Source organism: Tenacibaculum discolor (assembly GCF_003664185.1).
In the GTDB taxonomy this organism is placed as follows: Bacteria; Bacteroidota; Bacteroidia; order Flavobacteriales; family Flavobacteriaceae; genus Polaribacter; species Polaribacter discolor.
The window spans coordinates 57,672-288,357 of the sequence record NZ_RCCS01000004.1; the positions used below are offsets into that span (position 1 = coordinate 57,672).

At 31.8% G+C, this 230,686-nt stretch carries 237 protein-coding genes, 1 tRNA gene, 1 other RNA gene and 1 riboswitch (2 of these 240 only partly in view); of the genes, 79 read left to right on the plus strand and 160 right to left on the minus strand.

Going from position 1 to position 230,686, the window contains the following annotated elements:
• The 14 genes from C8N27_RS00655 to C8N27_RS00720 form a co-directional block, all read right to left on the minus strand.
• Window positions 1–541 carry the 5' portion of an alpha/beta fold hydrolase gene (locus tag C8N27_RS00655; protein WP_099215421.1) on the minus strand. Its footprint begins 434 nt before the window's first position, so 541 of the gene's 975 nt are visible here — the first part of the coding sequence; the start codon lies at window positions 539–541; the stop codon falls past the left edge of the window.
• Between the two features lie 178 nt (window positions 542–719).
• Window positions 720–1,337, minus strand: coding sequence for a CatB-related O-acetyltransferase (locus tag C8N27_RS00660; RefSeq protein WP_099215420.1), 618 nt, complete (start codon window positions 1,335–1,337; stop codon window positions 720–722).
• Window positions 1,338–1,348: 11 nt separating this feature from the next.
• On the minus strand, window positions 1,349–1,717 hold the full coding sequence (locus C8N27_RS00665; RefSeq protein WP_141554042.1) for a hypothetical protein: 369 nt from the start codon (window positions 1,715–1,717) through the stop codon (window positions 1,349–1,351).
• A gap of 18 nt (window positions 1,718–1,735) precedes the next feature.
• Window positions 1,736–2,596, minus strand: coding sequence for an SDR family oxidoreductase (locus C8N27_RS00670; RefSeq protein WP_099215418.1), 861 nt, complete (start codon window positions 2,594–2,596; stop codon window positions 1,736–1,738).
• 23 nt (window positions 2,597–2,619) lie between these two features.
• Window positions 2,620–3,699 (minus strand): serine hydrolase domain-containing protein, encoded by a 1,080-nt coding sequence (locus tag C8N27_RS00675; protein ID WP_121145770.1) that lies wholly within the window; start codon window positions 3,697–3,699, stop codon window positions 2,620–2,622.
• 105 nt (window positions 3,700–3,804) lie between these two features.
• Window positions 3,805–5,577, minus strand: a complete 1,773-nt coding sequence (locus C8N27_RS00680; protein ID WP_121145772.1) for a tetratricopeptide repeat protein — start codon at window positions 5,575–5,577, stop codon at window positions 3,805–3,807.
• Window positions 5,578–5,590: 13 nt separating this feature from the next.
• Window positions 5,591–7,654, minus strand: a complete 2,064-nt coding sequence (locus C8N27_RS00685) for a Piwi domain-containing protein (protein ID WP_099215415.1) — start codon at window positions 7,652–7,654, stop codon at window positions 5,591–5,593.
• A gap of 20 nt (window positions 7,655–7,674) precedes the next feature.
• Window positions 7,675–7,968, minus strand: a complete 294-nt coding sequence (locus C8N27_RS00690; protein WP_099215414.1) for a helix-turn-helix domain-containing protein — start codon at window positions 7,966–7,968, stop codon at window positions 7,675–7,677.
• Window positions 7,969–8,122: 154 nt separating this feature from the next.
• The gene (locus C8N27_RS00695; RefSeq protein ID WP_121145774.1) at window positions 8,123–9,862 is read right to left on the minus strand and encodes a DUF3987 domain-containing protein; all 1,740 of its coding nucleotides are present in this window, start codon (window positions 9,860–9,862) and stop codon (window positions 8,123–8,125) included.
• The gene (locus C8N27_RS00700) at window positions 9,859–10,767 is read right to left on the minus strand and encodes a BT4734/BF3469 family protein (protein WP_099215412.1); all 909 of its coding nucleotides are present in this window, start codon (window positions 10,765–10,767) and stop codon (window positions 9,859–9,861) included. Before C8N27_RS00700 ends, C8N27_RS00695 begins: the two co-directional genes overlap by 4 nt.
• Window positions 10,754–11,026: a helix-turn-helix domain-containing protein gene (locus C8N27_RS00705; protein WP_237270836.1), complete on the minus strand. Its 273-nt coding sequence runs from the start codon at window positions 11,024–11,026 to the stop codon at window positions 10,754–10,756. Before C8N27_RS00705 ends, C8N27_RS00700 begins: the two co-directional genes overlap by 14 nt.
• A 26-nt stretch (window positions 11,027–11,052) precedes the next feature.
• A complete protein-coding gene (locus tag C8N27_RS00710) occupies window positions 11,053–11,349 on the minus strand; it encodes a helix-turn-helix domain-containing protein (RefSeq protein ID WP_099215410.1) in 297 nt (98 codons plus the stop codon).
• A gap of 211 nt (window positions 11,350–11,560) precedes the next feature.
• Entirely contained in the window at window positions 11,561–12,565 is a 1,005-nt protein-coding gene (locus C8N27_RS00715) for a DUF6617 family protein (RefSeq protein WP_099215409.1), read from the minus strand.
• Window positions 12,558–13,670, minus strand: coding sequence for a site-specific integrase (locus tag C8N27_RS00720; RefSeq protein WP_121145777.1), 1,113 nt, complete (start codon window positions 13,668–13,670; stop codon window positions 12,558–12,560). The genes C8N27_RS00715 and C8N27_RS00720 overlap by 8 nt, the downstream gene beginning before the upstream one ends.
• Before the next feature lie 287 nt (window positions 13,671–13,957).
• Between C8N27_RS00720 and C8N27_RS00725 the strand changes: the two genes are divergently transcribed.
• The 15 genes from C8N27_RS00725 to C8N27_RS00795 all read left to right on the plus strand — a co-directional run bounded on the left by C8N27_RS00725 (window position 13,958) and on the right by C8N27_RS00795 (window position 24,569).
• Window positions 13,958–14,371, plus strand: a complete 414-nt coding sequence (locus C8N27_RS00725) for an ester cyclase (protein WP_099215344.1) — start codon at window positions 13,958–13,960, stop codon at window positions 14,369–14,371.
• A gap of 1 nt (window position 14,372) precedes the next feature.
• Window positions 14,373–14,711: a GIY-YIG nuclease family protein gene (locus C8N27_RS00730; protein ID WP_099215343.1), complete on the plus strand. Its 339-nt coding sequence runs from the start codon at window positions 14,373–14,375 to the stop codon at window positions 14,709–14,711.
• 155 nt (window positions 14,712–14,866) lie between these two features.
• Complete coding sequence (locus C8N27_RS00735) at window positions 14,867–16,180, plus strand: APC family permease (protein WP_121145779.1); 1,314 nt, start codon at window positions 14,867–14,869, stop codon at window positions 16,178–16,180.
• Between the two features lie 125 nt (window positions 16,181–16,305).
• Window positions 16,306–16,728 (plus strand): VOC family protein, encoded by a 423-nt coding sequence (locus C8N27_RS00740; protein WP_121145781.1) that lies wholly within the window; start codon window positions 16,306–16,308, stop codon window positions 16,726–16,728.
• 148 nt (window positions 16,729–16,876) lie between these two features.
• On the plus strand, window positions 16,877–17,182 hold the full coding sequence (locus tag C8N27_RS00745; protein WP_121145783.1) for an ArsR/SmtB family transcription factor: 306 nt from the start codon (window positions 16,877–16,879) through the stop codon (window positions 17,180–17,182).
• Window positions 17,183–17,232: 50 nt separating this feature from the next.
• The gene (locus C8N27_RS00750) at window positions 17,233–17,469 is read left to right on the plus strand and encodes a thioredoxin family protein (RefSeq protein WP_121145785.1); all 237 of its coding nucleotides are present in this window, start codon (window positions 17,233–17,235) and stop codon (window positions 17,467–17,469) included.
• Window positions 17,470–17,481: 12 nt separating this feature from the next.
• Complete coding sequence (locus tag C8N27_RS00755; protein ID WP_121145787.1) at window positions 17,482–17,889, plus strand: OsmC family protein; 408 nt, start codon at window positions 17,482–17,484, stop codon at window positions 17,887–17,889.
• A complete protein-coding gene (locus tag C8N27_RS00760) occupies window positions 17,882–18,859 on the plus strand; it encodes a permease (RefSeq protein WP_121145789.1) in 978 nt (325 codons plus the stop codon). Before C8N27_RS00755 ends, C8N27_RS00760 begins: the two co-directional genes overlap by 8 nt.
• Before the next feature lie 12 nt (window positions 18,860–18,871).
• A complete protein-coding gene (locus tag C8N27_RS00765) occupies window positions 18,872–19,309 on the plus strand; it encodes a nitrophenyl compound nitroreductase subunit ArsF family protein (RefSeq protein ID WP_121145791.1) in 438 nt (145 codons plus the stop codon).
• Window positions 19,310–20,020 (plus strand): aromatic aminobenezylarsenical efflux permease ArsG family transporter, encoded by a 711-nt coding sequence (locus C8N27_RS00770; protein WP_121145793.1) that lies wholly within the window; start codon window positions 19,310–19,312, stop codon window positions 20,018–20,020.
• A gap of 255 nt (window positions 20,021–20,275) precedes the next feature.
• A complete protein-coding gene (locus C8N27_RS00775; protein ID WP_121145795.1) occupies window positions 20,276–20,773 on the plus strand; it encodes a DUF4440 domain-containing protein in 498 nt (165 codons plus the stop codon).
• Between the two features lie 216 nt (window positions 20,774–20,989).
• Complete coding sequence (locus C8N27_RS00780) at window positions 20,990–21,475, plus strand: DinB family protein (RefSeq protein ID WP_244174698.1); 486 nt, start codon at window positions 20,990–20,992, stop codon at window positions 21,473–21,475.
• Window positions 21,476–21,614: 139 nt separating this feature from the next.
• Window positions 21,615–22,088: a 23S rRNA (pseudouridine(1915)-N(3))-methyltransferase RlmH gene (rlmH, locus tag C8N27_RS00785; protein WP_099215338.1), complete on the plus strand. Its 474-nt coding sequence runs from the start codon at window positions 21,615–21,617 to the stop codon at window positions 22,086–22,088.
• A gap of 165 nt (window positions 22,089–22,253) precedes the next feature.
• Entirely contained in the window at window positions 22,254–23,114 is an 861-nt protein-coding gene (locus C8N27_RS00790) for a coiled-coil domain-containing protein (protein WP_121145799.1), read from the plus strand.
• Window positions 23,115–23,285: 171 nt separating this feature from the next.
• The gene (locus C8N27_RS00795; protein WP_121145801.1) at window positions 23,286–24,569 is read left to right on the plus strand and encodes a glycosyl hydrolase family 18 protein; all 1,284 of its coding nucleotides are present in this window, start codon (window positions 23,286–23,288) and stop codon (window positions 24,567–24,569) included.
• Window positions 24,570–24,629: 60 nt separating this feature from the next.
• On the opposite strand, the gene lgt is transcribed toward C8N27_RS00795, so the two are convergent.
• From lgt to C8N27_RS00830, 6 genes are all read right to left on the minus strand, one after another.
• Entirely contained in the window at window positions 24,630–25,490 is an 861-nt protein-coding gene (gene lgt, locus C8N27_RS00800) for a prolipoprotein diacylglyceryl transferase (RefSeq protein WP_121145803.1), read from the minus strand.
• A gap of 112 nt (window positions 25,491–25,602) precedes the next feature.
• Complete coding sequence (gene yidD, locus C8N27_RS00805; RefSeq protein WP_073181389.1) at window positions 25,603–25,839, minus strand: membrane protein insertion efficiency factor YidD; 237 nt, start codon at window positions 25,837–25,839, stop codon at window positions 25,603–25,605.
• Entirely contained in the window at window positions 25,840–27,321 is a 1,482-nt protein-coding gene (gene cysS / locus C8N27_RS00810; protein WP_121145805.1) for a cysteine--tRNA ligase, read from the minus strand.
• A gap of 108 nt (window positions 27,322–27,429) precedes the next feature.
• Window positions 27,430–28,896: a hypothetical protein gene (locus C8N27_RS15820; protein ID WP_167444706.1), complete on the minus strand. Its 1,467-nt coding sequence runs from the start codon at window positions 28,894–28,896 to the stop codon at window positions 27,430–27,432.
• On the minus strand, window positions 28,877–29,443 hold the full coding sequence (locus C8N27_RS00825; RefSeq protein WP_121145811.1) for a hypothetical protein: 567 nt from the start codon (window positions 29,441–29,443) through the stop codon (window positions 28,877–28,879). The genes C8N27_RS15820 and C8N27_RS00825 overlap by 20 nt, the downstream gene beginning before the upstream one ends.
• Window positions 29,436–29,984, minus strand: a complete 549-nt coding sequence (locus C8N27_RS00830) for an RNA polymerase sigma factor (RefSeq protein ID WP_121145813.1) — start codon at window positions 29,982–29,984, stop codon at window positions 29,436–29,438. Before C8N27_RS00830 ends, C8N27_RS00825 begins: the two co-directional genes overlap by 8 nt.
• Before the next feature lie 100 nt (window positions 29,985–30,084).
• On the opposite strand from C8N27_RS00830, the gene meaB reads away from it, so the two are divergent.
• A complete protein-coding gene (gene meaB / locus C8N27_RS00835) occupies window positions 30,085–31,170 on the plus strand; it encodes a methylmalonyl Co-A mutase-associated GTPase MeaB (RefSeq protein WP_121145815.1) in 1,086 nt (361 codons plus the stop codon).
• Window positions 31,157–31,501: a tRNA-binding protein gene (locus tag C8N27_RS00840; protein WP_121145817.1), complete on the plus strand. Its 345-nt coding sequence runs from the start codon at window positions 31,157–31,159 to the stop codon at window positions 31,499–31,501. The genes meaB and C8N27_RS00840 overlap by 14 nt, the downstream gene beginning before the upstream one ends.
• Before the next feature lie 88 nt (window positions 31,502–31,589).
• Here C8N27_RS00840 and moeB read toward each other — a convergent pair whose 3' ends face one another.
• The 10 genes from moeB to C8N27_RS00890 all read right to left on the minus strand — a co-directional run bounded on the left by moeB (window position 31,590) and on the right by C8N27_RS00890 (window position 41,436).
• Window positions 31,590–32,645: a HesA/MoeB/ThiF family protein gene (gene moeB, locus C8N27_RS00845; RefSeq protein WP_121145819.1), complete on the minus strand. Its 1,056-nt coding sequence runs from the start codon at window positions 32,643–32,645 to the stop codon at window positions 31,590–31,592.
• A gap of 72 nt (window positions 32,646–32,717) precedes the next feature.
• On the minus strand, window positions 32,718–33,872 hold the full coding sequence (thiH, locus tag C8N27_RS00850) for a 2-iminoacetate synthase ThiH (RefSeq protein WP_121145821.1): 1,155 nt from the start codon (window positions 33,870–33,872) through the stop codon (window positions 32,718–32,720).
• A gap of 42 nt (window positions 33,873–33,914) precedes the next feature.
• The gene (locus C8N27_RS00855) at window positions 33,915–34,685 is read right to left on the minus strand and encodes a thiazole synthase (RefSeq protein WP_121146292.1); all 771 of its coding nucleotides are present in this window, start codon (window positions 34,683–34,685) and stop codon (window positions 33,915–33,917) included.
• Between the two features lie 4 nt (window positions 34,686–34,689).
• Window positions 34,690–35,340: a thiamine phosphate synthase gene (thiE, locus tag C8N27_RS00860; RefSeq protein WP_121145823.1), complete on the minus strand. Its 651-nt coding sequence runs from the start codon at window positions 35,338–35,340 to the stop codon at window positions 34,690–34,692.
• Window positions 35,337–36,092 (minus strand): hydroxymethylpyrimidine/phosphomethylpyrimidine kinase, encoded by a 756-nt coding sequence (locus tag C8N27_RS00865; protein ID WP_121145825.1) that lies wholly within the window; start codon window positions 36,090–36,092, stop codon window positions 35,337–35,339. Before C8N27_RS00865 ends, thiE begins: the two co-directional genes overlap by 4 nt.
• Window positions 36,093–36,692: a thiamine phosphate synthase gene (locus tag C8N27_RS00870; protein ID WP_121145826.1), complete on the minus strand. Its 600-nt coding sequence runs from the start codon at window positions 36,690–36,692 to the stop codon at window positions 36,093–36,095.
• 73 nt (window positions 36,693–36,765) lie between these two features.
• Window positions 36,766–38,625 carry a phosphomethylpyrimidine synthase ThiC gene (gene thiC / locus C8N27_RS00875; protein WP_028890760.1) on the minus strand — a complete coding sequence of 620 codons (1,860 nt, stop codon included), beginning with the start codon at window positions 38,623–38,625 and terminating at the stop codon, window positions 36,766–36,768.
• Between the two features lie 47 nt (window positions 38,626–38,672).
• On the minus strand, window positions 38,673–38,876 hold the full coding sequence (gene thiS, locus C8N27_RS00880) for a sulfur carrier protein ThiS (RefSeq protein ID WP_099215320.1): 204 nt from the start codon (window positions 38,874–38,876) through the stop codon (window positions 38,673–38,675).
• Window positions 38,877–38,943: 67 nt separating this feature from the next.
• Window positions 38,944–39,038: riboswitch (TPP riboswitch) on the minus strand.
• A gap of 94 nt (window positions 39,039–39,132) precedes the next feature.
• Entirely contained in the window at window positions 39,133–40,086 is a 954-nt protein-coding gene (locus tag C8N27_RS00885) for an arginase (RefSeq protein ID WP_237270819.1), read from the minus strand.
• Window positions 40,087–40,149: 63 nt separating this feature from the next.
• Window positions 40,150–41,436 carry a citrate synthase gene (locus C8N27_RS00890; protein WP_121145828.1) on the minus strand — a complete coding sequence of 429 codons (1,287 nt, stop codon included), beginning with the start codon at window positions 41,434–41,436 and terminating at the stop codon, window positions 40,150–40,152.
• Between the two features lie 433 nt (window positions 41,437–41,869).
• On the opposite strand from C8N27_RS00890, the gene C8N27_RS00895 reads away from it, so the two are divergent.
• A complete protein-coding gene (locus C8N27_RS00895) occupies window positions 41,870–42,724 on the plus strand; it encodes a neutral zinc metallopeptidase (protein WP_121145830.1) in 855 nt (284 codons plus the stop codon).
• A gap of 166 nt (window positions 42,725–42,890) precedes the next feature.
• On the opposite strand, the gene C8N27_RS00900 is transcribed toward C8N27_RS00895, so the two are convergent.
• The 35 genes from C8N27_RS00900 to rpsL form a co-directional block, all read right to left on the minus strand.
• On the minus strand, window positions 42,891–43,430 hold the full coding sequence (locus C8N27_RS00900) for a hypothetical protein (RefSeq protein WP_121145832.1): 540 nt from the start codon (window positions 43,428–43,430) through the stop codon (window positions 42,891–42,893).
• 131 nt (window positions 43,431–43,561) lie between these two features.
• Entirely contained in the window at window positions 43,562–44,851 is a 1,290-nt protein-coding gene (gene eno / locus C8N27_RS00905) for a phosphopyruvate hydratase (protein ID WP_099215315.1), read from the minus strand.
• Between the two features lie 110 nt (window positions 44,852–44,961).
• Window positions 44,962–46,071: a glutamine-hydrolyzing carbamoyl-phosphate synthase small subunit gene (gene carA / locus C8N27_RS00910; protein ID WP_121145835.1), complete on the minus strand. Its 1,110-nt coding sequence runs from the start codon at window positions 46,069–46,071 to the stop codon at window positions 44,962–44,964.
• A gap of 96 nt (window positions 46,072–46,167) precedes the next feature.
• Window positions 46,168–46,644, minus strand: coding sequence for a 50S ribosomal protein L17 (gene rplQ / locus C8N27_RS00915; protein WP_121145837.1), 477 nt, complete (start codon window positions 46,642–46,644; stop codon window positions 46,168–46,170).
• Between the two features lie 62 nt (window positions 46,645–46,706).
• Window positions 46,707–47,699: a DNA-directed RNA polymerase subunit alpha gene (locus tag C8N27_RS00920; protein WP_099215313.1), complete on the minus strand. Its 993-nt coding sequence runs from the start codon at window positions 47,697–47,699 to the stop codon at window positions 46,707–46,709.
• Between the two features lie 98 nt (window positions 47,700–47,797).
• Window positions 47,798–48,403, minus strand: coding sequence for a 30S ribosomal protein S4 (gene rpsD, locus C8N27_RS00925; RefSeq protein ID WP_099215312.1), 606 nt, complete (start codon window positions 48,401–48,403; stop codon window positions 47,798–47,800).
• A 133-nt stretch (window positions 48,404–48,536) separates the two neighbouring features.
• The gene (gene rpsK / locus C8N27_RS00930) at window positions 48,537–48,923 is read right to left on the minus strand and encodes a 30S ribosomal protein S11 (protein WP_068703467.1); all 387 of its coding nucleotides are present in this window, start codon (window positions 48,921–48,923) and stop codon (window positions 48,537–48,539) included.
• A gap of 33 nt (window positions 48,924–48,956) precedes the next feature.
• A complete protein-coding gene (gene rpsM, locus C8N27_RS00935) occupies window positions 48,957–49,322 on the minus strand; it encodes a 30S ribosomal protein S13 (RefSeq protein ID WP_047789819.1) in 366 nt (121 codons plus the stop codon).
• A 2-nt stretch (window positions 49,323–49,324) separates the two neighbouring features.
• On the minus strand, window positions 49,325–49,441 hold the full coding sequence (gene ykgO, locus C8N27_RS00940; protein ID WP_010181906.1) for a type B 50S ribosomal protein L36: 117 nt from the start codon (window positions 49,439–49,441) through the stop codon (window positions 49,325–49,327).
• Between the two features lie 12 nt (window positions 49,442–49,453).
• Entirely contained in the window at window positions 49,454–49,669 is a 216-nt protein-coding gene (infA, locus tag C8N27_RS00945; RefSeq protein WP_024740627.1) for a translation initiation factor IF-1, read from the minus strand.
• 1 nt (window position 49,670) lies between these two features.
• On the minus strand, window positions 49,671–50,990 hold the full coding sequence (gene secY, locus C8N27_RS00950; protein WP_099215311.1) for a preprotein translocase subunit SecY: 1,320 nt from the start codon (window positions 50,988–50,990) through the stop codon (window positions 49,671–49,673).
• Between the two features lie 12 nt (window positions 50,991–51,002).
• The gene (gene rplO, locus C8N27_RS00955) at window positions 51,003–51,452 is read right to left on the minus strand and encodes a 50S ribosomal protein L15 (RefSeq protein ID WP_047789821.1); all 450 of its coding nucleotides are present in this window, start codon (window positions 51,450–51,452) and stop codon (window positions 51,003–51,005) included.
• 12 nt (window positions 51,453–51,464) lie between these two features.
• On the minus strand, window positions 51,465–51,647 hold the full coding sequence (gene rpmD, locus C8N27_RS00960; RefSeq protein ID WP_047789822.1) for a 50S ribosomal protein L30: 183 nt from the start codon (window positions 51,645–51,647) through the stop codon (window positions 51,465–51,467).
• Between the two features lie 11 nt (window positions 51,648–51,658).
• Window positions 51,659–52,183, minus strand: coding sequence for a 30S ribosomal protein S5 (gene rpsE / locus C8N27_RS00965; protein WP_099215310.1), 525 nt, complete (start codon window positions 52,181–52,183; stop codon window positions 51,659–51,661).
• Window positions 52,184–52,191: 8 nt separating this feature from the next.
• Complete coding sequence (gene rplR, locus C8N27_RS00970; protein ID WP_047789824.1) at window positions 52,192–52,542, minus strand: 50S ribosomal protein L18; 351 nt, start codon at window positions 52,540–52,542, stop codon at window positions 52,192–52,194.
• An 18-nt stretch (window positions 52,543–52,560) separates the two neighbouring features.
• The gene (gene rplF / locus C8N27_RS00975; RefSeq protein WP_099215308.1) at window positions 52,561–53,106 is read right to left on the minus strand and encodes a 50S ribosomal protein L6; all 546 of its coding nucleotides are present in this window, start codon (window positions 53,104–53,106) and stop codon (window positions 52,561–52,563) included.
• Window positions 53,107–53,121: 15 nt separating this feature from the next.
• Window positions 53,122–53,520, minus strand: a complete 399-nt coding sequence (rpsH, locus tag C8N27_RS00980; protein WP_099215307.1) for a 30S ribosomal protein S8 — start codon at window positions 53,518–53,520, stop codon at window positions 53,122–53,124.
• Between the two features lie 366 nt (window positions 53,521–53,886).
• On the minus strand, window positions 53,887–54,156 hold the full coding sequence (gene rpsN, locus C8N27_RS00985) for a 30S ribosomal protein S14 (RefSeq protein WP_028890738.1): 270 nt from the start codon (window positions 54,154–54,156) through the stop codon (window positions 53,887–53,889).
• A gap of 4 nt (window positions 54,157–54,160) precedes the next feature.
• A complete protein-coding gene (gene rplE / locus C8N27_RS00990; RefSeq protein WP_028890737.1) occupies window positions 54,161–54,712 on the minus strand; it encodes a 50S ribosomal protein L5 in 552 nt (183 codons plus the stop codon).
• A gap of 2 nt (window positions 54,713–54,714) precedes the next feature.
• Window positions 54,715–55,023, minus strand: coding sequence for a 50S ribosomal protein L24 (rplX, locus tag C8N27_RS00995; protein WP_099215306.1), 309 nt, complete (start codon window positions 55,021–55,023; stop codon window positions 54,715–54,717).
• Between the two features lie 14 nt (window positions 55,024–55,037).
• Window positions 55,038–55,406 (minus strand): 50S ribosomal protein L14, encoded by a 369-nt coding sequence (gene rplN, locus C8N27_RS01000; protein ID WP_099215305.1) that lies wholly within the window; start codon window positions 55,404–55,406, stop codon window positions 55,038–55,040.
• A gap of 1 nt (window position 55,407) precedes the next feature.
• The gene (gene rpsQ / locus C8N27_RS01005; protein WP_099215304.1) at window positions 55,408–55,665 is read right to left on the minus strand and encodes a 30S ribosomal protein S17; all 258 of its coding nucleotides are present in this window, start codon (window positions 55,663–55,665) and stop codon (window positions 55,408–55,410) included.
• 18 nt (window positions 55,666–55,683) lie between these two features.
• Window positions 55,684–55,875: a 50S ribosomal protein L29 gene (gene rpmC / locus C8N27_RS01010; RefSeq protein ID WP_028890733.1), complete on the minus strand. Its 192-nt coding sequence runs from the start codon at window positions 55,873–55,875 to the stop codon at window positions 55,684–55,686.
• 12 nt (window positions 55,876–55,887) lie between these two features.
• Complete coding sequence (rplP, locus tag C8N27_RS01015) at window positions 55,888–56,319, minus strand: 50S ribosomal protein L16 (protein WP_047789830.1); 432 nt, start codon at window positions 56,317–56,319, stop codon at window positions 55,888–55,890.
• A gap of 19 nt (window positions 56,320–56,338) precedes the next feature.
• Complete coding sequence (rpsC, locus tag C8N27_RS01020) at window positions 56,339–57,055, minus strand: 30S ribosomal protein S3 (RefSeq protein ID WP_121145839.1); 717 nt, start codon at window positions 57,053–57,055, stop codon at window positions 56,339–56,341.
• Between the two features lie 11 nt (window positions 57,056–57,066).
• The gene (gene rplV / locus C8N27_RS01025; RefSeq protein WP_028890730.1) at window positions 57,067–57,471 is read right to left on the minus strand and encodes a 50S ribosomal protein L22; all 405 of its coding nucleotides are present in this window, start codon (window positions 57,469–57,471) and stop codon (window positions 57,067–57,069) included.
• Window positions 57,472–57,480: 9 nt separating this feature from the next.
• Window positions 57,481–57,759 (minus strand): 30S ribosomal protein S19, encoded by a 279-nt coding sequence (rpsS, locus tag C8N27_RS01030; RefSeq protein ID WP_028890729.1) that lies wholly within the window; start codon window positions 57,757–57,759, stop codon window positions 57,481–57,483.
• A 6-nt stretch (window positions 57,760–57,765) separates the two neighbouring features.
• A complete protein-coding gene (gene rplB / locus C8N27_RS01035; protein ID WP_099215302.1) occupies window positions 57,766–58,590 on the minus strand; it encodes a 50S ribosomal protein L2 in 825 nt (274 codons plus the stop codon).
• 11 nt (window positions 58,591–58,601) lie between these two features.
• The gene (gene rplW / locus C8N27_RS01040) at window positions 58,602–58,892 is read right to left on the minus strand and encodes a 50S ribosomal protein L23 (RefSeq protein ID WP_047789833.1); all 291 of its coding nucleotides are present in this window, start codon (window positions 58,890–58,892) and stop codon (window positions 58,602–58,604) included.
• Between the two features lie 8 nt (window positions 58,893–58,900).
• On the minus strand, window positions 58,901–59,530 hold the full coding sequence (gene rplD / locus C8N27_RS01045; protein WP_099215301.1) for a 50S ribosomal protein L4: 630 nt from the start codon (window positions 59,528–59,530) through the stop codon (window positions 58,901–58,903).
• Window positions 59,530–60,147, minus strand: coding sequence for a 50S ribosomal protein L3 (rplC, locus tag C8N27_RS01050; protein ID WP_047789835.1), 618 nt, complete (start codon window positions 60,145–60,147; stop codon window positions 59,530–59,532). Before rplC ends, rplD begins: the two co-directional genes overlap by 1 nt.
• Before the next feature lie 289 nt (window positions 60,148–60,436).
• Window positions 60,437–60,742, minus strand: coding sequence for a 30S ribosomal protein S10 (rpsJ, locus tag C8N27_RS01055; protein WP_024740605.1), 306 nt, complete (start codon window positions 60,740–60,742; stop codon window positions 60,437–60,439).
• Window positions 60,743–60,747: 5 nt separating this feature from the next.
• Complete coding sequence (gene fusA / locus C8N27_RS01060; protein ID WP_099215300.1) at window positions 60,748–62,865, minus strand: elongation factor G; 2,118 nt, start codon at window positions 62,863–62,865, stop codon at window positions 60,748–60,750.
• Window positions 62,866–62,871: 6 nt separating this feature from the next.
• Window positions 62,872–63,348, minus strand: coding sequence for a 30S ribosomal protein S7 (rpsG, locus tag C8N27_RS01065; RefSeq protein ID WP_028890723.1), 477 nt, complete (start codon window positions 63,346–63,348; stop codon window positions 62,872–62,874).
• A gap of 32 nt (window positions 63,349–63,380) precedes the next feature.
• Complete coding sequence (rpsL, locus tag C8N27_RS01070) at window positions 63,381–63,761, minus strand: 30S ribosomal protein S12 (protein WP_028890722.1); 381 nt, start codon at window positions 63,759–63,761, stop codon at window positions 63,381–63,383.
• A 376-nt stretch (window positions 63,762–64,137) separates the two neighbouring features.
• Here rpsL and C8N27_RS01075 point away from each other — a divergent pair, with 376 nt between their 5' ends.
• From C8N27_RS01075 to rlmB, 6 genes are all read left to right on the plus strand, one after another.
• Entirely contained in the window at window positions 64,138–67,386 is a 3,249-nt protein-coding gene (locus C8N27_RS01075) for a SusC/RagA family TonB-linked outer membrane protein (protein WP_121145841.1), read from the plus strand.
• A 6-nt stretch (window positions 67,387–67,392) separates the two neighbouring features.
• A complete protein-coding gene (locus C8N27_RS01080) occupies window positions 67,393–68,982 on the plus strand; it encodes a SusD/RagB family nutrient-binding outer membrane lipoprotein (RefSeq protein WP_121145843.1) in 1,590 nt (529 codons plus the stop codon).
• Between the two features lie 85 nt (window positions 68,983–69,067).
• Complete coding sequence (locus C8N27_RS01085) at window positions 69,068–69,751, plus strand: hypothetical protein (protein WP_147431686.1); 684 nt, start codon at window positions 69,068–69,070, stop codon at window positions 69,749–69,751.
• Window positions 69,752–70,082: 331 nt separating this feature from the next.
• Complete coding sequence (locus C8N27_RS01090) at window positions 70,083–73,199, plus strand: SusC/RagA family TonB-linked outer membrane protein (RefSeq protein WP_121145847.1); 3,117 nt, start codon at window positions 70,083–70,085, stop codon at window positions 73,197–73,199.
• 10 nt (window positions 73,200–73,209) lie between these two features.
• Complete coding sequence (locus C8N27_RS01095) at window positions 73,210–74,652, plus strand: SusD/RagB family nutrient-binding outer membrane lipoprotein (RefSeq protein WP_121145849.1); 1,443 nt, start codon at window positions 73,210–73,212, stop codon at window positions 74,650–74,652.
• Between the two features lie 85 nt (window positions 74,653–74,737).
• Window positions 74,738–75,475, plus strand: coding sequence for a 23S rRNA (guanosine(2251)-2'-O)-methyltransferase RlmB (gene rlmB / locus C8N27_RS01100; RefSeq protein ID WP_121145852.1), 738 nt, complete (start codon window positions 74,738–74,740; stop codon window positions 75,473–75,475).
• 32 nt (window positions 75,476–75,507) lie between these two features.
• Here the strand turns inward: rlmB and C8N27_RS01105 are convergent, their stop codons facing one another.
• Window positions 75,508–76,272 carry a rhomboid family intramembrane serine protease gene (locus C8N27_RS01105; protein WP_244174699.1) on the minus strand — a complete coding sequence of 255 codons (765 nt, stop codon included), beginning with the start codon at window positions 76,270–76,272 and terminating at the stop codon, window positions 75,508–75,510.
• A gap of 22 nt (window positions 76,273–76,294) precedes the next feature.
• Here C8N27_RS01105 and C8N27_RS01110 point away from each other — a divergent pair, with 22 nt between their 5' ends.
• Window positions 76,295–77,566 carry a replication-associated recombination protein A gene (locus C8N27_RS01110; protein WP_121145856.1) on the plus strand — a complete coding sequence of 424 codons (1,272 nt, stop codon included), beginning with the start codon at window positions 76,295–76,297 and terminating at the stop codon, window positions 77,564–77,566.
• Window positions 77,567–77,739: 173 nt separating this feature from the next.
• On the opposite strand, the gene C8N27_RS01115 is transcribed toward C8N27_RS01110, so the two are convergent.
• Genes C8N27_RS01115 through radC form a run of 4 tightly spaced genes read right to left on the minus strand, consistent with a single transcriptional unit; the run spans window position 77,740 to window position 81,223 of the window.
• Window positions 77,740–78,486, minus strand: coding sequence for a hypothetical protein (locus tag C8N27_RS01115; protein WP_121145858.1), 747 nt, complete (start codon window positions 78,484–78,486; stop codon window positions 77,740–77,742).
• A gap of 34 nt (window positions 78,487–78,520) precedes the next feature.
• Window positions 78,521–79,210, minus strand: a complete 690-nt coding sequence (locus C8N27_RS01120) for a YjjG family noncanonical pyrimidine nucleotidase (RefSeq protein ID WP_244174700.1) — start codon at window positions 79,208–79,210, stop codon at window positions 78,521–78,523.
• The gene (locus C8N27_RS01125) at window positions 79,203–80,510 is read right to left on the minus strand and encodes a polysaccharide deacetylase family protein (RefSeq protein ID WP_121145860.1); all 1,308 of its coding nucleotides are present in this window, start codon (window positions 80,508–80,510) and stop codon (window positions 79,203–79,205) included. The genes C8N27_RS01120 and C8N27_RS01125 overlap by 8 nt, the downstream gene beginning before the upstream one ends.
• A 26-nt stretch (window positions 80,511–80,536) precedes the next feature.
• Window positions 80,537–81,223, minus strand: coding sequence for a RadC family protein (gene radC / locus C8N27_RS01130; protein WP_121145862.1), 687 nt, complete (start codon window positions 81,221–81,223; stop codon window positions 80,537–80,539).
• Window positions 81,224–81,389: 166 nt separating this feature from the next.
• Here radC and trkA point away from each other — a divergent pair, with 166 nt between their 5' ends.
• From trkA to C8N27_RS01165, 7 genes are all read left to right on the plus strand, one after another.
• Window positions 81,390–82,736 (plus strand): Trk system potassium transporter TrkA, encoded by a 1,347-nt coding sequence (gene trkA, locus C8N27_RS01135; protein WP_099215288.1) that lies wholly within the window; start codon window positions 81,390–81,392, stop codon window positions 82,734–82,736.
• On the plus strand, window positions 82,736–84,235 hold the full coding sequence (locus C8N27_RS01140) for a TrkH family potassium uptake protein (protein ID WP_099215287.1): 1,500 nt from the start codon (window positions 82,736–82,738) through the stop codon (window positions 84,233–84,235). Before trkA ends, C8N27_RS01140 begins: the two co-directional genes overlap by 1 nt.
• A 252-nt stretch (window positions 84,236–84,487) precedes the next feature.
• Complete coding sequence (locus C8N27_RS01145) at window positions 84,488–85,078, plus strand: phage tail protein (RefSeq protein WP_099215286.1); 591 nt, start codon at window positions 84,488–84,490, stop codon at window positions 85,076–85,078.
• Window positions 85,079–85,183: 105 nt separating this feature from the next.
• Entirely contained in the window at window positions 85,184–89,023 is a 3,840-nt protein-coding gene (locus C8N27_RS01150) for a T9SS type A sorting domain-containing protein (protein ID WP_121145864.1), read from the plus strand.
• A 24-nt stretch (window positions 89,024–89,047) separates the two neighbouring features.
• A complete protein-coding gene (locus tag C8N27_RS01155; RefSeq protein WP_121145866.1) occupies window positions 89,048–89,227 on the plus strand; it encodes a hypothetical protein in 180 nt (59 codons plus the stop codon).
• A gap of 66 nt (window positions 89,228–89,293) precedes the next feature.
• The gene (locus tag C8N27_RS01160; RefSeq protein WP_121145868.1) at window positions 89,294–90,400 is read left to right on the plus strand and encodes a hypothetical protein; all 1,107 of its coding nucleotides are present in this window, start codon (window positions 89,294–89,296) and stop codon (window positions 90,398–90,400) included.
• Window positions 90,390–91,475, plus strand: a complete 1,086-nt coding sequence (locus C8N27_RS01165) for a nucleotidyltransferase domain-containing protein (RefSeq protein ID WP_121145870.1) — start codon at window positions 90,390–90,392, stop codon at window positions 91,473–91,475. The genes C8N27_RS01160 and C8N27_RS01165 overlap by 11 nt, the downstream gene beginning before the upstream one ends.
• Here the strand turns inward: C8N27_RS01165 and C8N27_RS01170 are convergent.
• Complete coding sequence (locus C8N27_RS01170; protein WP_121145872.1) at window positions 91,459–92,811, minus strand: UDP-N-acetylmuramate--L-alanine ligase; 1,353 nt, start codon at window positions 92,809–92,811, stop codon at window positions 91,459–91,461. The genes C8N27_RS01165 and C8N27_RS01170 overlap by 17 nt on opposite strands.
• A 160-nt stretch (window positions 92,812–92,971) precedes the next feature.
• Here C8N27_RS01170 and C8N27_RS01175 point away from each other — a divergent pair, with 160 nt between their 5' ends.
• The 7 genes from C8N27_RS01175 (at window position 92,972) to C8N27_RS01205 (ending at window position 109,784) form a co-directional block, all read left to right on the plus strand.
• Window positions 92,972–95,863: a gliding motility-associated C-terminal domain-containing protein gene (locus tag C8N27_RS01175; RefSeq protein WP_121145874.1), complete on the plus strand. Its 2,892-nt coding sequence runs from the start codon at window positions 92,972–92,974 to the stop codon at window positions 95,861–95,863.
• Window positions 95,864–95,870: 7 nt separating this feature from the next.
• On the plus strand, window positions 95,871–96,821 hold the full coding sequence (locus tag C8N27_RS01180) for a PorP/SprF family type IX secretion system membrane protein (protein WP_121145876.1): 951 nt from the start codon (window positions 95,871–95,873) through the stop codon (window positions 96,819–96,821).
• Window positions 96,822–96,829: 8 nt separating this feature from the next.
• Window positions 96,830–98,890, plus strand: coding sequence for an OmpA family protein (locus C8N27_RS01185; protein ID WP_121145878.1), 2,061 nt, complete (start codon window positions 96,830–96,832; stop codon window positions 98,888–98,890).
• Window positions 98,891–99,076: 186 nt separating this feature from the next.
• Window positions 99,077–105,190 (plus strand): alpha-2-macroglobulin family protein, encoded by a 6,114-nt coding sequence (locus tag C8N27_RS01190; RefSeq protein WP_121145880.1) that lies wholly within the window; start codon window positions 99,077–99,079, stop codon window positions 105,188–105,190.
• A 40-nt stretch (window positions 105,191–105,230) separates the two neighbouring features.
• Window positions 105,231–105,704: a hypothetical protein gene (locus tag C8N27_RS01195; RefSeq protein WP_121145882.1), complete on the plus strand. Its 474-nt coding sequence runs from the start codon at window positions 105,231–105,233 to the stop codon at window positions 105,702–105,704.
• 265 nt (window positions 105,705–105,969) lie between these two features.
• On the plus strand, window positions 105,970–108,717 hold the full coding sequence (locus tag C8N27_RS01200) for a TonB-dependent receptor (protein WP_121145884.1): 2,748 nt from the start codon (window positions 105,970–105,972) through the stop codon (window positions 108,715–108,717).
• A 2-nt stretch (window positions 108,718–108,719) separates the two neighbouring features.
• Window positions 108,720–109,784: a phytase gene (locus C8N27_RS01205; protein ID WP_121145886.1), complete on the plus strand. Its 1,065-nt coding sequence runs from the start codon at window positions 108,720–108,722 to the stop codon at window positions 109,782–109,784.
• 67 nt (window positions 109,785–109,851) lie between these two features.
• Here the strand turns inward: C8N27_RS01205 and C8N27_RS01210 are convergent, their stop codons facing one another.
• From C8N27_RS01210 to C8N27_RS01220, 3 genes are all read right to left on the minus strand, one after another.
• Window positions 109,852–110,367, minus strand: a complete 516-nt coding sequence (locus C8N27_RS01210) for a DUF4136 domain-containing protein (RefSeq protein WP_121145888.1) — start codon at window positions 110,365–110,367, stop codon at window positions 109,852–109,854.
• 102 nt (window positions 110,368–110,469) lie between these two features.
• Window positions 110,470–111,954, minus strand: a complete 1,485-nt coding sequence (locus C8N27_RS01215; protein ID WP_121145891.1) for a S8 family peptidase — start codon at window positions 111,952–111,954, stop codon at window positions 110,470–110,472.
• A 178-nt stretch (window positions 111,955–112,132) separates the two neighbouring features.
• Window positions 112,133–113,131: a M28 family peptidase gene (locus tag C8N27_RS01220; RefSeq protein ID WP_121145893.1), complete on the minus strand. Its 999-nt coding sequence runs from the start codon at window positions 113,129–113,131 to the stop codon at window positions 112,133–112,135.
• Window positions 113,132–113,198: 67 nt separating this feature from the next.
• Between C8N27_RS01220 and kdsA the strand changes: the two genes are divergently transcribed.
• The 3 genes from kdsA to C8N27_RS01235 are packed head-to-tail and all read left to right on the plus strand — an operon-like array spanning window position 113,199 to window position 116,016.
• Complete coding sequence (kdsA, locus tag C8N27_RS01225; protein WP_099215270.1) at window positions 113,199–114,017, plus strand: 3-deoxy-8-phosphooctulonate synthase; 819 nt, start codon at window positions 113,199–113,201, stop codon at window positions 114,015–114,017.
• Window positions 114,018–114,057: 40 nt separating this feature from the next.
• The gene (locus tag C8N27_RS01230; RefSeq protein ID WP_121145895.1) at window positions 114,058–115,008 is read left to right on the plus strand and encodes a transglutaminase domain-containing protein; all 951 of its coding nucleotides are present in this window, start codon (window positions 114,058–114,060) and stop codon (window positions 115,006–115,008) included.
• A gap of 45 nt (window positions 115,009–115,053) precedes the next feature.
• On the plus strand, window positions 115,054–116,016 hold the full coding sequence (locus tag C8N27_RS01235; protein ID WP_121145897.1) for a transglutaminase domain-containing protein: 963 nt from the start codon (window positions 115,054–115,056) through the stop codon (window positions 116,014–116,016).
• On the opposite strand, the gene C8N27_RS01240 is transcribed toward C8N27_RS01235, so the two are convergent.
• Window positions 116,009–116,383: a DUF1801 domain-containing protein gene (locus C8N27_RS01240; protein ID WP_121145899.1), complete on the minus strand. Its 375-nt coding sequence runs from the start codon at window positions 116,381–116,383 to the stop codon at window positions 116,009–116,011. The two genes, C8N27_RS01235 and C8N27_RS01240, sit on opposite strands and share 8 nt — an antisense overlap.
• A gap of 78 nt (window positions 116,384–116,461) precedes the next feature.
• On the opposite strand from C8N27_RS01240, the gene C8N27_RS01245 reads away from it, so the two are divergent.
• The 4 genes from C8N27_RS01245 (at window position 116,462) to C8N27_RS01260 (ending at window position 119,285) form a co-directional block, all read left to right on the plus strand.
• Complete coding sequence (locus C8N27_RS01245; protein ID WP_121145901.1) at window positions 116,462–117,070, plus strand: hypothetical protein; 609 nt, start codon at window positions 116,462–116,464, stop codon at window positions 117,068–117,070.
• Between the two features lie 32 nt (window positions 117,071–117,102).
• A complete protein-coding gene (locus C8N27_RS01250) occupies window positions 117,103–117,399 on the plus strand; it encodes a winged helix-turn-helix domain-containing protein (RefSeq protein WP_047789877.1) in 297 nt (98 codons plus the stop codon).
• A 57-nt stretch (window positions 117,400–117,456) separates the two neighbouring features.
• Complete coding sequence (creD, locus tag C8N27_RS01255; protein ID WP_121145903.1) at window positions 117,457–118,842, plus strand: cell envelope integrity protein CreD; 1,386 nt, start codon at window positions 117,457–117,459, stop codon at window positions 118,840–118,842.
• Between the two features lie 62 nt (window positions 118,843–118,904).
• Window positions 118,905–119,285 carry a ribosomal maturation YjgA family protein gene (locus tag C8N27_RS01260; RefSeq protein WP_121145905.1) on the plus strand — a complete coding sequence of 127 codons (381 nt, stop codon included), beginning with the start codon at window positions 118,905–118,907 and terminating at the stop codon, window positions 119,283–119,285.
• Here the strand turns inward: C8N27_RS01260 and C8N27_RS01265 are convergent.
• Together C8N27_RS01265 and C8N27_RS01270 are read right to left on the minus strand one after the other, a co-directional pair.
• Window positions 119,265–119,480: a DUF3820 family protein gene (locus C8N27_RS01265; RefSeq protein WP_099215263.1), complete on the minus strand. Its 216-nt coding sequence runs from the start codon at window positions 119,478–119,480 to the stop codon at window positions 119,265–119,267. The genes C8N27_RS01260 and C8N27_RS01265 overlap by 21 nt on opposite strands.
• A 41-nt stretch (window positions 119,481–119,521) precedes the next feature.
• Entirely contained in the window at window positions 119,522–120,730 is a 1,209-nt protein-coding gene (locus tag C8N27_RS01270) for an NAD(P)-dependent oxidoreductase (RefSeq protein ID WP_121145907.1), read from the minus strand.
• A gap of 229 nt (window positions 120,731–120,959) precedes the next feature.
• On the opposite strand from C8N27_RS01270, the gene ssrA reads away from it, so the two are divergent.
• From ssrA to C8N27_RS01290, 4 genes are all read left to right on the plus strand, one after another.
• Window positions 120,960–121,354: a transfer-messenger RNA gene (gene ssrA, locus C8N27_RS01275) on the plus strand.
• A 396-nt stretch (window positions 121,355–121,750) separates the two neighbouring features.
• On the plus strand, window positions 121,751–124,807 hold the full coding sequence (locus C8N27_RS01280) for an Eco57I restriction-modification methylase domain-containing protein (protein WP_121145909.1): 3,057 nt from the start codon (window positions 121,751–121,753) through the stop codon (window positions 124,805–124,807).
• A 3-nt stretch (window positions 124,808–124,810) separates the two neighbouring features.
• Window positions 124,811–125,428: a hypothetical protein gene (locus tag C8N27_RS01285; protein ID WP_121145911.1), complete on the plus strand. Its 618-nt coding sequence runs from the start codon at window positions 124,811–124,813 to the stop codon at window positions 125,426–125,428.
• A 30-nt stretch (window positions 125,429–125,458) separates the two neighbouring features.
• Window positions 125,459–126,181: a HEPN domain-containing protein gene (locus C8N27_RS01290; RefSeq protein WP_121145913.1), complete on the plus strand. Its 723-nt coding sequence runs from the start codon at window positions 125,459–125,461 to the stop codon at window positions 126,179–126,181.
• Window positions 126,182–126,461: 280 nt separating this feature from the next.
• Here C8N27_RS01290 and C8N27_RS01295 read toward each other — a convergent pair whose 3' ends face one another.
• The 13 genes from C8N27_RS01295 to prfA form a co-directional block, all read right to left on the minus strand.
• Window positions 126,462–127,331, minus strand: a complete 870-nt coding sequence (locus tag C8N27_RS01295; protein ID WP_121145915.1) for a hypothetical protein — start codon at window positions 127,329–127,331, stop codon at window positions 126,462–126,464.
• 241 nt (window positions 127,332–127,572) lie between these two features.
• Window positions 127,573–127,887 (minus strand): hypothetical protein, encoded by a 315-nt coding sequence (locus C8N27_RS01300; protein WP_121145917.1) that lies wholly within the window; start codon window positions 127,885–127,887, stop codon window positions 127,573–127,575.
• Between the two features lie 233 nt (window positions 127,888–128,120).
• Complete coding sequence (locus C8N27_RS01305; RefSeq protein ID WP_121145919.1) at window positions 128,121–129,008, minus strand: outer membrane beta-barrel protein; 888 nt, start codon at window positions 129,006–129,008, stop codon at window positions 128,121–128,123.
• Window positions 129,009–129,121: 113 nt separating this feature from the next.
• A complete protein-coding gene (locus C8N27_RS01310; protein ID WP_121145921.1) occupies window positions 129,122–129,673 on the minus strand; it encodes a hypothetical protein in 552 nt (183 codons plus the stop codon).
• Between the two features lie 12 nt (window positions 129,674–129,685).
• A complete protein-coding gene (locus tag C8N27_RS01315; RefSeq protein WP_121145923.1) occupies window positions 129,686–131,149 on the minus strand; it encodes a type IV secretory system conjugative DNA transfer family protein in 1,464 nt (487 codons plus the stop codon).
• The gene (gene mobV, locus C8N27_RS01320; protein ID WP_121145925.1) at window positions 131,133–131,786 is read right to left on the minus strand and encodes a MobV family relaxase; all 654 of its coding nucleotides are present in this window, start codon (window positions 131,784–131,786) and stop codon (window positions 131,133–131,135) included. Before mobV ends, C8N27_RS01315 begins: the two co-directional genes overlap by 17 nt.
• Before the next feature lie 115 nt (window positions 131,787–131,901).
• Window positions 131,902–132,768: a DUF8464 domain-containing protein gene (locus tag C8N27_RS01325; protein WP_167444707.1), complete on the minus strand. Its 867-nt coding sequence runs from the start codon at window positions 132,766–132,768 to the stop codon at window positions 131,902–131,904.
• A gap of 394 nt (window positions 132,769–133,162) precedes the next feature.
• The gene (locus C8N27_RS01330; protein ID WP_121145929.1) at window positions 133,163–134,251 is read right to left on the minus strand and encodes a replication initiation protein; all 1,089 of its coding nucleotides are present in this window, start codon (window positions 134,249–134,251) and stop codon (window positions 133,163–133,165) included.
• A 6-nt stretch (window positions 134,252–134,257) separates the two neighbouring features.
• Window positions 134,258–134,530: a helix-turn-helix domain-containing protein gene (locus C8N27_RS01335; protein ID WP_121145931.1), complete on the minus strand. Its 273-nt coding sequence runs from the start codon at window positions 134,528–134,530 to the stop codon at window positions 134,258–134,260.
• A 107-nt stretch (window positions 134,531–134,637) separates the two neighbouring features.
• Entirely contained in the window at window positions 134,638–135,369 is a 732-nt protein-coding gene (locus tag C8N27_RS01340) for a hypothetical protein (protein WP_121145933.1), read from the minus strand.
• An 8-nt stretch (window positions 135,370–135,377) separates the two neighbouring features.
• The gene (locus C8N27_RS01345) at window positions 135,378–136,430 is read right to left on the minus strand and encodes a tyrosine-type recombinase/integrase (protein ID WP_244174701.1); all 1,053 of its coding nucleotides are present in this window, start codon (window positions 136,428–136,430) and stop codon (window positions 135,378–135,380) included.
• A 608-nt stretch (window positions 136,431–137,038) separates the two neighbouring features.
• Window positions 137,039–137,227: a 30S ribosomal protein S21 gene (gene rpsU / locus C8N27_RS01350; RefSeq protein WP_099215259.1), complete on the minus strand. Its 189-nt coding sequence runs from the start codon at window positions 137,225–137,227 to the stop codon at window positions 137,039–137,041.
• A 300-nt stretch (window positions 137,228–137,527) separates the two neighbouring features.
• Window positions 137,528–138,604: a peptide chain release factor 1 gene (gene prfA / locus C8N27_RS01355; RefSeq protein ID WP_099215258.1), complete on the minus strand. Its 1,077-nt coding sequence runs from the start codon at window positions 138,602–138,604 to the stop codon at window positions 137,528–137,530.
• A 78-nt stretch (window positions 138,605–138,682) separates the two neighbouring features.
• On the opposite strand from prfA, the gene C8N27_RS01360 reads away from it, so the two are divergent.
• Window positions 138,683–139,114, plus strand: coding sequence for a DUF6265 family protein (locus C8N27_RS01360; RefSeq protein WP_099215257.1), 432 nt, complete (start codon window positions 138,683–138,685; stop codon window positions 139,112–139,114).
• Window positions 139,115–139,165: 51 nt separating this feature from the next.
• Here C8N27_RS01360 and C8N27_RS01365 read toward each other — a convergent pair whose 3' ends face one another.
• From C8N27_RS01365 to C8N27_RS01380, 4 genes are read right to left on the minus strand one after another with little or no spacing between them, the layout of a single operon-like run.
• The gene (locus tag C8N27_RS01365) at window positions 139,166–140,344 is read right to left on the minus strand and encodes an AIR synthase related protein (protein WP_121145937.1); all 1,179 of its coding nucleotides are present in this window, start codon (window positions 140,342–140,344) and stop codon (window positions 139,166–139,168) included.
• Window positions 140,345–140,391: 47 nt separating this feature from the next.
• The gene (locus C8N27_RS01370) at window positions 140,392–140,886 is read right to left on the minus strand and encodes a GNAT family N-acetyltransferase (protein ID WP_121145939.1); all 495 of its coding nucleotides are present in this window, start codon (window positions 140,884–140,886) and stop codon (window positions 140,392–140,394) included.
• A gap of 19 nt (window positions 140,887–140,905) precedes the next feature.
• Complete coding sequence (locus C8N27_RS01375; RefSeq protein ID WP_208639296.1) at window positions 140,906–141,367, minus strand: GNAT family N-acetyltransferase; 462 nt, start codon at window positions 141,365–141,367, stop codon at window positions 140,906–140,908.
• Window positions 141,367–143,550, minus strand: coding sequence for a glutamine synthetase III family protein (locus tag C8N27_RS01380; RefSeq protein WP_099215253.1), 2,184 nt, complete (start codon window positions 143,548–143,550; stop codon window positions 141,367–141,369). Before C8N27_RS01380 ends, C8N27_RS01375 begins: the two co-directional genes overlap by 1 nt.
• 184 nt (window positions 143,551–143,734) lie before the next feature.
• Here C8N27_RS01380 and C8N27_RS01385 point away from each other — a divergent pair, with 184 nt between their 5' ends.
• Window positions 143,735–144,745 (plus strand): glutamine synthetase beta-grasp domain-containing protein, encoded by a 1,011-nt coding sequence (locus C8N27_RS01385; RefSeq protein WP_099215252.1) that lies wholly within the window; start codon window positions 143,735–143,737, stop codon window positions 144,743–144,745.
• Window positions 144,746–144,818: 73 nt separating this feature from the next.
• Here the strand turns inward: C8N27_RS01385 and C8N27_RS01390 are convergent, their stop codons facing one another.
• The 3 genes from C8N27_RS01390 to C8N27_RS01400 all read right to left on the minus strand — a co-directional run bounded on the left by C8N27_RS01390 (window position 144,819) and on the right by C8N27_RS01400 (window position 149,396).
• Window positions 144,819–145,760 (minus strand): calcium/sodium antiporter, encoded by a 942-nt coding sequence (locus C8N27_RS01390; RefSeq protein ID WP_121145941.1) that lies wholly within the window; start codon window positions 145,758–145,760, stop codon window positions 144,819–144,821.
• A gap of 79 nt (window positions 145,761–145,839) precedes the next feature.
• On the minus strand, window positions 145,840–146,922 hold the full coding sequence (locus C8N27_RS01395; protein ID WP_121145943.1) for a PepSY-associated TM helix domain-containing protein: 1,083 nt from the start codon (window positions 146,920–146,922) through the stop codon (window positions 145,840–145,842).
• 89 nt (window positions 146,923–147,011) lie between these two features.
• On the minus strand, window positions 147,012–149,396 hold the full coding sequence (locus C8N27_RS01400; protein ID WP_121145945.1) for a TonB-dependent receptor: 2,385 nt from the start codon (window positions 149,394–149,396) through the stop codon (window positions 147,012–147,014).
• Between the two features lie 590 nt (window positions 149,397–149,986).
• Between C8N27_RS01400 and C8N27_RS01405 the strand changes: the two genes are divergently transcribed.
• The 6 genes from C8N27_RS01405 (at window position 149,987) to C8N27_RS01425 (ending at window position 151,914) form a co-directional block, all read left to right on the plus strand.
• Window positions 149,987–150,139 carry an SsrA-binding protein gene (locus C8N27_RS01405; RefSeq protein ID WP_099215251.1) on the plus strand — a complete coding sequence of 51 codons (153 nt, stop codon included), beginning with the start codon at window positions 149,987–149,989 and terminating at the stop codon, window positions 150,137–150,139.
• A 12-nt stretch (window positions 150,140–150,151) separates the two neighbouring features.
• Complete coding sequence (locus C8N27_RS01410) at window positions 150,152–150,385, plus strand: putative signal transducing protein (protein ID WP_099215250.1); 234 nt, start codon at window positions 150,152–150,154, stop codon at window positions 150,383–150,385.
• A gap of 75 nt (window positions 150,386–150,460) precedes the next feature.
• A tRNA-Arg gene (locus C8N27_RS01415) sits at window positions 150,461–150,534 on the plus strand.
• 427 nt (window positions 150,535–150,961) lie between these two features.
• Window positions 150,962–151,171, plus strand: a complete 210-nt coding sequence (locus C8N27_RS15780) for a hypothetical protein (RefSeq protein WP_147431687.1) — start codon at window positions 150,962–150,964, stop codon at window positions 151,169–151,171.
• Window positions 151,140–151,604: a hypothetical protein gene (locus C8N27_RS01420; RefSeq protein WP_147431688.1), complete on the plus strand. Its 465-nt coding sequence runs from the start codon at window positions 151,140–151,142 to the stop codon at window positions 151,602–151,604. Before C8N27_RS15780 ends, C8N27_RS01420 begins: the two co-directional genes overlap by 32 nt.
• A 10-nt stretch (window positions 151,605–151,614) precedes the next feature.
• On the plus strand, window positions 151,615–151,914 hold the full coding sequence (locus tag C8N27_RS01425) for a hypothetical protein (RefSeq protein WP_121145949.1): 300 nt from the start codon (window positions 151,615–151,617) through the stop codon (window positions 151,912–151,914).
• Window positions 151,915–151,922: 8 nt separating this feature from the next.
• Here C8N27_RS01425 and C8N27_RS01430 read toward each other — a convergent pair whose 3' ends face one another.
• The 7 genes from C8N27_RS01430 to tssD all read right to left on the minus strand — a co-directional run bounded on the left by C8N27_RS01430 (window position 151,923) and on the right by tssD (window position 157,269).
• Window positions 151,923–152,282 carry a helix-turn-helix domain-containing protein gene (locus tag C8N27_RS01430; RefSeq protein ID WP_121145951.1) on the minus strand — a complete coding sequence of 120 codons (360 nt, stop codon included), beginning with the start codon at window positions 152,280–152,282 and terminating at the stop codon, window positions 151,923–151,925.
• A gap of 494 nt (window positions 152,283–152,776) precedes the next feature.
• A complete protein-coding gene (locus C8N27_RS01435) occupies window positions 152,777–153,361 on the minus strand; it encodes a hypothetical protein (protein ID WP_121145953.1) in 585 nt (194 codons plus the stop codon).
• A gap of 56 nt (window positions 153,362–153,417) precedes the next feature.
• Window positions 153,418–154,017, minus strand: coding sequence for a hypothetical protein (locus tag C8N27_RS01440; protein WP_121145955.1), 600 nt, complete (start codon window positions 154,015–154,017; stop codon window positions 153,418–153,420).
• A gap of 2 nt (window positions 154,018–154,019) precedes the next feature.
• Entirely contained in the window at window positions 154,020–154,643 is a 624-nt protein-coding gene (locus C8N27_RS01445) for a hypothetical protein (RefSeq protein ID WP_121145957.1), read from the minus strand.
• A gap of 2 nt (window positions 154,644–154,645) precedes the next feature.
• Complete coding sequence (locus C8N27_RS01450) at window positions 154,646–155,275, minus strand: hypothetical protein (protein ID WP_121145959.1); 630 nt, start codon at window positions 155,273–155,275, stop codon at window positions 154,646–154,648.
• Between the two features lies 1 nt (window position 155,276).
• Window positions 155,277–156,497: a hypothetical protein gene (locus C8N27_RS01455; protein ID WP_121145961.1), complete on the minus strand. Its 1,221-nt coding sequence runs from the start codon at window positions 156,495–156,497 to the stop codon at window positions 155,277–155,279.
• Between the two features lies 1 nt (window position 156,498).
• Entirely contained in the window at window positions 156,499–157,269 is a 771-nt protein-coding gene (gene tssD, locus C8N27_RS01460) for a type VI secretion system tube protein TssD (protein WP_121145963.1), read from the minus strand.
• A 366-nt stretch (window positions 157,270–157,635) separates the two neighbouring features.
• Here tssD and C8N27_RS01465 point away from each other — a divergent pair, with 366 nt between their 5' ends.
• The 3 genes from C8N27_RS01465 to C8N27_RS01475 all read left to right on the plus strand — a co-directional run bounded on the left by C8N27_RS01465 (window position 157,636) and on the right by C8N27_RS01475 (window position 162,409).
• Window positions 157,636–157,959, plus strand: coding sequence for a helix-turn-helix domain-containing protein (locus C8N27_RS01465; protein ID WP_121145965.1), 324 nt, complete (start codon window positions 157,636–157,638; stop codon window positions 157,957–157,959).
• Window positions 157,959–161,654 carry an N-6 DNA methylase gene (locus C8N27_RS01470; protein WP_121145967.1) on the plus strand — a complete coding sequence of 1,232 codons (3,696 nt, stop codon included), beginning with the start codon at window positions 157,959–157,961 and terminating at the stop codon, window positions 161,652–161,654. The genes C8N27_RS01465 and C8N27_RS01470 overlap by 1 nt, the downstream gene beginning before the upstream one ends.
• Window positions 161,655–161,749: 95 nt before the next feature.
• A complete protein-coding gene (locus C8N27_RS01475) occupies window positions 161,750–162,409 on the plus strand; it encodes a hypothetical protein (RefSeq protein WP_121145969.1) in 660 nt (219 codons plus the stop codon).
• Between the two features lie 214 nt (window positions 162,410–162,623).
• On the opposite strand, the gene C8N27_RS01480 is transcribed toward C8N27_RS01475, so the two are convergent.
• The 23 genes from C8N27_RS01480 to C8N27_RS01580 form a co-directional block, all read right to left on the minus strand.
• Window positions 162,624–164,546 carry an ArdC family protein gene (locus C8N27_RS01480; RefSeq protein ID WP_121145971.1) on the minus strand — a complete coding sequence of 641 codons (1,923 nt, stop codon included), beginning with the start codon at window positions 164,544–164,546 and terminating at the stop codon, window positions 162,624–162,626.
• Window positions 164,547–164,587: 41 nt separating this feature from the next.
• Complete coding sequence (locus tag C8N27_RS01485) at window positions 164,588–165,025, minus strand: hypothetical protein (protein ID WP_121145973.1); 438 nt, start codon at window positions 165,023–165,025, stop codon at window positions 164,588–164,590.
• A gap of 78 nt (window positions 165,026–165,103) precedes the next feature.
• A complete protein-coding gene (locus C8N27_RS01490; RefSeq protein ID WP_121145975.1) occupies window positions 165,104–165,667 on the minus strand; it encodes a glycoside hydrolase family 108 protein in 564 nt (187 codons plus the stop codon).
• A 24-nt stretch (window positions 165,668–165,691) separates the two neighbouring features.
• Window positions 165,692–166,174 (minus strand): hypothetical protein, encoded by a 483-nt coding sequence (locus tag C8N27_RS01495; RefSeq protein WP_121145977.1) that lies wholly within the window; start codon window positions 166,172–166,174, stop codon window positions 165,692–165,694.
• Between the two features lie 8 nt (window positions 166,175–166,182).
• Window positions 166,183–166,677, minus strand: a complete 495-nt coding sequence (locus C8N27_RS01500) for a hypothetical protein (RefSeq protein ID WP_121145979.1) — start codon at window positions 166,675–166,677, stop codon at window positions 166,183–166,185.
• A complete protein-coding gene (locus tag C8N27_RS01505; protein ID WP_121145981.1) occupies window positions 166,661–167,008 on the minus strand; it encodes a hypothetical protein in 348 nt (115 codons plus the stop codon). Before C8N27_RS01505 ends, C8N27_RS01500 begins: the two co-directional genes overlap by 17 nt.
• Entirely contained in the window at window positions 167,008–167,487 is a 480-nt protein-coding gene (locus C8N27_RS01510; protein WP_121145983.1) for a carboxypeptidase-like regulatory domain-containing protein, read from the minus strand. The genes C8N27_RS01505 and C8N27_RS01510 overlap by 1 nt, the downstream gene beginning before the upstream one ends.
• Window positions 167,488–167,509: 22 nt before the next feature.
• Window positions 167,510–168,166, minus strand: coding sequence for a hypothetical protein (locus tag C8N27_RS01515; protein WP_121145985.1), 657 nt, complete (start codon window positions 168,164–168,166; stop codon window positions 167,510–167,512).
• A 96-nt stretch (window positions 168,167–168,262) separates the two neighbouring features.
• Entirely contained in the window at window positions 168,263–169,081 is an 819-nt protein-coding gene (locus tag C8N27_RS01520) for a hypothetical protein (RefSeq protein ID WP_121145987.1), read from the minus strand.
• Window positions 169,074–169,373, minus strand: coding sequence for a hypothetical protein (locus C8N27_RS01525; RefSeq protein WP_121145989.1), 300 nt, complete (start codon window positions 169,371–169,373; stop codon window positions 169,074–169,076). Before C8N27_RS01525 ends, C8N27_RS01520 begins: the two co-directional genes overlap by 8 nt.
• 2 nt (window positions 169,374–169,375) lie before the next feature.
• A complete protein-coding gene (locus tag C8N27_RS01530) occupies window positions 169,376–169,801 on the minus strand; it encodes a hypothetical protein (protein ID WP_147431689.1) in 426 nt (141 codons plus the stop codon).
• Between the two features lie 63 nt (window positions 169,802–169,864).
• Window positions 169,865–170,452 (minus strand): hypothetical protein, encoded by a 588-nt coding sequence (locus C8N27_RS01535; RefSeq protein ID WP_121145994.1) that lies wholly within the window; start codon window positions 170,450–170,452, stop codon window positions 169,865–169,867.
• A gap of 117 nt (window positions 170,453–170,569) precedes the next feature.
• Window positions 170,570–170,995 (minus strand): hypothetical protein, encoded by a 426-nt coding sequence (locus C8N27_RS01540; RefSeq protein WP_147431690.1) that lies wholly within the window; start codon window positions 170,993–170,995, stop codon window positions 170,570–170,572.
• Between the two features lie 3 nt (window positions 170,996–170,998).
• A complete protein-coding gene (locus C8N27_RS01545; RefSeq protein WP_147431691.1) occupies window positions 170,999–171,421 on the minus strand; it encodes a hypothetical protein in 423 nt (140 codons plus the stop codon).
• A gap of 8 nt (window positions 171,422–171,429) precedes the next feature.
• Window positions 171,430–172,140: a hypothetical protein gene (locus C8N27_RS01550; RefSeq protein ID WP_121146001.1), complete on the minus strand. Its 711-nt coding sequence runs from the start codon at window positions 172,138–172,140 to the stop codon at window positions 171,430–171,432.
• A gap of 6 nt (window positions 172,141–172,146) precedes the next feature.
• On the minus strand, window positions 172,147–173,706 hold the full coding sequence (locus tag C8N27_RS01555) for a hypothetical protein (RefSeq protein ID WP_121146003.1): 1,560 nt from the start codon (window positions 173,704–173,706) through the stop codon (window positions 172,147–172,149).
• A gap of 146 nt (window positions 173,707–173,852) precedes the next feature.
• Window positions 173,853–175,121, minus strand: coding sequence for a chloride channel protein (locus tag C8N27_RS01560; protein WP_121146005.1), 1,269 nt, complete (start codon window positions 175,119–175,121; stop codon window positions 173,853–173,855).
• Between the two features lie 308 nt (window positions 175,122–175,429).
• Entirely contained in the window at window positions 175,430–175,618 is a 189-nt protein-coding gene (locus C8N27_RS01565; protein WP_121146007.1) for a hypothetical protein, read from the minus strand.
• A 17-nt stretch (window positions 175,619–175,635) separates the two neighbouring features.
• A complete protein-coding gene (locus C8N27_RS01570; RefSeq protein ID WP_121146009.1) occupies window positions 175,636–176,253 on the minus strand; it encodes a hypothetical protein in 618 nt (205 codons plus the stop codon).
• Window positions 176,225–176,371, minus strand: a complete 147-nt coding sequence (locus C8N27_RS15825; RefSeq protein WP_164506734.1) for a hypothetical protein — start codon at window positions 176,369–176,371, stop codon at window positions 176,225–176,227. The genes C8N27_RS01570 and C8N27_RS15825 overlap by 29 nt, the downstream gene beginning before the upstream one ends.
• Window positions 176,372–176,510: 139 nt before the next feature.
• On the minus strand, window positions 176,511–176,819 hold the full coding sequence (locus C8N27_RS15785) for a hypothetical protein (protein ID WP_147431692.1): 309 nt from the start codon (window positions 176,817–176,819) through the stop codon (window positions 176,511–176,513).
• Between the two features lie 3 nt (window positions 176,820–176,822).
• Window positions 176,823–178,661, minus strand: a complete 1,839-nt coding sequence (locus C8N27_RS01575) for a hypothetical protein (RefSeq protein ID WP_121146011.1) — start codon at window positions 178,659–178,661, stop codon at window positions 176,823–176,825.
• A 191-nt stretch (window positions 178,662–178,852) separates the two neighbouring features.
• The gene (locus C8N27_RS01580) at window positions 178,853–179,080 is read right to left on the minus strand and encodes a helix-turn-helix domain-containing protein (protein ID WP_099214612.1); all 228 of its coding nucleotides are present in this window, start codon (window positions 179,078–179,080) and stop codon (window positions 178,853–178,855) included.
• A gap of 163 nt (window positions 179,081–179,243) precedes the next feature.
• Here C8N27_RS01580 and C8N27_RS01585 point away from each other — a divergent pair, with 163 nt between their 5' ends.
• Window positions 179,244–179,957 carry a hypothetical protein gene (locus C8N27_RS01585; protein WP_121146014.1) on the plus strand — a complete coding sequence of 238 codons (714 nt, stop codon included), beginning with the start codon at window positions 179,244–179,246 and terminating at the stop codon, window positions 179,955–179,957.
• Window positions 179,958–179,959: 2 nt separating this feature from the next.
• On the opposite strand, the gene C8N27_RS01590 is transcribed toward C8N27_RS01585, so the two are convergent.
• On the minus strand, window positions 179,960–181,270 hold the full coding sequence (locus tag C8N27_RS01590; protein WP_121146016.1) for a tyrosine-type recombinase/integrase: 1,311 nt from the start codon (window positions 181,268–181,270) through the stop codon (window positions 179,960–179,962).
• Between the two features lie 378 nt (window positions 181,271–181,648).
• Here C8N27_RS01590 and C8N27_RS01595 point away from each other — a divergent pair, with 378 nt between their 5' ends.
• Entirely contained in the window at window positions 181,649–182,101 is a 453-nt protein-coding gene (locus C8N27_RS01595) for a carboxymuconolactone decarboxylase family protein (RefSeq protein WP_099216041.1), read from the plus strand.
• An 83-nt stretch (window positions 182,102–182,184) separates the two neighbouring features.
• On the opposite strand, the gene C8N27_RS01600 is transcribed toward C8N27_RS01595, so the two are convergent.
• The 9 genes from C8N27_RS01600 to C8N27_RS01640 form a co-directional block, all read right to left on the minus strand.
• Window positions 182,185–182,763, minus strand: coding sequence for a YdeI/OmpD-associated family protein (locus C8N27_RS01600; protein WP_208639297.1), 579 nt, complete (start codon window positions 182,761–182,763; stop codon window positions 182,185–182,187).
• 198 nt (window positions 182,764–182,961) lie between these two features.
• Window positions 182,962–183,405 (minus strand): heavy-metal-associated domain-containing protein, encoded by a 444-nt coding sequence (locus tag C8N27_RS01605; protein WP_121146019.1) that lies wholly within the window; start codon window positions 183,403–183,405, stop codon window positions 182,962–182,964.
• Window positions 183,406–183,418: 13 nt separating this feature from the next.
• Entirely contained in the window at window positions 183,419–185,119 is a 1,701-nt protein-coding gene (locus C8N27_RS01610; protein WP_121146021.1) for an efflux RND transporter periplasmic adaptor subunit, read from the minus strand.
• A 4-nt stretch (window positions 185,120–185,123) separates the two neighbouring features.
• The gene (locus tag C8N27_RS01615; protein ID WP_121146023.1) at window positions 185,124–186,359 is read right to left on the minus strand and encodes a TolC family protein; all 1,236 of its coding nucleotides are present in this window, start codon (window positions 186,357–186,359) and stop codon (window positions 185,124–185,126) included.
• Window positions 186,349–190,110, minus strand: a complete 3,762-nt coding sequence (locus C8N27_RS01620; RefSeq protein ID WP_121146025.1) for an efflux RND transporter permease subunit — start codon at window positions 190,108–190,110, stop codon at window positions 186,349–186,351. The genes C8N27_RS01615 and C8N27_RS01620 overlap by 11 nt, the downstream gene beginning before the upstream one ends.
• A gap of 104 nt (window positions 190,111–190,214) precedes the next feature.
• A complete protein-coding gene (locus C8N27_RS01625; RefSeq protein WP_099216036.1) occupies window positions 190,215–190,634 on the minus strand; it encodes an HYC_CC_PP family protein in 420 nt (139 codons plus the stop codon).
• Between the two features lie 50 nt (window positions 190,635–190,684).
• Complete coding sequence (gene corA, locus C8N27_RS01630; RefSeq protein WP_099216035.1) at window positions 190,685–191,749, minus strand: magnesium/cobalt transporter CorA; 1,065 nt, start codon at window positions 191,747–191,749, stop codon at window positions 190,685–190,687.
• An 8-nt stretch (window positions 191,750–191,757) separates the two neighbouring features.
• Window positions 191,758–192,135 (minus strand): hypothetical protein, encoded by a 378-nt coding sequence (locus C8N27_RS01635; protein WP_099216034.1) that lies wholly within the window; start codon window positions 192,133–192,135, stop codon window positions 191,758–191,760.
• Window positions 192,136–192,137: 2 nt separating this feature from the next.
• Window positions 192,138–192,971 (minus strand): universal stress protein, encoded by an 834-nt coding sequence (locus C8N27_RS01640; protein ID WP_099216033.1) that lies wholly within the window; start codon window positions 192,969–192,971, stop codon window positions 192,138–192,140.
• 95 nt (window positions 192,972–193,066) lie between these two features.
• Here C8N27_RS01640 and C8N27_RS01645 point away from each other — a divergent pair, with 95 nt between their 5' ends.
• The 7 genes from C8N27_RS01645 to C8N27_RS01675 all read left to right on the plus strand — a co-directional run bounded on the left by C8N27_RS01645 (window position 193,067) and on the right by C8N27_RS01675 (window position 198,675).
• Window positions 193,067–193,594, plus strand: a complete 528-nt coding sequence (locus C8N27_RS01645; protein ID WP_121146027.1) for a mechanosensitive ion channel domain-containing protein — start codon at window positions 193,067–193,069, stop codon at window positions 193,592–193,594.
• 405 nt (window positions 193,595–193,999) lie between these two features.
• Window positions 194,000–195,391 carry an arginine decarboxylase gene (locus C8N27_RS01650; RefSeq protein ID WP_121146296.1) on the plus strand — a complete coding sequence of 464 codons (1,392 nt, stop codon included), beginning with the start codon at window positions 194,000–194,002 and terminating at the stop codon, window positions 195,389–195,391.
• 15 nt (window positions 195,392–195,406) lie between these two features.
• A complete protein-coding gene (gene speB / locus C8N27_RS01655) occupies window positions 195,407–196,345 on the plus strand; it encodes an agmatinase (RefSeq protein ID WP_121146028.1) in 939 nt (312 codons plus the stop codon).
• Between the two features lies 1 nt (window position 196,346).
• Entirely contained in the window at window positions 196,347–197,126 is a 780-nt protein-coding gene (locus C8N27_RS01660; RefSeq protein ID WP_121146029.1) for an RMD1 family protein, read from the plus strand.
• Between the two features lie 12 nt (window positions 197,127–197,138).
• A complete protein-coding gene (locus C8N27_RS01665; RefSeq protein WP_099216029.1) occupies window positions 197,139–198,107 on the plus strand; it encodes a deoxyhypusine synthase family protein in 969 nt (322 codons plus the stop codon).
• Between the two features lie 4 nt (window positions 198,108–198,111).
• The gene (locus tag C8N27_RS01670) at window positions 198,112–198,393 is read left to right on the plus strand and encodes a hypothetical protein (protein WP_099216028.1); all 282 of its coding nucleotides are present in this window, start codon (window positions 198,112–198,114) and stop codon (window positions 198,391–198,393) included.
• Window positions 198,394–198,414: 21 nt separating this feature from the next.
• The gene (locus C8N27_RS01675) at window positions 198,415–198,675 is read left to right on the plus strand and encodes a hypothetical protein (protein WP_099216027.1); all 261 of its coding nucleotides are present in this window, start codon (window positions 198,415–198,417) and stop codon (window positions 198,673–198,675) included.
• 39 nt (window positions 198,676–198,714) lie between these two features.
• Here C8N27_RS01675 and C8N27_RS01680 read toward each other — a convergent pair whose 3' ends face one another.
• The 9 genes from C8N27_RS01680 to C8N27_RS01720 all read right to left on the minus strand — a co-directional run bounded on the left by C8N27_RS01680 (window position 198,715) and on the right by C8N27_RS01720 (window position 204,184).
• Window positions 198,715–199,140 (minus strand): tellurite resistance TerB family protein, encoded by a 426-nt coding sequence (locus C8N27_RS01680; protein ID WP_121146030.1) that lies wholly within the window; start codon window positions 199,138–199,140, stop codon window positions 198,715–198,717.
• A 2-nt stretch (window positions 199,141–199,142) separates the two neighbouring features.
• Window positions 199,143–199,472 carry a hypothetical protein gene (locus C8N27_RS01685; protein WP_147431693.1) on the minus strand — a complete coding sequence of 110 codons (330 nt, stop codon included), beginning with the start codon at window positions 199,470–199,472 and terminating at the stop codon, window positions 199,143–199,145.
• Window positions 199,473–199,942: 470 nt separating this feature from the next.
• Window positions 199,943–200,215, minus strand: coding sequence for a hypothetical protein (locus tag C8N27_RS01690; protein WP_121146032.1), 273 nt, complete (start codon window positions 200,213–200,215; stop codon window positions 199,943–199,945).
• A gap of 2 nt (window positions 200,216–200,217) precedes the next feature.
• Window positions 200,218–200,493 (minus strand): ATP-dependent Clp protease adaptor ClpS, encoded by a 276-nt coding sequence (locus C8N27_RS01695; protein ID WP_121146033.1) that lies wholly within the window; start codon window positions 200,491–200,493, stop codon window positions 200,218–200,220.
• A 5-nt stretch (window positions 200,494–200,498) separates the two neighbouring features.
• Window positions 200,499–201,332 (minus strand): 50S ribosomal protein L11 methyltransferase, encoded by an 834-nt coding sequence (gene prmA, locus C8N27_RS01700; RefSeq protein ID WP_121146034.1) that lies wholly within the window; start codon window positions 201,330–201,332, stop codon window positions 200,499–200,501.
• Window positions 201,332–202,090, minus strand: a complete 759-nt coding sequence (tpiA, locus tag C8N27_RS01705) for a triose-phosphate isomerase (RefSeq protein WP_121146035.1) — start codon at window positions 202,088–202,090, stop codon at window positions 201,332–201,334. The genes prmA and tpiA overlap by 1 nt, the downstream gene beginning before the upstream one ends.
• Before the next feature lie 41 nt (window positions 202,091–202,131).
• Window positions 202,132–202,623, minus strand: coding sequence for a TlpA family protein disulfide reductase (locus tag C8N27_RS01710; RefSeq protein WP_167444708.1), 492 nt, complete (start codon window positions 202,621–202,623; stop codon window positions 202,132–202,134).
• Between the two features lies 1 nt (window position 202,624).
• Window positions 202,625–203,107, minus strand: coding sequence for a TlpA family protein disulfide reductase (locus C8N27_RS01715; protein WP_121146037.1), 483 nt, complete (start codon window positions 203,105–203,107; stop codon window positions 202,625–202,627).
• The gene (locus C8N27_RS01720) at window positions 203,108–204,184 is read right to left on the minus strand and encodes an ABC transporter permease (RefSeq protein ID WP_121146038.1); all 1,077 of its coding nucleotides are present in this window, start codon (window positions 204,182–204,184) and stop codon (window positions 203,108–203,110) included.
• Between the two features lie 63 nt (window positions 204,185–204,247).
• Here C8N27_RS01720 and pyrF point away from each other — a divergent pair, with 63 nt between their 5' ends.
• Complete coding sequence (gene pyrF, locus C8N27_RS01725) at window positions 204,248–205,060, plus strand: orotidine-5'-phosphate decarboxylase (protein ID WP_121146039.1); 813 nt, start codon at window positions 204,248–204,250, stop codon at window positions 205,058–205,060.
• A gap of 224 nt (window positions 205,061–205,284) precedes the next feature.
• Here pyrF and C8N27_RS01730 read toward each other — a convergent pair whose 3' ends face one another.
• Both C8N27_RS01730 and C8N27_RS01735 read right to left on the minus strand, forming a co-directional pair.
• Entirely contained in the window at window positions 205,285–206,481 is a 1,197-nt protein-coding gene (locus C8N27_RS01730) for a RagB/SusD family nutrient uptake outer membrane protein (protein WP_167444709.1), read from the minus strand.
• A 10-nt stretch (window positions 206,482–206,491) separates the two neighbouring features.
• Window positions 206,492–209,566: a SusC/RagA family TonB-linked outer membrane protein gene (locus C8N27_RS01735; protein ID WP_121146041.1), complete on the minus strand. Its 3,075-nt coding sequence runs from the start codon at window positions 209,564–209,566 to the stop codon at window positions 206,492–206,494.
• A gap of 397 nt (window positions 209,567–209,963) precedes the next feature.
• On the opposite strand from C8N27_RS01735, the gene C8N27_RS01740 reads away from it, so the two are divergent.
• Together C8N27_RS01740 and C8N27_RS01745 are read left to right on the plus strand one after the other, a co-directional pair.
• Entirely contained in the window at window positions 209,964–210,734 is a 771-nt protein-coding gene (locus C8N27_RS01740; RefSeq protein ID WP_167444710.1) for a LytR/AlgR family response regulator transcription factor, read from the plus strand.
• Between the two features lie 36 nt (window positions 210,735–210,770).
• Entirely contained in the window at window positions 210,771–211,529 is a 759-nt protein-coding gene (locus C8N27_RS01745) for an ABC transporter substrate-binding protein (protein ID WP_121146043.1), read from the plus strand.
• Here the strand turns inward: C8N27_RS01745 and C8N27_RS01750 are convergent.
• From C8N27_RS01750 to C8N27_RS01765, 5 genes are all read right to left on the minus strand, one after another.
• Window positions 211,512–211,709, minus strand: coding sequence for a hypothetical protein (locus C8N27_RS01750; protein WP_028890610.1), 198 nt, complete (start codon window positions 211,707–211,709; stop codon window positions 211,512–211,514). The genes C8N27_RS01745 and C8N27_RS01750 overlap by 18 nt on opposite strands.
• 152 nt (window positions 211,710–211,861) lie before the next feature.
• Window positions 211,862–212,569 (minus strand): DUF4197 domain-containing protein, encoded by a 708-nt coding sequence (locus C8N27_RS01755; RefSeq protein ID WP_099216008.1) that lies wholly within the window; start codon window positions 212,567–212,569, stop codon window positions 211,862–211,864.
• Between the two features lie 56 nt (window positions 212,570–212,625).
• Complete coding sequence (locus C8N27_RS15830; RefSeq protein ID WP_159432107.1) at window positions 212,626–212,790, minus strand: C1orf53 family protein; 165 nt, start codon at window positions 212,788–212,790, stop codon at window positions 212,626–212,628.
• Window positions 212,791–212,872: 82 nt separating this feature from the next.
• On the minus strand, window positions 212,873–213,400 hold the full coding sequence (locus tag C8N27_RS01760) for a DUF4136 domain-containing protein (RefSeq protein WP_121146044.1): 528 nt from the start codon (window positions 213,398–213,400) through the stop codon (window positions 212,873–212,875).
• 12 nt (window positions 213,401–213,412) lie between these two features.
• Window positions 213,413–215,407, minus strand: coding sequence for a urocanate hydratase (locus C8N27_RS01765; protein ID WP_121146045.1), 1,995 nt, complete (start codon window positions 215,405–215,407; stop codon window positions 213,413–213,415).
• Between the two features lie 297 nt (window positions 215,408–215,704).
• Here C8N27_RS01765 and C8N27_RS01770 point away from each other — a divergent pair, with 297 nt between their 5' ends.
• The 4 genes from C8N27_RS01770 to C8N27_RS01785 all read left to right on the plus strand — a co-directional run bounded on the left by C8N27_RS01770 (window position 215,705) and on the right by C8N27_RS01785 (window position 221,228).
• Window positions 215,705–216,028, plus strand: coding sequence for a hypothetical protein (locus C8N27_RS01770; RefSeq protein ID WP_028890606.1), 324 nt, complete (start codon window positions 215,705–215,707; stop codon window positions 216,026–216,028).
• A 70-nt stretch (window positions 216,029–216,098) separates the two neighbouring features.
• Window positions 216,099–219,539 carry a methylmalonyl-CoA mutase family protein gene (locus C8N27_RS01775; protein ID WP_121146046.1) on the plus strand — a complete coding sequence of 1,147 codons (3,441 nt, stop codon included), beginning with the start codon at window positions 216,099–216,101 and terminating at the stop codon, window positions 219,537–219,539.
• 87 nt (window positions 219,540–219,626) lie between these two features.
• On the plus strand, window positions 219,627–220,082 hold the full coding sequence (locus C8N27_RS01780) for an FKBP-type peptidyl-prolyl cis-trans isomerase (RefSeq protein ID WP_121146047.1): 456 nt from the start codon (window positions 219,627–219,629) through the stop codon (window positions 220,080–220,082).
• Window positions 220,083–220,310: 228 nt separating this feature from the next.
• Window positions 220,311–221,228, plus strand: a complete 918-nt coding sequence (locus C8N27_RS01785) for a M43 family zinc metalloprotease (RefSeq protein ID WP_121146048.1) — start codon at window positions 220,311–220,313, stop codon at window positions 221,226–221,228.
• A 48-nt stretch (window positions 221,229–221,276) separates the two neighbouring features.
• On the opposite strand, the gene C8N27_RS01790 is transcribed toward C8N27_RS01785, so the two are convergent.
• The 4 genes from C8N27_RS01790 to C8N27_RS01810 all read right to left on the minus strand — a co-directional run bounded on the left by C8N27_RS01790 (window position 221,277) and on the right by C8N27_RS01810 (window position 223,713).
• The gene (locus C8N27_RS01790; protein WP_121146049.1) at window positions 221,277–221,969 is read right to left on the minus strand and encodes a YqjF family protein; all 693 of its coding nucleotides are present in this window, start codon (window positions 221,967–221,969) and stop codon (window positions 221,277–221,279) included.
• 104 nt (window positions 221,970–222,073) lie between these two features.
• Window positions 222,074–222,445 (minus strand): hypothetical protein, encoded by a 372-nt coding sequence (locus tag C8N27_RS01795; RefSeq protein WP_121146050.1) that lies wholly within the window; start codon window positions 222,443–222,445, stop codon window positions 222,074–222,076.
• Window positions 222,446–222,449: 4 nt separating this feature from the next.
• A complete protein-coding gene (locus tag C8N27_RS01800; protein WP_121146051.1) occupies window positions 222,450–222,791 on the minus strand; it encodes a hypothetical protein in 342 nt (113 codons plus the stop codon).
• A 415-nt stretch (window positions 222,792–223,206) separates the two neighbouring features.
• Window positions 223,207–223,713 (minus strand): GbsR/MarR family transcriptional regulator, encoded by a 507-nt coding sequence (locus C8N27_RS01810; protein ID WP_121146053.1) that lies wholly within the window; start codon window positions 223,711–223,713, stop codon window positions 223,207–223,209.
• Window positions 223,714–223,835: 122 nt separating this feature from the next.
• Here C8N27_RS01810 and C8N27_RS01815 point away from each other — a divergent pair, with 122 nt between their 5' ends.
• On the plus strand, window positions 223,836–224,318 hold the full coding sequence (locus C8N27_RS01815; RefSeq protein WP_099215997.1) for an RNA polymerase sigma factor: 483 nt from the start codon (window positions 223,836–223,838) through the stop codon (window positions 224,316–224,318).
• Complete coding sequence (locus C8N27_RS01820) at window positions 224,302–224,922, plus strand: hypothetical protein (RefSeq protein WP_028890603.1); 621 nt, start codon at window positions 224,302–224,304, stop codon at window positions 224,920–224,922. Before C8N27_RS01815 ends, C8N27_RS01820 begins: the two co-directional genes overlap by 17 nt.
• 37 nt (window positions 224,923–224,959) lie before the next feature.
• On the opposite strand, the gene C8N27_RS01825 is transcribed toward C8N27_RS01820, so the two are convergent.
• The 3 genes from C8N27_RS01825 to C8N27_RS01835 all read right to left on the minus strand — a co-directional run.
• Window positions 224,960–225,679: a hypothetical protein gene (locus C8N27_RS01825; protein WP_121146054.1), complete on the minus strand. Its 720-nt coding sequence runs from the start codon at window positions 225,677–225,679 to the stop codon at window positions 224,960–224,962.
• A gap of 11 nt (window positions 225,680–225,690) precedes the next feature.
• Complete coding sequence (recQ, locus tag C8N27_RS01830) at window positions 225,691–227,796, minus strand: DNA helicase RecQ (RefSeq protein WP_394342536.1); 2,106 nt, start codon at window positions 227,794–227,796, stop codon at window positions 225,691–225,693.
• A 68-nt stretch (window positions 227,797–227,864) separates the two neighbouring features.
• Window positions 227,865–230,686, minus strand: partial view of a S41 family peptidase gene (locus C8N27_RS01835; RefSeq protein WP_121146055.1) — the 3' portion only. The gene runs 349 nt beyond the window's last position; the window shows 2,822 of its 3,171 coding nt (coding positions 350–3,171); the start codon falls outside the window, past its right edge; its stop codon occupies window positions 227,865–227,867.

The following is a 230,686-nucleotide window of genomic DNA, read 5'->3' on the forward strand; positions in this document are numbered from 1 at the left end:
TGAAGTGTCTAATTAGGGTTTTATTCTGAATTTTTTGACTTGACAAAAGACTTATAATAGGGCTTATGGCAACCAATGTCGAAATCTTGTTAGGTTGTGTTTCTGATAAATGAAAAGCTAATGAAGTACCCCAAGAATTTGCCACTAAAATAATTTGTTGACGATGAAACGTATTTAAAATATAAGCGAGCAACTCTTCAGCATCAGATTGCATTAATGCTAATGTTGGACTTTCTTTTAAGCCATTTTGCTTTAAGGTTTTCCCTGCACCTCTTTGATCCCAGTGAATCACTAAAAAATCCTGTTCTAATGATGCTGTTATTTTTTCACTATGAGCAGATGCTGCTGCTCCTGGACCACCGTGTAAATACAATACTATTGGTTTATCCTTTATACCTTTAAGACTAATGTATTGGTCTATACCTCCAATCTTTACAAAGTACGATGTGTCTATTTTTTGATGAACGTTTTCTGTATTTTGTGCATTCATTTTATAGATAAACACACTTATAATTATTAAGATATTTGTTTTAAAATTCATTTTTAATTGTTTTTAATTTATTGGGACAAAGGTGCTTTGAAAAATAGTTTCCATCGTTTTAGATTATAATGTAGTACCTATTGAGAGCTATATCTATTTTTCACAAACAGAACAAAACGGCATAAAAAAGGCTTAACATTTTAGAGTTAAGCCTTTTATTAATTCTTAGGGTATTATTTTAAAGCAACGCTTCAGGATAAGATGTAAGTTTTTCTATGTTTTTAGTAATTTTTTCAATATCCCAATCCCACCATTTTAACTGTAATAGTTTTGAAATGGCAGCTTCAGAAAAACGTTTTTTTATAGGTTTCGCAGGATTACCTCCAACAATGGTGTAAGGTGCTACGTCTTTTGTAACCACCGCTTTTGTTGCTATTATTGCTCCATCACCAATGTGAACACCAGGCATAATGGTAGCATCGTGACCAATCCATACATCATTACCAATTATGGTATCACCTTTGGTTGGGTAGGTTTTACCTTCCATAGCATCTTGCCACGCACCACCAAAAATGGCAAATGGATAAGCAGATGTGGCTTTTGTTAAGTGATTACCACCATTCATAATAAATGTTGCATCTGAAGCAATCATACAAAACTTACCTATGATTAGTTTGTCTCCTATAAAATCAAAATGATATTTTACGTTTTTCTCAAAGTTTGACACCTCTTCAAAATCATCATAATACGTATAGTCTCCCACTATAATATTCGGATTTTTAATAAGATTCTTTAAAAAACAAAGTTTTTTATAATTGGGTAACGGAAATAGTGTGTTTGGGTTGGGTGCTTTCATAGAGTCTTCATTTATTTTGATGATTTATAAAATACTATAGCTAAATATAAGGTTACGATAGCCTGATATTTTTCAATTATGGTTTCTGCTAAAAGATTACCAATGGTGTTTAATATAAAAAAAACTGCAAAAACTAATAGTATTCTTTTTATGGTTTTAGCTGTAAAAATTGGTTTTACCAGTCTGCTTTTCATAGAAAGAATTGTACCTATAAACAGCATTATAGTTAATGCTACACCTTCTAAAATATACATTTCGTTAACTGACTTTATTTTACCACCCCAAACTAAATTGTATGGAATGATTTGAAATAAAACCAACACGTGAAATATACAGTAGAAAACAATAATAATTAGGGCGATTCTTTGATATAATTTCATTTTGATATTTTACTATACTTAAATCGTTTTAACTTCTTGAATATAAAAATCCTTTAAATGCCGCTCTCCGTAAGTTGGTGCTATATTATCCTCTGCCATAAGCGTTAAGAAAAACTCAATTGGCCCATAGGTTTTTACACTGGTAAAGGTTCTCAAACTCCAAATAGTTAGTTTTCGCATCCAATCTGGTAAATGAATGATTTTTATGGGTTTGTTCAATGCATTTAAAGCTAATTCACTAATTTCATTAAGACTTAACACATCTGGACCTCCTATAGTTAACTCTTTACTGGTTTCCTCTAAATTGACTACAATAAATGTTGCCAAATCTTTACCGTGAATTGGGTTAAATTTTTGATGACCCAATCCAAACAAATACACACGACCAGATTTAGCCATTTGCAAAAAATCTTTCATATCAGAGAAAAAACCGTTAGGTCTTACTATGGTATAGTTTAGTCCTGAAGATTTTAAGGCATCTACAAACTTTTCCTTGGCTTCAAAAATTTTTAAATTCCGATAGTTATTTCCATTGATTGCCGAAACGTAAACAAAATGCCTTACACCTGCTTTTTTAGCTTCTTCGAGTAAATTCACATTTGCTTGATAATCGACATCCATATAGGTAAGTCCATCTTTTTGCCTTGTTATACCTACTGTAGATATTACGGTGTCTATACCTTTACAAATATCCCGTAAGGTTTCGGGTTTTGTTACTTCAGCTTGTTTAACCTCTAAAAAATTTTCGTTATCATTTTTTAGTTTATTTGGATTTCGTACAATGGCAAGAACTTGATTTTGATTTTCAATTAAGGCGTTTAATACATAAGACCCTAAGTAACCTGTAGCACCTGCTAATAATATGTTGGTATGCTTCATTACTATATAAGTTTACTATGATTTTAATTAAACTCATTTGTTAATAATTGCTCAATAATGGTATTGCGTTGCATACCTGTATCGTCTTGTTGATTGCTTAATAGTACAATTGTAGCATCAAATTCCGGAATAAAACCAATCATACTCCAATAGCCATTAATATCTCCACCGTGCCAAAACATTGTAGTATTTCCTTCTTGAGTGGTGAACCAGCCTAAACCAAAATCAGTATAGCCACTTGGTACGTTTTGGGTAAATATTTCGGTTTTTTCATCATTTGTAAACCAATTGTTTTTTACTGTATTAACCCAAGTTTCCATATCTTTTGGTGTACTACTAAAGTCTCCAGCACCAAAAGCAATTGTCATTGGATAGGTGCTATTTGTATTACCATTTAAATAGCCTTGAGCGTGTGTATTTTCATCAATTACATCAGTACCTTTAAATGTATTGGACATTGCAAGGGGATTACATATTTTTTGTTGCATATAGTCGTGGTAAGACATTTGAGATACTTCTTGAATTAATAAAGCAGCAATAAGAAAGTTTGAGTTGCTGTATTGTTTACTTGAACCTGGTGTAAAATCGAGACCATTTTCAGTAACTAATTCTTTAATTACTTCATATATATCTTCTTCATCCAAAGTTTCCCCTTGATTGTAAGCCTCCTCTATGATAAGTTGATAATTTGGAATACCCGATTGATGCGATAATAATTGCGCAATACTGATTTGACTACCGTTTGGAAATTCAGGGTCAAATTCATCTAAAGTTTGATTAAAACTATCGATTAAGCCATCACGTTTTAATTGGACAATGCCAGCTGCTGTTAATGTTTTGCTCACTGAACCGATGCGATAAGCGAGGTTGTAATCTTGTGCCAAAGCTGTGGTTTGATTTGCTATTCCAAATCCTTGTCTCACTAAATCGTTTCCGTTTTTAGTTACAATGGCATACCCCTGAAAATTAATTTCAGTTAGTAAATTTTCAACGGTTGTGTAATTGTTTGATGGTGTGTTGTTGTCATCATCTTTTGAACAAGATGTAAAAAGCATTAAAGTTGTTACTATAAATGCTACTAAAGTTTTGTGTAAAGTTGTCATAACTGTTCGTTTTTTGATTATTAATTAAATGATAATGCAAAGATTCATCAGATAACTAAAGCAATCGTTCTGAATTATAATTTGAAACGAACTGAATACGATTTGCTACGAATTGGCTTTTAACCAAGCCTTAGGGGTAATACCCTCTATTTTTTTGAAGTATGTGTTAAAGACACTTTTAGAATTAAAACCACTATCATAAGCCAATCCAAGAATAGTGAGGTGTGAATTTTTAGGGTTTAAGGCTATGGTTTTAAAATGATTTAAACGGTATGAATTGACAAAGTCATTGAAATTAACATCAAATGCTTGGTTAATTAAATAGGACATTTTATTTGTATTTAACCCTAAAACATCTGCTACAAATTTTAATGTTAATTGCGGATTTAAATACGGCTCGTCTTCCTTAAAATAAGAAAGTAATTCTTCTTTTAAACTAACTATTTGTTGTTTATCCAAAAGAATTAAGTGTGATTGTTCTTGCTCTATTTGAAGGGGTTTAACATCCTTTAAAACTAAATTTGACTGATGCAATTCAGAAAATCCATTAAAATTATGTAACTGATTCAAAAAAGGTTCTTGCCTAAAGTTTATAACTTGACCTCGTCTTAGGCTTATCATTTCTTTTAAGCGAGAAAAACCAAGCTCTTTATGGTTTGAATTACATAAAATAAATATATCATAAGGAACCAACATTGTTAATTCATTACCTCCTTTAGACCATTTTGAAATAACATCATTTGTTATTTCTTTATTCTTTTTATTAATGAGGTTAAACAATAGGTTTTTTTCTTCAATTAATGAGGTATTCTGAATAAACGAGTTAAACTGCTCACTGTCATTTAGCCATATTAAACAGAAACATTTTAAGTGATGAGCTAATTCTAACTGCGGGTTCAACGTTAACGCATAGTCTATTGTCTTTAGTGCTTTTTCAAATTGACGTTGATAGTAGTATATATGAGCTAAGGTATAATGATTGTTAGCCGAAAGCGGATCTACCTCTAATAATTTGGTCGCATATTGTAAAGCTTCATCAAAAAAACCAAGAGCAATATATAATTCCGCCATCGCTTCTAAACCATCTATGTGATTTGGGTTTATCTCTAATACTTTATTTATATGTAGGTAAGCATTTTTAAAATCCCATTCTTCCCAGAAAAACTTCCCAACAAAAGATAAAGGGTATTCAGGCAAAGTAGTATCAATTTCTTTGGCTATCAACAAATTAGTAATTGCCAAGTCCATCGCTTCTTGATAGGGCATATAGCCCCACATTGCCAATAAGCCATAACATTGCAAATTGGCATAGTATGCTTTTGCATAATTGGTATCGAGTGCAATGGCTTGGTTGTAAAATGTAATAGCTTCTTTTATGCTTTCTGGTGTCCATTTTAATTGTAATGAACGTCCTTTTAAAAACAATTGATAAGCATCAATATTGTTTGTGGGTTGTTTAATGAGATGCTCTTGTAATTCAAAATGCCCAAAATTGTTTCTGACCTCGTCTGCTATGGCTAAACTAATTTCGTCTTCTAATTCAAAAATGTCAATTAGTCCTCTATCGTATTTTTTAGACCAATAATGTATTCCGTCAACAACATCTATTAACTGCGCTGTTATTCTAACCTTATCTTGTGCTTTTTTTATACTCCCTTCAAGAATTGTATTTACACTTAATTGCTTGCCAATTTCCCTGATATCAATATCCTTTCCTTTAAAGGCAAAAGATGAGGTTCTTGCAATTACTTTTAAGCCTTTTACTTTTGTGAGTGCATTAATAATCTCTTCCGTAATTCCATCGCAAAAATATTCGTTATCAATATCACTGCTCATATTGACAAAAGGAAGGACTGCTATGGATTGTTTATTATTCATTAAAAATTCAAATTTATAAAAACCATAGTGTTTCTTGACCGAAAGGTGGTATTTCCTTGCTATTAAAACGAGGTGCTATTTCTGCCACCATTTCAGGGTATTTTATAGTTATAGGTACATTTTGTTGTCTTAATGATTTCCAATACAGTCTACTAAATTGATATACTTGTTCAATTAGTTTTCTAATCATTTTACTATCATTTAAAGCCTCTGGTGTTGGGCTTGAAATTTTAAGTTTTATAGGAAATGAATAACTTGAATTACTTGGATATTTTACAGTATTGTTATACCTCAAATTATTAAAGAGTAAATATTTATATACACCTTTGGGACCAATATTTATATATGTACCACTCATTGGAATTAACTCACCATTCCAATTTTGGTCAAAAGCTATTATATCTTCTGATTTTGTTTTATTGATATTTAGAACAAATAGAGGACAAGGCAATTTAAGTTTATCCATCATTTCCAATACAGGTTGTATTTCCTCATCCTTCATATCCTTATAAAAGTGAATAACTATTTTTTCAGGTGTTTTGTTTGTTGGAACATATTGCCATATTGCTTCACTAATTGCACCTGCTAATCCCTTTGTATCTGATTTACTGAAATAATGAAATTCATTAAACCTTCCATTATTTTTAAAACTGAATGCACTTGCTACATATCGTATATTTTCTTCGGTATTTTTAAATGCACCTACACCTATAACTAATTCATTTTTAGGTTTGACATTTAATTGCCAAGGTGTACCATCTAATTTTGCTAATAAGGCTAATGAAATGTTTGTTAAATCATATATGAACTTATGTTGATTTCTTCTAAATCTATCAAACTCTATTACTTGAGATATAATTCTTTTATATAAAAGCTGCTCTTTAACCTTGTAATACACTAACTTTTTTTCAAGATTGGGTTCGTGCTTGTTAAAAGGACTTAAATAAATAGCAACATAATTAATATTAGGGTCAGATTTAAAATCTTTTATACCCTTTGCAATTTGAGGTAATGGATTTTCTAAATCATCAAATACTATATTAACATTATTATCGAAATGTGCTAAAACACCTGCATAAATGTTTAAACCTTTATACCAACTTGTACCATCTTCCAATAATTTTTGCAATGTTTCAACTTCTTTAGTATAACTTGTATGATGTATAAAGAAGAAATGCACATTATCTAACTGACAAGGATTTAAAGGCTTTAGATTCTTAAAATCAATTTTGGGATTTCTACCGACACCATTTTGAAACACTAAATCATTGCTTTCATCAGTAACTTCACCAATTCGATTTATTTCTACAGGTAAGTAATCGTCATTATTAACAGGGATAACTTTCTTAAATTCTTCACTCAAAATGAAATGTTGAATAAACTTATCGATTTTGTGTTTATAACTTATATATTTATTGGAATCATCTTTAGGTTCTGGTTGAATATTAAAAGCTGTTCGTAAATCGTTATTCAAAATGGCAAAAGCCTTTGTGTTATCATCAATAAATTCCTTTTCCTTATGATATTTTAATAACCTCATTTTATATACAACTTTATTAAGATTTGTTGTTGAGGTATGTTTTATAATTTCAGAAATAGGTTTTTTAAACACTTTGGCCATACCATCATAAGAAATAACTAACTCACCATATTCACTAACCTCTTTAATTTGTACTTTGACAGTAAACTTATAATACTGTGCAAAACTTTTATTTTGATATGATCTATTACCTATCCAAATTTGATTATCATTCACAAAGTTTTGACCAACAAGTTTTTTTATGCTTTTAAAGATTTTTTTGATTCGCCAATTATAGTAATGCTTTATTAAGTCGGTTGGTTGTTCTTTTAGATTGAGTTTTAAAGGCAAATAACCTTCCTTTTCATAAATAAATGATGTGTAGATAAAATCAGGATTTTCTTCTTTTATACCAGGAAACAAATCTTCTATATTGGTTGGAAACTTTGTTTTATACAACTTTTGAGCATTACCAATTTTCTCTTTACTTAAATAAAAAGTTATTGGTTTGTCTGGTAAATCAAATGTTATGATATTAAAATAAAGTTCCTGACTCATAAGACTTGGGTTTATTAATTCTACTTCTTGCTCAATCTATTAATTTTTTGTTCTACAATTTTGAGGATTTCCGTAATATTTTTTTCTTCTTTTAACATAAAGACAATTTTATCTGCTAACCAATATTGAAGTAATTCGCTTTTGTTTTGCTTTAATGCTTTAGCTAATGCTTCAACTTGTTCTTTACGAGCTATACGAGTACCACGTTCAATTTTACTTAAAAGTGCAGTATCAATATTCATTTGAGAAGCAACTTCTCTTAACAATAATTGCTTTTCTTCTCGTATTTCTCTGATGTATTCTCCAAACGTCATTTTGGGGATATTTTGACTTGTCAATATTTGTCTAATGTAAGAAAAAGAAAATAAGAACTAACAAAAAGATATTAACAATTATGAACAGGAAATGAGGAAGTTAAGGATTTGAGGATATAAAGTATTTTTATAAATCCTCGTTTCCTTAAAATCCTTATTGTGCTTTTGTGGGATTTGTATAATTGTTATGTGCTTCCCTATGTATTAGACCAACATCCACAAATTTTGTAATATAGCCTTCTGCTGTTTTATGAGGTATCTTGTTTTTGTCGGCTATATTTAGGTAATCTTGTCTTGAAAACTGATAAGGTAAGGCTTCTAAAAAACGCTCTTTACGATTGGCTCTTTTTACTTCTTTTTGTTCGATAGGTAAATCGTTAAACACCTTACTACTGTGCTTTACTAATACGCTTATCATTTCCAATGTATTTTCAAAATCTATATCCTCACAATATCTTACTTGGTTTACATCACCATCTTCCATAATGCGAAATACAGAAAACAACATTATAATTCTGAATGCTATTAACCCCAAACGTCTAACAGTTGCTATATAGTCATCGGGTTGAAGATTGAGGTATTTGGTTTGAAGCTTCTCAAAAAACACATTAAACTTTTGTTGTTGCTCTGTTGTTAGCCTTACTTCAATATCAGGATTGTTTTTTAGGGTTTTGTATAACCCAAAAAATTCTTTTCCTAATTGGTCGTAATATTCATCTAAACCATTGGTTGTATCCGTTTGAAAAACGTTCTTCCAAGTAGGTTTGATATTCATATAATAAAACATAAATCGACTAAACAGCCCATTTTCAGCACTTGGAACCAATGCTTGAATTTGTTTTGGTGTACCAGATAACACCGTTGACAAACAAGGTCTTTCAATATCTATATACTCTCTATCGGTTCTACGATAGTAACTAATGGTTTCGTGATGAAATGCTTTACGAAAACCATCGGAATAATTACCGTAATCACTTTTAAAAGCTTGTGCTAATGTATCTCCTTCTGTTTCAAAAATTAATCCTCTACCTTCATTATCAGATATTAATTGATATACACCTGTCACACTATTGTTAGCCGGAATAAACAACATTCTTTCAGGTGGTTTACTCGGTTTTTCCATAGTTTCACTTTTGCCCTTATTCATATTATAAGTAGCCATTTCAACCTGATGCTGTTGTTTTAGTATTTTGGATTGTTCACGTTGTTGTTTGTGAACGGGATTTACCAAATTTTTAATTTGGTTTAATCTCCCTTTTCCTGCTGAAGCTGGTGCTGTAACAAATAAATACAAGTTGCTAAACACTTTACGTTGGTCGTACACACCAAACAATTTTGGGAAACAAGCACTAAATGCTGTTAATGCACCCAACAACAAAATATCACGTTCTTCATTACTGCTTGATGGTTCTACCACTTGTTGCAAAAATGTGGGGATGTTGTTGTAAACTGTTGTTGGTATTGTTGGCAACGGTTGTTTTTCTTCCTCTGGCTGTTGCAATACTTCAACAACTTGTTGCTGATGTTTTGGTTTAATACCAACTTGATGCAAATGGTGGTATAAGGTTGCTATACTTATACCGTGTCCTTTTGCTTGTAAGCATTTATTATACTGTTCGTCGCATTCTTTATAGTCGTAACCTGAATAATTTTTGCTAATTCTATGGTAGTAATCACGTCCAGCTTCACCGTATTCCTCTGAAATAGCAAAACCAATATCACGCCACTTTTCATAAGTATCAGTAATATCGATACCTGATTGTTCTAAAGCGTTGATATATGTTTCAATATCATTTACAACAATTGTTGTTGGATTGTTGTTGATTGGTTTTTTAGGTACTTCTTTTTGTTCTGGAACAGCTAACCAATCTTTCGGGTTGAATATCTTTGTCATATCATTTGATGTCTTTTATGTAGGTATGCCAATGGATCGTGGGATAAAAAACACGCTCTGGAAATGTCTTTACCCGATTGGTCAACCTCAATGTTATATGTATGTTTTATGTAATTGGCCACCGCAATAAAATATTCGTTGTGTGGCACTTTAGATACATCGATTCTAATTATCCATTTTAAGCCTTCCCCTGAAGGTGACGTAAACAACAATTCGGTATCAAAATATTCATCTTTTAATAATTGTTGTTTTAGTTCTTCAAGATTCTGCAAATGGTCAAAATCGATTGTTAATAGTGATGAATGCTCAATTAAGCTATCATCATTTCGTTTAGAAAACACACCTGAAAATGTTACATAATCAAAATGATTTGCTTTAAATTTCCGTGCTTCTTTAGGGTCTTTAATCGCTCTAAATTGCTCTGTGATACTTTTATACTTATCGCCTGTAATACGCTCAAATACTTGATGTAATCTTACTTTTTCAGTTGGAAAAACATTTCTAATTGGTGCTTTATAAAAACTGCTGTAAGCATACCAAGTATCATCAGGTGCATCTAACCAGGATAATTCATCTTCTTTTTTAACTTCAAAATTTAGATGCAGTTCCTCATTAATTTTAAGTAACAAATCTTCTTCATTAATGATTTTAAAATGATAGGATGCAAAATCGAATACATCACCTTTAAAATGGGTTAATTCTGTATCGTAATGCACCGCCTTATTGTCTACAACATTAATTTGTAATGTTGATTTACCACCGTTAAAAGGGTTACGGGTTAACCCGCAGTCCCTTCCTTTTAAGGAAAGGACTGTTGATTTAGGATAATACTGCCTTAATACATAAGCGTAAATATTTAACCCGTAATGCGTTTTCTTTAAGATGCTTTCTTTACTTATTTCCATCGCATTTAAAATTTGGGTTATAATAATTGCTTTGTAATAGTTCCTCTATATCAGATACTTTGTAATAAAATTTACCTTGTATCTTACTATATGGAATCGTGCCATTTGAACGGAATGTTTGCAATGTGCGTTGGCTAATATGTAGCGTTTGCATTACGTCCTGATTGTCAATCCACGTATCTTTTAAGCGTTCTGCTCTCGTAGCTCTTATTAATTCGATACGTGCTTTTATGTCCTTAATCTCTTGTGAGAGTGCCAAGAGTAAATCGATGATTTCAGTCATAACTAAATCCTTCCTTTTTTGATTAAGTAATTAGCTGCCTGTTGCTCGATTTCATCTTGGGAATCCATACGGTTACGAAGTAACCATTGGTCTAACTCCTGACGTTGGAAATAGATTTTTTTTCCATTCGGTTTATAGTGTGGAATGGCTCCCGTACTTGTAAGTTTATACAAGTGCGATTGTGATAGTTCTAAATACTTGCAAGTTTCATTGAAGTTCAATACTTGCTTTTGCAACGTTTGTTGCTCTATTAACAACTTTTCGATGCTTTCTAAACGTTCAATTATTTTAACGTCCATCTTATTATAAATTTTAATTTAAAAATGGACTTCTGCGCAAAAGTCATCCTTGATTGTCAAGGACATAACAAATATTGAAAAAGGTGTTTGGTATAACAGAAAAGAGAAAAAATGGTATTATTAAACCATTGTAAAACAATATCTTACACCGTTTTTGGTATTATCTATTTGGTATTAAGTAGAGAAAATACCACTTTTAAAAAGTGAAGTTTTATTTGATTTGGTCAAGCCAAAAATTGGCTTCAACTAATTTTTGATAGGCTCTTTTTTCAGCACCTAAAAAATTTCGATACTCTTTGTTAGCATCACTACCTGGTCCATAACGATGAGCAAAAAATTTATGAATATGTTTAGGCACTATTTTCTTGGGTGGTTTATTATCAAAAAATAACCTTTCAGTAAAGTATTTAGTTTCTGTGAGCTTTACCATAAAAGCTGCAAGTAACTTTTTGTTACCTCGCTTTTTGATGTAATTATACTTATCATCAATGATACCTTTTTCATTTAAAGTTTCTTCTAATTGGGAAAACTGTCTTTGCTTGGTTTTCTCTATTAGCACGTTATATGATAAGACTTCGCTATTTTCTTCTCTAAAATCACCTTGTATAGCGTTGAAAATTGAACTTTGCTTTATTGGTTTTCTAACAGTTTTTATTTCTGCACCGGAATAGGATTTTACAATTAACTCTTGAGGTGGTTCTTCATTAAAAAATACTTCGTGCAGTTCTTCTATTGTATAAATTTCAGCATCACTTAATTCTGAAAATCGTTCTTGAAGTTCCATAAAAAGCATCATCGCATTTGCTTTTAAAAATGAAATGATATAGGCTTCATCAGATTTATCATTTTGAATTGGCTTTAAAGACAAACTTTCATCAATTACATTATCTGAAATGTATTTTTTAATCTGGGTTAAATAATTTAAAAATTTACGGTGCGCATTATCATATAAAAAAGACAAATGATCAGCTGTTGAGTTTGCATCAAGTATATCATTAATTTGATTAAAATTTTTGATGTACTCGGTTTCAATTAACTTTAAATAGTATTTACGCTTGTTAGAATACGCCTTTTTAAAGTCGATTTCATATTTAGGCGTTGTATTGAGGTATTGCTTTTTAAAGCCTTTTAAAAGCTCTTTAAATTGGTTTTCGGTTCTTTTATCATCAGTAACCTTTTCCACATACAGTAAGTCGATAAATAAGTCTTTAGCCATTTGGGTTAAGGTTTATTCTGTAAGCTGCTTGTTTCTTTTTGTCATCAATTACTTTAGCGTAAATTTGAGTTGTTTTCAAATTCTTATGACCTAACATTTTTGATACTGTATAAATATCAGTACCCAAAGTCAGTTGTAATGTTGCAAAAGAATGACGCGCACAATGGAACGTGATATTCTTCTTAATTTCTGCCTCACCAACCCATTCTTTTAGTAGGTCATAATTTCTCTGAACGTTATTAATATTCTCGAAAACTTTTTGAGTAGGTTCGCCTTTTTCTCCTAACAATTCATATGCTTGTTCGGAAATTGGTAAGGTTTCAGCTCCTTTAGTTTTCTTTTGCTTAAATCTAATAAAATTTCCATAGGTTTCTGAATATTGGATTTCAGACCATTGAAGTTTTGTAATATCTGACCAACGCAAACCTGTAAGGCAGGAAAAAAGAAACGCATTTTTTAATTGTGGATGTCGGCTAACTGTGTTAAAAAGCTTTCTAACTTCTTCTAAAGTTAAAAATTCCATATGTGTATCTTCTTCTTTAAAGTTTTCAACTAAAATAGCAGGATTGTATTGTATTACTTTTTCTTTAACAGCTTGTCGTAATACCGCTAAAAGTTTTTTAAAATATGCTGATTTTGTGTTTTGGCTTAATGGTCTTTTACTTCTGGAAAGTGCTTTTTTGTCTAAATACTCTTTAAAACCTTCTACCCATTCTTCATCTATTCTTTCAAAAGAAATACCTGTTGGGTTATAATCTTTTAAATGTTTTAGTGTGCTATTCCATACACCTAAATTGCCTTTACTTTCTGAACGTCTTTCAATCCATTGTTCTAAATACACGAAAAAATTTCCTTGTTTCTTTTCTTTATTTTCAAAACCATAAATATTATTCTGTACCTCTAAATATCTTTTGGCTCTGATGCTTTCAGCAAGTTGTAAGATTTTCTTGTTTTCTAATTTCTGTGCTTTAGTTAAGGACCCTTTGTCGGGTTCTGGCGTTAAATATAATTTCAAGTACTCGTACTTACGATTTCCGTTTTCGTAATAATCAAGATATAAACTAATTCGTTTCCCTTTTCTACGTTGGCGTAAAGTAACTTTCATTTTCCTTATATTTACTGTGTTAGACTATGCGTTTTATGAGTGTTGTATGGGCAACAATACAGCAACAAATATAAGCAAATAAAGGTAGTTTGGCAACAAAAAAGAATTTGAAAATTTACATAAACTAATGATTAATAGATACATAACAAACAAAGGAAAAATAATTAATTTCCTCTGCGGAAATTCAATCTTATTAATTATCTTTCCGCTACAACGGAAAACTACTCCCGTCATTTTCCCGCAAAAAATCATACACAAATACGTTAGCACCAACTTAAAAAAAGACAATGAACAAAGAATCTTTCCTGCGGGAATTTATGACTGAAATTTGGAATAAAAAGAATTTTGATAAAATTGAGCAATACGTTCATCCAGAATATACAATTCACCTTGACACAACTGACCCTTGGGAGGGAAAAACCTTATCTCATTCTGAATTCATAGAACGGTTGAATTTTTCATTCAACTCATTTCCTGATATGAATTTTGAAATAACATCTGCAATTCCTGAAGAAAATCATGTTGCTATAACTTGGATTTTAACAGGAACAAACCTTGGTATGATTGGAGGATATCCACCAACTAAAAAATCTATAAATACAAAAGGCTTAACAATTTATCATTTTAAAGACAATTTGATTAATGGACATACTCAGGTTTTTGACAGAATAACAGTTATGAAACAATTAGGATTTATGTAATATGAAAACAAAAAAAGAACTTAAAGAAGAATACAAACAAATGAAAATTCCAATGGGAGTTTTTCAAATAAAAAACATTAAAAACAATAAATTTCTGATTGACCATAGTATTGATATGGAATCTAAATGGAACAGACATAAAATGGAACTCAAATTCGGAAACCATAGGAATAGAAGCTTCCAAAAAGAATGGAATGAATATGGAGAAGAAAATTTTGTTTTTGACGTTTTATCCGAACTAAAAAAAAGTGAAGAGGAAAATATTAACTACAATAAAGAATTGAAAACTCTTCAAAATCTGGTAATGGAAGAGTTGAATATTGAAAACATGTATAAATAAAAAGCAAGTGCTAACATCGCATATAATTTATTGCTAGTTCTAACTTGCTTACGAAAATCCTTGCGGATTTTCTATTCGGTTTATATTTGCTAAATTTAATGTTTAAACATGTACCTAACCATATACAATCATGCTGAACGTCACTAGAATAAAAGATGAATAAACTCACACGACAAAGGAATAAGGAGCTTGGATTGGGAGAGTTAATTGCAATTGCCTTGGGCGGAATGGTTGGTGGGGGCATTTTCTCAATTTTAGGTATAGCTACAGAAAATATAGGAAACGCAACACCTTATGCAATCCTGATTGGAGGTGTTCTGGCATTGTGTGCAGCTTATTCTTATGTAAAGCTAGCACTGCTTTATAAAGACGAAGGGGCAACGTATTCATTTTTCAAAAAATCTTTTCCAAATAGTGAGCTTGCTTCATCGGTAATCGGGTGGTTAATTGTTTTTGGATACATCAGCACCTTAGCTTTGTATGCCTTTACGTTTGCATCCTATTTCTGTAGTCAATTTGATACCCTAAATCATCCAATCTGGCAAAAAATAATCGCAGGACTTATTATTACCTTTTTTGCGATAATCAATTTAGTTAGCGTAAAAGGAATGGGCAAATTGGAAGATATATTAGTCTATTCAAAAATTGTCATTTTGTTATTTATATCTGGCTTACTAGCAGGAAAAGGAGATATTCAAAATCTAATTCCTGTATTTGAAAATCAAACCACACTCACTCAAATATTAATTGTATCAGCTATAACTTTTGTAGCCTATGAAGGATTTCAATTGGTTATTCATGCCTATAATGAAATGGATAATCCTCAAAAAAATATTCCAAGAGCTATTTATTCATCAATTGTTATTGCCACTTTGCTTTATGTAATTCTTTCAATCGCTGCATTATCTGCCATTCCAAAAGAAATAATTATTGCAGATAAAGAATACGCCCTTGCTGCTGGTACTAAAACCTATCTGGGGCAATTCGGACAGTTTATCGTAATCTTTGGGGCATTGTTAGCTACTTCAAGTGCCATAAGTGGAACGCTTTTTGGTGCCTCACGCCTAATGGCAGTAATAGCCAATGATGGCTACTTTCCAAAACAATTAGGCCAAAAGATTAAAACTCATATTCCAAACAAAGCTATAATAACAATGAGTGTTTTTGCTTATGTATTATTAGCTACTGGTGGTTTACAGGTTATATTAGAATTTGGAAGTATCACCTTTATTATTGTTTCAATGTTAATGGCTTATACCAATTACAGAAAACGTGTTGAAACAAATTCATCTCTAATAATAACTGCTACTTCATTCCTGGGATTATTACTCGCAGGTTTGCTAATAATATATTTTGAATTCACCGAAAACAAAGAGCAATTTATTTATATAATTATCATTTACATTCTACTTGGAATAGGAGCTTTTTTTTATTCAAAGAAGAAAACGAACGCCCAACAACGTGCATAATTTATTGCTAGTTCTAGTTACCCTGCAAAATCTTCTCGGATTTTCTATTCGGTTTGTATTTGCTAAATTAGTTGCAGAAACACGCAACGAAATCATACACAAATAAGTTGTGTGTAATTTAAGATATGGCAGATAAAGAGCATACCATAGAAATTGAGTTTTTAGACCACGTTGCAATTAGAGTTACCGATTTGGAAGCATCTGCAAGATGGTATGAAAAAGTATTAGGATTAAAGCGATATCAATTACCAGAATGGAGAGACTTCCCTATCTTTTTACTTTCTGGGAAGTCAGGTATTGCATTGTTTCCTGCAAATACAGCTAACACTAAACTTGATTCAAGTTCAAAAAATGTAAAAATTGACCATTTTGCATTTAATGTGACTAATGAAAACTTTGAAAAAGCTAAAAAAAGATATACCGAACTAAATTTGAAATTTACTATTCAAGATCATTATTATTTTGATTCAATATATACTAAAGACCTTGATGGGCATACGGTTGAACTGACTACTATTAAAGTAAGTGAAGAAGATTTTTATAAGTAAAAGCTATACATATATTATCTGCATACTAAGCTTACCGTACAAACAGTACATTTTTTCACAAACATAAAACACTAACACACTAAATAATAGAACATGATAAAAATCATATTTCAATCTAAAAACCAATCGTAAATTTGCGATAAACAATATGAAAAGAACTTTAGAACAAATAGAATATAAAGAGGACACCGAACTTTTAGCAAAATTTGCTAAAGCACTAGGACATCCCACTCGCATTGCAATTTTAAAGCATCTCGAAAATCAATCGTGTTGTTTTACTGGAGATTTGGTTGATGTATTGCCCATTTCTCAATCAACAGTTTCTCAACATTTAAAAGAATTAAAAAATGTAGGTTTAATTCAAGGTGAATTAAAACCCCCAAAAATAAAATATTGTATCAATCGAGAAAACTGGAAAATAGCTAAAACATTATTTCAACAATTTTTTGATTGATATTTTCTCAATAACCTTATCGCTTGTTGCGATAAACAAACAGAAATAACATGACTAGAGTAATTAAAATTTTAGGAACAGGATGTCCAAAATGCCAATCAATGGCTGGCGTGGTTAAAGATGTAGTTTCAGCAAACAACATAGATGCAACTATTGAAAAAGTGGAAGACATAATGGAAATTATAAAATTCAACGTAATGACTACACCTGCTTTGGTAATAGACGATGTGATAACAATAAAAGGTAGAGTGCCTTCTAAAGATGAAGTATTGGAGCTTTTAAACTAATTAGAACCTACTATGTACTATCAAATAAAAGCCTCTTCCATTTCTAATCAAGATGCTGTTTTACAAATAAAGCAATCGAGTATAGATTTTGGTACAACTTTAAAAACTGCCGAAACCTTGCCAAATCCTGCTGAAATATTCTTAGGTGCATTCGCTTCTTGTATATTGAAAAACCTAGAACGATTCTCGGGCATGATGAAATTCTCGTACTCTAAAGCAACTATTGAGGTTACTGCCACACGCCTTGAGAGTCCGCCAAGAATGGAAAACATCTCTTACAATCTAACAATTTACAGCAATGATAAAAAACTGAATTCAAATTTACTTAAAAAGAACATTGAAAAGTTTGGTACTATTTATAATACGGTAAAACTATCGTGTTCAATTTCAGGTACTATTAACACTGTTGAAAATGTTTGATTGGGTACAAAACATAGCAGATTGGTTGGTTTTTGATGTTTTGAATTTAGAAAAAGGGCAACATTTAGCAAAGGCCTTAAATTTCTTTATTTATGATACTACTAAAATTCTAATACTACTTTTTGTTGTCATCTTTTTTATGGGAATTGTGAATAGTTATTTTCCTATAGACAAGGTTAAAAACTATTTATCTCGTCATAAATTATATGGCTTGGAATACCTTATAGCAAGCCTTTTTGGTGTAGTAACACCTTTTTGTTCTTGTTCATCTGTTCCGCTATTTATTGGTTTTGTAAGAGGTGGTATTCCTTTAGGTGTAACTTTTTCTTTCTTAATCACTTCTCCATTGGTAAATGAAGTTGCGATTGGTCTTTTTGTTGGCTTGTTTGGTATTAAAACAACTTTAATTTATGTAATTAGTGGTGTTTTATTAGGTACCATTTCAGGGGTTATTCTTCAAAAATTAAAATTAGAAACTTATTTAACACCTTGGGTAAAAGAAGTTTTAAAAAACGCTCAGAGAGAACAAGAAATATTTAAAGAAGAAAAACAAACGTTACAACAACGCTTGCCAATTATTTGGTCTGAAGTTATACAAATTCTTAAAGGCATCATTTTATATGTAATTGTAGGAATTGCAATTGGCGGACTAATGCACGGCTATATTCCAGAAGGTTTTTTTGAGAAATATATGAACAAAGACAATCTTTTTGCTGTTCCTATAGCTACCATTCTTGCAGTACCAATGTATTCAAACGCATCAGGAATACTCCCAGTAGTTCAGGTATTGGTTGCTAAAGGTATTCCATTAGGAACTGCAATTGCATTTATGATGGGAGTAGTTGGGCTTTCATTACCCGAAGCTATGCTTTTAAAAAAAGTGATGACCTTTAAGTTAATTGCCATCTTTTTTAGTGTCGTTACACTTTGTATTATCATTTCAGGCTACTTATTTAACATTATTATATAAATCAAAAACAAAATGAAAGCATTTAAATTTTTAACAGCTTTGGCTATTAGTTTTATACTTATTTCGTGTAACAATCAAAATAAAAACAAATCAACTTCTATAGATAAATCTGTTTCTAAAATTGAGGTGTTCGATTTTCACTCTACTCACAGGTGTATGACCTGCAATGCCATTGAAGCAAACACAAAGTATACGTTGAACACTTATTTTGCACCTGAACTAAAAGAAGAAAAAATTACGTTTCAGGTAGTTAATGTAGATAAAAAGGAAAACGAAAAAATTGCAGAAAAATTTGAAGCAACAGGAACAGCTTTGTTTTTAAATGTGATTAAAAATGGAAAGGAAACACAAATAAATTTAACCAATTTTGCTTTTATGAATGGAAACAGTCAAGAGGAATTTTCTAAAGAATTGAAAACAAAAATCGAAACAGAATTAAAAAAACTCTAAATGGATTTTTTACAATCGCTTTTAGAAAGTTACAATATTCCCATTTTATCGGCATTTGTTCTTGGGCTAATGACAGCTATTAGTCCGTGTCCTTTGGCAACCAACATAACTGCAACTGCTTTTATTTCTAAAAACATTTCGAGTAAACGTAAAGTGTTTTTAAGCGGATTGCTATACTCTTTAGGAAGAGGTTTTAGTTATACAGCAATTGGCTTGATATTATATTTTGGGGCTAGTAAATTCCATATCGCTCGATTTTTCAATCAGAATGGAGAGAAATACCTAGGACCTTTATTGATAATTATTGGTTTAATAATGCTAAATATTATCAAGCTTAATTTTTTAAGTAAATCAAATTTTCAAGAAAAACTATCCGAAAAATTTAAAAACAAGGGTCTTATAGGCTCTTTTTTAATAGGGGTTATTTTTGCTTTGGCATTTTGTCCTTATAGTGGTGCTTTATTTTTTGGAATGTTAATTCCAATGACCATTGCTTCTGTTAACGGACTTTATTTACCAATTGTATTTGCACTTGGAACAGGTTTACCTGTAATTCTCTTCACTTATTTAATAGCTTTTACAGTAGGAAAAGTGGGAGTATTCTATAAAAGAATTACGAAAATCGAAAAAGTAATGCGAACAATTGCAGGTATTGTTTTTATATTAACAGGACTGTATTATGCTTTCATTTTTGTGGGAATATTACAATAACCAACACTAAAAAAAACACATATTTACAATTCAGTTTGTATTTGTTAAATTGGGTGTTTAAAAGCATGCCTGATAGCAACGACTTAAAAACGACATCAAAAATCATTGATAACTTTACCTTAGATAAAGTATTCGTTTTTTATATATTTGATAGCGTAAAAATTGCTAAGATTTATTATATCAAATGCTTTTGTCGGGGTAAAAGAAGTAAAGTTTGGCATAAAACGAGTTACCATTCATTAAAAAACAAAGACTATGAAGAAACTTCTTATTATAATAATTATTTCTGTTTTCTATTCTTGTAATAACAGAACAAATCCGGATTCGAGAAATAATATTGAATTAAATGAATCCCAAAAACAAGCAGATATTGATTCTGTTAAAGGATTAATATCAAAATCATTTCAAGATATTTGGTCTGATTTAGATTCAACGAAAATAAAAAATCATCATACAATTGATTTCTTACTACTTGAAAATGGTCTTGTATGGAATAATGATTCTATTTCTAATTATATGATAAAAGCACGAATAAGAGCAGACAAACAACAGCTCCATAGAATCAATAGATTTAACTTCTTAAAAACTGTACATAACAAAAGTACGATATGGGTTGCGTATGATAATTTTGGAACCTGGATAAAAGAAAGCGACACCCTACAAACAGCCCATTGGCTTGAAAGTGCAGTCGCAATAAAAGAAGATGGTAAATGGAAAATTCAACAATTACATTCTACTTATGTAGGAAAATGATAAAAACGAACTTGCCTACAGGTTGTATAATTTATTGCTAGTTCTAGCTACCCTGCAAAATCTTCTCGGTTTTTCTATTCGGGTTGGTATTTGCTAAATTAATTGCTTAAACACCTAACTACTCATAGTCAAGATCGTTGACAACAACATAAAAAAAGCTATATGATTAAATATATTGAATTTCCATTAGAAAATGAATATCCTAGTTATGCCGAAATGTACATGAAACTAGTTAAAAAAGATGGAAGCCTTATTGAACAATTGAAATCGAGTTTACATAAAACAAAGTCTTTAATAAGTAACTTATCGAATGATGAATTAGACTATAGGTATGAAAAGAATAAGTGGTCTATTAAAGAAGTTTTAGTTCACATAATTGATGACGAAAGAATATATGGATATAGGGCTCTTTCATTTGCTAGAAATGATAAAACAAATCTCCCAGGATTTGAACAGGAAGATTATAACTTTTATTCTGACACATCGGAAAGAACAATTGAGAATATATTAGAGGAATACGAAGCTTTAAGATTATCTACAATTGCTTTGTTTAATGGGTTATCTGACAAATCATTAAAACGTATCGGGATTGCAAACGAAAATAGAGCAAGTGCAAGAGCTCTGGGATATCATATTCTCGGACACGAATTACATCATATTAAAACAATAGAAAACTTGTACTTGAAAGCATTAAAGAAATAAAAGCTCAACAATGTGTAACCACAATTATGATAGATTCGACTACTCTTCTATTTCTCTCAGTATTATCTATACAAAAACTTGTTTCTTACACTTAAACCTATCCCTTTAAGAGTTTATAAAACATTCGTAATTTTGCCCTATGAAAATAAAATTACTCGCTATAGGCAAAACTGATAATAAACAGTTACAGCAATTAATTGACGAATATCAAAACCGATTAAAACATTACGTAAAGTTTGAGTTGGAAATTATTCCAGATATAAAAAACGTTAAAAACTTGAGCGAGGCGCAACAAAAAGAAAAAGAAGGAGAGTTAATTCTATCTAAACTACAACCTACAGATCAGTTAATTTTATTGGATGATAAAGGAAAACAGCATACTTCAGTAGAATTTTCAAAATATTTACAAAAGAAAATGAACTCTGGTATTAAACAACTAGTGTTGGTTATTGGAGGTCCTTATGGTTTTTCTGATGCTGTATACAATAAAGCACAAGGAAAGTTATCGTTATCTAAAATGACATTTTCTCACCAAATGATTCGCTTATTTATAGTTGAACAAGTTTACCGCGGGTTTACTATTCTTAGAAACGAACCTTATCATCACGAGTAAAAACTCTAAAACTTTTATTTACATCAAATTTTATGTTACTCAAAGCATTATGTTTTTAATTTCCTGAAAAACATGATAAAAAACATGTTAAAAAGTTATTTTTTTTTTGCAATTAGCCATACTTTTGCGCCCCAAAAAAACATATACTTAATAACATAGATTAAAATGAAAACATTAAGATTCTTAGTTACTTTAACTTTTTTCATAACGTTTGCTTCCCTACAACAGGTAAATGCTCAAAATGATATTAAAACTTTAAAGATTCAGGTAAAGAATAAGAAAGATCAAATTAGTGCTAATGAAGAGATTTTAATTAGTGGTGTTGATGCTTTAAAACGTGTAAAAGGAAACTTAGAACGTTTTAAAAATAGTAAAAAAGCTACAAAACAAGAAGTAGAGAGAAAAGAGAAAATTGTTGCTAACATGCAACAAAGACTTAGCAAGCTTAACAATCAAATTGATTTGCATAAAAAAGATTTAGCTTCTTTAGAAAGAAAATTAGCTAGAAAAGAAAAGAAAGAACAGCCTAAAGAAGAGGCTAAAGCTAAAGCTAATGCTACTAACACTGGTCTTGTTGTGTATGAAGATAATATAAGTGATGAGCAGAAAGAGGTTCTTTTACAAAAACAAAAGCTTGAAGAGGCTCGTAAAAAATTAGACGAAGAAAGAAAAGCTAGAGAGCTTGCTTATTTAAAAGAGCAAGAAGCTTTACGTTTAGAAGAAGAGAAACTTAAACAATTAAGTAACCAAATTAAAGCTAAAGAAAAGAACATTAGTAAAGAGAAAAACACTTTAATTAGCGATCTTGAAGATGATATTAGCATTAATGAAGAAATTTTAATTAGTGGTAAGGAAGGGTTAGCTAGAATGAAGTCTAAATTAGAAGAGGCTAAAAAAGATCCTTCTAATTCAAAAGAAAGCATTGAAAGAAAACAAGCTATTGTTAATAAAATTGAAAATCGCTTGTTAAAAATTGAGAATGAAATTGATGCTAAAAAACAAGAGTTAGCTAAAATTAAAGGATAAAAAATCCTGTCTTAATACAATAAAAAACTCCAAGCGAAAAGCTTGGAGTTTTTTTATTTTTCTAAACATCTACTTTTAAACAAAAACTTCCTTAGAAAACTTATTGTATTTTAGTAACTCTTATAGTTTGTAATAAACTATGAATTTGACTAATCTATCTTTTTGTTAAAAATGAAGCACCCCCAAAATAAACAAATTAGGTTATTAACTAGCCTCTTGTTTTTAATCGTATTAATTACTTCTTGTTCAAATAAGAAAGAAAAGACACTCCCTAATAACAATAATCAACCATCATTAAAACATGAAAAAACAGCTAGAATTTCTGACAGCCGTGAATTCATAAGCCAACGCCATTTACATGAGCAAAAGTATGGTAACCTTAACTTTTCTACCGAGCGTCAATGGGATAGTTTAAACAACATTTCTTACAAACCTATAGCTCATAAAAAAGGAACCGTACATCCAAAATATCGCACATTTGGATGGCACGTATACTCAAATGGTTCTGCTTATAAAAGTTATAATTTTTCCATGCTTTGGGGAATTTCATATTTTTCATATTCTGTTGAACCCAAAACAGGTAATTATAAAAGTATACATCAATGGAAAACTACTCCGTTAATTGACAGTGCAAAAACAAAAGGTTGTAAAGTCTTTTTGTCTGTTACTAACTTTGGAAGCAAAAACAATGCTGTATTTTTAAAAAATTCAAAAGCTCAAACAAGATTAATAGAGAACCTAGCTGAGTTACTTGCGTTAAGAAATGCTAATGGAATTAATATAGATTTTGAAGGTGTTGCTAAAGAAGATAGGAATCAGTTTACACAATTTATCATTAACGTTTCTAAAAAACTAAAAGAGAAAAATCCTAATTATATGGTTTCTTTATGTTTATATGCTATTGACTGGAACAATGTTTTTGATATTCCTACTATCAATCCGCATATTGATTTTTACACGCTAATGGGGTACGATTACTACGGTAGTTTTAGCAAAACTACTGGGCCTGTAACTCCTTTTAAATACAGTGAAAAATTCGGAAATGGTTTAAAAGCTTCTGTTAATTATTATAAAGATAAAGGGGTTCCTCTGCATAAATTAATTGCCGGACTCCCCTATTACGGTGCTGAATGGTATACAAAAAAATCTGAAATGGGTGCTAAAGTAACTAAGTTCAAATCGCATCCTCGTTACCATACCATACGAGATATTTACATTGATTCTTTACAAATCCCGGTTAAGTTTGATCCTAAAAGTGCTTCTAGCTATATAATTATTAAAGATAGTAACCAAGAGTATAGACAGTTGTTTTTTGAAGACGTACAATCTCTTGCTTTGAAATACGACTGGATAAAACACAATAAAATAGGCGGTGTAGGTATTTGGGCATTGGGTTATGACAATGGCTATTCTCAGCTATGGGATTTGCTAGCTGAAAAGTTTTCTAAAGAGTAAAACAGTTACTTTTGAATAATAAAAAACTCCAAGTGTACACTTGGAGTTTTTTTATTGTTTTTATGCAGTTGCTTTGGTTTTTCTAAACATTAACCAAAAACCGATTAATACTAATGGAATACTTAATACTTGACCTGTATTTAAGGTATTAAACACCCAATCTTCTCTTCCTTCTACTTGTGCTTCTTTTAAGAATTCTATTACAAAACGTAACGACCACAATACTACCATAAACAGTCCGAATAAAAATCCTGTTTGGTTTTTCTTGTCTGTTTTCCAATAAAAATACCATAAAGCAAAGAACAATACTAAGTAACTAAATGCTTCATATAATTGGGTTGGGTGACGTGGTACCGTCTCTCCTGCTCTTTTAAAGATTACACCAAAGCTGCTTCCCGTTGGTTTTCCGTAAATTTCAGAATTAAAGAAGTTTCCGAAACGGATAAAAAATCCTGCTAAGGCCACCATAATTCCTAATCTATCTAAAATAAACAACCATGGTTTTTGTAAGTGTTTCTTAGCGTAAAAATACATTGCAATCGGAATTGCTATTGCTGCTCCGTGACTTGCGAATCCTGTAAACCCTGTAAATTTCCATCCATCTAACAATCCGAATAAAGCCGAAGCTCCTTCTTGTTTTTTAAATGGTAATATGATTTCCAATAAATGGTTTTGATAATAATCCCAACTATAAAAGAAAACGTCTCCTAAACGCATTCCTACCAACATAGAAACAAACACGTACATAAATAACGGATCTAGTTTCTCTACAGAAATATTGTCGTTAATGTATATCTTTTTCATTAATTGAAGTCCTAAAATAAACGCTGCTACAAACATTAAACTGTACCAACGAATACCAAAACCTCCTAAATTTATTATTTCTGGGTTCCAATCCCACACTATGGATAAAAAATTCATCTACTTTAATTTAGTTTTTGTGCCATTACGAACCTTTCGGCTGTCGCTAAAGACAAGTTAAAATGAAATAATCTCTAAGATTACTACTTAATAAGCTCCTTAATGACAATTATTATTTTTCTTTTTTCTCTGGAACAGGATCGTAACCACTTCCGCCCCATGGGTGACAACTAAAAATTCTTTTTAATGCCAACCAACCACCGTAAAACAATCCATGCTTTTGCAATGCTTCAATTGTATAGCTTGAACACGTTGGTGAATATCTACATGTTGCTGGTGTAAACGGAGATATTGCTGTTTGATAAAATCGAACTAACAATATAAATGGATATGTTAATATTTTTTTCAATTAGTTAACTGTAAATGTTGTTCCTTCCCTACCGTCTTTTAATTGAATACCTAACTCCAATAATCTATCACGAATTTCATCAGATAATGCCCAGTCTTTATTTTCACGTGCTTCTTTACGCATGCTAATTAACATTTCAACTACACCACTTAATTTATCAGAATTGTTTCCTTCTGAAGTTTCATTCATTAATCCTAATACATCAAAAACAAATGCTTTGATTGTATTTTTAAATACTTCTAGATCTTCTGTAGTTAAACTCGCTTTTCCTTCTTTTATTTGATTGATAACTTTTACAGCTTCAAATAAATGTGATATTAAAATTGGTGTATTAAAATCATCATTCATAGCATCGTAGCAATCTTGTCTCCATTTTTCAACATCAAATGAAGAAGAACTACCTGCTTCTATTTTATCTAAGAAATCTACAGCTTCCATCAACTTTGCATGTCCTTTTTCAGCAGCCTCTAAAGCTTCTCCAGAAAAATCTAAAATGCTTCGATAATTGGCTTGCATATTGAAAAAACGAACTACACTTGCAGAGAATGCTTTCCCTAAAATGTTATTTTCTCCTGTTAAAATTTCATTTGGTAAAATAAAGTTACCTGTTGATTTTGCCATTTTTTGACTGTTCAACAATAGCATGTTGGTATGCATCCAGTAGTTTACTGGCTTTACACCACTACAAGTTTGTGATTGTGCAATTTCACACTCGTGATGCGGGAATTTTAAGTCCATTCCTCCACCATGAATATCGAATTGTTCGCCCAAATACTTTGTACTCATTACTGAACATTCTAAATGCCAACCTGGGAAACCATCACTCCAAGGAGAAGGCCAACGCATGATATGACGTTCATCGGCTTTTTTCCAAAGTGCAAAGTCTTGTGGATTTCTTTTGTCTGACTGTCCATCCAAAGCTCTTGTATTGTGAATAGCGTCTTCTATTTTTCTTCCAGATAAGATTCCGTAGTTACCTGTTTCGTTATATTTTAACACATCAAAATATACAGAACCGTTTACTTCATAAGCAAAACCTTTATCCATGATTTCTTTAATCATTTCAATCTGCTCTACAATATGACCGGTTGCGGTAGGTTCTATACTTGGTGGTAAAAAATTATAGTTATTTAATACATTATGGAAATCAACTGTATAACGTTGCACCACTTCCATAGGTTCAATTTCCTCTAGTCGTGCTTTTTTTGCAATTCTGTCTTCACCTTCATCAGCATCATTTTCTAAGTGACCAGCATCTGTAATATTACGTACATAACGTACTTTATATCCAAGGTGTAATAAATAACGATACACCACATCAAAAAACATAAAAGTTCTTACGTTTCCTAAATGGGCGTTGCTATATACAGTAGGACCACATACGTACATACCTACGCGTCCTTCAATTACTGGTTTGAAAAGCTCTTTTGATTTGGTTAAAGAGTTATATATTTTAAGCTGATTTTCTTTGTATAATTCCATAGTAAAAGTGACTATTTGCAATCGCTAATATAGGCACTTTATAAGGAATATAGAAAAAGAATTTGGTAGCAATTTCGTAGAAATAAAAAGTAATTTTGTTTGTATTTCTTATTGATTTTTAACTTTTAATTGGCTGTATTTACCATCTATTTCAATTTTTTTATCATTTGAAATTAAAATAAACTCACCATTATATTCTACAGTTCCATCTTTTAATTTCTTAACATTGTCTCCTTGAATATTAAATTTCTTATTAACCCCTTTTAAATCAACTCCAGCGTCAGAATAACTTAAAAACACTTTTAAATTATTATGGTTTGGATGTACTTTTACAATAGTTAAATTTCCAAATTTATTATTCACCTCTACATTATTATGCACATTACTTACTACCAATCCTGATGAATTAGAGTTTACTATTGTATTGGTAACCGATGCTAATTGAGCATCGGTTACATTATTTAAGAACAAGGTACAAGCGTTTAATGAGCTTATGTTTACTGGCGAATATGAAATATTTAACTTTCCTCCGTCAAGTGCATCAGCTTTAAAGGTTCCATAACTTACCTTTCCTGAAGCTTTAGTTTTTGGTAGTTTTACTTTACAGTGACGGGTGTTTAAGTCAAAGGTTGCTGATTTTGGAACCTTTATAATAATCTTCTTTGTGATTTTTACTTTTTTTCCATTAATCATAAGATTATCACTATCAGAAGAGTAAGAATAATTCATACGAACTTTTCTCATCTCTTTTCTTGCCTTGTGCATTTCTTTTCTAGCTTTGGCAAGTTCTTTTCTTATTTCTTCTCTATTAATTTTTCTTATTTCTGCTCTTGCTTTAGCCATTTCTCTTCTTAACTCACTTTCATTTATTCGCTCTTTTTTAACTCTTTCTAATTCTTTTTTAATTTCTCTTTTTCTTTCTTCTTGGTGTTTTTTAAACTCTTTATACTTATCTGTTTTCTTAAATTCTTCCCATTCTTTTTTCGACTTAATGGTAATATCATTCACACCATCTTTCCATTGAAAAAAGTAGTTTCCTCCATCTTTTGCATACTTATCAAAGTCAAATTCAATATCCTCTAAACCTGTTACTATTTCTTCAAAGTTAACTTCAGGGATTTTTATTTCTGGAAGTTCAGGTATTTCAGGAATCTCTGGAATTCTTACTTCTGGAATTACGACAACTTCATCATCACCATCAAATTGAAATACTCTTGGATAATTATTGTCTGATGAATTAAAGAACACAATATTGTCTCCTCCTATTCTAAAGCTATTTTTGTTGGCATTAATTTGTACCTTACTTTTATTCCCTAAAGCTTCAAATTTCCAGTTGTCTAAATATTTTTGAGCTTCTTTTTTATCTAGCCCTTCAACTTCTACAACTGCTTCTACTGAAACTTCGTTTTTATTCCATGTAGTCACATCTACATCTGCATTAGATGCATTAATATTAACTACTACGTCTTTATTTGTTTTAAAATTTTCACTAAACTTTTTGTTGTATTTCTGTGCAGATACAACGCCAGTTACTAACAGTAAAAAAACACTGATTTTAAATTGTTTGAATGTCATTTTGAGTTGGATTTTTAAATTCTTGTAATTGTTTTTGCATACGTTTTAACAGCTGTAAACGTAATTGCAGGTTTCCAATCAATGCATTGATAGTATCGTCGTTAATTCCTTTTGTATTGAGCTCTTCGGTTAACGATTTATATTCTTTGGTTAATTCTCCTATTTTGTTCAAGTAACCATCAAAAAGTTCTTTATTATCGTCAGTTAATTCTAACTGACTTAATTCGTAATTAATGGTATTTACATAATAATCTTCTACTGTTTTTAATTCAGGTGAAATTGCTCCTAAACTAATTTGATTTTGAGTTTCTTTTGGAAGCTCAGTTATTATTGGATCTACAATATTTGTTGGATAAAATTGAATTCCCAAACTCACCAACAACACTATTGATGCTGCTATATACAGCCATTGATATGATTTTTTTGTTGATGGCTTTTCGTGCAATTCATCCATCAACTTTTGTTGAAAACGCTGTCTGTGATTTGTTGATAACCTCTCCGTGTTTTCAACATTGTTTTTTAGTATTTCTCTAATATCTTTAGACATGATGTACTGCTTTTAATTGTTCTTGCACTTGTCTTTTTCCTCTTAATAAATGTGTTCTTGAACTCACTTCAGAAATTCCTAATATTTGCGAAATCTCTCCATGATCATACCCCTCTAGCAAAAACAGGGTTAACACAACTCTATATTTTTCTTTTAATTGCTGAATGCAGTTTACAATATCTTGATACGATATAGTAGATGCTACATTCCAATTATCATCGTCTGCTACTGTGGTAATCTCTTCGTTAATAGAAACCAATTCTAGTTTCTTCTTTTTTAAATAATCAATACTTTGATTGATGACAATTCTTTTTAACCAAGCACCAAAGGCTACTCCATCTTTATATGAATCAATATTTTTAAATGCTTTTATAAATGCTTCTTGCATAACATCTTCTGCTATAAATGAATCTTTCACGTAACGTAATGCCACTGTATACATGGCGTCACAATACAAGTCATACAATTGCATTTGTGCTTTTGCATCATTGTTTTTACAGGCATCTATTACCGATTGATGTAACTGTTTAGTTGATTTCATTATTGATTTCTTACCCTAAATACGACACTTTTTCCTTCGTGTTGCATTTTCCTGCATTTTTATTTCTAAATTTACGTTATTATTTTGTTTTACCTACATAATGACTAATAAAGACACATCTGCACTCTCTGAAAAAGACGGGGTTTCCCAGCCTGAAACCACTAGTAAATCATCTGCAGAAAAAATAAAACGTAATAGAAGAAAAACTACCTCTACCGAAGATTTTGTTACTCAAATAATAGCTGGAAATATTCCTTTTTTAAGTAGAGCTATTACGTTAGTGGAAAGTACCAATCCAAAACATCAACAACAAGCCAATGAAATTTTAGAAGCTTGTTTACCTCATGCCAATAAATCGGTTAGAATTGGAATTACAGGTGTTCCTGGTGTAGGAAAAAGTACATTTATTGAATCTTTTGGTAAGCATTTAACTTCATTAGGTAAAAAAGTTGCTGTTTTAGCTGTAGACCCGAGTAGTTCTGTTAACAAAGGAAGTATTTTAGGAGATAAAACACGTATGGAAGAGTTAGTAACCGATGAGAACGCTTTTATTCGTCCTTCTCCTTCTGGAACTTCGTTGGGTGGTGTTGCTCAAAAAACACGTGAAAGTATTATTTTATGTGAAGCTGCTGGTTTTGATACTATTATTATTGAAACGGTGGGTGTGGGACAGTCGGAAACTGCTGTACATTCTATGACTGATTTCTTTTTATTATTGAAATTGGCGGGTGCTGGTGACGAATTACAAGGTATTAAACGTGGAATTATTGAAATGGCAGATGCTATTGTGATTAATAAAGCTGATAGTGGTAATGAGAAAAATGCTAAACTTGCAAAAGTAGAGTTCAATAGAGCCTTACACTTATACCCTGCTAAAGAAAGTGGTTGGCAACCTAAAGTTTTATTAGCAAGTGCGCTACATCATCAAGGAATTGACGCTATTTACGCTATGATTGAAGAGTACATGAACTTAGTAAAAAAATCTGGCTACTTTCAACAGAAAAGAAATGAACAAAATAATTATTGGTTGTTAGAAACCATTAATCAACAATTGAAAAATAACTTTTACAATAATCCAAAAATTAAAGAACGCTTACAGCAGGAAGTAACTAAACTGGAAAACGGGAAAACTACTCCATTTACTGCTGCGAAACGATTATTAAATAAAAACTATGGAAGACAATAACAATTTAACTTGGAACGATTTTACGAAAGTAGAAATGCGTATTGGCACCATTATTTCTGCGGAAATTTTTAAAGAGGTTAAAAACCCTGCCTATAAAATGCAAGTTGATTTTGGCGACTACGGAATTAAAAAAACCTCAGCTCAGATTACTAAACTGTATCAACCTGAAGATTTAATAGGAAAACAAGTGGTTGCTGTGGTAAACTTTCCAAAAAAACAAATTGCGAATATGATGAGCGAATGCTTAGTATTAGGTGGCTTAGGTGATGATAAAGAAGTAACCTTATTAACTGCTGAACGTACCGTTAAAAATGGGACGAAGATTGCGTAGAATACTTCCTTAATTTTTTAATCAAGTGCACATTATAGTATAGAAATAGGAAAGTATTTGTTTTCGTGCTTTTAGATTTAGTAAATTATTAACCTAGTCCCTTTTTTAAATTTAAAAAAGTAACAGTATCGTGTTTTTGCTCTAAAAAATCAATAGCTCGTTGGCTTCGTACTCCTGATTTACAATAAACCACTACAGGTTTGTCTGTTGCTATTTCTTTGTACCGTTGGGCAAACTCACCTAACGGAATATGTTGTCCGCCTATATGATATTGTTCTCGCTCCCAATCTTCCCGAACATCTAATAAATTATATACTGACTGATTGTTTTGTAGTTCCTCCAAAGTTATTTCGTGGGTAGCCAATTTAATTCCGCAAAAGAATTCATAATCTTTGTCTAACTCATTAACCTCAGCTTTATCAGTCTTTTCAAATTTTAAGAGCATTTGACGCATGCTTAAGGTATTATACATCAATAGTTTGTTCGCTAACACTTCTCCTATTCCACAAATGATTTTAATGGTTTCATTAGCTTGTAAAGCTCCTATAATTCCGGGTAACACCCCTATTACTCCAATTTCTGAACAATTAGGTGATTCTTCTGGTTTGGGTGGAGTTGGATATAAACATCGATACGTAGCACTTCCTTGATAATTGAACACACTTACTTGTCCTTCAAATTTAAAAATAGCTCCATATACTAATGGTTTTTGAGTGAGTACTGCGGCATCGTTGGTTAAATAACGAGTAGCAAAATTATCGCTCCCATCTACAATTACATCATATTTTTCAAATAAAGAAATAGCATTCTGATTGGTTAATTTCTCTTGATAGACATGAAACTGAACAAACGGATTTAATTTTGATAACCTATTTGCCGCTGTTTGCACTTTTGACTTTCCTATATCATCTATCGTATATAAAACCTGACGCTGTAAATTACTTTGATCTACTACATCATCATCTATAACTCCAATCGTTCCGATACCAGCTGCTGTTAAATATTGTAGTACAGGACAACCCAGTCCACCAGCTCCTATTACTAATACCTTGGCTTGTTTTAGTTTTAGTTGCCCTTCTTCCCCTATTTTATCGAGAATTAAATGACGATTGTATTGTTTTTGTTCTTCGTTACTTAAGTTCATAATTTCATGAAGTTCTGAAACAAGTTCAGAATGACATTAATTCTATTTTCTTGATTCTAGCAGCGTATTAGTCTAACCTAAAAACTGCTCCCAATCTTTCCAAACTACTTCTAACCCTTGACCTTTTAGCATCTCTACAATTTCTTCGGTACTTCGTTCGTCTGAAATTTCAAATTGTTCTAACGATTGAGATTCAACGCTATATCCCCCAGGGTTTGTTTTAGATTCTGCACTCATTGAGGTAGCCCCTAAATTAACAATATTATTTCTAAAAACTTCACTTTCTCTGGTGGACATAGACAACTCTACATCTTCATCTAGCATTCTAAATGCACAGATTAATTGTACCAAATCTGCATCTGTCATTTCAACCTTAGGCTCTAATCCTCCTGAATGAGGTCTTAATCGTGGAAATGAAATTGAATACTTCGTTTTCCAGTAGGTTTTCTGCATATATTTTAAATGCAATGCTGTAAAAAAGCTATCTGCACGCCAGTCTTCCAATCCGAATAAAGCACCTAAACCAACTTTATGAATTCCTGCTTTACCTAATCTATCAGGAGTTTCCAAACGGTACTCAAAATTTGATTTTTTTCCCTTCGGATGATGCTTTTTATATTCCTCCTGATGGTAGGTTTCTTGATATACTAATACTGCATATAATCCGCTTTCAATCAACAATTCGTATTCGTCCTGATCTAAAGGTTGCACTTCTATGGTAATATTTGAAAATTGAGAACGAATCAATTCAATTGCATTTTTAATATAATCGACTCCAACTGTTCTATTGGCTTCACCTGTTACTAATAAAATATGATCGTACCCTTTCGCTTTTAAAAAAGCAACTTCTTTCAGTATTTCAGCATCGGTTAAAGTTCTCCTCGGAATTTTGTTTGTAAAACTGAATCCGCAATAGGTACATATATTCTGACATTCGTTACTCAAATACATTGGAGCATACATTTGAATGGTATTTCCAAAGCGCTTTTTAGTCAACATACGACTCCTTTGAGCCATCTGTTCTAAAAAAGGTTTTGCTGCAGGTGAAATGAGCGCTTTAAAATCTTCCAAGTCAAGTTTATCCTTTCCTAAAGCACTTTCAACATCAATGGTTGTTTTACTAAAAATACTATGTAACGTATCATCCCAATTGTATTGATTGAATGTATCTTTAAAGCTATTGGCTGTTAGCTCTTGGCTTTTATTTTTTGTTCTGTTTACTAACATCGTATTAATTTTAAATAAGCTAATGGCTAAATGCTAACAGCTTTAATTTAAAAAACTCGTTAGCGGACTACTTGCTTCTGCTTGTGTTCTTACAGGTGCTAGTTTTGCTTCGTAAGCCATTCTTCCTGCTTCTACTGCCTTTTTAAAAGCTTGTGCCATGGCTACTGGATTTTGTGAGACGGCAATAGCGGTATTTACCAAAACAGCATCGGCTCCTAATTCCATAGCATACGCTGCATGAGAAGGCGCTCCAATACCCGCATCTACTACTACTGGAACATTTGATTGCTCAATAATAATTTCTAAAAACTCCAACGTCTTCAATCCTTTGTTACTTCCAATAGGAGCTCCTAAAGGCATCACACATTGCGTTCCTACTTCTTCTAATCGTTTACATAAAACTGGGTCAGCATGTATATAAGGCATTACCACAAATCCTTTTTTTACTAACTCTTCTGCCGCTTTTAAAGTTTCAATAGGATCAGGTAATAAATACCTTGGGTCTGGATGTATTTCTAACTTCACCCAATTTGTTTCCAAAGCTTCTCTAGATAACTCTGCGGCAAAAACAGCTTCCTTTGCAGTTCTTACTCCTGAGGTATTCGGTAATAAGTTAATTCGAGAATGATTTAAATGTGATAAAATATCATCTTCTTCATCTTGAACATCTACTCTTTTTAAAGCAACTGTTATCAGTTCACTTTCTGAAGCTAACAAAGCTTCTCTCATTAATTCAGAAGAACTGAATTTTCCTGTTCCTGTAAATAATCGAGAGGTAAATATTTTATCGGCTATTGTTAATTTTGTGTTCATTTTACTATTTGTTATCACCTAACTTATACACTTGTTCGTTGGTACTAGGTGCTTTTAATATTTTATGAAATGTAGAAATCGAGTTAAAATTTTGAGTAATCGCTCCTGACACAGCAACACCATACACTCCTGTATTTATAATTTCAGGTACATTTTCTATAGTAACTCCCCCAATAGCTATGATGGGAGTAGTTGTATTTAACGCTTCTAAAATTACTTGATATCCGACAGCTCCTAAAACTGGACTCAAATTCTTTTTAGTTTCTGTAAATTGAAAAGGCCCCAAACCAATATAATCTACTTTTTTCTCTAATAGAGTTTTACAATCTTCTAAAGTATTAGCAGTCCCACCAATGGAATACCATTTCCCTAAATACTCACGAGCTTTTAACGGACATGTATCGGTTTTTCCTAAATGAACTCCATCTGCATTAACTTCTTTAGCTACCTTGTAGTAATCGTTTATAATTAACCGTGTTTGAAAGTGACTCGTAATTTCTCTCGCTTTTTGTGCTGTTTCTAAAACAGTTTTCGGATCCAGATTCTTTAATCGAAGTTGCACCCATTCTGCTCCAGAAGCGCAAGCTCTTTGAATGTTTTCTAAATGTTCTTCTGGAGTTTTTCCTTGAGTTATATAATGTAATTTACTTATCATTTATAGTTGTGCTCTCCTAAGAGCGTTTTATTAGAGTTTAAAAATTGTTCTGTGTACCATTTCGCATGTATACACGCATCTTCTAAAGAAAATTCTTTTGCTATGTTTGAAGCTAAAGCTGAAGACAACACACAACCACTTCCATGCTTTTCAAAAACGGATGTAGCTTTCGGTGGAATATTCAACTGTACTATCTTATTGTGATATACTTCATCCCATCCTTTTTTGTCTTCTCTGTGTCCACCTTTTAAATAAACATTAGTCTTTTCTGAAATAAACTCAATGGTTTCTTCAATCGATTTATTAGAAAACATAGCTTTGATTTCATCATAATTTGGAGTGATAAAATCACAATGTTGCAATACTTCTTCAAACACTTTTATATGCTTTTCAGAATGAAAATCAAATCCAGCACTCGCTTTTAAAATAGGGTCTACTACTATTTTTATGGATGGGTTATGTTTTTTTAGAACCTGAACGACTTCTAATAATACTTTCCAAGACTGGATGATTCCTATTTTTACTACTGATATCTTAAAGCGTTCAAATAGAGATGTAATTTGGTTGATGATTACTTCTTTTTCAATCCAAACACATTCTTTAAAGTCGATATCATTTTGGACTGTAACTGCTGTACATACCGAAAGTCCATGTAAACCATGTGCTTCAAATGTTTTAATATCAGAAGTCAATCCTGCTCCTCCCGACGGGTCATGACCTGCAATCGTTAATATGTATGTCTTATTTTTCAATTATGAATTATGAATTTCGTAATGACGTTTTATATTTTTAAAACTTTCAACAGGTTTTTCTGCATTCCAAACTCCACCTAAAACTCCTATTCCTTGAAAACCTAATGCTAACGTTTTTTCAATGGTATCGGTATTGATTCCTCCCATTCCTATAATCGTTTTATCTATATGATTTACATCAAAACCTCTTCCTTCATAGCCTTTCTTTGAAATAGATGAAAAAACAGGGCTTAATAAATGATAATCAAATTCAATATCACAATTTTCTAATGCCGAAGGCTCATGAAAGGAACTACTCATTGTTTTTCCTATCATATCTAACCCGATAAAATATTCATTTCCATTATCTAAAGCATCAATTCTTTTTTGTTCTTGAAAATGAATTCCTTTTAAATTGAATTCATTAACGAGTTCATGAAAATAATGAGTGACTATTCTATCATGATATTTTTCATCTATCTGATTTAAATATGCCACATGCTCTTCATAATTCTTGTCAGGTTTTCTGAAATGATAATATTCCAATCCTTCTTCAAATAATTGCTGAAGGATTTCAATTTCATTCGGGATGTCTTTTTCTGGAGCTATTAGAATAATCATATAATCGGTTTTAAATTATGAATTACGAATTTAGAAATTGTCAACTCGTAATTCATAATTCTATGTTCAGAATTTATAGGTATACTTCTGATCCTTTATCTTTAAATTCTTTAGACTTTTCCTCCATTCCTTTTGCAAACACTTCATCTCCTTCTACTTTATTCTCAGCTGCAAAATCACGTACTTCTTGTGATATTTTCATAGAACAAAATTTTGGTCCACACATCGAGCAAAAGTGTGCAATTTTAGCTCCCTCAGCAGGTAAGGTTTCATCGTGATACTCTCTTGCTAGTTCTGGATCCAATCCTAAATTGAATTGATCTTCCCAACGGAATTCAAAACGTGCTTTACTTAAAGCATCATCTCTGTGTTGCGCTCCTGGGTGTCCTTTTGCTAAATCAGCTGCATGAGCTGCTAATTTATAAGTAACCACTCCTGTACGTACATCTTCTTTATTTGGTAACCCTAAATGTTCTTTTGGTGTAACATAACACAACATAGCACAACCAAACCATCCAATCATCGCTGCTCCAATACCTGAGGTAATATGATCGTATCCTGGTGCAATATCCGTAGTTAAAGGTCCTAAGGTATAAAACGGAGCTTCATCACAAGCTTCTAATTGTTTATCCATATTCGCTTTAATCATATGCATCGGCACGTGACCAGGCCCTTCAATAAAACATTGTACTTCATGTTTACGTGCTATTTTTGTTAACTCCCCTAAGGTTTCTAATTCAGCAAACTGTGCTTCGTCATTTGCATCTGCAATTGAGCCAGGACGTAAACCATCTCCCAATGAAAAAGCGACATCATAAGCTTTCATAATTTCACAAATTTCTTCAAAATGTGTATATAAAAAGCTCTCTTTATGATGTGCTAAACACCATTTTGCCATGATAGATCCTCCTCTTGATACAATTCCTGTAATACGTTTTGCCGTCATAGGTACATAACGCAAACGAACTCCTGCGTGAATCGTAAAGTAATCTACTCCTTGCTCTGCTTGTTCTATTAATGTGTCTCTAAATATTTCCCAAGTTAAATCTTCAGCAACTCCATTTACTTTTTCTAAGGCTTGATAAATAGGTACAGTTCCTACTGGTACAGGTGAATTACGGATAATCCATTCACGAGTTTCATGAATATTTTTTCCTGTAGATAAATCCATGATATTATCTGCTCCCCAACGACATGCCCAAACTGCTTTTTCTACTTCTTCTTCTATTGATGAGGTGGTAGCTGAATTACCAATATTCGCATTTATCTTTACCAAGAAATTACGTCCTAAAATCATAGGTTCGGCTTCTGGGTGGTTTATATTCGAAGGAATTACCGCACGTCCTCTTGCTACTTCTTCTCTAACAAATTCAGGTGTAATTTTTGCAGGAATACTCGCTCCGAAATCTTGACCTGGATGTTGCTCTGACAAACGTGTCATTTCATCTATTCGTTGATTTTCACGAATGGCAATATATTCCATTTCTGGAGTAATAATTCCTTTTTTTGCATAATGTAACTGTGTTACGTTATGTCCTTTTTTAGCTCTTTTTGGTTTACTTTTTAAGTTAAAACGTAAGTGATCTAAGCTTTTATCATTTAACCGTTCGTTGCAATACTCCGAAGTAAATTCGTTTAGCTCCTCTACATCACCTCTATCTAAAATCCACTGTTCACGAATACGCTCTAATCCATTATGAATATTAATTTCTTTCGTTGGATCTGTATATGGCCCAGAAGTATCATACACTGTTACGGGTTCGTTTGGTGTTCTTTTTTTAGTCATCGAATCCACAGTGTCGCTCAATTCAATTTCACGCATTGCTACTTTTATCTGCGGGTGGATTTTTCCTTGAACATATATTTTTTTTGAATTCGGAAACGGTTGCCTTGTTACACCATCTTGTTTTGGTGCTGTATCTTTTTTCTTCATTTTAGGGTTGTTTGTTTTATTCTTGTGAATTTTGTTTACTGAAAATATTAACCTCCTTGTGTAGATTTAATGATTAAAATAGCATCATTATTTTGGAGCATACGTGAAGTCCACTCTTCCTTTTTCACTACGTTACTATTAACTGCAATAGCAATACCATTCGTTTTAACTTTTAGCTCATTAACTAAATCTTGTAACGAAAGTGTTCTAGAAAATTCTTTTTGAGTGTCGTTTACTTTTAAGGTTATCATATAAAACTTATTTTAAAGTAAACTGTAGAAGAAATTCAGAATTGTTTTATAATAAACAATGCCTAAATAAGATTTTACAACTTTTCCCTACGCTGGTGTTAACCATATCAGGTTCAAAGGATATTTCTCAAACTAGCGAACTAGCTACTCCTAAAGTTTACTGAAGCAAATATAAGTGTTTATTTTTCTAAACTACCTTTGTAAAATAAAAAAGCGAGTATGTACATACTCGCTTTTTTATTTTGTTTTATATTTTTTATAAAGTCTTTACTTTTTTAGTTACTTCTTCAAGTACTTCAAAAGCAGTTTCAGCCATTTTATTTCCTTTGAAATCTAATAACGGATTTACTTCAACAAATTCTACACAAGCTACTTTTTTACTTGCTAATAATCCATTGATAATATTAATGATTTCATATTGATCAAATCCTTTAGGCACAGGTGTTCCTGTTCCATAAGAAATCATATCACAATCCATTGAATCTACATCAAACGACACATAAATAACATCACAATTAGAAAGTTTATCTAAAGCTTCGTTTACACAAACATCTAATCCTCGATAACGGACTTCAGCAACCATATAGTTTTTAATACCATATTTTTCCATTTGTTTGTCTTCTGGTTCTTCTGTATCACGAACCCCAAAGAAAACGATGTCTTCTGGTAAAACTTTTTGTCCTGGAGTACCTATGTTTTTCATACGTTCCCATAACTCTGACGTTTCTCTGTCTACATCATTAATTTGGCAATCTAAATTGTCATCTGAAATTGCAGCAGACAAAGGCATACCGTGAATATTCCCAGATGGCGACGTATAAGGTGAATGTAAGTCTCCGTGAGCATCAATCCAAACTACTCCAACTCTTTTAGTTGGGTTTGCTGCTTTTACTCCACTGATAGTTCCTAACGCTGAAGAATGATCTCCTGACAAAACTATTGGGAACTTTCCTTCTTGTAAATTAACTTTTACATGATTGCTTAAACGTTTACATTGATTAAAAACGCTATCAATTCGTTTTGCAAATGAGTTATTTACTTTATTATAAATAGATTCATTTTCGGTAATTACATCTTCAAAATCATAAGAATCGAAATAATTACTTTTTTTATTTATTGCTGCAATTTCAATTGCATCAACCCCCATATCAGATCCCCGAGTTCCTGCTCCAATATCTGATCTGTTTTTGATAATTTTAATTTCTTTCATCATCAGTTATTTTACATAAAAAAAATGTCATTTAATTATTTTAAATGACACTTTTTAAATAGTTTATCTCTTGTCTAATTCTACGAACTCCCTTAAGTTCTCTCCAACGTAAACTTGACGTGGACGACCTATTGGTTCTTTGTTTAAACGCATTTCTCTCCATTGTGCTATCCATCCTGGTAAACGCCCTAAAGCAAACATAACTGTAAACATTTCTACAGGAATTCCCATAGCTCTATAAATAATTCCTGAATAGAAATCTACGTTTGGATATAATTTTCTTTCAACAAAATATGGATCATTTAATGCTTCTTGTTCTAATCCTTTTGCGATATCTAAAATTGGGTCTTCAACACCTAAGTCGTTTAACACTTCATCAGCTGCTTTTTTAATAATTCTTGCTCTTGGATCGAAGTTTTTATATACACGGTGTCCGAATCCCATTAAACGGAAAGGATCATTTTTATCTTTAGCTTTAGCCATGTACTTTTTAGTATCTCCTCCATCTTCTTTAATTGCTTCTAACATTTCAAGTACTGCTTGGTTAGCTCCTCCATGTAAAGGTCCCCATAAAGCAGAAATACCTGCTGATAATGATGCGAATAAACCTGCATGTGATGATCCTACAATACGTACTGTAGAAGTAGAACAGTTTTGTTCATGATCTGCATGTAAGATTAATAATTTATCTAAAGCATCTTTTACTATTGGGTTTAACTCATACTCATCGTTTGGCTTTTGAAACATCATTGTTAAGATATTTTCAACATAACCTAATTTACGAGACCCATAATTTAATGGTAAACCTTGTTTCTTACGCAAAGTCCAAGCTACCAATACAGGGAATTTCCCCATAATTTTAACTATAGCTTTATACATATCTTCTTCTGAATCAACATTTACAGAAGATGGATTAAAAGCTGTTAATGCAGACGTTAATGATGATAATACTCCCATTGGATGCGCATTCTTTGGAAAAGCATCAATTATTTTTTTGATGTCATCATCAACTATAGCTTCATCTAAGATATCACCATAAAATTTTTCTAATTGTTCCTTAGTTGGTAATTCTCCAAAGATTAAAGCATAAGCAACTTCTAAAAAGTCTGCTTTTTCTGCTAATTCTTCAATTGAATATCCACGGTATCTTAAAATACCTTCTTCACCATTTAAAAATGTTATAGCACTTTGGCATGAGCCTGTATTCTTGTATCCTGGATCAATGGTTATAACTCCATCCGTGACTCCTCTTAAGGCTTTAATATCAATTGCAGTTTCATTTTCTGTTCCTTTTACTAAAGGAAACTCATACGTATTTTCGCCAATTTGTAATTTTGCTATATCTGACATTTTTTAACTATAATTTTTTATGATTGAAGTGAGTTGCGAAGATACCATTTTTTGGATTATTTTAAAAGAGCGAATAGATAGATTTTTAATATAAAAAAATCAGTTTATCTTATATAAAATAAACTAAAGCCTCACTTATCTATAATGTAAGGTTTATATGCAAATTTTCTTTATCTGATTTCTTTTATTTCCCATGGTTTCTTTCTAACTTATTGACCATTATACTTTCTTATTCTTTCCTCAAAAAACATCTTCTTAGTTTTAGATACATGCTTTTTCCTTGAAAAAAGGATTGATATTATTTAATGATCTCCCTCTTTAACAAAAAATAACATTATAAAATAAAATGTTAATTTTTTGTTATTATTTCATTAATAGTCAGTTAGTGTATATTTTTCGGAAAAATAAATTCAATTCATAAAACCCTTTCACAATGAAAAAATTCAAATTTATTATTGCATTATTATGCATATCCTTTCTTACTGTACAATGTACCCAAGAAGAAAATAACCTTACAAATGACAATGCTCCTACAGGTATTAGTTCACCAAGTATGCTAGATGTTAACAACGCTGATCACTACACAGTTGATGGTTTTGGTCCTAACTCTTATTGGGCTGAATATATAGTTAACCAATCTACTACTAATTTTTTAAAGACTGAACACAACGAAGCTGCAAGCTTTTTTGGAATGGGTAATGTACCTTTATACTTAGCAGGTGGTGACGGAACTTTCAATGCTCTTTCTTTTTCAAACGGTTATATTGTATGGGGAGAGGAATTATTAGCAAGTGCTTTAAGTTATGGTAATGCTGCCATTGCTTACGTTGCTGCACATGAAATGGGACATCAGGTACAATTTAGAGATAATACTATACCTAGTGGTAATCATGTAAGTGCTACTGAATTAGAAGCTGATGGATTTGGAGGATATTTTATCCGAAGAACTTATACTAGTAACTGGAATACTGCTGCTAGTGCTTATAATTTTTCACAAACTTTAGCTGGACCTAATGGAAGCTCTCACGGTACTGCTTCTCAAAGAAGATCTGCTTTTAGATTAGGATATTTATTAGGAGATAACGGAACTTATAGCAACAGAAATTTTGACAGAAACTTTTTTTACTACTATGACTATTATGTTGTAGGTGGTAGACTAAAATTAGAGTTAAAAAAGCCAGCGTCTATAGAACAAAGTCAACATGAGAATATTGTTGCTCACCTAGAAGAATTACATAAAATTTATACAGGTGAAATTTCTGAAGAGGAATTCTTAAACTTAAATTAAAAACAACTAACTAAAAAATTACGAATTGAATTTAAAAGGCTGTCTTAAAATGTAAGACAGCCTTTGTTTTTTTAATTATCCTTGCTTTATATAGTTTAGCTATTGCTTTTAAGAAGTTTCTACATAAATTACTATTTTTCTAAATAATAGTTAAGAAATAAATCATTTATAAATCAAACCCTAAATTCAATTGCAACATCAATGGAAAATAATAACCGTTACCATTTACATCAAAATAGTATATAGGCCCCATATCAAATAACAAGTGGAAGTTTTTACCATATTTACGTTGAATACCCCATGTTGGGCCTATTGCAAAATCAAGACCGTCAGTTCCGTTAGAATTTCCAAACAATGATCTACTTCTTGTTAAAAATCGTGCAGAAATAAAATTACCTGAGTTATTACTTGTATTTAATCCTTTGGTTTTACGCTTATCAAAATTATAAAACCATTTGTGCTGTACATCTAAAAAAGGGTTAAAAGAGGTGATAAACCCAGAGCCTGCTGTATAGTCTGTATGCGGATAACTAACACTATACCCAATACCTATTCCTATAGACAAGGTAGATGTATTTCCTGTTGAAATTTCGTATTCTACTCCAGGATTTAAAAAATTAATTCTCCAAATATTTTCAGTTTGTTTTTCTTGAGAAAATAATGTCAAAGTTATAAAGCTGCTGATAAATAGCATTGTTCTTTTCATAGTTTATTATTTTTTTATTAAATAACTTAATAACAGTATAAAAGTACATTACCCTACTTTTTAAAAAAACAGCAATAATTAAAAAAAGCTCATACTTAAGTACGAGCTTTAAAGTTTATATGTAAAATACTTTATTTTACTTTAAATGCTTTTTCTTGTGGATAATAAGCTACATCCGCTAATTCTTCTTCAATACGTAATAATTGATTGTATTTTGCCATACGATCAGAACGTGAAGCTGAACCTGTTTTGATTTGCCCACAGTTTAATGCTACTGCTAAATCTGCAATGGTATTATCTTCTGTTTCTCCTGAGCGGTGACTCATTACAGAAGTATATCCTGCATTGTGTGCCATGTTTACTGCTGCAATTGTTTCTGTTAAGGTACCTATTTGATTTACTTTAATTAAAATTGAATTTGCAATACCATTTTCAATTCCTTTTGATAAACGCTCTACATTAGTAACAAACAAATCGTCTCCTACTAACTGAACTTTATCTCCTACTTTCTCCGTTAACATTTTCCATCCATCCCAATCATTTTCATCCATTCCATCTTCAATAGAAATAATAGGATATTTCTCACATAACTCTGCTAAATAAGTGGCTTGTTCTTCAGAAGTTCTAACTGCTCCTTTGTTTCCTTCAAACTTGGTGTAGTCGTATTTTCCATCTACAAAAAATTCAGCTGAAGCACAATCCAATGCAATCATAACTTCTTCTCCAAATTTATATCCTGCATTTTTAGTTGCTAAAGCAATCGTTTCAATGGCATCTTCAGTTCCTTCTAAAGTTGGGGCAAAACCTCCTTCATCACCTACTGCTGTAGACAAGTTACGATCATGCAACACCTTCTTTAAATTATGAAAAATTTCAGAACCAACTTGCATTGCTTCAGTAAAGTTTTGAGCCTTTACTGGCATAACCATAAATTCTTGGAATGCAATCGGGGCATCTGAATGTGAACCTCCATTGATGATGTTCATCATAGGAACTGGTAATGTATTTGCTGAAACTCCACCAACATATCGATATAAAGGTAATCCTAATTCATTTGCTGCTGCTTTTGCTGCTGCTAATGAAACACCTAAAATAGCATTTGCTCCTAAAACTGATTTATTTGGAGTTCCATCTAAATTAATCATTAATTGATCGATCATGTTTTGTTCAAATACTGATACTCCTAATAACTCTTGTGCTATAACAGTGTTTACGTTTTCAACTGCCTTTAGTACACCTTTACCCATATAACTATCACCTCCATCACGTAACTCAACAGCTTCATGTTCTCCTGTAGAAGCTCCTGATGGTACCGCTGCTCTACCTACTACACCGTTTTCAGTAGTTACATCTACTTCAACTGTTGGATTTCCTCTTGAATCAAAAATTTGACGTGCATGAATGTTTATTATGATACTCATAGTGTTTATTTTTTACTCTTGTACTAAGCTAAGAGTGGTGTGAAATTTATTTTTAATTATAGATTCCCGTGAACTAATATTCACGGGAATTTCTTTATTTTTTATTTATTTTAAGCTTTTACTTTTTTGATGTTTTCTATAAACTGATCAAATAAGTATTCTGCATCGTGTGGACCTGGACTTGCTTCCGGGTGATATTGTACCGAAAATACATTTTTAGATTTCATTCTAATACCTGCTACTGTATTATCATTTAAATGTACATGTGTAATTTCCACATCAGGATGCGCTTCTGTTTCTTCTCTATTGATAGCAAAACCGTGGTTTTGAGAAGTAATTTCTCCTTTTCCTGTCAATAAATTTTTAACAGGATGATTAATTCCTCTGTGACCATTGTGCATTTTATATGTTGAAATACCGTTTGCTAATGCAATAACTTGATGCCCTAAACAGATTCCGAACAATGGTAAATCTTTATCTATAATCTCTTTTGCTGTCTTTTGAGCTTCTTCTAAAGGCTCAGGGTCACCAGGACCGTTAGAAATAAAATATCCATCTGGATTAAAATCGCTCATTTGCTCGAAACTTGCATTGTATGGATATACTTTAATGTATGCTCCTCTTTTTGCTAAATTTCGTAAGATATTTTTCTTAATACCTATATCTAAGGCTGATATTTTAATTGGAGCATTTTCGTCACCTACAAAATAAGGTTCTTTGGTTGATACTTTTGAAGCTAATTCTAACCCTTCCATATTAGGAATCTCAGCTAATTGCTTCTTAAGTTCATCAATTTTATCTACTTCTGTTGATATAATAGCGTTCATAGCTCCATTATCTCTAATGTAAGATACTAACGCACGTGTATCAACATCTGAAATAGCTACTAAATTGTGCTTTTCAAACCAATCGAATAAGTTACCGTCAGAATCTACACGAGAATGTGTAAAACTAAAGTTACGACAAATTAAACCTGAAATTTTGATTCCGTCTGATTCTACTTCTTCATTATTAACTCCATAATTACCAATATGAGCATTGGTAGCTACCATTAATTGTCCGAAGTAAGAAGGATCTGTGAAAATTTCTTGGTATCCTGTCATACCGGTATTAAAACAAATTTCTCCTGTTGCGGTTCCTTCTATTCCAATAGATTTCCCGTAGAAAATAGTTCCGTCTGCTAACAGAACTAGTGCTTTTTTACGTGTTTGATATTTCATTTAGTGTGTTGTGTAATTTGTTTGCAAAAATATATAAAAAAAGGGACAAACATTAAATGTTTATCCCTTTGATATAATTTATAAAAATTCTCATTTTTATTCTTCTTCTTGTGAAGTTTTAGTTTCAACAGCTGCAGCTTCAGTTTTCTTCGCTCCACCACGACGGCTACGACGAGTACTCTTTTTAGCTTTGTTTCCTTTTGGATTGTATAACTCGTTGTAATCAACTAATTCTACCATTGCCATAGGAGCGTTATCTCCTTGACGGTTTCCTAACTTGATAATACGAACATATCCTCCTGGTCTGTCTGCTACTTTTACAGAAATTTCTTTGAATAATTCTGTAACAGCTTCCTTGCTACGTAAGTAACTAAATACTACACGACGGTTGTGAGTTGTATCGTCTTTAGATTTTGTAATTAAAGGTTCTACAAACTTACGTAAAGCTTTCGCTTTAGCTTCAGTAGTATTAATTCGCTTGTGCTCGATTAAAGAACAAGCCATGTTAGATAACATCGCTTTTCTGTGCGCTGTTTTTCTTCCTAAATGATTAAATTTCTTTCCGTGTCTCATGACATTTGGTTTTAGCTCTCATCTTGCTACTACCCTATTTTAGAGGAGCAAACTATGAAAGGTTAATCTTTATCTAATTTGTATTTGCTTAAATCCATTCCGAAACTTAAACCTTTGTTAGCCACTAACTCATCTAATTCAGTTAATGATTTTTTACCAAAGTTTCTGAACTTCATTAAATCGCTTTTGTTGAATGATACTAAATCTCCTAAAGTATCTACTTCTGCTGCTTTTAAACAGTTTAAAGCACGAACAGATAAATCCATATCAACTAATTTCGTCTTTAATAACTGACGCATATGTAATGATTCTTCATCATATGTTTCAGTTTGTGCGATTTCATCTGCCTCTAAAGTGATACGCTCGTCAGAGAATAACATAAAGTGGTGGATTAAAATCTTAGCTGCTTCAGTTAAGGCATCTTTAGGATTGATAGATCCATCAGTATCGATATCGAAAACTAATTTTTCGTAATCGGTCTTTTGTTCTACACGGAAATTTTCAACAGCATATTTTACATTCTTTATTGGAGTGTAAATGGAATCTGTAAAAATTGTTCCTAAAGGAGCACCAGCTCTTTTGTTTTCTTCTGCTGGTACAAAACCTCTACCTTTTTCAATGGTAATTTCAGCATTTAACGTTACCGATTTATCCATGTTACAAATTACTAAATCTGGATTTAGTACTTGGAAACCTGAAATGAACTTTTGTAAGTCACCAGCTGTTAATTGCTCTTGCCCTGATATTGCTATAGAAACTGTTTCTCTATCTGATTCTTCAATCTGTTTCTTAAAACGTACTTGCTTTAAGTTTAAGATGATTTCAGTTACATCTTCTACAACACCTTGAATTGTTGAAAACTCATGATCAACTCCGTCAATACGTAATGATGTAATGGCAAATCCTTCTAGAGAAGATAATAATACTCTTCTTAAAGCGTTACCAACTGTTAATCCAAAACCTGGTTCAAGAGGTCTGAACTCGAATCTCCCTGAAAAATCAGTAGATTCAATCATTATTACTTTATCAGGCTTTTGAAAATTTAAAATTGCCATATTTTTTTCTTCGTTTTAATTGTTATCCAGTTGCGCGGTTTATAAGTGTGAAGAAATACGAATAAACCCTTTGGCTGAATACCAATATTATTAATTTATTACTTAGAGTATAATTCTACGATTAACTGCTCTTTGATATTCTCAGGAATTTGTAATCTTTCTGGTACTTTTACAAATGTTCCAGATTTTTGATCAGCGTTCCAAGTTAACCATTCGTAAACATTACTATTAGCTGCTAAAGCATTTTCAATAGCTTCTAACGACTTAGATTTTTCTCTTACTGCTACTACATCTCCCTCTTTTAATCTATAAGATGGAATGTTAACGATATCTCCGTTAACTGTAATGTGACGGTGAGATACTAACTGACGTGCAGCTCTACGTGAATTAGCAACTCCTAAACGGTATACTACGTTATCTAAACGAGATTCACATAATTGTAATAAGATTTCACCTGTTACTCCTTGAGAAGCTGATGCTTTTTTGAAAAGGTTACGGAACTGACGCTCTAAAATACCATAGGTATATTTAGCTTTTTGCTTCTCCATTAACTGGATTGCATATTCTGATTTTTTACCTCTTCTTTTACCAACTCCATGTTGTCCTGGAGGGTAATTTCTTTTTTCGAAGTTCTTATCGTCTCCGAAAATTGCCTCGCCAAATTTACGAGCAATTTTAGTTTTTGGTCCTGTATATCTTGCCATTTCTAATAAAAATTAGTAGGGATTATGAATTAAGGCTTACTCCTTCGATAATCTTTAAATCCTACTGTGTTAAAATACTTATTTTTTGCGCACAAAAGTACGCCAAATAAAGTATAAGTTGAATTAATTCAACTTATACTCTTCTTCTTTTAGGTGGACGACATCCGTTGTGAGGAATTGGAGTAACATCAATGATTTCTGTTACTTCGATACCAGCATTGTGGATAGATCTGATTGCAGATTCTCTACCGTTACCTGGTCCTTTAACGTACACTTTTACTTTACGTAAACCTGCTTCTTTAGCAACGTTTGCACAATCTTCTGCCGCTAACTGAGCTGCGTAAGGAGTGTTCTTTTTAGAACCTCTGAAGCCCATTTTCCCTGCAGATGACCAAGAAATAACGTCACCTTTTTTGTTTGTTAAAGAAATAATAATATTGTTGAAAGATGCAGTTACGTGCGCTTCACCAACTGACTCTATTACAACTTTACGTTTTTTTGTTACTTTAGACTTTGCCATAATTCTTTACTATTAGTAAAAAATAATCATTGATTATTTTTTCTTGTTAGCTACAGTTTTTCTCTTACCTTTTCTTGTACGAGAGTTATTCTTTGTTCTTTGTCCACGTAATGGTAAACCAAGTCTGTGACGAATACCTCTTTGACATCCGATGTCCATTAAACGTTTAATGCTTAATTGAACCTCAGAACGTAACTCACCTTCAATAGTGTAAGTTCCAACTTGCTCACGAATTGCTGCAATTTGATCATCAGTCCAGTCTTGAACTTTGATACTTTCATCTATATTGGCAGCAGCTAAAACTTCTTTAGCTCTGCTTCTTCCTATACCAAAGATGTAAGTTAAAGCGATAACACCTCTTTTATTCTTTGGAATATCTATACCTGCGATTCTTGCCATAACTACCCTTGTCTTTGTTTAAATCTAGGATTCTTTTTGTTAATTACATATAATCTGCCTTTTCTGCGTACAATTTTGCAGTCGGCACTTCTTTTCTTTAATGATGCTCTTACTTTCATCAGTGTGTGTTTTTAATATCTGTAAGTAATTCTTGCCTTTGATAAATCATACGGACTCATTTCTAACTTTACCTTATCTCCTGGCAATAGTTTGATATAATGCATACGCATTTTTCCTGAAATATGAGCCGTAACAATATGTCCGTTCTCTAATTCTACTCGAAACATTGCATTTGATAATGCTTCTGTAATGGTTCCGTCTTGTTGAATTGCTGGTTGTTTAGCCATATTATTTTAATGATTTTCTGTTACTGTTACCTGTTTTCATTAAACCATCATAACGACTGTTTAATAAATACGAGTTTATTTGCTGAATAGTATCTATTGCTACTCCTACCATAATGATTAATGATGTTCCTCCGTAAAACATTGCCCAGTTTTGAGTAACTCCAAACTTTACAACGATTGCAGGTAAAATAGATAAAGCAGCTAAGAATATAGATCCTGGTAATGTAATTTTCGACAATACTGAATCTAAAAAGTTCGCTGTTTCTTCACCTGGTTTATATCCTGGAACAAAACCATTACTTCTCTTTAAGTCTTCCGCCATTTTATTCGTTGGAATAGTAATCGCAGTATAAAAGTAACTAAAGACAATAATTAATAAAGCAAATATAACGTTATACCATAAACCGAAATTATCAGTTAAACTGTTTAATGCTGGGTACTTTTGACCTAATGCTATTGGTAAAAACATAATAGCTTGTGCAAAAATAATTGGCATTACTCCAGCTGCATTCAACTTTAATGGAATGTACTGTCTTGCGCCATCAACATCTTTAATGTTTGTAACTGCTGTACGACGTGCGTATTGAACGGCTACTTTACGTACTGCTGTAACTAATAATACGGTTAACAAGATTACTACAAACCAAACTATTAATTCGATTAAAATCATCATAATTCCTCCAGCGCCTGCAGTTTGCTTTGAAACTAATTCTTGGATAAATGCTGCTGGGAAGTTCGCGATGATACCTACAGTAATTAATAATGATATTCCATTACCAACACCTTTATCAGTAATACGCTCTCCTAACCACATCGCAAAAATTGTTCCTGCACTTAAAAGAATAATTGATGATATCCAAAATGTTGCTCCTGTTACTAAAAATGCTTCTTGCGGCAATCCCATTTGATTTTGGATTACTCCAATATAGGTTGGCGCCTGAAACAAAGTAATAGCAATCGTAAGCCATCTTGTTATTTGCGTAATCTTCTTACGTCCACTTTCTCCATCCTTTTGTAATTTTTGTAAATATGGTACCGCAATACCCATTAACTGAACTACAATAGAAGCAGAAATATAAGGCATTATACCAAGTGCCATAACTGACGCTCTAGCAAATGCCCCACCTGTAAATGCGTTTAATAAACCTAAAAGTCCACCGTCAGTACTGTCTTTTAATGCTGCTAACTGAGTAGGATCAATTCCTGGTAATGGAACTGCTGCCATGAAACGGTAAACAGCGATTAAACCTAAGGTTAAAAGTAATTTCTCTTTTAACTCTTCAATCTTCCAAATGTCTTTTAAAGTATTTATAAAATTCATCATTTACAATTCTTATAATGTTACTGCTTCACCTCCTGCTGCTTCGATAGCTGCTTTAGCTGATGCTGTAAATTTATGTACAGTTATATTTAATTTAGCTTTTAACTCTCCACCACCTAATATTTTTACTAAGTCGTTTTTACGAGCTAATCTGTTTTCTACTAAAACATCTAAATTTACTGTATCTGTTATCTTTCCGTTATCTACTAATGATTGTAACTTGTCTAAATTTACACCAACATACTCTTTACGATTAATGTTAGTGAAACCAAATTTAGGCACACGTCTTTGAAGTGGCATTTGTCCTCCTTCAAATCCTATTTTACGAGAATAACCAGAACGAGATTTAGCTCCTTTATGTCCTCTTGTAGAGGTGCCTCCGTGACCAGAACCTTCTCCACGAGCGATTCTTTTACCGCTTTTTGTAGATCCTGCTGCTGGTTTTAAGTTGTGTAAACTCATCTTTATATTGTCTTATTTAATTTCTTCAACAGAAACTAAGTGTGAAACTTTACTTACCATACCCAAAATTGTAGCTGATGCTTCATGTTCTACAGTTTGGTTCATTTTACGTAAACCTAACGCCTCTAACGTTCTTTTTTGATTTTTAAGGCGACCGATTTGACTTTTTACTTGTGTAACTCTAATTTTACTCATCGTCTTAAATTTTAACCGTTAAAAACTTTCTCTAAAGATATACCTCTTTGCTTAGCAATAGTAGCAGCACTACGTAATTGTAATAAAGCATCAAAAGTTGCTTTTACTACGTTGTGAGGGTTTGATGATCCTTGAGACTTTGATAATACGTCTTTAATACCTACAGCTTCTAATACTAAACGTACAGCACCACCGGCAATAACCCCGGTACCGTGTGAAGCAGGCTTGATGAATACTTTTGCTCCACCAAATTTACCTTTTTGTTCGTGTGGTAATGTTCCTTCTAAAATAGGGATACGTACTAAATTTTTCTTTGCATCTTCTACTGCTTTAGCAATTGCAGAAGAAACGTCTTTAGACTTCCCTAATCCGTGACCTACAACACCGTTACCATCTCCTACTACTACGATTGCAGAGAATCCGAATGCTCTACCCCCTTTAGTTACTTTGGTAACACGTTGTACACCTACTAATTTATCTACAAGCTCTAATCCGCTTGGTTTTACTCTTTCTACGTTTTTATATCCTAACATAATATAATTTCTTAAAATTTTAAACCAGCTTCTCTTGCAGCGTCTGCTAATACTTTAACTCTTCCGTGGTATAAATATCCGTTACGGTCAAAAGCAACAGTATCAACACCAGCCTTTACAGCTTTTTCAGCAATAGCTTTACCTACAGCTGTAGCCGCTTCTGCTTTAGAACTAGATGTAATTTCTTTATCTCTTGATGATGCAGATGCTAATGTAACACCAGCAACGTCATCGATTAACTGAGCATAGATTTCTTTGTTACTTCTAAAAACTGATAACCTTGGTTTTTCAGCTGTACCTGTAACAATCTTTCTAATTCTATGCTTAATTCGTTGTCTTCTTTCAAGCTTTGATAATGCCATAATAATTTCTCTTATTTATTATGCAGATTTACCTGCTTTTCTTCTTAATACTTCTCCTACAAACTTAATTCCTTTTCCTTTGTAAGGTTCTGGCTTACGGAATGAACGAATTTTTGCTGCAACTTGACCAACTAATTGTTTGTCATGTGAAGTTAATTTCACGATTGGGTTCTTACCTTTTTCAGATACTGTTTCAACCTTAACCTCTGGAGCTAAATCTATTACAATATTGTGAGAGAAACCTAAGGCTAAATCTAACTTTTGACCTTGGTTAGATGCTCTATAACCAACACCTACTAACTCTAACTCTTTAGTAAATCCTTTGCTTACTCCTTCAACCATATTATTGATTAAAGCACGGTATAAACCATGTGCAGCTCTATGATCTTTACTTTCTGATGGTCTTTCTAAAGTGACAGTACCATCTTCAACTTTTACAGTAATTCCAGACTTAATTTCTTGAGTTAACTCTCCTAATTTTCCTTTTACTGTAACCACATTTCCGTCTACTTTTACTTCAACACCTTGTGGCAATGCGATTGGATTCTTTCCTATTCTACTCATCTTACAAAATGTTTTTTAGTAAACGTAACATAATACTTCTCCACCAACGTTCTCTTGTCTTGCTTTTTTGTTTGTCATTACACCTTTTGATGTAGAAACAATAGCAATACCTAATCCGTTTAATACTCTTGGCATTTCTTTAGCGCCAACGTATCTACGTAAACCTGGTGTTGAAATTCTTTGAATCTTTCTGATTACTGATTCTTTCGTATCACGATCGTATTTTAAAGCTATCTTAATAGTTCCTTGAACTTTATCTTCATTGAACTGATAACTTAAAATGTAACCTTGATCGAACAAAATCTTCGTCATTTCCTTCTTCAACTTTGAAGCAGGAACTTCAACTACTCTGTGATTTGCTGCAATAGCATTTCTCACTCGAGTAAGAAAATCCGCGATTGGATCTGTATACATAGTTAATTAATTTTCGGTTTTGGTTTTTAGTCTCTTTATTTTATCAATGCAAATACTAAACCTGAAACCAGTTAATATTTATTTAATTGTTTTTTGAGTAAAATCTCGTAGGCATTATACCGTTTGATTGGTATTTACTTACAAGGCATAATTTACCCTATAAAAACAGTGTGCAAATATACATAAACTTTTTAAAAATCAAACCTTTTTAATCATTATCATTTTTAGTATCAAAATATTACGTTTAAGTAAGCCTATTTTAATCTAAAATAAAGTTTACATATTCGGCAACTATAACCTTTATAAGCAAAAAAGGCGTATAACATTTTATAGTTATACACCTTTTGTTTACATATTAAAGAGCTGTTACCAGCTTGCCTTTTTTACTCCTGGAATTAATCCTTGGTTAGCCATTTCACGGAAAGTAACACGTGAAATTCCGAACTGACGCATATATCCTTTTGGACGTCCAGTTAGTTTACAACGGTTGTGCATTCTAATTGGTGATGCGTTTTTTGGTAACTTCTGTAATGCTTCATAGTCTCCAGCTTCTTTTAAAGCTTTTCTCTTTTCAGCATACTTAGCAACCATTTTAGCTCTTTTGCGCTCACGCGCTTTCATTGATTCTTTAGCCATCTTATTAATTCTTTTTAAATGGTAATCCTAATTCTCCTAATAATGATTTAGCTTCTTTATCAGTGTTTGCAGATGTTACAAATGTAATATCCATACCACTAATTTTTTTCACTTGATCAATATTAATCTCTGGGTAGATGATTTGTTCAGTAATACCTAAGTTGTAATTACCTCTACCATCAAAACCATTTGCTTTGATTCCGTTAAAGTCTCTTACACGTGGTAAAGAAGCTGTAACTAATCTATCTAAAAATTCATACATTTTATCACCTCTTAACGTAACTTTTGCACCAATTGGCATTCCTTTACGTAATTTGAAGTTTGCAACGTCTTTTTTAGAGATTGTAGATACTGCCTTTTGACCTGTAATAGTAGTTAACTCGTCAATAGCGTATTCTATTAATTTCTTATCTGCTATAGCTGCACCAACACCTTTACTTACAACGATCTTTTGTAATTTAGGTACTTGCATTACATTGCTATAACCAAATTCATCAGTAAGAGCTTTGATAACTCTGCTCTTGTACTCTTCTTTTAATCTTGGTACGTAACTCATTGTTATATTGCTTTATCTGATTTTCTTGAAACTCTTACTTTCTTATCTCCTTCTACTTTATATCCAACTCTTACTGCTTCACCGTTTTCGATTAAAGCAACGTTTGATACGTGTAATGGAGCTTCTTTCTTTACAATTCCTCCTTGTGGATTTGCAGCGCTTGGTTTAGTGTGTTTAGACACCATGTTTACACCTTCTACTACTACTCTATCCTTATCTTTAAGAATTTGTAAAACTTTTCCTTCAGATCCTTTGTGATCTCCTGCTATAACTTTAACAGTATCTCCTGATTTAATTTTAAATTTTTTCATTTTAAAATCTGATTTTATAACACCTCAGGTGCTAATGATACTATTTTCATAAATTGTTTCTCACGTAATTCACGAGCCACAGGTCCAAATACACGAGTTCCTCTCATTTCCTCAGTAGGATTTAAAAGTACACAAGCATTATCATCAAATCTGATATATGATCCGTCTTTACGTCTAACTTCTTTCTTAGTACGAACAACAACTGCACGAGATACTTGACCTTTCTTTACAGTTCCGTTTGGAGTTGCAGATTTTACCGATACTACGATTTTATCTCCAACGCTAGCGTAACGCTTTTTTGTTCCTCCTAAAACTCTAATCACTAAAACTTCTTTTGCTCCAGTGTTATCTGCGACTTTTAATCTTGATTCTGTCTGTAACATATTATTTAGCTCTTTCTAGGATTTCTACTAATCTCCAACGTTTAGATTTACTCATAGGACGTGTTTCCATGATCCTTACAGTATCACCTTCGTTGCAATCGTTATTCTCGTCATGTGCAACGTACTTCTTAGTCTTTAATACGAACTTTCCGTACATTGGGTGCTTTACTCTTTTTACCTCGTTTACAACAATAGATTTCTCCATTTTGTTACTAGATACTACACCGATTCTCTCTTTTCTAAGATTTCTTTTTTCCATCTTTAAAACTGACTAGAATTATTGTAATTCTCTTTTAGTTAACTCTGTAGCAATTCTTGCTACAGTTTTTCTTAAGCTACGTAACTCTAATGGGTTTTCCAATGGAGTTATGGCGTGAGCCATCTTAAGATCAGTATAATTTTTCTTCAACGCCCCTAGCTTTTCTTGTAAGTCAGCTGTTGATAATTCTTTAATTTCTGATTGTTTCATGATCTAATAGAATTAAGCGTTATAATCAAAATCTCTTGCTATTACAAACTTCGTTTTTACAGGAAGTTTTTGCGCTGCTAAACGTAAAGCTTCTTTTGCTACTTCCATTGGTACACCACCAATTTCAAACAAAATTCTACCTGGTTTTACAACTGCTACAAAGTGGTCTGGTGCACCTTTACCTTTACCCATACGTACCTCTAAAGGTTTCTTAGTTATTGGTTTGTCTGGGAAAATTTTAATCCAAAGTTGCCCCTCTCTTTTCATATAACGAGTTGCCGCAATACGAGCTGCCTCTATTTGACGAGAGGTAAGTAAGTTCTGGTCTAATGATTTGATACCAAACATTCCGTTAGAAAGTTGAGTACCTCTACCAGAGTTACCTTTCATATTTCCTTTCGCCTTCTGTACCTTACGGTATTTTACTCTTTTTGGCTGTAACATTGTTAATTTCTTTTAAAAATTATTTTCTTCTGCGAGGTTGACGTTTACTACCACCTTTGTTTCCACTACCTTTTTGCTTAGATAGTCCAACTAATGGAGATAATTCACGTTTTCCATAAACCTCACCTTTCATAATCCATACTTTCACACCGATTCTTCCGTATGTAGTATGTGCTTCAACAAGTGCATAATCGATATCTGCTCTGAAGGTAGAAAGAGGAATTCTTCCTTCTTTGTAATGCTCAGAACGTGCCATTTCAGCTCCGTTTAAACGACCTGATAATTGCACTTTAATTCCTTCTGCATTCATTCTCATTGCAGCAGCAATAGCCATTTTAGTAGCTCTCTTATAAGAAATTCTGTTTTCGATTTGACGTGCGATACTAGCTGCAACTAATTTTGCATCTAATTCTGGACGCTTAATTTCGAAAATGTTAATTTGAACTTCTTTACCAGTAATTTTCTTAAGCTCTTCTTTTAACTTGTCTACCTCTTGACCTCCTTTACCAATAATGATACCTGGACGTGCAGTAGTGATAGTAACGGTTACAAGTTTTAAAGTACGCTCAATAATAACTCTTGATACACTTGCTTTAGATAATCTAGCGTATAAATACTTTCTTATCTTATCATCTTCAGCAATCTTATCTCCGTAGTCATTTCCACCATACCAGTTAGATTCCCATCCTCTGATAATTCCTAAACGATTTCCTATTGGATTTGTCTTTTGTCCCATTTCTACTTTGATTAATTACTGTTATTTTTAGTTCCTAACTCTAAAGTTACGTGATTAGAACGCTTACGAATTCTGTGTGCACGACCTTGTGGAGCTGGTCTTAACCTTTTTAACATACCTGCGCTATCAACACAAATTGATTTTACGTATAATCCAGCATCTTCGATACTTGCATCTTCATTTTTAGCTTGCCAGTTAGCAATAGCTGATAATAATAACTTTTCTAAGTTACGTGATGCTTCTTTTGGACTGAACTTTAAGATTTGTAAAGCTTTTTCAACTTCAACTCCTCTTACTAAATCTGCTACCAAGCGCATTTTTCTTGGTGATGTAGGACAATTAGTTAACTTAGCGAAAGCTCTAGACTTTCTAGCTTCTTTTAACTGTGTTGCCATGTTATGTTTACGACTTCCCATAATTTCCTACTATTTTTTACCTTTATTTTTTGCACCAGCGTGCCCTCTAAATGAGCGTGTTGGTGAAAATTCGCCTAATTTATGACCTACCATGTTTTCAGTAACGTAAACTGGTACAAACTGACGTCCGTTGTGAACTGCAATTGTTTGCCCTACGAAATCAGGAGTAATCATACTTGCTCTAGACCAAGTTTTGATAACTGACTTACTGCCTGCTTCTACGTTAGCTAACACTTTTTTCTCTAACTTATAGTGAACGTAAGGTCCTTTTTTTAATGATCTTGCCATGGTTTATTATTTCTTTCTACGTTCTACGATATACTTATTACTAGCTTTGGTCTTTGATCTAGTCTTAAATCCTTTAGCAGGAATACCGTTTCTAGATCTTGGATGCCCTCCAGAAGAACGTCCTTCACCACCTCCCATTGGGTGATCAACTGGGTTCATTCTAACAGCATTTGTTCTTGGTCTTCTTCCTAACCATCTACTTCTACCTGCTTTACCTGAAACTAATAACTGGTGGTCTGAGTTAGACACTACTCCAATTGTAGCCATACAAGTTAATAAGATAAATCTTGTTTCTCCAGAAGGTAATTTAACTGTTGCATATTTACCTTCTTTTGCAACTAACTGAGCAAAAGCTCCAGCAGAACGAGCCATAACAGCTCCTTGACCTGGGTGTAATTCAATACAAGAAATTGTAGTACCTAATGGAATTTCACTTAAGTACATAGCATTTCCAACTTCTGGAGACGCTTCTTTTCCTGAAATGATTGTTTGACCTACTTTTAATCCGTTTTGCGCAATCACATAACGCTTCTCACCATCAGCATAACTAACTAATGCAATAAATGCAGTACGGTTTGGATCGTACTCAATAGTTTTTACTGTTGCAGGAACACCTTGCTTATCTCTTTTAAAATCGATAATACGGTATTTTTGTTTATGACCTCCACCGATATTACGTGTAGTCATTCTACCCTGGTTGTTTCGACCTCCAGATCGTTTTTTCGGAGCTAATAAAGATTTCTCCGGCTTATCAGTAGTAATGGTGTCGAACCCATTTACAACTCTAAAACGCTGACCTGGTGTTATTGGTTTTAATTTTCTAACTGACATTCTGTCTTTTCTTAAAGATTGTTATAAAAATCAATAGTTTCTCCTTCAGCTAACTGAACGATTGCTTTCTTGTATCCACCTGTTAATCCAGTAACTAAACCTTTTTTAGTGTATTTAGTTTTTCTTTGTGCTGGATAATTCATTGTTTTTACAGATTCAATCGCTACACCATAAGCAGCTTCTACAGCTCCTTTGATTTCTAATTTGTTAGCTTTCTTATTTACAACAAATGTATAACGGTTGTTTAACTCGCTATCATTTGTAGCTTTTTCTGTAATAATAGGTTTAATTAAAATACTCATCTTGTTCCCTATTTACTTAAATTAGACTCAATTCCTTCTAGAGAGCTTTCAGAAATAACAACTTTATTAGCATTTAAAACGCTATATGTGTTAATACCTGAAGCATCTACTACTTTAGAACCTTTTAAGTTACGAGATGATAAGTAAACGTTCTTACTTTCTTCACCTAATACGAATAAAGACTTTTTAGCGTCTAATTCTAAAGCTTTTAATACATTGATAAACTCTTTAGTTTTTGGAGCTTCAAAGTTGAAGTCTTCTACAACTACTAAATTGTTTTCTTTTGCTTGAATACTTAAAGCTGACTTACGTGCTAAACGCTTTAAGTTTTTATTTAACTTAAAAGAATAGTTTCTTGGTCTTGGACCAAACATACGTCCACCACCTCTAAAAACACCAGACTTGATACTACCCGCACGAGCCGTACCAGTTCCTTTTTGTTTTTTTATCTTTCTTGTACTACCAGCAATCTCAGCTCTTTCTTTCGATTTATGAGTACCTTGTCTTTGATTAGCCAAATACTGCTTTACATCTAAATAAATCGCGTGATCATTTGGCTCAATTCCGAATACCTCGCTAGAAAGTTCAACTTTTCTACCAGTATCTTTTCCTGTAATATCTAATACTGCTACTTTCATTATTTCTCGATAGTTACATAAGAGTTTTTGTGACCAGGAATTGCTCCTTTTACAACGATAAGATTCTTATCTGCAACCACTTTTAAAACTCTTAAATTTTGAACTTTTACTTTGTCTCCACCCATACGACCTGCCATACGCATTCCTTTGAATACTCTTGCAGGGTATGATGCTGCACCAATTGAACCTGGAGCTCTTAAACGGTTATGTTGACCGTGAGTTGCTTGTCCAACCCCGCCAAAACCATGACGTTTAACAACACCTTGAAAACCTTTACCTTTAGAAACTCCTGATACATCAACGAATTCTCCTTCAGCAAAGTGTTCAACAGTAATTGAGTCACCTAATTTGTACTCACCTTCGAATCCTTGGAACTCAACGACTTTTCTCTTAGCAGATGTACCAGCTTTTTTAAAGTGACCATCTAAAGCTTTATTAGAGCTTTTTGCTTTTTTGTCATCGAAACCAAGTTGTAACGCGTTATAGCCGTCAACCTCTTCGGTTCTGACTTGGGTAACAACGCAAGGACCTGCTTCGATTACAGTACAAGGAATATTCTTCCCGTTTTCATCGAATAAGCTGGTCATTCCTACTTTTCTTCCTATTAACCCAGACATATTTGTTAATTTTCAGACGATAGATTTAATTTATCCAGCGCGTCTATTAATAAAATAAATTTTTGAAACAAATGTTTCTTGTTTTCCTTCAAATTCCTCAAAAAAAAAGAGCGAAAAACATCTTCACTCTTTGAATTTGTTTTACCGTTTTTCCTTCGCGAAACCCTCAGGACATGTCATTTCTGAATACTTTCCAGAAATTTACACACTCCGAAAACTAAAATTTCGGTGTGCAAAAGTATAAAAAACTTTCGGCTTAACAAAATTAAACCGAAAGTTATTGATTTACTTATACTTTGATCTCAACTTCAACTCCACTTGGTAACTCAAGTTTCATTAACGCATCAATAGTTTTTGAAGAAGAACTATAAATGTCTAATAATCTCTTGTAAGCAGATAATTGAAATTGCTCTCTAGATTTTTTGTTTACGTGTGGTGAACGTAACACTGTAAAAATCTTTTTATTTGTTGGTAAAGGAATTGGACCGTTTACTACAGCTCCAGTACTCTTTACTGTCTTTACGATTTTCTCAGCAGACTTGTCTACTAAATTATAATCGTAAGATTTTAACTTTATTCTAATTTTTTGACTCATCTTAATTAACCTTTAGCGTTTGCGATTACTTCTTCTGAAATGTTGCTTGGAGTTTCTGCATAGTGAGAAAATTCCATTGTAGAAGTTGCTCTACCTGAAGATAATGTTCTTAAAGAAGTAACATATCCAAACATTTCTGATAAAGGAACGATTGCTCTAACTACTTTAGATCCAGCACGATCGCTCATATCGTTTACTTGTCCTCTTCTTCTGTTTAAGTCTCCAACGATATCTCCCATGTTCTCCTCTGGAGTTAACACTTCTAATTTCATCATTGGTTCCATGATTACAGCTCTTGCAGCTTTTGCAGCAGCTTTATAACCTAACTTAGCCGCTAATTCGAATGATAATTGATCAGAATCTACAGGGTGGAAAGATCCATCCTTTAAAGTAATCTTCATCGAATCCATTTCGTAACCAGCTAAAGGACCATTTTTCATTGCTTCTTTGAATCCTTTTTCTACTGACGGTACAAATTCCTTAGGAACGTTACCACCTTTAATAATAGACTCAAATTGTAATCCTGTTACACCTTCATCAGCAGGCTCCATAGTAAATACAATATCAGCAAACTTACCACGTCCACCAGATTGCTTTTTGTAAACCTCTCTGTGATCTGCGGTAGCAGTTAAAGCTTCTTTGTACTCTACTTGTGGTTGTCCTTGATTTACTTCAACCTTAAACTCACGCTTTAAACGGTCTACAATAATATCTAAGTGTAACTCTCCCATTCCTGAAATAACAGTTTGCCCTGAAGCTTCATCTGTTTTCACAGTAAACGTTGGATCTTCTTCAGCTAATTTAGCCAAAGCCATACCTAACTTATCTACATCAGCCTTAGTTTTAGGCTCAACAGCGATACCGATTACTGGATCTGGGAAATCCATAGATTCTAAAACGATTGGGTGTTTTTCGTCAGATAACGTATCACCTGTTTTAATATCTTTAAATCCTACTGCTGCTCCAATATCTCCAGCTTCGATAAAATCGATTGCGTTTTGCTTATTAGAGTGCATTTGGTAAATACGTGAAATACGTTCTTTTTTACCTGAACGATTATTTAACACATAAGAACCTGCATCTAAGTGACCAGAATACGCACGGAAGAACGCTAAACGACCTACGAAAGGATCGGTAGCAATTTTAAATGCTAAAGCTGAGAATGGTGCTTTTGCATCTGGCTTACGCATTTCTTCTTCACCTGTATCTGGGTTAGTACCGATAATATTATCTCTGTCTACAGGAGAAGGTAAGTAACGACATACAGCATCTAACAAGAACTGTACACCTTTATTTTTAAATGAAGAACCACATACCATTGGAATGATAGACATATCCATTACAGCAGCTCTTAATGCAGTGTGCACTTCTTCTTCTGTAATTGAATCTTCATCTTCCATGTACTTCTCTAATAAGTTTTCGTCATAAGCAGCAACCTCTTCGATTAACTTACCACGTAACTCACGAGCTTCTTCTTTTAATTCTTCTGGAATATCTACAACATCGAAAGTTGATCCATAATTATCATCATGCCATACAATAGCACGGTTTTTAACTAAATCAACAATTCCTTTAAAATCTGCTTCATCACCAATATTTAATACGATTGGCACTGCATTAGACTTTAACATGTCTTTTACTTGCTGACAAACCGCTAAAAAGTTAGCTCCTTGACGATCCATTTTGTTAACGAAACCGATACGAGGTACTTTATAGTTATCAGCTAATCTCCAGTTAGTTTCAGACTGTGGCTCAACTCCGTCAACTGCAGAGAATAAGAACACTAATCCATCTAACACACGTAATGAACGGTTTACCTCTACAGTAAAGTCAACGTGACCTGGAGTATCAATAATATTAAAATGATATCCTTTTGTTTCAGGTAATGGCTTTGCATTTTCCAAAGGAAACTGCCAAGTACAAGTAGTTGCAGCAGAAGTAATTGTAATACCTCTCTCTGCCTCTTGCTCCATCCAGTCCATTGTAGAAGCTCCATCGTGTACTTCTCCAATTTTATGAGACACTCCTGTATAGAAAAGGATACGCTCAGTTGTTGTTGTTTTACCAGCATCAATATGAGCAGCAATACCTATATTTCTTGTATATTTTAAATCTCTTGCCATTTCTTATTAAAATCTAAAGTGTGAGAATGCTTTATTTGCTTCAGCCATCTTATGAGTATCAACTCTTTTCTTAACAGCAGCTCCTTCCTCTTTAGCAGCAGCTAAAATCTCTGCAGCTAATCGTTGTGCCATTGTTTTTTCATTACGCTTACGCGCATAAGAGATCATCCATTTAATCGCCATAGAAACCTTACGGTCTGGACGAATTTGCATTGGAATTTGGAAAGTTGCACCACCAACACGGCGAGAACGAACTTCTACGTGAGGCATCACGTTAGATAAACCATCTTTCCACACTTCTAAAGCCGACTTTTCTTCGTCAGTTTTCTTTTCATTTACGATATCCATTGCATCGTAAAACACTTTGAACGCTACAGATTTCTTACCGTCCCACATTAAGTTATTCACAAAACGTGTAACTAATTGATCATTGAATCTAGGATCCGGTAACAAAACTCTTTTTTTAGCTCTTCTTTTCCTCATGTCTTTACATTAAAAAAGTTACTAATTAATTTTTACTTTTTGTCTTTTGGGCGTTTTGCACCGTACTTAGATCTACGTTGGGTTCTACCCTCAACTCCTGCAGTATCTAATGCTCCACGTACCACGTGATATTTAACACCTGGTAAATCTTTTACCCTTCCACCTCTAACTAATACTATCGAGTGCTCTTGCAAGTTGTGCCCCTCACCTGGAATATACGCGTTGATTTCGTTACCATTTGTTAAACGAACCCTTGCTACCTTACGCATTGCTGAGTTAGGTTTCTTAGGTGTAGTGGTATACACACGCGTACAAACTCCACGTCTTTGTGGACATGCTTGTAAAGCAGCCGATTTACTCTTCTTAGTTATTTTGGCTCTTCCTTTACGAACTAATTGTTGAATAGTTGGCATACTAAATTATTACTTGTTTTTAATTTGTACTTAAATTACTCTAATTTTAAGAGTGCGCAAATGTACGATAATTTTCTATTTATTCAAATATCAAGGAGTTATTTTTAAAACCTCTTTTAAAAAAACACCTACTCCTTGCCATAACCAGCTACTCAAAACCAAATAAACTAAGAACCTTAAAAAAAAACACAAACCACTATACAAGTGTTAAAAAAATACACATTCCTTAAAATAAAAAATAAAACAATAATTTTTAACTTAAAAACAAACACATAAACTAAAAATACATTAATATTTTTAGAATATTTTAACTAATACCTTGTTTTTTTAAGTTTTATTTATGATTTTTGACTCAATTAATTCAAATAATTACATAATGAAAACAAAGTTTAATGGAATTTTAACGCTATTTCTAGCGTTGATTGTGCAAATATCCTTTGCGCAAGAAAAAACAATTTCAGGTACAGTTTCCGATGGAACAGGGCCGCTACCTGGAGTTAATGTATTAATAAAAGGCACCACAACTGGAGTAGAAACTGACTTCGATGGAAAATTTTCTATTAAGGCAAAAACTGGAGATATTCTTGTTTTTAGTTTTGTAGGCATGAAAACTATTGAAAAAAAAGTAAGCCCTTCAAGCACTTTTAACATCTCTATGAGTAGCGACAATGTACTCGACGAAGTTGTTGTAACATCCCTAGGTATTAAAAGAGCTAAAAAGAGTTTAGGTTATGCCTCTCAAGAAATAAAAGGAGACAAGGTATCTACTGTTAAACTCAACAACGTTGTTAACTCATTATCTGGTAAAATTAGCGGTGTCCAAATTAAAGCCAATAATAACTTCGGAGGATCTTCCAATTTCTTAATTAGAGGTGTAAGCTCCCTAACAGGAAACAACCAGCCTTTGTTTATTGTTGACGGTATACCTATTTCTAACCAAATAGAAAATAGCGCTAACCAAAAAAACGGTAGAAGAGGTTTTGATTATGGTAATGCTGCTTCTGACATTAACCCTGACGATGTAGAATCTATCAATATTTTAAAAGGAGCTGCTGCCTCTGCTATTTACGGATCTAGAGGTGCCAATGGTGTTGTAATCATTACAACAAAAAAAGGAAAAGAAGGAAACATGAAAGTTAACGTTTCTTCTGGTATTACTCTAGGTAAAATAGACAGGTCTACTTTTTTAAAATACCAAGACAAGTACGGTGCTGGATATGGACCTTATTATGGTAGTACAGGATATTTTGAAGATATTGATGTTAACGGAGACGGAACAAGCGATTTAGCTGTTCCTACTTACGACGATGGTTCATTTGGAGCTCCTCTAGATGGATCTCTAGTGTACCAATGGGACGCTTTTGTTCCTGAACATCCAAATTTTCAAACAGCCACTCCATATGTTGCTGGTAAAAACACACCTGCTGACTTCTTCGAAACTTCACATCAGATTAACAACTCTGTCTCAATTTCTGGAAGCGAAGGTAAAGTAAGCTACAGACTAGGTTATACAAACTTTCAAAACAAAGGTATCTTACCTAACTCTAAGTTAGACAAAAACACTTTTAACTTTAACGGAACTTTAAAAGTTTCCGATAGACTATCTACTGGTGCTAATGCCAATTTTATTAATCAAGATGTTACAGGTAGAAACTCTACAGGTTACGGAGACAACTTAATGGCTCAATTTAGACAATGGTGGCAAGTAAATGTTGACATTAAAGATCAAAAGTATATTTACGACCTGACTGGTAAAAATTACAGTTGGAACCACGTAGGATCGGTTGGAGGATCACCTCTTAAACCTCAATACTGGGACAATCCATATTGGACTAGATATCAAAATTACCAATCTGATAATAGAAATAGATTTTTTGGAAATGCATTTGCAACATACAAAATAAACGACTGGTTAGACTTAACAGCTAAAGCTGCAGTTGACACATATTCTGAAGTTCGTGAAGACAGAAGAGCTGTTGGATCTGTTCCTACTGAATTTGGATTGACTGTTGGAGACCAAGGATCTGGTTACCAAAGAACTCAAATTAACTTTACTGAGTTCAATTACGACTTAATGTTAAACTTCAACAAAGACATATCTGACAAACTAAGTTTAAATGGTGTCTTAGGTATGAACATTAGAAAAGAGAAAAATCAGTATTGGAGAGCCTCAACTAATGGTGGTCTAGCCAACCCTGGGGTGTACTCTTTAAGAAACTCTGTTCTCCCTGTTAACTTGCCTGTAGAACGCCTAGCTGAAAAACAAGTTAATGGATATTACGCTCAAGCTACTTTAGGCTATGACAATAAACTTTTTATTGAACTTACAGATAGGTATGACGTATCATCTTCTCTACCTAGCGACAACAATAGCTATAATTACTATGCAGTTAGTGGTAGTTTTATTTTCTCTGAATTAATAAATGCAGACTGGCTTAACTACGGTAAATTTAGAGCTGGTTATGCAGAAGTAGGTAACGACTTACCTGCTAATAATGTTTATGACACGTATTCTGTGATAGATCATTTTGGTAGCGTAGCGTTAAGTTCTTTTGACGGCACAAAGAAGAATGAAAACCTAGTACCTGAAAGAACTAAAGAAATAGAACTTGGTATCGAAACCAGATTTTTAAGTAACCGATTAGGCTTAAACCTTTCTTGGTACAAAAAAGACACTGAAAACCAATTAATGCCAGTTACTACTACAGCCGCTACAGGCTTTACTAGTAGATGGGTTAATGCTGGTACCATTCAAAACAAAGGTTTTGAAGTTAGTCTTGATGGAAAAATAATTAAAACCAACGACTTCAAGTGGAACACTACTATTAATTGGTCTAAGAATGATAACTTAGTTAAAGAATTATATGCAGATGTAGAAAACATCCAACTTGCCTCATTCCAAGGTGGTGTTACTATTAATGCTACTAAAGGCCAGCCTTATGGAACGATTAGAGGAACTGGATTTGTATACGACGATAACGGCAATAAAGTAGTTGACAGTAATGGATACTACAAAGCTCAAGCTAACCAAATTATAGGAGACGCTAATCCTGATTGGAATGCAGGTATTACAAACACTCTTTCTTACAAAAATTTATCCTTAAGCTTTTTGATTGATATTCAAGAAGGAGGTGATGTATACTCTTTAGACCTTCATTATGGTCAAGGTACTGGTTTACCAACTTACACTGCAGCACTTAACGATTTAGGAAACCCTGTGAGAGATCCTGTTACATCAGGACCAGATAGTGGAGGTATTCTTAACCCTGGTGTTACAGAGGATGGACAACCTAATACAACTCGTGCTCCAGCCGATACATACGCAGGAGCTTTCTACTGGGGTAACTCAAGTAGAAACCCAGCTGCTCTTACTGTATACGATGCTTCATATATTAAACTAAGAGAGCTAAGTCTTAAGTACAACTTCCCTAAAACTTGGCTTCAAAATTCTGCAGTATCAGATGTAACAATATCTTTAGTAGGTAGAAATTTATGGATAATAGACAAAAATGTACCTTTTGCTGACCCAGAATCAGGATTAGGAGCAGGTAATGCACAAGGATACTTATCTGGATCATACCCTACTGTAAAAACAGTTGGTCTTAATGTTAATTTAGAATTTTAAAAGATTATGAAAAAAATATTTTTATTATTAATATCAACATTTTTAATGATTTCGTGTGTTGACGAAGATTTAAATATTGATAAGAAAAACCCGAGTCAAGTATCCGGAGCAACTCTTTTCGCCAATGGTACTAGGAACATGTTCGATTTAATGAACTCATGTAGCGTTAATGACAACGTCTTCAGACTATATGCTCAATACTGGGCACAAACAACTTACCCAGATGAAAGTCAATTTAATCAAACAGGAAGAAATATCGGAGGATCAATATGGAACACTCTTTACAGAGATGTTTTAAAAGATCTAGATGGGGCTAAGACTTCTGTAAAAAATTCAGTTGACAACCCTAACAAAGAAAATCAATTAGCAATCATAGAGTTTACTACAGTTTACGCATATAGCATCTTAGTAGATACTTTTGGAGATGTGCCATATACAGAAGCACTTGACCCAGACAACCCAACCCCAAAATACGATGATGCTGAAACAATTTATTTAGATTTGTTAGATAGACTATCAAAAGCTATTCAAACTATTGATACAAATGGAAACTTTGGTTTTGATGATTTTATTTATAACGGAGATATTTCTAAGTGGAAAAAAGCAGCTAATTCATTGATGTTAAGAATGGCAATGAGAGTAGCAGACTCTAACCCTACTGAATCTGTACAATATGCCAATTTAGCCTCAACTGATTTAATTCTTGACAATAACGACAACTTCTCCATCAACTATTTAGGAGCATCACCTAACACTAACCCTCTATACGTTAGCTTAGTACAGAGTGGACGTAATGATTTTGTTGCCGCTAACACTTTAGTAAACAAAATGCAACCTAGAGAATACTTAATCTACAATTCTTCTGATTTAGATGGTGATGGTGATATTGATGAAGATGATGAAGTAGAATACATAGACCCAGATTCTTTTACAAATACAGACCCTAGAATGTTTGTATATTTCAGGACAAATAAAGTAGTTCCAGAAGAATTAGAAATAACTGATTCAGATGACAATATAGTTGCTACTTTTTCTTACTCTGACGCATACAACAACCAAAATCAATTGTTTGAAGGAGGTACTTATGGAACAGCTAACAGTCACAGTGGACATACTCAATTAGGAGATATATTAAGAGTTCCAGATTTAAAGGGTACAATTATTTCAGCTGCTGAAGTTAGATTTCTATTAGCTGAAGCATCTGCTAGAGGTGGGTACAGCGTAGGTGGTGATGCAGAAACTCATTACAACGAAGGTGTTAGAGCTTCTTTTGACGAATGGGAAATAGATGGTGTTGACTCTTATTTAACCATGAGCCATGTTGACTACACTACTGCAACTGGTGACTGGAAAGAGAAGATTGCAACTCAAAAGTGGTTAGCACTATACAACAATGGTTTTGAAGGATGGACAACTTGGAGGTTGCTTGACAAACCAACCCTAAATAACCTACCTGTTGCTAACCCGGAACAAATACCAACTCGTTTTTTATACCCTACTTCTGAGTCTACTCTTAATGGAACAAATTACGAAAGCGCTTCTTCTAATATTGGAGGAGACGAAAAGACTACAAAGATTTTTTGGGATATAAACTAAAATTTAATCTAAAGCTGTCAGTTTTTAGCTGGCAGCTTTTTCTACATAAAAACTTATAACCAACACATTAAAAAAAACAATGAAAATGAAAATAAAATTATTACTACTTATAACTTTTTCTACTAATACTATTTTTTCTCAATTTTCAGGATCTAAAGTACCTAAGCATGCGAATAACATATTCAACAACAATATGGATCATTTTGCTATGGCTAAAATTGACATGAAATTTAACAATGAATTTGGAAAAAATGTACACGGAACATATTACCTAAGTCAGAAGTGGAAAAAATGCAATGTAATCACTAAGAAAAACAAGTCCTACACTTTTCCTGACTGTAATTACAATTTATTCGACAAAAGATTTGAAATTAAATTAGATGAAAAAGACTATATTTATTTAAAAAAACAAGCCATAAATCAAATTAGTTTTGACAATAAAGTTTTTAAACCAATAAATGATACTCTCTATACCGATACAAATAATAATTATTATCAAGAGATTATTCAAAACAAAAACATAACCCTAGCAAAGCTCTACAGAATAGAAAAAAAAATCACGAACTCTAAAGAATCATTAGGTATTATGGAAAATAAAATTGTTAATAGAAATTCTAACTACCTTATCAAAGACAAAAAAATTATAAAAATACCTAAATCAAAAAGAAAAGTTCTATCAATTTTAAATATTGAGTATAAAAAAGGAGAACATAAAAAACTGAACACAAAAAAAACTCAACATTTGAAAAAGTTAATTGAAAACCTATAACATCTATGAATTTAACTCTGCATAACAATTTGTTATTTTTATATTTAAATCCTTTACAATCTTTCTATAAGTCTTATAAAAACATTAGTCACAAAATTATTATTTTTCTTAAAAAAATAATCTCCCTCTCCCCTCTTCTATCAAACTTGATCTTATATTGGTTGCTAACCCGTATTCACTATATCATAAAATTTAACTAAAACAAACTACCCCTCTAAAAACTCTTACATAGATAAATCATCAATAAAATCTTAAGTTTTTTATGTTAAAAAATTGTTTATTTAAGATATATTTAAGATTTTAGCAGCTAATTAATTCAAATAATTACATAATGAGAACAAAGTTTAATGGAATTTTAACGCTATTTCTAGCGTTAATTGTGCAAATATCCTTTGCACAAGAAAAAACAATTTCAGGTACCGTTTCTGATGAGACTGGTCCATTGCCTGGAGTTACAATTTTAAAGAAAGGTACTACTCAAGGTACTGAAACTGACTTTGATGGAAACTACTCTATTCAAGCTAAGAGTGGTGATATTTTAGTTTTTAGTTTTGTTGGTATGAAAACAGCCGAAAGAACAATCGGATCTTCTAATCAAATAAATGTATTATTAGAATCTGATAACGTTCTAGAAGAAGTAGTTGTTACGGCTTTAGGTATTTCTAAGAAAGAAAAAGGTTTAGGTGTTTCTATTGGTAAAGTTAAAGCCGAATCATTAACTGTAGCTAGAAGTTCAAGTCCTATTAATGCTTTATCTGGTAAAGTATCTGGTTTAAAAATAACCCAACAATCTGGTACTCCTGGTGGAAGTGCCTCTATAATTGTTAGGGGAGCAACTTCTCTTTCTGGTGACAATCAACCAATATTTGTTATTGACGGTATGCCTATTAGTAACCAATCTATTAATGCAGATGGTATTGCTGGAGGAGTAGATGGAGGTAACAGAGCTGGTGACTTAAATCCTGATGATATTGAAAGTATTTCCGTTCTTAAAGGTGCTTCAGCTAGTGCTTTATATGGTGCCCGTGCTAAGAATGGAGCTATAGTTATAACTACAAAAAAAGGAAAAAGGAATTCTGGTATTAGCGTAGAAATTAATTCTTCACTTAGAACAGATTCACCTCTGAAATTACCAAAATATCAAAATGAATATGCCCAAGGTACTGGAGGAACGTACGATAAAGATCGTGTAAATGGATGGGGTCCTAAAATTTCTGATGTCCAAGACCAAACCTTTGAAGACTTTAAAGGTGACCAAGTAACTTTAAGTGCTAAACCTAACAATGTTAAAAACTTTTTCCAAACTGGTATCACTAAAATTAACACAATAGCTATATCTGGAGGGGATGAGAAATCTGATTTTAGAGCCTCTTATACAAATACTGACGTAGAAGGTATTGTTCCTAGGAGTAGCTATAAGAAAAACAACTATTCTGTTAATTACGGAAGGATATTTAATGAAAAATTTTCAACTAGAGTTAATGTAAACTACATCCACTCAGGATCTAGAGGAAGAACTCAACAAGGGTCAAATGATTCAAATGTAATAATTCCAAGTATATTGGGTATCTCAAGAACAGTTTCTTTTGATGATTTAGCCAATAACTATATAGATGAAACAGGTGCACAAATTGGGTTAACAGAAAGAACTAATAACCCATACTGGGTTTTAAATAAAAACCCTTTTTCTACTAAACTTGATCGTATTATTGCTAGTGCTGAATTTAATTACAATATAACTGATAATTTAAAAATTGTTGATCGAATTGGTACTGATTTTTACAATGAAAATAGACAAAAGCTTTATGCTAAAGGTACACTAGGTAATTTAAATGGTCAGTTTACTAATTGGGATTATTATAATCAAATCATTAACAATGATGTATATTTAAGCTATAATAATAGCTTTGACAATGGTATATCTGTTAGTGCTATTTTAGGTCATAACTTATATCAAACTCAATATAACAGAACAACTGTTGAAGCAACTAGTATAATTGTACCTGGACTTTATAGTTTGGCTAATACCGAGAAACAAGTTGCCACTGATTTTAAAAGTAGAAGAAAACTTCATGGTATCTACACAGATATAAACCTTGATTATAAGAATACTTATTTTTTAAATATTACTGGAAGAAATGATTGGAGTTCAACTTTGCCTAAAGAAAATAATTCTTATTTTTATCCATCAGTAAATGGTGCAATAGTTTTTACTGAGCTTTTTGAAAAAAATGATATAATCAATTTTGGTAAAATTAGAGGAGGTTACGCTGAAGTAGGTTCTGATGCAGCTCCTTATAGCTTAGATTTTGGTTTTGCTCCTGCTACCAGTTATTTTGTTCAATACTCACTTAGTAACAATATACCTCAAGGAGGAATTATTGGATTTCAAGCTCCTAGAACTCTTCCGAACGCTAACCTTAAACCTCAAAGAAAAAAAGAATACGAGGTTGGTTTAGATTTAAGATTATTTAGAAACATAGTAGACTTAAAATTCACATATTACAATTCAGACACTGAAGATCAATTAATAGCAGTTGATGTTCCTTTAAGTACTGGTTTCTTTAGAAAATCTGTTAACGCAGGCTCTGTTAACAATTCAGGTATTGAATTAGATTTAAACATCTCTCCTTTAAAAACATTAAATACAGATTTAAAATGGGACATAGGTGTAACTTTTAACAAGAATAAACAAAAAGTTGAAAGTTTAGCTGAAGGTTTACAGGAGTTTCAACTTCAAAGTGGTTGGTCTGGTTTAACTATAAAAGCTTCTCCAGGTGAAGAGTTCGGTCTTTATGGTACTGCTTTTAAAAGAAATGATGAAGGTGAATATATTATAAATAAAGCTACTGGTTTAAAAGAAGTTGTAGCTAATCAAAGGTTAGGTAATACTGCTCCTGATTGGACAATGGGTATTAATAACTCATTTAATTATAAAGGTTTTAACCTTAGCTTTTTAGTTGATATTAAAGAAGGAGGAACTCTTTTCTCTGGGACAAGTGCATCATTACGTAGTTCTGGTTTAGCCTATGAAACTTTAACCAATAGAGGTGAGTCTTTTGTAGATGCTGGAGTTAATGAAGTAACAGCTCCAGATGGAACTGTTACATACGAAGAAAATACTACCCCTGTTCAAAACCAGGAAGAGTATTGGGGTAACGAAAGCGCTACGTCTAATACGGAAGGGAATATTTTTGATGCTTCTTATATAAAACTAAGAGAAGTAGCATTATCATATTCTTTACCGTCTAAATTTTTAGAAGATAAATTTTTTACAGGTATAAGGTTTGGTGTAGAGGCTAGAAATTTATGGATTATTCAAGACCATGTTCCACATATAGATCCTGAAGTAAACTTTTTTGGTACTGGTGGTCCTGCTGCTACAGTTGAATTTGCTAGTGTTCCTTCTATAAAGTCAGTAGGATTTAATGTTAAATTAACTTTTTAAAAAATAAAAAATGAGAACAAAAAATATAACAATATGTCTTTTGTTAGTTTTTACAACATTTTTCATTAGTTCATGTAACAATGATGATTTAGTAAAAATTAATGAGAACCCTAACCAAGCTACAAATATTCAACCTGAATTTTTATTTGGATATTCTACATTAGCTTGGTCAGGAGCTAGAACTGGTGGAGATTTATTTCTCCCTGTTGGTTTTGCAAATCAATCACTAGCCACCGGAGGAAACTCAGGCTGGGGATATGGAGAAGATCGTTATGATATTAGCCCTTTTTCAATAGGTAATACTTGGAGATTTTATTTTGTAAATGGTGCTAACAATTTAAAATTAGCTATTGACAAAGCTGAATCAGCTTCACCTATCAATAACAATGCTGCAGCTCAATGCAAGATTGTTTTGGCTAATACAATGTACGAAGTGACTATGATTTATGGAGATGTTCCATATAGAGAAGCTTGGAACCCTGATTTTCCAAACCCAAAATTTGACCCGCAAGAGCAAGTTTTAAATGATTTAATTGAATTATTAGATGAAGCTATTAACCAAATTGAAGTAGCTAACCCTTTAAAAATAGTAAGTAATGACGCATACTTTAAGGGGGACATGAATAAGTGGGTTAAATATGCTAAGTCTCTGAAATTAAAAATATTGATGACTATGGTAGATAAAGTACCTGCCAAATCTTCTGATATAGCAACTATGATTAATCAAGATTTATTATCTTCAGCAGCTGATAATGTTGAAATGCCATTTTTTGACGAAACTAATGCTGAAAATCCTAAATTTAAGTTATTTAAAAGATATGCTAGTGGTGAAAATCCATGGATTTTTGCAAATAAAAATGTTTTTGACTTCATGGAAACTCGTAATGACCCAAGAATACCTTTTTATTTTAAATCCAATGATGGTGGGAATTTTGAAGCTCTAGCAACAGCTACTGAAGCTACACAAACAGCTTCTACAATTAGTTTAGAAAACCTGTGGAAAGCTGATGCTCCAGATTTAATTATGAGCTATCAGGAAGTATTACTTTTCAAAGCTGAAATATATGCTAGAGGTCTTGGAGTTGCTATGGATTTATCTGCTGCCAATACTAATTTTAAAAATGGAGTTAAAGAATCCCTAAAATATTATGGTGTGAGTGATTCTGATGCTGATGACTATGTTAACAATGAATTAGTTGATATTAGTACATTAACTCAAGAAGAAGCATTAGAAGAGATACACACACAACAATGGATAGATTTAATGGATAGATCTCTTGAAGGTTGGGTACAAAGTAGAAGAACTAAACTTCCTAACCTTACCATTCCTAATGGTGCTCCAGCTGGTGGTATTTTTAAACGTTATCCTTATCCAGACAGTGAATTATCTGCTAATTCAAATGCCCCAACTACAAACCCTAAATATTATGATAAAATGTGGTTTGAGTTATAAGATATGCTCTTAGAAATAATTAATTATTTAAACCACCTCATATGAGGTGGTTTTTTTATACCATAAAATCAACTACATTTGCAACATGGAACAAAACACAAACATTTTTGGTATTAGAGCCATTATTGAAGCTATAGAAAGTGGAGCTTCTATTAATAAAGTATACCTTCAGAAAGGCTTAAGAGGAGACTTATTTTTTCAATTAGATAAGCTCTTGAAAAAAAATAAGATTTCAACTAGTGTAGTTCCTACAGAGAAATTAGACCGTTTATCTAAACATAATAACCATCAAGGTGCTGTTGCTAAGATCTCTCCTATTGACTTTTATGATTTAGAAAGCTTAATTGAAGAAACATTAGAATCAGACAATACTCCTTTATTCCTATTACTTGATCAAGTATCAGACGTAAGAAACTTTGGAGCTATTATTAGAACTGCAGAATGTACTGGTGTAAATGGAATTATTATTCAAAAAAGTGGCAGTGCTCCTGTAAATGCTGAAACTATCAAAACTTCAGCTGGAGCTGCTTTTAAAGTACCTATTTGTAAAGTAGATCATATAAAAGATGCTATTTTTCAACTAAAAGCTGCTGATATTAAATTAGCTGCTGCTACTGAAAAAACTGAAGATTCGGTTTTTGATATTGATTTTAATCAACCTATTGCAATTGTTATGGGGTCAGAACACAAAGGAGTAAGTAACTCTGTTTTAAAAATGGTCGATTACAAAGCTAAATTACCATTACTGGGAGAAATTGAATCTCTTAATGTATCGGTTGCATGTGGCGCATTTTTATACGAAGCCGTAAGACAACGTTTATAAAATTTAAAAATCCTGCTTAATAGCGGGATTTTTTATTCCTCTTCTTTTTTATAAATATAACGGTACTTTATTTCCTTTAACTCAATCTCTTCTTCTTCAACAATTGGTGGAACATAGTTCCCATCTTCATCAAACATATCATCAAATTCTGTTTTGGAAAATTCAAATCTTTCCTTAACTATTCCTTTATTTCTATATAACAAAGCCAATATTATTCCAGTGATTAAACCTGATAAATGACCTTCCCAAGACATACCTTCTTTAATAGGTAATACATACCAAACCATACTTCCATATAAAAAAATAGTAATAAATGAAACAGCTACTAATCTATAATTCTTTTTTATTATCCCACTAAAAAGCACAAAACTAAAAAGTAAATATACAATTCCACTTGCACCAATGTGATATGACTCACGAGCAATTATCCAAGTTAATAATCCAGTTATAACTCCTCCATACAACAAAACTTTTACTGCTACTTCTTTATAAAAATAAAAAATACACGCAGAGAGTACAAATAACGGAACAGAATTATTAAAAAGATGATTAGTATCACTATGAATGAAAGGAGAGCAAAAAACCCCTTTTAAACCACTAAAATTTCTTGGATACACACCTAACTTGTTAAAATTCCATCCAAATTTTATTTCCAACCAGTATACAAACCATATTACAAATACAAATAGAAGTGGAATTGTAAAGACAGTCGGAGAAAATTTTAGTTGTTGTTCAGTTTTCATAATGCTGAAAATAACAAAAATAAATCCAAAGTAGTATTTATGAACTTCTGTCATAAATCTTTGCTATTTTTACATTATGAATCAACCTTTGGCAGAAAGAATTCGTCCACAAAGTTTAGGTGACTATATTAGTCAACAACATTTGGTGGGTGAAAATGGCATTTTAACTAATCATATTAAACAAGGAATTATTCCTTCCTTAATTTTATGGGGTCCTCCAGGAATTGGTAAAACTACTTTAGCAAATATTATTGCTAATGAATCTGGACGTCCTTTCTATACTTTAAGCGCTATTAGCTCAGGAGTAAAAGATGTTCGTGAAGTTATTGAAAAAGCTAAAAAAAGCGGGGGACTATTTACTCAGAAAAATCCAATTTTATTTATTGATGAAATTCACCGATTTAGTAAATCACAACAAGATTCTTTATTAGGTGCTGTTGAAAAAGGTTGGGTAACTTTGGTTGGTGCAACTACTGAGAATCCAAGTTTTGAAGTTATACCTGCCCTACTCTCTCGATGCCAAGTTTATATATTAAATTCTTTTGATAAAAATGACTTGATTGCTCTTTTACATAGAGCTATGGAAAAAGATGAAATCATTTCTCAAAAAAAAATCAATTTAAAGGAAACCGACGCACTTCTTCAGGTTTCTGGTGGTGATGCCAGAAAACTTCTGAATATTTTTGAGTTATTGGTCGCTGCTGATGATGAAATTGAGGTTACTAATGAATTAGTGTTATCTAAAATTCAAAAAAATACTGTTCGTTATGATAAGACTGGCGAACAACATTACGATATTGTTTCTGCCTTTATAAAATCTATAAGAGGTAGTGACCCCAATGCTGCTGTATACTGGTTGGCACGAATGATTGAAGGAGGTGAAGATGTGAAATTTATTGCTAGAAGAATGTTAATTGCAGCTTCTGAAGATATTGGCAATGCAAATCCTACGGCTTTGATTCTAGCTAATAATACGTTTCAAGCTGTTTCAGTTATTGGTTATCCAGAATCTAGGATTATTTTAAGTCAATGTGCTGTTTATTTAGCTAATTCAGCTAAAAGTAATGCTTCTTATATGGCGATTGGCGAAGCTCAAAACTTGGTAAAAACTACAGGAGATTTGTCTGTTCCTCTTCACTTAAGAAATGCTCCTACTAAACTAATGAAAGATTTAGACTACGGAAAAGAGTATCAGTACTCGCACAACTATGCGGGTAATTTTGTGAACCAAGAATTTTTACCTGATGAAATAAAAAATACTAAATTGTACGAACCTGGAAATAATGCTCGTGAAAATCAATTTAGAGAGTTATTAAAACAACGCTGGAAAGACAAATACAACTATTAAAACCTATGAATTTAACAAAATTTTAAACCTGTTCATTTGTATTTATTATCTGGAATAATACTCCCTTCTTCAATAGTCTTAAAAAAGAAAGGAGCTATTTATATTATACTTGTTTAGTAATTGGTTTTAGCCTTTTTATATTAGCCATTATTAAACATCTAATAAAGAAACAATTAAAACTTCACTTGATATTCTTCAATTATTTTGCCATCATTAGTATAGTATTCAGCAAACCAAGAGTTTCTGTTTTTATATAGAATTCCATTTTTATTTTTGATGATAAAAACGCCCTCTACATTGGTTTTTAATACTTGAAAAACAACCTCTGGTTTCATGTTTACTAATTGAAATCCACTAGCTACAGGCTGTGCAAATAATTGTTCTTTAGTATTGGCTGGTTTTTTAATAACCTCAGCTATTTTGCTTTCAACTACAGTTGGCACGACAGTTACCGCTGGTACTTCTTGGGCTTTAGTTACAACACCTTCTTGTAACGGAACATATTTATACTTTAAAGCTTCAATCGATTTAAAAGCATTACGAATGGCTTCATGATACGCTTTTTTATATTCTTTTTCTTTACTTCTTCCTACTTGCGAAGTAAACACCACCTTATTATAACAGTCTCTTAATTCTACAATACTTTTTGTTGTAAACAACCCAGAATCATCTTTAACTACCCCTGTTAAAACCAAACATCTATTGTTTTCAGTCTCTTCTGGTAATTTTTCATCTTCTAAAAAAGCTTTAAAACCGTACTTATTAAATAAGAATTTTGTTAATGAACTTGTTTGATACTTATCTTTTTCTTTTACAAAATCAAACTTAGTTGGAACTATAACGTACTTATAATTATTAATTGCTTTTTGCGCAAAACTTGCTGTTGTTATAAATAACGCTATAAAAAGTGTTTTTTTCATTTTTTGTTGTTTTTTATTAAATGTATCTTTAAAACTATAAATATTTTTTTAACTCTACCAAGGTAGTTACTCGTTGTCCTTCAGCACCTTTATTTTCTTGTGAAAAGTGAATAGCTCTCATACCAGAATTTATCGCCCCCATCACATCTGCCTCATAACTATCTCCAATCATAACCGATTGATGTGCCTTTGCTCCTGCTTTGCCTAATGCGAATTCAAAAACTTTAGGGTTTGGCTTTTTAACTCCGACACATTCAGATGTAATTATTTCTCTAAAAAAAGTATGAATTCCTGATTTTTCTAATTTCAAATTTTGTACTTCTTCAAAACCGTTTGTAATAATATGTAAATGATACTTTTTCTCTAAATACTGTAAAACCTCAATAGCATCATCGAACAGATAGTTGAAATTAGGTAAATAACGAATGTAATCTTCAGATATTAGATTAATTAAATTATCAGAAACTCTATACTCTAAACTATCAAATGTTTCTTTTAACCTATGATATCTTAGTGCTGATTTTTCTACTTTATCTTCCCTATAGAGTTTCCAGTATCTTAAATTCACAGGAATATACGCTTCTAAAAAGTCATGTATTGGTATATTAATTTTTTGTTCTTCGAAAATTTGTTGAAAGGTTAATTTAGAATTTCTATCAAAATCCCATAACGTGTGATCTAAATCAAAAAACAAATGCTTTATTCCCATTTCTTCTCTAAACATTTCCTACTATTTTAAGCATTGAGTTATATAATCTATTCCATCCTCTCCATCTTAAATAATTACTCAAACTTTCATTATGAAACACTGTTATTAAAGTACCATTTACTGCCTTTACTTCATTTTTTAAATCTCTAATTTTCCCTAAAGATTGCTTTGGTGTCAACTTCATATAATCGTTTAACGTTGTATCCATCAAAGTAAAAGGAAATATTTTTAAGGGTGTTTGAATTTCAAAATCTAAATCGTAAAAGTAAAAAGGTGTACAAGTACTTGCACGGAACCCCACATGCGTTGCATACCCCATAGAGTAATCCTCTTCTATTTCTAAATCTATTAACTGTTGATAGGTTTCCGGTAAGGACACTCGTAAATAATGTTGTCTTGATCGTTTAATAGGCATATTCGTTATCGCCTCCAAACGTTCTTTTTCTTTTTTCAACATTAGGGAATCATTCATCGTGTAATATGACGGATGTAATCCAACACGAGCATAATCAACCATATCTTTTATTAATAATTTGAATTTTCTTTTTGAAACTGACACGTTGGTATCAAATGTAGTATAATCACCTATTAAAAAGAAAAATATGGTTCTTACATTATGGGTTTTCTTTAATTCAATAGCTTTTTCAAATGTATCAAAAGGATCTTTTTTAATATTAAAAAGTACAGCAAACCTATCCCAAATAGTAAAAACCTTGAATTGAGAAGCATCCTTTAAGAAACCTCCAATGGTTCTTATAAAACTTTTATACTTATATGCATAAGCATTGTCAACATCAATTGTAGATATATATTCAAATTTTCTTGTTGTATTTTCAAAATCAGGGAATTTTTGTTTCAAAGTCTCCAAAAATTTATAGGACCAAATATCAACCAAGGGTTTCTCTAAAAAACCATTTTTATAAGCTATACTTTCACTTGCCGTAAAACGTCCATGCTTATCTTTTATATGTGGTAAATATTCTTCATACCTTGAAACTAAGAAGAAGCTAGCAGCAAAAATATCAAACGGAATTTCAGAAGCTTCAACATTTGAAAAGAAACAAGGAATTTCATCCCATTTTTGAATAACTACCTCTACATCTTTTATTCCTTGCTGAAACAACAACTCATTACTCTGTACAAAGAATTCTTTTCCTAAAGGGACATTTGTATATGAAAACTTAGGCCCATTATAAGCTACAAACTCTTCTACTTTACCTGTAAAATCAATTTGAACTTGTAAAATACGAGTAAAAATGTGTTTGAAAATATAACGTACTCTCGGAGTAACTTTGTGGGTGTAAATAAGTATCATAAACATTAACTAGAATCGTAAAACGATTATAAAATTCCTTCATCTGCAAAGCTAAAATAAGCTTTTTCAGTAACTATTAAGTGATCTAATAATTTAATATCTAAAGTAACGCCTGCTTGTTTAATTTTCTCAGTTATATCAACATCTGATTTACTTGGTGATAATTTTCCTGAAGGATGATTATGACAAACAATTATTCCTACTGCAGAAAGTTCTAAGGCTCTTTTATATAACAATCTTACATCTACCAATGTAGCTGTAAAGCCACCTTTACTTAACTGATGTTTTGCTAATACTTTATTTGAGTTATTAAGATACAATACCCAAAACTCTTCGTACTGCAAATCACCTATAAGTGGTTGCATAATTTTTGCTACATCTTTAGAACTCTTTATTTTGGATACACTTGCTCTATCTTCAAATTGTCTTCTTTTTCCAAATTCTAAAGCAGTTACTACCGATATCGCTTTTGCCTCTCCTATTCCTTTAAATTTCATCAACTCCTCTACCGATAATTTTGCCAGTGTATTTAGATCATTATTTACTGATAGTAATATTCTTTTAGCTAAAGCAACTGCACTTTCATCTCTGTTTCCAGAACCTATTAAAATAGCGACTAACTCAGCATCAGATAATACTGTTTTTCCTTTAGACATTAGTTTTTCTCTTGGCCTATCATCTAATGCCCATGATTTAATAGAAATCTTATTCATATTTGTTTTCTTTTTCACAGCCTTACAAAACTCTTCGTTTATAAATTTGGTCGTTTGACTATGAGTTTTTAATTACTTTTTCTTATAGATTTATAAATATAATTCATTTTTTGCACAACCAAAAGAAGCACAGTATCTTTGCCTCCTATCTTTTTTAATTTTTAATATGAAGATTATTATAGCCGGGGCTGGAGACGTTGGTTTTCATTTGGCTAAACTCCTTTCTTACGAAGCACAAGACACATATGTAGTCGATTTTGATGGTGAAAAATTAGAATATCTAAATAATCATTTAGATGTTATTACCAAAAAAGGAGACGCTACCTCTATAAAACTATTGAAAGAAATAGGTGTAAGCTCTGCAGATTTATTATTAGCAGTAACTGAAAGCCCTAATACAAACTTTACTATTTCTGTAATAGGTAAAGCATTGGGTGTAAAGAAAACAATTGCTCGAATTAGTAACCCTGAATTCTTAAACAACCCTTGTATCAACTTTAAAGACTATGGTGTAGACTTTATGATTTCTCCAGAAGAATTAGCTGCTGAAGAAATTAAATCACTACTTAACCAATCTTCTTTTAATGATACAGTTGCCTTTGAAAATGGGGTTTTCAATATAATGGGTACAACTCTTGGGTATAAATCTCCTATTCTTGATCTAACAGTTAAGGAAACTAAAGAAAAGTTTTGTTTAGTAGACTTTATTACCATTGCTATAAAACGTGAAGGAACTTCTCAAACAATTATTCCTCGTGGAGATACTGAGTATAAAATAAACGATCAAGTATATTTCTCTGTTCCTAAATACAGTATTGATAAACTATATCCTATCATCGGAAAAGAATATATCGACATTACAAATGTGATGATTTTAGGAGGAAGCCGTGTTGGAAGAAAAACAGCGAGAAAGCTTTGTAAAGATAATTTTAAAGTAAAGCTAATAGAAAAAGATAAAGATAAAGCTTTACAACTTGCTGAAGACCTACGTAATACATTAGTCATTTATGGTGATGGTAGAGATTTAGAATTATTAGAGGAAGAAAGTATTAGAGAAATGGATGCTTTTGTAGCTGTTACGGGAGACTCTGAAACTAATATCATGTCTTGTTTAGTAGCAAAATCTAAAGGTGTAAAAAAAACAGTAGCTTTAGTGGAGAACATGGATTACATCAATATTTCTCAAACTATTGGTATTGATACCTTAATTAATAAAAAGTTAATTGCTGCAAGTAATATTTTCCGTCATATTAGAAAAGGAGAAATTGTAGCTTTAGCCAATCTACATAATGTTGATGCTGAAGTTTTTGAATTTGAAGTACATCCTGGTGCTAAAGTAACTCAAAAAATAATTAGAGAATTACGTTTTCCTAGAGAGGCTATTATTGGTGGTGTAATTAGAAACGGAGAAGCATTAATGTCTTTTGGTGATTTTCAGATGCAAAGCGGCGATAAAGCCATAGTTTTTTGTTTACCTGAAGCCATAAATACTGTAGAAGATTTATTCAAATAATGGAAAATCTCAACCTTAAATTAGTTTATCGATTTTTAGGAGTTACAGCCATCCTTAACGGGTTATTTATGTGGCTTGCTCTACCCCTAAGTTTTTATTACGATGATTCAGCAAAGTTAGGAATATTAAATGCTGGTATTATTACTATTGCAATTGGGTCTTTGTTATTTTTTTTTAACAAACCTGATAATAAAAACATACATAAAAAAGAAGGATACCTTATTGTTACTTTAGGATGGCTTATCTTATCATTTACAGGAATGCTTCCTTATTTACTCACAGAAAGTATTCCAAATGTTACCAATGCCTTTTTTGAAACTATTTCAGGATACTCAACAACAGGATCATCTATTTTAACAGATATTGAATCAATGCCAAAAGGTATTTTATTTTGGCGGAGCTGTACTCATTGGATTGGTGGTATGGGAATTATTGTACTTACCATAGCTATTTTACCTTTATTAGGTATTGGAGGAATGCAACTTTTTATGGCAGAAGCTCCTGGACCTTCAGCAGATAAATTACACCCAAGAATTACTGATACTGCAAAACGTTTATGGTTAATTTATGTATTATTAACTGCTGTTGAATTTTTACTACTAAAAGTAGCTGGTATGACTTGGTTTGATGCTATTAATCATGCAATGGCAACCGTAAGTACTGGTGGTTTTTCTACCAAAAATGCTAGTGTAGCTCATTGGAATGGGACTCCTTTAATTCAATACATAATCATTTTCTTTATGTTTATTGCAGGAACCAACTTTGTACTTACATACTTTGCTTTAAAAGGAAAAGTTAGAAAGGTTATACAAAGTGAAGAATTCAAATACTATTTCTTCGGAATTATTGGAATATCAACCATAGTAGCTTTAATGATTATCTTCTTTCAGGACCCAAACCTACAAACCAGTATAGAACACCCTAAAGTATGGGGAGGAATAGAAAGTGCTATAAGACATTCTTTATTCTCTGTTATTTCTGTAGTAACAACAACTGGTTTTGTTACTGCTGATTTTACTATGTGGAGCTTTTTTGTCACTGCTATATTTTTCTCTTTATTTTTCTTAGGAGGATCAGCGGGGTCTACATCAGGAGGTGTAAAAGTTGTTCGGCATATAATCATGCTAAAAAATAGCTTTCTTGAATTTAAAAAATCGTTACACCCAAATGCAATAATACCTGTTCGTTATGATGGTAAAGCTGTAAACCAGACCATTATATTTAACATACTTTCGTTTTTTGTACTCTACATGCTGATTTTTATAATAGGTACTGTAGCTCTCGCTCTTTTAGGTTTAGACATAAAGTCTGCTTTAGGTGCATGTGCTTCTTCATTAGGAAACATTGGACCTGCCATAGGTAGCGTTAGTCCTGTAGATAATTTTAATCATTTATCAGCAGGCGCAAAATGGTTTTGTTCTTTTTTAATGTTAATTGGCCGTTTAGAACTATTTACCGTATTAATTTTATTGACTCCTTTCTTCTGGAGAAAAAACTAAGCTTACCCCATTAACGAATATGCCACAAAAGCATACGCTCACATCTTAATAAAATACGCTTAAACAATAGAATTAAAGTTTAGCTTAGTTTGTTTTTAAATTTGATTTTAGAAAACAAATATTCAACATTTAGTAATTTCACAAGTTTGCACCAACACTGTAATCAACAAATAATTAAACAGTTACACCAAGCATATTGTTTTTTTTTACTAAATTGTTGTTCTAAACATTAACTACTAAACTTTATTATTTATGGATCCATTTATCGGAGAAATTGTTATGTTCGGAGGAAACTTCGCTCCAAGAGGTTGGGCATTTTGCGATGGCCAATTATTATCAATTGCACAAAACACTGCTTTATTTTCAATTTTAGGAACCACTTATGGTGGGGACGGGAGAACAACTTTTGCTTTACCTGATTTAAGAGGTAGAGCCCCAATAGGTCCTAGACAGGGACCTGGTTTATCTGATTATAGATTAGGTCAAAGAGGAGGGGTAGAAACAGTTACCTTAAACATTACTCAAATGCCAAGTCATAATCATGCAACTCAAAACAATACAGCTGCTGACCAACATATTCAATTAAGTACAGATGCTGGTATTCGTAGCACTCCTCAAGCAGGAGATGTCCCTGCTGGCGCAAGTTTTGGGTCTGGTATTGGTGCAACACCTGTAAATGCTTATGGGCCAGCTAACAATACTGTCAATGGGCAAACTATTAGTGCTAATGCTGGTTTGAATATACTTAATACAGGTGGAAACCTACCACATACTAATGTACAGCCTTATTTAGCTGTTAATTATATTATTGCTTTAGTAGGTATTTTTCCTTCTAGAAATTAACTAATTTACTGTAATTCAATTAATAAAATAAAACTCTAGTGAAAACCATTAGAGTTTTATCTATAAAATAGCTTTAATTATTTAACCAATCATATACTAAATAAAATGAAACATTATTACTTCAAACTCTTATTGAATGCAATTGTTTATTTTGTACTATTGTTTACAAACAACCAATTAAGAGCTCAAACACCTAGTACTATGGAATTTGGTTCATCTACGGTAATTTTAGCAGACGATGCCAACCCTAGCGTAGATCAATCTGTTAATTCTCTTTTGAATAGTTTTGATATGTCTTGTGCTTCAGGAGCTTCATCTAGCGATAATATCACTCTTGCTTTTGCTACAAGTGGAAACGCAGTAGGTACTGACGCTATTGGTGGAGCTTCTGATGCGGTACTAGCATGGGCTGGAAATGGTGCCGCCTCAATTAGTTCTGGAACGCTGTCAACAGATAGTGGAGGAGAAATCGGCATAACATCTATGCAATTTGCTTATCAGCAATCTATAGGTGCTAGTACTCTTAACTTTACATTCACTGGTAAAAAAGATGGCGCCACAGTTGGTACGCTTGTCTTGGTATCACCTACTCATAATTCCGCTATCAGCATTGATTTTTCATCTCCTACAACTGGTTCATTTTCTGATATTGATGAATTAATTATCACACCTGATACTGAATTTTTTGGAGGCTTCTCTATAGATAGTATGGTAATTACATCTGCTGTTTCAAATACAGCTCCAGTAATTGGTGGAACAACCGCTGGTCAAAGTGTAAATGACACTAGTGCTCTTTCTCCTTTTTCAAGCATCACAACTACAGATGCTGATGGAGATAACTTATCAGCAACTATCACTTTAGATAATAATGCAAAAGGAATATTAACAGGTACAGGTCTTTCTGGTACTGGTCCTTATACCATTGTGAGTACCACTCCTGCTGATTTACAGTCAAAACTAAGAGCTTTATCTTTCAACCCAACTGACAACAGAACAGCTACTTCAGAAACAACCACTTTTACAGTAGTTATTAATGATGGTACCACTGATGATACGGATAACACTACAACTGTAATTTCAAATGCAGTTGCACCTACTGTTTCTAGTGTAAGTGTACCTGCCAATGCCACTTATGTAACAGGGGAAAATTTAGATTTTACCGTAAACTTTGATGAAAATATAACTGTAAATACTACAGGAGGAATACCGCAAATAGCTATTACTATCGGAGCTACCACACGCCAAGCAACTTATATTAGCGGTAGCGGAACAAGTGCTTTAGTTTTTAGACATACTGTTCTTACAGGAGATCTTGATACTGACGGTATTGCTGTTGGTTCGTTAGCTGCAAATGGAAGCACTTTAAAAGATGCTGGAGGAAAAGATGCAAACCTAACTTTAAATAGTATAGGTTCTACAACCGCTGTTTTAGTAGATGCTGCTGCTCCAACTGTAACAAGTGTTAGTGTTCCTGCAAACGGTAATTATCTTACAGGTCAAAACTTGGACTTTACTGTAAATTTTGATGAGAATATAACTGTAAATACTACAGGGGGAACTCCTCAAATAGCTATCACTATTGGAGCAACTACGCGTCAAGCAGTTTACCAAAGCGGAAGCGGAACTAGTGCCTTAGTTTTTAGATACACAGTACAATCAGGTGATTCAGATACTGATGGTATAGCTGTTGGTACATTAGCTGCAAATGGAGGAACATTAAAAGATGCCGCTTCTAACGATGCTGTTTTGACATTAAACAGTGTAGGTAGTACCACTGGTGTTTTAGTAGATGCTGTTGCTCCAACGGTAACAAATGTTAGTGTACCCGCTAATGGCACCTATAGTGCAGGACAAAATTTAGATTTTACCGTTAACTTTAATGAAAATGTTACTGTTAACACCACTGGAGGAACTCCCCAAATAGCTATTACTATTGGAGCAACTACGCGTCAAGCAACTTACCTAAGTGGAAGTGGAACAACTGCCTTAGTTTTTAGATATACCTTACAATCTGGCGATTTAGATACCGACGGTATTACTGTTGGTACATTAGCTGCAAATGGAGGTACTTTAAAAGATGCTGCTTCTAACGATGCTAACCTAACTTTAAATAGTGTAGGTTCTACAGCCTCTGTTTTAGTAGATGCTATTTCTCCAACTGTTACAAGTGTTAGTGTTCCTATAAACAGTAATTATCTCACAGGTCAAAACTTGGACTTTACTGTAAATTTTGATGAGAATATAACTGTAAATACTACAGGGGGAACTCCTCAAATAGCTATCACTATTGGAGCCACTACGCGTCAAGCAGCTTACCAAAGTGGAAGTGGGACAAATGCCTTAGTTTTTAGATACACAGTACAATCAGGTGATTCAGATACTGATGGTATAGCTGTTGGTACATTAGCTGCAAATGGAGGGACGTTAAAAGATGCCGCTTCTAACGATGCTGTTTTGACATTAAACAGTGTAGGTAGTACCACCAATGTTCTTGTTGGTATAGAAACCGTTACTTGGACAGGGTCTATGAATAACGATTGGAATACAGCATCAAACTGGAGTCCTAGTGTAACTCCTCCAACAAATGCAGATGTTGTAATTCCTTCTGGTGCAACAAACTACCCAACAATTTCATCTCCAATTACTGTGAACAGTATCACTATTAATTCTGGAGCATCATTAATTGCAACTTCAAGTGTTACTGCAAGTGTTACTTATAAAAGAAATATAGCTGACACTAATTGGCACTTATTTGGCCCTGCTGTTTCTGGAGAAACACTGGAAGATATTATTGCTAATCATACATTTGCTAGTGGATCTGGAAGTAATTTAGGTATTGGTTCATATGATAACAATGGAGCTAGTCCTTGGTCGTATGCTACCCCTATTTTAACTGGAAGTACAATACCTGGCTATGGTTTTTCTATAAAACTTGCTGCTCCTGGTGATGTTTCGATTACTGGAAACTTGGTTACAACTAATTATGGAGTTCCAATAGGCACTGGTACCAGGACTAACTATAACTTATTAGGTAATCCATATACTAATTATATAAATTCAGCTACTTTGGCTGGAAGTAACCCTGTAATTAATAATGCAACTTTTTGGCTTTGGGATGGTACTAAGTACATAACACATAACAATGCTAACCCAATAGAAATAGCTCCTTCACAAGGTTTTTTCGTAGAAGCTAATTCAAATAGTAATGTTATATTTTTTACATCAAACCAGAGTCACCAAGGTTCTGATACTTTTATGAAACAAGAACCTAAAACTAATTTTGAGTTACAGGTTAGTAATGGAGAAAATTCATATTCTACAAGTGTGTTTTATATTGAAGGTAAATCTACTGGTTTTGATTATGGATATGATTCAAAAATGTTTAGTGGTGTAGATCATAATTTTTCTGTTTTTACACAACTTATTACTGAAAACGAAGGTGAAAACTTAGCAATTCAAACGTTACCTAAAGATAATACCTTAGCAATACCAGTGGGTATCACTGCCAAAGCAGGTAGCAAGTTAACCTTTTCTATAAAAAAATTACAGTTACCTGATGGTTTAAACATCTATTTAGAAGATAAAAATACTGGAGAATTTACCAATTTATCTGAAGAAAACTATACTGCTACTCTTAATAAAGATTCCAACGGTATTGGGCAATTTTACTTGTATAAAGATTCAAAAAAACCAACATCAATCATTGAACCTTCTTTAGATAATATTAGCATTTACAGCTCTTCTAATAATGAAATAACCATTACTGGTTTACAAACAGAAGCGAATATAGCTGTATATTCAATCTTAGGTAAAGAAATTATAAATCGAAACATAATTTCTAACGGAGTTAGTAAAGTAAGTATCCCTAGTGTAGCTACCGGAGTATACATTGTAAAACTAAATTCTAATTTAGGAGAGGTTTCTAAAAAAGTAATTTTAAAATAAGTAAGCTATCAAAATCGAGCAATCATGAGAAAAGACATAAAAAACACTGATAAAAGTTCTAAAGACATTACTCGTAAAGAGGCTATAAAAAAAATAGGGAGTTATGGTAAATATGCAGCTTTAACAGCATTAGGAACTTATATGATCTTAAATCCGCAAAAAGCACAGGCACAGAGCCCTGAAGATCCAGGACTAGATTTTTAATATCAAAAAATTATTTCACTCTAAAACCTCGAGAATATCTCGAGGTTTTATTACTTTTATAAGTACATGACTAATAAACAAATAGAGAATAAGCAAGTTATTTGGTTTCAAGACAATAATGAATATCTTGTTGTAGCCCCCTTGATAGCAGAAACACTATCTCTTTTAGATAAAAAGATTGATAAACAAGAAATTATTAATCAAGTAATAAAGCAAGTTAACATACCTTACCAACAAGCAGTAGAACTTGTTACTGATATTGAAGCTTTACTTATTTCTTCAGAAAATAAAAACAATAAAAAGCTAATACCTGTAACTAAGCCTAAGACTTTTGAAGTTGTAAAATACTATAATATAAATAGTTTATATTTTAAAGTAAGCTATGCATCTAATACTGAAGCCTTTTTAATACACCCAAAATTCGCTCATTTAGAAATTCAGGAAACAGTCAAAACACATCATCATTTTGAAGTGTATAATGATTCTAAATCTATTTCTTTTTCTGTTGACGATAGCCTTATTGGTACATGGAGTTTAAAAGAAGTGCATTACTTTCAAGGAAAATTCTCAATGGAACTAGTGCAAAAAATACATCAAAAAAATGAAAATGAATGGATAGGAGTTTTTCACGCTTCCGCAGTTAGTAAGAACAATAATTCTATTTTATTTTTAGGTGATTCTGGAAATGGAAAGAGTACTTCATTAGCATTATTACAAGCCAATGGTTTTACTTGTTTAGCCGATGATTTTGTACCTGTTGATAATTCTTTAAATGTACACAGTTTTCCTTCTGCTATATCTATTAAAAAGAATAGTTTAGAAACGCTACTCCCAATTTATCCTGAATTAAAAACTTCTGCTGAATATCATTTTAAAAAGCTAAATAAAATTGTTCACTACTTACCTACAAATAATCATAATTACTCGCTAAAAACTCCTTGCAAAGCTCTAATTTTCATTAAATATCAAAAAGATAGTGATTTAATCATTAATAAAATTTCAAGCATTACAGCATTCGAGCAATTGATTCCTGATTCTTGGTTATCTCCATTACCTCAAAATGCTGAACTTTTTTTAGATTGGTTTGAAAAATTACCTTGTTATCAATTAACCTATTCTAATAATGAAAAAATGATTGAAACTGTAAAAAAAATATTTGCGGATGAATTATAAAGAAACATTATTATTTATTAGTAAGTCTTTAACTATAACCCATGAAGAAAAGAATCGAAATTTAGTTGAACAAAAAATAAAATCCGATTTAGTCGATTGGGAAGCTGTAGTTAAAGTAAGTACAACCCACTATGTTTTCCCCGCATTATATTGCAATTTAAAACGTGCTGATTTATTACACTATTTACCTGTAGATTTAGTCGAGTATATGAAACATATTACTGACTTAAACAGAGAGCGTAATCAAAAAATTATTGCAGAAGCAAAAGAAATTAATGAACTTTTACTTTCAAACAATATTACTCCTATTTTTTTAAAAGGAACAGGTAATTTACTAGAAGGACTATACGAAGATATCGCCGAGCGTATGGTGGGTGATATCGATTTTTTAGTAGAGAAAAAACATGTTAAAACCACTTTTGAAATTCTAAAAAAACACGGTTACACAAATAAGGTTTCTGAGCTTTTTGAAGATCATAGACATATACCAAGAATTACACACCCTGAAAAGATTGGAGCTATTGAAATTCATAAAGACATGTTACGAAAAGAAAAAGCTACATTTTTTAATTATGAAACTATAGAAAATTCTCTCCTTACAACTAATAACATTACAGTTCTCTCTTATGAAAACCAAATTAAGCTAACCGTGTTTTCTAAATTAATTAATGATAACGCTTACTTTTTAAAAAACATTAATCTCCGAGGGGCTTACGATGTTTTTTTATTAGGTAATAAATTAAAAGTAAAAACTGAAGTATCTGATAACAACCTTTCTAAAGAACTAAATGCTGGTTTAGATTTATATAGCACCCTTCTATCAAAATCTAAAAACCTTAAATATACTTCTGACACTGAAAGCCAACAGTATGTATCTAATTGTCTACAGAACTTATGTCTAAATCAATATAACAAAATGAAGAAAGTAGCATTAAAACGCTATTTGAAAACATCAACAAGGCTTCAGATTTTATTCAAAGCTTTATTTAACAAATCATACTTTAATTTTGTTGTATCTAAAATAACAGATATTAACTGGTTAAAAATAAAACTAGGCTTTAAACCAAAGCCTTAACCTCATCAAAATCTAACCCTCCGTAGTTACCAGAACTCATTAATAACAAAGCTGTATTTTCAAGGTTCTCATTGAATAAAAACTCTTTAAACTTTTCTGGATTTGTGTAAATAATCAAATCGTCGCGTTCAAACGCTTTAGATATTTGTTCTTCTGAAACTTCTTCCAACTGTTTAATTTTTACAGCGTGTGAAGAATAAAAAACTACTGCTTTATCTGCTTTATCTAAAGCTCCTTTATATTCTGATAAAAACTCAGCATTTAAGCTCGAATAAGTATGTAGCTCTAAACATGCTAATAAAGTTCTATTTGAATATTGATCTTTAACCGCAGCAGTAGTTGCTTCAACTTTAGATGGTGAATGTGCAAAGTCTTTAAACACAACTGTTGAAGAATTTTCAGTAATCTTTTCTAAACGCTTACTAGCGCCTTTAAAACTAGCAATCGCCTCATAAAACTCATCTTCATCAACTCCCATATGCTGACAAATCCATTTTGCCCCTGCTAAGTTTTGTAAATTATGATTCCCAAAAATTTCTAATGGTAAATCACCTTCTTCTGTTTCCAGATAAGTAATTCCATTATCAATAAAACAATCAGGAGTATTATAAGGGTATTTTTTTATTGGATGATTTGAACTTTCAACAACCTCTTTTAACACCTCATCTTCCTCATTATACACCATAATTCCACCATTCGTCAAAGAATCAGTAAAAATTGAAAATTGTTCTACATAATTTTCAAACGTTGGAAACACATTGATATGATCCCAGGCAATTCCACTTAACAACGCTATATTCGGTTTGTACAGATGAAACTTTGGACGCATATCTATAGGAGAACTCAAATATTCATCTCCTTCCAAAACAATAAACTCATTTTCTTCTGTTAAATGCACCATAGTATCAAAACCTTTCAACTGTGCACCTACCATATAATCCACTTCTCTATCATGATAATTTAACACATGTAGAATCATAGAAGTTATAGTTGTTTTCCCATGAGAACCACCTATAACCACACGTGTTTTATCTTTAGATTGTTCATACAAAAACTCTGGATACGAATAAATTTTCACTCCAAGTTCCTGCGCCTTTAATAACTCAGGATTGTCTTTTTTTGCATGCATTCCTAAAATTACAGCATCTAAATCGGTAGTTATTTTTTCTGGAAACCAACCAAACGCATCTGGCAACAAACCTTTATTTGCCAAACGAGTTTTTGACGGATCATGAATCGTATCGTCACTACCCGTAATTTGGTATCCTTTTTGTTGTAATGCGATTGCTAGGTTATGCATTGCGCTACCGCCGATAGCTATAAAGTGAATTTTCATTTTTGACTTCATAAATTTTGCGTAAATATAACGAAGTATTATAGTTTGTATAAAACAAAACAGCCTGTTCTTAAAATTTTATATCTTTTTCTTAGAGAATATTTCTTTTTTGTGTTGTTTTGCAAATAAAAAAATAATTATTGCTATCAATCATCTTACCATGCAAAAGATATTTATTCTGTATTTAGTAGGTTTCTGCCTTCTATTGATGTACCCCAACACTACTTTTTCTCAATGTGCGGGACAAGACAATACTATTACTTTGTGCGCAAAAGAATCAAATAATAGCTATCAAAGCTTTGATCTCTATAGCCAATTAAATGGTTCTCCTGAAACTGGCGGGACATGGTCTTCTAATAATCCTATTTTTAAAAACGCTCTTAATAGCAACACAGGTATTTTAAACCTATGGAAGATTAATCAATATGGTGAGCATAAATTTACTTATACTAATAATACCTGTGGTGAAAGTGCAGAAATAACTATTTTTTTAGGCGGGTATTCTGGTGAAGATAATATTAATGGAGGAGCCAATGCTTGTAGTGATGACGTAGATGTTGATTTATTTACTTTTTTAGACAATAATTCAGTTGACTTAAATGCTGACTTGAATGGAATATGGTCTGAAGATCCTTCAACACGCACAGGTTTTTTAAATGACAACTTATTTAATGCTAGTCTTGCTGGTGTGGGTACCTATACTTTTATATATACAGTTGAACAAGTAGACACATGTCCTTCAAGGTCTACTACTGTAATTTTAGAAGTACATAGAGCTCCTGAATCTGGTGAAGCTACTGACATTGTTATTTGTGATACAGACGATCTTACTCCTTACACCAATATAGATTTATTTGATCAAATAATTAATGAAGATCTTAACGGGATTTGGACTGATGATGATAATACAAACCAAATAACCTCTCCTTCCGATTCTACTATTGATATTCAAGATATCTACAATAATTTTGGTTCAGGAGAATATAGTTTTACATATACTGTACAACCTACTCATGGAGTTTGCTCTGCAGCTTCTACTACAGTTACAGTAAAACTACCTCAAATTTCAGGAAAGTTTGAAGTAAGTAATACATGTATCAGTAACACTATAAGCATTGGACTTATACATACTAACCCCAATGATGTAGATATGTCGTACGATTTAGGGTACGAAATTGTAAACACCAATACTAATCAAGTAGTTTATTCAGAAATAATTAATGATGTAAAAACATTAAAAATTAATAACACTACTAATAACCCTTCGTTTACATTACCTAAAAACTCATTACTCTCAGGGAATTATATTATTAGAACTTCTTCTATTTCTAACTTGAGTGGTTTAACTTGTAGTTCTTATACTGTTTCCGAAACTTCTTTCAGTATACTAGATGCTAAAATTAATATTGAAGACATATGCTATGACAACAATATTATAAACGCTACAATTTTTGACTTAATAGACAACACAGGTACTCCTTCTAATGAAACTTTTATAGTTGATTTATTATTAACTGACACCTTTACATCGGAAGCAATTACTGTTAAAAACCAACAAATTACATTTACTAATGGCGAAACTAATTTTTCAATTGATCTTTCTTCATTCTCTGAAAAAAACACTAATTATAACATTAAAATAACTTCTGCTTCTAATCAAAATTTTGGATGTATCAATCATAATTTCATAGTAAAAAGAGTTCCTGATAATATAAACCTTGACATTGCTATTGATAATATTTGTAATGCAGGAAATGTTTCTGTAATTATTGACGCCCCTATACTTCCTGACGGTCAGTACATGATAAACTACGAAATTACTAGACCAGGAAGCTCAGACGTTCTCACAAAAAACTCCATAACGTTTAATGGAGGAAAAGCAAACTACCAAGTAGACATATCTAATCTTGAAAAAGGAGTGTACAATGTTATTTTAAAAAGCTCTCAGAATGATACTAATGTTTGTAGAACAAAATTTGATTTTGAAGTTTCTAAAAATTTCTCAATAGATGGTATACCTTCTCCTCCGACACTAAATGATAAGCAAACCTTTTGTTTACCTAATTTTTCTCCAAACCTACCAACTATATCAGATATAAAAGTAGACAGCGGTGAAAATTTAACTTGGTATGCAGACATAAATTCTACTGATCCTTTACCTGTCTCAACTGTACTTGTTAATGGGGAAGATTATTTTGTTAGCGCAACAGGGTTAAACAATTGTGAGAGCTCTGAAAAATCTTCAGTCACCATAACACTACTCTCACCTCAAACAGTTACAGCTTTTAATACAAGTCCTATATTTTGTGATATTGATGATCCTTCAATTTCTAATTTAGACGCTCAAGCTGATACTGGTGAGCTTCTTTGGTATGATAGCCCTACAGGTGGAAACTTATTAGATAGTACTACTTTATTAACAAATGGCACTACCTATTATGCTACAGAAAGTATACAAGGATGTGAAAGTATTACAAGACAGGCATATACTGTTACAATAATTACTCCCCCAACACCTGTATTAACAGGGCTAACTGAATTATGTCAATTAGATGAATTAACTCTTCTTGATTTTGAAAGCTCTTCATTATCAACAGACCCAAATTTTGAAATACGTTGGTATGATTCTTCAGAAAATGGAGTAAAACTAAATAAATTAGATTTACTAGAAGCGAACATCACCTACTATATAGCTAATGTCGACCCTGACTCTGGTTGTGAAAGTAAACGACTACCTATAACTGTTTCTCTTAATAATTGTGATCCAGAAAAATACGACTTCTTTATTCCCGATGGTTTCTCGCCTAACGGAGACGGTGTTAACGATTATTATTTCATACCCTACATAGAGTATTTTTATCCTAATTATCAATTAGAGATTTTTAATAGATATGGACAATCTTTATTCAAAGGAAACAGCACAAACCCTAAATGGGACGGGACAAACTCTTCTTCAAGAAACGAAGTAACTAGTGGTGTATACTTCTATATTTTAAATTATAATAAAGATAACTTAAAACCTAAACAAGGTAGAATTTATTTAAGCAAATAAAAAATTCATGAAAAAAGTAATTTTAGCGTTTTTGTACTTTAGTTCTTTATCTATCGTCTTTTCACAACAAGACCCTCAGTACACACAATACATGTACAATCAGAGCATTGTAAACCCTGCATATGTTACTAATGAGTTAGGAGTTATAAATTTTGGTTTTATGCATAGAACGCAATGGTCTAACGCTATTGGTTCTCCTAAAACATATACCCTTTTTGCTCATACTCCAATTACAGAAAAATTTGAAATGGGATTGTCTTTTATTGGCGATAATATAGGGGATGGAGCTTTAAAAGAAAATAATGTTTATGCTGATTTCGCATATATTTTACAGTTTAACGAAGTACATAAACTCTCTTTAGGTTTAAAAGCAGGTTTTACTAGTTTTAAAACTAATTTTACAAATTTTCGTTTTCCTGATGATGATATTATTACTGGCGTCAACACTAACGATGTTGCTTTTGATAATCAAGATGAAATATTTCCTAATTTCGGAGTCGGCGCTTTCTATTTCACTGATAAATATTATGTTGGAGTATCTGTTCCTAACCTAATAAACTCTAAGCACATTGATAAGAATAGTTTAAGAAGCATTGGTGGAGAAGAAATTCATCTATTTGCAAATGCTGGATATGTTTTTACACTGAACGACCATTTTAAATTAAAACCTTCTTTCCTTTTAAAAGCTGTAAAAGGGTCTCCAGTAGCCCTAGACACTTCAATCAATGCCTTAATTAATGAACGATTTGAAGGAGGTTTATCATACAGAATTAATGATTCTTTTAGTGCTATGTTTAACATTAGAGCCACTAATTTTTTAAGAATTGGTTATGCTTATGATTATACTACAAGTAAACTTAGCAATTTCAATTCGGGAACACATGAAATATTTGTACTATTAGATTTTGACACTTTACAATTAAAAAAAGGGTACGACAAATCACCTAGATTCTTTTAAAAAATAATATGAAAAAATTAATTTCTATACTACTTATTCTGCTTCCTCTCTTAAGTAATGCTCAAATAAACAGAGATCTTAAAAGAGCCAATCAATACTTCAATAGAACATCTTACAGTAAAGCTATTCCTTTGTATGAAAAAGTTTTAAAAGAAAATAAAAATTTTAAAGCTGTTAAAAATTTAGCTGATTCGTATTATTTCACATATAATATGAGTAAAGCTTCTACACATTACAATTACCTCTTTAAAAACTACAATAAATTACTTAATGAAACTGATTTCATAAGGTATTCAGATATATTAAAAGCTAATGGTAAGCATAAACAAGCTTATAACATACTCCATTCTTTTTATCAAAAAAATGATTCTGTAAAATTAAAAAAACTAGAAAAAGATATAAAGTACCTAGACAATATTAAAGCTATTGGCCAACGTTTTTCCATAAAAAACCTCCCTATCAATACAAGTTCCTCTGAATTTGGAGCAATACAAAAAGAACAAAAGATTGTTTTTGCAGCTCCTAAAAAAGAGTCGACAAATTATAGACGCTTTGGTTGGACAGGAAATCATTATTTAGATTTATATGAAGTAGATAGTAACGATACACTTTCTAATGAAACAACTATACAACCATTTTCTTCATCTATAAACACTAAACTACACGAATCAAATATTATTTTCACTAAAGATGGAAAGACTGCTTATTTCAACAGAAATAACCTAGTTAAAGGAAAACAAAAAAAAGATAGTAAAAAGGTTACACACATACAGCTATACAAAGCCCAATTAATTAATGGAAAATGGACTAACATTACTTCATTGCCTTTTAACAATGATACTTATTCTACCGAACACCCAGCATTAAGTAAAGATGAAAAAACATTATATTTTTCTTCCGATATGCCTAACGGTTATGGTTCTTTTGATATTTATTCAGTAAAAATAAATAATAACGGAAGTTATGGAATACCTAAAAATTTAGGTCCAATAATAAATACCGACAAAAAAGAACAATTTCCATTTATTAGTAAGGACAATAAATTATATTTTTCTTCTAATGGTCACCCAAATTTTGGAGCTCTTGATGTTTTTGTTAGCTCAATTAAAGACAATGAATATGTAAAGCCTGACAATGTTGGGTTACCCGTAAATTCAGGATATGATGACTTTGCTTTTAATATTAATTCTGATACAAACAAAGGGTACTTTGCTTCTAACAGACCAGAAGGAAAAGGAAGTGATGATATTTATAAACTCATAGAGCAAAAACCTTTAATCATTGAAGACTGTTATCAATTTATCTCTGGAGTAATTACAGATATTGATACAGGTGAAGCTTTAAACAATGTAAATATTACACTTAGAAACAACGAAACTATTTCTTATGCAATAACAGATACCTTAGGGAAATTTACTTTTCGTACTAATTGTGAAACAACCTATAATATTAAAGCTACAAAAACTGGTTATAAGGGTAAACAAAGAACTCTTACTCTAAAAAATGAACGAAAAAAAGTTAATGATGCCTCAATGGCTTTAAAATCATTAATTCAAATAGAAAAAGAAGAGAAAGGAGCTTTGGCCTTACAAACCAAAAAAGAAAAAGAACTTAAAGCAAGTTTAGCCTTACAACTAAAATTAGATAAACAAAAAAAAGCTGATGATATCATTAAAAAAGAAAAAGATATTATAAAAACTAATGATCAAGTGATTATCAAAACTGAAGATATTAATTTTGATTATAAACTTTGGTACTTAAGAAGAGATACAAAAAAAGCTATTGATAAGGCTATAAACTTAATGAAGAAATACCCAGATATGGTCGTAGAAGTTGGAACTCATTCTGATATTAGAGGAAATAATAGATATAACCTTACCCTATCACAAAAAAGAGCAAACTCTGTAAGAATGTATTTTATGGAAAAAGGTATCGAGCCAGATAGAATATCTGCTATAGGCTATGGTGAAACTAGACCTATTAAAAAATGTAAAACAGAAGAATCTTGCTCAGAAGAAGAACATGAGTTAAATAGACGATGTGAATTTATTGTAAAAAAAATTAACTAACATTTATACAAAACGAGCCAATTGGCTCGTTTTTTGTTTTTATAACTCTCGCAATTGATAGATTTAGTACCTTTAACAAACTCACTATAAAGCTAGGTTTACTAACTAATAATAGTAGTTACCTAGTTTTAATATCAACAACTCAATATAAAGCACGTTCTTTATTGAGTATAAATAATTATAGTTATGAAAAAAACAACCTTTCTTTTACTAATGATTTTATTTTCAACTTTGATACAAGCTCAAGAAAACTACAACAACCTATGGGAAAAAGTTCACAAGTTTGAGTCAGACAACTTACCTAAATCTGCTTTAAAAATAGTAAACACTATTTACGATAAAGCTGAAAAAAGTAATAATGCTCCTCAGATTATAAAATCATTATTTTATAAAAGTAAGTACTCTTTAACTTTAGAAGAAAATGCTCAATTAAAAATTATTGATGAGTTTAAACAACAAATTAATAAAAGTGATTTTCCAACAAAAAATGTGCTAGAAAATGTATTAGCTAACTTATACTGGCAATATTTTAATCAGAACAGATGGAAGTTTTACAATCGTACTCAAACTCAACAAAAAGTTAATGAAAATGATTTTAGAACATGGGATTTAAATACGCTATTTGCAGAAATTCATTGCCATTATCAAAATTCTTTGGAAAATGAAACTCAATTACAAAAAACAGTTATTCATACTTTTAAAGATATTATTCAAACAGAAAAGGGTTCAAAAAAATACCGTCCTACCCTATTTGATTTCTTAGCGCATAATGCCTTAGAGTTTTATAAAACTACAGAAACCAACATTACAAAACCTACTTATCAATTTAAAATTGATGACATTTTATACCTTAGTGATGCTAATAAATTTTCTAAATTAAACCTTACCACGAAAGATGATTTATCATTACAATTTAATGCCTTGAAAATTTATCAAAAATTAATAAACTTTCATTTAAAAAATAACAACCTCGATGCCTTTGCTGATGTAGATATTCAACGATTACAATTTGTTAATCAACACGCAACTTTAAATAACAAACAAGAATTACTCTTACAAACGCTAAAAGCATCAGTTAGTAATTATAAAAACAATGAAATTTCTGGATTATATAGCTATGAAATAGCTAGAATTTATAATCAACAAGCTGGATCTTATAAAGCTGGAAAAAATGAAGAGTTTCGTTTTAAAAACAGAGAGGCACTTGCTATTTGTAAAAAGGTTATTGAACAATTCCCTAAAAGCTTAGCTGCTGAAAAATCTGAGTACTTACAACAACAAATCAAAACTACATCGCTAAGCATTCTTTCTGAAAAATTTGTCCCTATTCAATCTCACTCTAGATTACTAGTTACCTATAACAATATTGATAAACTGTACTTTTCTGCTTATAAAATTGACCAAAAACAATTAGAAGAGCTTCAAAAAATTTATAAAGTAGAAGAACGCTTTAGCTTTATAAAAAAACTTACAAAAGCTACTTCATGGAACAGTAATTTACGAAATGAAAAAGATAATTTATTACACACAACTGAAGTAGTAGTTCCCCAATTAACTCAAGGGAATTATTTAATTGTAGCGCACCAAAACACTACTTTTAATTCTAAAGATTTATATGCTACTGCTCATTTACAAGCAACCAATTTAGTTTTAGTAGAAAATAATAATGATGGTGTAAAAACGTTCCAAGTTGTTGATAGAAACAATGGAAAACCAATTAAAAATGCTGAGTTATTACTACAAAACAAACAGCGTAGATATGGAAAATCGATTCATAAAAAACTAACAACTGATAAAAACGGTTTTGCTTCTTTTAAAAGTGATGATAGTTATGGTAATGTGTATGTTACAATTACATATAAAAATGATACTGCTATTTTTGGTAACTACTACCTAAATAAATATCAAAAACATGTCTCTCCAACTGAAAATAATAGTTACACTAAGATAAGACCCTTCATTTTTACAGATAGAAGCATTTATCGACCAGGACAAACAGTATACTTTAAAACTATCTTTATTCAAGAAACGGAAGACAAATCAACACCTTTCACCAATGAGTTTGTACAAGTAACATTAAATAATGTTAACGGAGAAGTAGTAAAAAAACTGGATCTAAAGCTAAACGAATATGGATCGGCTTCAGGAGAAATTATACTACCTAGCACAGGGCTAACAGGCGAGTATTGGTTTTCAATTGATAAGAGTGAAAAACAAAAAAGTACCTTTTATGATACTATAGATTTTGATTTTGAACATGAAGACTATATTACTCGTATTTCAGTTGAGGAATATAAGCGTCCTAAGTTTGAAACTGAATTTAAACCTGTAACAAAAACCTATAAGTTACATGATAGCATTACCGTAAACGGATTTGCAAAAGCTTTTGCTGGCTCAAATATTACGGATGCTAAAGTTGTATATCGTGTCCATCGCAAAGTACAATACCCTATTTGGTGGTACTGGCGTAAACCTCAGTTTACTTCAGAAGCACAAGAAATTACACACGGTGAATTGATAACTGATTCGCAAGGTAACTTTTCTATTACATTTAAAGCTTTACCTGATGAAAGTGTAAACAAAGAAAATTTACCTGTTTTTGAATATGAAATCACTGCTGATGTAACCGATGTTAATGGAGAAACTCGCTCAGCAATCTCTATTGTAAAAGTTGGGTATCATGCACTACTTACTAATATACAAGTTCCTTCTACAATACATAAATCAGACAAGAAAGCAACCATTGGAATTTCAAGTAAAAACTTAAATGGAGAGTTTATTCCTGCGGAAGGAAGTATAAAAGTTTATAAACTTCAGGCTCCTGAAAATCCGTTACGTAAAAGACCTTGGAATGCTCCAGATTATCAAGACATTTCAGAAAGTGAGTTTAGAAACTTATTTCCTCATGATGCTTATACTTCGGAAGAACAAAATTCTCAAAATTGGAAAAAAGGGAAACTAGTATTTGAGCAAGCTTTCAACACACAAAACTCGAAAGAAGTTACGCTTACAAACTATAAAAAATGGATTTCAGGAAAGTATATTGTTATTCTAGACACCAAAGATAAGTTTGGACAAAAAGTTACCGACAAAGCTCGTTTTACTATAATTGATCACAAAGAAAAAAGTGTAGTAGACAATCAATTATTCACGTACAACACAAACAAAACAATATACAAACCAAATGATATAATAGTATTACAAATTGGTTCTGCCTCAAAAGATGTAACGGTTATAGTTCAAACAGAAAAAAACCACGCTATTATAGACACCAAACTTATTCGTTTAAATAACAAAATCAAAACAATTGAAATTCCTGTTACTAAACAAGATGTTGGTGGGTTTGTTATCAAATATTACTTTGTGAATTACAATAGTTTCGTAAGTGGAATGATTCCTATTTCTGTTCCAAATGAACAAGATAGCATTACTATAGAAACCAATACGTTTAGAGATAAATTACAACCTGGAACCCAAGAAACCTGGAGTTTTACCATTAAAAACGATAAAAACAACAAAGTCGCTGCAGAGGTATTAGCGAGTATGTATGATGCTTCTTTAGATGAATTTAAGCCTCATAATTGGGAGTTTTCACCTATCTCAACTTCAACATATTACTCACAAAGTGGTTACGCTAACGCTTATCAAAGTTTTGGTAATGAACGTTTCAGAGTTTTTAATAATAACTACCCTTCATCTTTTAAAACTCAACGATACGACCAATTAAATTGGTTTGGTTTTTACTTCGGAATGAATAGAAATATTCGTTTAAGAGGCTTAGCCATGAGTTCCAAAATGCAACCTTCACCTGAAAGAGAGATTGTTGAAGAAGAAACTCTTTTAGATACTCAAGAAAACTTACTAGATCAAGTAGTAGCTACTACTTTAGGTATAAAAAAGACAGAGGAAGAAAAAGTTTCTTTAGACGGAGTACAAATTCGTAAAAACCTACAAGAAACTGCCTTTTTCTATCCGCATTTACAAACTGATAAAGAAGGTAATATTACGTTTAGTTTTACCACTCCAGAAGCTTTAACACGCTGGAAACTGCAGTTACTAGCACATACAAAAGAATTACAGTCGATTACCAAGACATTAACTACTGTAACTCAAAAAGAGTTGATGGTAATCCCTAACGCTCCAAGATTTTTAAGAGAAGGAGATCAAATTACATTAAATACCAAAATAGCTAACATCTCTGATAAAAACTTACAAGGGACAGCGTTACTTATATTAACTGATGCTATTACAGGAAAAGAAATCAACTTGTTAGACAATTCTACGAAAAATCAATCTTTCAGTGTTGATTCTAACGGAAACACTAATGTAGCTTGGAACTTATCTATTCCTGACACCTATCAAGCAATTCAATATAAAGTAGTTGCAAAAGCTGGAGATTTTTCTGATGGTGAACAAAATGTGTTACCAGTATTATCAAACCGAATGTTGGTTACAGAAACGCTACCTATGTGGGTTCGTTCAAATCAAACCAAAACATTTACATTAGATAAGCTTAAAAATCAAACTTCGACTACGCTCAGTCACCATAAATTAACGTTAGAAGTTACCTCAAACCCTGCATGGTATGCTGTGCAAGCTTTACCGTATTTAATGGAATATCCATACGAATGTAGTGAACAAACCTTTGCACGTTATTATGCAAACACACTCGCTAGTCATATCGCAAATTCAAATCCAAGAATACAAGAGGTGTTCAATACTTGGAAATCTTCAGATGCTTTGTTGAGTAACTTAGAAAAGAATCAAGAATTAAAATCATTGATTATCCAAGAGACTCCTTGGTTACGTGATGCTCAATCTGAAACCGAACAAAAGAAGCGTATTGCTTTGTTATTTGATTTAAACAAAATGAAAAACGAGCAACAAAACGCCATTAATAAACTATTGCAAATGCAATTAAACAATGGAGGGTTCCCTTGGTTTAAAGGAAATGATAATCCAAATGTTTACATCACGAATCATATTGCTACCGGTTTTGGGCATTTACAAAAATTAGGTATTGATAATAAAGATGATTCTTTACAGAAAATGCTTATGGATGCTATCCACTTTTTAGATGCTGAAATTGAACATACGTACAAAAGATTATTAGAAAGCGCTGAACGTATTAAAGCTGAAAAAGGTCAAAAAAAATATACTGAGTACTTAAAGAAAAACCATCTAAACTATTTCATTATTCAGTATTTATACATGCGTTCTTTTTATACTAATATTGAAATTAACGATACGACAAAAACCGCTTTTGAATACTATAAAAGTCAAACAGCAACTTATTGGAAAGAGTTTAGTTTATACGGAAAAGGACAAATTGCCCTGCTACAGTTTAGAAATGGTAATACACAAATTTCTTCTAAAATTTTAAAATCTTTAAGAGAGAACAGTATTACTTCTGATGAATTAGGAATGTACTGGAAAGAAAACCAACCGAGTTGGTACTGGTACCAAGCCCCTATTGAAACACAATCGTTATTAATTGAAGCTTTTTCTGAAATTGAAAATAACACAGAAACGATTGATAACTTAAAAATATGGCTACTAAAAAATAAGCAAACCAACCGTTGGAAAACTACCAAAGCAACTACTGAAGCTGTATATGCATTATTATTACAAGGTAGTGATTGGATTTCAGTAACTGATATGTTAGATATTAAAATAGGAAACCAGACTATCAATCCAACAAAATTAGAAAACACAAAAGTTGAGGCGGGTACTGGTTATTTTAAAACCTCATGGAATGGTTCTGAAATTACTCCTAATATGAGTACTGTTAGTATTAGTAAAAAAGGAAAAGGTATCGCTTGGAGTGGATTGTATTGGCAGTATTTTGAGGACCTAGATAAAATTACTTCTGCTAAAACTCCTTTACAATTAAATAAAAAACTATTTAAAAAAGTTAATACTAATACTGGTAAGCAACTCCAAGAAGTTACAGAAAACACACAGTTAAATGTTGGAGATTTAATTACTGTTAGGATTGAACTTCGCTCTGATAGAGATATGGAATTTGTACACATGAAAGATATGAGAGCAAGCGGAGTTGAACCGATTAATGTATTATCACAATACAAGTGGCAAGATGGACTAGGCTATTATGAAAGCACAAAAGATGCTGCAACAAATTTCTTTTTTGAGCGTTTACCTAAAGGAATATATGTATTTGAATATGATGTTCGTGTAAATAATGCAGGAAATTTCAGCAATGGTATTACAACAATTCAAAGTATGTATGCCCCTGAGTTTACTAGTCATTCAAAAGGAGAAAGATTACTAATTAAATAAAATAACTATCTTAGCAACACATAACATTAAATTAAAAATTATGAAAAAAATCTTTTTATTTATCGGATTTTTAACCCTTTCGTTTTTTACAGCTAATGCCCAAGAAATCTCTGACAACGCTATTGGTCTTCGTTTAGGAGATAATGATGGTTTTGGAGCTGAAATCTCTTACCAACGTAGATTAAGCGATAACAATCGTTTAGAACTTGATTTAGGTTTAAGAAATGGTAGTGGCTATGATGGATTTAAAGCTACTGCTTTATACCAATGGGTATGGCAATTAGAAAACCGCTTTAACTGGTTCGCTGGTGCTGGTGGTGGTTTAGGTCACTGGAATGCAAAGAATGTAGATGTGTCAGAAACATACGTTTTTGTTTCTGGTGTAATTGGAATCGAATATAGTTTTGATATCCCTTTAATGATTTCTTTAGATTACAGACCTGACATAGGATTCGGTGATTACTATAAAGACTTTAACTCTGACTTCGGTTTAGGTATCCGTTACCAATTCTAAAAAGACAATAATAAAATTTATAAAAAACCTCCAAGTTAACTTGGAGGTTTTTCTTTTTATGCCCTTATAATTTAAACGTTAAATGTTTTTATAAAGTAATTTTTACTTTAATTCAAAAACACCAAAACATCATTAAAACCTTAACCAATTAACATATAATCAACTTTATAAATACATTTTAATAATTTTTTACTAACAAATTTGAAATCTGGTTGCTAGTTATCATAAATAATTTCGCCGTGGATAATTCACTAAAGATTTCAAAATGAAAAAAATAATTTTAATTACTTTATGCTTTGTTAGTATTTTAGGATACTCACAAAGTAAATCTGGATTAAAAGGAAGAGTTTTAGACGAAACAAATCAACCTTTACCTGGAGCTACGATTAGCATTCCTTCTTTACAAGTTGGATTTTCTACAGACTTTAATGGAAACTACGAACTTTTAAATCTACCAATAGGGAATTATGAAGTTCAAATATCCTTCCTAGGTTATCAAACTCTAACAGAAACTATTACACTTACAAACAGTATTCAATCTAATAATTTTTCTCTAACGCCTAAAATAGATAGATTGGATGAAGTTGTTATTAAAGGAAGTATTGGTAAAGGACAAGCCAAAGCCCTTAACCAACAAAAAAATAAAGAGAATATAACTAATATTATTTCTGCAGATCAAGTAGGAAAGTTTCCAGACGCAAATATTGGTGATGCCTTAAAGCGTGTTCCTGGTATTTCTATGCAAAATGATCAAGGAGAAGCTAGAGATATTGTTATTCGTGGATTAGCACCTCAATTAAACTCGGTAACTTTAAATGGTGACAGAATTCCTTCTGCTGAAGGAGATAACCGTAGAGTTCAAATGGATTTAATTCCTTCTGACATGATTCAAACTATTGAAGTTAACAAAGCAGTAACTCCAGATATGGAAGGAGACGCTATTGGTGGTTCCGTTAATTTAGTTACACGCTCTGCTCCTACTACTTTTAGAGCTTTCGTTGCTGGTTCTTACGGACAAAATCCTGTAAGAAATACGCCTAACTATAACGTTTCTGCTTTAGTTGCCAACAGAACTTTTAAAGACAAACTAGGATATGTTATCAATGCTTCTTATAACTCTAACGATTATGGTTCAGATAATGTTGAGTTTGAATGGGAAAAAGAAAATGGTAAAGTCTACATTGGTGAACACGATATTAGACGCTACGACGTAAAAAGAAATAGAATGAGCGTTTCTGCTAACTTAGACTGGACACCAGACAACAACAATACAATTTTCTTCAAGTCTATGTACAACCAACGAAACGATTATGAAAATCGTTACAGAGTGCGTTTTAGAAAAATAGATGAACCTGATGCTACTGGATTATCAAAAGCTGAAGTACGTCGTCAAACTAAAGGTGGTATCAACAACAATACAAACGACAACACGCGTTTAGAGCGTCAAAGTACTTACAATATATCTGTAGGTGGAGAACATATTATTTTTGGGAACATTAAGTTGAACTGGAAAACAGGAACCGCCAAAGCAAAAGAAGAGCGTCCAGACGAACGTTACATAAGTTTTGAGAATGATGATATTGAAGTTATGCAAGACTTTTCGCGAACAAACTTCCCTGTATTACGTCCAACAAATAACGATTTTAACAATCCTTCAACTTTTGATTACAAAGAAGTAACCCAACAACAAGGATTTACACAAGAACGTAAAATCAGTTCTAATTTTGATGTCTTGGCTCCTATCAATTCTACTGGAGCTTATAAAAACTCTTTAAAATTTGGATTTAAGCACAAATACAAAGAAAAAGTAAGAGACAATAGTTTTTATGAATATGATTTAGAAGATCAATTTCCAACCATGAATACCACTACTACTAAAGACTATACTATTAATGGTTATTTAGCAGGCGATGATTATAAATCAGGGCTATTTGTTTCAAAAGAATTTTTAGGAAGTTTAAATTTAACAGGAGGTGAACTTGTACTAGATGAATTTGTTCCTGAAAACTACAATGCTAACGAAAATATTTATGCCTTTTACGGAATGTTGCAACAAAACATCAATAATAACTTTTCTTTTATTGCAGGTGTAAGAGTTGAAAAAACAACAACTGACTACAATGGTTTTGCTATTGATGTTGAAACTGCTGAAGATTTAAGCGATGTAACTAAAACATCAGGAACTAGAAACTACACAAACTGGTTACCAAACTTACAAGCAAAATACAATATTGATAAAAACACCATTGTTAGAGCTGCTTGGACAAACACAATTGCTAGGCCTAATTATTACGATTTAGTACCTTATAGAAACATTAATAGTGATGATATTGAAGCTGAGTATGGAAACCCAAATTTAAACCCTACTGAAGCAATGAACTTTGATTTAATGTTTGAACACTACTTTAGCAATGTCGGAATTATATCAGCAGGAGTTTTTTACAAAGATTTAGATAAATTTATTTACAATTCAGTTACTGAAGAACCAATTACCATTGGGGGTGTTACAGAAACTTATGATGTTACAAGGCCTTTCAACGGAGGTACTGCCGAAATTTATGGTTTTGAAGTTGCTTTACAACGTAAATTAAACTTCTTACCAGGTTTCTTAAGAAACTTAACAGTGTATGGTAACTATACCTATACAGATTCTAAAACAGATGGTATTGCTGATAGAGAAGATGGATTGCCTTTGGCTGGTGCTGTTAAAAACATGTTTAACGGATCGTTGGCCTATGAAAGTTCTAAACTATCAATTAGAGCCTCTTTAAACTTTGCTGATGATTATATTTTTGAATACGGAGACGATGCTTTTACAGATGTGTTTTATGACGAACAATTGTTTGTAGACTTAAATGCTTCTTACCGTATTACTAAAAACTTACAAGTCTTTGCTGAAGCAAAAAACTTAACCAATCAAGAATTACGTTTTTACCAAGGTACAAAACACCAAACAATGCAAGCTGAGTTTTATAACTATAATTGGAATGCTGGTTTAAAATACAATTTTTAAGAATGAATAATTTATATAAAATAACACTTACTTGCCTTATTTTAAGCGCTTGTAAAGTTGAAAAAATAGTACATCAAAACCCACAAACTAAACCAGTAGTAGCTTTAGTTGCTGACGCTGAAACAGAACCTGTTACTTCTTTTGACGACGCTGCTGATGATCCGTGTGTGTGGGTAAACCCTGCTGATGTAACAAAATCAACCATAATTGGTACAAACAAAAAAGAAGGTTTAGAAGTCTATAATTTAGACGGAAAACGCTTGTATTCTTATAAAATAGGACGTGTAAACAATGTTGATATTCGTGACGGATTTTCATTAAACGGAAAAGAAGTTTCGGTTGTTACTGCTAGTAATAGAACACACAATACTATTTCTGTATTGATTGTAAAGCCAACTGGTGAATTAGAAGATGTTGCTGCGAGAAAAATAACTTCTAACTTAAAAGAAGTATACGGTTTAGGGATGTACAAGAGCCCTAAAAATAACAAATTTTATGTTTTTATGGTTGGTAAAAAAGGCGGTATTGAACAATGGGAATTGTTTGAAAACAATACTCAAATTGACGCCAAGTTAGTCCGTGAATTTTCATTAGGAAGTCAAGGAGAAGGTATTGTTGCCGATGATGTACATGCTAAGGTATATATTGGTGAAGAAGATAAAGCCTTATGGAAATATGATGCAGAACCCAATGCTGAAAACAACCGTGTAAAGGTTATCAGCACCAAAGACTTGAATATAAAAGATGATTTTGAAGGTGTTACCTTATACGATGCTGGAAACGGAAAAGGATATATTATTTTATCCTCACAAGGAAATAACAGTTATGCTGTTTTCGATAGAGTTAGCAATCAATACTTAGGAAGTTTCTCATTAAAAGATGGTGTGATTGATGGTACCTATGATACGGATGGAATTGATGTAACTTCTGTTAATTTTGGTACAAAATACCCTAAAGGGTTCTTTATTGCGCAAGATGGTGCTAATACCCAAGGTAAGGACAGCTTGCATCAAAATTTTAAAATCATTGACTGGCAAAAAATTTCTAAAAGTCTACATTTAGATTAGTATACATAGTGTGTTTGTTGTGTAATTTGAAAAGCCTCTAAGTTAATTAGAGGCTTTTTTAACTATCTTATTTTGGCGGATAGTTATTAAGCACTTTTCCAACTACTTTTTGAAAATGTAATTTCTTTTGTTCTGGAGTCGCTTTTTCTCTTAATTCGCTAGTAACAATTCCTTGCCATATTAACTGGTTATTTTTACTCTCAACAAAATCAATGGTTAATTGCTGATTTATTTTTCTACTCTCAATAGGTATACCCCCTGAAATTCCAAATCCAACATTTCTTCCTCCACTTCCTAAGCCAACACCTATCGTATTTCTATTAAGAGACTCTCTTTCTTCAGATAAAATATTAATATACATATCTGGGTTTTCAGTCAATTGCATTCCTTTAGCTTCCAAAGCTACTGTTACTTCGTAAGTAACCCTTTTTATATCCAACTCATTTAAACCTTTACCAGCATCTTCAAAAAAATTAAAGGTTTTATACTGACTAAAATCTGTTTGACTATCGTAGTCATATACTACTTTAGAAGAGGAGCACCCAATAATAACTAGCAGAAAAAAATATTTGTAATACTTCATATATAAATTCTTTACGGTGTATTTAATCAAAAACTATACCTTATAAAAATACAAAAAGCCTCGCGTAAACGAGACTTTTTCTAAGGTTAGTTAGTTGATTTTTTATTGAACCGCTTTTAAAGCATCAATATTTCCATATCCAAACTCTGAATGCTTGTTTGGATAAAAATCAGCAGACTCTTTCATTTTTTGTAAAACTTGTTCTCTTGACCAAGAAGGATTTTTTGCCCATACCAATGCAGCAATACCTGCTGTAGTAGCTGTAGCTACAGATGAACCTCCAATATAATTTTCCTGCCCGTCATAATAACTTAATACAGGTATTTTATTATCCGTTCCGTTAGTACGTTGCATTTGTACAGTAAAATCAATTTGTGATCCTGTATGACATACATCACACTTGCTATATTGTCCTTCTTTAACACCTGTTACCGCAACAGTTTCAGACATACTTGCTGGAAAAATTACTCCATACCAAGTAGTAAATGAAGTAGAAGTTCCTCCTGCTGCTAAAATCATCTTTCCTTTGCTATGTGCATACTTTACTGCATCTGATACATTACCAATACTAAACGGAGAACCTAATGACATAGAAATAACTTTCACATCACTCCTATTTGCCAATGCTGTTAATGCTTCAACAACACCTCTTTTTTCATGGTAATCGTCAATTACTACATTTTCAACAGCTCTATACGTTACTAAGTTTGCGTTATAAGCAACACCTACAGGTAAATTATCATTATTTCTTGGAGCAGTAGCTACTGCTGCCATTTTAGTTCCATGACCACACTTGTCATTTACTCCATCATAATTATTAGACCAAGCCCACCAAGAATCTACAAAGGTTCCATATTTCTGAACTGTTCTTCCTGATGAATATCCATCGTTAAAATATTGATTCATCCATTTTTGTTCTGGTGATAAACCAGAATCAACAACCGCTACAGTTACACCTGAACCTGTACTGTAATTCCAAGCTTGTGAAATATTGTGTGCATCGAAAGACCATGGTAACCTAGCACCTGGTGATACTGTACGATAATCACTCGTATTTAAAGTTGCTGTACCATACCCACATCCTGAAGAACCTGATGAATCTGATTTAGCTTGAGCAGTTGACTCTAAAAAACTATATCCTCCTGGTTCTATATAACGAACTCTGCTGTCTTTTAATAAGACATTTATTGTTTCCTTGTTGGTAACTTTAATGTCTAATACATTAATACTTTCGTTTACATATAATTCCGTTTCTCCTTTTGCTGAAGTAGGTTCAAAACTTCTCACTAAGGCTAGTAACTCATTTTTAATATTAGCGCTTTCTTCACTCTTCGCATAGTTATTTTTTGAAGTACCGTAGCCTATAGTCAAGATATTCTCTCCATGATTCACTGCACTCCATATTGTATGAGCATCTTGTGACATCCATTTAAAATCTCCTGTCTTTTGTAAAGATTCCTTGATTTTTGAATTGATTTCTTTTTTGGTAAGTAAATCTTGATCTTGTTTTATGTCTAATGTTTCATCATTATTAGAACATGAGATCATAGTTAAAACAACCGTTAGACTTAAAAGTGTTTTTTTCATTTTCTGAAGGGGTTAAAGATTAAATTTATTTTTCCGAATATACTAAAATTTTAATATAATTTTAACACTTAACATAACTAAAGTTCACGATAATTAACATTACCTTAAAACCCACATGTAGAAAGCCAATAAAAAAAGGAGCCTATAGCTCCTTCTTTACTTTAAGTTTTCAATATGTTTACTCCATATTTACTCTAGAGGGTGTATCTTTTCCTTCAATAATACTTTGAGTACCTCTAGCAACTGCTTTTACAGTTTCTGTTAAAACAGTCATATTTAACGTTTCAGCCTCATCTGTTACTTTATGATAATCAGCATCAATATCAATTGGAGTGGTTGAAAATGTATGAGACGGCACCCCTAAACGTGCTAAAGAAGCATTATCCGATCTTAAGAACAATTGAAATTTAGGGTATGGATCTGGAAATAACTTGTATCCTGATCCTTCTAAATTCTTTTGAATTATTTTTCCAAAATCCGATTTATCAAAACCAGTTAACCATGCAGTTTTAGGTCCTGTTTTTGGTTGTTTTCCTATTAACTCTAAATTAATTCCAGCTATAAACTTATCGGCATCAATTCCTTTTCCAAAGTATTCAGAACCTACTAATCCCATTTCTTCAGCTGTAAAACATACAAACAAAATACTACGTTCATTATTTCCTTTTTTAGCATAATATTCAGCTAATGATAATACACCAGTAACACCAGAAGCATCATCATTCGCACCATTAAAAATTCTATCCCCTTCTCCGTCTTTCTTTACACCTAAATGATCATGATGTGCAGATACAATAACAAACTCATTTTTTTTAGACTTTCCTTCTAACAAGCCTATAATATTACTCATTTTAATTCCTTTATACTCGAAGTTTTGGCGATATGTAGTTAATGTATCAAAAGTTTTTAAACCAATTCTTTTGTATTCATTTTCTATATACTGAGTTGCTTTTTCCATTCCCTCAGTCCCAGGTTTCCTACCTTCCATTTCATCTGAAGCAAGTGTATATAAGTGTTTTCTTACTAAAATAGAATCAATTAACTCTTCTTTATTTTGTTTTTTCTGAGTTACCTCAACAGTATTCATAGCAACCTCGCTACTAGTATTTTTAGTTTGCTTACACGACAGTAAAACTGATACACTTACAAGTGCAAATGGATATAAAACTTTTTTCATTCTTTATTTATTTAAAAGCCTAAATATAGCCAATTTAATTTCTTAATTTTGTTGAAAATTTTTAAGGATGGCTTTAACTGATATTCCAAACATAAAACATACTGATTCAAACAACTTTTTCTTACTTGCTGGTCCTTGTGCCATCGAAGGAGAAGATATGGCTATGCGAATTGCTGAAAGGGCGATTACCATTACTGATAAATTAGAAATTCCTTATGTATTTAAAGGAAGTTTTAAAAAAGCAAATCGCAGTAGAATTGATAGTTTTACAGGAATTGGTGACGAAAAAGCATTAAAAATTTTACGTAAAGTTTCTGAAACTTTTAATATTCCTACCGTAACCGACATTCATGAAGTTTCCGATGCAGAAAAAGCAGCTCAATATGTAGATGTATTACAGATACCTGCTTTCTTAGTTCGTCAAACCGATTTAGTTGTAGCTGCGGCGAAAACTGGTAAAGTTGTTAACTTAAAAAAAGGACAATTTATGAGTCCTGAAGCTATGCAACATGCGGTAAAAAAAGTACATGATGCTGGTAACCAAAAAGCATGGATAACTGATAGAGGTACCATGTTTGGATATCAAGATATGATTGTTGATTTCCGCGGAATTCCAACCATGCGTCAATATGCTCCTACTGTGTTAGATGTTACACATTCGTTACAACAGCCTAATCAATCAAGTGGTGTTACTGGTGGACGTCCAGATATGATTGAAACAATTGCTCGTGCAGGTGTGGTTAACAATGTTGACGGATTATTTATTGAAACTCATTTTGATCCTGCCAATGCAAAGAGTGATGGAGCAAACATGTTACATCTTGATTATTTAGAAGGTTTACTTACCAACTTAGTAACAATTAGAAAAACCATTAATAATTTATAGGCACAATTTTTGTTTTATAAAGTTGTTTTTAAACTCATATATGAAACAACTTCTTTTTTTATTCTTTCTAATAACTAACCTTGTTAGCGCGCAAAACTTTTCTTTAGTTGAAAAAAAAGTTAATGGTTACCCTAAATTTAATAAAGTAGGAAATTTAGCTCAACAAATAGCAAGCGACTTTAAAACTGAAGAACAGCAAGTACAAGCTGCTTTTTATTGGCTAGCTCATAATATTAGATATGATTTAGACGGGTATTACAATCCAAAGCAAAAAAGAATTTCTTTTAGATACAGGAACGAGCAAGAAAGGTTAGAAAAGCTACAGGCCATAAAAGATAATATTGTTAACGAAACACTTATAACCAAGAAAGCTATTTGTGAGGGATATGCACAAACTTTTGCGAAAATTTGCTCAATACTTCAGATTGAGAATGAAGTTATAAAAGGATATATCAGAAATTCCTCAAACGATATAGCTAATCCTAAAACCAGCTCAAATCATGCTTGGAACGCTGTTAAGCTGAATGATAAATGGATTTATATTGATGCTACATGGGCAGCTGGTGTTGTGAATAATAACAGATGGCAACCTTCATTTAATGCTTACTACTTCAATTTTCCAAAAGAAAAATACTTTAAAGCACATTTTCCTGAAAAGAAACTTTGGCAATTAAGAGTTGGTAGAATGGATAAAAAAGATTTTTATAACCAACCAATTTATGATACTGCCTTTTTAAAATCAGATTTAGAATTAATAACTCCTTCTAAAGGGCTGTTAGAAAAAGATTCTATTATTGAATTAAAAATAAAAAATCTACGTCCTAATCAATCAGTTTCCTTTGGATATAGTGGATACCGATATGCAGTAAAACCACACAGCATATCTATCAAAAATAATGTTGCTACAATTACAACCTCTCCTCTTGAAAATAGCAAACGGCTATTTTTAATCATAGATAAAGAAGTTATGCTTGAATTCTTGATTCAGTAATTATTTTTCACTTTTATTGTTTATATTGCAATAAATTATTCCATAATGAAAACTTTATCCTTTCTTGTTTTATTTCTTTTCTTTAATAATGCTTCATTTTCTCAAGACCTAACTAAGGTTGATAAGATTATGTATTCTTACAACGGAATAACTTCAATAAAGGAATTATCTGAAAGAATAGATTATGATTTTAAAACTGATATAGAAAAAGTAAGGGCTATTTATACATGGATTGCTTTAAATATTGAATATGATTACTTTCCATCTAAACTATTAAAAGCTCCTGAATTTCTTTTCTATAATAATAATGATGATTTAAAAAGAATAAAACAAAATAAAATAAAGCTAGCTGCGCAAAAAACATTTAGAACAAGAAAAGGACTTTGCTCAGGCTTTGCGTATCTCTTTCATAGACTTTGCTACTTAATCAATATTGAAAATGAGTTAATCTATGGTTATACCAAAACATCTATTAATCAAATAGGAATAGTTCCTACAGAAAAAAATCATGTATGGAATGCTGTCAAAATAAACAACAAATGGCTTCTAATGGATGTTACTTTTGGTTCTGGATATTTATATAATGATGTATGGCAAAGGCATCTTAACTTAGAGTATTTTAATGCTAAAAAAAGTAAACTTAAGTTAACTCATTTTCCAGCTGATATTAAATGGCGACAATTCTTAAACCAAAAACCTTTAAAGGAATTCTGTTATGCTCCTCTATACAAAAAAGGTTTTCTAAAAAACAAACTAGAAATTTTAACTCCTAAATCAGGTAAGATTGTCACAAGTAATAGCAATAGAATTCATATAAAACTAAAGAAAACAGATAAAATAAAAGATGTGAAATATTTATTTTCTAGCAACTACAAAATACATAATGCTCAGATTATTAATAAAGAAACTTTCTCTTCAATTTATCTTAAACCTCCCAAAAAAAATACAACCTTACATATATATGTAAATAATGAACTATCATTAGAATATAAAGTTAAAGTTAATTAGCTTTACTCCAAAAACCTTTATGATTGTGTTTTGCTACTTCTTCTATAACTTGTAGTAGTATTTCTTCGTTAATTTCTTCTATTGATGAATAGCGAAGTGATTTTACAACTGCTCTTCCTTCTGAGACTAAAAAAACATCAAAATCTTCTAAAATACCTTTTGCCCAAAACCCAACATCAACAAAACCTTTTTTATGGGATGCATTCATATAGCACAGTTGTTTTCCGTTAATATAATATACTGGTATTTTCCACTTATACTTTAGTTCTAAATTCTGAAAATTACTTTCTATCAATACCTGTAGATGCAGTAAAATAGACTTGAATGGTTCTGGTTGTTTGAGTATATATTCTTCAGCTGGTTTCATTATTTCAAAAATACATTAAAATTTTATTTGTCTGTTTCATAAAATTATTTTTACTTTGTTTTTCAAAGTTCTTTAAAAATGAGTTCAGAAGATTATTTAAAAGACATATCAGAAATTAAGAACCTAATGAGTAAATCCTCTCGATTTATATCATTAAGTGGTTTATCTGGTGTTTTAGCAGGGATATATGCACTAATTGGTTCAGCTTATGCATATTGGTTAGTTAACAACAATTCTAATGGTTATTTGATGCTAGATGGAAAAATTTTCCAAATGGTCATCTTTGATTTATTGTTAGTTGGCTTTTTAAGTATTGCTACAGCTATCTTTTTAACCACAAGAAAAGCTAAAAAGAATGGAGAAAAAATTTGGGATGCCACCACAAGAAGGTTACTCTTAAATTTCCTTATCCCTCTAGTTTCTGGTGCAATCTATATCATTATCATACTAGGACATCAAAAATATGGGCAAACGGGTGCATTAATGTTACTTTTTTATGGCTTAGCGTTGATTAATGCTTCAAAATATACTGTTGGAGATATTAAGTATTTAGGCTATACTGAAGTTGTTTTAGGACTTACTGCTGCAATGTTACCTGGTTATGGTTTTTGGTTTTGGGTTATAGGGTTTGGAATCATGCATATTGTTTACGGTACACTTATGTATTTTAAACATGATAGAAAATAAGAACTATTTTCGTACTTTAAAATTTACCTTTTTTGAAAAACATTATTCTAAATATAAATAAAGCTTTTGATCATAGAATTAGACTGGGAATTATGTCTGTTCTTATGGTAAATGAATATGCTGAATTTACTACCCTAAAAGAATTATTAGGTGCTACAGATGGTAATTTAGCAAGCCATACTAAAGCATTAGAAAAAGTTGAATTTATTAGGATAGAAAAACAATTTATTGGTAGAAAACCCAATACTAGATACTACGCTACAGAGCTTGGCAAACAAGAATTTAAAAAACATATTGACGCTTTAGAAAAACTGATTAAAAATAAATAACACTAATTTTTTTATTATTTAACTTTGAAATTCAAAGTTCTTTTAAAATAACAAACTATGGAAACATCAAACAAACAAAGCGGAAGGTTCGGAAAGTGGGTAAAAACATCAATCACAGCTAGAATGTTAATGATTGGATTTTTAATTCTCATTCTTTTAATTCCTTTATCCTTCATAAAAAGCTTAATTGTTGAGCGAATGAATCGACAGCAAGAAGTTGTACAAGAAATCAATCAGAAATGGGGTAAAGAGGTATTGTTATACGGTCCTATTTTAAAAGTTCCGTACAAAACATATAAAGAGAAATTTGTTAGAAATCAAAAAACAAAAGAAACTCAAACCGAGATTGAAGAAAAAATTAAATATGCTTACTTTTTTCCGAAGAAATTAAATATTAAATCATCTATAAATCCTGAAGAGAAAAAACGTGGTATTTATAAAACAGCTGTGTATAATAGCAATATAGATATTGATGGAAGTTTTACAAAGCCTGATTTTAGTGAAAAAGATATTAATGAAGAAGACATACTTTGGAACAAAGCTCGATTAATTATAAAAACTTCTAATTTAAAAGGAGTTAACAACTTAGTTGAAATAAAATTGCATAAAAACACCTATGCTTTTACTTCTAAATATGAAGATGATGCTAGTAATGAAAAAGCATACTACAACTATTTAAACCTTCATAAATTAGAGAGTAAATTTTTAAATGAAGAAGACCTTCCTAAAAAATCAGATACAAACTTTAGTCTATCACTAAGTATTAATGGAAGTAAACAAATTCGTTTTATTCCTATTGGAAAAGAAACATCCGTTCATATAAACTCTGACTGGAAAACTGCTAATTTTATTGGTGAATATCTTCCTTTTAACTCTGACAAAATCTCTGATAATGGTTTTGATGCTAAATGGAAAATACTAGATATCAACAGACCATTTTCTCAACAATCTTTTAATGGAATTCCAAACTTAAAAGAATATGCTTTTGGTGTAAACTTTATGATTCCTGTAGACGAATATCAAAAAAGTGAACGATCAGCTAAATATGGATTCTTGGTGATTGGACTTACCTTTTTAATCTTCTTTTTAATTCAAACAATGAGTAAAATATCCATTCATCCATTTCAATATTTAATGATTGGTGTTGCCTTAACTATGTTTTATACATTACTAATATCAATTTCTGAGCATAGTAGCTTTTTAAAAGCCTATTTAATTGCTTCTATAGCTGTAGTGCTGTTGATTACCTTGTATTCTAAATCCATTTTAAAAGGCATTAAATTCCCATTATTTGTTGGAGCTTCTCTTACCACATTATACGCCTTTATTTTTGTAATTATTCAACTTGAAAATTATGCTTTATTAGTAGGTAGTGTTGGACTATTTATTATTCTTGCTTCAGTAATGTATGCCTCAAGAAAAATAGACTGGCAAAACGATTAATTAATAATACTTAATAAGCAAACTATCATGCTGTATGGTAGTTTGCTCTTACATAAACAACTATGAAATTTAATTTGAAAAACTTTCTTGTTTTTGCTTTTCTTTTACTACTAGAAATTGCAATAGCTCAAACTTCAGGGTTTATAAGACATACTTTTGGTGACTTTTTAGTAGTTATCTTACTCTTTTATTTAGTAAAAGCTTTCTTTAATCTCTCTAATAAAACTGTCGGAATTTCAGTACTAATGTTTGCTTATAACGTAGAGTTTTTACAATTAACTCCCCTCTTAGAATTTCTCGGTTTAGAAAATAACCGATTGGCTATAATTATATTTGGTGCTACTTTTAGTATTGGTGATTTAATAGCTTATACGCTGGGAGTTGGCACTATTCTACTTTTAGAAAAAATTTTAACTCATAAATTATCTTCTAATCTTTCGTAAGATGTCTTCTAGTCCGTTTAATTTCAATTCATAAACCAACTCTAGCATCGTACCTAACTTACCTTTAGGAAAGCCTTTATTTTTATACCAAACAATATAATATTCAGGAATTTCAATTAAATACGTTCCTTTATATTTACCAAAAGGCATTCTCATGTTTGCTGTATCAATTAAAAATTGCTTGTCTGGTATCATATTTAAATAAAAAATCCCGCCGAAGCGGGAGTTAAATTGTGTTATTCTTTTCCGTCTACGTAATCTTGCAAATATGCATAACGTTTGGTTAATTTACCAGTATTAGTTGTCATTTTTGATCTAGCTAAAATTCCATCTTTATCATTGTTATAAAATGCAGGAATTACATGCTCTAAAAACATTTCTCCAAAACCTTCACTAGCATCTTTTGGCAATTCACAAGGTAAATTATCTACAGCCATTACCGTGATAGCTTTTTTATCTTTATAATCAATTTCTGATTCTGTTTCTGGGTTGTAGCCATAAATAGGATCAGCTATTGTAGAAGCTCTTAATGTTGATGCCACAGGTCCATCAATATCACATGAAATATCAGCTACATACTTGATTCTAAACTCAGGATGTTTAGCATCTTCACGTGTAAATAAATACGGTGCTCCATCTCCATAAAAATGTCCCGCTATAAAGAAATCAGTTTGTTTAGCATACGTCATAAAATTACTTTCGTAACCAGTTGGATCTTTATAAAACTCAAACTTATCTCCTACTTTACCATCTTTACGTTTTGCATATTCCATTACATCAGCTATACAATATACTGGCTCAGTAAACTCACTTGTTAAATACAAAGCATCACTTACTTGTTTAATTTTTAGATGGTCTAATATTTCTTGAGCCCCCTTAGCTACTTTTCCTGTTCCTGTTAATAATATTTTAATGTTTGGTAAGCTTATTTTATCTAATTCAGCTTTTACCGCATCTAAATCGGCTAAGGTTTCTACTTTAGGTAAATTGAATAAACCTTCGCGTAAGCCCAAAGCTCTAAAACCATTATATGCACCTACTAAACCTGCATAACGACCAAAACCAATTAAACGAGCTCCGTTTTCTTTTATAATAGTTTCATGATCGAACATTTCAATATTTTTTTCTAACATAGCTTTTAACAACTTACGATTGTATGGTTGCTTTTTTATAGTATGACTAAAGAAAAAGTATTTTTTATTTGGTATTAAATTGTCTACAGGAACTTCTTTTACTCCTAATAATACATCACAATCAGAAACATCATTTGTTACTTCAAAACCTGCTTTTGCGTAAGCCTCATCAGAAAAAACTCGGATATCTGAACTTTCTACCACTATTTCTGCTTGAGGAAACTGTTGTTTAAACTCTTGCAGTTTTTCTGGAGAAAATACGACTCTTCTATCAGGTGGGTTTTTACGCTCTTTTATAATTCCGAATTTCATAATTGATTTTGTATTAAAATTAAACAATTTTACATATAATGTTATAGTTTATAACAATTGCAGCGAAAATACTCGTTTTAAAATGATTGTACAAGTAGTATTTTTTTATATTTGCATTCTCTTGTTTAAGTAGTATATCTTTATAGTACTGCCAAACTAAATTGCATAGAATTACAAAGATTATCTGGTATATTTTTTGCAGAGATATTTATAGCATCTTTGACATATTGGGGACGACTGGTTTTGACAGCGAGATTAGTGAAAATGTAAGCATACCGAGGAGTGAAATGATAACTCGTTAAACTTATTTCAAACATTTAAACGGCGAAGATAACTACGCTTTAGCTGCATAATCTGAATTAACAGTAAGATTTGCCTCGGCGCACAAGGTGCGCAAGCTAAATGTCCACGAAAAGCCTTGGTTTACGGCGTTTCATTTTTGGGCATCGTAAAAGTAAACATAGAGAACTTAGAGCTTCGATAGGTTTTCGAAACTAAAGAAGATAAGTTAAGATTGGGCAGTTTTTGGTCAGGTCTTAATCGAAAATTAAACAAAAACTAAGTATGTAGAAAGCTTTTGAGCTACTTGTTTGGACCCGAGTTCGATTCTCGGCGTCTCCACTTTTAACCCTTGTAAACCCAGTATTTACAAGGGTTTTAATATACAGGTGTCGTTTTAGGTGGTCTATTTAGAGCTTTTCTACTCTATCTAATTTTTTTAGAAAACTAAAAAAATAACTCCACATTAAAAAAAGCGTTCATTTTTTCCTTTTATTATACACAATATCTTATAAAACAAACCTCCTCCTTTATAAAAAGGAGTTATAAGAGATTAAAAAATCACTAATATTAAAATTATTATAAACACTTCCTTATTTAAATTGATTAACTACATTGTAGAAGCAATTTATGCTTAGGAAGTTAACATCCTAAATAGAGATCCTCTGATAAACTTTAAAATCAAGCACCAAAATTTGTATATTTGAATCGGACAGATAACGATAGATAAAGGGTTGTTAAATGATAAAATCGGATGTAATAAAAAAATTAGGTTTTGATAGAGCTATATCAGTTCCTACCCATGAAGATTATGCTCATTTATCTGAAAGTCAGCAATCAGTTTTAAGTGATATTAAATACTTTGGTATTGACAAAGTTTATTTTTCAACTGATACAGATAGTAATAGTTATCCGTCTATATTTTTGAAAGAAGTAGATTCTTTTAACTCTGATGTTTTATTTGAAATCACCAATATTCATAGACTTATATGGAATTATAAAAAAGTACTTTTCTTTTATGTTTATAGTGATACTGAAATTCGTATTTACAATTGCTCTGAGAAGCCTCTAATTATTACTGAAGAAAAAAAAGATTTAAATTCAGAACTTAAAAAAATAGAATTAAAATCTTATGAGTTTAAAGATGAGAGGGCTTTAGAAGAGTTATCAAATTTATTTTCTACTATTTCTGTTGATTCTGGAGTTATTTGGACTATCGAAGAAGCTTATACAATTCGAGAAAAAATAAATTTACAAAGAAGGGTTGATAAATATCTTGTTAAGAGTTTAATAAATACAGCTAAGCAATTACAATCTGAGGGGCTTGGTATTAATGCTATTCATAAAATAATTATGCGATCTTTATTCCTCTTATATCTTGAGGATAGAGGTGCAACTGATGAAAAGTTTTATTCACAAATTAAAAATGGTGCTAAATCTTATTTTGATATTTTAGATAATGATTCAGATACATACACATTATTTAATAAACTTCAAGAACATTTTAATGGAAATGTTTTTACAATTGACGAAGACGAACAAATTACAGTCTCTCAATTAAAACTAATAAAAAAGTGTTTTATTAGTGGGAATGATGATAATTATGGACAAATTCAGTTATTTGATAATTGGAGATTATTTGATTTCAGTATTATTCAAATTGAATTATTAAGTGAGATATATGAAAATTTCTTATCTGAAATTAATCCTGAATTAAAACAAAAAACAGGAACATATTATACACCTCCTTCTCTAGTTGAGCTCATCTTGAATGAGAAGTTACCTGTTTCAAAACAAGAAAAAAAATATAGATTAAAAGTATTAGATCCTTCATGTGGGTCTGGGATATTTTTAGTACAAAGTTTTAAAAGACTTGTAAAGAGATATGAAAATAAACATGGGAAAAAATTAACAGATTTTAATATTCTAAAAAAAATATTATTAGAAAATATTTATGGAATTGAAATTCATCCTCAATCAATTAAGGTTACAGCTTTTAGTTTGTATTTAGCTTTAGTAGACAATTTGAATCCAAAAACACTATGGCAAAACAAAGACTATAGGCTACCTTATTTAATTAACAATCCTGATGACCTATCGTTAAAAAAGCAAGGGAGCAACCTTTATTGCAGAGACACAATTGATACAAATGAGGAAATAGAGAACATTGAATTTGATTTGGTTGTAGGTAATCCTCCTTTTGGAACAAAAGATTTATTACCATCAATAAGAAATTACTGCAATAAATACGGTTTTGCTAAAGAAATGGTTTTACCTTTTCTACATAAATCAATAAAGTTTAGCCCAAATGGGGAGATTGCATTAATTTTCAATACTAAGGTTTTAACAAATACAGGAAGTACTTATTCAAATTTTAGACAATGGATATTTAATGATTGTTATGTAGAGAAAGTCTATAATTTTTCAATTTTACGGAATGCTAAAAAGAATTTTGGCGGACAACTATTCGGTTCGGCTACAGGCCCTATAAGCATTGTTTATTATAGAAATAATCCTCCTGAAAATAAATCTGATAAAGTTATCTATTATGCTCCAAAAACTTATATTAAGTCTAATGTAATTGAAGGTGTAAGTATAGATCCTACAGATGTAAAATATATTCCTAGAGTAGAGTGTCAAAAAAAAGATACAAGTATATGGAAAATAGCTATGTGGGGAAGTCTGAAGGATTTAGAGTTCTTGAAAAGATTAATCAAAAAGCATCCATCAATTAAAGGTTTTCTTAAAAAAGAGAGTATTGATTATGGGGTAGGGTTTGAATTAAGCAGTCCAAATGATAAGTTAAATACAGAAATTAAAAACTTACCTATTCATACACCTAAGAATATAGATTACTATTATACTCCTGTACCTTCAAAAAGAATTGAAAACATTAAATTTAGAAGATTAGGTAAGCAAGAAGCCTATATGACCCAACATATATTGTTGAATGAAGGAGTTAAGGTAAACGAAGTGACTAATAGTTTAAGCGTGATGTCTTCTTTTGTAGAATATAAAAGTGCTTATACTAAGGGGATTGTAGGGGTTTTTTCAAGAAAAGATGATTTTGATACTTTAAAAATATTAACACTTTATTTAAATTCTTCATTTATAAAATATTTTGCGTTTTTAACTACTTCTAGCTGGGGAATTGAAAGAGATGTGGTAAAACATAAGGAACTTTTCCAGGCTCCTTACATCTTGTCAAACATAGATCAAAAAACTAATAAAAAATTGTTGAATTTGTTTAATCAACTTTTAAAAGAAAAGAAAGAAATAATACAGGTGAAATCTGATGTTGAAGAACAAGTACAGGAATTAATTTTTAATAATTTCTCAAGAAGAGAAAGGTTTATTGTTGATGATCTAATCAACAACATAGACTTATTTCACAAAGGAGAGAAATCAAGAATGTTATTACCTGTAGTTAATGTGAAAAATTATTCTGAGGTTATTTTAAATGAATTAAATAACTTTTTAAGTGGTCAAAATATCTACGCAAATATTACAACTTATGAAATTCATCGATTTTCACCTCTTATGATGATAAAGGTTTCTTTTGAGAGTTCTAAGAAAGAAATCTTTCAGTCAGATGAAGATATTAGTAATGCTCTTAAAAAAATTGATAAACACTTATGGGAAAAGAAATCTACAAATATTTATTTTAGAAAAAAGCTTAATTATAAAAGAAACGACTCTATCTATTTGATTAGACCTAATCAAAGAAGATTTTGGTCAGAAGCAATTGCTTTAGACGATGCAGAAGAGTTAATTCTTGAAATTTTAAATGGTATTTAAAATATGAGCTTGAATATTGATATTGCTAAAAAATTTCGAAAAGCTTTTGAAACAAGATGTTTTACACTAATTGTTGATGCATATAAAGTTGCTATAGATAATAAATCTATCAAGTTGGATTGGGATGAAAATGATGTTACTGCTGAATTACATAGTTATATTGATTCAAATCAAAAACGTATTGACTGGAAAATAATAACAAATGTAGAGCAACATATACCAAAAAAGAATATTGAAAAAGAAAAAGGATTCGCAGCTAAATTTCCAAGAATAGACATGCGTTTAACCACTTTTAGTTCTGACCAGGAATATAAATATCACTTAGAAGCAAAGAACCTAAAACAAAATAGCTCAAAATTAAAAAGAAGATATATTGATACAGGAATAGATAATTTTGTGTCTAAAAAATATTTAAATGGAAGTATTATCGGATACTTATTAGAAGGAGAAGTTCAAAAGACTATCGGTGGAATTAATTCTTTATTAACTAAGGATAATAGAGAAGATGAATTTTTAAATTCAAAAGTACTCACTTTGCATCCTGATTATTATGAATCTGAACATCCTGGTATAGAAATCTTAAAGCATATTGTTTTTGATTTTACAAAAACTGGTACTTAAAGAATATTTTTTTAACTCTATAATATTAATGTGAAAAAAACAACCTTACGATTCAATATAAATACTCTTTCAGGTTATGATTTTTATCCTTTTCTTGATGTAGCTAATTTAATAGATTATTCTTTAGAACTTAGAAATCAAACCTCAAGCTCTAAATTAAAAACTTCGATAAATTACAATATTATTCTTCAATGCTGCACTTTTTTAGAGGGCTCTTTAGGACAGATATTTGATTCAATTATTGAGTTTAGGAAAAATAATATTTTAAATTCAAATGATAAATATAAAGAATATACAATACAGACTTTAAATGATCTAGAAAAACGTATTGACAAAGCCCAATGGATGAATTATCCTGACATTTACAATTCTCTTTTTGGTCACAAACTATCTTCTAAGATAAACAATGAATCTTGGAAGGCTTTTCAAATTATGTTTAAACTTAGAAATGCCATTACTCATGGAAATGTAATTACGATTGAATACACACCTATTGATCAATCCAATAACTGTAAAATTGAAGTTCTTAAAAAATACTCTGATATTTATGACTATTTTAGTGAAAAAAAACTCATCGAAACTAATACTTATGGCTTTGTACATTTAATGAATGATAAAGTCGCTAACTATTTTGCTGAAAAAATTCCTGGGTTTATTCAGGAGATTGTAAATTCAATTACCGATAAAAGTGAGCAGTCTATTATAATGAATAGATTAATGTATTTGAATGAAAAAAAACAAGATAAAATATAATTACATCTAATACCTTTTCCTACATAATCTATTTATTTTTGTTTCGTACTATACAATTAGTTTTTCTATTATAACAGAAGATGAAAAAAATCTATGCTTTGACAAAGTCAAAGTATTCCGAATTATTTTTGCAGGCTCTTGCCTAAAAAATAATCCCTTTTTTCAATGAAAAAAGCGAACGCAGCTTTCGAAGAAAGTGTAGTGAGTACTACACTTCGTTTTTGATATACTTTGAGCCATAGCTAACAAAACCTTTCTATTTTCAACTTATCTAATTAATTTAATTTTGCTTAATTTCTTGTTCTTTTATACTAGACTGAAAGACTAACTCTGAAATATAATTTTGATTTATTGAGGAAACCTTAAAACTTTTTTTAAATACTATTTCACCTTTCAAAGTATCCGATGAAATAATACTATCCGTACATAAAAAATAATATTTATCATTTTGTCCAATTAAGTACTTTTTAATTTTATTCTCCCCTCTTAAAGTTTCATCAAAGTTAAGCTCCACTTTGTCTTTTGTTTTTAGGTAAACTTTTTCCCTTGTTGTTTGGATATCTGATGCCATAAATTCACCAAATAATTTACCGTTAAAAAAAAAGATAATTAATAGCACAAAAACTGTTAAAAACAAACTTACTATATGCTTTTTTCTTAGAAGAATAAAAAATATCATCATCACAAAAATATTAGAGAATAAAAGGATGCATACATTATACAAGTCTATAAGAGGTAAAATAACAACTAAAAAAAAACCTACTGATAAAATAACAGAAATAGACAATAAAAATATTGTAAGTCTAGTTATGGAAAAAGGCTTATCTTTTTCGTATAAATAATACTCAATAATTGCTGATAACCCTATAAAAACAAAAAAAAGAATCAATGTCATTGGTATAAAATTAGAATATAATTCTATAGATTTTATAAAAAATACATGCATTGACTCATATGTGTTTTCCCTGAAGTAATTATAACCAAAAACCTTAAAATAACTTTTAGTGTATGAATAAACAAACACCCAATAAATAATTGAGACTAAAAAAAAGAAAACTGAAATCCCTCCTCTAGCTGTAAAACCTATATTTACTTTTTTTTTAAACCACTCTTCTATATTTGCTAAAATATTATGATTTTTTCCTTTCATTGACTTTATTTTTAAATTAGATAAAAAACATTTTTTTAGCAAATAAAAAAATTATATATTGAACTATCTACAGAAAAATCTGTAGATTTCTTTTTCATAGCAATTTTCCCACTTCTCATGAAGTGGGTTTATTTTTAAATAAAAAAAGCCCATCAAAACTTTATTGACGAGCCATTATTAGTGTAGTACTCACTGCACTTTCTTCGAAAGCTAAGTTCTTTTTTTACTCAATTATCTAAAGTTAGGACAAATTGTCGGCAGCACTATTTCTATTAGTTTTTGAATGTCTTATAATCTTTTCGATTTCTTCTAATTTTGCTTTTAAAAGCCTATTTTGATGCTCTAAAGTTTCAATGCTTAATCTATGAATTTCAAACACTTTCTCATTCCTAGCTTTGATTAATTTATTATAGATAGCTCTCTTAGCTATGTTATTCTCTCTTATTTGAACTACAAGTTTTTCAACTAAGCTATATTTATCAAGACTTGGCTTATTTTGTGCCATCACACAATGACTCATCATCAGAACTAGTGATATTATTAAATATTTCTTCATTTTTATTCTTTTTAAAAGTTAGGACATATAGTCGGTGAGTTCAAAATATAGTTACCGAAGTGAAACAAGCAAAGATTTGAGGTAAGGAACGAATGTGACTTAACGATGATTTTGCGAAGTTTGAACGAGGTAACTATATTTTTTTAATGCTATCAATAACTCTAAGTATTTTGTTTTAGGTTTCTTTAGCCATAACTCAAAAGCACTCGGTTTGATAGACTATTCTTTTTAGATTATTTACCCAAATAATAGGTTATTCCTAAGTTAATTCCAAAAGATGAATAAGGAACTTTCTGTGACAACTGCTTTTCTGCAACAGGATTAGCTCCTAAAGGCAATTCATCAACATACTCAACATTTTTATTAAAAATAGGTGCTAAATCTGAGTAACTTGAATGATTAAAAAGTATACTCCTTACTTCATCGATAGATCTAGTTTCACCATTAACATTTGCTGAAAAATTAACCATCTTAGATGAATCTCTTGTAACACTAACCCCCATATACTCCAACTCTGCAAAAAGAAAAAGATTATTATTTAAGCCATACTTATACCCTACTGCTCCTATAAAACCTAAAGGAAGTCTTCCTTTATAATCTTGTGTATATTTTACATCAAGCTTTTCTGTCTGCGATAAAGCAATATTTATCTTTCCTTTAGATTCTGTTCTACCTCCTAATTTAATTAAAGCTCCAAAACGCCCATAAATATTATTTGTAAAATTATAAACTAAAGAAGCCGAAGCTCCGTAAGCTCTCCCTCTTGATTCAATATTAATGTATTGCGATTGATCAGGTAAATCAATTAATAGATTTTTTTGATCTGCTCCATTTAAATATCCAAAACCAATTTCAACACCAAAGTTTTCATCAAAAAGGTAACCTCCTCGTAATTGAGTATTCAATCCTTCTCCATAACTACCATAAGTATTTTCTACTCTTGTTCTTGTAGTCTCTGTTCCGAACCTAACTCCAGCACTTGAAAAAGAATATCCTCCACTTGCCGAAACATAAAATTGTGAACTTGTTTTTTCTTCTAAAGTAATTTTATTGTTTTGCGCGTTTACTGGGATATAAAATATGAGCAACAACCCCAATAACACTTTGTTTGTTTTTATCATTTCTTAATGTTTTAATTTAATACTAATTTTGTTTCATATAAGACACAATTCGCGGTTGTGCTTATATCATTTCTTAATGTAGTAGGTAATCTATCTTATAGATTGCCTGCTCTTTAATGTACTTCTAAGTCATTCCTAAACACGTTTTTAAAAGTTAATAAATCTCGATACCTATATAATTTATAGATCATGAATGACATACAACCAGCTACAAACAACATTACTATGCTAAAAGAAAAAACTACTTTTTGAGCATCTAGATTAATTGTTGTTACCGTTCCATCTTGAAAGTTGACTTGCTCATAAGAAGGAGAAAAACCTTTTAAATATTCTACTGGTATCTCAAAAGGCAATGCAGCCATTGGGAAGACCATATAAGCTATTATTATATAGAAAACGACTGTTAACACTCCATTGATTAATATTGTCCATAAAACAGCCTGTATAACAGTATCATCAACTATTATCTTCCTGTATAAATAAAGCACTACTAGTCCTAAAAAGTAAAAGACTAATGATGATGTGAACACATAATCCAAGGTACTTTGATACTCATTCTTTTTCAATGCTATTATTGAAAACTCTACTGAATAGTACAGTATTATTAAAGCAATAATCAATACTATATATTTTGCAAATTTTAAAATTAGACTTACTCCTGACATGTTATTTATTTTTTATAGTTTAAATTTTTGTGGTGCTTCTACCTTAGCTCCGATTCCTCTTACTAAGTATTTTATATCTTGATATATGGTTTCATACATATTTCTATCATCATCTCCTGACTTCAATTTAAAAGATTCTTTATCCTTTTTTAAATAATGATTTCCGTTCACTCTATCGTTTTCCACAAACGAATAATTCCCTTCAGAAATAAGCCCAAAACATTCCCCTGGCTTAAACTTGATAATCTTTTCATTTCTCAAAATATTTCTCTCCTTATAACTAGTTGTTTTAGATGTTTTGAATGATAAATCTGTCGACTTGTTTTTAGATATATCTTTAACCAATCTTACCCCTAATAGTTTTTCAAAATGTGCCAATGTCTTAGGGTTTGTTGTTCTAAACAAAAACTGACTTCCCATGTTTGAAATAATTGATGAGGCAACATTCTCATCGTATCGGGTGATTAATTGTGATAAATCTTGAATAGCTAAAATGTTGGCTATTTTATTAGACCTTGAAGTTTCAGGAATATCAACATAATTAGGAATACTCAGCACTGGGAACTCATCTAAAATAACGGCGCTTTCATGTTGCCCTGGTTTATTCATTTTTTTAATGATTAAACCAACAATACTACTATAGATCGGACTATATAAATCTCTCTTTTGAAGATTAAACACAAGGTTTATGATATTTGGAGATTCAAGATCATTAGGTAACTTTATACTTTCATCAGTTACTAGGTTTCTAAAGATTTTTGGAGTGTCCAACGAACTGAAAAAAGCTGTAAATGTGGAAAGAATACTCCCTAATAACTTAGGATCTTTTTTAACAGTTTTTAAGATTGTTGCGCTTCTTGATGCTTCTTGATCTGAAGACAACAACATAATTAACTCTTCAGCACTAACGGTTAAAAAAAGCGCTACGATATGAGGTATAGTTGAAAATCTCTCATCTCTATTTCTAAGAAAAATAATAACTCCTGTTAGGACACTTTTTGCTGAATTGAAAAAGTATTTTGCATTATCATCTTTCGGAATACCCACAATACCTGATAGAAAATAATTAGAAAAATCAATTATATCATTTTTATCATTACATAAAGTTAGAGGATTTAGTTTATCATAATTTTCATCTAATGAAAAGTTTAAAACCGACTTCCCCCATTTTTTACTTTCTTTATTAATCAAAGGAGTAAGCTCTCCTTTCGGATCTAAGATCAAACACCCTCTATATTTAATCATGTAAGCTATTAATGGAATTATGAATGAGTATGTTTTACCACTCCCTGCTCCTCCTATAGCTATAGCTCCTTTATTTAGGTTATTTATGTAATATTTTTTCGAACGACCTTTAAGATAAAAATCAGTATTTTCAAACTTTCCTTTTACAATATCTGAAAGCTTTAAATTTCTGCTCTTTATTATTCTATAAACTATTATTAGAATAATAATTATACTAGTGATTCCTTTCATAGTTCTGTGTTTTATTATATTGATTTGGTTTTCTATGTTTCGCTGTTGAACCTAGCTCTCCTCTTTCCATTCCGTATTTTTTCATCATTTCAGCATATGCTGTTTGTTGGCTTGACAAGTCTTTTTTCCCGTTTATAAATTCTTTTGCACTTAATCTACCATCTTCAGTTATTGGTGTTACCACAACCTCACAGTGATATGTTTTTTCATCTGAATGTAGATGCATAGAAACTATATTATCTTCTCCGTAGATATCAGAAACAAACTTCTTATTATCCGCCATCCATGATTTATATAAGCTTTCATCTCTGAATATTTCATTCATCTTTTCATGATCTGAAGAAAAAATATATTCAATAGCTTTTACAGCATCTTTTCTGATTTTCTTATCAAGCTTATATCGTTCTCTTATCTTATCATTTACTCTTTTTTGTAAAGGATTATCTTTTGTATAAGCTGTCCATTCTTTTTGACTATAAGCATTTCCTTTATCGTCCCAATGAACATTTTTACTTACTTCTTTTGGATTTGCATTTTGTGGTGAAATTGTCTCGCCATTGTATGAGCGATCAATATGTTTTCCAATGCCATTCATGTTGCTTTTTATCTTCATGCAACGCATTACTGCATAACTCATATTTATATTTTTTTGAATTGTTTTTTGTATCGTACTATAGAATTAGGTATAGTTTTTTTTCTGTGATTACAGAAAATGAAAAGAATTTATATTGAAATACACAGCTAAAAAATTTTTAATGCCTTTCATTTTTTATTGAAGTTAAATATTCGTTTAAATCATTAAACCCTTTATAAAACTCACTACAATCCATAACTTTTTCATGAACCTTTGAAATTAACTCCATAGCCTTTTTTCCTGAGTCATCATTATCAAAGTAGCAGTAAACATCACTATACTCTTTCAATTCTCCTATTGCTTTATCTACTAAGGAAGTTGAGTTTAAAACAATAAAATCATCATTTAAAGTTTCGTTTTTATAAATAGTTAAATAAGAAAGAAAATTAATGAAGCCTTCAAATAAACAAACTCGAGAACTTGCATTTTTAATAGTTGAAATATCTTGTTTAAGTAAACACCCTTTGAAAAATTTATTCCTAATAGCATACCCTTTAGAATCATTTACAAAAGCTATAGCAAAATAATTTTTATCATTTAGAGAATAATAAATCTCTTTACAGTATTTCTTTGCTATATCTAAATCAACCTTTCTTGAAGATAAATAATCCAATAATGCCACATGATTAAGAGGCTGTACTCTTTTAATAATATAATTCACCTCTTCTTTTCTAGTCTCTCTATCATTAACTTGCTGATGAAAGGAAAAAGATCCATTTAAAATATTTAAATGACCAAGAGCTTCAGAAACAGAACAGTTAAAAATATGAACCACTAAATCAAGCGTATTCCCTCCTATACCCTGAGAAAAATTATACCATACATTCTTACTAATATCCACTTTTAAAGATGCTGTTTTTTCATTTCCATAAAAAAACCAAACTTCACTTCCCTTCTGTTTGCTCTGTTTTAAATTTAATTTTCTAGCAATACTCAACACATTCATCTTTTTTGCTTTTTGACAGTTAAATTTTTCTCTTTTCATTAGTAATTTTTTTTTAAAATTTGACATTATAAACTACTGTAGTTATTTTTCTTTTTAATTATTTAACAGTAGTATTTTCAGCACTCTGAACACCTTACTATTAAAGGTCAAACTTAGGATAAGTGTGAGGGTAAGTCCTTTATCTTTTGTGAGAGTACATCCTTAACAAACTATGAGGTTACATCCTGAATATGTGAGTGTATATCCTTAAAGTATGAGTCGATATCCTTAATCATTTGCTAAAACATGAATTAATTCTATTAAACTATGAGGCTGCATCCTTAATATGTGAGGTTATATCCTTGAAGTATGAGGTTATATCCTTAAACTGTGAGGTTACATCCTTAAAATGTGAGGCTTTGTCCTTAAATTTTATATTTAAAATAGATGTTTTCTAGCCCTTTTTTAATTCAGGAAATAAAACTTGGTATAAATACCCCGAGATATTCTTAATCTCTTTTTGAGATTTTCGCTCATAAAACTTAGCTAGTTTGTCATTATCGTAAACCTTTCTATCAACATTCCTCATCCAGCGACCATACATCTCTTGATATCCAATTCTTTTAATCAAAAAGATTACTTGCTCTTTATCCAAATTACATTCTATAAAAAACTCTAAACATTTCAGCTCATCATCAGTTAAGTCTTTACCTAAAGCATTAAACCTAAACTCTAAATGAGTTATCTTTCTTCCCGTCTTTGTTTTCTTAGAAATTTTCAAATTATTAATATCATTACTTATATCACCATTAATTGAGTTTATTGCAGGACGCAAAAAATCTCTTTCAAAATGACTATATCTTGGACAATTATCTTTGAATTCAAATTTATCCTGAGAAATGAATATAAATTTTAGCTGATCTTGCTCTTTTAAAGGTTTTAACGTTGATTTATCGACTAATTCAATATAACCTAAATACATCTTAAGTTCCTTAAAAGAAATCTTACAAAATCCAGTATTTTTAAATTGAGAAATTATCTCAAAAAATTTCTTTCGTCGAATACCTTTAATTCTAAATGAGGAGTTTTCAATTTGAGTGTGACCTATATACTTTAATCTTTTTCCTTTAGGCGTAATATCTTTAATGTAATTAACTAAATTTTCTTTGAAAAAAAAGATTTTACCAAATTTACCAAGTTCAATTTTTAATGTTTCAGAGTTCTCTGAATCGACTTGTACATTATCCACTATATTGAATGATATAAATGAATTATTTATATTATTATAAAATGCTCCTCCAACTTTTTTAATTTCGTCTGCGAATTTGTGAAACTCAGAAAAAGAATAAGTATCATTCTTTGATATACTTTTAGCCTCTAAATAATCGTTAAATGAGATACTAATATTATCCTTTGGTGTTCCAAAAAAATCTATTTTACTTTGAATTAAATAGACAATATCCTTATGAATTTCCTTATCTAATTTAAACACACTTCTAGTAAAAAAGTTAGCTTGATTCAAGTATTTATTACGCAGCTCCATAACAAACTATCTTTTGTACTTTAATGATTTAACATCATTCATAGGATTAAACAGCTCGCTATGAGGAATAAGTATTTTTCTCCCCATACGAGTTGCTTTTATCTTACCTTTTTTAACAAGATTCCTTATTGTCTGTTTGGAACATTTAGATATCAAAGAAGCTTCAGTAACTGAGTAAATTTTATCGTTATTATCAATTTTATTTACTTCTTTTAATTCTTCTAATGAAATACAAATTTTCTCTAGTTGTAAATTAATTTTTTCGAACGGATTATCCATTATTGCAACGTTTTTGATTCATTGCAAACTTGAAGCTAAATCGTTGTTTTTAACGCTTTTTTCAATTCAATTAATTCAATTGAATGAAATTGAACTTGAAATTAACATTATTTATCCCCTATAAACCCAAGCTCATTAAGGTAGAATTTTTCAGCATTACTTTGAAGCATCTGTTTCTCATTAATATCATTTATACTGTTAATTATATACTCTTTTTTAGCAAAAAAAGAATATACGTCCCTATCATGTTTAAAAAACTCTATTGTTAAGTTATGGAACTTTTTTTTGTTTTTGAAATTGTTTATTAAGTAATCGTTATTTTTTAATTTAAAATACAAACAAGCAATCCCATACTTAGCTCCCTTCCATTCACCATTTCTATTAACGAGATCTGTCTTATTAATTTTATCTACAAACTCTTCATACAAACCTTCTTTGAAAAGATCTTTAAATTCATTTACTTCCTCTTCTTTCTCTCTTTCCGTCTTAAGATAATGCTTATCTTCAAGTCTTGAAAGCTGTTTCTTAAACTTAGATTCTGTAAAATAGTTAGGAAAAATCTCTTCTAGTAATATTTTTAATAATATTAAGATTAATAGCAAAGCTAAAACCACTATTCCACCCCATATTAATATTAAAAAAATATTATTTACCAAAAAAACTTTTTTGAAGGCTTCACCAAAAACTAACATTAGTATTAAGATAAAAGGAATTAATACAATATATAATTGCTTCTTAAGAAACTGTTTTTTTATTCCTTTTTGTAAATCAATAATCTTGTATACTAGTATACCAAATAAATCAAAAAATGTATTAAGAAATAGAGCTATTTTTTTCATGCTTTAAATTATTTTTTATTCTCAAATCCTATATTAAACACCTGGTCAACTGCTTCTTTTTTCTCTGAATCACTAACCTGATAATATTGGTTCAGCGTTTTCATATCTTTATGCCCGGTAATTGATGCTATAAGCTTATCACTCTTTCCTTGCCTCTTCATCATTGTAATAAAAGTTCTTCTAGCTGTATGAGTACTTATTCTATCATAAAAAGCCATTTCTTCTTTTATATTTTCTTTCCCTTTTGTTGTAACTTTCTCTACAAGATTAGTGTAGCCCATTTTTTCGAACACTTCTTTTATATACTTATTTTGTTTTTGATTAGCTATCAACGGAAGTTTGTAATTATATTTTTTCAAAAGATGCTTTGAAATATTACTCAAAGGAATTTCTCTTGCTATTTTAGAACTGTCCTTATCTTCTTTTAAAATGATATAATTATCAGTAACATTACTTTTTTTTATCAATGAAAGCTCTCCAAATCTCATTCCTGTTACACAGGCAAAAACAAATACATCTCTAACTTTTTCAAGTCTTTCAGACTTCAAATCATATACAAGTAGATTCTCTAAGTCTTCTAAAGTTAAAGCTACCTGTTGTGTAATTACTTTATCTAATTTTTTAAAACCAACAAAGCTATTGTTATAAGTATATTTATTATTTAAAGCCCAATACATAAATGTTTTAAACAAGCCTACATTTCTAGAAAATGTATTATTAATATGTTCTAAATCATCAAGACAGTATGAAGTAAACTCGCTATAAAACCTGTCATTTATATTACTGAATATCAATTTATAGTTCTTTGCTTTTTGAAAGTTTTCTAAGATATTTTTAATGTTTTTGTAACGCTTTATCGTTGAAGCTGACCATTCCTTTTTTTTGATTTTTTCAGTAGTAAAATTGTTATATGCTTCGAAAAAATTATTTGCTACACCAGAAGTTTTCTTAAACTCTTCATCAAATACTTTTTTTAATGTTTTAGAAGTTAATTCTTCCTTCATTTTTTTATACAAACTAACTGTTTCCATAAACAAATTAGAATGTCTATCAAGTTGCATTTTGATACTTTTTGAGAACTTGGAAGTCTTTCCCCTGGTCAAAGGCATTTTGTTTTTAAAATCCCAATATTTAGGTTCTATCTTCTCTCCTGTAGAGTATACAAATGTTTTACCTTCATTTTTAAAGGAAGTTCTAAAAAATATAAGAGTCTCTTTATCCTGATTTGGATATTTTAATCTGAAAGAATATTTCATAGCGCTAAAAACAAATAGGTGTCGTTTTTGGTGTCTAAAATGTTATAGTTAAACATAACTTCTAAGTTTAAACAAATATAACAATTCCCACAAAATCAATACATTTAAAGCTAAATATTCTTTGAAGTTATAACAAAAAAAAGAAAGTTCAATACTCGGCGTCTCCACTTTTTAAAAATCTCAACTATTTTTAACTAACTAGTTGAGATTTTTCATTTACTATAGTTTTATATCCAAAAATCAGCGTTTATTAAATGTTTCAATTCAAATCTATACTCATATCATTAATAGCTTTTGCAATTGCTATCGGTTTAACTAACTTTTTAAAAAGAAAACGAAATAACTATTAAATTTATACAAACAAAAAGCGCAACCAATTTGGTTGCGCTTTTGTATTTTATGTAGCTATACTACTATTCTTCTTTAAATAACTGCTCTTTATAAGCTGCTTTTTGAATTTGTGCTCTTCTTGTTACAGAAGGCTTAGTGTATTGCTTTCTTTCTCTTAATTCTTGTAAAACTTTTACGTTTCTAAATTTACGCTTGTAACGCTTTAAGGCTCTATCGATATTTTCACCTTCTTTTACAACTATTCTTAACATACTATAAGGTTTTATTATTAGACATACTTTAAGTCATATAAATTACAGCACAATACTACACATAGCATGAACTATGATTTACATGATATTTATTTTAGATTAAAAATTCTATTGAAAACGCTTTGTAAAGCAACTGAAGACTATAGAATCTGATGGTTACAGAAAAATAGTATAAAGACTTGTAGATTTTCTCCTAAAAGGACAGAACATTAATATTATGCAAAGGTATGTTTTATTTATCGGCTCTACAAGAATTTGAGACATTAAAAAAGGCGTTACTAAAATAGTAACGCCTTTTAATTAAATAGTTTCTCCCAGTTCTTTTAACTTAGAAGTATTTTCTGCGAGCATTAACTCGTCTATAATTTTTTGAATATCTCCATTTACAATGTTTGATAAATCGTATAAGGTCAATCCTATTCTGTGGTCTGTTACACGTCCTTGAGGATAATTATACGTTCTAATTTTTGCAGAACGGTCTCCTGAAGTTACCATCGAACCACGTTTTGCAGCATCTGCTTCCTGCTTCTTCGCCAACTCCATATCGTATAAACGAGAACGTAATACTTTAAACGCTTTCTCTTTGTTTTTATGCTGCGACTTTTGATCTTGACATTGCGCCACTAATCCTGTTGGGATATGCGTTAAACGTACTGCTGAATACGTAGTGTTTACCGACTGACCTCCTGGTCCTGATGAACAGAAGAAATCGATACGTACATCTTTTGGGTTGATTTCTACATCAAACTCTTCTGCTTCTGGAAATACCATACAAGTTGCTGCCGATGTATGCACACGTCCTTGAGTTTCTGTTTGAGGTACACGTTGTACACGGTGTACACCTGCTTCAAACTTTAACGTTCCGTATACATCTTCTCCTGTAACTTCAAACTGAATTTCTTTAAATCCACCATTAGTTCCTTCAGAAAAATCTACTGTAGAAACTTTCCACCCTTTACTTTCACAGTATTTGGTGTACATTCTAAACAAATCACCTGCAAAAATACTCGCTTCATCTCCACCAGTACCCGCACGTAATTCTACTACTGCATTTTTTGAATCTTCTGGATCTTTTGGAATTAATAAAAACTTAATCTCTTCTTCCAATTCAGGAATACGAGTTTTTGCTTCATCCATTTCCATTTTCGCCATTTCAACCATTTCTGCATCCGATCCGTCAGCAATAATTTCCTTAGCTTCTTCTATATTGTTTAATAAAGTTTTGTACTCGTCTGCTTTTTTTACAACCTTTCCTAAATCTTTATATTCTTTATTTAATTGTACATAACGTTTCTGATCAGAAATAACATCTGGTTGGATGATTAAGTCTGAAACCTCATCATAACGTTGTTTAACTATCTGTAATTTATCTAGCATAGTATCTTTTCTTGGGGTGCGAATTTACGATTTTTTATCGAATTTTATTCATATCTTTAGTTCATTAAGTCTTTTGTTATGCGAATTTTAATCTTATTTTTTACTTGTACACTACTTTTTTCTTGTCAGCAAGAAAAGAAAATCACAAAACCTACTTGGTTGTTTGGTAAATGGGAACGTGTTCATAACGAAGCTGATAAAAGGACTTACGAGTTTTGGGAAAATGATTTTTCTGGAATTGGTTTTTCCTTACAAAAAAACGATACTGTATTTAAAGAGATCTTACACATCATTACTAAAAACGATTCGTTGTTTTTACAAGTAACTGGTGTAAATGAAAATCCTACTTTATTTGCCTTTACACAACAAACAGATACTTCTTTTACTGCGGAAAATAAACTGAATGAATTCCCTACTTCTATCCATTACTGGAAAGAGAATGGTCAACTAAAAGCTTCCGTAGCTAACGATGAGTTTTCTATTGATTTTGTTTTTGATAAAATGAAATAAAAAAATCCTCAGATTTCTCTGAGGATTCTATATTACTTTTATCTTGTTGAATTAATATTCAAAAGTTCCATATTCACTTTTAATAGTTAATTGCTTTTTATCAGACGCCTCTACTCTACCAACAACTTGTGCGTTTACATTGAATGATTTTGAAATAGTAATGATATCTTCTACTACTTCTGGAGATACATATAATTCCATTCTGTGACCACAATTAAAAACTTGATACATTTCTTTCCAATCTGTTTTTGATTGTTCTTGTATTAATTTGAATAATGGTGGAATTGGAAACATATTATCTTTCACAATATGTAAGTTATCTACAAAATGTAAAATTTTTGTTTGTGCTCCTCCTGAACAGTGAATCATTCCATGCACATCTTCAGAAGAATATTTTGATAAAATTTCTTTAATAATAGGTGCATACGTTCTTGTTGGTGACAACACCAACTTACCAGCATCAATTGGTGAATCTGCTACCTCATCTGTTAGTTTTGTATTTCCTGAATACACTAAATCTGACGGTACAGATGCATCAAAACTTTCTGGGTATTTCTCTGCTAAATATTTATGAAACACATCATGACGTGCAGAAGTTAATCCATTACTTCCCATACCCCCATTGTATTCTTTCTCGTAAGTAGCTTGTCCGAAAGACTCTAAACCAACAATTATGTCTCCTTCTTTGATATTTGCATTATCAATTACATCAGCACGTTTCATACGAGCAGTTACTGTAGAATCAACGATTATTGTGCGAACTAAATCTCCTACATCGGCAGTTTCACCTCCTGTTGAGTGAATGGTTACTCCGAATTCTTTTAACTCATTAATTAACTCTTCTGTTCCGTTAATAATTGCTGATAAAACTTCTCCTGGAATATTGCTTTTATTACGCCCGATTGTAGAAGACAACATAATGTTATCTGTAGCACCTACACATAATAAATCATCAATATTCATGATTAAAGCATCTTGAGCAATACCTTTCCATACAGAAATATCTCCTGTCTCTTTCCAGTACATGTAAGCTAAAGACGATTTTGTTCCTGCACCATCAGCATGCATTATTAAACAGTAATCATCGTCATTTGTTAAGTAATCAGGAACTATTTTACAAAAAGCTTTTGGAAATAATCCTTTATCAATATTCTTGATTGCGTTGTGTACATCTTCTTTAGATGCCGATACTCCGCGTTGTGCGTAGCGTTTAGATACTTCGTTACTCATGTGTTGTGTTGTTGTTGCCGCGAAATTACTTTAAAAACAGGAAACTATCAAAGTAAATATTGTTTTTTACTTCGTCTTTCATACAATACGGTATCTCTCCACACTCCATCTAATTCTGCTATTTTTTCTCGATAACCTATCTTTCGAAAGCCATATTTAAGATGTAGCTTAACACTTGCTTCATTTTCGGGAAATAAACTTGAATATAACGTCCAAATACCATTATTTTCTGAAGATTTTACAACAGCATCCATCAATAAACTTCCTATACCTTTTCCTAATACTCCTAACTTCACATAAACACTTACTTCTGCTACTCCTCTATATTCAAATCTTGTTGATACTGGGGCTATAGCACACCAACCTAATATCTTATTATCCTCAATAGCTATAAACCGAGTATGTTGATGGTGTGAGGTATTCCATTCCTCCCAACTAGGAACTTTTGTTCTAAAAGTAGCGTTTTTTGTAGCGATACCTTCTTTATAAATTTCAGCTACTTCCTTCCAATGATTTTGAGTAAGTTTAACTACCTCTATCATATTATTTACCTTAAACTATTTAGTTCAATGTTTTTTTAAAGCATATACTCGATTCTACAGCTTTATAAGGGCCATAGTTCGGTATAACGTCATATTCATTTTTCTTATACAAATGTACCGCTGGCTGCATGGTTTTACTAGTTTCTAAAACAACAGAGCTAAACTGCTCTTCTCTTGCCCACTCTTCCAGTTCTTTTAAAATCAAGGTTGCTATATTTTTTCCTCTGTATATTGGTTTAACGTACATACGTTTAACCTCAACAGTTCTATCATCAATTCGCTTAAAAGCACCACAACCTACCTCCACCTTATTTAGGTAACACACCACTATATACTGTAGTTTATCTATGGTGTTAAATCCCTTAAAAAAAGTATCTTGATCACCGTTAATTCCTGAGAGGTATTCGTCTAGTTCTTTTACTAGACGAATAAAACTCTCGTGAGTGGAATTTAATCTTTCTAAACTTATTTTATCACTCATTATCTAGTAAACAATAACTCTCTATACTTAGTTAAAGGCCAAAGGTTATCATCAACCATTAACTCTAACTTATCACAGTGATAACGAATTTCATCAAAATAAGGTTTTACTTTATTACAATATGCATCTGCATTTTTCTGCCCTTCCAGCTTATTCGCTTTTTTACGTTCTTCAATCATATCTTCAACTTTTGAATTTATTTCAGCAATATGATTTGATATTTTTTGAATTAAATCAATTTGTTCGTTAGCATACTTCTCAAAATTATTTCCAAAAATTTCTTTCAGTCCTCTTACGTTTTCTATTAAGGTATTTTGGTATTGAATAGCGATTGGTATAATATGATTTCTTGCAATATCACCCAACACCCTACTTTCAATTTGAATTTTCTTTGAATATTCTTCCAACTCGATTTCATGGCGTGCTTCTACCTCTACCTTATTCATTACGCCCATTTCTTCGAAAAGAGAAATTGCTTTTTTTGAAATCTTTGCTTTTAAAGCTTCTGGGGTTGTTTTGTTATTTGACAAGCCTCTTTTCTTTGCTTCTTTCTCCCAAGCTTCTCCATACCCATCTCCCTCAAATCGAATACTTTTTGATGCCTTAATATATTCTCTTAACACATTAAATATCGCCTCATCTTTTTTAAGTTTTTTGCTATCAATTAATTTATCTACTTCTTCTTTAAATTCATTTAATTGTCTAGCTATAATCGTATTTAGTACTGTCATAGGTCCTGCACAGTTAGACCATGAACCTACAGCACGTAACTCAAACTTGTTTCCTGTAAAGGCAAAAGGTGAAGTTCTATTTCTATCAGTATTATCTAATAAGATTTCAGGAATCTTACCTACAATATTTAGTTTTAGATCTGTTTTTTCTTCAGGTGATAGTTTTCCTTTCGTTACATTTTCTAGCTCATCTAATACCGATGATAATTGTGAACCTATGAAAACTGATATGATTGCTGGTGGCGCTTCATTTGCCCCTAAACGATGATCGTTACTTGCACTTGCTATAGACGCCCTTATTAATTCTTCATAATCATGAACCGCTTTAATGGTATTTACAAAAAAGGTTAAGAATTGTAAATTCTTCATTGGAGTTTTTCCCGGACTTAATAAATTAACTCCTGTATTGGTAGATAAACTCCAGTTGTTATGCTTTCCTGAACCATTAATTCCTGCAAATGGCTTTTCATGGAATAACACTTTAAATTTATGACGTTGCGATACTTTTTCCATGACATCCATTAATAATGAATTATGATCTACCGCTAAGTTGGCTTCTTCAAAAATTGGTGCTAATTCAAACTGATTTGGTGCTACTTCATTATGACGTGTTTTAACTGGTACTCCCAACAGCATGCATTCATGTTCCAAATCACGCATAAAATTCAATACTCTTGTAGGTATTGATCCAAAGTAATGATCATCTAATTGTTGGCCTTTTGCTGGAGCATGTCCTAACAATGCTCTACCTGTCATCATAATATCAGGACGTGCTGCTGCTAATGCCGTATCAATTAAAAAATACTCTTGCTCCCAACCTAAGGTTGCATTTACTTTACTTACATTCTTATCAAAATACTTACAAACTGCTGTAGCTGCTGTATCAACCGCTTGTAATGCTCTTAGCAATGGTGCTTTATTATCTAACGCTTCACCTGTATATGCTACAAAAACTGTTGGAATACATAAGGTAGTACCATAAATAAACGCTGGTGATGTTGGATCCCATGCCGTATAACCACGTGCTTCAAAAGTATTTCGAATTCCTCCGTTAGGAAAACTCGATGCATCTGGCTCTTGTTGCACCAACTGACCTCCATCAAACTTCTCCATTGCTCCTCCTCCTTCAACAGTTTCAAAAAACGCATCGTGCTTTTCTGCTGTAGACCCCGTTAAAGGTTGAAACCAGTGTGTATAATGTGTTGCTCCTTTAGATAATGCCCAATCTTTCATGCTTACCGCAATCTGATCAGCAGTTTTTCTATCAATCTTAGTTCCAAATTCAATAGCATCCATTACACTTTGGTATGCCTCTTTGGTCATATATTGACGCATTGCTTGTTCATTAAACACGTTTTTACCAAACAATTCTGAACGACGTTCATTTTCTTCTACTACAACAGTTTCTCTATGTAAAACCTCTTGTAAAGCATTTAATCTTAAAGTTGACATATAATAAAGTATTAAATTAGACAATCAAAAATACATTTTTAAAACAAACACCCCTAAAAAAATAGGGGTTAAATTAATTTAAAGTTAATTTTAAACAAAAACACCCTAAAAAATTTTGACTTTTGATAAAAAATACTCAATTTTGCCCCATAATTGACTCGAAAACAACACAAAAACAAAAATCATGAGTAAATCAAAATTAGAATACATTTGGTTAGATGGTCATGAACCAACTCAAAACATGCGTAGTAAAACTAAAGTTGAAGAAAACTTTAGCGGTAAATTAGAAGATTGCGCTATTTGGTCTTTTGATGGAAGTTCAACAGAACAAGCTTCTGGAGGTGCTTCTGACTGCCTACTTAAGCCTGTTGCTATTTATCCTGACCCAACTAGAAAAAATGGATTCTTAGTAATGTCTGAAGTTTTAAATGCTGACGGTACTCCGCACGCATCTAATGCACGTGCTAAAATTGATGATAACGATAATGATTTTTGGTTTGGTTTTGAGCAAGAGTATTTCTTAATGGATACTAAAACTGATTTACCTTTAGGATTCCCACGTGGTGGATTTCCTGGACCTCAAGGAAAATACTACTGTTCTGTAGGTGGAAGATACACTTGGGGAAGAGATTTTGTGGAAGAGCATGCTGACTTATGTATTGAAGCTGGTTTAAACTTTGAAGGAATTAACCAAGAAGTTGCTCCAGGGCAATGGGAATTCCAATTATTTGCTAAAGGCGCTAAAAAAGCTGGTGATGAAATTTGGGTTGCTCGTTATTTATTAGATCGTTTAACTGAAAAATACGGTTATTATATTGAATATCACCCAAAACCTGTAAAAGGAGATTGGAATGGTTCTGGTATGCATGCAAACTTCTCTAACACTACATTAAGAACTTGTGGTTCTAAAGAAACTTACGAAAAAATTTGTGAAGCATTTAGACCTGTTACAGATGAGCACATGGATGTGTACGGAGCTAACAATGATGAGCGTTTAACTGGTTTACACGAAACAGCCCATGTATCTGACTTTAGTTATGGAGTTTCTGATAGAGGTGCTTCAATCCGTATTCCTATTATTACTGTAGAGAAAGGTTGGAAAGGTTGGTTAGAAGACCGAAGACCTGCTTCAAATGCTGACCCTTACAAAGTAGCTGGTAGAATTATAGAAACCGTAAAAGGTGCCAACATATAATTAACAAACACAACAACACAACTAAAAAAGCCGCTAATAGCGGCTTTTTTTATTTTAATACTAGTTTCTTCATTTACGAAATAGTTAGATAAATAAAGGTTGCATACGCTGCTAATAAGATAATTCCATCTCTCCATCCTAAACGCATACCTTTTGGAATAAACACTAAAGGGAGTATAGCAAACGAAACCCCTAACATCCAATAAATATCATTGTTTATTAAACTATATGCATCTGGTTTCACTTCAACAGGAGTAATCATTGCTGTAATACCTAAAACCGCTAAAATATTAAACACATTAGAACCTACTAGGTTTCCTAATGAAATGGCTTTTTCTTTCTTTAATACTGCAATAATTGATGCCGCTAATTCAGGAACACTTGTTCCTACCGATACTACTGTTACTCCAATTATAGCATCACTAACTCCTAAATTCTTTGCTAAACTTACTGAACCATTTATTAATAATTCTGATCCACCCCATAAACCAACTCCACCTACTGCTAAAAACAGTACTATTTTGTATAATGGTAACTCTTCATCATCTTCAGGCATTTCATCAACAACAGCTTGTTTTTGAAAACGTAGTAAATAAATTAAAAACACGACTAACATTCCAAATAAAATGGCTCCTTCATAAAACTGAATTATTTTATCATTCACAATAAAGAAGTACAACATCACGGAAGCAATCATCATTACTGGCCAATCTGTTTTATAAAAACTTTTTTCTACATCAATTGACGATAGTATTACTGTTATTCCCAATACTAAACCTAGGTTCGCAATATTAGATCCTATAACGTTTCCTACTGCTAACCCAGTAGCTCCATCTAAAGCTGATTTAATACTTACGATTAATTCTGGTGCTGATGTAGCAAGCGATACCACTGTCATACCTATTACTATTTTTGGTATATGTAATTTAAGTGATAGACCTACTGCTGCCTTTAACAGCCAATTCCCTCCTAACACCAACAATGTTAAACCAATAATAATATATAGAATGCTCATAAAATATTTTTTGGGCGAAGATAAGATTTTTAGCAAGCAAATATGAAAACAAATTCAGCTACTACCTCTAAGAAAAATGTTAATTAATAGTCTTTTTTAATCGTTTAGTTTTTGAGCTATAAACCTTATAACCTGTGATTAATAAAATTAAAGGTACCAAACCTGATATAAACACTAAGACCCTACCTAATACCCCAACTATTTCTCCTATATGTATTGGATAAAACTGAGCTACTATCCTATTATTATTTGGATCAAAATCAAAACTTGATAACGTTCGCAACTTACCTTGTTGATTTAGCTCCATTTCTTTTGTTCTTCTAAGTCCTGATTTGATAAATCGATCTTTTATATATCTTAGTTTATAAACTCCTAAACTGTCTTTCGGATAATAAATAGCTCTTAATACATATTTTCCATCGGTTTGTAATACTGCCTCTTCCAAGGAAAAAATCTTAGCTTGTTTTGCTTCATTATCCAAGATTATTTTATCTGAACCATTAAAAATAGACAAAGCTGATTTATAGGTTTTATGATAAGTAAAGTAACCTCCTGTAAATGCAATTATCATTAATGGCAGCAAAAAATAAATTCCGAATACTTTATGTAAATTGAAATGAAAACGTTTCTTTTTGGGTTTCCACTTCATCGTAAATCCTTTTGATAGGTTATTTTTATATGCTTTCCACCACATATAAAACCCTGTTGTTAACAAGAAGAAACAGAATAACAAAGCACTTGTGCCTATAATATACTTACCTATTGTAGGTATTCCTAATGTACGGTGTAACTTCAGAAGTGTTTCAAAAAACTGTATGGACACCGATTTTTTACCTAAAAAAACTCTTGTTTTCGGGTGATAATACAATGTTTTTCCGTTTTTATAATTTATTGAAATTGTTTGCTGCTCTCTGTAAGGCAAAAAAACTTTATTTACTTCTCCTTCATTCTGCGTAGCTAAAAAATACGCAGAATTTAAAATTGTTTTTTCTTTTATTTTAGAAAAATCTTCAACCTTTAATAATTTCGAATTTAGTAATGAAGTTATTTCTGGTTGCCAAACATACAATGATCCCGTTAAGCCTGAAAATGATGCAATAATCCCACAGCTAAGACCTAGCCATAAATGTATTTTCCAAATTATTTTATATATCTGCTGCAATTGATATCTTTTATTTTTAAAACCCAGAGTCTAAAATAAAATAGACACTGGGTTTATAATTTTGCAAATGTAAGATGTTATTAACTCTCTTAGAAGTTATACAATACACTTAATTTAGCGTTTGTTCCTTCACCTGTACCAGTAAAAGTTCTTAAAGGTGCTGCCCATTGTGATCTTGCTGGTAAATAATATTCGTTTAACAAGTTATTTACCGCTAATGAAACTGATATATTTTCTTGCAGTTTATAGTTCATAGACCAATTAAGTAAAGTGTATCCTTCTACTGGAAATTGTGTATGTCTAAACGTATAATTATCGTTTGCATCTAAATACGAATTAAAACGACTTCTATTTCCTAAATTAGTCATTCGTAAAGAGGTACTTATTTTGTTTGTTGGTAACCATGTTACATAAGCTGTTAACTTAGGTGCTGAAATAACATCTCCTCCTAAATAAGTTAAGTTGTTTTCATCCCCCACGTTATGAGTAACACCTTCAACGTAAGAATATGATGTTCCTACTTGTAATTTATTATCAAAAGCAGTATAGTCTATGGCTATTTCTCCTCCATAAATATTCTGTGGCTTTTTTGATGGTACAAAAGAATTTATATTTTCATCAAATACAACCCCTGTTCCTAAATTAGAAACACTGTAATATCCTACAGCCTCTAGTCTAAAGTTTTTGAACTTTGATAAAAATCCGAACTCATAATTTTTAGTTACTGCTGGCTCTAATTGAATATCTTCAACACTATCTGCTTTTGCTGAACGTAAAACAGAGCCTAAATCAGCAATTGAAAAACCTTGAGAGTAACTTACATAAGGAATAAACTCTTGGTGCTTAATATACCTAACCCCAGCATTAAAAGCCAAATTATCAAATCCTAATTTACCTCCTTCTACCGCTACTGAAGGGTTAAAATTACCATCACCTAAAGGTGAATATGGTAAGGTATTATAATCATCTATGGCAAGGTTCATATCATCATATCTTAATCCTGCTTTTAAAACCCATTCATCATTAAATTTTACTGTAGATTGTATGTATTGTGCCCAACTAAACATTTCAATATTTGGCACCCATAATCTACCATCTAACAACCCTTGATTAGTTTTATCTTTTAACAAATCTAAACCATAGGTTAATGAGATCTCTGTTGATTCATTTGGAGTAAGTGTAGTATTAAAGTTTGGTCTTAAGCCATACTTTTCTGCATTAATTACTGATTGACCTCCATTTTCAAATTTGTCTGAATAAAAGAATATGTTTTTTGTTTTTTGATAATACACATCAGCTGTAAAATCTGTTGTACCATCAAAAATATTATTTAAGTCATATTTCAAGTTTCCATTATACAGTTTAGATCCTGTAGGTTCTTGTCCCTCAATAGATCCTTCAATACCATAACCAGGTGTTAAGGTGTAATCTCCTTCTTCATTATACACTTCAAAAGATCCTGGAACAGGTATAAAAGGTGTGTCTTGTAAAGAATTATATAAATTTCCTCCAATACTTATTTTTTGTTTATCAGATATTTCATACTCTAATTTAGCTAAAGCAGTATAGATTCTTGTATTATCCAACCCATAAGTAGGAAGTATAACTTTACCATCTGCATCATACTTATTTCCTGTTTCCTCATAACTTCCACTTACATAATAGTTTAATTTATCTATTTTTCCACGCAGTGATTGATAAGCTCCAAATCCAAGAGCATCTTTGGTTTTTGTCAAATTAGAAGTACCCCAAATATTGGTAGTCCCTTCAATTTTTTCACTACTATTTGGCTTTTTGGTAATGTAATTAATAAAACCTCCATTTCCTCCATTTCCAAAAATAGAAGTTGCTCCTTTAATAACCTCTACTCGACTAATATCGTTAGGACTTACCGATTTTATTCCTAATTGACCGTTACGTAACGGAGTAGATTGCGGAACACCATCAATCATCACCAATAAAGAACGACCACGTAATGTTTGTCCCCAGTTAGAAAAAGTTCCTGTAGATACTGCCAAACCAGGAACTGTAAATTCTAATATTTCATTAATATTAGTTGTTGAGTTTGATAAATCTGCTAATTGTTTTTGGTTGACAACAGTTATTGATGCTGGTATCTCTGAAAGATATTCTGAACGTCTACTAGCTGAAACAACAACTTCATTTAAACTCTCTTCATTTTCTTTTAGTACTTGTACTATCTCAACTGTACTATTTTGAGTAAATGTTATTTCTTTTGTTATGGTTTGAAACCCGATCATGCTAAAAATCACCTTGAAAACACCTTCTCTTATATTTTTTAATACAAAGCTTCCATTTTCATCAGTGGTAGTACCTTTTTGAAGTTCAGAGACATGAATATTAACCCCATAAATTGGTAGACCTTTTTCATCCTTTATCTTTCCTTTTAAACTAGACTGAGCTGATACTCCGAAGGTTAAAAATAAAGCTGCTACTATTACGTAAAATTTCATTATATTTATTTAGATTTATTTTAAATTGCAAATATATCTCCTCTCAAATTAGTACCAAACATTTATTAAGAAAAACTTATTTTTTTATCTCAGAAGAAATGGAACTCCTTAAAAACAACTGTTTTTAAAACTCTTTTTCCTTTACTTTTAAAATCCACTCAAAAAAAGCCCTTTAAAACCTTATAAAAACAAATAAAAACAACCCATTAATATTTATAATTAAAACACAATTATAGATATAATAGTTACATTTTAAAACTAAATTTACTTTTTTAACCTTAAATCAAAACTCAATTTGAATAATTGATGTTTTAAAATTTGGTTGAAATATTTCCTTTCTCATATATTGAAAAAACAATTCCGGAATTCATCATTATTTACTAACTAAAAACACATAAATCAAACATGATTATACTTGCTTTAAAACTAATTCTAATAAGCATTAAAATTGCTTATTTATTACTGGAATTGATCTTTTAAGAGATTGGCTTGTTAAAACCTATACTTTTCATTTTAAGTTAAGTAAAGTTTATACTTTCTTATTATAACAAATTATTTTTCGTTATTTTTGATAGTAGAATCAACTACTAATGAAAAAAAGTTTTTTTAAGTTTTTAGCCAAACTAAACAAGGCTCTACTACCTTCCTTTACTAAAAAGGAATTGGATATATCAAAAGCATCAAAATTTCAATTGGCTATTATTGGATGGCGTGCTTATGTTACAATAAATTCGTTGGATTAAAAATTTACCATTATGAACATGCATATTAAAGTTTTCTCAGGATCTCAAATCCTTGCGAACAGATTAAGTCAATTACTTGATGAAATTGAAGTTCCGTATTTAGTAAAAGATAACAAAGAAGCTGGAAGAGTTGCTGGTTTTGGAACTTTAGGTAATTCTGTTGACGTATATATCTATGAATCAGACCTTGAAAAAGCTCAAAGCACTATCGACGATTTTAAACAAGAAATAGAAGCTGACAAATAATTGAAAAAGCTTGAAAAAAAATTATTTTTTTGCTTTAGATTTTAAAAAACATTCTTATATTTGCACCCGCAAAAAGGCCTCGTAGCATAACTGAATAGTGCACTTGATTACGGCTCAAGAGGTTGCAGGTTTGAATCCTGCCGAGGTCACAAAAGCAAACAAAAACCCACTGATTATCAGTGGGTTTGTTTTTTAAGGGTAAGTATAGTGTTAAGTTTATTGCTTTTCTCTAAAACATGAGTCTTTAAAATAAAACTATGGCTTTTCTTCAATTACAACAACCCTCTAAAACAAAAATAGTTTTATTTACTTTTTAAGAATATTAAAAAGTAAATTACTTCTAGCCATTCAAAATACTTTTTTATATAAAAAAGTACTATAAATTAAGATTTTACATATATTAGCGTTGATAAGTATTATAATGATACTTAGAATTATCCCCCGAAATAAATCAGTTAAAATATGGCACACTTATCAATTTTCTCTAAGAATTCCTTTTCTTGATTTATTTCTAGTATGATTCTAGTATCCAATTTAATTTAACTATCAGTATTAGCTAGTTTAAGCTACAAATTATTGATTATTATATTTACTCTAGTATTAATTTTAAATAGAGTAATTATGAAAAAAGTAACTTTAATTTTAGCAGTAGTATTTTCTACATTTTTATTAACTAGTTGTACTGATGAGTCTAAAGAACTAGAAGAATTAAACAATGAAAGTCTGGAAGTTTATAACGTCGATAGAAAGGACATTGAAAGACCAGGATCACAAGGTAGCAATTAGTATAATTGGTAGCTTTTTAGTAGCCTTGTCTGGATTAATTTTGTTTACAGACAAGGTTTTTCCTTTTGAGTTAGAAAATAAATTCGGATTTGGAAAAACTTCAACTTTTATTTGGGTTTTGAGTCAAACATTATCCCCTATCCTCTTAATAATAGCATCTGCATTTAGACCGTTTAAAACTGCATATATTATCCCTGTTTATATTTATACAATACAGTTTATATGGATTTTCAGACCAAACATAAGATTTGATGATTATTACCTACAAACTTATGCCATTGGAACTACTATTGGTTTTTTATTAATGTTATACATTATTTATAGGTTCAATCTAATAAAGACCAAGAGACAATTAGAAAATGAGAAATTTAAACAAGATGTTAATGAAACGATTGATTTATTAAAAAAAGATATTTTAACAAAAACAGAATAAATAAATTGAAATGGATATTAAAATTGAAAAAGCTAAAGAAATTAGAACACTAATAGAGAATAACACGATTGATAAAATTGCTGCTTTAAATCTTTTACAAGAGCTAGTTAATACACAAAATATTTCTATTTCTGAATTAGATGTTTACCTACACGAAATAGACAATTTAAAAAAGATTAAATTAATCAAAAACAATATTAGTAGTAGTATAATAGAATTAGAAGAAAATAGTAATCAAATTATGGAGTTTTTAAGTTTAAATAATGACGATTTTAAAAAACTTAAACAATTTGGATATAAATTACTATAGAAAGACAATTAATCTATACTGTCCAATCTATTTTTAAGAACTTCTTTTAAAGTCTTATTTCTCTCATCTGTTCTTAGAGATTTGACCCATAAATAAAAATTTTCATACTTCATTAGTTCATCTTCATGCAAGAGAATTTTTTCTATAACATCTAAAGCATCTTTCTCAGAAAGGTTTTTAGTTTCAGAGCTGGGTTTTCTATCATATTCTTTGAATACCTTTTCTAAAATTGGGATTTTAGATTTGGGTACAACTCCACTATTCTCATAATTATAAATTGTATTTTTACTCAAACCAACTAGTTCTCCTAATTCTTCTTGAGATAAACCAAATTTCTTTCTTAATACTTTTAAATCTGAACCGTTCATTAATTAGTAGCAAGTTAAAAACAACTTTCTTGTTTTTTAAAAAAAATCACAATTTTGTGACTAAAATATTTGTAAATCACAAAATTGTGATTATATTTACACCGTGTAACATTTCAAATATAGGTAATTTATAGTGATTCCCTATAAAAATTAGTAGCAATAGTAGAAAACAATAATTAAAGCAACAAGAGACTAAAAACAAAAAACTAATTCTTAAAGACTAAATAACTCTATTTAAAACTAATACTATCTATGTTGTTAAGTCAAAGAATTTAAAAATTAGAAAGCGGGACTTTTCTTTTGTATTAAAAAGAAAATTTTCTAGTCGGGGGCGGCTAGGTTTTTTGAAGTTTGTGAAGGGGCTTCTTTAAACCAAAAATCGCTTTTTTCCCCTTAAGCGGTATCAACCCAAGTATTAAATACTTGGGTTGTTTTTTTTAGCTAAGTGACACTACATTTATGCTCTTAGTTTTTAAATAATCACAAAATATTTATCAAAATGTAAGTAGACGGGTTTTCCACACGCTTTTCTTTTGATTATAGCTATGCAACGTTAAAAACACCTTTTCTTCCTTTCCATTTATTAATCGACCATTATTCTCTTTAAAGTTTTTCCCTAGAAAACTATAATAATCCTCTTGCGTTAATTCATCTATAGGCTTTTTTAATTCAACTGAAAACATACTACTATTAAATAGACTAGTCCCCATAAGCTCTTTGCTATAACAATATAGTTTATTACTATTTGAGTCTTCTATATATAAATAGTCATATATACTCATAAAAAAAGGTTTTGGCTTGTTTTCTAGCCTTAACCCTTTTGCCGTATTTATAATTGTATTAACCCCATTATTTATCTTAATTCGTAATTCTTCATTAAAATATATATTTCCTACAGAATCTTTTATATGATAAGAAGGGTTCAAGTCTTTATTATAAAGACTTTCCCATATACAAAGTAGTAAAGTACTAAAAAAACATAAATCATACTCAGGGTTTGATTTACTTAAACCATCTATTCTTAAAACTACAGATGGATTGATAAGTTTCTCTATTTGTTTATCTATATTCTTTTTCATTAACTATGTCTTCTTCAAATAATAAACGTAACTAGTAACAGCTAAATACTTTATGATTATTTTTTCTCTCGAAAATCTTTATAGATACATTTATTCCATCTATCACAAATAATGACATCACTTTTTATTTCCTTATATAAAGTATCCACTAGTTCCAACCTCAATTTATAAGGGTTCATTTTTTCAGGTATATCAATAAAGTTGACTTCTTTGTCATTTCTCATAGCAAAAATTAGTATTCTATCCCCTAAATAACCTCTTGTCTTTTCTCCTCTAAGGTTTTCTAAATATGGTTTCATTGAAAGAGTATTATCTTTATGTTTTAAATTATGAATATAAAAAGTGACACTATCACGATACTTATAACTTTTTGTTTTTACCTTATAAGTATACATTTCAAGGTCAATAGAGGTTAGCGAGAGGAACCTATCATTATTAGTTAACCAATCTGACTTTTGTGGTTGTGATAATTCTACATTACTGATAGATTTCAGTACTCTTTCAAAACTAATAGTATCTAAAAGTGAGTAAACTGTATCTTTAGCAGGTTTAGTTATACCTACTTTTTTGTTTTTCCCGATAAGGTTATTATCTGATTTTTTTTTACAATTAATAGTTAATGATATTGCACAAAAAATTAACATCAAATACCTCATAACTATTTCTTTTCTCTAAAATCCTTATAAACACACTTTTTAGTTCTGTAACAAAGTATTGCATCACTTTTTATTCTTTTATATAAAGTGTCTAATAACTCTAACCTCAATTTATAAGGGTTCATTTTTTCAGGAATATCAATATAATTTGCAGTCATATCATCTTTCATTGCTAAAATGAACACCCTGTTACTTAGATAACCCTCTGTGAATTTCCCTTGTGCTTTTTCTAAAAAAGGCTTAATAGATATTGAATCATTAACACATTTTATATTGTGTAAATAAAAAACTAAATCTTTCTTGTATGTGTAACTTGTAGTTTTCACAATTAATTCATCTTCATCTAAACTAAAAATATCGTGAACAAAACCAGCACTACTATTGGTTAACATATCTGAATATTTACTGCCAGTATTTTTAATATTCTTCAGCTTCCCTATTACATTGCTAAAATCATTCTTTGTTAATAATTTTTTCTTCTCAATCTGTTTAAATTTATTAACCTTTGAGGTTTGAAAACTACTATCTTCTAAATTTATGTCTCTAGCTATTGTTTTATCTTTTTTTACACTTTCTTTACACCCTAATGAAATGATAAAAACAAATAACATTAATAAATATTTCATAACTATTTCTTTTCTCTAAAGTCTTTATAAATACACTTTTTAGTCCTATTACAAAGTATTACATCACTATTTATTTTTTTATATAAAGTATCTATTAATTCTAATCTTAATTTATAAGAGTTTAACTTTTCAGGTATATCAATAAAGTTAGCTTCTTTATCATTAAGCATTGCAAATATTAAAACTCTACTTCGAATATAACCTTCAGTTTGTTTACCTTGAGCATTTTCTAAAAATGTTTTTATAGAAATTGTATCATTTGTATGTGTAATAGTGTGTAAATAAAACTTTACCTGATTCTTATACTCATAACTAGTTGTTTTTACTTGAAATTTTTCTGAATCAAGTTCAAATAATCCAGAGAATACATAGCTATAATCACTCATCCAATCTTTATATTTATTTTTGGTGTGATTAATATTTTTTAACGAATCAAGTAACTTTTTAAAATCATAACTTCCAGTCAATCGTAACTTTTTATTTTTAGTTACTTCATTATTTTTTATAACTGAAATTTTTAAACTATCAATATTATTCTCCTTAGTTACAACATTTGAAAATTTATCTGCTTTCTTTTTACAGTTAAAAAAAGGCAAACTAAAGAATAGTAAAATGATTATGTGCTGTTTCATCTTATTTAATCTTATTTCTTAATTGATAAAGTTCTAATTTCATTGGAAAATAAGATCTATAAAACCCTATACTATGGAGTAGTTTGGAATTTTCAAAATTATTTTCTGTATAGTTTACTACACCACTTAATTGGTCTATAAACTCAAAGCTAATATTTTCTCCCCTTTTATTAGCTACAATAGTAAACGAATGGTAGTCAGCGTTATATGCACCTATAAACACATAATAACCATCTTTAGGACATTTATTTTTCATATACTCCACAGGACTTTCTTTGAACCTACTTAGTTCCACATCTGTATTTCCTGCTTGTCCATTAGATGTTACTACTTCTCTTCCGTTAATATCAATTACAGTAAAGGTTTTTGATGGTTCTGCATAAGTTAATGAAATTAATTTATCTCGTACATCATCTGTGGTTGATTCCCCTGCCTTTTTAAAATCATTAGGTGTAACTCTGTTTGCTGAAGGCAAATGGTTTTGGTCTTTTCCTAAATACAAATCATTAGGGTGATTTAATAATTTGTACACTATATACTTATGAGTATCAGTACAATGGTGATACCTATTTGCATCTCCTGAACCGTCATACTTTTCGTAGTTTAGTTTAGCATAGTCACGAATTTCCTGTATTTTCTCTAAAGAAAACTCCCATTCATTCGCAGCACTGTGTATTATCTTTATTTGCCCACAAAACACATTCTTATATTTCCCTTCTATATCAAAATATTTCTTGTTGTCGTTAGCATAAAAATTGATAAAAAAAGTTTTTTCTGTTTCTGTGTTTATTTCAATATCTAACTCTATAAGAGTACTTTTTTTCTTAGTGTAATCTACTAAAAAACTCTTATCGTCTGTTATTTTTATACGTTCCTTTTCAGTAAGTTCTTTCTCTCCTTTAGCTAATGCTATTTCAGGTTTTATATACCCATCATCATCATAAAACTGGTCTGTTGTACCATTTTTAACAGTGAATTTTAACGAAAACTTTTTACTTTCGGTAGTAAACTCCATCAAAGTATATTTATCTCTAATTGATTTACTAATTTTATCTGATAATGTTACTTTTTCGTCCTTTTTGTACACTAAAGATGTTTCTTTTTCATCTTCATAATCTGTTGGTTCAGCATCTAAACTTACAATGGGGGTAAACTCCCACATTTCTAAAGGCTCTATAGAAAAAGTATTACTAGGATTTCCGCATTCGGTTACAGTAGCCATATTATTCTTGTTTTAGGGGTTTTACAGTTAGTTTCTGAGTATCTTTTGTTATTAGAATATCTTTTAAAATATTATTTTCTAAAGGTTTTTTATTATACTCAAAATTAAAGGGATATTTATTTAGGTCTATATCTACTTTGTTATTTTTCATTTCTTTAGAAACAATTACTAACTCTACAAGTTGGTCGGGTTTTACTTTTTTAACCTTTTCTTTTGTTTCTATATCTTCAAAATAAATATTTAAAACTTTTTTGCTGTTAGTATTCTCCTGTGCTTTATAAGGAGTATCTTCTATAGGTGGTATAAAACTCTCTTGCCAAGGTTTTATATAACGAGTACGGCTTTTTCTACGCCAATCGGTACTATTGTTAAAAAAACGATAATCTTGCATTGCAGGCGATATAGTTAAGGTAACCTGCATACCTTTTTGATTATCAAAAACCTCATGGTAATTTATAAGTACTCCATCTTGAAAGTTGTACTGGAATAGCTCTACTCCATCAAAATCATCTTCATAAAAAACTACTTTCCCGTCTCTTAATAGATAAAGATTAAAAGGGTGACGTATTTTTTTATTGTCTTTTCTATCGGCTATAATCCATTCAATAAAGGTATCATCGTACATTTCTGGTTTAAAAGTAGCCGTAAAAGCACCTCCCATTAGGGCTGATGTAGGTTTACCATTCCAATCGGTAAGACGAATGTAATTTAAACTAGTAGCAATTAATTCTCGTTCCTCTCCACATACAAAGAGTTTGGCTTTTATGTTCATAGATGTTTTTTAGGGGTTGTACAATTTTTTGACCCTAAATATATAAAAACATTTAGAAAAATAAGCAGGTAGTTTTCTGATTTTTAAGCTACTCCTGTACTTTACGAATAATCCATTTTTTATGTGCTAAGATTGTCCATTTATAAATATAGTCTTTATCAAATTGTATAAACAAACTAACTCCTAGCTTTTAACCCAACGCACAGAGTTAAGTACTGCATGAAAAAACAAAAAGAGCTTACCTTGCCCTATGCTGATTATAATATTTTGGAAGATAATTTTTATATATCCAAAAAATTGCTTATGAAGCTAAGAGTTCATAACTTTGCCAAAACTGGATAAAACAATAAAAAGTATAATGAATTAATGGCAAGTTTCGGAAGCTACATAAAAACAAACCGAGAAGAAAAAGGTTGGAGTCAGACAGAATTCGGAGCGAAAGTGAAGATTAACACACCTGCCGTTAGTAAAATTGAAAACGACCGAAAAAAATTTCCAGTTGCTAAATTAGAATTACTTGCCCAATTATTTCAATTAGATTATAATAAAGTTAAGGACTTGTATTTTGCAGATAAATTTGCAAAAGAAGCCTATGAGTACCGTTGTTCTGACAATATTTTTAAAGTTGCAGAAAACCAATCAATTTATATCAAAGCAATAAATGCTAAGCAAGGAAAATTAAAGTTCTAATGGAAGAAAAGAAACTCATAAAAGCATTAGGGTTTAAACCTAAAGAAAACACTTCGGGAATATTTCACAAGAAATATAATAACTATGCTATTGAAATTGATTTTGAGAAAAAACAATTTGACTTCGGAAACAAAATAACCGCAGGAAGAGAAACGACTCAAAACTTTTCGCAACAAGAAAATTGGGTAGTTTTAGAATGTGTGGACAGGCTTCTTGAAAAAGGCTACAAGCCTGAAAATATAATTTTAGAAAAGAAATACAAAGTTGGTCACGGAGCAAGTGGCGGTTGGCTTGATATTTTGATAACTCGTGAAGATGGTTCTGCATATTTAATGATAGAATGTAAAACTTGGGGAAAGGAATTTGAAAAAGAATTCAAGAAAACCGAAAAAGATGGAGGTCAATTAATGACTTACTTCCAACAAGATAAATCGGCTGACATTTTAATGCTTTATGCTTCTAAACTTAACAAAAGCACAGTTCAATTTAGAAATGAAATCATAAAAATTGAAGACCATTACCGACAAGCTGGAAATGTAGAGGATGTTTTTGATAGATGGAACAAAGTAACCAACACTAACGGAATTTTCGACGATTGGGTAAGACCGTATCTTTTTGAAAGTAAAAAATTAACCAAGAAAGACTTAAAACCACTTAACGAAGAAGATAGTAAAAAGATTTTTCACCAGTTCTTATCTATTCTTAGAAAACATTCTGTTTCTGACAAGCCAAATGCTTTCAATAAAATTTTCAACCTTTTCTTAGCAAAAATATTTGACGAAAAAAAAAGAGAGAATAAAGAGCTTGATTTTCAATGGAAAGAACATAAAGACAATGCAGTTGATTTTCAAATTCGATTAATCAATCTTTATAAATCAGGAATGTATGATTTCTTAAAAAAAGAAGTTCGAGGAATTTCTGACGATATGTTTAGTTATAAAACTCAAAATGAACTAGAAGAAAAAAAGAAACATATTTTACTATTCAATAAGGTTTATGATATAAAAGATGTTTTTGATGAAGATACTTTTGAGGATAACCAAAAAGTATTAAAAGAAGTGGTTCAATTACTTCAAAAATTTCAAATTCGTTACCCAAGAAAACAACAACATTTAAGCGATTTTTTTGAACGTCTTCTAACAACTGGATTGAAACAAGAGGCTGGTCAATTTTTTACACCACCACCAATTACACGTTTCATAGTTCGCTCATTACCTATTTCTCAATACATAAAGAAACAGTTAAACCAATCAATTCCAGAGCTTCCCGCCGTAATTGATTATAGTGTAGGTAGTGGTCACTTCTTAACCGAAGTAATGGAAGAATACCAACGTGTTATTGAAAATGACATTGATACTTCAAAGTTAGAAACTGATGATGCAGAAACAAACGTAAATGCTTGGAGAATCAACAAATATCACTGGGCTAGTAAATATGTTTATGGTATAGAAAAAGATTATCGTTTAGTAAAAGTCGCAAAAGTTGGTTGTTATTTTTATGGAGATGGTTTAGCACAAGTTATTCACGGAGATGGTTTGGATAGTTTCAAACATTCCAAAAGCTACAGAGGACTATTAAAGAAAAATGCAGAAAAACCTCAATTTTCGTTTATTGTTTCTAATCCGCCATATTCTGTAAGTTCTTTTAAAGGCGATTTGAAAAACGCTTCTGCTAATCAGGATTTTAAATTGTTTGACAGCCTAAGCGATAGAAGTTCTGAAATAGAATGTTTATTTATCGAACGTACTAAACAATTACTAAAAACAGACGGAATTGCAGCTATAATATTACCAAGTTCTATTTTAAGTAATTCAGGTTTGTATTCACAAGCAAGAGAGATTATTTTAAAAGCTTTTGATATTATAGCCATTACAGAACTAGGCTCTGGCACTTTTATGGCAACTGGCACAAGTACAGTTACTTTATTTTTAAAACGTAGAGATGATACAATTGCTGAACAAGCAGAAAAATCTCTAGCTACATTCTTTACAAATCTTAAAGATATTACCATAAATGGTATTGAAAAACCAATAGAGAAATATGTATCTCACGTTTGGGAAAACATCTCTTTTCAAGATTATAAAACTTTATTGAACAAAAAACCTAACGAAGCTATAAAGCAACACGAAATATTTAATGAATACGACAAAAAGATAAAAGCTAAAAGGGAAGATGAAAAGTGGAGTAAAATACTAGAAATAGAAAAAGATAAATTACTTTATTTTATTCTTACATATAATCAAAAAGTTGTTTTAGTAAAAACAGGACAAAAGGCAAAAGAAAAACAGTTTCTAGGTTACGAATTTAGCAATCGTAGAGGAAATGAAGGTATGCACCCAATACAGCGCAGCAAAACGATTGATGAATGTACACGGCTTTATGACATGAAAAGTTTCACTAATGAAAATAAAGCGAGCACCTATATTTACAGAGCTTTTACAGAAAACAAGTTCGATTTAGAAATTCCCGAAACTCTTCAAAAAAATGTAAGCTACCAAAACTTAATTGATATGCTAACCTTTGACCGTTTTGATTTTGAACAAAACATTTCGCTTTCGGTTAAAAAAAAAGAAAAAATTGAGAGTAAATGGGAAAGCAAAAGGTTTGATGAAATTGCTGAAATTATAAGAGGTGTTACTTATTCAAAAAGTGACCAATCAAATAATACAACCGATAAAATTATTTTAACGGCAGACAACATCACGTTAAGTGGAAAATTTGAACTTAATAAGCAAATTTTCTTAAATACCGACTTCAATATTTCTGAAGAAAAGAAATTAAAAAAGAATGATATATTCATTTGTTTTTCAAGTGGAAGTAAGCAGCATTTGGGGAAGGTTGCTTTTATAAATGATGACACAAAGTATTTTGCTGGTGGTTTTATGGGAATTATTCGAGTAAAAAACAGCAATGAATCAAAATATTTTTTTCAACTTTTAAATACAATTCTAAGGCAATCTATTAGGGATATTGGAAGCGGTTCTAACATAAACAATTTGTCTGGCGTTATTAACTCAATAAAGATTCCTCTACCACCAATAAAAATTCAGCAAAAAATAGTTGCTGAAATTGAGGTTTTGGAACAGCAGGAAGCAAAGGCTATTGAAGAAATTGAAGAATTAAAAAATGATATATTTAAAATTCTAAATTCTTTTTCTGAAAATTCGGTATCTACATTTTGTACAATTTCTAAGGAAAAGGAAAATCCACAAAATAATAAAACGAAAAATTACACCTTTATTGGTCTTGAGCACATTGAAAGTAATACAGGAAAAATAGTCATTAATAAAGAGCTTGGAGAAAATATTTTATCGACTAAAAATAAATTCAAAAAAGGAGATGTTCTCTATGGGAAACTCAGACCATATCTTAATAAAGTAGCGGAACCTGAATTTAACGGAATTTGTTCTACCGATATTTTAGTTCTAAACACAAGTATTCCAAAACTTTTGAAGTATGCTTTACTATCAGATAGATTTGTTGAACAGACTTCTAACCTAATGAGTGGAGTAAGCTTACCAAGAGTGAAAGTAAAGGACTTTCTGAACTTAAAAATATCACTCCCAACAATAGATAAACAAGAAAAAATTGCTTCTGAAATAGAGAAATTGGAGAAAAAAATCACTGAATTAGAAAAAGCAATAGCGCAAATTCCAAAACAGAAAGAAACCATTATGAAAAAATATTTGGAATAAAGCCAACTCAAATTCAAGGACATTGCAACCCTCATCCCTAGGATTGAAAAAAGCTCTCACGCCAACGCTTAACAGACGTAATAAAAACAATGTGTATGAAATATCGCCCATTAAAAAAGGATTTAACTGACGGTACTAAAACATGTCATTTTTGTAATAGACCTTTAAAGTCATTGAAAGCATATATTCTAATGGATGAAAAAACAAAGGAAAAAATTTATTCAGGACCAAAATGTGCTGAGGATAATATAAGCAATAAATATAATCTCAAATTGATACCTGATTTAACCAGATATACTTTAGCTATTAATGACAAAGAGAGTGTTCTTTCTAGTAATTTTGTTGAACGAAATACATTAAAACATACTGAAAAGGACTTAAATTATAGAAAAGCTATCGAATACTTGGAGTTAAGAGAAAATAAATTATCAGAAGATTTTAACACATCATATAATGTTTTGAAAGAATATTATAGTTTCTATTTGGTGGAAGGAACTTTAAATTTAAAACAGATTAATCATATATTAAATATTGAAAAAAAATCTCCTGATAGCTTAAGATTAATAAACCTTCAAAAATGTTATAATTATATTTTTTGGATAAATATAGGAATACAGAAACTTGAAGAGAAAGCTGATGGTTTTTTAATACCAATCAAAAATTATCTTATAAATAATTTAAAACTCTCAATTAAACAAAAAAAGGGAGTTAATAAATGGCTTCAAAATTTAGCGGAAACACCTCTATTAAAATAGTTAAGCTTAATAAATAAGAACATTACATTAAATCAAAAAATGTCATTTTTAGTAAATTAGTTAACATATTTAGTACATACTTCTAGATCTTATTTCTTATGCTCTCTTAATAGGATTAGGAGATTTAGTTTTACAGAGATATACACTTTTTAAAACATTTTAATATCACAAAAAATCCCGCAAAACGATTGTAAATCATCTTGCGGGATATATCCTAAAACTCCACCTCTTTCGGCATCACATTTTCTGTAACCACTTCTTCAGAGACAATCGGGTCGAGTTTCCCTGAATAAATATTGTACTTCAACTCATCAAGTGGCTTGTCTTGGTAACGGTTTTTATCCGTGTAAATAAAGTTAGTCTTGTAATGATTTGTTTTCTCAGTAAAGAAAATACAATCCCCATCAAAGCCACTTTTTGAGCCTCCTCTCATTTTACCATCTGCGGTTTGTTGAAAGATGATAAAAAACAACTTTCCGTCGTACTTCTTTCGTAAATCTTTGTCAATTTCAAACTTGCTATCCAGTTCTTTTAACTTAGCAAAACTATCAATCACAATCACATCATTGTCTCTAATCAGCTTATCTAATTGGTCTAGGTTTTCAATATCAGGATTGGACAAGTTTCGTTCTGCTACCTCATTAAAATACATATCCGCTTTGTCCCAATACAACGCACTTTCAGGATGTTCTTCCATAGAAGCATGTCCTACCTTGTATTTTTGAGCTAGTACATTGATAAACTTAAACGCAAAGTGCGTTTTGCTTGAACCTCGTTTCCCTGCTAGGGTAATCACTAAACTTTCTTTGGTTTTTATCTCTAGTTTCCCTAAAAAGCTTGCCAGTACGGCATCTTCAATTTGGTAATACTCAAAGGTTCTATGTCGTAATTGCTTTCGTTTGTAAGCTACCGAATTTGTATTGAGATTCCCTGGTACATTGTTTTTGGGTTGAGGCTTTGATGCTCTTTTGGCTGGTCTGTTTAAAGCAGGTGTTTTCCTTGGTTTTGAGATTGCTTTTTGACTCTTTTTTACTAGTGCTTTGTAAAACTTGGGTTCTTTGTTGGTATCCACTTGTAAGAGATAATCCACTGCTTTTTGTGCCTCACTAGCTGCACGCATTAAAAGCTTTGTATCTTCTTGCATAAATTGTAACGCCAATTGCCAGTTTTTTAGGTAGTCCGCATGATTTGCTTGTGTCTTCCATAAAATCCCTGCTTGTGCGGATAAAAACACCGATCCAAACTCTGCTATGAGTTCTTCCTTAGCATACACCACATCGCCAAAACGTTTTCCAAATGGGCGGTTCAATCGGCTTGGGTGTCCTGTGCTGTGTATCATTTCATGGAATAGCGTACTGTAGTAGTCAACACTTTGATAAAAAGCTTCGTACTTAGGCATTTTTACCTTGTCTTGTGTTACATTGTAACTCGCTCCTTTAAATCCGTGTACTATCTTCGCACTATCTTTCGGAAAATGTTGAATGATAAGTTCTGCTATCGGGTTCTTTTCTTCCGTATTATGAGGCGTACTTGGTGCGATAAAGCCTAAGCGTGCTTTTTCTAAAGCAGTTAATTTGTCCAATCCAAAATCAATACCCTCAATATCTGCTCCGTTGAACACCTTGTAGTATTTTAAAATAGGAATGGTCTGTACTAGAAAATCAAAATGACTTTTATCATAGCCTTTCGATTGTAAAAAGTCTTGCATTTTTTGTTTGTTATAGGTAGTGTGTTCGAGTCCTTTTTGAGCATCTGAAAATTTATACAAGCGGGTAAAGTAGATTACCTCTAATCCTTTAGCGCCTTTTTTGAGTTTCCCTTTTGCTTCTTGTATTTGCTTAAAGGTTAAGAAATAAGGGTTTTGATACGCTCCAAAGGGATTGCCTTTTTTTAGTAGTATGATATTAATTCCTCTATAGGCTTTTTTAGAGGCAAAGCTCACAGGCGATAGATACCCGCCTTTTTCTAAAAAGCTATCATCCCATCCCAATTTTGGCGTTCCTTTAGCGCTCCTGATAGCACTGATAAGTTTATCCGTAATCATCTGATAGATTTGGTCGGGGCTTACAGGTGCATTCAGTCCTGTGGTGTTGGTGTCTTCTTCCTGAATGAAGTCTAAACCTGCTAAAAATTCCAAGGGGATATTTTCAGCAGGTTGTTGGGTTTTAGTGACAGGCGCTACAACACTTTTTTTTTTGAGGTAGCTTTTACAATCCTACCTCCTTTTGCATATTTATAGCCTTTTTTCAAACGTCCACTAGCGGTCAATCCCTCTTTTCTTTTTGGGGCTGCCAATCCTTTTCGAGTAGGTTTGGGTACTTTAGCGCTTGCTTTGACTACACGTCCTTTGATAAAACGCCATCCTTTGCGCAAACGTCCGCAACTGGTTAAGGCTTCTTTGTAAGCTCCTGTATGTCTTGGTGCGTTGAGTCCTGTTGCATATCGTTTGACTGAAATGTTAAACGTCGTGTATTTAGGGTGGTCGTTTAAGATTTTTGAGACTCTATAAATAACCTCCGTATTGTTTTCTTTTTTTGCCTGTGTTACTAATCTTTCTAACGTACTTCGGCTGACTTCCTTGCCGTCTAAGGCTTGAAATTTTTGTATGGTATTCATCTTATTTTTTCTTTTTAGCTTTTATATATATCACATAGCTGATAAGGGCTATGCCTGCAATACTTCCTAGTAGCGGTGCTACCTTTTTTTTTTGAGGTCAACCCCAAACTTATGGGCTAGTGCAAACACTCTCCCTGTCCAACTCGTTGCAAAGTATTGGTAGTCTTTTAAGCGTTTGTAATAGGCGAGACGTTCTTTTCCTATGCGCTCAAAAAGCTGTTTGGCATCTACTGAGTTAATGGCTTTGATAGTGTTAGATCCTATGACATAATCTACCTGTAGGTTTTTGCCAAAGTATCGGTTTAATGAGCGTTGTACGATACCTGCGGTTACCCTTGGATTGGCGTTTATCGCATGGTCTACTATCATTTCTGCCACTGCTTGACTACGGATGCTATCGGCTCTCATTTTGTCCCAAAACTCATTTTTAAAAAGGATATGGGCTTCTACTTTGGTAAGGCTTTTCATATCGCTGATGCTTGGAGGTCTGCCTAGTATCTTTTCATAGAATTTAGCGGAAATTCCGTGATTGGTTCCAACTCGTTCTTTTTTTGAGTTGTAGTTTCCTTTGTCGTTTTTTAGGTTTTGATACCCGCCCTCTGCTTGTTCTAAAGAGGGTTTGAATACTTCATAGCTTGCCATTTTCTTTTTCTTTTTCTTCTTTTTTTAAAATTGTACGGTTCGTGTGTTTCCTAAACTGGCTACGTCCAGTTCAAAACGCAACGCCTTTATAAAGTCCTGTTGCTTTTTTTGAAGCTCTTCAAAAACCAACTGTCCTACGGTGAGTACTGGTAGGTTAATGTGCGTGGGTGGTAACTGGTACATACCGCCACTAGGAATGCTAATTTTGTGGGTATTCAGCTTGGTAAAGGCTAATTGTTTCCCTGTCTTCTTTTCATACACTCGTAGCTCTTTTGCGCTTATAAATCCTGTATTGATGTTCAAATGTTCTTGGGTTGGGTTTCGTAGCTGTATGTCTAGCTCTAAAGCGATGTGTTGCCATGAGAGCTGCACATTTCTAATTCCTGAAACACGAAACTGTAATTGTTCTATAATACGGGTCAGTTGGGCTTTCTTTTGGCTGATAAAAGCGGTTAGGGTTACCAAGCCAATGCCTGTTCCAACAACCCATAACTTTCTTGTGTTCATTCTTAGTTTTAGGTTGTTTTGACTATTCCATAGACCATGCCTGCAAGCACTAAGAGCAGTACCCAAACCCACAAAGGCAATCGGTGTGTTGTTGTTTGCTCTTTTACCTCTTGTTTTTTCTTTTTGTGTTGGCTCGTTGATATGCTATCCCGTTGTTTGGTAACCACTTCCTTGGTAGCACCTATGGTACTGCGTATCTCAAATCCTTGGGCTTGGGTATCATAGCGAACGCTATAACTGTTTGTACCGCTTTGTTTGCTACTGGTAAAGTGTTGTAATTTTTGATTGACTAGGCTGTCTAGTAAGGTATCTCCAGTGGCAACCTTTATAAATATTTTGTCTTGAATAGCGCTATTGATAGTGATGCTGTGTACGCTGTCTTTTTGTACATAGACACTATCCACTTGGGTTTCTAAACTATGTGTCTTACTGTGTTTGATTGTCCTACATCCTGTAATCAGTAGCAGTAAAACAACACTGAGTATTTTAAATGTCTTTTCCATATTTTGTGATGTATTTGTCGAGTTCTTTTTGTTGCTTGGCTACAATACTGTGTAGCTTTGTGTTCATGTGTTCTAATTGTTCGATATACTGATGTAGTGAACCGATACGAGCCATAAAATCACTTTTAATGCTTTCTATCATTTCTGCATTGATGTCAAAGGCTCGTTTGTAATTCTCTAGCTTTTGTAAATCGGCTTTGTAGCGTCTTTCTAGGGCTAGGTTTTTAGCTTCTTGGTGGCGTATCTTCCGCATTTTAAAGCCTGCGAAAAAGGAAAAAACCATCCCTAAGATGCCTGTAATTTTTTCCCAGTGCATGAGTATAAATTCCATTAGGTCGTCGTTTTATTTTTTTTCTTATCCTTGGCAATCGCATAGACAAACAGTAAGCCTAGCAGTCCCATACTGGCATAGATATAGTTGTTATCTCCTTTCTTATTAGCGGTTATCACTACTTCTGATAGTAGTTCCGAGCTTTCCTGCAAGGTGATGGTGGCAGGTAGTTTTGAGGCTACTATTTGTAGGGTATCATAGCCCACAAAGGAAATGTGTATCACATCGGTAGGACTGGCATACAATTGAAATGCTCCGTTTGCATCGGGCGTTGTTCCTTTTTTGGTTTGGGTATTGTACACATTGACTAGCCCTGCTTCAAAGGGTTTTCCTGTGCTTCCATTGATAATGATTCCGCTGATTAATTGTTGTGCTGTTGTATTCATCGTACATCCGCAATTTTTTTTCGTGTCAAATTCTTCTTGAGCTTGTTGGGTGTCGGGACATGCCAACCCGTAAATTGGTAAACTTGCTTCCATTGTTCTTTTTCATTTTTTTTGTTTAAAAGGGCATGTCTGCGCTTTGTACTCGTTGTTTAATTTGGTGATATAGTTGCCTGTCCCACGTCTCTGAAATCTCTGCTTTAAGCCAGTAGATTAAATCGTAATCGTCTGCAAGCTTTTTATCGAGCCATACTGTTGGGGTTTTGCCTCCCATCCGTTTTCTTCTGCCAAAGATTTTATACACGAGCCTAAAGTCATCGCCTGTTTGTAATTTGTCAAAGACTTGTTTTACTTTGGCTTCATCGGTGGCAGGAAGTCCAAAAGCGGTGTCGTTAAAAGCATCTAGTAAGGACTTGGCTAAAATCTTCGCTTGTTCTTTGTCTATGCTTAGCTTTCCTGTATTGATGTGTAGGTCTGCTTCGATATGGTCGTTCGCTACGTCTTGAAAGACTTCGGTTACCGCATCGGCTGATTGTTTGAGTCTTTTGTATAGGAAATACGCTACGACACTTCCGCCTGCTACTAGCAGTAGCGGTTTGTTGGCTAGTAAAAAGGCACTGGCTTCGTTGGCTTTGCTTACCGCTTTTTTAGCGTTGTTTCGGGTGGCAACTTTCGATACACTTGTTTTCTTTTTCATCGCTTTTTTTTTCTCCTGTATCTTGTTGTTGCTTTCTACCTTAAAAAGCTCTTGACTGCGCCGTATTTTATCGGACATGCAAAGTAGCTTTGTGCTTCTTTATGACTGGATAGTTCTGCTAGGCGTATCAATACTTTTTCTGGTAATTTTTCTAATTGGGCGATAGCTTCTTTTTTAGTTTGTATCTTCATGGTGTTCTTGTTGTTGTTCGATAATCTGTGCTACTTGTGTGATTAAATCTTCTTGCCAGTTGTCAAGCAAATAGTTAAAAAACATCACTTGTTCGTCAGTGGCAGTGGGAAGCTTTTGTACAAAGGCTTTTTGTATGGGCGAAACATTCGGACTTGCTAACTGACTCGGGTGTCCTACGGCGTTGCCTCCTGAAGCTTCTAAGATTTTAGGAAGCATCCCGCCCAAGGTTTCCATCGTCTTTTCAAAGGCGGGCGTTTCTAAAAAGCTTTTTTTCTTCAGCAGTTCTCGCTCGACTCTGAGTTCTTCTCGTTCTTTTGCTGTCTCCAACTTAATAGTAAGTGAGCTATTGGTTTCTTCTAATACTCGGTTGCGGGAACGCAGGTCTTTGACAGTTTCTTTTAGCTCTTGTACTTGTTCTTTATAGTCTGCCGAACGTTCTGCTTGTACCATCTTTGCCATCAGCTCTGGCGCTCCTAAAAAGGCAGTGGTGGGGTCGGTAGCATTCATATCTTGGGTTAATTTTTCTGTGAGTGTTTGTAGCGTGTGATAGGTGGTTTTGCCATCCTTGGTATAGGTTTTTTGTAGGGTAAAGACCACCGCTCCGCTAAATCCTTTTTCGGGTAAGGCTTGTAAAAATTGGGCTATCGAACCGTATTTGCTTTCAATATCTTCTAAGGTAAAGGCGTACTTCTGTGCAGAAGTAGACTTGACAAGTTTTACGCCGTTACTCGATACCTTGATGACATGATTGCTTCCTCCTTTTAGGTGGTTTTCTACGATGTTCGATAATTGATTATTCACAATATAAATACCTTACTATGGCTTTTTTAAAGGGTGTTGTTTGTACGGCTGTGAGTGCTGGGTATTCTGAAAATTCAAAGCGTATCAAGCCGTCTACAATTGGATGATTGGTGTTTACTACAAAGGGGGCTTGGGCAGTGATTCGCTGTCCTGAACCGTCTTTGATAAGCAAAGGAACGCTTAGCTCGTGTGGGTGTACCTCGAGCTTTACAACGCCTTTACAATCGTTCTTCTCGGAAAAGTTTATCTCAAAATCATCGGTAAACTGTTCGCTGTGGTATATGGTTTTCATTCTTAGCACTGGTTAGGGGCTTCTATCTCAAAAATGAACTCGCCACAAATGGGTCTGCTTCCTAGGGTTTCCCAACTGATAGTTACTCGTTCGTTTTTGCTTTCAAAGTCAAGCTCTTTAAAGCCCTCGTTATAGCCTCCGCTTTTGTGTTCATAGTCTTTGATGTCCGTGGTCTCCGTTAGCAAGTGTCCTCTACTGTCTTTCAGGGTAATGTCTGTTTGAGAAATCCCGAAAGGAACTAATCTCGACATGGTTTCTCCTGTGGGCATACCTGTATCCATAGGGGGCATATAGGAGATAAAATACACTCCGATTACTTTTCCTGTTGGAATGGTGTCGCTGACCTCATTTTGTAAGAGTTCTTCTGGGGGAAGATTGGTCTTTAAAAGGTCTTTGTTGATTTTTATGCGTTTGTATATCTTTTTCATCTTTGGTACTTGTGGTAACACTTTGCGCTAAGACAAGCGCAAAGTGTGGTTATAAAAATGAGCTTAGCGTTTTTGATAGGTGGCAAATCCTGATAAGCGTGCAGAAGCGAACAGGGCTTTTCCGTCTTCTAACGTGATTTTTGCACCTTCTGGGTATTGGATTTCGATTTCGGTAATGGTGTCGTCTTCTAACAGGGCAAATGAGCCTAATTTGAAATAGTGGTTACCGCTTTCGGTAGCGCCTAAAATGTCACAAATCGGTAGTTCAATCAGGATTTCGTTTTTTTGCTTGACTACAACCATCGATTGCATTAAGGTATTTGGAACTTTGGCAATGCTATAGGCAATGTCTTGCTCTGGTTTGTTGGCATCGTCAATGGCGCATTTAAACGTGATGCCATTGGCTACAAAGACACGTCCTTTGACTAGGGAGTTCCCATCAAAATTGGTCACGCCTCTTTTGGCTACTGACGAACCTGTTAACAGGGACACTGTACCGCCTACATCTACTTTTTTGTTGGCGTATAAAAAGCTTGGCATGGGCTTCATCGCACTAATGTTCCACTTTTCGTTTTCTTTGCGTTTGGAGTTCTTGTATTTTAAATACTCGGTTACTCGTAAATAAGGTTCTTCGTTTCTTAAAAAATTCATCTTTTTCTTTTTTTTTCTCACTAAGTGAGCTTTAGCATTACTTTGATACGTTTGTATCTACTGGTTTTGGTTTCACTGAATACCTCGTTCTTTTTTCGAGGCTATTTTTGTTTTTTTTTAACTATTAAAATCTTCTACGGTTTCGTAGGAAATATCTTCGGAAATTCCATCGTAGTTAGGACTGGTGTAACTTGATAAAAAGTCGGTGCTATCTAGCGCAAAGGGTTCGTTCCAATTGTCATAAGGAGATCCTAAAGCGGAATGTAATAGCGGGTTGTTTTGTAACTTTTCATCCAACAGTTCTTTGACGAGTTCGCCTGTTTGGGTGACGGCGGTTCCCATTGCCATGTCTTGTGCAATGGCTTTGCCTGTGGTTTTCCTGTCTAAATAGGCTGCGCCTACGACGCCTGCCAAGGCTAACATGCCTTTTTTGAGCTTGGTGTTTTGCATCGGTAGCTTTTTAGCGGTTACACGTGAAAGCATTGCGCCTGCACTCATACTTAGCAAACTGACTACCGAGTTTTCTATTGATTCTTTTCTCATCGTTTATTTTTTTTGTGTCATTACGTACATGCCTCCTAACAATACGAGTATGCCTGCTCCAACTCCTACATACAACAGCGTGTTGTCTTTTTTAGGGGCTTGTTGTGTTTGTAATTGTAGCTGCATCATTTTTACCAAGTTGTCGACCGAGGTTTGCTGTGCTTGTGCTTGTTGTTCTAACTTGGCTATTAGCATCGGGGCAATGTCCTTGGTTTCTCCATTGGCTTGTTGTACATAGACTGGTTTTCCGTTTCGGGCTTGTTCTATTTGCGACCATGTTCCGCCAACGGTATTGATTATCCCCATCAGGTTCGCTCCGTCCCAAAATCCATGAAGTCCGCTTGCCTGTAGTTTAGAAAGTGCTTGGCTTTCTAAGGCTTCTTCTTGTTCGGCAAGCAATAGGTGTGTTTGTAACAAATTCATCATTCTTAGTTTTATACACTTACGGACTTCACCGTTTTGTGGGTTGGACTTCTTTTATTGAGATAGACGACTGCGCCTAACAGTGCAATACCTCCTAATATCAGCGGTGCGTTTTCTTTGGCGATTCCTGCAATGCGTTTCTTGTTGGCGTTGCTGACCTCGGCGGGTGTCGCATTAGCTGCTTGGGCTTTTTCATGGTCTCTTTCTGCTTTATACTTTGCAATTTTTTGTTTGACTTGGACAATGCTTTGTTTAATGGCATTGAGTTTTTGTTGGTTTGCTTTAATGACTGCATTGGCTTCTTTGATACCTTGGGTCTGTTGACGTTCCAAGGTTTGAAAAGCGCCTTTGATATGTCCTAGGGACTTTTCTGCATTGCGCAAACTTTCTTCGGCTTTTTTTCTTTTGGAGACTGCGCCGTTACACCAAGCGCCTAAGCCTAACGCATCGGCGATGCCTTCTTCTTGGGCTAATTGTTGTTGTTCGGTTTTTATGGCTTGTTCTAAGCGCCGTACTTCTTTTTTAAGGCTTTCCCATTCGGCGGCTTGTCGTCCGTTTTGGAGTGCCTTGTATTTGTTGTCCCATTCGGCTTTTTGCGCCCATACGCCTTTGGCTTGGTTGTTCAATCGACTGGCAATTCCATTGGAGGGACAAAAGCCGTCGAACCAACCATACAGCCCATACGGAACATGCGTGCCTATGGTGTCAAATTCTTCATTCATAACTTTTTATTTTTTTTGTAAAAACAATACGAGCAAGGCGGAGGCTGCTGCGCCAATACCTACTTGGATTTTTAATCGTTTGCGCTTTTTGGCTTGTTGGTCTTCTGCCACGTTTTTTTTAAAGCGTTCTTGATAGTCTCGTAGGGCTAATTCATTAGCGGTACGTGTGTTTTGAGCTTCTTCTTTTAGGTACTGGGTGTAGTTTGCATCGTATCGCAACCATACTTTGTAGAGTTCTCGTTGTAAGGGTTGTTCGAAATAATACAGCATTTCTCCGCCTAAATGTGCTTTGGCTCGTAAGGCTTTTACTTTTTCTAAGAGTGGGGTTATTTCTTTTTCATAGCTTTTTTCCCGTCCGTCGTTATAGGTTTTTTGTAAATGGGCTAGGTTGTTTACTAACCATTGTTCTGCATTGGCTTCAAATGGAAATATCGGGTCTAGTCCATAGGTGGATATTTCTTTTCGTACCACAATAAAGCGGTAGTCGGCTACGATGGGGTTGGTTTCATTCTCTACCACAAAATAGAGTGTTCTACTGTTCACATTGGCTGACTTGATAAATTCTTCTACCTTGAAATAGGGAGCATGCTTTTTAAATTCTTCGAAAAAATTATCGATAAATGTTTTTAATTTTTCCGCAAAGGCTAGCGCATGGGCTAGGGTTTCTCCGTCGCAATGTTCATAAGAACTATAGGCGGTTTCGTTGCGTAAATGGGCAATGCCTAAGTCTACTTCTTTGAAGATTTCGTTGAACAAGTGTTGTGTCCTTGCACGGTTTCTAAAAGTGATAGCTTCGCCTAATTGGGTAATTTTTTGTTGTAGCTTGTCTCGTAAATCACGTCTGATTTTAAGTTCTACTACTGAGGCATCGTAATACGAACCACTACAGGAGTTCATTTCTTGTATGAATTCACTCACGGCATAGTTCACTAATTGTCCGACGCCTTTAGCTAGTTCACTACCAATAGCTGCAACTATAGCTCCTGATAAGCCTTGGGTCTTTGGGGTCATTAATACATCGTCAGATTGGTGTATGTCCTGTTCTTTGAATGTTTGTAAGGTTCCGTCTATGGTATAGTACCCGTCGTTTACGTCAAATGTGTGTTGATTTTTTGGGACTATCACATATACATGACTATAACCCTCTCCCTCTTGTTGTATAACTCGTCGCAAGTAGTGTGTAACCCCACAATTTAATAACACACTGCTTGCGAAAATGCTATAACTTTTGCAATCCAATCCCTGTGAGCGAGTCGCCCAAGCACAGGCGGGGCTACGTAATAATTGGTCGTAGGTATCTATCTTATATTGAAGATGCTGATACAAAAACTTGTGTAGCTCCTTGCATAATTTTTGTAAGGGGTGGTTTGCAAATTTTTCTTGGGATAGCTTTTGGGTGTGATGTTGGTATTTATATACCCACAATGCCATACTTTCAATTGCTACCTTGGTGTCTCCGTTGGCAATTTTTACACTACTACAGTCGCTTTTTGGAAGTAACTTGTCGTATGTACTTCCTTTTTGGATGGGTCTGTATAAGATGGTATTAATTGCCTCGGGATTCACTTCTTTTTCTTTTGCTGAGTCAAAAGTACTTGAAGTGTTTTGTGGGGAGTCAGGGTTTGAAAGGCTTCGCTAAGTTATGCTGTAATTAGCTAACTTTTGGAAGGATTGGGTAAGATTTGGGAGGGATTAATACATGAAATGGCTTTTTATTCTTCCTCCATTTGCGAACCTATAAAAGGTATTTTTGGAGCTAAAAAGTAACCTGTTAAGCTAGCAAAGAGGATTGGAACAAAGTGTCCGAACCCTGTTAGGGTAGCTAATAAAATTGTGGTACTCATTGGGGTTCTCGTTACACAAGCATTAATAGCTGCCATACAGCTAACTATTGCTAATGTCAAATTCATTGTTGGGAATAATTGATGAATAATTAATCCTAGTGTTGCTCCTACAAAAAACAAAGGAATGATAAACCCTCCTCTCCAACCTGATGTTACAGTTATTGAAATGGCTATAATTTTAAAAATTAAAATAGCTAGTAATAAAGTCAAAGAAAAATTGCCTGAAAGGAGTTCATTAATCTCATGATGTCCAAAATATCGTGTTATAGGAAAGTAAAATGCTATAATCCCGAGTAAAAGTCCTCCTATTAGAGTCCTGATATAAATGGGTAACGGTCTTTTTTCAAATATAGATTTGAAAAATTTGACACAAAAAATAAATCCCCATCCAAATGTAGCACCAACTATAGCAAATAAAACAGCGTAACCAAAATCAAAAAGTCCCGAATACTCATAAGCAGATAAATCCCATATTGGACCAAGTCCCAAATGAATGATTAAAGCAAAGACTAAATAACTGAAACAGCTTGCTACAAATGCAGGTATAATTGCTCTATAATATTCAACAGCGTGTTTATGATGTAGTATTTCTAATGAGAATAAACTTCCTCCCAATGGAGCGCCAAACAATGCTGTAAAACCCGATGCCATACCCGCAATACTTAATGACCTTAATTCTTCTCCTTTCAATCGAAATAATTTTCCTATCCAAGTTCCTGTTGAGCCTGTTACTTGTACTAAAGGTGCTTCTGGTCCAAGACTACCCCCTGATGCAACACATAATAAAGAGGAAAGTATCATTGAGGGATTGTTTTTGGGGTCAAGTTTTCCTTTATTAAATCTAATGTTATTTACAATTAAGTGTATTTCTCCTGGGTCTCCTATAAAGTGAATTACCAATCCTGCTAAAAACCCACAAATTGCCATTAGAGGAATAACCTGCCAACCACTAAAAAAAGCTAAACTATGAGTCAAAAACTCAAGCCCAATCCAATAAATACCCGCTATCACTCCGCCTATTAATCCAAGAAGAGCCCATAATAAAAATGACCGACTAAAAACAAAAGGATTGAATCGAATAGGTTGGTCTAAAATATTTAGATATGTAACTAGTTTTCTTCGTTGTTTTAATTTCACCGTACTTTATTTATTTTGCGCGGTAAAGTTATATGATATAAACTAACTCATATAATAATATTATAAAAAATAGTTTAACCTTTGTCTTCTTATAGCTTTTTCAGGAAAACAAAAAGAGCATTCAATATATGAATACTCCTTTTTTTTGTACAGTGATTTGTCCCCATATTTGTCTGTACATTTTTATTAATGATTAGTAACGTTGAGTTTATAAATGTTATTGCCTTTAACTTATAACATTGTAAAAAATTCTCAAAAACTGATTGCAACATACTTAATCGTTTTTAAATTAATTTTCTTTACTTTTTCTATACTAAATCATATACTTCTAAAAATCTTCGTACTTCACTTGGGCGTAGCTTCTTTTTATGTTTGGCTACCTCAAAAGGTAAATGGCGTATCTCTGCGATAATCTCATTAATCGTTACTCGCATTTCTCTCTCTGGTAGGTAATAGTATTTTTCAAATAGTTTCTTTTTACTGTAAATAGCGGTCATTGTTTATGTGTTTACTGCTAATAGGCTTTCTCATAGACATACCCTGTAATGGTATTGTTGCCATCATACACATATACCTTTTTGGGTTCGTGTACGTAACTGGTGCTTCCTGACATTAGAATGTAATTGATAAGGCTTTGATTGTCTAGCTTGTAGTAGTAACGCAGGGTTACTCGAATGATAAATGTTTCAAACTGACAAAAAAATTCTTCTTCGCTTATTCTTCCGTCTTCATGGTGTCTTTTTCCTCCGATATTGTCTTGATGTTCCTTAACAAAACTTAACAGCTTTTCGTAAGTGTTGGCTTGTAAGTAAGCGACATACATCGGGTCTTGTTCTTTGGTTTTGGGTGGGGTTTCCCTTGTTCCTCCTTGTAATACTAATTCGTTTTCTAACATACTTTTTAAACTCTGTGCATTTCCATAAAATCTCGTATCGTTTACATTAGTTACGTTTCTTGCGAGTATGGTAATGCCTTGTTGTTCGTCTTTGTAATTGGTATTGTGGGTGATTAGTATTGCTTCGTTAGGGTATCTCGGGTGTTTGTGAATAGTTATTGTGGGTAAAATGTGTTCTATCGCTCCTGATGTTCCTGTGATAACTATATTACCATTTGCTGATTGTTGTATTTTCATGTTCTTTTTTTAATTGTACTTCTCTTTTTGCGTTTCCTTGCGCTTTATTGCGTTTTTCTTGCGTCTTCCAATACTGCTTTTCTTCTTGGAGTTCACACCATTTTTGATAACTGTTCATTGCTTATTTTTTATCTAATTCTGATCTCCCAACGATAGACTGATTTACTGGCGAGCTTAATGGGTATTTCGGGGTTTCAGAGTTTCAGTCTCATACTACAAACCCTTTTTCTGTGTTGGTTGATGCTTTGTTTTTTTTCTTATGTGGTTACTATTGTCGTGATATGTTGTTTGGTTTGATTGTCAAAAAACATAAGCTGATTGGTAGCTTCTACGTATTTGGACTTTTGAAATCGTTTGTACATGCTATTGATTAAGGTGTTGATAGTTTTACTATTTTTACTCAAATGGTTATACCAAACAGGGTTTGCATAGGTGGTATGGCTTGTTTTATACTTTAAATGACTATTCCCATTTTTTAAGAGGATAACCATTTTAAGCTTGCTACATTTAGGACAAGTGATTTTGTGTCCTGTTCCGCAATGGCATCGGTTTTCTTTTTTGCTCATTTTTTAGATTCTGTTTTGATTGTTATAGTGTACCATAGAGGGCAATGCAGATAGATAGCTATGTGGTAGGTTGGTTTGTACATAGGTATATAGCTGTTTTGCCGTATAATTGCCTTTTTCATATTTCTTGATGGCTGTTGTAATTTTCTTTTGATAGGTCGCTTTGCGCTTTCTTGCGTTTTGTTGCGTTTGTCGTTGCGCTTTTTCTATTGCCTTTCGTTCCTGATACTTCACATGGGTTTTCCAAACTTTGTGTAGTCCGAAAAAGCCTATTTCATGGGTTTGGGTACGTGTTTTATCAAAATACAACGAGGGATACAATGCGGTTACTTGTGATTTGATAAACCACTTGCGGGCAAACTCCAGTTTCCAACGGTATTCTTTGAGCTTTTGAATCAGGGTTGTCTTTTGAGTGATGTTTGTAAATAGTTCGTTGTTTAGGTAATTGATGGCTTTTTTCCATTCGCCTACATAGACATTGTGCTGTTTCCAAAGTTTTGCAGATGTTTTGATACAATCTTGTAGTAAAACTGCCTTAAATTCTTCAGTCGTTACATTTGCGTAGAGTTCTATTTTTTGCAAATAGTCATAACGCAATCCTTTGTAACTATCATACACACCGTCTGCTAGTTCTTGCGCTAGTTCTCTATCGTCTTGCAATCGAGCTAGAAAATTATGCGTAAGCGGGCTGTTTGTGCCTTGGCTTGTTTTTTCTTGCTTTAAAAAATCAGGCAATAGGGCTTTGACTGCTTCGGAAGTTTGGCGCGGGCGAGTTGTTGTTTTCTTACTTATCACTGTGGTGTTCTTGTAGAAGCCGTCCGCAGGACATCTAAATTCTTCCTTTTGGAATCCTGTGTTATTTACACAGTCTTTTATTTCTTTTTCTTTTAATAAAAAGGTTCTAGTAGTATCATTATTATCTGGTAATTCTTTCCAGTTCTCCTGTTTAAAAAATTGGTTTTCAATTCTTTTGGGTTTTGGTGGATTTCCGTCTAAAATTGTTAGAATTTCAGGGTGGAAATTAACGGTTATGGGTTTGTATTGGTTGGTATATGTATAGTTGATTAAAATGTTTGCTTCTCTAAGGCGTTTGATGTGGTTTTGCGCTGTTTTTTTGCAAATAGCAAGTCTTGGTATCTCTGCGATGGTATGTGTCGCTAATTTGCGGTGGTCTATGGTTAGCTTTGGTAAGGCATTTTTTAATACACTGGTTGGACGATTCATTTCTAAGAGATATGAATTGCGTTGTTTTAATTGGGCGATATAAAAGCCTATCAAGACATTAAATAAAAGCTCGGTGGTGTACTTGATAGTTGGTTTGCGCTTTTTTGCGATATAGTTTGCGTTTTTTTGCGCATTGAATTTTACTACAGCCTTGTTGTAGGTGTTTGCAAATTCACTACGGTGTTTCTTTGTAAAGTCTGCAACCTTTTGAGCTAGCCTTGGAGTGTTAGGAGTTATAACCGTTTTGTTATACTCAGCTATGGTTTTGTTGTATTCTATAGCTTGCTGATTATAACTATGTACATATTGACGGTAGTTATCCATCGTACTTTTCATTGCGCTTCTATCTAAAAAAGGATAGTTGATATAGTTGTAGTGCTTGCTTGTCGCTTTTTCATACTCTTTTCCCTTTTTTAAAAGCAAATAACCGTGTTGGGTATTAAATTCCTCTACAGCTTTGTTGTATTGCGCATCGTTCAGCTTATTGCGCTGCGCATTGTCTTTAAATAGCTTAATGGTTAGTTGGGTGATGGCATCCAACGTTGTGCCTTGTAAATATTCATGTACTTTTTGATTGTACAATCCTATTTTTGTTAGTGATGTATTGTTTTTTTTCATATATTCGAGGTTCTTAAAGTTCTGCGTTCTTGCAGAACTTTTTTCATAGCAATTTTTAACGGTTAGTGACGACTAACCGTTTTTTGTTTTAAAAAAGTAACCCACAACTTGAATGTTGTGAGCTACTTACAATAAGTGCTTACTTATCGCTGTGGTGTCTTTGCGTTTTTCTTGCGCTTTCTTTTTCATGGTTATTGTTCAAAACTCTCTACTATCTTTTCTAAGAATTGAATTTTTGGGATATGGTATTTACCGTCTTGAAAGATTGCTTGAATGGTATTTTTATGGATGCGGTTTTTAACCGTGTTAGGATGTACCTTTAAATATTTTGCGCAACCATCTACGGTAAGCATGGTATCATTGGCATTAAAAATGGTTAAGGCTTTAAGGTTTACTTTTAATAAGTCTGCTTGGGTCATATTCAATTTTTTAAGTTTTTGTGCTACTTTTTATTTTTTGCTCACAAACACCAATAATCTATCGTTAATTGTTATATTTGTGGACAATTACGGCGCAAAAATAAAATCAATTGTCAACTTTTAAAACAAATTGTGGACAAAATAATTTAAAAAAATTGATAAGATGTTGAAAACCAGCTCGGAAATTTTACAGGAGTTATTAGACCATTTAGGAATCAAAGCAAACCGCTTATCAGTAGAGATTGGAGACAATAGCAATTCTCGTATCTACTATGTAAGAAATGGAAGAAGTAAAATAAGCCCAAAGCTTGCCAAAGCGATTACTAATAGATATAAAGAGATTAATTATATGTATTTGCTTACAGGAGAGGGAGAGCTTGTCAACAAGGATATTATGGTGAATGCAAATGGGAATGTTTTTGTGGAAAAACCTGATGGTAGTTTTAACGTAACTACACGATTGATTCCTTTTGATGCCTATTCTTCTTTTTTAGAAACCTTGGATGATGCAAATGTAATTTATGAATGGGAGGAAGTAACTTTTAATGTAGAAAAGTACGGTCGTGGTAATTACGAAGCATTTAGAACTAAAAATGATAGTATGAACGGGGGAGGAATTAATGATACACCTAACAGAGCTTTGGTGTTGGGTAGAGAACTTGGACGCCATCATTGGATGGACGGATTCAATCCTACTTTATACGGATGGATTATTCTTTCTAAGCACAATGTTTTTCACAAGGATATTATCGGACTGGATAAAGAAAACGGGACGATTATTTGCCATAGTAGAAATAATAGTCCCGAGTATTCAGATTTTGAGTTAGACCTTAATGAGGTGTATCAAATTTTTAAAGTAATTAAAAGAACGTTTTAAATTTAATCAACTCCTTTTTGACTGTAATATTCATTCCAGTGATTGAGTAGTTTCTCTGCATGTTCTGTAGGAGTAACTTTAATGTATGATAAAAAACTTTTTTCAGAAGAGTGTCCAGTAATTTTCATGATAGAAAGTGTAGGAAAGTTCATCTTGTATAAATTCGTTGCAAAAGACCTACGGCAAGTGTGTGAGCTTACCAATTTATATTTAGGGTACATATCTACTTTTTTACGATAGATGTCTGTCTTTTCATCTTTAACCATGAGTGAACCTTTTACCTTATCAGTAAACCCAACTCGTTTACAAACTATTTTTATATACTCATTGAATTTTACATCGGTAATCATTCTAGGCATGCCTCTTTTGTTAATGACTTCTTTAATTTGATGGTGTAGAGGAATCACTACTTTAACCCCTGACGAATTTTTTGTCTTTTTAGGTTGTACAGTGATAAATTTATCATCCGTATTGATTTGAGGTAAGTTAAGAAAGTCAGAGACTCTTAACCCTGTCCAAAGACCAATAATAGCCATATCTCTACAATTTTCTAATTTTTCATCGTTGGAAAAATCGTGATTAAAAAGTCTGTCAATTTCTTTTTCATTTAGTGCTATTGATACACTTTCTTCTTTGATAACAGAAAACTCACTTCGTTCATAATCCTTATGAACATCGTAACCAAATTCTACATCAGCTACTTTAAGCAATTTTTTGATGTTTTTTATTAAGTCTCCTGTATAGTTGACCGAGTATTTTTTGTTATCCGTGAGGTAGTGTACCAAGGCATCATAGACAACAATATCAAACTTGTTTATTTTGATTTTTGAACGCCTGTAAGTTTCAAACTCTTTTAATCGATTGTTTGTTTTTTTATAGTGCTTTATCTTGTCTGCTGTATAATTTCGTTTTGTGGAGCGATTGATAAGGTTAGGGGCTTTGATAAGAAAATCATCGATAAAATCAGTTAGGTATTCAAATCCTTTTTTTTCTGCTGCAACCTTTTTCTTGAAATGTTTGTCAAACTCTGTTTTTAAAAACTTTCGAGTTAGAGGTGTAGTATTGATTTTACAGTTATCAATCAATCGTTCCAAAAAGGTATCATAGCGCATAATATTGGAAGTTATTTTTTTTAACTTCGCTCCACCGATTCCTTTTTTGGATTTTGGTAGTCTGTTTTCAAAATCCCAATTCTCAGGATTAATTTTTTCGCCAGTTGAATATTTGAAAATAGCCTTTTCGCTCTTTACATAAAATTGAATAATTATCAGTGTCTCTTTTTCTGACTTAGGTTCTTTTAAATAGAAATACATTTTTTGTTTTTTTACTTACCCCAAAGATACAATAGTGGTAAATATCGTGGTAAGAAAAAATGTATTTTTTTTATTTTTTTGAAAACAACAAGAAACAACAAAACGCCTAAAGCACTATAAAATATGTAGGTTTTGAAAAAACGCACACAAAACAAAACAACAAAATGTAATCCTGCCGAGGTCACAAAAACCCTGTTAGATTTCTAACAGGGTTTTGTTTTTATATTTATGTTATAAACGTTTTAAGATTAAAACCACAGAGTTTTACTAACTTAACAATATTTCTTTATCTTAAAACATGTAATCTCACCTTTATTAAACTAGCTTAAGTTTTAACTTTACGAGGAATAATACCTTTGGTTTATAAAATTTAAAATTATGAAACAAAGACTAAACATTCAAGAGTTAGAACCCAACGCTTACAATGCTGTTTTAGGAATTTTTAAATATCTTGAAACATCAACTCTTTCAAAAAAGAGTAAAAATCTCATAAAAATAAGGGCTTCTCAAATTAATACCTGTGCTTATTGTATCGAGATGCATACTGCGGAGGCTCTTAAAAATGGAGAAGAGCAAAACAGAATTTTTGCTTTGAGTGCATGGAAAGAATCTCCTTTATTTTCCGAAAAAGAAAAAGCATTGTTATCTGCTACTGATGAAGTAACACTAATAAGTAATAATGGGTTAACAGAAAACACCTTCCAAAAACTTAAAGAGTACTTTACCGATAACGAAATAGCACAAATTATTATGCAAATAGGAGAAATTAATATTTGGAATCGTATTGCTGTTTCTACACAAATGTTTCACTCTTACACTAATGTTAAATAGTCTATAACAAGACTTTGCAACAACATTAATTTATTTAGTTTTCATCTAAATTCAAAGCTACTCTTTTTGGGTAGCTTTGTTTGTTATCTTTCATTATGACCCTTTCCTTGGATCATTTTTGTTATTGATTTCTCTATTCTTGACAAACGTGTTTTTGATTGCTTAGCTTGAGAAAAATATAGTAAGTAACTTCTTTGCCTTCCTGGTGTTAGGGATTCGAAAGCTATTTTTATATCTGAGTTTTCTTGTAACACTTCTTTAAATTCACTTACCATTTCAAATTCTGAAGTCTTCTTAGTTTTTACTTTTAAACCTGCTTTTTCAACTTCTATCGCTTCGAAAACATAGGTTTTAATAGTTGATGCTAAATCAACAACCTCTTCTGGTTTAGTAAACCTAATTTGACGAGCAGATTGCACATTTTCTGTCTGTTGAATTAAAATTCCGTCAGTATCTTTTAACAGAGCTCCTTTATAAAAAAGTAATGCACAATAATCTTTAAAACCATGAATTAACACAATATTTTTTCCTTGAAAAGTATAACAAGGATGCTTCCATTTAAAATCTTCTTCAAGACCACAATCCAAACAAATTTGTCGTAACAGCTTTGTTTCTTCTTTCCAATTTTTTATGTTTTCTATGTACTTATCTACTTTTTCCATTTTCTTTTTTATTTCTACAAACACAAATATAAAACAATAAAAAACTGATAATCAAGAATATTTTACAAGATTTCTTTTTCGACTTAATCTTTTTATGCAAAGATATTTTTCTAACAAAAAAACTACATACACTGTATTAATACTAAAGTGATAGAACAAAAAAGTGTAACGAAGTATATCGTTACACTTTTTTAAAAATTAGTGATTAGACGTTTCGTCTGCTTTTACATCACCTTTTAAACTCATTTCCATATTGTGATCGTATTGACAACATCCTGGTAAGTTTCCATAAGCTTCTTCACTACTAGCTACTTTATCAGTATCGTAACCAGATGCTGCAATTGCGTTATGAATAGCATCTAAATTAGTCTTAGAATCATCAAACGATACGTTGATTTGCTTTCTTAATTTATCCCATTCTGCCGATGCTACTCCATCAACACCATTTACTGCCTTTTCAATTGTGTTTTTACACATTCCACAGTTACCTCTTACTCCAAAAGTTGCGTCAGTCATTGCTACTTCTTTAGTAGTTTGCTCTGTTTGTACTTCTTTTGTTTCTGTTTCTTTTTTAGCTTCGTTTTTACAACTTACTAAACCAATAGTAGCCAACATAGCTACTCCTAAGATTACTTTTTTCATTTTGAATTGATATTTAATTATTATTAATTGTTTCTTTTACTTCACCACATTTTAACATCATATCGCCAAAATACGGATTTAACACTTGTTTTTCTTTACTTAACCAATAAGCTCCTTTATCACTATCAGCCATAGGACAGTATTGTTTATAGGTAACCTCATTTATCCCGAAAGATTGAACTGCCATAATAAAATGCTCTGATAACACTTTAAAATACTTTCGTTGTGTATCTACATCTGTTGTTTTTGCTATTTCTATGTTACTTGACTTTAATGCGGGAATTAATTGCATCCACTGTTTGTGAGCTTCTTCGTTAGTTAACAACTTCATATCAACTAACGTTAACTCTTTTTGTAAGTTTTCTGCACTTGTTTTGGCTGCATTTGCATCAGTTTTTACTAAAGCGTCTTTTAAGCCTATATATCCATCATAAGCTTTTTGTAATTGCTCTTTAAATGCTTTAGGAGTACTAAAAGATTCTATAATTTCTTTTGTATGATTCATCATTGACTTTTTTCCTTGCAATTGTGCTGAAGCGTCTATGGTAAATATTCCATTCGTAACAATTTCTTCTCCTGACTTTAACCCTTTTTCCACTTGATAGTTGTCTCCTGCTTTTCCACCTAATACTACTTCTCGCATTTCAAAAACTGGTTTACTTTCATCGGGTTTTACATATACAACTGAACGCTTTCCTGTCCATAATACTGCTGTTGCAGGAATACTTAATTGTTCCTTTGTCTGTTTCTCTGTAGCTTCCACTTTTCCTGTAACAAACATGGCTGGTTTAAACTTCCCTTTACTATTGTTTAGTACAGCACGCATAGTTACTGTTCGAGTTTCTTGATTTAATACAGGGTTTATAAACGAAACTTTTGCTTTGAAAGTTTCATTAGGATAGGCATTTGTAGTAATTGATATGTCTTGACCTACTTTAAAGTTACTGATTTGATTTTCATACACATCAAAATTTGCCCATACTGAATTCAAATTGGCTATTTTTAGTAATGCTTGTCCCTGACTTACATAATCACCTTGCTCAACTAGTTTTTCAGATACTGTACCAGAAACCGTAGCATATACAGGAAAGTTTTCTTTTACTTTTCCTGTTTTCTCTATTTGATTGATTTGATTTTCAGAAAGCTTCCATAGTTTCAATTTATTTCTAACTGCATTGTACAATGCTGGTTGATTTTCTTTTACTGAAGCTGCTGTTAACAATTCTTGTTGTGCTTTTACCAATTCTGGAGAATATACCGTTGCTAACAACTGACCTTTTCTTATTTTCTCTCCTGTAAAATTCACCTTTAAACGTTCTATCCTTCCTGCAAAATAGCTTACCTGCACCGCATTTGATTTTTCGTTTTCTGCTATTTTTCCGGATAGTGTAATTGTATTATCTGCACTTATAGCATTACCAATCACAGTCGTTTGTACATTAGCCAATGCCATTGCATTTTTAGTTAATTTGAACTGATTTGCAACTAGTCCTTCAGCTCCTGCTTCCGCAGGGATTAAATCCATTCCACAAATAGGACAATCCCCTGGTTCTGGTTGCATAATTTGTGGATGCATAGAACAGGTCCACATTTTACCTTTTTCTTCTGTAGTATGATTATGCGCTGCCTTACCATTTGAAGAACCTCCAAAAAGTAGCCATCCTAAAAATACCCCAGCTATTAAAATTGCTATGTATGTTATATATTTTTTCATCTGTTTACTTTATTAAATAATTAATAATGGTACTTTGTGTATAATAAGTTACTTCTGATGTAATCATATTCGTTTGAAACTTCAACTGTAATTCTTGAATATCTAACACATCGTTAAAATCTATGGCTCCTGTTTCATAACTTTTCACCAAAATTTGCTCTGCATTTCTTGCTTGCTCTAAATTTTTAAGTTGTGTTCGGTAATTTATTACGGATGCATTTCTATCCGAAACTGCTCTGTATAACACAGATTCTAACGTATTATATCGTTGTTCTTTTTGCGATAGAATCTCCTCTTGCTGTAACTTGTTTTGTTTGCTTATAGATTTATTTTTCTTATTGAAAATAGGAATTGATAATGATACCATTGGCATGATGATATCCTTACCGTTATCTACCACATTCATATCAGTGCGCTTTTCAACATTAACATAATCAAGCCCAAAACCTATCATAGGTTGTTTCTCTTTTTGGTTTAAGAATTCTGACTTTTCTACAGAAGCATACAACTTATCAAACTTCACCAGCTCTGGGTGTAATTTTAAGATACTTGGTTGTATTTTATCTACTTTGGTTGGAATTTGTAGGCTATCAACGACTGAAATTTGTGTGTTAATATCCTGATTCAACAGTTTATTAAATGCTTTTTGCATTCCTAAAAAAACTTCCCGTAACACTTCCTTTTGTTGTGCTAATTCGTTTTGTCTTATTTGCAACCTTAACACATCTACTGCAGAAGCTTTTCCTACTTCAACAGAAGTTAACGCTAACTTTTCATACGTTTTAAGTAATGCTATATTTTCGTCTAATACTTTTTGTTTTGCTTTAACCTCATAAAGTTTATAATACGACTGCGCTACTGATGTTACTAGTTTACGTTTTACGACTACGATATCCTGATAAGCTGCATCAGCTAATGAAGACACATAGTTTTCTCGTGCTGTTATGGTTCCAAAAAAAGGAATCATTTGCTTTACAGATAGTTTAAACCTCTGCGGCCCTGTACGTGTTTCTGGTGTACTCACAAAATATCCTGCTCCAAACTCGGTATTAGGCAATGTATTTACCTCTTCTTTTTTCTCTGAAATACGCTTGTACTTAATATCAAACTGTTGTACTTCTGGATTGTTTTCTAAAGCTGTCTCAATATATTCCTGTAGGTTTTGTCCTTGTATTGTAAAAGCAAAAAACACAGAAGCTAGAAATAAGGTTGCTTTTTTATTATTTATTTTAAAACTCATCTCTTTTCGTTTTTCGTTTTAATAAAAATTCTTCACGCCAACTATACAGTACTGGTACAATAAAATACGAAGTCACATCTATAATCATTCCTCCAAAAGCAGGAATAGCCATTGGAATCATAATATCACTACCTCTTCCAGTTGAAGTTAATACTGGCAACAAGGCTAAAATGGTGGTTGCCGTTGTCATTAAACATGCTCTAATACGTTTGTTTCCTCCATGTAATGCAGATGCTCGAATAGCTTCAATTGTTTGAGGTTTATCTCTATTAAATGTTTGTGTTAAATAGGTAGCCATTACTACACCATCATCGGTTGCAATTCCGAATAATGCGATAAATCCTACCCAAACAGCAACACTTAAATTTATTGGATGCATTTGAAATAATTCTCTCAAGTTTTCTCCAAATACACTAAAATTCAAGAACCAATCTTGTCCGTATAACCACATCATTATAAATCCACCTGCAAAAGCTACAGTAATTCCTGTGAATACCATTAATGAAGTAGCTACTGAACGGAACTGAAAATACAGTATTAAAAAGATAATCATCAACGCCAATGGCACTACTACTGATAGTGTTTTTTCTGCTCTTAATTGGTTTTCATAAGTTCCTGTAAACTGATATGATATTCCTTTTGGAACAGTTAGCTCTCCTGAATCTATTTTTTGTTGAATTACTTTTTGAGCTGCTTCTACCACGTTTACCTCAGCAAAACCATCTAACTTATCAAACAATACATATCCGATTAAAAAAGTATCTTCACTCTTAATCATCTGTGGTCCTTGCTCATAACGAATTGTTGCTAATTCGCTTAATGGAATTGGCGATCCTTTAGCTACTGGTACATAAATATTTTCTAAGTCAGTTGGAGATGAACGTAGTTCTCTTGGGTAACGAACTCGAATTCCGTAACGCTCTCTTCCTTCTACTGTTTGCGATAACTGCATCCCTCCTACTGCCACTTTCAATACATCTTGTACCGTTTGAATAGCTATTCCGTAGCGTGCCAATTTTTCTCTATTAATATCAATTAATAAATACGGTTTCCCTACAATTCTATCAGCAAAAACTGCTTCTTTTTTAACTCCTTCAACCTCTTTTAAAATTCCTTCGAGTTCTACTCCAAAAACCTCAATTTGTTTTAAGTCTTGTCCTTTTACTTTAATTCCCATTGGAGCTCTCATTCCTGTTTGCAGCATTACCAATCGAGTTTCTATAGGTTGTAATTTAGGTGCAGACGTTACTCCTGGTAACTTGGTAACTTTTACTATTTCGTTCCAAATATCATTTGGTGACTTGATGTTTGGTCGCCAATTACGATAAAACTCACCATCTTCATCTTCTATTAATTCATTTGATGAAACCTCATAAAAAACAACTTCTGATGTCTTATCTGTCAAACTTGGGTTCGCTACCGTTTTACCGTTTTTCAACAGAAACAATCCATCCTCATTTACCCTATAACGTTGACGTTCTCCATCAGAATTTAACGCATATTCTGGCTTGTAGTTAATCACATTCTCATACATTGATAAAGGAGCTGGATCTAGTGCTGAATCAGTTCTTCCTGCTTTACCTACAACCGTTGCTATCTCTGGAATATTAGCAACTGCCATATCTAATTGCTGTAATACACGTTTGTTTTCTTCCACCCCTGAATGCGGCATAGAGGTCGGCATTAATAAAAATGACCCTTCGTTTAGCGAAGGCATAAACTCTTTTCCTGTGTTTTTAAAAATTAGGAATCCACAAGTTAATACTGTTAACGGGATAGTTAAAAACAGTAATTTGTTGTTCAACGCCCATTGCAATATATGATTGTAATATTTTTGCAGTAAGCTAAAAAAGCCTAACAAACCGAAACAAATAAGTGCTACAAATAAAAGATTGGTAAAAATACTTTTATCTACTCCTAAAGGTCTCCAGTATTCTGCTAACAAACCAACAATTGCTAATGCAGATATAACAATATTGATCGTATTAACAGGCAGTGTAAAATTATAGTTGGAAAACGAAAAATGAATTGTAGTTTTTCCTGAATAATTACTCCAAAATTGTATAGCTCCAAAGGCTATTAATACAATTCCTAACCAATACCCATAAAAAACAGCAGTAATACCTAATGCTACTAAAACTCCATTTACAATGTATTTAAAGTTCTTTTTCAACTCCTTTTTCTTAAATAAAACAGCTGCAAATGGCGGTATTAAAAACAATGCTACCACAATAGCTGCTATTAAAGCGAAGGTTTTGGTAAATGCTAGTGGACGGAATAGTTTTCCTTCTGCGCCAATCATGGTAAATACTGGAATAAAACTGATAATCGTAGTCATTACCGCAGTTACAATTGCTCCAGAAACTTCTGCTGTTGCATTGTAAACTAATGTGTTTATCGGTAATTTATTCTCGTCTTTTTCTAAGTGACTTATGATGTTTTCGGAGAGTATGACTCCCACATCTACCATGGTTCCAATAGCAATAGCAATTCCTGATAAGGCTACAATATTTGCATCAACTCCAAAGGCTTTCATTGCAATAAAAACCATCAATACTGCCACTGGTAATAATCCTGATATTAACACGGAAGCTCGTAAATTGAAAACCATCACTACGATTACCAAAATAGTGATTAATATTTCTAGCGTAAGAGCCTCGTTCAACGTATCTAAAGTTTCATGAATTAACTCAGTACGGTCATAAAAAGGAACAATTGTTAATTGAGAAGTTCTACCGTCTTTGAGCTTTTTACTTGGTAATCCTGAACTCAACTCATTAATCTTTTCCTTTACATTGGTGATTACTTCTAAAGGATTTGCTCCATAACGAGCTACCACTACACCTCCTACTACCTCAGCCCCTTCTTTATCTAAAATCCCTCTACGAGGTTCTGCTCCTAACGATACTTTTGCAATGTCTTTTACTCGTATTGAAGTATAATTTTTAGCTGTAACTACAGCATTTTCAATATCTGCTATAGACTTTACATATCCTAAACCACGGACTAAATATTCTGCTTGATTTATTTCTATAGTTTGTGCTCCAATATCTTGATTACTTTGCTTTACTGCTGCTACAATTTGCTGTAAACTGATATTATATTGACGCATCAACTCTGGTTTTACGTCTATTTGATATTCTTGAACATAACCTCCTATTGAGCTTACTTCAGACACACCATTTGCAGACGAAAGTGCATATTTTACATAGTAATCTTGTACACTACGTAATTCATGTAAATCCCAACCTCCAGTGACATTACCATCTTCATCACGTCCTTCAAGTGTATACCAAAAAATCTGCCCCAATCCAGTGGCATCTGGCCCTAATGAAGGACTTACTCCTTCTGGTAGTAAATTACTTGGTAATGAATTTAACTTTTCAAGAATTCGAGAACGACTCCAATAAAAATCTACTCCTTCATCAAAAATGACATAGATACTTGAAAGTCCAAACATAGAAGAACTACGGATGGTTTTTACTCCAGAAATCCCTAATAAAGATGTTGTTAATGGGTATGTTATTTGGTCTTCTATATCTTGCGGAGATTGTCCGTCCCACTTTGTAAAAACAATTTGTTGATTTTCTCCAATATCTGGTATGGCATCAACTGCTACAGGATCGTTTGGTAAAAAACCTGTATCTAAATTAAATGGTGCATTTACAGTTCCCCATCCTACAAATAAAACGAGTAATATAACTGCGACCAGTTTGTTTTCTATTAAGAATTTGATGCTTTTGTTTAGCATAAAAAATGATTTTTAAACAATTAAACATTGATGTTGAAAAACATCGAATACGACAAATCATCCTATTGAAATTCTCAAAAGGACAAATAGTTATTGTTTAAAAATCATATTAAATATACTTCATCAAGTACATGAATATCCTTGATGACCAGTGGAGGTGCATAATCTTTAAAAGGAATCACTTTATTGTGAATACCTTCAAATAAATTAATATAGCTATAGTAAAATGAAGCTATAAAAACTTGTTGGTCAAAAGACAGTTGATCAAAAGATGTAATCTTTAAAGTATCTTGACCTTCAATTACTGAAGCCACATCTTGACAACAGTTCTTTTTCATTACTGAACAGTCTTCAGATTTTGTTTCTTGCTTCATATCCATTCCACAAGATTCAGCCTTTACAAAATAACTTGTACCTACTAACATGTCTCCACAAAAGTGACTGTTAACAGTAAATGACATTGTAGATAATAACACTACAAAAGCCATTAAAATAGATGCTATTTTATGAAACGCTTTTTTCATTTTACACTACAAAAGTACAAAATTTTAATTTTCAAAAACTTAAACAATCCTTAAAACCATTTTTTGTATTTAAAATATCCTAACATGATTATCACTGTTAGTAATATAACACCCCACATTACAAAGTACCCACTACGATACTTAAGTTCAGGGATATACTCGAAATTTGTTCCATAAATCCCCGCTATAAAAGTAATAGGAATAAATACTACTGAAAATATGGTTAGTATTTTCATAATATCATTCAAACGATTATTTACGTTCGTTGAATATACTGTAAGTTGCTCACTCAACATACTTTTATAGTTTTCAACTGAATCATAACTTCGTTGGACCAAATCGTTTAAATCATTAAAAAATGGTTGTTCTTTTTTTGTTATTAATTCTGTTTTTAATGCTCTAAAACTATTTATTGCCTCACGAGCTGGTCTTATTGCTTTTCTAAAGTAGTTAAGTTCTATTTTGTATCTATTAATTTCTTGTAGTGTATTTTTATTGGGTTGTAATAAAATTTTATCTTCTAAATATTCTACTTTCTCACCGAAAGTTTCCATTAAAAAATTGTAATTATCTACAATTACATCTAATAAGCAATACTTTAAATATGTTACACTATAATTTCGTACCCTTCCTTTTTTATGACGTAATCTTTCTCTAATTGACTCAAAAATATCTCCTTGCTTTTCTTGAAAAGTAATTAGTACATTTTGTAATAAGTACATAGATATTTGCTCTGCTTCAAGCTTATGGTTTTCTTTATTTAAAAACAGCATTTTAATACTCGTAAAAATATAATGCTCTTCAATATCTACTCTAGGTCTTTGATCGGTATTTACAATATCTTCAAGAACAAGTGTATGAATATCAAATAACTCACCAATTTCTCCAACTAACTCAACATCGTGTAATCCGTCTATATTAATCCAAAGTTTTTTATACTTTCCAATATAGCTTTTGAGTTCGTTTATATCTTTTAGCTCTACTTCTATAAATTCATTTTCATCATATCCTATTAATCGTATTCTTGTATTCTCTTCTTTTTGATTTCCAACAAAAACGGGGCTTCCAGGAATTACATTTTTAGTATTTTTTTGTTTGGTTATAAACCTTGTCATCTGTTTAGTTATACGAGATTAAATAATTTGTAAAGTCTGGCTAAAATTATGAGTTCTGATTTATTTTTTCTTGCATAAGAGCTAGAAATTTCATGTGATGCTGCTAATAAATCGTGAATTACATTTTTTGAGAACTCTTCTTTATGTGCTAAGTAATATTCTTTAAAGCTTTCATAAGCTGTTTCTGATGTTACTTTTTCTTTTATCAGTTCTCTTAACGTTTCGTATATCAACTCACTATCTGATTTATTTTCTGATGTTGACCAATTTTTTTCTACTCTTTTAACAATACTCTTTTTCTCTTCTACGGTCATGTTTTTATCGGCCATAGAAACTGCATAAAACAAATTCGCTATGCTTTTATAAAATTCTTCAGTAAACTTCATAATTAACTTATTTCGGGTAAAATTAACATTGGTATTTTACTATGAAAAGCTGACTTTTTTATCACATTTTCTTCTAACAAACGGTTAAAAAAGTTGTATTTATGGTTTATTAACACCAACAACTCGCTATCGTTTTCTTTAATATGTTTTTCAACTGTTAATGTTTCAGAGCCTTCCCAATCTATTTTTTTATACGTAACATTTACATCTTGTAACAACTCTCTTAATTTCACTTTATTTCTTTGTTGATTCTCAGATAAAAAGTTCTCTTCAGATAAGCTCACAACCTCCAATATACATCTCTTGATTGTGGTTAAATTAATTAAAAACTGTAGCTCTTTTGCTGTAAACAATCTTTTATAATTTGTTGAAAACACAATTTGATGTAATGGCTTATACTTGTAATTCATAGGAACTACTAGTATTGGACACCTATTAACTACATTAATCATTTTCATAGTATTAGTACCAATAAAAGTTTCTGCTAAACTTTTGGCTCCTTTTGTACCTGCAATTACTATATCAATACTCTTTTCTTCAATTGTTTTAGTAACTGCTTTTGTTAATGAATTTGACTCTACAACATACTCATAATTAAAACTAGTATTCTCTCTTCTTAACACTTCAATTAAATACTTTAATTCATCTTCAATTTCATTATCCATTTCATTAAACCATTTCTCATTTTCTTGATCACTCAATAATTCTGAGGGCTGACTTATATACACATCTAATAAGTAAATAGTTACCTCAACATCTTTAAATAGTTGTTTTGTGTAATTTAAAGCATTAATAGCTGCTTCTGAAAAATTATAGGGTATTAAAACATTCTTCATAACGACATATAATTATGATTTTCAATCAAATATAATTTTTTATTTCCAGATTATATTTACAAAACCAGAAGTATATTTGTATAAAAAACATAATAATGAAAAATCGTTTTCTAGAGTTATCCATATACAACCCATTTTTACAATTTTTGCTTTTAACAGCTTCGTTATTTTTTTTAATTTATATAACAAAAAAATTAACTAGGTCTTATATTGTAAAAAATGCTATTGAACCTCATAGAAGAAAATTAATTTTAAACATAAGTTATTTTTTATACTACACCTTAGCCTTATTCATTTCATTAATCATTTTTGGTATAAACTTTAAAGAAGTAATTGTTTTTGCTTCTTCAATACTCGCAGTATTAGGAGTCGGTTTTTTTGCTCAATGGTCTATTTTATCAAACCTTACAGCTAGCATTATCCTGTTTTTTTATCACCCTATGCGTATAGGAGATACTATAAAAATCATAGACAAAGACTTCGATTTACAAGGTGTTGTAAAAAACATAACTGGATTTTATGTTTTACTGTATATGCCAGAAGAAAAAAGAGAAATTACTATACCTAATACGACTATTTTATACAAAGGAATAGAGCTAATAAAGAAACAAAAAACAATATAAACTACTAAAGTTCAATTCATTAAAAAAAACAAAAAAAAGTTTGTTGTATTAAAAAATAGTTTACATTTACCACATCTTATTACATAAGTCAAAATGTTATGTTTTACTTATTTCGGCAATAACTTCTACGGGAAGATAGTGAGTTATTTAGTGTTTGAGAAACACAACCGAAACATTAAGGTTTCTTCCTACTTTCAATACTCTCTACCACTGAATTTTTATAAACAGTGCGGTGATTGCTTAGCTTTAAGAGTCTAACTATTCATTTTATTTTGGTTTAACATCTTGTTGTAAAACAACAACAAAGCCTTGTTATACAATTTATTTAAAAAAGTTTTGGTGTATGCCTCAACTGCTTTTTGAATGACTTTCTGTACCCAACATACAGATACAACTAAAATAATAATGAATACTAAATATAAAGACTTAATAGAACAAACGTTTGATTTTCCACAAGCGGAATTTCATACAGAAAACAATAATTTATTTTTTCACAACATTGATATGATGGAATTAGTGAAGCAATACGGAGCACCGCTAAAATTCACTTATTTACCTAAAATATCAGAAAACATAAACAAAGCTAAAAACTGGTTTCATAAAGCTATTGAAAAGCATAATTATCAAGGTAGTTACAATTATAGTTATTGTACCAAAAGCTCACACTTTAAATATGTTTTAAATGAAGCTTTAAAAAATGATATACATATTGAAACATCGTCTGCTTTTGATATAGATATTGTAAAATCACTAAAAAAAGAAGGAAAATTAAGTGATGATGCTTATGTATTGTGCAATGGTTTTAAGCGCGATCAATACATTGCTAATATTGTTAGTTTAATTGATGGTGGACACACAAATTGCATACCGATAATAGACAATTATGAGGAGTTAAATTTATTACTAGACGAAACTAGGAGTAAATTTAATGTAGGAATTCGTATAGCTTCTGAAGAAGAACCTAAGTTTGAATTTTATACTAGCCGTTTGGGAATTGGTTATAAAAATATTGTATCCTTTTATGAACGTGAAATAGCTAATAATCCGCAAGTAGAGTTAAAGATGTTACACTTCTTTATCAATACAGGAATTAGAGATAATGCCTATTACTGGAACGAATTATTAAAGTGTTTACGAGTGTATACAAAACTTAAAAAAGTATGTCCAAGTTTAGATAGTTTAAATATAGGAGGAGGTTTCCCTATTAAAAACTCATTAGCGTTTGATTACGATTATGAGTATATGGTAGACGAAATCATCAACCAAATAAATCTTGCTTGTAAAGAAGCTGGTGTAGAAGTTCCTAACATTTTTACTGAGTTTGGAAGTTTTACTGTAGGAGAATCAGGAGGAGCTGTGTATGAAGTGTTATACCAAAAAAAACAAAATGATCGTGAAAAATGGAATATGATTAATTCATCTTTCATTACCACCTTACCTGATTCTTGGGCTATAAACAAACGCTTTATCATGCTTCCTCTTAACAAATGGAATCATAGATACGAACGTGTTTTATTAGGAGGTTTAACCTGCGATAGCGACGATTATTACAACTCAGAGCAGCATGTAAACGGAATTTATTTACCTGTATACGAAAAAGAGAGTCCTTTATATGTAGGCTTTTTCAATACAGGAGCATACCAAGAAACTATTGGTGGTTTTGGCGGATTACAACACTGTTTAATCCCAACTCCAAAACACATATTAATTGACATAAACGAAAATGGTGATTTAACCACCAAACTATTTAAAGAACAACAAAAAAGTGAAGAACTATTATCTATTTTAGGATACTAGTAAAAAAATATCAAAATGAAAAAAAGAAATTACGCAGGAATACCTGACCAATACGCAAAACTAGAAAACGCGAAAGTAGTACTTATACCTGTTCCTTACGATGGAACTAGTACTTGGCAAAAAGGAGCTGATAAAGGGCCAGAAGCTTTTTTAGATGCTTCTGAAAACATGGAGTTATACGATATAGAAACTGATAGTGAAGTATACAAAGAAGGTGTTTATTTAGCTGATGCTGTTACTGAAGATTCTTCTCCTGAAGCTATGGTAGAAGCTGTACATGCAACAACAAAAAAATTCATCAATAAAAATAAGTTTGTAACTCTTTTTGGTGGAGAACATTCAATTTCAATAGGAACAATTCGTGCTTTTAACGAATGTTTTAACAACCTTACTGTTTTACATATTGATGCACATGCCGATTTACGTAAAGAATATGAAGGTAGCTCTTGCAATCATGCTTGTGCTGTATACGAAGCGAGTCAAAATACCAATTTAGTACAAGTAGGTATTCGCAGTATGGACATATCAGAAAAGTCTTCTATGAATATGGATAAAGTCTTTTTTGCACACGATATGGCTGTAAATGAATACTGGATGGATGAAGTTATTGATCAATTAACTGGTAATGTTTTTATCACATTTGATTTAGATGCTATAGATCCTTCGTTATTACCAAGTACTGGAACACCTGAACCAGGAGGATTATTTTACTATGAAACTCTAGAGTTTTTAAAGAGAGTGTTTACTGAAAGAAACGTAGTTGGTTTTGATATTGTAGAGTTATGCCCTAACGAGAATGAGAAATCTTCAGACTTTTTAGCAGCTAAATTATACTATAAAATGTTAAGCTATAAATTTTCTTCTACTATGGAAGACGAAGAAGATTATGGTAATGATGATAGTTCACCGTTTAACAAATTAGCAAAATTTAAAAACGACGACGACGATTATTAAAATGCATTTACAATCAGTTGCATATCATCTTGAAAAACGAATAGCACTAAGTGCTATTCGCTCACAGTTTGAATCGTATGAATTAATAAAAAGAGAGCATTCTTTTTTATTATATAAAATTACTGACAACTCATACATCTATGTTAAAGATTATGGAAGTGTTGTTTTTATGAACTGTACGGACAATTTAATTAATCAAATTGTTAGTTTTTTAATCAATAAAGAAAGTTCAAACGTCAACAACTTGCCCTCAGAAAAATACAACATCACTTTTTCTGATACCATAGAAGTTGATTTTGGAACTATTCAAATTAAAAATTTAAACGATGATGTAGCACATATTATCATGCTCAACCTAGCACAATCAGTAGCATTGATGAATTATGTAAATAAAACATCTGATTTACACGATAAAACATTAGTGTATTCGAAGCAATTAGAAAAAACTGGAAGTTTTAAACTTTCTAAAATTCAAATGCGGAAATTTATTGGTAAAACCATGAATTTAAAGAACAACATTGCTGAAAACCTATTTGTTTTTGACTCGCCAGATGTTGCTTGGAATAATAAAGACTTGTCTAATTTAGACTATAAGTTGAAAGATGAATTAGACATTATAAAACGTCATCAAGGAATAGAAAATAGTTTAAACGTAATTAAAGAAAATTTAGATTTATTCAATGATATACTACAGCATAAATACAGTAGCATGCTAGAATGGATTATCATAATCCTCATTCTTTTTGAAGTAGTACAAGTAATTGTTGAAAAATCAATTTAACAAAATAAAAAAATGAACAAACCTATAACCAATTTTATAGAAAAATACTTTTTACACTTTAACGCAGCAGCATTAGTAGATGCTGCCAAAGGGTATGAAGCACAACTAGAACAAGGCTCTAAAATGTTAGTGTCATTAGCAGGAGCTATGAGTACAGCTGAGTTAGGTAAAATTTTCGCTGAAATGATTCGTCAAGATAAAGTGCATATCATTTCTTGTACTGGAGCAAATCTTGAAGAAGATATTATGAACCTAGTTGCTCACTCACATTATAAAAGAGTACCAAACTATCGTGATTTAACACCACAAGAAGAATGGGACTTATTATTAAAAGGATTAAACCGTGTTACCGATACTTGCATTCCTGAAGAGGAGGCTTTTAGACGTTTACAAAAACATATTTTTAAAATTTGGAAAGATGCAGAAGAAGCTGGTGAGCGTTATCTTCCACATGAATTTATGTACAAGCTTTTATTATCAGGAGTTTTAGAAGAGTATTATGAAATCGACTTGAAAGATTCATGGATGTATGCTGCTGCAGAAAAGAATTTACCAATTGTTGTTCCTGGATGGGAAGACAGCACAATGGGAAATATTTTTGCTTCTTATGTAGTAAAAGGAGAATTAAAAGCTTCTACTATGAAGTCAGGTATTGAATATATGACTTTCTTAGCTGATTGGTATACTGAAAACTCAGAAAACGGAATTGGGTTTTTCCAAATTGGAGGTGGAATCGCTGGAGATTTTCCTATTTGTGTAGTACCAATGTTGTATCAAGATTTAGAGAGAGAAGACACTCCTTTCTGGAGTTATTTCTGTCAAATTTCAGATTCAACTACAAGCTACGGATCATATTCAGGAGCTGTTCCTAATGAAAAGATTACATGGGGTAAATTAGATATTGATACTCCAAAGTTTATTATAGAAAGTGATGCAACTATTGTTGCTCCATTAATATTTGCTTATTTATTAAAAATGTAACCTTATGAAAAGAGTTATTGTAGACTATGCTAAGTTAACTACTGATATTTTAGATTTATTAGTAGAAAGGTATCCTGATGGATATGATCATTCTGATATTATTTCCTTTAAAAATAGTAAAGGAGAAACAGTAAAAGCTGTAGAAGTAAATACTGAAGACACGCTTTTTTTAGTGAAAATAAGTTCTCAGTTACAACAATCTATGGAAGATCATGAAACTGACGATGAAGATAACGATGATACTTTTGATGAGATCGAAATAACTGGTGATTTTGATAATGAATAAATAGTAAACCGTATTTAAACCATGGCTTATTATAACTCACAACAAACGGTTACATTAGTCGGCGTTTATCAAGGATACACAAACGGCTATTATGTTTTTGAATTAGAAAATGGAGATATTATTGACTTTGAACAAATCAATAAAAAGAATCTTGAACATTTAGATTTAAAGTCTTCATCTCTAAAAAATAAAAGTTTTGAAATTACGTATAAAGAAATTTTTGATGATGTAGATGATGAAGATCTTGTAATTTTTAAGTTAGAAAACTTACAACCACTTTAAAAAACAAATCCCATTCTAAAGAGAATGGGATTTTACTTTTTATAATATACTTAGTATCGATTTATACTGATCTAAATCTATCTTACCACTAAAAACCTTTGTGGTTTTAGAGATTATCTCCTCTGCTCTTTCTTGTGAAAAACCAAGCTGAATAGCATATCTCAAAATTAATTTTAACTCAGCCTCATCTATTTCATGATCTGAATAAATTATTTTAAATAAATCTAGTAAACGCTCTAGCCTATCATCAGTTTTTGCTTGCGGTACTACTGGATATTTTTTCGAGTTTTCAACTATCTCTTTGTACTCTGCTTCCGTAATGTCTAATTTTCTAGCAAAACGATTCACTAATTTTTCTTCATCTTCATTTAAATCGCCATCAATAATAGCAAGATTAACAATAGCACTAAAGTGAGCTACATTATTTCTATGCTTACTTGACTCGTATAAATCTACAATACTCATAATTATTCTATTTTTTTTATTGATTGTAAAACAGGGGTTTCAATTTCATCGTCTGATACCTTATAATCGTACGTGATTTCAAATTTCTGTTCTACAAATTTATCATCTTTTAAGTTATAAATTTTTAATATTTTCTCTGATATAGTTTCAAAAGTAATTACATCTTCGTCTCCCTCTTCATCTTCAAACGAAAAAGTATAACCATACTCATCATAACCTTGAAAAACTGCTACAGTCTTTATAGGGTCTATAAGTTTGCTTTGTTTAATTGTAAAAGCCAAACCTGCCCCGATAAATAATACAAAAACTGTTTTTATAATTGTACTTTTCATTTTCTTTAAAATTTTAATTAATAAACCTTTGTCTTGGATATTAACCACAACAAGTCCAAGTTTCTTTTAGCAAAAACCAGCTTTTAGTTATGCTCGTGGTATCTAAAGAAAATGATGCTACATAGGCTTTCGTTATTACTGTTTCACCTATATAAAGATACATTATTTTTTACTCATTTTTACACGGTGTAAATTATTTTTAGTTAAAAAAACTCAATAAAAAAGACCTTAAACTTACGCTTAAGGCCTTTTCGTCTAACCAAACTTAGTATAAAAACTAACTACTACTATTTTTAATCCTTTAAAAACTTCTCTTTGTAAGCTTTAAGCAGAAAAGAGAAGTTTTGTATTTAAAGGGTAATATTTTTAATGAAATTGTATTCTTTTCTTCTGCCTACATTATTATGACACCATTATTTTTAATTGGTCACCTAAAAACATAAAAAAAACTCAAAAAAGTTTTTGAGTTTTTAATACAAGTATTTTCTAAGTACTATTCTGTGTCCTGGTATAGATTTATCGTAGTTTTCAACCAACAATTCTAATATTTCTGGAGGTTCTTTTCCTATACCCTTTTTTGAGCTGTATTTTGATACGTACAAGTTATATTGTGAATCTTTCTTTTCAAAAATTAAAAAATGCTCTTTGTTAAGTTCCGAAAAGCTTATTTCATTTTCTTGAAACGTTCCTGAGCCATCTTTAAAAAATTCTGAAAATTCGTAATACCTAAAAATGTTCTCCATTCTTACACTATCTCTGCTGATAAACCTAACTCTAATAACTTAGAGCATCTTGGTTCTAAATCTTTATACTCTCCTGTCTTAACCGAGCATTTCCCTTTATAATGCACTAAAATAGTACATTGCTCTGCTTGCTCTAATGTATGATCACATACGGTTACAAGACTATCAATTACAAAATCAAAGGTATTTACATCATCATTATGTAAAACAATTTCATGCTTTCTTGTTTCATTTAATAAAACATCAAGCTCTTCTTGAATTTTTTCTATCGTACTCATTTGTTTTATTTTTGATACTGCAAAGCTACCCAATTATTTCTTTTTATGGTATCTTTTAATGTTAAACTGTACTTAGACACCTCATTATCAATAACTGGAATATCTTCACTATAAAATCCGCTTAATAATAAAACTCCTTTTTCAGTTAAACAATTTGTATACGTTTGCATATCATTTAGTAAAATATTACGATTGATATTTGCTATTATAACATCATACCTTTTTCCTTCTAAAAGTGACGCATCTCCTTCATAAACTGAAATATGCTTACAATTGTTTCTTTCTACATTTTCTAATGAGTTTTCGTAACACCAAGCATCAATATCAATAGCATCAATAGGCTGTGCTCCTTTCATTTCAGCAAAAATTGCTAAAATCCCTGTTCCACATCCCATGTCTAAAACTTTTTTATCAGTTACATCTAAATTAATTAAATGTTGCACCATCATGTGTGTAGTTTCATGATGCCCTGTACCAAAACTCATTTTTGGTTCAATAACAATATCGTATGGCAAATTCGGGTTCTCATGAAACGGAGCTCTAATGCTTACCAAATCATCTACTTGAATAGGATTGAAGTTCTTTTCCCATTCCGCATTCCAATTAGTTTGTTCTATTTCTTTATGCTCGTATTGAATTGAAAATTCTTCTGATTTCAACACAAAAACATCTTCTAAAATAGTTTCGCTCCAATCATCTTTTTGAATATACGCTACTACCCCTTTTTCGTTTTCAACAAAACTTTCAAAACCTAAAGACCCCAATTCAGCTATTAAAATTTCTGTAGTTGGTTCTTTTGGTGTTACTTCAAAAGTATATTCTATATAAATATTATCCATTAAATTGATTTAATTATTGCTGCAAAATCTTCAGCTTTTAATGCTGCTCCACCTATTAAACCTCCATCTACATCTGGTTTAGAAAAAATTTCTTTAGCATTTGCAGGCTTTACACTTCCTCCGTATAAAATTGAAATAGCATTGGCTGTTTCTACTCCATACTTTTTTGTTAAAAGCTCTCTTACAAAAGCATGTATTTCTTGCGCTTGCTCAGGCGAAGCTGTTTCTCCTGTACCAATTGCCCAAACTGGTTCGTACGCTAAAATAATATTTTTAAAATCAGCTTCTTGAAGATGAAACAACGCTTTTTTAAGTTGGTTTTCAACTACTTTAAAGTGATTTCCAGACTTTCTATCTTCTAACAATTCTCCAAAACAAAAAACAACTTCTAATTTGTTTTCTAAAGCAGCATCTACCTTTTGAGCTAATAACTCATCAGTTTCACCAAAATATTCTCTACGTTCAGAGTGTCCTAAAATTACTATGTTGACACCTAAATTCGTTAACATATCTGCAGAAATCTCTCCTGTATACGCTCCACTTTTAGATTGATGCATGTTTTGTGCGGCAACCTCTACAACCGAATCTTCAGTGTTTTTAACTGCTGATTGTAAGTTTACAAAACTAGGAGCAATTATTACTCTAGTACCATCTTCTAAACCAGCTTGTACTTCTTTCTTTATTCCCTCGATTAATTCTTTTGCTTCATCAAGGTTTTTATTCATCTTCCAGTTACCTGCAACTATTTTTTGTCTCACGTGTATTATTTTTTCTGGTTATTGATTTTGTGTTTGCAAAATTACATTTTTTCTAGGCTTTGACGAATTAATTTATCTGTGGCTTTTGTTGCATCAAAAACAATTATTTTTCCATTTTCGTCTATAACTAAAAATCTTGGTATCCAATCTAAACCTAAAAACTTACCAAACTTGCCTTCCCATCCTGATTCTATAAAATAATGTTCTCCTTTTATATTTAGGCGTTCAATACCATTTTTCCAATCAGTCTTATTTCTATCTAAGGATAAAAAAATATATGTAGCTCCTGCGTAATCTTCTTGTACCTTCTGTACTTCAGGAATACTTTTTAAACAGTCTGGACACCAAGAAGCCCAAATATCTATTAATATCTTACTTCCTTTGTATTTTTCTAAGATTTTACTGAATGAAACCTCTTCTCCTTCTAAAGAAGTAAAAACATCCTCTAACGCTTCTGTAGAGAAATGACCTGGAGCTTCTTTTGAACAACCAAATAAGGTTAATCCAATAAAAGCTACTATTATTATTTTCATGCTATTGTACTTTGTTTTGGAGCTTATCTGACACTTTAGATGATTTATACACGCTAATATTTCCTTCTTCATCAATAATCAAAAATCGTGGAATTGTTTTTAGTTTTAAAAACTCACCAAGCGCTCCTTTTCCTTTTTTTTGAATGTAATAGTGTTGACCTTTTACAGGAATACTTTCTAAACCTCTTTTCCAATCATGATATGAATGATCTACTGATAGAAAAATATAAGCAAGCTCTGGATTTTTCTTCTGAAAATTGAGTACATCTTTAAAACTACGTTGACTGTAAGGACAGTAAGTTGCAAATATTTGTACAAATATCTTTTTGCCTTTATTTTTCTCTAAAACTTCTTTAAATAAAATTGGTTTTCTATCTAAAGTCAGTAATTCTTCATTTAGAGGTTCAAACGTAAATTCTTTTGGTTGAAATACAGCACAACTTGATAAAAAAACTATGGTAATCAGTAAAAAAAATGTTCTCATCTATTGTAATCTTATTCGAGGGTCTAACCAACTATATAATATATCTACTAAAATATTTATGATTATAAATAATGTAGCAACTACTAAAACAGCTCCCATAATTACTGGTAAATCAAGCGTGTTTAACGAGTTTACTATTTCTTTTCCTAATCCGTTCCAATTAAAAATATACTCTACAAAAACTGCTCCAGCCAGCATCGAAGCAAACCATCCTGATATTGCTGTTATTACTGGGTTTAATGAGTTTTTCAACGCATGTTTTTTTATTACTTGATACATTGTTAGTCCTTTTGCCTTTGCTGTTCGAATGTAATCTTGACTTAAGGTTTCTAACAACGAATTACGCATTAACTGTATAACTACTGCAAGCGGACGAATTCCCAGTACTATTGCTGGTAATATTAAATTTTTCCATTGAATATGCATTCCTTCACCAAAATCATCAACTTCATACAAACTTCCCGTCATTTCTAAATGTGTATATTTATTCAACACAAACCCAAAAAACCAAGCAAACAATATAGCTGAGAAAAAAGAAGGTATACTCATTCCCAAAGTACTTACGACAGCTATAAGTCTATCAAAAAAAGTGTCTTTAAATAAGGCTGAAAATATTCCTAATATGATCCCTAAAAACAGTGCTATTGTTATTGCTACTATAGCTAAAATTGCAGTATTTGGTAAGGTCTCTTTAATTACTTCAGAAACATTTTTACCATTCTTTTGGAAAGATTGACGCAAATACGGAGTTTTCATGACCACCTCTTTATTCCCTAAAGAAAATAATGATTGAGCATTGTATTTTCCTTCAGATAAAAAAGTATAGTTCTCTTTGTTTTTACTATGGAACGATAATGGTGATACATCATTCAAATAATATAAGTATTGTGTAAACACAGGTTTATCAAACCCATATTTCTTTCGGATATTTTGTAATTGCTCAGTATCTTCTCGTTGATCTAACATCATACGAGCTGGATCTCCTGGTAAGATATTAAACAATAAAAAAATTACTGTTACCACCCCAAACAGTGTTAAGAATCCGTAAAAAATTTTGTTGATGATATATTGAAACATATGTAACAAAGATAACAGAAACTGCTAAATTTATGTACTTTTGCCTAACTTTTACAACAACACATGACAACACAACAACTTGTATCTGAAATCCAAAAAAAGAAATCATTTTTATGCATTGGGTTAGATGTTGATTTAGACAAAATTCCAGCACATTTACTTCAAGAGGAAGATCCTATTTTTGCCTTTAACAAAGCTATTATTGATGCTACACATCATCTTTGTGTAGCCTATAAACCTAACACTGCTTTTTATGAAGCATATGGTATTAAGGGATGGAAATCTCTTAAAAGAACGATTAATTACTTAAACGAAAAACATCCTGAAATTTTCACAATTGCTGATGCTAAACGGGGTGATATTGGTAACACCTCAACTATGTATGCAAAAGCTTTTTTTGAAGATTTAGCTTTTGATTCAGTAACTGTTGCACCGTATATGGGTAAAGATTCTGTTGAACCTTTTTTAGCTTTTAAAGATAAACATACTATTATGTTGGCGTTAACTTCTAACCAAGGTGCCTCTGATTTTCAAACAAAAACAGTTGATGGTAAAGAGTTATACAAACAGGTTATTGAAACTTCTAAATCTTGGAAAAATTCTCAAAACCTGATGTATGTCGTGGGAGCTACCAAGGCTGAATATTTAGCTGATATCAGAAAGATTATTCCTGAAAGCTTTTTATTAGTTCCTGGTGTAGGTGCTCAAGGAGGAAGCCTAGAAGAGGTTTGCAAATACGGAATGACTGATACTGTAGGTCTACTAATTAATTCTTCTCGTGGAATTATTTATGCTTCTAACGGAAATGATTTTGCTAAAGCTGCAGCTACAAAAGCTGGAGAACTACAAAAGCAAATGGAAACTATTTTAAAATAAAAAAGTCAAGGTTAATGACTCCCTGACTTTATAATTAATTCAAATAATTACACCAATGAAAACAAAGTTGGTATAAGTTGGCACAAATGTATTAAGCTCAACTCTTCGTTATTATAACTTTGATTTGAATTGCCTTTTTTTTGAATTGAAAAACAATTTCTTTAATATGAAAAGGGCTGAGTTTTAAAACTCAGCCCTTTCTTTTTTAGGGGAATGTCTAAATACTACTTAAGTAATGGATTTGAATCCACTGCTCTTGTAGGGTATGGTAAAATATAAGAAGTTTTTCCTTCTAATTTTAAATCTTGCCATCTAGTCCACTCAAAAGACATTTCTAAACGTCTTTCTTCTGCTAATGTTAATGAAGACTTTCTTGCTGCTTGTAATTCATCTAACCTAGCAGTGTTACCCGCTTCTGCAGAAATTAAATACATCTCAGCAATTCTAGAAACTAATAAATCTGAATTTCTTTCTGATTTATATTTTTTAGAGTAAACATAGCCTCCATTATCTTCTTTACCTTCAAAATCAAACAGAATTCTACGAGTATCTTCATCTTTTACCAATTCAGTTAAATCATCTGCAGCTGCAAAACAGTTCCAATCACTTGCATCAGGACTCATTATCCATCCCCACCAGCCAGCTGCTTCTGCTTTATTTCCTTTAAACATAAAGATTACTTCTGAGTCTCTTTCTAGAGGGTTTACAGCTAAAGAAAACTTTCCTGAATTAATTAACTCTTCAGCTTCTATACCTGCCGCTGCAATATTTCCTTGAATTCTATAAACTCTTGCTAAAAGAGCTGATGCTGCTTCTTTAGTAGGTGTCTTTTGACTTTCTAACAGACTAAATCCATTAAAGCTTATGCTATTTGCTTTAGCATATTTCAAGTCTTCAACAATAAAGTTTAACACATCTTCTTTTGAAGAAGGAGCTATTGGAGTTCTGTCATAAGTTTCATCAACTAAAGGAACTCTTTCATATAAATCAAATAATCTTAAATAACTTAAAGCTCTATTATAGCGTGCAGCCGCTTTTTGAGCTTCATTTGCTGTAGATACTTTTAAAATAGCATTAGCTCTAAAAATACCTGCATAATATCCTGAATAGAAATACCCTAGCAAGATATCTGAAGCAGGAACTGTATGCTCATAGAGATTTTTTACTTGGGGCCACTGAAACTTTACAGGTTTGTAATTATCCCCCATGATTTCAGTATTTATGATAGAGAAATAACCATATCCATTAGGGTGTCTCATTTTCTGATACAACCCTGTTAATAATACATCTACATCTTCAGTTGCTAAATCTGTATCAGCTGACAAAGATACTTCAGAAGGAATATCTAACTGATTACTACATGAAGAGATTATCATTGTGAATACTCCAACAAAAAGTATTTTTGAAATTTTTTTAATCATGTTTTGTTTTTTAAAATTTAACATTTAATCCTACTAAGAATGATTTAACATTAGGAATACCTCCTAAATCAACTCCTGCTTGAATTTTACTTCCATCTGTTTTGTCTTGACTACTTTCAGCTGACTGATCTACATAATTTGTTTCAGGGTCTGTTCCTGAATACTTAGTAAAAGTAAATGGGTTTCTTACTTGAGCATAAAGCCTTAAGCTTTTGATAAATTTAACATCTGAATCTTTTAAGAAAGAAAAATTATACCCCAAAGTAATATCAGAAATTCTTAAGTAATCTGCATCTTCTAAGAATCTGCTAGACCTTTTCATGTTCCAGTCAGAAATAACTGAAGATAAATGAGGTCTAGGATTAGATGCATTTGTATTTGTTGGGGTCCAATAGTCTAACATTTCTGTTAACATATTATTTGAATATGCTGGTGCTCCAACAGAACCTCCATTTAATAACCTTTCTTTGAAAGCTGTATATACTTTTTTACCAATAGAATATTGTCCGCTGATCCCTAAATCAAAGCTTTTATACTCTACAGTTGTATTGAAACCTCCATACATAGGAGCTATTCCTCCTTCAAATACTTTTCTATCCGCATCGGAAATTTGTCCATCATGATTACGGTCAACATAAATCATATCTCCAGCTGCAACAGTATGTCCATCAGTTCCATCTGCTTTTTTATATGTATAGGCTTCTGAAGCAACACCTGCTGATTCTAATAAAAAGAATGAACCTAAAGGGCTTCCCTCTTTAACTACCGATACAAAACCTGTTTCATATTGACCTGTTTCAGACCCTACTTTTAATACTTCGTTTTTATTATATGAGAAGTTCCCACCAAAGTTCCATCTAAAATCATCTTTCTCTATAATTCTTGCGTTTAAGTTTACTTCAAAACCTTTATTTGAAATATTTCCAACATTTGCTAGCATGGTTCCAAAACCACTTTCTTGAGAAACATTAATTCTACTTAAAAGATCTTGAGTTTCTTTTTCATAGTAATCAAAATTAACATCTAACTTATTAAACAATGTAACATCTAGACCTATATTAAAAGCTTCTCCTTTTTCCCATTTTAAGTTTTCGTTAAAAATCTCATCTGCAGCTAATCCTGGGGCTTGATCATAATTATATCCTGATTCTAATAAGTTTTGTCCAGAAGCATACGAAATCCCTGTTTGGTTACCAGTGTAACCGAAAGAAGCTCTTACTTTTAATTCAGTAATAGCTGGTACATTAAAGAACTTTTCGTTAGAAATAGTCCAACCCATAGATGCAGCTGGAAAACTCCCCCATCTATTCTCTTTTGTAAACTTCGATGAGCCATCATATCTTGTCGATATCATGAAGTGATATTTAGAATCCCAAGATAATTGTAATCTTGTAAAGTATGATTCTAATGCCATAGCTTTAATAAAGCTACGTCCTTTATTAATCTCTCCTGCAGAGTACAACCAATTTAAATCACTTGAAGGAAACTTTTCTCCTGCAACATAAGAATCTTCATAATCCCATTGTTGAAAAGAGTGACCTCCCAATAGCGTTAACTTTAACTTATCGTTTGCAAATCTATCAGTGTAAGTTACAGTATTTTCAATTAAGTAATCTCTATTGTTTGCTGTACTATAATAACCGTATCCTATAGTCTCGCCATCTCCGTTTAAACCTCTTCTTGTATTAGGAGCATCGTATCTGTTATATCTATTATTTCTAATGTTTCCACTAAAGGCTGAACGCCATACCACGCTTTCTATAGGTGTTACATCTAAAAATAATGTCCCTCCTAAGTTTTGCCACTTATCCGTTACTTGTCTTTCAAAAGCAAATAAAGGGTTTGTAAAACTATGAATAGCTGCTTTTCCATCTGCACCATAAGGATTTACATCTGGTCTTGCTCCTAATGCGTTTGAATATGGTTGATACGTACTATTATCATCTGCTATTGGAGTTGATTCAGAGTAAGAAAAGAAAGAATTAACCCCAAACTTTACATAGTCATTCATCTTTTGCTCAACATTTAATTTAATACGTCCTACTTTATAATTATCTTCCTTAATAATTCCTTCTTGATCAAATAAAGAAGCTGATAAATATGCTCTCGTATTTTCCCCTCCTCCTGAAATGCTAAACTGATGTCTTTTAACAGCTGCATTATCTCTTAGCACTAACTTTAGCCAATCTATATTATATGGACTTGAAGGCAATGGAGTTAGTTCCGTTGGATCCTTAGGTCCGTTTAACACCCCTAAAGCTATATCTTGTTCGTAATTAACTCTTGCTACATCTAAAACATTCTTATACTGAGTAGCATTTAATAATTCTGGTCTTTTAATAATATTTTGAAAGCCATAAGAGGTATTAACAGAAACTGATATACCTTGTTGGTAACCACCTCTATTCGTTTCTATTAACACAACTCCATTTGAAGCTCTAGATCCATAAATTGCTGTTGAAGCTGCATCTTTTAAAATACTGATACTTTTAATATCTTCAGGAGAAATACCTGACATATCTTCCTGAGGAACACCATCAATAACATATAAAGCACTGTTAGATGCACTTAAAGAACCATTACCTCTAATACTAATTTGAGTAGCGTCACCAGCCCTACCTCCAGTACTTACAATTTGTAAACCTGAGGTTTTTCCTTGTAAAGCTTGTGTTACATTTGCTACTGGTTTATCTTGTAATTGTTCTACACCTATAGTTGCTACTGATCCTGTTAAATCTTTCTTAGAAGTTGATCCATATCCTACAACTACAATTTCATCTAATACATTAGTATCTTCTTTCATTAAAATATTTAGTTCTGAAGCTGTTCCCACAGTTTTTTCAGTTACTTGCATTCCAACGAAACTAAAAACTAAAATATCTCCTGTCTTTGCTTTTAATGAATACTTACCATCAAAGTCTGTTTCAGTACCTATGGTCGTACCCTTTAAAATTACATTTACACCAGGTAAAGGTCCTGCACTATCAGACACCACTCCAGTGATTTTTTTCTCCTGTGCACTCATATTCAGTAAAAAACCAAAAAAGAAGAATACACAGATTACATTTTTCCAATGTAGATTCATAAATTATTAAATTTTTATTAATTAACAGTTGTAAATCTAAAGGCTATAAGTTTTTGCTAACACTCATTTGAAGTTAACAACCTTTAATTTGATGTGAAAAAACAATTTTAAGAAGTCAACAACACTCTCATTAAAAACAGTCAAATATTAATTAATGTTAACTTTTTAAAAAACCTTTATTTTTATTGGTTTCATGAGCTGTTCTTCATTATTTTCGCCGCTCGTTTTTATTTAAACAACAAATAAACAAATCCCTTCTATTTAATAATTATAGTCAGTATTATAAGTTTCAACAAACAGCTTAATTTTTAATATTTATTTAACTAAACTTTAATAAATCAAAAGTTAGGGTACCTCCTAATTTTAACTGTTATAGCTGTTGGAAAACAAAATGCAAATGAAAGTATCAATTTTAATTATTGACAATGAAAAAACTGCTCGATCTAGATTTAAAAAACTAGTAAGCAATTATAATTTTATAGAAATTGTTGGTGAATGTTCAGATGGTTTAGACGCTATAGAAAAAATCAACACCTTATCTCCTGATGTTGTTTATCTTGATACTAAGATCAATAATATGACGGGATTTGATATTATTGAAAAAATAACCTTACCAAAAAAACCTATTTTTATCTTCACTGCCTCTTCTAACGAGCATGCTGTAAAAGCCTTTGATTATTTTGCTTTTGACTACCTTTTAAAACCTCTAGAAGAAGATAGATTTTATGCTTCTATTAAAAAGGTAATAGATTATAAAAAAATAGAAAAACTTTCTAGTTTAGATAACATCTTAGATCTTGTAAAAGAAAAAACTCCAATTGAAATGCCTGTAAAAGGAACTAAGATTAATATTAAATCTGGGAACAAAATAATTTTCTTAGAACGAAACAATATCAAGTATATATCTGCCTCAGGTTATTATGTAGAAATTTTTACTACAGACAACAAAAAGTATTTACTACGTGAATCTTTATCAAGTATAATTAAAAGATTAAACTCTAATCTTTTTGTTAGAATCCATAGATCTACTATAATCAATTCTAATTTTATTGATGAGATTATCACTTCCAATTATGGTGAAACAGATGTAAAAATTAACGATAATAAAACTTTTAGAGTAAGCAAGAGTTATAAAAAAGATTTCCAAGAACTAATGGGAGTTAAATAATAACTCTTTACTTTTCTGAATCCTTATTTTTGCTTAATGAGTATTGATAAAAAATACAAAAGAATAATTTCATTAGTCCCAAGTCAAACAGAACTTTTAATTGATTTGGGACTTGAAGAAAATATCGTTGGAGTAACCAAATTCTGTACCCATCCAGAACATCTTGTAAGAACCAAAACTATTGTTGGAGGGACAAAAAATATAAAAATTGATAGAATTAAAAATCTTCAACCTGATATTATCTTGTGTAATAAAGAAGAAAATACTAAAGAAATAGTTGAAGCCTGTCAACAAATAGCATTTACACATGTCTCTGATATTTTTACACTTACCGATTCCTTAGAATTAATTTCTTTATACGGAAGTTTTTTTGAGAAGCAAGTTGAAGCTAAAAAAATGATTAACAAATTAGAGTCAAAGATAATCGACTTTAAAAAGTTTATTGAAAATAAAAAAAGTAGAAAAGTAGCTTATTTTATTTGGAGAAATCCTTGGATGGTTGCAGCAAGTAATACATTTATAAACCACCTGTTAGAATTAAACAAGTTTGACAATGTTTATGCTAACGCAAAAAGGTATCCAGAAGTTAACATAAAAGATATTCTTAAGAAAAAACCAGAATTAATTTTACTTTCTTCTGAACCTTTTCCTTTCAAAGAAAAACACATTACTGAAATTAAAGAATATACCAGTAACTCAACGCCTATATTAGTTGACGGTGAATACTTCTCTTGGTACGGTAGCAGACTGTTAAAAGCTTTTGATTACTTTAAGGAATTACACAGCAGGACTTGACATGTCTTCATCTAAATATTTTATTCTATTTAGCTTTTCTAATATCTTCATTGCTTTAAATGCTGAGCGATCACTTTTACACTCATCTTCATATTTATAATCGTTAGCTGTCTCAACCAATCTACGATATCTCTCTTCAAGATGTTTTCTATATCTACGTAATTGATTAATTCTTGACATTTCTAATTGGGTTAACACGGATTATAAATATACATATTTATTTGATTTGCAGCTATATAAAAAATAAATTAAATATAAAATGGGGAAAATTCCTGTTTTTAATATTATCAACGACAAAAAAAAGCTCTTAATCTCTCAAGAGCTTTTTAATTCTATTTATTATCCTGCAAAGCAAAAACTTGTCGTAATAACGCTGTATCTCGTAATCCTACTTTATTACGTATACCTTTCTCTTCAACAGCAATCATTGTAAATACCCCTTCTAATGCTTCAGTAGTTACGTAGTCTGTTAAATCTGGATTTACTTTTTTTACAAATGGAATACTATTGTATTTTGATATTAAGTTTGACCAAATTTTATCAGCTCCAACCTTAGCAAATGAGTTTTTAATTACTGGATTAAACTCACTATATAAAGCTGTAGTTGTTTTTCCTTCTAAATAAGAAGTAGCTGCATTATCTGCCCCTAATAGAATATTTTTAGCATCTGCAAACGTAATTTCCTTAACAGCATTTACAAAAATTGGTGTAGCCGTTTTTACAGCATCTTCAGCAGTTCTGTTGATTGCCTTTAAACCTTCATCAGCTAAATTACCTAAACCTATTTTTCTCAAGCCTTTATCAACTGCTTGTAGTTCCTCTGGCAATAAAATTTTCACCAAATCATTTTTATAAAAACCATCTTTTGAAGTTAACTTGGTTACCTGATGCTGAATACCATTGTCCAAAGCTTGACGTAAACCATTACCAATTTGTTCTTGTGTTAATAATCCACCTTGTGGTAATTGATTTACTACTTTTTGCAACTCTGCACATCCCATAAAAGTAAGTGCTATAAAGAATACTGTAATTTTTTTCATTTTACTTGTTTGATTTTATCTATACTTTAGAAACAATAAACTAATTATTGTCACATTTATTTGAAGCTGTCGGTATTTTTATCATATCCATACGGACAGTGTTTACATCCACTTTTACAACAATACCCACGTCGTAAATGGTATGCTTCTTTAAAAACCCTATACCCTTGTTCATTGGTATAATATTCATCAGGCGTAGGCTTTAATATCTTGTTTCTCATACTACAAATATCATAAAAAATACGTTAAACAGACCTTATACTTCTGCCTAACGTATTTATATCTATCTTAAAAAACTAAATCTTACTTTTTAGCATTAGGAGGATACTCCGCCATTATCTCTGCAACAAACTCTTTAATACGAGCTTCTTTTCTTTCTACACTACTTGTACTTAAAGCTCCTGTTCCTATTCCTTGCCAAACTAACTCTTTTTTATTAGCATCTAACAAATCAATAAATAATGTTCCTTCTGTATATTGAGAAACTGTTACTGGACTTGGACCATAATACCATGGATAATAAAACCCTCCGTAATAATTATCATTTACATTAATACGTTCGCGAGACTTAGTAAATAAACTTACCAAGACATCTGGTGTAGCTGACTTTGTCATCCCTTTCGCCATCAATTCTGCCTCTATTGCACGCATGATACGTTTTTTATCTAAATCAGAAATTGGAGCTTTGTCTATCCCTGTTTTGTAGAACGCAAACGTTTTGTACTGATTAAAATCAGTTTGTGTATCATAATCAGTAACCACTCTTACTGAACTACATGAAGTAATTAGTAAAGCTATAATTGGCAAAAAAAGTAATTTTAAATTTTTCATTTTTCTTAGGATTTACATGTTTTCTAATAATGCATCATCTACTAAGTTAGGAAGTGTTACTTTTAACTTCTTTTCAGCTTCCATGGCACGTTTAATAGCAAAAACAGCTTCGTCATTTCTCGCCCAACTACGTCTTGCTATTCCGTTATTCACATCCCAGAAAAGCATTGATTTTAAGCGTCTTGATGCATCTTTAGAACCATCAAGAAGCATGCCAAATCCACCATTAATTACTTCTCCCCAGCCTACTCCACCTCCATTGTGGATAGAAACCCAAGTAGCTCCTCTAAAACTATCTCCAATTACATTATGAATTGCCATATCTGCTGTAAAACGAGAACCATCATAAATATTTGAAGTTTCGCGGTATGGTGAATCGGTACCTGAAACATCGTGATGATCACGACCTAAGACTACTGGACCTATTTTTCCTTTCTTAATAGCTTTATTAAAAGCTTCCGCTATTTTCATACGTCCTTCAGCATCTGCATATAAAATACGTGCTTGTGAACCAACTACTAATTTATTTTCTTGTGCTCCTTTAATCCACTGAATGTTATCCGCCATTTGCTGTTGAATTTCTTCTGGAGATTTTTTCTTGATTTTCTCCAACACCTTACAAGCAATCGCATCTGTTTTTGCTAGATCTTCTGGATTTCCTGAAGTACATACCCAACGGAAAGGACCAAAACCATAATCAAAACACATAGGTCCCATAATATCTTGTACATAACTTGGGTATTTAAACTCTCTCCCTAATGTTGGATTTGGATTCATTACATCTGCTCCAGCTCTACTCGCTTCCAATAAAAAGGCATTTCCATAATCAAAGAAATACGTTCCTTTTTCTGTATGCTTATTTATGGCTTTTGCGTGACGACGCAATGTTTCTTGCACTTTTTCTTTGAACAACTCTGGTTGTTCTGCCATCATAATATTGGCATCTTCAAAAGAAATATCTACAGGATAATATCCTCCTGCCCATGGATTGTGTAACGACGTTTGATCTGAACCTAAATCGATATACACATCTTCTTCGGCAAACTTCTCCCAAACATCCACTACATTTCCTAAATATGCTAATGAAATAACTTCTTCATTCTCTTTTGCTTTTCGAACACGTGCTACTAACTCATCTAAATCAGTAATCTTCTCATCAATCCACCCTTGATCTAAACGAACCTGCGTTATTTTTGGGTTTACCTCAGCACAAACTGTAATACAACCTGCAATGTTTCCTGCTTTTGGTTGAGCTCCACTCATTCCTCCTAAACCAGCGGTAACAAATAAATTACCTTTTGGAGACTTTCCTATTTTTCTAAATCCGTTTAACACAGTAATGGTTGTTCCATGTACAATTCCTTGTGGACCGATGTACATATAACTTCCCGCTGTCATTTGACCATATTGAGTAACACCCAAGGCATTGAATTTCTCCCAATCGTCTGGTTTAGAATAATTAGGAATCATCATTCCATTTGTAACTACAACTCTTGGAGCATCTTTATGTGATGGGAATAACCCCATTGGGTGTCCTGAATACATTACCAAGGTTTGTTTATTTGTCATTTCTGACAAGTACTTCATGGTTAATAAGTACTGTGCCCAGTTAGAAAACACTGCTCCGTTTCCTCCATAGGTAATTAATTCATGGGGGTGTTGTGCTACAGCATAATCTAAATTATTTTGAATCATTACCATAATAGCCTTCGCTTGCTCAGATTTCCCTGGATACTCTTCAATAGGACGCGCATACATTTTATAATCAGGACGGAAACGATACATATAAATTCGTCCGTACTTCTCTAGCTCTTCAGCAAATTCAGGTAATAACTCTTCGTGATGTTCTTTATCAAAATAACGCAATGCATTACGTAAAGCTAACTTCTTTTCTTCTTCAGTTAAAATTTCCTTACGTTTTGGCGCGTGGTTTATCGTAGTATCATACTCCTTTTTTGGAGGTAATGCAGTTGGTATTCCTTGTTTTATTTGTTCTTTAAAAGTCATTTTATACGGTTTTTAGTTTCCAGTAAAAGATGAAAACTTATTAATTTTAAATCTGTTGATAATCGTAAAAATGAAGAAACTATGGATAACGGATGTCTGCTCTGTGATACTGAGCTTCAATCCTCTTTTTATATTTTAAAGTTAAAAAATCCATCTTCTTTGAAGTTTGCACAAATATAAGTTTATACAGTTAAAAACTGCATCTTTAAAAAGTATAAATTTTTCTTCTTTTTGTATTTTTTCTGTTGTGCTAACAATAAATTGTACCTTTGGTAAGTTTATTGCATGAACAGGTTTATGATATTTATTTCAAAACATATAATACCAAAAGGATTTTCTGGAATGACATTGTATCCTTTTATCTTTTTAAAAAGAGAAGATTTAAAAGGTGATCCTGTTTTAATAAACCATGAAAAAATTCATTTAAAACAACAATTAGAATTATTGATTGTTTTCTTCTATCTATTTTATTTTTTAGAGTGGTTTATCAAGCTATTAATTTACCGTAACACTTCAAAAGCTTATAGTAATTTAAGTTTTGAGCGAGAAGCCTATAAAAACGAACATAATTTAGATTATATCACTACTCGAAAAAGGTGGGCATTCCTATCCTATTTATAATTGTTAAAACATCCTGCTATTTTTTAAGATTTCCGTAAATTGCGTACCCGAAAATTAAGACAATTTACGAATGGAACAAATAACTCCCTATAAACCTAAACACAAAGTACGAATTGTAACTGCGGCTTCTCTATTTGATGGACACGACGCTGCCATTAATATTATGCGCCGAATTATTCAATCTACCGGGGTTGAAGTGATTCACTTAGGGCATGATAGAAGTGTGGAAGAAGTGGTTAACTGTGCTATTCAAGAGGATGCGAATGCTATTGCTATGACTTCGTATCAAGGTGGACATAATGAGTACTTTAAGTACATGTACGATTTATTGCAAGAAAAAGGAGCTGGACATATTAAAATATTTGGTGGTGGTGGTGGAGTAATTCTACCTGAGGAAATCAAAGAATTGATGGACTACGGAATTACTCGTATTTATTCACCTGATGATGGTCGTGAATTAGGATTACAAGGAATGATTAACGATTTAGTGCAACAATCAGACTTTGCTATCGGAGATTCACTGAATGGTGAAGTAAACAAATTAGCAGATAAAGAAGTTGGTAGTATTGCACGTGTAATTTCTGCTGCGGAAAACTTCCCAGAAGTTGCTAAAGACGCTTTAGATGCTATTCACGAAAAAAATAAAACCTCTAAAACTCCTGTTTTAGGAATTACGGGTACCGGTGGTGCTGGTAAATCGAGTTTAGTAGACGAATTAGTTCGTCGTTTCTTAATTGATTTTCCAGAAAAAACTATCGGATTAATCTCTGTAGATCCATCAAAAAGAAAAACAGGAGGAGCTTTATTGGGTGACCGTATTCGTATGAATGCTATTAACAATGAACGTGTGTATATGCGTTCGTTAGCAACTCGTCAATCAAACTTAGCTTTATCTAAATATGTAAATGAAGCAGTTGAAGTTTTAAAAGCAGCAGAATTTGATTTAATTATTTTAGAAACTTCAGGTATTGGACAATCAGACACTGAAATTATTGAGCACTCTGATACTTCGTTATATGTAATGACACCTGAATTTGGTGCGGCTACACAGTTAGAAAAAATCGACATGCTTGATTTTGCTGATTTAGTAGCTATTAACAAATTTGATAAAAGAGGTGCTTTAGATGCCTTACGTGATGTAAAAAAACAATACATGCGTAACAACAATTTATGGGATGTTCACATGGATGACATGCCTGTTTTTGGTACGATTGCATCTCAATTCAACGATCCAGGAATGAACTCGCTATACAAAGCGATTATGGATAAATTAGTTGAAAAAACTGGAGCTGATTTACAATCTACTTTTGAAATTACAAAAGAAATGTCTGAAAAGATTTTTGTAATTCCACCAAGTAGAACGCGCTATTTATCTGAAATCTCAGAAAACAACCGTGCTTACGATAAAAAAGTTGATGAGCAAGAAAAAGTAGCTCAGAAACTATACGGAATCTATCAAACCATCTTATCTGTTATTCCAAACGAAGTAACAGAATCATTCCTTACCAAAAACGGAATTGACCAAGATGAAATTCAGAAACAAGTTCAAGAGGAAGAGCAACCATTTGTAAAATTATTATTTGCTCAATTTGATAAAGTAAAACTAAATCTTGACCCGTATAACTGGGAAGTTATTTTAAACTGGCAAGACAAAGTAAAAAAATACAAAGATCCTATTTACTCGTTTAAAGTACGTGATAAGGAGATTAAAATAGAAACACACACAGAATCACTTTCACACACACAAATTCCGAAAGTCGCTTTACCAAAATATCAAGCTTGGGGTGATTTATTACGTTGGAATTTACAAGAAAACGTACCAGGAGAGTTCCCATATGCTTCAGGATTATATCCTTTTAAACGTACGGGAGAAGATCCAACACGTATGTTTGCTGGTGAAGGTGGACCTGAGCGTACCAATCGTCGTTTCCACTATGTAAGTTTAGGGATGCCTGCAAAACGTCTTTCTACTGCTTTTGATTCGGTTACTTTATATGGTAATGATCCAGGGCACAGACCTGATATTTACGGTAAAATTGGTAATGCAGGAGTTTCTATTTGTTGTTTAGACGATGCTAAAAAATTATACTCTGGTTTCGATTTAAGTCATGCCATGACTTCGGTTTCTATGACCATCAATGGTCCTGCTCCAATGTTATTAGGGTTCTTTATGAATGCTGCAATAGACCAGAATTGTGAAAAATACATCAAAGAACACAAATTAGAGAAAAAGGTAGAAGCAAAGCTTAAAGAATTATACGACGACAAAGGAATTGACAGACCAAAATACAATGGTGATTTACCAGAAGGGAATAACGGATTAGGTTTGTTATTATTAGGGGTTACTGGTGATCAAATTTTACCTGCAGATGTGTATGCTGAAATTAAAGCAAATACTTTAGCACAAGTACGTGGTACAGTTCAAGCAGATATTTTAAAAGAAGATCAAGCGCAAAATACGTGTATCTTCTCTACCGAATTCGCCTTACGTTTAATGGGTGATGTACAAGAATACTTTATTGAGAAAAATGTTCGTAATTTCTACTCTGTATCTATTTCAGGGTATCATATTGCTGAAGCAGGTGCTAATCCAATTACACAGTTAGCCTTAACGTTGGCAAACGGATTTACTTATGTAGAATACTACTTATCAAGAGGAATGGACATCAATAAGTTTGGACCAAACTTATCGTTCTTCTTCTCAAATGGTATCGATCCTGAATATGCTGTAATTGGTCGTGTAGCTCGTAAAATTTGGGCAAAAGCCTTAAAACATAAATACGGAGCAAACCCAAGAGCACAGATGTTAAAATATCATATTCAAACTTCTGGACGTTCACTACACGCGCAAGAAATTGACTTTAATGATATTCGCACAACGTTACAAGCATTATATGCGATTTATGACAACTGTAACTCGCTACATACAAATGCTTATGACGAAGCGATTACTACACCTACAGAAGAGTCTGTACGTCGTGCCATGGCAATTCAGCTAATTATTAATAAAGAATTAGGATTGGCTAAGAATGAAAATCCTATTCAAGGTTCATTTATTATTGAAGAATTAACTGATTTAGTTGAAGAAGCGGTATTAACTGAATTTGATAGAATTACAGAACGCGGTGGTGTATTAGGTGCTATGGAAACCATGTACCAACGTTCTAAAATTCAAGAAGAGAGTCTATATTACGAGACCTTAAAACACACAGGTGAGTTCCCAATTATTGGGGTAAACACCTTCTTAAGTTCTAAAGGTTCTCCAACTGTTACTCCACAAGAAGTGATTCGTGCTACGGAAGAGGAAAAACAATTCCAAATAAAAACGAAAGAAAACTTAAACAAAGCACATGAAGATAAAATAGAACAACTTTTATCTGAAATGCAATCGGCTGCTATTAACAATCAAAATCTTTTTGAAAAATTAATGGATGCTACCAAAGTTTGTTCGTTAGGTCAAATTACTGCTTCATTATTTGAGGTAGGTGGTCAATACAGACGAAACATGTAAAAGGCAATGCCTTTAGATAAATATTTAAAGCCTCACAGAGATTTCTGTGAGGCTTTTTTATATTTTCGTCTTTTTAAAACCTTATCTATGAAAAAAATCTTTTTACTTTTTATCACAATCATTACTATTTCTTGTTCTAATGACGAACCTCTTATAGAAAAAATAGATTATGATGCAATTAATGAAACTGAAATTCAAGAGTATTTAACAAAGAATAACTTAGAAGCTGAGAAAAGCGATTCTGGACTATACTACATTATAAATAACGAAGGTACTGGTAACTCTCCTTCATTTAATTCTAATGTTACAGTTAACTATAAAGGGTATTTATTAAACGAAGAAATTTTCGGAGAAGATGATGAAGTAAGTTTTAATCTTTCTCAGTTAATTCCAGGTTTTAGCGAAGGTGTACAATATATTAAAGAAGGCGGAGATATAACATTAATTATCCCTTCAAAACTAGCTTATAAAGATGTTGAAAAAGGAAGTATTCCAGCAGGATCTGTTATAATATTTGAGGTAACTCTTCTATCTATCAATTAGTCAAAAAATATTCATATCCCTTTAGTATATATCACTATATAGCCTCACTTAGTTCTCTAAGCGAGGCTTTTTTTAGTACTCTTTATTGTTCCTTTTCTTACAAAAGAGTTTCTATTTATTAAAATCTTGTTTTAAAATAATAAAACGTTAAATAAAAACTTTACACGCAACCTTATGCACTATTCATTATCTAACCAATAACAGCTTAATAAAAACTCCAATAATTCTATGAAAAAAATATTTTCATTTACTATTCTTTCTCTTTTATTATTTTCTTGTAGTAGCGACGAAAAGGGTAATTTACCTGAACCTCCTTTAAATAATTTAGAACTCTATACTTTACCCGTAGTTGTACACATAATACATGATGGAGAAAATATAGGCGGTAGTTTTAACCTAGCAACCGAACGTATTAAAGAGCAAATTCAATCTCTAAATCACGATTTTAGAAGAACAGCAGGGACTTTAGGAGAAAACAATTCTCCTATTAGTAGTGATTCTTTTATTCAATTCAAACTTGCTGAAATAGACCCTAACGGAAATCCAACTGATGGAATTAATCGCATCAATTACTACGATGAAACTCCAGAAAGAGGTGATAAAGACAGGTTTGATTGGTTCCCAGAATTTAGGTATTGGAATCCTAATAAATATATCAACATTTGGGTTTATGGTGGATATCCTCCCAACACATTTGCTGGTGCAGCCTCTTTTCCTTCAACTGATTTACCTGGAATAGAGGATGAATTAAAAACTATTGGTGATGGTATTTTAATTAACGTTCATCACTTTGGAAAATCTGATGTTACTGGAGGTCTTAATCTTGGTAAAACGTTAACTCACGAAATGGGGCATTTTTTAGGCTTATTACATATTTGGGGCGCTGCTCTTGAAGGAAAACCTTGTTATGAATATGACGATTTTATTGAAGACACTCCACCTGTAAGTAGTTCTATTAACGGTTGCGACGGAGCTATTCCAAAAGCCTGTGACGGACAACCTGCTCCTGTAAACAATTACATGAACCTTACTGACGATAGATGTATGAATGTATTTACCAAAGGACAAATTAAACGAATGAGATATGTGCTTGAACATGCAGAAAGGAGAAAAACTTTAACTACTTCTAATGTAATAAATAGGTAACTTATTACTTATAGAGCAGTTTAGTTTTCAAAATACATTCAGAAAATTTCATAAAACTATTTTGTTTTCAACACTTATTTCAGAACCTTCTAGTAAAAATACAGAGCTAGGTTTTTGATTCTGTAAAAAAGAAAAGTGCTCTCCATAAGTAGCAGAAAAATCAACATCTATTTTATAATCTATCACTGGATAATACTTCCAAGTTGGATGCTTCACTTCATACTCAGTTGTTCCATTTTTATCCTTAGCATATCCCCAATAATGCTCTGCTATGAATTCAATTTCAGTATAGAGTTTAATTGGGGCTGATTTAGATTTACTTTCAACTGAAACCGAATTTCTCTTTTTGTTTATGTTCCATTGATAAGACACTTTAAACATATCATCTTTTTCAACCCAACTATGTTTCATAGGTAATGTTTGGTAGTTTTCCTTATAAATTGTGTTTGCTACTAATGTGATTGCCGGTTTTGGTACTATCTCTTTTATAAAAACTACCCCTCTTTTACCTTCTCTTTTCACATAAAACCGAAGATTAACTTCTTCAAAATTTACATGAAAAGGAATTTTTACCCCTAATAACTTTGTATTTAAAAACATGAAACCAACAACACTTATGTAACATTTGTTTTCATAAAAATCTAATTCAGTTCCTTTAGGTATATAACCTTTTAATACTTCTGGATTAACCTCATAATTCACCATGACCAACTTTCGCCATTCTGCTTTTAAAAAACTCATATAATTCATTTTTTTAATTAATTCACAAACCTTATAAGTATTTTACTTATGAGGTTTACTTCCTCTTTTTCTAATTTATTAAGCAATTTCCCTTAATTATTCTCTTATCTATTTAGTTTTAACTTTTCCATTTTACTTGCTTTTCTACCTTTCAAAAAGAAAATGATAAAGAAAATCATAACAATTCCCAAGTAAATAGAAAAGCCTCCAATTTTAGCACTTAGTGCTTCAACTAAGCTTTTATAATTTGTTAGACTATAAACTTGAATAATTCTTAATGCAAACCCTATGTTTAATAGGTAAAAACCAATTTTAAATAGCTTGTTCGTAGCAAATGCTATTTCTTGTTTTTGATTAAAAATATCTAACATAAAAATCTTACTATTTTTAAATAAATGCTGAGAAACAAAAGTTGTTAAACCAATACTAATAGGTAAATAAATTAAATACGCTATTAATTCTAAATTTCCATTCATACTATTACTTTTTTAAATGCTTGTGAATTAAATGAACCATATAAATATTACTAAAATGTAGTATTCCAATAACTAATAAAATAAAACTGAACCTTAAACATAACTCTACCAATAAAGTATTTATGCCTTCTATTTCATTTATAGAGTTTAAGCTCCAAATAGCCAATCCTATGTTTAAGCAGTAGTATACAACAAGTAATGTGTTATTTATTGCGTTACCAGTTGACAAATCATCAGGAAAATAATTTTGTATGTAGATTTTTCCATTTTGAAAACAAAAGCTACCTACATAAAAAACAACTGCTATAGAAAAAGTTAAATAAGATGTATAAGTGAGTAGTATCATTTCGCTAACATTGATTTTAATTTTTCTATAAAAAGAGTTAAGAATAAAGCCAATATTACTGGTGTAGTATATAGAATATATTTCATAATTAAAATCTCTTTTTCTTTTTCATAGACTACAGTGAAAAATATAATTAGAAAATAACAAAGCACAGTGGCTAAGTAAACTATCTGAGAAAATTTTAAGTATCTATTCATCTCATTCCACAGATATAGTGTAGTAAAGCCAAATAGTATTTGGAAAAAGCCTAAGGGTATAGCCAATAATGCTGCAATTGCTAAACAATCACTCTCAATTACACCTAATATTAGTAAAATAATGAAAGGAAACATTAAAACTCTGTTAATCCAGCTTATTACACATATTGTATATTTCATATTTTCAGAAATTACTGAAAGTTTATATTTAAATTTTTTTACTTTTTTATCATTTTGGTAAAGTTAGATAACAACCAATGCTCATCAGCTTTAATTGCTTTCTCCAAAATACCATTTACTGTTTTAGTGACTGATGATAAATCATTCATCACTTTTTTAAAGGCTTCTGCTTCTTCTGAGTTTTCTTTAACATCCTCTTGTAGTTCATCTAACACTTTTAAAACAGGTTCAATTTCCCTTTTCTTACGCTCTTTCGTTACCTGCTTAAATAGCTCCCAGATATCCTTATCTGCCACAAAAAATTCTTTTCGTTCTCCAACTACAAACTCTTTACTTACGATTCCCCAATCAATTAAAGCACGAACATTCATGTTTACATTACCCCTAGAAATTTTTAGGGTTTCCATAATTTCATCAGCAGAAAGAGGCTTTGTAGACACTAACAGCAACGCATGTACTTGTGCCATGGTCTTATTAATACCCCAGCTGGTAGCTAAACTACCCCAAGTATGAATGTATTTTAATTTTGCGTCTTCTAATTTCATATCACAAATATATAACAAAATATGAAACTTTCAATAATTACTGAAAATAAAATATTTTAAATTTTTATTTAATCTCTTGTAATAATTTTACTTTTCAGAATACCTATCAAGAAAACCAAATTTTGAGTAACGATTTTTATATAACATCCATTTTACCACATGCTGGTATTATTATTAAAATATGTAGAGCTTACACAGACTCTCAAGAAGATTTTGAAGACTTTTATCAAGAAGCTTGTTTACAAATATGGAAAAGCAGAGATGCTTTCCAAAACAAATCGAAATGGTCTACTTGGATTTACAGAATTACGCTAAATGTTTGTTTAACCTTAGCGAAGAGAAATGCTAAAAAAGAATATTCTTTAGAGAAAACTCCCAATTTATCAGAAGATAATAAAGCTTTTCAAAACGAAGATTTAAACTTGTTATACGATGCTATTAAAAAATTATCTGAAGTCGACAGAGCGATAATTTTACTGCATTTAGAAGAAAATCCTTACAAAGAAATTGCTGCAATTATTGGAACTAGCGCTAACAATATTGCAGTACGCATTAACAGAATTAAAAAACAATTAAAAATATTATTAGATGGAAAAATCAATTGAAAAAAGATGGAATGAAGCTTTTCTTGACGAACAATCATTAATAGCTCCAAAAATTAACGACATATACAACCAGAAGTCTAAATCGGTCATTAACAAAATTAGAAGAACCTACGAGTTTGACAATAAAGGGTTACTTCCTATGGCAGGAATAGTAGTTATTGGAGGTATCCTTTTATCTGAAACTATTATTGCGGTTTACGGCGCTTTTTTAATCTTGAGTTTGTACTTTTTTAATACAAGATTGTTAAAAAGATTTAAAACCATTGATGTTAAATCTGACAACCTAACGTATTTAAAAAATTACAGAAGTGTAATTAACTCGGTATCTAAAGCTACAAAAAAATTATTCATTTTTGCCATTCCTCTAGCTATTGTATCAATTTTCGCATTGGCCTATGGGGTAAAAGAGCAAAGCTTTTTATCTAACTATATTTCTAGCGAAACTTCCTTTATAGGCATCTTAAGCGTTGGACTTATGGTAGCTATAGCTACTGCAATGATTGGTTATTTTGTATATACCATTTCAACCAAAGTTTTATATCACAGCCTTATTTCAAAGCTCGATGATATTATTAAAGAATTGGAAGAATTAAAAAATTATTAATCAATTATAAACCAGAGTTGTTATTAACAATTCTGGTTTATTTTTTTGTTCTGGTTCGTTTACGAAGTTTAAAAATTCTATCATCGTAATAGGTTTTCAATTCGGCTACAAATGACATTGGATTTTCATAGGTTGTTAAAACTTTATATGTATAACTCTCTAATAAATCATTCAATACTTTTTCTAATCGCTCAACTTCTTTTACTAAATATGAAGTACTATTGGTTGTTTTTTGAATTAGCGAAATATCTTTATCAAAACATATAGTCGTATTACCTCCAAAAATATGCGCATGAAAAGCTTCTAACTCTTCTAAACTTCCGTTCTGGTATATTTCAATAAGTTTTGTGGTAGTTTCTGTCGCTTTTTGTTGTTCGTTTTCTTGCATCGAAAATTTATCAGGGTGTACATACAACATCGCTTCTTTATACAATCTTTTCTTCTCTTTTTGATACTCTCTTTCTTGTGTTACTCGTTCTTTTGAAACAGGAACGACTTGAATAACTTCCTTATAATTTTTACCTTTTCTTTTTTGTGCTAACCTTTTTTCTTTCTTAGCTTTTTTTTGTTGCTTAAACAACATAACCAACTCCCTTTCTTCTACAAGTAAATCAGAAATCTCATTACGTAATGATTGTTCAAAAGGAAATAACTTAGTTTCAACGGAAGTAATTTCAGTCTCAAGGTTTTTAATTCTCTCTTGCAGTCTTGAAACTTCATCTGATTTAGATTCTGTAGGAAAGTTTTCTTTACTCATATGTAATAAACTTATCGCTTCCTTTGTAAAATAGTTAATCCTACTCGTATTTTTTCATACGGAACTTTTTCTCCTAAAAACTCAAAATAGGGTTTTAAAGTTGTTTCGTTTTTCAATACTTTTTTTGCATTTGCAACAAGTGCTAAAGTATCAGCTTCAATAAATTCATCTAAACTCACATCTTTTCCTTCTAAATATAGCTTGGATAAATGAGAAAAAATGGTGGTGGGTTTTAATCCTCTATTTTCAGCTATTTCATCAACCGTAAACCCTTCTTTATACAACTTAAACGTTTCTAAAGTAGTGTCTTTTTTAGTTCGTTTCTTTTCGTTTAAAAAAGTTTTAATCTCTTCCATAAACTCAGCCCCATAAACTTCTAGTTTTCGTTGCCCTACTCCACTAATGGCTAAAAACTCTTCGTCAGATTGTGGTCTTTCGTTTTCTATTTCTCTAAGAGTCGCATCATTAAAAACTAAATATGCTGCTATATCTTCTTCTTGAGCAATACGATAACGTAATTTTCGCAAACGTTCAAATAACGTATCCTTAACTGCTTTTTTCTTTTTCTCTTTTGTTACCGTTTTTACTTCTTTTGTAAACTCTACTGGTGTTGTTAATTGTACTTTTTCACCTTCAAAAAGCACTTTATTTGAGAACTCCGTTAGTTGCAAACTATTATTTAAATGAAAAGCAATTTGACAATACCCTTGATTTGTTAACTGAATTAAATAGTGTTGCCAATCTCTCCAAGAAATATCATTACCTACACCATAGGTTTTTAGCTTATCGTAATTCTTATCTAAGACGGTCGCATTTTTGGCTCCTCTTAATACATCAATTACGGTTCCCATAGCTTCTTTTCCTTGTAATCGATAAATAGCTGAGAGTCCTTTTTGCGCAATAACAGTACCATCAAAAAACTGTGGCGGGTTTTTACATACATCGCAATTCCCACAGTTTTCTTCTATGAGTTCTCCAAAATAGCTCAGCAATATTTTTCTTCGGCAAACCGTGGCTTCAGCGAATTGCTTCATCCTTTCTAATTTTGCCTCTTGCACTTCTTTATTTCCTGTTTTTTCAATAAACTGGCGTAACTGTATAACATCTGCATAACTATGAAATAATAAAGCTTTTGCTGGTAAACCATCACGACCTGAACGTCCAATTTCTTGATAATATCCTTCTATATTTTTAGGCATATTATAGTGAATTACCCAACGAACATTCGATTTGTCAATTCCCATTCCAAATGCAATGGTAGCACAAATTACCTCGCAATCATCTTTGATAAAATCTTCTTGTGTTTGGGCTCTTTCTTCAAATGATAATCCAGCATGGTACGCTTTTGCATCGATGTTATTTTGTTGTAATTTACTAGCTAGTTGCTCTGTAGCCTTTCTACTCAAACAATAAATTATTCCTGCTTCATTAGGTCTTTTCTGAATAAATTTGATGATTTGCTGCACTCTATCGTTTGCAGGACGCACTTCTAAGGCTATATTCTCTCTATTAAAAGAACTAATAAACTGTGTAGCATAAGGTACAGCTAACTGTTCTAAAATATCTTGTTGCGTAGCTTTATCTGCAGTTGCTGTTAAGGCTACAATTGGAGTTTCTGGTAGCGACTTTTTAAGAAATGCTAATTGTTTGTATGAAGGACGAAAATCGTGCCCCCAAGCAGAAATACAGTGCGCCTCATCGACTGCTATGCAACTTATGTAAGATTGGTTCAATACATTTTGGAGTAATGATAAACTTTCTGGTGCTACATATAATAGTTTTATGCTTTTTGAAGCTATTGCATCGAACACTTCTTGCTGCTCTTGGGTAGATTGACTACTATTAAAAAAAGTTGCGGGAATTCCGTTTGCTTTTAAACTATCTACTTGATCTTTCATCAAGGCTATTAACGGAGAAATAACTAAAGTAACTCCTTCAAAAAACAAGGCTGGTAGTTGATAACAAATAGACTTTCCTCCTCCTGTTGGCATAATAACCAACGTATCTTTTTTTGCTAATATATTTTCAATAATAGCTTGTTGCTCTAAACGAAAACTATCGTATCCAAAATTTACCTTTAATTTTTCTAACAATTCTTGTTCTGTAATCTGCATCATTTGGCAAAAATAGGAATAAAAAAAGCGCAGAGTTTAAACTCTACGCTTGATCTTATTTTTAGTTATTATTACTTAATATCTTGTAACAACACCTCAACTGCTTTTTTTAATTGAGCATCTTCTCCTCTATCCTTCCATCCTGGTGCGTTTTTTACTAAATAATCTGGTACTGCTGGGGCCTCGTTCTCCATATTCTTTCCAGATTTTTTCACATACCACGCTCTAAATGGCATACGAATATACCCGTTTTGCAAACGTTTACCTCCTGTAGAAATTACTGCTCCAAAAGTTGGTTGCCCTACTAATTTTCCTAAACCTAAATTTTTGAACGCGTGCGAGAAAATCTCTGCATTTGAATAACTATTTTCATTACATAAAGCTACCATAGGTTTTGTGTTTACAGATAAAATAGCTCGCTCATTAAATGGATAATTTCCTTTAAATTTCTGATGATTTTTTAAACTTTTAGCTGCTCCTCTTGGTACTGTATATGCATGTTGGTCTACATTTAATACCGCCATTAATCGGTCTGTAGTCCAACCACCACCGTTATAACGTACATCAATTACAATTCCTTTTTTACCATACCCACTTGCTTTTAGTTCACGTTCAAAACGCTCAAAACTTGGCATATTCATTCCTTGAATATGAATATATCCTAATTGACCATTTGAATACTCATCTACCAATTTCTTTCTAGAATTTACCCATTCTTCATATTGCAGCCTTCTTAACGATCTTTCTGGACGTAACACTACATCTTTACCATTATCTAAACTCAATAAAATCTCTTTTGATTGTGTATTCTTTAGTAAACTGTAAAAATTCGTATTCTTTTTAATTTCTTGTCCATTAATAGCTGTAATAATATCTCCTACTTTTAATTTACTTGTAGATTTATCTGCTACTGAATTTGGTAACACATAAGATACCTTAACTCCTTTTTTAGTATTCTCTACTTCTAATCCTAATACTCCAACCTTATCATTTGTATTTCTTGGCGCACTTCCACGGTAGCCCATATGACTCGCGTTTAATTGTCCTAGCAACAAATTAAACATATATGTGTAATCTTGTTGTGTAGTTGCTGACAATACCCATGGCTTATATTTTTTTACCAAGGCATTCCAATTATAACCATGAAATTCTGGATCATAAAAGCCAGTGGTCAATGCTCGTATACCTTCTTCAAAAACCTGCTGAAAAACTTCGTCTCTGTGAGTAGTGTAAGTAGCAGTGTGTGGTAATCTTGTTACCTTATCTGATTTTGTGTTTAATTCAGCTAATCTTCCTTTTGAAGTAAAGTAAATTTTCCCTTTATTTTCAGTAAAGTTTCTTGCGTTGGCTACACCTTTAACTAATTTTGGTTTGCTACCGTCCCATTTAACTTTATATGTACTTCTTTTTTCTGTAGCAGGGTTAGTTGCTGAAAAATAAATAAAATCACTATCAGCACTAAATACTGGACTATACTCATCATCTTGTAAAGAAGTAACCTGTACTAAGCGATCATAAATTTTGTCCTCATCTATTTTTACTACTACTTCTTTTTTCTTCTTTTTCTTTCCTTTTTTTGCTTCTTTCTCTTTAGAAGGTTCTATTTTCTTCTCAGGATAATAAGATCCTTCCTCGTGGTCTAACTTCGATTTCTCCCAATCAGACTTTTCTAACCAGACCATCCATACATCATAATTAATTCCGCTTCTGTTTGATAAAAACGCTAACTTTTTTCCGTCAGCACTCCAAACTGGATTACGGTCACTTCTTGGATGCATAGACACATTCATTTTGGTAGATGGTTTTTCAATTGACTGAATAAAAATTTCACTATCAAAATTTAAATCTTCTTGAGAATAGGCTATGTATCTACTATCTGGACTCCATGAAACTCCCTCTGCTGCTGCCCATGAGTTAGAGTATTCTTTAGCATTTGTTATTTTACCTTTTTTAACATCAGCAATCATTAAAATTCCTCTTCCTACTTGGTAAGCTATCTTCTTTCCGTCTGGAGAAACTAAGGAATATTCTATATCTTCTTTGTTATTGGTAAGCTTAGTAACTTTTGTTTTTAAACTACGGTGTAATCCTACTAAAGTATCTGTAGAAACGGCACTATACAATTGATAAACTCCATCTCTATCAGAAGAAAAAACAACTGTTTTATCGTCTAACCACTGTGGATTAATATCTCTATAAGGATGCTTGCTTACATTGTTTGAACGCTTCTTTTCCTTATTGTTTTCCTTAACAAAGATTTCTCCATTAATTTCTAAAGCTACATTTTTACCATTCGGTGAAACCGCATAATTACTAATGTTTCCTGAAACTGTTTTGGTTTCTTCTTCTTCAAAACGATTGTCTGAAACAATATCTAAATTAACTTTTTGAGTTTTCCCATTTACTAATTTGAACGTATCAGCTCCACTAGTATAAACAATTACCCCGCTGTTACTTACCGAAAATGTCTGTACACCATCTTTAGTTTGTCGCGTTAATTGAGTAGCTGTTCCACCAGCAGTTCCATTTGATGAAATTGCTTGCTTATAAATATTATAACGTCCACTTTTTGCACCTATATAATATAAATTTCCGGCTGCATCCCAAGCTGGAGAATGATCGTTCTTATTACTTGTTGTTATTTGGTGATATTTTTTTGTTTCTGTATTGTATATCCAAATGTCACGTTGTGCAGAACCAGCATAATCTTCACGTGCAATACGACATGCTCCTTTGGTAAAAGCAATTAATTTTCCACTTGGTGATACGGAAGCCATTTCTCCATAAGCAGTTAATAAACGACGTGGTGTTTCTCCTTTTTTATTAACTACATACATTTGTTTATCCCACTCTGGACCTCTTAATACACGGCCTGTAGTAAATACAACATCTC

Excerpts from the sequence above, each read along its gene's own strand:
- C8N27_RS00660 (WP_099215420.1), bottom strand. The coding sequence starts at position 1,337 with ATGAAAGCACCCAACCCAAACACACTATTTCCGTTACCCAATTATAAA.
- C8N27_RS00665 (WP_141554042.1), bottom strand. The coding sequence starts at position 1,717 with ATGAAATTATATCAAAGAATCGCCCTAATTATTATTGTTTTCTACTGT.
- C8N27_RS00670 (WP_099215418.1), bottom strand. The coding sequence starts at position 2,596 with ATGAAGCATACCAACATATTATTAGCAGGTGCTACAGGTTACTTAGGG.
- C8N27_RS00675 (WP_121145770.1), bottom strand. The coding sequence starts at position 3,699 with ATGACAACTTTACACAAAACTTTAGTAGCATTTATAGTAACAACTTTA.
- C8N27_RS00680 (WP_121145772.1), bottom strand. The coding sequence starts at position 5,577 with ATGAATAATAAACAATCCATAGCAGTCCTTCCTTTTGTCAATATGAGC.
- C8N27_RS00685 (WP_099215415.1), bottom strand. The coding sequence starts at position 7,654 with ATGAGTCAGGAACTTTATTTTAATATCATAACATTTGATTTACCAGAC.
- C8N27_RS00690 (WP_099215414.1), bottom strand. The coding sequence starts at position 7,968 with ATGACGTTTGGAGAATACATCAGAGAAATACGAGAAGAAAAGCAATTA.
- C8N27_RS00695 (WP_121145774.1), bottom strand. The coding sequence starts at position 9,862 with ATGACAAAGATATTCAACCCGAAAGATTGGTTAGCTGTTCCAGAACAA.
- C8N27_RS00700 (WP_099215412.1), bottom strand. The coding sequence starts at position 10,767 with ATGGAAATAAGTAAAGAAAGCATCTTAAAGAAAACGCATTACGGGTTA.
- C8N27_RS00710 (WP_099215410.1), bottom strand. The coding sequence starts at position 11,349 with ATGGACGTTAAAATAATTGAACGTTTAGAAAGCATCGAAAAGTTGTTA.
- C8N27_RS00715 (WP_099215409.1), bottom strand. The coding sequence starts at position 12,565 with ATGGCTAAAGACTTATTTATCGACTTACTGTATGTGGAAAAGGTTACT.
- C8N27_RS00720 (WP_121145777.1), bottom strand. The coding sequence starts at position 13,670 with ATGAAAGTTACTTTACGCCAACGTAGAAAAGGGAAACGAATTAGTTTA.
- C8N27_RS00725 (WP_099215344.1), top strand. The coding sequence starts at position 13,958 with ATGAACAAAGAATCTTTCCTGCGGGAATTTATGACTGAAATTTGGAAT.
- C8N27_RS00730 (WP_099215343.1), top strand. The coding sequence starts at position 14,373 with ATGAAAACAAAAAAAGAACTTAAAGAAGAATACAAACAAATGAAAATT.
- C8N27_RS00735 (WP_121145779.1), top strand. The coding sequence starts at position 14,867 with ATGAATAAACTCACACGACAAAGGAATAAGGAGCTTGGATTGGGAGAG.
- C8N27_RS00740 (WP_121145781.1), top strand. The coding sequence starts at position 16,306 with ATGGCAGATAAAGAGCATACCATAGAAATTGAGTTTTTAGACCACGTT.
- C8N27_RS00745 (WP_121145783.1), top strand. The coding sequence starts at position 16,877 with ATGAAAAGAACTTTAGAACAAATAGAATATAAAGAGGACACCGAACTT.
- C8N27_RS00750 (WP_121145785.1), top strand. The coding sequence starts at position 17,233 with ATGACTAGAGTAATTAAAATTTTAGGAACAGGATGTCCAAAATGCCAA.
- C8N27_RS00755 (WP_121145787.1), top strand. The coding sequence starts at position 17,482 with ATGTACTATCAAATAAAAGCCTCTTCCATTTCTAATCAAGATGCTGTT.
- C8N27_RS00760 (WP_121145789.1), top strand. The coding sequence starts at position 17,882 with ATGTTTGATTGGGTACAAAACATAGCAGATTGGTTGGTTTTTGATGTT.
- C8N27_RS00765 (WP_121145791.1), top strand. The coding sequence starts at position 18,872 with ATGAAAGCATTTAAATTTTTAACAGCTTTGGCTATTAGTTTTATACTT.
- C8N27_RS00770 (WP_121145793.1), top strand. The coding sequence starts at position 19,310 with ATGGATTTTTTACAATCGCTTTTAGAAAGTTACAATATTCCCATTTTA.
- C8N27_RS00775 (WP_121145795.1), top strand. The coding sequence starts at position 20,276 with ATGAAGAAACTTCTTATTATAATAATTATTTCTGTTTTCTATTCTTGT.
- C8N27_RS00780 (WP_244174698.1), top strand. The coding sequence starts at position 20,990 with ATGTACATGAAACTAGTTAAAAAAGATGGAAGCCTTATTGAACAATTG.
- rlmH (WP_099215338.1), top strand. The coding sequence starts at position 21,615 with ATGAAAATAAAATTACTCGCTATAGGCAAAACTGATAATAAACAGTTA.
- C8N27_RS00790 (WP_121145799.1), top strand. The coding sequence starts at position 22,254 with ATGAAAACATTAAGATTCTTAGTTACTTTAACTTTTTTCATAACGTTT.
- C8N27_RS00795 (WP_121145801.1), top strand. The coding sequence starts at position 23,286 with ATGAAGCACCCCCAAAATAAACAAATTAGGTTATTAACTAGCCTCTTG.
- lgt (WP_121145803.1), bottom strand. The coding sequence starts at position 25,490 with ATGAATTTTTTATCCATAGTGTGGGATTGGAACCCAGAAATAATAAAT.
- cysS (WP_121145805.1), bottom strand. The coding sequence starts at position 27,321 with ATGGAATTATACAAAGAAAATCAGCTTAAAATATATAACTCTTTAACC.
- C8N27_RS15820 (WP_167444706.1), bottom strand. The coding sequence starts at position 28,896 with ATGACATTCAAACAATTTAAAATCAGTGTTTTTTTACTGTTAGTAACT.
- C8N27_RS00825 (WP_121145811.1), bottom strand. The coding sequence starts at position 29,443 with ATGTCTAAAGATATTAGAGAAATACTAAAAAACAATGTTGAAAACACG.
- C8N27_RS00830 (WP_121145813.1), bottom strand. The coding sequence starts at position 29,984 with ATGAAATCAACTAAACAGTTACATCAATCGGTAATAGATGCCTGTAAA.
- meaB (WP_121145815.1), top strand. The coding sequence starts at position 30,085 with ATGACTAATAAAGACACATCTGCACTCTCTGAAAAAGACGGGGTTTCC.
- C8N27_RS00840 (WP_121145817.1), top strand. The coding sequence starts at position 31,157 with ATGGAAGACAATAACAATTTAACTTGGAACGATTTTACGAAAGTAGAA.
- moeB (WP_121145819.1), bottom strand. The coding sequence starts at position 32,645 with ATGAACTTAAGTAACGAAGAACAAAAACAATACAATCGTCATTTAATT.
- thiH (WP_121145821.1), bottom strand. The coding sequence starts at position 33,872 with ATGTTAGTAAACAGAACAAAAAATAAAAGCCAAGAGCTAACAGCCAAT.
- C8N27_RS00855 (WP_121146292.1), bottom strand. The coding sequence starts at position 34,685 with ATGAACACAAAATTAACAATAGCCGATAAAATATTTACCTCTCGATTA.
- thiE (WP_121145823.1), bottom strand. The coding sequence starts at position 35,340 with ATGATAAGTAAATTACATTATATAACTCAAGGAAAAACTCCAGAAGAA.
- C8N27_RS00870 (WP_121145826.1), bottom strand. The coding sequence starts at position 36,692 with ATGATTATTCTAATAGCTCCAGAAAAAGACATCCCGAATGAAATTGAA.
- thiC (WP_028890760.1), bottom strand. The coding sequence starts at position 38,625 with ATGAAGAAAAAAGATACAGCACCAAAACAAGATGGTGTAACAAGGCAA.
- thiS (WP_099215320.1), bottom strand. The coding sequence starts at position 38,876 with ATGATAACCTTAAAAGTAAACGACACTCAAAAAGAATTTTCTAGAACA.
- C8N27_RS00885 (WP_237270819.1), bottom strand. The coding sequence starts at position 40,086 with ATGAAAGAAATTAAAATTATCAAAAACAGATCAGATATTGGAGCAGGA.
- C8N27_RS00890 (WP_121145828.1), bottom strand. The coding sequence starts at position 41,436 with ATGTCAGATATAGCAAAATTACAAATTGGCGAAAATACGTATGAGTTT.
- C8N27_RS00895 (WP_121145830.1), top strand. The coding sequence starts at position 41,870 with ATGAAAAAATTCAAATTTATTATTGCATTATTATGCATATCCTTTCTT.
- C8N27_RS00900 (WP_121145832.1), bottom strand. The coding sequence starts at position 43,430 with ATGAAAAGAACAATGCTATTTATCAGCAGCTTTATAACTTTGACATTA.
- eno (WP_099215315.1), bottom strand. The coding sequence starts at position 44,851 with ATGAGTATCATAATAAACATTCATGCACGTCAAATTTTTGATTCAAGA.
- carA (WP_121145835.1), bottom strand. The coding sequence starts at position 46,071 with ATGAAATATCAAACACGTAAAAAAGCACTAGTTCTGTTAGCAGACGGA.
- rplQ (WP_121145837.1), bottom strand. The coding sequence starts at position 46,644 with ATGAGACACGGAAAGAAATTTAATCATTTAGGAAGAAAAACAGCGCAC.
- C8N27_RS00920 (WP_099215313.1), bottom strand. The coding sequence starts at position 47,699 with ATGGCAATTTTAAATTTTCAAAAGCCTGATAAAGTAATAATGATTGAA.
- rpsD (WP_099215312.1), bottom strand. The coding sequence starts at position 48,403 with ATGGCAAGATATACAGGACCAAAAACTAAAATTGCTCGTAAATTTGGC.
- rpsK (WP_068703467.1), bottom strand. The coding sequence starts at position 48,923 with ATGGCAAAGTCTAAAGTAACAAAAAAACGTAAAGTTGTAATAGAGTCA.
- rpsM (WP_047789819.1), bottom strand. The coding sequence starts at position 49,322 with ATGGCAAGAATCGCAGGTATAGATATTCCAAAGAATAAAAGAGGTGTT.
- ykgO (WP_010181906.1), bottom strand. The coding sequence starts at position 49,441 with ATGAAAGTAAGAGCATCATTAAAGAAAAGAAGTGCCGACTGCAAAATT.
- infA (WP_024740627.1), bottom strand. The coding sequence starts at position 49,669 with ATGGCTAAACAACCAGCAATTCAACAAGACGGAACCATTACAGAAGCA.
- secY (WP_099215311.1), bottom strand. The coding sequence starts at position 50,990 with ATGAATTTTATAAATACTTTAAAAGACATTTGGAAGATTGAAGAGTTA.
- rplO (WP_047789821.1), bottom strand. The coding sequence starts at position 51,452 with ATGAGTTTACACAACTTAAAACCAGCAGCAGGATCTACAAAAAGCGGT.
- rpmD (WP_047789822.1), bottom strand. The coding sequence starts at position 51,647 with ATGAGTAAAATTAGAGTTACACAAGTAAAAAGTCAAATCGGTCGCCTT.
- rplR (WP_047789824.1), bottom strand. The coding sequence starts at position 52,542 with ATGGCATTATCAAAGCTTGAAAGAAGACAACGAATTAAGCATAGAATT.
- rplF (WP_099215308.1), bottom strand. The coding sequence starts at position 53,106 with ATGAGTAGAATAGGAAAGAATCCAATCGCATTGCCACAAGGTGTTGAA.
- rpsH (WP_099215307.1), bottom strand. The coding sequence starts at position 53,520 with ATGTATACAGATCCAATCGCGGATTTTCTTACTCGAGTGAGAAATGCT.
- rpsN (WP_028890738.1), bottom strand. The coding sequence starts at position 54,156 with ATGGCTAAAGAATCAATGAAAGCGCGTGAGCGCAAAAGAGCTAAAATG.
- rplE (WP_028890737.1), bottom strand. The coding sequence starts at position 54,712 with ATGAGTTACGTACCAAGATTAAAAGAAGAGTACAAGAGCAGAGTTATC.
- rplX (WP_099215306.1), bottom strand. The coding sequence starts at position 55,023 with ATGAAAAAATTTAAAATTAAATCAGGAGATACTGTTAAAGTTATAGCA.
- rplN (WP_099215305.1), bottom strand. The coding sequence starts at position 55,406 with ATGTTACAGACAGAATCAAGATTAAAAGTCGCAGATAACACTGGAGCA.
- rpsQ (WP_099215304.1), bottom strand. The coding sequence starts at position 55,665 with ATGGAAAAAAGAAATCTTAGAAAAGAGAGAATCGGTGTAGTATCTAGT.
- rpmC (WP_028890733.1), bottom strand. The coding sequence starts at position 55,875 with ATGAAACAATCAGAAATTAAAGAATTATCAACAGCTGACTTACAAGAA.
- rplP (WP_047789830.1), bottom strand. The coding sequence starts at position 56,319 with ATGTTACAGCCAAAAAGAGTAAAATACCGTAAGGTACAGAAGGCGAAA.
- rpsC (WP_121145839.1), bottom strand. The coding sequence starts at position 57,055 with ATGGGACAAAAGACAAATCCAATAGGAAATCGTTTAGGAATTATCAGA.
- rplV (WP_028890730.1), bottom strand. The coding sequence starts at position 57,471 with ATGGGAAGTCGTAAACATAACATGGCAACACAGTTAAAAGAAGCTAGA.
- rpsS (WP_028890729.1), bottom strand. The coding sequence starts at position 57,759 with ATGGCAAGATCATTAAAAAAAGGACCTTACGTTCACTATAAGTTAGAG.
- rplB (WP_099215302.1), bottom strand. The coding sequence starts at position 58,590 with ATGTCAGTTAGAAAATTAAAACCAATAACACCAGGTCAGCGTTTTAGA.
- rplW (WP_047789833.1), bottom strand. The coding sequence starts at position 58,892 with ATGAGTATTTTAATTAAACCTATTATTACAGAAAAAGCTACAAATGAT.
- rplD (WP_099215301.1), bottom strand. The coding sequence starts at position 59,530 with ATGAAAGTAGCAGTATTAGATATTACAGGAAAAGATACTGGTAGAAAA.
- rplC (WP_047789835.1), bottom strand. The coding sequence starts at position 60,147 with ATGTCTGGGTTAATAGGAAGAAAAGTAGGAATGACCAGCTTATTCGAT.
- rpsJ (WP_024740605.1), bottom strand. The coding sequence starts at position 60,742 with ATGAGTCAAAAAATTAGAATAAAGTTAAAATCTTACGATTATAATTTA.
- fusA (WP_099215300.1), bottom strand. The coding sequence starts at position 62,865 with ATGGCAAGAGATTTAAAATATACAAGAAATATAGGTATTGCTGCTCAT.
- rpsG (WP_028890723.1), bottom strand. The coding sequence starts at position 63,348 with ATGAGGAAAAGAAGAGCTAAAAAAAGAGTTTTGTTACCGGATCCTAGA.
- rpsL (WP_028890722.1), bottom strand. The coding sequence starts at position 63,761 with ATGCCAACTATTCAACAATTAGTTCGTAAAGGAAGAGCCAAAATAACT.
- C8N27_RS01075 (WP_121145841.1), top strand. The coding sequence starts at position 64,138 with ATGAAAACAAAGTTTAATGGAATTTTAACGCTATTTCTAGCGTTGATT.
- C8N27_RS01080 (WP_121145843.1), top strand. The coding sequence starts at position 67,393 with ATGAAAAAAATATTTTTATTATTAATATCAACATTTTTAATGATTTCG.
- C8N27_RS01085 (WP_147431686.1), top strand. The coding sequence starts at position 69,068 with ATGAAAATAAAATTATTACTACTTATAACTTTTTCTACTAATACTATT.
- C8N27_RS01090 (WP_121145847.1), top strand. The coding sequence starts at position 70,083 with ATGAGAACAAAGTTTAATGGAATTTTAACGCTATTTCTAGCGTTAATT.
- C8N27_RS01095 (WP_121145849.1), top strand. The coding sequence starts at position 73,210 with ATGAGAACAAAAAATATAACAATATGTCTTTTGTTAGTTTTTACAACA.
- rlmB (WP_121145852.1), top strand. The coding sequence starts at position 74,738 with ATGGAACAAAACACAAACATTTTTGGTATTAGAGCCATTATTGAAGCT.
- C8N27_RS01105 (WP_244174699.1), bottom strand. The coding sequence starts at position 76,272 with ATGACAGAAGTTCATAAATACTACTTTGGATTTATTTTTGTTATTTTC.
- C8N27_RS01110 (WP_121145856.1), top strand. The coding sequence starts at position 76,295 with ATGAATCAACCTTTGGCAGAAAGAATTCGTCCACAAAGTTTAGGTGAC.
- C8N27_RS01115 (WP_121145858.1), bottom strand. The coding sequence starts at position 78,486 with ATGAAAAAAACACTTTTTATAGCGTTATTTATAACAACAGCAAGTTTT.
- C8N27_RS01120 (WP_244174700.1), bottom strand. The coding sequence starts at position 79,210 with ATGTTTAGAGAAGAAATGGGAATAAAGCATTTGTTTTTTGATTTAGAT.
- C8N27_RS01125 (WP_121145860.1), bottom strand. The coding sequence starts at position 80,510 with ATGATACTTATTTACACCCACAAAGTTACTCCGAGAGTACGTTATATT.
- radC (WP_121145862.1), bottom strand. The coding sequence starts at position 81,223 with ATGAATAAGATTTCTATTAAATCATGGGCATTAGATGATAGGCCAAGA.
- trkA (WP_099215288.1), top strand. The coding sequence starts at position 81,390 with ATGAAGATTATTATAGCCGGGGCTGGAGACGTTGGTTTTCATTTGGCT.
- C8N27_RS01140 (WP_099215287.1), top strand. The coding sequence starts at position 82,736 with ATGGAAAATCTCAACCTTAAATTAGTTTATCGATTTTTAGGAGTTACA.
- C8N27_RS01145 (WP_099215286.1), top strand. The coding sequence starts at position 84,488 with ATGGATCCATTTATCGGAGAAATTGTTATGTTCGGAGGAAACTTCGCT.
- C8N27_RS01150 (WP_121145864.1), top strand. The coding sequence starts at position 85,184 with ATGAAACATTATTACTTCAAACTCTTATTGAATGCAATTGTTTATTTT.
- C8N27_RS01155 (WP_121145866.1), top strand. The coding sequence starts at position 89,048 with ATGAGAAAAGACATAAAAAACACTGATAAAAGTTCTAAAGACATTACT.
- C8N27_RS01160 (WP_121145868.1), top strand. The coding sequence starts at position 89,294 with ATGACTAATAAACAAATAGAGAATAAGCAAGTTATTTGGTTTCAAGAC.
- C8N27_RS01165 (WP_121145870.1), top strand. The coding sequence starts at position 90,390 with ATGAATTATAAAGAAACATTATTATTTATTAGTAAGTCTTTAACTATA.
- C8N27_RS01170 (WP_121145872.1), bottom strand. The coding sequence starts at position 92,811 with ATGAAAATTCACTTTATAGCTATCGGCGGTAGCGCAATGCATAACCTA.
- C8N27_RS01175 (WP_121145874.1), top strand. The coding sequence starts at position 92,972 with ATGCAAAAGATATTTATTCTGTATTTAGTAGGTTTCTGCCTTCTATTG.
- C8N27_RS01180 (WP_121145876.1), top strand. The coding sequence starts at position 95,871 with ATGAAAAAAGTAATTTTAGCGTTTTTGTACTTTAGTTCTTTATCTATC.
- C8N27_RS01185 (WP_121145878.1), top strand. The coding sequence starts at position 96,830 with ATGAAAAAATTAATTTCTATACTACTTATTCTGCTTCCTCTCTTAAGT.
- C8N27_RS01190 (WP_121145880.1), top strand. The coding sequence starts at position 99,077 with ATGAAAAAAACAACCTTTCTTTTACTAATGATTTTATTTTCAACTTTG.
- C8N27_RS01195 (WP_121145882.1), top strand. The coding sequence starts at position 105,231 with ATGAAAAAAATCTTTTTATTTATCGGATTTTTAACCCTTTCGTTTTTT.
- C8N27_RS01200 (WP_121145884.1), top strand. The coding sequence starts at position 105,970 with ATGAAAAAAATAATTTTAATTACTTTATGCTTTGTTAGTATTTTAGGA.
- C8N27_RS01205 (WP_121145886.1), top strand. The coding sequence starts at position 108,720 with ATGAATAATTTATATAAAATAACACTTACTTGCCTTATTTTAAGCGCT.
- C8N27_RS01210 (WP_121145888.1), bottom strand. The coding sequence starts at position 110,367 with ATGAAGTATTACAAATATTTTTTTCTGCTAGTTATTATTGGGTGCTCC.
- C8N27_RS01215 (WP_121145891.1), bottom strand. The coding sequence starts at position 111,954 with ATGAAAAAAACACTTTTAAGTCTAACGGTTGTTTTAACTATGATCTCA.
- C8N27_RS01220 (WP_121145893.1), bottom strand. The coding sequence starts at position 113,131 with ATGAAAAAAGTTTTATATCCATTTGCACTTGTAAGTGTATCAGTTTTA.
- kdsA (WP_099215270.1), top strand. The coding sequence starts at position 113,199 with ATGGCTTTAACTGATATTCCAAACATAAAACATACTGATTCAAACAAC.
- C8N27_RS01230 (WP_121145895.1), top strand. The coding sequence starts at position 114,058 with ATGAAACAACTTCTTTTTTTATTCTTTCTAATAACTAACCTTGTTAGC.
- C8N27_RS01235 (WP_121145897.1), top strand. The coding sequence starts at position 115,054 with ATGAAAACTTTATCCTTTCTTGTTTTATTTCTTTTCTTTAATAATGCT.
- C8N27_RS01240 (WP_121145899.1), bottom strand. The coding sequence starts at position 116,383 with ATGAAACCAGCTGAAGAATATATACTCAAACAACCAGAACCATTCAAG.
- C8N27_RS01245 (WP_121145901.1), top strand. The coding sequence starts at position 116,462 with ATGAGTTCAGAAGATTATTTAAAAGACATATCAGAAATTAAGAACCTA.
- creD (WP_121145903.1), top strand. The coding sequence starts at position 117,457 with ATGGAAACATCAAACAAACAAAGCGGAAGGTTCGGAAAGTGGGTAAAA.
- C8N27_RS01260 (WP_121145905.1), top strand. The coding sequence starts at position 118,905 with ATGAAATTTAATTTGAAAAACTTTCTTGTTTTTGCTTTTCTTTTACTA.
- C8N27_RS01265 (WP_099215263.1), bottom strand. The coding sequence starts at position 119,480 with ATGATACCAGACAAGCAATTTTTAATTGATACAGCAAACATGAGAATG.
- C8N27_RS01270 (WP_121145907.1), bottom strand. The coding sequence starts at position 120,730 with ATGAAATTCGGAATTATAAAAGAGCGTAAAAACCCACCTGATAGAAGA.
- C8N27_RS01280 (WP_121145909.1), top strand. The coding sequence starts at position 121,751 with ATGATAAAATCGGATGTAATAAAAAAATTAGGTTTTGATAGAGCTATA.
- C8N27_RS01285 (WP_121145911.1), top strand. The coding sequence starts at position 124,811 with ATGAGCTTGAATATTGATATTGCTAAAAAATTTCGAAAAGCTTTTGAA.
- C8N27_RS01295 (WP_121145915.1), bottom strand. The coding sequence starts at position 127,331 with ATGAAAGGAAAAAATCATAATATTTTAGCAAATATAGAAGAGTGGTTT.
- C8N27_RS01300 (WP_121145917.1), bottom strand. The coding sequence starts at position 127,887 with ATGAAGAAATATTTAATAATATCACTAGTTCTGATGATGAGTCATTGT.
- C8N27_RS01305 (WP_121145919.1), bottom strand. The coding sequence starts at position 129,008 with ATGATAAAAACAAACAAAGTGTTATTGGGGTTGTTGCTCATATTTTAT.
- C8N27_RS01310 (WP_121145921.1), bottom strand. The coding sequence starts at position 129,673 with ATGTCAGGAGTAAGTCTAATTTTAAAATTTGCAAAATATATAGTATTG.
- C8N27_RS01315 (WP_121145923.1), bottom strand. The coding sequence starts at position 131,149 with ATGAAAGGAATCACTAGTATAATTATTATTCTAATAATAGTTTATAGA.
- mobV (WP_121145925.1), bottom strand. The coding sequence starts at position 131,786 with ATGAGTTATGCAGTAATGCGTTGCATGAAGATAAAAAGCAACATGAAT.
- C8N27_RS01325 (WP_167444707.1), bottom strand. The coding sequence starts at position 132,768 with ATGAAAAGAGAAAAATTTAACTGTCAAAAAGCAAAAAAGATGAATGTG.
- C8N27_RS01330 (WP_121145929.1), bottom strand. The coding sequence starts at position 134,251 with ATGGAGCTGCGTAATAAATACTTGAATCAAGCTAACTTTTTTACTAGA.
- C8N27_RS01335 (WP_121145931.1), bottom strand. The coding sequence starts at position 134,530 with ATGGATAATCCGTTCGAAAAAATTAATTTACAACTAGAGAAAATTTGT.
- C8N27_RS01340 (WP_121145933.1), bottom strand. The coding sequence starts at position 135,369 with ATGAAAAAAATAGCTCTATTTCTTAATACATTTTTTGATTTATTTGGT.
- C8N27_RS01345 (WP_244174701.1), bottom strand. The coding sequence starts at position 136,430 with ATGCAACTTGATAGACATTCTAATTTGTTTATGGAAACAGTTAGTTTG.
- rpsU (WP_099215259.1), bottom strand. The coding sequence starts at position 137,227 with ATGTTAAGAATAGTTGTAAAAGAAGGTGAAAATATCGATAGAGCCTTA.
- prfA (WP_099215258.1), bottom strand. The coding sequence starts at position 138,604 with ATGCTAGATAAATTACAGATAGTTAAACAACGTTATGATGAGGTTTCA.
- C8N27_RS01360 (WP_099215257.1), top strand. The coding sequence starts at position 138,683 with ATGCGAATTTTAATCTTATTTTTTACTTGTACACTACTTTTTTCTTGT.
- C8N27_RS01365 (WP_121145937.1), bottom strand. The coding sequence starts at position 140,344 with ATGAGTAACGAAGTATCTAAACGCTACGCACAACGCGGAGTATCGGCA.
- C8N27_RS01370 (WP_121145939.1), bottom strand. The coding sequence starts at position 140,886 with ATGATAGAGGTAGTTAAACTTACTCAAAATCATTGGAAGGAAGTAGCT.
- C8N27_RS01375 (WP_208639296.1), bottom strand. The coding sequence starts at position 141,367 with ATGAGTGATAAAATAAGTTTAGAAAGATTAAATTCCACTCACGAGAGT.
- C8N27_RS01380 (WP_099215253.1), bottom strand. The coding sequence starts at position 143,550 with ATGTCAACTTTAAGATTAAATGCTTTACAAGAGGTTTTACATAGAGAA.
- C8N27_RS01385 (WP_099215252.1), top strand. The coding sequence starts at position 143,735 with ATGAGTAAATCAAAATTAGAATACATTTGGTTAGATGGTCATGAACCA.
- C8N27_RS01390 (WP_121145941.1), bottom strand. The coding sequence starts at position 145,760 with ATGAGCATTCTATATATTATTATTGGTTTAACATTGTTGGTGTTAGGA.
- C8N27_RS01400 (WP_121145945.1), bottom strand. The coding sequence starts at position 149,396 with ATGAAATTTTACGTAATAGTAGCAGCTTTATTTTTAACCTTCGGAGTA.
- C8N27_RS01405 (WP_099215251.1), top strand. The coding sequence starts at position 149,987 with ATGAAAAAAAGTTTTTTTAAGTTTTTAGCCAAACTAAACAAGGCTCTA.
- C8N27_RS01410 (WP_099215250.1), top strand. The coding sequence starts at position 150,152 with ATGAACATGCATATTAAAGTTTTCTCAGGATCTCAAATCCTTGCGAAC.
- C8N27_RS01425 (WP_121145949.1), top strand. The coding sequence starts at position 151,615 with ATGGATATTAAAATTGAAAAAGCTAAAGAAATTAGAACACTAATAGAG.
- C8N27_RS01430 (WP_121145951.1), bottom strand. The coding sequence starts at position 152,282 with ATGAACGGTTCAGATTTAAAAGTATTAAGAAAGAAATTTGGTTTATCT.
- C8N27_RS01435 (WP_121145953.1), bottom strand. The coding sequence starts at position 153,361 with ATGAAAAAGAATATAGATAAACAAATAGAGAAACTTATCAATCCATCT.
- C8N27_RS01440 (WP_121145955.1), bottom strand. The coding sequence starts at position 154,017 with ATGAGGTATTTGATGTTAATTTTTTGTGCAATATCATTAACTATTAAT.
- C8N27_RS01445 (WP_121145957.1), bottom strand. The coding sequence starts at position 154,643 with ATGAAATATTTATTAATGTTATTTGTTTTTATCATTTCATTAGGGTGT.
- C8N27_RS01450 (WP_121145959.1), bottom strand. The coding sequence starts at position 155,275 with ATGAAACAGCACATAATCATTTTACTATTCTTTAGTTTGCCTTTTTTT.
- C8N27_RS01455 (WP_121145961.1), bottom strand. The coding sequence starts at position 156,497 with ATGGCTACTGTAACCGAATGCGGAAATCCTAGTAATACTTTTTCTATA.
- tssD (WP_121145963.1), bottom strand. The coding sequence starts at position 157,269 with ATGAACATAAAAGCCAAACTCTTTGTATGTGGAGAGGAACGAGAATTA.
- C8N27_RS01465 (WP_121145965.1), top strand. The coding sequence starts at position 157,636 with ATGGCAAGTTTCGGAAGCTACATAAAAACAAACCGAGAAGAAAAAGGT.
- C8N27_RS01470 (WP_121145967.1), top strand. The coding sequence starts at position 157,959 with ATGGAAGAAAAGAAACTCATAAAAGCATTAGGGTTTAAACCTAAAGAA.
- C8N27_RS01475 (WP_121145969.1), top strand. The coding sequence starts at position 161,750 with ATGAAATATCGCCCATTAAAAAAGGATTTAACTGACGGTACTAAAACA.
- C8N27_RS01485 (WP_121145973.1), bottom strand. The coding sequence starts at position 165,025 with ATGAATACCATACAAAAATTTCAAGCCTTAGACGGCAAGGAAGTCAGC.
- C8N27_RS01490 (WP_121145975.1), bottom strand. The coding sequence starts at position 165,667 with ATGGCAAGCTATGAAGTATTCAAACCCTCTTTAGAACAAGCAGAGGGC.
- C8N27_RS01495 (WP_121145977.1), bottom strand. The coding sequence starts at position 166,174 with ATGAACACAAGAAAGTTATGGGTTGTTGGAACAGGCATTGGCTTGGTA.
- C8N27_RS01500 (WP_121145979.1), bottom strand. The coding sequence starts at position 166,677 with ATGGAAAAGACATTTAAAATACTCAGTGTTGTTTTACTGCTACTGATT.
- C8N27_RS01505 (WP_121145981.1), bottom strand. The coding sequence starts at position 167,008 with ATGGAATTTATACTCATGCACTGGGAAAAAATTACAGGCATCTTAGGG.
- C8N27_RS01510 (WP_121145983.1), bottom strand. The coding sequence starts at position 167,487 with ATGGAAGCAAGTTTACCAATTTACGGGTTGGCATGTCCCGACACCCAA.
- C8N27_RS01515 (WP_121145985.1), bottom strand. The coding sequence starts at position 168,166 with ATGTCCGATAAAATACGGCGCAGTCAAGAGCTTTTTAAGGTAGAAAGC.
- C8N27_RS01525 (WP_121145989.1), bottom strand. The coding sequence starts at position 169,373 with ATGAAAACCATATACCACAGCGAACAGTTTACCGATGATTTTGAGATA.
- C8N27_RS01530 (WP_147431689.1), bottom strand. The coding sequence starts at position 169,801 with ATGAAAAAGATATACAAACGCATAAAAATCAACAAAGACCTTTTAAAG.
- C8N27_RS01535 (WP_121145994.1), bottom strand. The coding sequence starts at position 170,452 with ATGAATTTTTTAAGAAACGAAGAACCTTATTTACGAGTAACCGAGTAT.
- C8N27_RS01540 (WP_147431690.1), bottom strand. The coding sequence starts at position 170,995 with ATGAGAAAAGAATCAATAGAAAACTCGGTAGTCAGTTTGCTAAGTATG.
- C8N27_RS01545 (WP_147431691.1), bottom strand. The coding sequence starts at position 171,421 with ATGATGAATTTGTTACAAACACACCTATTGCTTGCCGAACAAGAAGAA.
- C8N27_RS01550 (WP_121146001.1), bottom strand. The coding sequence starts at position 172,140 with ATGAATGAAGAATTTGACACCATAGGCACGCATGTTCCGTATGGGCTG.
- C8N27_RS01565 (WP_121146007.1), bottom strand. The coding sequence starts at position 175,618 with ATGACCGCTATTTACAGTAAAAAGAAACTATTTGAAAAATACTATTAC.
- C8N27_RS01570 (WP_121146009.1), bottom strand. The coding sequence starts at position 176,253 with ATGAAAATACAACAATCAGCAAATGGTAATATAGTTATCACAGGAACA.
- C8N27_RS15825 (WP_164506734.1), bottom strand. The coding sequence starts at position 176,371 with ATGAACAGTTATCAAAAATGGTGTGAACTCCAAGAAGAAAAGCAGTAT.
- C8N27_RS15785 (WP_147431692.1), bottom strand. The coding sequence starts at position 176,819 with ATGAGCAAAAAAGAAAACCGATGCCATTGCGGAACAGGACACAAAATC.
- C8N27_RS01575 (WP_121146011.1), bottom strand. The coding sequence starts at position 178,661 with ATGAAAAAAAACAATACATCACTAACAAAAATAGGATTGTACAATCAA.
- C8N27_RS01580 (WP_099214612.1), bottom strand. The coding sequence starts at position 179,080 with ATGACCCAAGCAGACTTATTAAAAGTAAACCTTAAAGCCTTAACCATT.
- C8N27_RS01585 (WP_121146014.1), top strand. The coding sequence starts at position 179,244 with ATGTTGAAAACCAGCTCGGAAATTTTACAGGAGTTATTAGACCATTTA.
- C8N27_RS01590 (WP_121146016.1), bottom strand. The coding sequence starts at position 181,270 with ATGTATTTCTATTTAAAAGAACCTAAGTCAGAAAAAGAGACACTGATA.
- C8N27_RS01595 (WP_099216041.1), top strand. The coding sequence starts at position 181,649 with ATGAAACAAAGACTAAACATTCAAGAGTTAGAACCCAACGCTTACAAT.
- C8N27_RS01600 (WP_208639297.1), bottom strand. The coding sequence starts at position 182,763 with ATGGAAAAAGTAGATAAGTACATAGAAAACATAAAAAATTGGAAAGAA.
- C8N27_RS01605 (WP_121146019.1), bottom strand. The coding sequence starts at position 183,405 with ATGAAAAAAGTAATCTTAGGAGTAGCTATGTTGGCTACTATTGGTTTA.
- C8N27_RS01610 (WP_121146021.1), bottom strand. The coding sequence starts at position 185,119 with ATGAAAAAATATATAACATACATAGCAATTTTAATAGCTGGGGTATTT.
- C8N27_RS01615 (WP_121146023.1), bottom strand. The coding sequence starts at position 186,359 with ATGAGTTTTAAAATAAATAATAAAAAAGCAACCTTATTTCTAGCTTCT.
- C8N27_RS01620 (WP_121146025.1), bottom strand. The coding sequence starts at position 190,110 with ATGCTAAACAAAAGCATCAAATTCTTAATAGAAAACAAACTGGTCGCA.
- C8N27_RS01625 (WP_099216036.1), bottom strand. The coding sequence starts at position 190,634 with ATGAAAAAAGCGTTTCATAAAATAGCATCTATTTTAATGGCTTTTGTA.
- corA (WP_099216035.1), bottom strand. The coding sequence starts at position 191,749 with ATGACAAGGTTTATAACCAAACAAAAAAATACTAAAAATGTAATTCCT.
- C8N27_RS01635 (WP_099216034.1), bottom strand. The coding sequence starts at position 192,135 with ATGAAGTTTACTGAAGAATTTTATAAAAGCATAGCGAATTTGTTTTAT.
- C8N27_RS01640 (WP_099216033.1), bottom strand. The coding sequence starts at position 192,971 with ATGAAGAATGTTTTAATACCCTATAATTTTTCAGAAGCAGCTATTAAT.
- C8N27_RS01645 (WP_121146027.1), top strand. The coding sequence starts at position 193,067 with ATGAAAAATCGTTTTCTAGAGTTATCCATATACAACCCATTTTTACAA.
- C8N27_RS01650 (WP_121146296.1), top strand. The coding sequence starts at position 194,000 with ATGAATACTAAATATAAAGACTTAATAGAACAAACGTTTGATTTTCCA.
- speB (WP_121146028.1), top strand. The coding sequence starts at position 195,407 with ATGAAAAAAAGAAATTACGCAGGAATACCTGACCAATACGCAAAACTA.
- C8N27_RS01660 (WP_121146029.1), top strand. The coding sequence starts at position 196,347 with ATGCATTTACAATCAGTTGCATATCATCTTGAAAAACGAATAGCACTA.
- C8N27_RS01665 (WP_099216029.1), top strand. The coding sequence starts at position 197,139 with ATGAACAAACCTATAACCAATTTTATAGAAAAATACTTTTTACACTTT.
- C8N27_RS01670 (WP_099216028.1), top strand. The coding sequence starts at position 198,112 with ATGAAAAGAGTTATTGTAGACTATGCTAAGTTAACTACTGATATTTTA.
- C8N27_RS01675 (WP_099216027.1), top strand. The coding sequence starts at position 198,415 with ATGGCTTATTATAACTCACAACAAACGGTTACATTAGTCGGCGTTTAT.
- C8N27_RS01680 (WP_121146030.1), bottom strand. The coding sequence starts at position 199,140 with ATGAGTATTGTAGATTTATACGAGTCAAGTAAGCATAGAAATAATGTA.
- C8N27_RS01685 (WP_147431693.1), bottom strand. The coding sequence starts at position 199,472 with ATGAAAAGTACAATTATAAAAACAGTTTTTGTATTATTTATCGGGGCA.
- C8N27_RS01690 (WP_121146032.1), bottom strand. The coding sequence starts at position 200,215 with ATGGAGAACATTTTTAGGTATTACGAATTTTCAGAATTTTTTAAAGAT.
- C8N27_RS01695 (WP_121146033.1), bottom strand. The coding sequence starts at position 200,493 with ATGAGTACGATAGAAAAAATTCAAGAAGAGCTTGATGTTTTATTAAAT.
- prmA (WP_121146034.1), bottom strand. The coding sequence starts at position 201,332 with ATGGATAATATTTATATAGAATATACTTTTGAAGTAACACCAAAAGAA.
- C8N27_RS01710 (WP_167444708.1), bottom strand. The coding sequence starts at position 202,623 with ATGAAAATAATAATAGTAGCTTTTATTGGATTAACCTTATTTGGTTGT.
- C8N27_RS01715 (WP_121146037.1), bottom strand. The coding sequence starts at position 203,107 with ATGAGAACATTTTTTTTACTGATTACCATAGTTTTTTTATCAAGTTGT.
- C8N27_RS01720 (WP_121146038.1), bottom strand. The coding sequence starts at position 204,184 with ATGTTTCAATATATCATCAACAAAATTTTTTACGGATTCTTAACACTG.
- pyrF (WP_121146039.1), top strand. The coding sequence starts at position 204,248 with ATGACAACACAACAACTTGTATCTGAAATCCAAAAAAAGAAATCATTT.
- C8N27_RS01730 (WP_167444709.1), bottom strand. The coding sequence starts at position 206,481 with ATGATTAAAAAAATTTCAAAAATACTTTTTGTTGGAGTATTCACAATG.
- C8N27_RS01735 (WP_121146041.1), bottom strand. The coding sequence starts at position 209,566 with ATGAATCTACATTGGAAAAATGTAATCTGTGTATTCTTCTTTTTTGGT.
- C8N27_RS01740 (WP_167444710.1), top strand. The coding sequence starts at position 209,964 with ATGAAAGTATCAATTTTAATTATTGACAATGAAAAAACTGCTCGATCT.
- C8N27_RS01745 (WP_121146043.1), top strand. The coding sequence starts at position 210,771 with ATGAGTATTGATAAAAAATACAAAAGAATAATTTCATTAGTCCCAAGT.
- C8N27_RS01750 (WP_028890610.1), bottom strand. The coding sequence starts at position 211,709 with ATGTCAAGAATTAATCAATTACGTAGATATAGAAAACATCTTGAAGAG.
- C8N27_RS01755 (WP_099216008.1), bottom strand. The coding sequence starts at position 212,569 with ATGAAAAAAATTACAGTATTCTTTATAGCACTTACTTTTATGGGATGT.
- C8N27_RS15830 (WP_159432107.1), bottom strand. The coding sequence starts at position 212,790 with ATGAGAAACAAGATATTAAAGCCTACGCCTGATGAATATTATACCAAT.
- C8N27_RS01760 (WP_121146044.1), bottom strand. The coding sequence starts at position 213,400 with ATGAAAAATTTAAAATTACTTTTTTTGCCAATTATAGCTTTACTAATT.
- C8N27_RS01765 (WP_121146045.1), bottom strand. The coding sequence starts at position 215,407 with ATGACTTTTAAAGAACAAATAAAACAAGGAATACCAACTGCATTACCT.
- C8N27_RS01770 (WP_028890606.1), top strand. The coding sequence starts at position 215,705 with ATGATATTTATTTCAAAACATATAATACCAAAAGGATTTTCTGGAATG.
- C8N27_RS01775 (WP_121146046.1), top strand. The coding sequence starts at position 216,099 with ATGGAACAAATAACTCCCTATAAACCTAAACACAAAGTACGAATTGTA.
- C8N27_RS01780 (WP_121146047.1), top strand. The coding sequence starts at position 219,627 with ATGAAAAAAATCTTTTTACTTTTTATCACAATCATTACTATTTCTTGT.
- C8N27_RS01785 (WP_121146048.1), top strand. The coding sequence starts at position 220,311 with ATGAAAAAAATATTTTCATTTACTATTCTTTCTCTTTTATTATTTTCT.
- C8N27_RS01790 (WP_121146049.1), bottom strand. The coding sequence starts at position 221,969 with ATGAGTTTTTTAAAAGCAGAATGGCGAAAGTTGGTCATGGTGAATTAT.
- C8N27_RS01795 (WP_121146050.1), bottom strand. The coding sequence starts at position 222,445 with ATGAATGGAAATTTAGAATTAATAGCGTATTTAATTTATTTACCTATT.
- C8N27_RS01800 (WP_121146051.1), bottom strand. The coding sequence starts at position 222,791 with ATGATACTACTCACTTATACATCTTATTTAACTTTTTCTATAGCAGTT.
- C8N27_RS01810 (WP_121146053.1), bottom strand. The coding sequence starts at position 223,713 with ATGAAATTAGAAGACGCAAAATTAAAATACATTCATACTTGGGGTAGT.
- C8N27_RS01820 (WP_028890603.1), top strand. The coding sequence starts at position 224,302 with ATGGAAAAATCAATTGAAAAAAGATGGAATGAAGCTTTTCTTGACGAA.
- C8N27_RS01825 (WP_121146054.1), bottom strand. The coding sequence starts at position 225,679 with ATGAGTAAAGAAAACTTTCCTACAGAATCTAAATCAGATGAAGTTTCA.
- recQ (WP_394342536.1), bottom strand. The coding sequence starts at position 227,796 with ATGATGCAGATTACAGAACAAGAATTGTTAGAAAAATTAAAGGTAAAT.